General features: G+C 55.0%; 165 protein-coding genes, 3 pseudogenes and 1 riboswitch. Of the genes and pseudogenes, 115 read left to right on the top strand and 53 right to left on the bottom strand.

Annotated elements, in window-relative coordinates:
• Positions 1-151 precede the first annotated feature (151 nt).
• Complete coding sequence (locus QT231_RS07840) at positions 152-1876, bottom strand: peptidoglycan DD-metalloendopeptidase family protein (protein WP_308336356.1); 1725 nt, start codon at positions 1874-1876, stop codon at positions 152-154.
• Between the two features lie 451 nt (positions 1877-2327).
• On the opposite strand from QT231_RS07840, the gene QT231_RS07835 reads away from it, so the two are divergent.
• Together QT231_RS07835 and QT231_RS07830 are read left to right on the top strand one after the other, a co-directional pair.
• Positions 2328-3251: a LysR family transcriptional regulator gene (locus QT231_RS07835; protein ID WP_064234507.1), complete on the top strand. Its 924-nt coding sequence runs from the start codon at positions 2328-2330 to the stop codon at positions 3249-3251.
• Between the two features lie 90 nt (positions 3252-3341).
• On the top strand, positions 3342-4334 hold the full coding sequence (locus QT231_RS07830) for a glutathione S-transferase family protein (RefSeq protein WP_308336355.1): 993 nt from the start codon (positions 3342-3344) through the stop codon (positions 4332-4334).
• A gap of 87 nt (positions 4335-4421) precedes the next feature.
• Here QT231_RS07830 and QT231_RS07825 read toward each other — a convergent pair whose 3' ends face one another.
• Both QT231_RS07825 and QT231_RS07820 read right to left on the bottom strand, forming a co-directional pair.
• Positions 4422-4904, bottom strand: a complete 483-nt coding sequence (locus QT231_RS07825; RefSeq protein ID WP_064234509.1) for a PRC-barrel domain-containing protein — start codon at positions 4902-4904, stop codon at positions 4422-4424.
• Positions 4905-5015: 111 nt separating this feature from the next.
• Complete coding sequence (locus tag QT231_RS07820; protein ID WP_308336354.1) at positions 5016-5213, bottom strand: CsbD family protein; 198 nt, start codon at positions 5211-5213, stop codon at positions 5016-5018.
• A gap of 252 nt (positions 5214-5465) precedes the next feature.
• Here QT231_RS07820 and QT231_RS07815 point away from each other — a divergent pair, with 252 nt between their 5' ends.
• From QT231_RS07815 to nfi, 3 genes are all read left to right on the top strand, one after another.
• Positions 5466-5741, top strand: coding sequence for a hypothetical protein (locus tag QT231_RS07815; protein ID WP_308336353.1), 276 nt, complete (start codon positions 5466-5468; stop codon positions 5739-5741).
• A 3-nt stretch (positions 5742-5744) separates the two neighbouring features.
• Positions 5745-7460, top strand: a complete 1716-nt coding sequence (locus QT231_RS07810; RefSeq protein ID WP_308336352.1) for a DEAD/DEAH box helicase — start codon at positions 5745-5747, stop codon at positions 7458-7460.
• Positions 7461-7652: 192 nt separating this feature from the next.
• Positions 7653-8339 carry a deoxyribonuclease V gene (gene nfi / locus QT231_RS07805; protein WP_308336351.1) on the top strand — a complete coding sequence of 229 codons (687 nt, stop codon included), beginning with the start codon at positions 7653-7655 and terminating at the stop codon, positions 8337-8339.
• A gap of 17 nt (positions 8340-8356) precedes the next feature.
• Here the strand turns inward: nfi and QT231_RS07800 are convergent, their stop codons facing one another.
• Positions 8357-9073, bottom strand: coding sequence for a glutamine amidotransferase (locus tag QT231_RS07800; protein WP_308336350.1), 717 nt, complete (start codon positions 9071-9073; stop codon positions 8357-8359).
• A 136-nt stretch (positions 9074-9209) separates the two neighbouring features.
• Here QT231_RS07800 and tpx point away from each other — a divergent pair, with 136 nt between their 5' ends.
• Positions 9210-9710, top strand: a complete 501-nt coding sequence (tpx, locus tag QT231_RS07795; RefSeq protein ID WP_308336349.1) for a thiol peroxidase — start codon at positions 9210-9212, stop codon at positions 9708-9710.
• Here the strand turns inward: tpx and QT231_RS07790 are convergent.
• On the bottom strand, positions 9707-10390 hold the full coding sequence (locus QT231_RS07790) for a gamma-glutamyl-gamma-aminobutyrate hydrolase family protein (RefSeq protein ID WP_308336348.1): 684 nt from the start codon (positions 10388-10390) through the stop codon (positions 9707-9709). The genes tpx and QT231_RS07790 overlap by 4 nt on opposite strands.
• Positions 10391-10450: 60 nt before the next feature.
• Positions 10451-11461, bottom strand: coding sequence for an amidoligase family protein (locus tag QT231_RS07785; protein WP_308336347.1), 1011 nt, complete (start codon positions 11459-11461; stop codon positions 10451-10453).
• A gap of 156 nt (positions 11462-11617) precedes the next feature.
• Between QT231_RS07785 and QT231_RS07780 the strand changes: the two genes are divergently transcribed.
• Positions 11618-14149, top strand: a complete 2532-nt coding sequence (locus tag QT231_RS07780; protein WP_308336346.1) for a mechanosensitive ion channel domain-containing protein — start codon at positions 11618-11620, stop codon at positions 14147-14149.
• Here QT231_RS07780 and QT231_RS07775 read toward each other — a convergent pair.
• Together QT231_RS07775 and QT231_RS07770 are read right to left on the bottom strand one after the other, a co-directional pair.
• Complete coding sequence (locus QT231_RS07775) at positions 14066-14497, bottom strand: hypothetical protein (protein WP_308336345.1); 432 nt, start codon at positions 14495-14497, stop codon at positions 14066-14068. The two genes, QT231_RS07780 and QT231_RS07775, sit on opposite strands and share 84 nt — an antisense overlap.
• A gap of 109 nt (positions 14498-14606) precedes the next feature.
• Positions 14607-15632, bottom strand: coding sequence for a J domain-containing protein (locus tag QT231_RS07770; protein WP_308336344.1), 1026 nt, complete (start codon positions 15630-15632; stop codon positions 14607-14609).
• A 114-nt stretch (positions 15633-15746) separates the two neighbouring features.
• Between QT231_RS07770 and QT231_RS07765 the strand changes: the two genes are divergently transcribed.
• Together QT231_RS07765 and QT231_RS07760 are read left to right on the top strand one after the other, a co-directional pair.
• The gene (locus QT231_RS07765) at positions 15747-17177 is read left to right on the top strand and encodes a hypothetical protein (RefSeq protein WP_308336343.1); all 1431 of its coding nucleotides are present in this window, start codon (positions 15747-15749) and stop codon (positions 17175-17177) included.
• A 189-nt stretch (positions 17178-17366) separates the two neighbouring features.
• Positions 17367-18056, top strand: a complete 690-nt coding sequence (locus QT231_RS07760; RefSeq protein WP_308336342.1) for a CBS domain-containing protein — start codon at positions 17367-17369, stop codon at positions 18054-18056.
• Between the two features lie 190 nt (positions 18057-18246).
• Here the strand turns inward: QT231_RS07760 and QT231_RS07755 are convergent, their stop codons facing one another.
• A complete protein-coding gene (locus tag QT231_RS07755) occupies positions 18247-19371 on the bottom strand; it encodes an aminotransferase class V-fold PLP-dependent enzyme (protein WP_308336341.1) in 1125 nt (374 codons plus the stop codon).
• A 232-nt stretch (positions 19372-19603) separates the two neighbouring features.
• Between QT231_RS07755 and QT231_RS07750 the strand changes: the two genes are divergently transcribed.
• The 5 genes from QT231_RS07750 to QT231_RS07730 all read left to right on the top strand — a co-directional run bounded on the left by QT231_RS07750 (position 19604) and on the right by QT231_RS07730 (position 23250).
• Complete coding sequence (locus QT231_RS07750; protein WP_308336340.1) at positions 19604-20383, top strand: ThuA domain-containing protein; 780 nt, start codon at positions 19604-19606, stop codon at positions 20381-20383.
• Positions 20380-21429, top strand: coding sequence for a Gfo/Idh/MocA family oxidoreductase (locus QT231_RS07745; RefSeq protein ID WP_308336339.1), 1050 nt, complete (start codon positions 20380-20382; stop codon positions 21427-21429). Before QT231_RS07750 ends, QT231_RS07745 begins: the two co-directional genes overlap by 4 nt.
• 73 nt (positions 21430-21502) lie before the next feature.
• The gene (locus QT231_RS07740; protein ID WP_308336338.1) at positions 21503-22492 is read left to right on the top strand and encodes a LacI family DNA-binding transcriptional regulator; all 990 of its coding nucleotides are present in this window, start codon (positions 21503-21505) and stop codon (positions 22490-22492) included.
• 111 nt (positions 22493-22603) lie between these two features.
• A complete protein-coding gene (vapB, locus tag QT231_RS07735; RefSeq protein WP_308336337.1) occupies positions 22604-22834 on the top strand; it encodes a type II toxin-antitoxin system VapB family antitoxin in 231 nt (76 codons plus the stop codon).
• Positions 22831-23250 carry a type II toxin-antitoxin system VapC family toxin gene (locus QT231_RS07730; protein WP_308336336.1) on the top strand — a complete coding sequence of 140 codons (420 nt, stop codon included), beginning with the start codon at positions 22831-22833 and terminating at the stop codon, positions 23248-23250. Before vapB ends, QT231_RS07730 begins: the two co-directional genes overlap by 4 nt.
• A gap of 118 nt (positions 23251-23368) precedes the next feature.
• Here QT231_RS07730 and QT231_RS07725 read toward each other — a convergent pair whose 3' ends face one another.
• Positions 23369-23845 carry a hotdog fold domain-containing protein gene (locus QT231_RS07725; RefSeq protein ID WP_308336335.1) on the bottom strand — a complete coding sequence of 159 codons (477 nt, stop codon included), beginning with the start codon at positions 23843-23845 and terminating at the stop codon, positions 23369-23371.
• Positions 23846-24368: 523 nt separating this feature from the next.
• On the opposite strand from QT231_RS07725, the gene QT231_RS07720 reads away from it, so the two are divergent.
• From QT231_RS07720 to QT231_RS07705, 4 genes are all read left to right on the top strand, one after another.
• Positions 24369-25337, top strand: coding sequence for a fatty acid desaturase (locus QT231_RS07720; RefSeq protein ID WP_308336334.1), 969 nt, complete (start codon positions 24369-24371; stop codon positions 25335-25337).
• Positions 25322-26047, top strand: coding sequence for a hypothetical protein (locus QT231_RS07715; RefSeq protein ID WP_308336333.1), 726 nt, complete (start codon positions 25322-25324; stop codon positions 26045-26047). The genes QT231_RS07720 and QT231_RS07715 overlap by 16 nt, the downstream gene beginning before the upstream one ends.
• 207 nt (positions 26048-26254) lie before the next feature.
• Positions 26255-27121 carry an alpha/beta fold hydrolase gene (locus QT231_RS07710; protein ID WP_308336332.1) on the top strand — a complete coding sequence of 289 codons (867 nt, stop codon included), beginning with the start codon at positions 26255-26257 and terminating at the stop codon, positions 27119-27121.
• Positions 27102-27536 (top strand): acyl-CoA thioesterase, encoded by a 435-nt coding sequence (locus tag QT231_RS07705; RefSeq protein WP_308336331.1) that lies wholly within the window; start codon positions 27102-27104, stop codon positions 27534-27536. The genes QT231_RS07710 and QT231_RS07705 overlap by 20 nt, the downstream gene beginning before the upstream one ends.
• A gap of 29 nt (positions 27537-27565) precedes the next feature.
• On the opposite strand, the gene cdd is transcribed toward QT231_RS07705, so the two are convergent.
• The 7 genes from cdd to QT231_RS07670 all read right to left on the bottom strand — a co-directional run bounded on the left by cdd (position 27566) and on the right by QT231_RS07670 (position 34417).
• Positions 27566-27985: a cytidine deaminase gene (gene cdd, locus QT231_RS07700; RefSeq protein WP_308336330.1), complete on the bottom strand. Its 420-nt coding sequence runs from the start codon at positions 27983-27985 to the stop codon at positions 27566-27568.
• A 20-nt stretch (positions 27986-28005) separates the two neighbouring features.
• Complete coding sequence (gene deoD / locus QT231_RS07695) at positions 28006-28731, bottom strand: purine-nucleoside phosphorylase (RefSeq protein ID WP_227404603.1); 726 nt, start codon at positions 28729-28731, stop codon at positions 28006-28008.
• Positions 28732-28760: 29 nt separating this feature from the next.
• Positions 28761-30005: a phosphopentomutase gene (locus QT231_RS07690; RefSeq protein ID WP_308336329.1), complete on the bottom strand. Its 1245-nt coding sequence runs from the start codon at positions 30003-30005 to the stop codon at positions 28761-28763.
• The gene (gene deoA, locus QT231_RS07685) at positions 30002-31357 is read right to left on the bottom strand and encodes a thymidine phosphorylase (RefSeq protein ID WP_308336328.1); all 1356 of its coding nucleotides are present in this window, start codon (positions 31355-31357) and stop codon (positions 30002-30004) included. Before deoA ends, QT231_RS07690 begins: the two co-directional genes overlap by 4 nt.
• A complete protein-coding gene (deoC, locus tag QT231_RS07680; RefSeq protein WP_308336327.1) occupies positions 31357-32151 on the bottom strand; it encodes a deoxyribose-phosphate aldolase in 795 nt (264 codons plus the stop codon). Before deoC ends, deoA begins: the two co-directional genes overlap by 1 nt.
• Before the next feature lie 85 nt (positions 32152-32236).
• Entirely contained in the window at positions 32237-33520 is a 1284-nt protein-coding gene (locus tag QT231_RS07675; protein ID WP_308336326.1) for a NupC/NupG family nucleoside CNT transporter, read from the bottom strand.
• A 36-nt stretch (positions 33521-33556) separates the two neighbouring features.
• Positions 33557-34417 carry an outer membrane protein OmpK gene (locus QT231_RS07670; protein ID WP_308336325.1) on the bottom strand — a complete coding sequence of 287 codons (861 nt, stop codon included), beginning with the start codon at positions 34415-34417 and terminating at the stop codon, positions 33557-33559.
• A 304-nt stretch (positions 34418-34721) separates the two neighbouring features.
• On the opposite strand from QT231_RS07670, the gene QT231_RS07665 reads away from it, so the two are divergent.
• From QT231_RS07665 to cyoE, 6 genes are all read left to right on the top strand, one after another.
• Positions 34722-35483, top strand: coding sequence for a DeoR/GlpR family DNA-binding transcription regulator (locus QT231_RS07665; protein WP_308336324.1), 762 nt, complete (start codon positions 34722-34724; stop codon positions 35481-35483).
• Positions 35484-35741: 258 nt separating this feature from the next.
• Positions 35742-36767 carry a ubiquinol oxidase subunit II gene (gene cyoA / locus QT231_RS07660; RefSeq protein WP_308336323.1) on the top strand — a complete coding sequence of 342 codons (1026 nt, stop codon included), beginning with the start codon at positions 35742-35744 and terminating at the stop codon, positions 36765-36767.
• Between the two features lie 3 nt (positions 36768-36770).
• Positions 36771-38765 carry a cytochrome o ubiquinol oxidase subunit I gene (cyoB, locus tag QT231_RS07655; RefSeq protein ID WP_308336322.1) on the top strand — a complete coding sequence of 665 codons (1995 nt, stop codon included), beginning with the start codon at positions 36771-36773 and terminating at the stop codon, positions 38763-38765.
• Positions 38765-39376, top strand: coding sequence for a cytochrome o ubiquinol oxidase subunit III (gene cyoC / locus QT231_RS07650; protein WP_308336321.1), 612 nt, complete (start codon positions 38765-38767; stop codon positions 39374-39376). The genes cyoB and cyoC overlap by 1 nt, the downstream gene beginning before the upstream one ends.
• A 1-nt stretch (position 39377) precedes the next feature.
• On the top strand, positions 39378-39698 hold the full coding sequence (gene cyoD / locus QT231_RS07645) for a cytochrome o ubiquinol oxidase subunit IV (RefSeq protein WP_308336320.1): 321 nt from the start codon (positions 39378-39380) through the stop codon (positions 39696-39698).
• Entirely contained in the window at positions 39656-40579 is a 924-nt protein-coding gene (gene cyoE, locus QT231_RS07640) for a heme o synthase (protein ID WP_273190206.1), read from the top strand. The genes cyoD and cyoE overlap by 43 nt, the downstream gene beginning before the upstream one ends.
• Before the next feature lie 119 nt (positions 40580-40698).
• Here cyoE and QT231_RS07635 read toward each other — a convergent pair whose 3' ends face one another.
• Both QT231_RS07635 and QT231_RS07630 read right to left on the bottom strand, forming a co-directional pair.
• Positions 40699-41397, bottom strand: a complete 699-nt coding sequence (locus QT231_RS07635; protein ID WP_308336318.1) for a glutamine amidotransferase — start codon at positions 41395-41397, stop codon at positions 40699-40701.
• A gap of 199 nt (positions 41398-41596) precedes the next feature.
• Positions 41597-43096, bottom strand: a complete 1500-nt coding sequence (locus QT231_RS07630) for a PLP-dependent aminotransferase family protein (protein ID WP_308336317.1) — start codon at positions 43094-43096, stop codon at positions 41597-41599.
• Between the two features lie 145 nt (positions 43097-43241).
• Between QT231_RS07630 and QT231_RS07625 the strand changes: the two genes are divergently transcribed.
• The 3 genes from QT231_RS07625 (at position 43242) to glyA (ending at position 46696) form a co-directional block, all read left to right on the top strand.
• The gene (locus QT231_RS07625; RefSeq protein WP_308336316.1) at positions 43242-44057 is read left to right on the top strand and encodes a YggS family pyridoxal phosphate-dependent enzyme; all 816 of its coding nucleotides are present in this window, start codon (positions 43242-43244) and stop codon (positions 44055-44057) included.
• A 94-nt stretch (positions 44058-44151) separates the two neighbouring features.
• Entirely contained in the window at positions 44152-45384 is a 1233-nt protein-coding gene (locus QT231_RS07620) for an aspartate aminotransferase family protein (protein WP_308336315.1), read from the top strand.
• Positions 45385-45430: 46 nt separating this feature from the next.
• Positions 45431-46696 (top strand): serine hydroxymethyltransferase, encoded by a 1266-nt coding sequence (gene glyA, locus QT231_RS07615; protein WP_308336314.1) that lies wholly within the window; start codon positions 45431-45433, stop codon positions 46694-46696.
• Between the two features lie 16 nt (positions 46697-46712).
• Here the strand turns inward: glyA and pta are convergent, their stop codons facing one another.
• Complete coding sequence (gene pta / locus QT231_RS07610) at positions 46713-48896, bottom strand: phosphate acetyltransferase (protein ID WP_308336313.1); 2184 nt, start codon at positions 48894-48896, stop codon at positions 46713-46715.
• Positions 48893-50077 carry an acetate kinase gene (locus QT231_RS07605; RefSeq protein WP_308336312.1) on the bottom strand — a complete coding sequence of 395 codons (1185 nt, stop codon included), beginning with the start codon at positions 50075-50077 and terminating at the stop codon, positions 48893-48895. Before QT231_RS07605 ends, pta begins: the two co-directional genes overlap by 4 nt.
• A 189-nt stretch (positions 50078-50266) precedes the next feature.
• Here QT231_RS07605 and QT231_RS07600 point away from each other — a divergent pair, with 189 nt between their 5' ends.
• The 5 genes from QT231_RS07600 to QT231_RS07580 all read left to right on the top strand — a co-directional run bounded on the left by QT231_RS07600 (position 50267) and on the right by QT231_RS07580 (position 54483).
• The gene (locus QT231_RS07600; protein ID WP_308336311.1) at positions 50267-51187 is read left to right on the top strand and encodes a DMT family transporter; all 921 of its coding nucleotides are present in this window, start codon (positions 50267-50269) and stop codon (positions 51185-51187) included.
• A gap of 77 nt (positions 51188-51264) precedes the next feature.
• Positions 51265-51774 carry a porin family protein gene (locus QT231_RS07595; protein ID WP_308336310.1) on the top strand — a complete coding sequence of 170 codons (510 nt, stop codon included), beginning with the start codon at positions 51265-51267 and terminating at the stop codon, positions 51772-51774.
• A gap of 246 nt (positions 51775-52020) precedes the next feature.
• Entirely contained in the window at positions 52021-53082 is a 1062-nt protein-coding gene (locus tag QT231_RS07590; protein ID WP_308336309.1) for an HlyD family secretion protein, read from the top strand.
• Positions 53072-54160: a DUF2955 domain-containing protein gene (locus QT231_RS07585; protein ID WP_308336308.1), complete on the top strand. Its 1089-nt coding sequence runs from the start codon at positions 53072-53074 to the stop codon at positions 54158-54160. The genes QT231_RS07590 and QT231_RS07585 overlap by 11 nt, the downstream gene beginning before the upstream one ends.
• A gap of 137 nt (positions 54161-54297) precedes the next feature.
• Positions 54298-54483 carry a CsbD family protein gene (locus QT231_RS07580; protein ID WP_308336307.1) on the top strand — a complete coding sequence of 62 codons (186 nt, stop codon included), beginning with the start codon at positions 54298-54300 and terminating at the stop codon, positions 54481-54483.
• Between the two features lie 129 nt (positions 54484-54612).
• Here the strand turns inward: QT231_RS07580 and QT231_RS07575 are convergent, their stop codons facing one another.
• Positions 54613-56325 (bottom strand): hypothetical protein, encoded by a 1713-nt coding sequence (locus tag QT231_RS07575; protein WP_308336306.1) that lies wholly within the window; start codon positions 56323-56325, stop codon positions 54613-54615.
• A gap of 451 nt (positions 56326-56776) precedes the next feature.
• Between QT231_RS07575 and QT231_RS07570 the strand changes: the two genes are divergently transcribed.
• Together QT231_RS07570 and QT231_RS07565 are read left to right on the top strand one after the other, a co-directional pair.
• Positions 56777-57382, top strand: a complete 606-nt coding sequence (locus tag QT231_RS07570) for a TetR/AcrR family transcriptional regulator (protein WP_308336305.1) — start codon at positions 56777-56779, stop codon at positions 57380-57382.
• Positions 57383-57466: 84 nt separating this feature from the next.
• A pseudogene (locus tag QT231_RS07565) lies at positions 57467-58687 on the top strand (MFS transporter).
• A gap of 73 nt (positions 58688-58760) precedes the next feature.
• On the opposite strand, the gene thiC reads toward QT231_RS07565, so the two are convergent.
• A complete protein-coding gene (gene thiC, locus QT231_RS07560) occupies positions 58761-60650 on the bottom strand; it encodes a phosphomethylpyrimidine synthase ThiC (protein WP_308336304.1) in 1890 nt (629 codons plus the stop codon).
• A gap of 33 nt (positions 60651-60683) precedes the next feature.
• Entirely contained in the window at positions 60684-61367 is a 684-nt protein-coding gene (tenA, locus tag QT231_RS07555) for a thiaminase II (protein WP_308336303.1), read from the bottom strand.
• Positions 61368-61448: 81 nt separating this feature from the next.
• A riboswitch (TPP riboswitch) is annotated at positions 61449-61580 on the bottom strand.
• A gap of 129 nt (positions 61581-61709) precedes the next feature.
• Here tenA and QT231_RS07550 point away from each other — a divergent pair.
• Entirely contained in the window at positions 61710-62312 is a 603-nt protein-coding gene (locus QT231_RS07550; RefSeq protein ID WP_308336302.1) for a methyltransferase domain-containing protein, read from the top strand.
• Between the two features lie 53 nt (positions 62313-62365).
• On the opposite strand, the pseudogene QT231_RS07545 reads toward QT231_RS07550, so the two are convergent.
• Positions 62366-62494, bottom strand: a pseudogene (locus QT231_RS07545) (phage integrase N-terminal SAM-like domain-containing protein); the annotation flags it as partial.
• 272 nt (positions 62495-62766) lie between these two features.
• On the opposite strand from QT231_RS07545, the gene QT231_RS07540 reads away from it, so the two are divergent.
• The 6 genes from QT231_RS07540 to QT231_RS07515 all read left to right on the top strand — a co-directional run bounded on the left by QT231_RS07540 (position 62767) and on the right by QT231_RS07515 (position 67483).
• Entirely contained in the window at positions 62767-63282 is a 516-nt protein-coding gene (locus QT231_RS07540; RefSeq protein ID WP_308336301.1) for a hypothetical protein, read from the top strand.
• Positions 63283-63376: 94 nt separating this feature from the next.
• On the top strand, positions 63377-63775 hold the full coding sequence (locus QT231_RS07535) for a hypothetical protein (protein ID WP_308336300.1): 399 nt from the start codon (positions 63377-63379) through the stop codon (positions 63773-63775).
• A gap of 568 nt (positions 63776-64343) precedes the next feature.
• A complete protein-coding gene (locus QT231_RS07530) occupies positions 64344-64832 on the top strand; it encodes a transposase (protein WP_308336299.1) in 489 nt (162 codons plus the stop codon).
• Between the two features lie 129 nt (positions 64833-64961).
• Positions 64962-65423: a transposase gene (locus QT231_RS07525; protein WP_308336298.1), complete on the top strand. Its 462-nt coding sequence runs from the start codon at positions 64962-64964 to the stop codon at positions 65421-65423.
• Between the two features lie 479 nt (positions 65424-65902).
• Positions 65903-66751 (top strand): sulfurtransferase, encoded by an 849-nt coding sequence (locus tag QT231_RS07520; RefSeq protein ID WP_308336297.1) that lies wholly within the window; start codon positions 65903-65905, stop codon positions 66749-66751.
• Positions 66752-67054: 303 nt separating this feature from the next.
• On the top strand, positions 67055-67483 hold the full coding sequence (locus QT231_RS07515; RefSeq protein ID WP_308336296.1) for a GNAT family N-acetyltransferase: 429 nt from the start codon (positions 67055-67057) through the stop codon (positions 67481-67483).
• 138 nt (positions 67484-67621) lie between these two features.
• On the opposite strand, the gene QT231_RS07510 is transcribed toward QT231_RS07515, so the two are convergent.
• Positions 67622-67795 carry an aldo/keto reductase gene (locus tag QT231_RS07510; protein WP_308336295.1) on the bottom strand — a complete coding sequence of 58 codons (174 nt, stop codon included), beginning with the start codon at positions 67793-67795 and terminating at the stop codon, positions 67622-67624.
• Between the two features lie 235 nt (positions 67796-68030).
• On the opposite strand from QT231_RS07510, the gene QT231_RS07505 reads away from it, so the two are divergent.
• From QT231_RS07505 to QT231_RS07425, 17 genes are all read left to right on the top strand, one after another.
• Positions 68031-68273, top strand: a complete 243-nt coding sequence (locus QT231_RS07505; protein ID WP_308336294.1) for a type II toxin-antitoxin system Phd/YefM family antitoxin — start codon at positions 68031-68033, stop codon at positions 68271-68273.
• On the top strand, positions 68270-68533 hold the full coding sequence (locus tag QT231_RS07500; protein ID WP_308336293.1) for a Txe/YoeB family addiction module toxin: 264 nt from the start codon (positions 68270-68272) through the stop codon (positions 68531-68533). Before QT231_RS07505 ends, QT231_RS07500 begins: the two co-directional genes overlap by 4 nt.
• Before the next feature lie 190 nt (positions 68534-68723).
• Entirely contained in the window at positions 68724-69263 is a 540-nt protein-coding gene (locus tag QT231_RS07495; protein ID WP_308336292.1) for a GNAT family N-acetyltransferase, read from the top strand.
• Between the two features lie 17 nt (positions 69264-69280).
• Entirely contained in the window at positions 69281-69568 is a 288-nt protein-coding gene (locus QT231_RS07490) for a hypothetical protein (protein WP_308336291.1), read from the top strand.
• 172 nt (positions 69569-69740) lie between these two features.
• Positions 69741-70736, top strand: a complete 996-nt coding sequence (locus QT231_RS07485; protein ID WP_308336290.1) for a 3-oxoacyl-[acyl-carrier-protein] synthase III C-terminal domain-containing protein — start codon at positions 69741-69743, stop codon at positions 70734-70736.
• Complete coding sequence (locus QT231_RS07480) at positions 70733-71743, top strand: NAD-dependent epimerase/dehydratase family protein (protein ID WP_308336289.1); 1011 nt, start codon at positions 70733-70735, stop codon at positions 71741-71743. Before QT231_RS07485 ends, QT231_RS07480 begins: the two co-directional genes overlap by 4 nt.
• The gene (locus QT231_RS07475) at positions 71740-72588 is read left to right on the top strand and encodes an MBL fold metallo-hydrolase (RefSeq protein ID WP_308336288.1); all 849 of its coding nucleotides are present in this window, start codon (positions 71740-71742) and stop codon (positions 72586-72588) included. The genes QT231_RS07480 and QT231_RS07475 overlap by 4 nt, the downstream gene beginning before the upstream one ends.
• 79 nt (positions 72589-72667) lie before the next feature.
• Positions 72668-73825 (top strand): hypothetical protein, encoded by a 1158-nt coding sequence (locus QT231_RS07470; RefSeq protein WP_308336287.1) that lies wholly within the window; start codon positions 72668-72670, stop codon positions 73823-73825.
• Positions 73818-74978 carry an ATP-grasp domain-containing protein gene (locus tag QT231_RS07465; RefSeq protein WP_308336286.1) on the top strand — a complete coding sequence of 387 codons (1161 nt, stop codon included), beginning with the start codon at positions 73818-73820 and terminating at the stop codon, positions 74976-74978. The genes QT231_RS07470 and QT231_RS07465 overlap by 8 nt, the downstream gene beginning before the upstream one ends.
• Positions 74978-75991, top strand: coding sequence for an aromatic ring-hydroxylating dioxygenase subunit alpha (locus tag QT231_RS07460; protein WP_308336285.1), 1014 nt, complete (start codon positions 74978-74980; stop codon positions 75989-75991). The genes QT231_RS07465 and QT231_RS07460 overlap by 1 nt, the downstream gene beginning before the upstream one ends.
• A 230-nt stretch (positions 75992-76221) precedes the next feature.
• Positions 76222-76689 (top strand): RDD family protein, encoded by a 468-nt coding sequence (locus tag QT231_RS07455; RefSeq protein WP_308336284.1) that lies wholly within the window; start codon positions 76222-76224, stop codon positions 76687-76689.
• 61 nt (positions 76690-76750) lie between these two features.
• The gene (locus QT231_RS07450; protein ID WP_308336283.1) at positions 76751-77134 is read left to right on the top strand and encodes a hypothetical protein; all 384 of its coding nucleotides are present in this window, start codon (positions 76751-76753) and stop codon (positions 77132-77134) included.
• Positions 77135-77144: 10 nt separating this feature from the next.
• Positions 77145-77645, top strand: coding sequence for a hypothetical protein (locus tag QT231_RS07445; RefSeq protein ID WP_308336282.1), 501 nt, complete (start codon positions 77145-77147; stop codon positions 77643-77645).
• Positions 77646-77732: 87 nt separating this feature from the next.
• Positions 77733-78071, top strand: a complete 339-nt coding sequence (locus QT231_RS07440; RefSeq protein WP_308336281.1) for a phosphotyrosine protein phosphatase — start codon at positions 77733-77735, stop codon at positions 78069-78071.
• Positions 78072-78198: 127 nt separating this feature from the next.
• Positions 78199-78825 (top strand): hypothetical protein, encoded by a 627-nt coding sequence (locus QT231_RS07435; RefSeq protein WP_308336280.1) that lies wholly within the window; start codon positions 78199-78201, stop codon positions 78823-78825.
• Between the two features lie 273 nt (positions 78826-79098).
• Entirely contained in the window at positions 79099-79485 is a 387-nt protein-coding gene (locus QT231_RS07430) for a DUF6559 family protein (RefSeq protein ID WP_308336279.1), read from the top strand.
• Between the two features lie 173 nt (positions 79486-79658).
• Positions 79659-80555, top strand: coding sequence for an SGNH/GDSL hydrolase family protein (locus tag QT231_RS07425; RefSeq protein WP_308336277.1), 897 nt, complete (start codon positions 79659-79661; stop codon positions 80553-80555).
• A 375-nt stretch (positions 80556-80930) separates the two neighbouring features.
• Here the strand turns inward: QT231_RS07425 and QT231_RS07420 are convergent, their stop codons facing one another.
• From QT231_RS07420 to QT231_RS07405, 4 genes are all read right to left on the bottom strand, one after another.
• Positions 80931-81593 (bottom strand): MFS transporter permease, encoded by a 663-nt coding sequence (locus QT231_RS07420; protein WP_308336276.1) that lies wholly within the window; start codon positions 81591-81593, stop codon positions 80931-80933.
• Positions 81590-82486: an aldo/keto reductase gene (locus QT231_RS07415; protein ID WP_308336275.1), complete on the bottom strand. Its 897-nt coding sequence runs from the start codon at positions 82484-82486 to the stop codon at positions 81590-81592. The genes QT231_RS07420 and QT231_RS07415 overlap by 4 nt, the downstream gene beginning before the upstream one ends.
• A 47-nt stretch (positions 82487-82533) precedes the next feature.
• On the bottom strand, positions 82534-82947 hold the full coding sequence (locus tag QT231_RS07410; protein ID WP_308336274.1) for a hypothetical protein: 414 nt from the start codon (positions 82945-82947) through the stop codon (positions 82534-82536).
• Positions 82948-83009: 62 nt separating this feature from the next.
• On the bottom strand, positions 83010-83831 hold the full coding sequence (locus tag QT231_RS07405; RefSeq protein WP_308336273.1) for an aldo/keto reductase: 822 nt from the start codon (positions 83829-83831) through the stop codon (positions 83010-83012).
• Positions 83832-84035: 204 nt separating this feature from the next.
• Here QT231_RS07405 and QT231_RS07400 point away from each other — a divergent pair, with 204 nt between their 5' ends.
• The 4 genes from QT231_RS07400 to QT231_RS07385 all read left to right on the top strand — a co-directional run bounded on the left by QT231_RS07400 (position 84036) and on the right by QT231_RS07385 (position 87318).
• Positions 84036-84437 carry a hypothetical protein gene (locus tag QT231_RS07400; RefSeq protein ID WP_308336272.1) on the top strand — a complete coding sequence of 134 codons (402 nt, stop codon included), beginning with the start codon at positions 84036-84038 and terminating at the stop codon, positions 84435-84437.
• Positions 84438-84446: 9 nt separating this feature from the next.
• Positions 84447-84851 carry a VOC family protein gene (locus QT231_RS07395; RefSeq protein WP_308336271.1) on the top strand — a complete coding sequence of 135 codons (405 nt, stop codon included), beginning with the start codon at positions 84447-84449 and terminating at the stop codon, positions 84849-84851.
• Positions 84852-85533: 682 nt separating this feature from the next.
• Positions 85534-86217, top strand: coding sequence for a DUF899 domain-containing protein (locus tag QT231_RS07390; protein ID WP_308336270.1), 684 nt, complete (start codon positions 85534-85536; stop codon positions 86215-86217).
• A gap of 336 nt (positions 86218-86553) precedes the next feature.
• Positions 86554-87318, top strand: coding sequence for an SDR family oxidoreductase (locus QT231_RS07385; protein WP_308336269.1), 765 nt, complete (start codon positions 86554-86556; stop codon positions 87316-87318).
• Positions 87319-87425: 107 nt separating this feature from the next.
• Here QT231_RS07385 and QT231_RS07380 read toward each other — a convergent pair whose 3' ends face one another.
• Positions 87426-88646, bottom strand: a complete 1221-nt coding sequence (locus QT231_RS07380) for a cation:proton antiporter (protein WP_308336268.1) — start codon at positions 88644-88646, stop codon at positions 87426-87428.
• A 332-nt stretch (positions 88647-88978) separates the two neighbouring features.
• Here QT231_RS07380 and QT231_RS07375 point away from each other — a divergent pair, with 332 nt between their 5' ends.
• On the top strand, positions 88979-89194 hold the full coding sequence (locus QT231_RS07375) for a GNAT family N-acetyltransferase (protein ID WP_308336267.1): 216 nt from the start codon (positions 88979-88981) through the stop codon (positions 89192-89194).
• A gap of 189 nt (positions 89195-89383) precedes the next feature.
• On the opposite strand, the gene QT231_RS07370 is transcribed toward QT231_RS07375, so the two are convergent.
• Positions 89384-89950, bottom strand: a complete 567-nt coding sequence (locus tag QT231_RS07370; protein ID WP_308336266.1) for a manganese efflux pump MntP family protein — start codon at positions 89948-89950, stop codon at positions 89384-89386.
• A 380-nt stretch (positions 89951-90330) separates the two neighbouring features.
• Positions 90331-91287, bottom strand: a complete 957-nt coding sequence (locus QT231_RS07365; protein ID WP_308336265.1) for an AraC family transcriptional regulator — start codon at positions 91285-91287, stop codon at positions 90331-90333.
• 449 nt (positions 91288-91736) lie between these two features.
• On the opposite strand from QT231_RS07365, the gene QT231_RS07360 reads away from it, so the two are divergent.
• Both QT231_RS07360 and QT231_RS07355 read left to right on the top strand, forming a co-directional pair.
• Positions 91737-92921 carry an efflux RND transporter periplasmic adaptor subunit gene (locus tag QT231_RS07360; protein WP_308336264.1) on the top strand — a complete coding sequence of 395 codons (1185 nt, stop codon included), beginning with the start codon at positions 91737-91739 and terminating at the stop codon, positions 92919-92921.
• A 6-nt stretch (positions 92922-92927) separates the two neighbouring features.
• Positions 92928-96116, top strand: coding sequence for a multidrug efflux RND transporter permease subunit (locus tag QT231_RS07355; protein ID WP_308336263.1), 3189 nt, complete (start codon positions 92928-92930; stop codon positions 96114-96116).
• Here the strand turns inward: QT231_RS07355 and QT231_RS07350 are convergent.
• A complete protein-coding gene (locus QT231_RS07350) occupies positions 96089-97030 on the bottom strand; it encodes a sodium-dependent bicarbonate transport family permease (RefSeq protein WP_308336262.1) in 942 nt (313 codons plus the stop codon). The genes QT231_RS07355 and QT231_RS07350 overlap by 28 nt on opposite strands.
• 108 nt (positions 97031-97138) lie before the next feature.
• Between QT231_RS07350 and QT231_RS07345 the strand changes: the two genes are divergently transcribed.
• From QT231_RS07345 to QT231_RS07335, 3 genes are all read left to right on the top strand, one after another.
• Positions 97139-98098, top strand: coding sequence for a LysR family transcriptional regulator (locus QT231_RS07345; RefSeq protein ID WP_308336261.1), 960 nt, complete (start codon positions 97139-97141; stop codon positions 98096-98098).
• 186 nt (positions 98099-98284) lie between these two features.
• Positions 98285-98755: a GFA family protein gene (locus QT231_RS07340; RefSeq protein ID WP_308336260.1), complete on the top strand. Its 471-nt coding sequence runs from the start codon at positions 98285-98287 to the stop codon at positions 98753-98755.
• 148 nt (positions 98756-98903) lie between these two features.
• The gene (locus tag QT231_RS07335) at positions 98904-99233 is read left to right on the top strand and encodes a four-helix bundle copper-binding protein (RefSeq protein ID WP_308336259.1); all 330 of its coding nucleotides are present in this window, start codon (positions 98904-98906) and stop codon (positions 99231-99233) included.
• Between the two features lie 294 nt (positions 99234-99527).
• Here QT231_RS07335 and QT231_RS07330 read toward each other — a convergent pair whose 3' ends face one another.
• On the bottom strand, positions 99528-100256 hold the full coding sequence (locus tag QT231_RS07330; protein ID WP_308336258.1) for a CDP-alcohol phosphatidyltransferase family protein: 729 nt from the start codon (positions 100254-100256) through the stop codon (positions 99528-99530).
• Positions 100257-100616: 360 nt separating this feature from the next.
• Between QT231_RS07330 and QT231_RS07325 the strand changes: the two genes are divergently transcribed.
• The 4 genes and pseudogenes from QT231_RS07325 to QT231_RS07310 all read left to right on the top strand — a co-directional run.
• Positions 100617-101654 (top strand): zinc-binding alcohol dehydrogenase, encoded by a 1038-nt coding sequence (locus tag QT231_RS07325; protein WP_308336257.1) that lies wholly within the window; start codon positions 100617-100619, stop codon positions 101652-101654.
• A 26-nt stretch (positions 101655-101680) separates the two neighbouring features.
• The gene (locus tag QT231_RS07320) at positions 101681-102079 is read left to right on the top strand and encodes a 6-carboxytetrahydropterin synthase (protein WP_308336255.1); all 399 of its coding nucleotides are present in this window, start codon (positions 101681-101683) and stop codon (positions 102077-102079) included.
• Positions 102076-104013 (top strand): glycosyltransferase, encoded by a 1938-nt coding sequence (locus tag QT231_RS07315; protein WP_308336254.1) that lies wholly within the window; start codon positions 102076-102078, stop codon positions 104011-104013. The genes QT231_RS07320 and QT231_RS07315 overlap by 4 nt, the downstream gene beginning before the upstream one ends.
• A gap of 4 nt (positions 104014-104017) precedes the next feature.
• Positions 104018-104917: pseudogene (locus tag QT231_RS07310) on the top strand (YbhN family protein); the annotation flags it as partial.
• A gap of 57 nt (positions 104918-104974) precedes the next feature.
• On the opposite strand, the gene QT231_RS07305 reads toward QT231_RS07310, so the two are convergent.
• Positions 104975-105586, bottom strand: coding sequence for a RibD family protein (locus QT231_RS07305; RefSeq protein WP_308336359.1), 612 nt, complete (start codon positions 105584-105586; stop codon positions 104975-104977).
• A gap of 331 nt (positions 105587-105917) precedes the next feature.
• Here QT231_RS07305 and ribA point away from each other — a divergent pair, with 331 nt between their 5' ends.
• Entirely contained in the window at positions 105918-107021 is a 1104-nt protein-coding gene (gene ribA / locus QT231_RS07300) for a GTP cyclohydrolase II RibA (RefSeq protein WP_308336253.1), read from the top strand.
• A gap of 46 nt (positions 107022-107067) precedes the next feature.
• On the opposite strand, the gene QT231_RS07295 is transcribed toward ribA, so the two are convergent.
• The 3 genes from QT231_RS07295 to QT231_RS07285 all read right to left on the bottom strand — a co-directional run bounded on the left by QT231_RS07295 (position 107068) and on the right by QT231_RS07285 (position 110321).
• Positions 107068-107841, bottom strand: a complete 774-nt coding sequence (locus QT231_RS07295; protein WP_308336252.1) for a creatininase family protein — start codon at positions 107839-107841, stop codon at positions 107068-107070.
• A gap of 14 nt (positions 107842-107855) precedes the next feature.
• Entirely contained in the window at positions 107856-108641 is a 786-nt protein-coding gene (locus tag QT231_RS07290) for an FkbM family methyltransferase (RefSeq protein WP_308336251.1), read from the bottom strand.
• Positions 108642-108713: 72 nt separating this feature from the next.
• A complete protein-coding gene (locus tag QT231_RS07285; RefSeq protein WP_308336250.1) occupies positions 108714-110321 on the bottom strand; it encodes a glucan biosynthesis protein G in 1608 nt (535 codons plus the stop codon).
• A gap of 224 nt (positions 110322-110545) precedes the next feature.
• On the opposite strand from QT231_RS07285, the gene QT231_RS07280 reads away from it, so the two are divergent.
• The gene (locus tag QT231_RS07280) at positions 110546-112180 is read left to right on the top strand and encodes an alkaline phosphatase (protein ID WP_308336249.1); all 1635 of its coding nucleotides are present in this window, start codon (positions 110546-110548) and stop codon (positions 112178-112180) included.
• A complete protein-coding gene (locus QT231_RS07275; RefSeq protein ID WP_308336248.1) occupies positions 112177-113586 on the top strand; it encodes a mannose-1-phosphate guanylyltransferase/mannose-6-phosphate isomerase in 1410 nt (469 codons plus the stop codon). The genes QT231_RS07280 and QT231_RS07275 overlap by 4 nt, the downstream gene beginning before the upstream one ends.
• 19 nt (positions 113587-113605) lie before the next feature.
• On the opposite strand, the gene QT231_RS07270 is transcribed toward QT231_RS07275, so the two are convergent.
• From QT231_RS07270 to QT231_RS07255, 4 genes are all read right to left on the bottom strand, one after another.
• Complete coding sequence (locus QT231_RS07270; RefSeq protein WP_308336247.1) at positions 113606-113956, bottom strand: hypothetical protein; 351 nt, start codon at positions 113954-113956, stop codon at positions 113606-113608.
• Between the two features lie 19 nt (positions 113957-113975).
• Positions 113976-114911, bottom strand: coding sequence for a lysophospholipid acyltransferase family protein (locus QT231_RS07265; protein ID WP_308336246.1), 936 nt, complete (start codon positions 114909-114911; stop codon positions 113976-113978).
• Positions 114912-114913: 2 nt separating this feature from the next.
• Positions 114914-115300, bottom strand: coding sequence for a DUF4870 domain-containing protein (locus tag QT231_RS07260; RefSeq protein ID WP_308336245.1), 387 nt, complete (start codon positions 115298-115300; stop codon positions 114914-114916).
• A gap of 113 nt (positions 115301-115413) precedes the next feature.
• Positions 115414-115797, bottom strand: a complete 384-nt coding sequence (locus tag QT231_RS07255) for a VOC family protein (protein WP_308336244.1) — start codon at positions 115795-115797, stop codon at positions 115414-115416.
• Between the two features lie 40 nt (positions 115798-115837).
• Between QT231_RS07255 and QT231_RS07250 the strand changes: the two genes are divergently transcribed.
• From QT231_RS07250 to QT231_RS07195, 12 genes are all read left to right on the top strand, one after another.
• Positions 115838-116482, top strand: a complete 645-nt coding sequence (locus QT231_RS07250) for a class I SAM-dependent methyltransferase (protein WP_308336243.1) — start codon at positions 115838-115840, stop codon at positions 116480-116482.
• A 168-nt stretch (positions 116483-116650) separates the two neighbouring features.
• Positions 116651-118024 carry an MFS transporter gene (locus tag QT231_RS07245; RefSeq protein WP_308336242.1) on the top strand — a complete coding sequence of 458 codons (1374 nt, stop codon included), beginning with the start codon at positions 116651-116653 and terminating at the stop codon, positions 118022-118024.
• A gap of 124 nt (positions 118025-118148) precedes the next feature.
• Entirely contained in the window at positions 118149-119936 is a 1788-nt protein-coding gene (locus tag QT231_RS07240; protein ID WP_308336241.1) for an acyl-CoA dehydrogenase, read from the top strand.
• A 139-nt stretch (positions 119937-120075) separates the two neighbouring features.
• Positions 120076-121704, top strand: a complete 1629-nt coding sequence (locus QT231_RS07235) for an acyl-CoA synthetase (protein ID WP_308336240.1) — start codon at positions 120076-120078, stop codon at positions 121702-121704.
• A gap of 23 nt (positions 121705-121727) precedes the next feature.
• Positions 121728-122576, top strand: a complete 849-nt coding sequence (locus QT231_RS07230) for a 3-hydroxybutyryl-CoA dehydrogenase (protein ID WP_374694383.1) — start codon at positions 121728-121730, stop codon at positions 122574-122576.
• A 117-nt stretch (positions 122577-122693) separates the two neighbouring features.
• Positions 122694-123467, top strand: a complete 774-nt coding sequence (locus tag QT231_RS07225) for an enoyl-CoA hydratase-related protein (RefSeq protein WP_308336239.1) — start codon at positions 122694-122696, stop codon at positions 123465-123467.
• Positions 123468-123611: 144 nt separating this feature from the next.
• Positions 123612-124229, top strand: coding sequence for a LysE family translocator (locus QT231_RS07220; protein ID WP_308336238.1), 618 nt, complete (start codon positions 123612-123614; stop codon positions 124227-124229).
• A 51-nt stretch (positions 124230-124280) separates the two neighbouring features.
• Positions 124281-124982: a glutathione S-transferase family protein gene (locus QT231_RS07215; protein WP_308336237.1), complete on the top strand. Its 702-nt coding sequence runs from the start codon at positions 124281-124283 to the stop codon at positions 124980-124982.
• A 69-nt stretch (positions 124983-125051) separates the two neighbouring features.
• Positions 125052-125591 (top strand): YaeQ family protein, encoded by a 540-nt coding sequence (locus tag QT231_RS07210; protein WP_308336236.1) that lies wholly within the window; start codon positions 125052-125054, stop codon positions 125589-125591.
• A gap of 251 nt (positions 125592-125842) precedes the next feature.
• On the top strand, positions 125843-126832 hold the full coding sequence (locus QT231_RS07205; RefSeq protein ID WP_308336235.1) for a lipid A deacylase LpxR family protein: 990 nt from the start codon (positions 125843-125845) through the stop codon (positions 126830-126832).
• Between the two features lie 46 nt (positions 126833-126878).
• On the top strand, positions 126879-127199 hold the full coding sequence (locus tag QT231_RS07200; RefSeq protein WP_308336234.1) for a hypothetical protein: 321 nt from the start codon (positions 126879-126881) through the stop codon (positions 127197-127199).
• A 102-nt stretch (positions 127200-127301) separates the two neighbouring features.
• On the top strand, positions 127302-127829 hold the full coding sequence (locus tag QT231_RS07195; protein WP_308336233.1) for a YetF domain-containing protein: 528 nt from the start codon (positions 127302-127304) through the stop codon (positions 127827-127829).
• A gap of 119 nt (positions 127830-127948) precedes the next feature.
• Here QT231_RS07195 and yghU read toward each other — a convergent pair whose 3' ends face one another.
• A complete protein-coding gene (gene yghU, locus QT231_RS07190; RefSeq protein WP_308336232.1) occupies positions 127949-128821 on the bottom strand; it encodes a glutathione-dependent disulfide-bond oxidoreductase in 873 nt (290 codons plus the stop codon).
• 97 nt (positions 128822-128918) lie between these two features.
• Here yghU and QT231_RS07185 point away from each other — a divergent pair, with 97 nt between their 5' ends.
• Entirely contained in the window at positions 128919-129614 is a 696-nt protein-coding gene (locus QT231_RS07185; protein WP_308336231.1) for an aspartate/glutamate racemase family protein, read from the top strand.
• Positions 129615-129645: 31 nt separating this feature from the next.
• Here the strand turns inward: QT231_RS07185 and QT231_RS07180 are convergent, their stop codons facing one another.
• Together QT231_RS07180 and QT231_RS07175 are read right to left on the bottom strand one after the other, a co-directional pair.
• Positions 129646-130077, bottom strand: coding sequence for an organic hydroperoxide resistance protein (locus QT231_RS07180; protein ID WP_133731219.1), 432 nt, complete (start codon positions 130075-130077; stop codon positions 129646-129648).
• Between the two features lie 118 nt (positions 130078-130195).
• Complete coding sequence (locus QT231_RS07175) at positions 130196-130639, bottom strand: MarR family winged helix-turn-helix transcriptional regulator (RefSeq protein WP_022520513.1); 444 nt, start codon at positions 130637-130639, stop codon at positions 130196-130198.
• Positions 130640-130860: 221 nt separating this feature from the next.
• Here QT231_RS07175 and QT231_RS07170 point away from each other — a divergent pair, with 221 nt between their 5' ends.
• The 13 genes from QT231_RS07170 to QT231_RS07110 all read left to right on the top strand — a co-directional run bounded on the left by QT231_RS07170 (position 130861) and on the right by QT231_RS07110 (position 142498).
• The gene (locus QT231_RS07170; RefSeq protein WP_308336230.1) at positions 130861-131934 is read left to right on the top strand and encodes a TRAP transporter substrate-binding protein; all 1074 of its coding nucleotides are present in this window, start codon (positions 130861-130863) and stop codon (positions 131932-131934) included.
• Positions 131935-132004: 70 nt separating this feature from the next.
• The gene (locus tag QT231_RS07165) at positions 132005-132598 is read left to right on the top strand and encodes a TRAP transporter small permease (protein WP_308336229.1); all 594 of its coding nucleotides are present in this window, start codon (positions 132005-132007) and stop codon (positions 132596-132598) included.
• Positions 132599-132600: 2 nt separating this feature from the next.
• Complete coding sequence (locus QT231_RS07160) at positions 132601-133881, top strand: TRAP transporter large permease (RefSeq protein WP_308336228.1); 1281 nt, start codon at positions 132601-132603, stop codon at positions 133879-133881.
• Between the two features lie 17 nt (positions 133882-133898).
• Positions 133899-134408, top strand: coding sequence for a gluconokinase (locus QT231_RS07155; RefSeq protein WP_308336227.1), 510 nt, complete (start codon positions 133899-133901; stop codon positions 134406-134408).
• 112 nt (positions 134409-134520) lie between these two features.
• Entirely contained in the window at positions 134521-135081 is a 561-nt protein-coding gene (locus QT231_RS07150) for a tripartite tricarboxylate transporter TctB family protein (protein WP_308336226.1), read from the top strand.
• A 75-nt stretch (positions 135082-135156) separates the two neighbouring features.
• Positions 135157-136116, top strand: coding sequence for a tripartite tricarboxylate transporter substrate binding protein (locus tag QT231_RS07145; protein ID WP_308336225.1), 960 nt, complete (start codon positions 135157-135159; stop codon positions 136114-136116).
• 62 nt (positions 136117-136178) lie between these two features.
• Complete coding sequence (locus QT231_RS07140; RefSeq protein ID WP_308336224.1) at positions 136179-137684, top strand: tripartite tricarboxylate transporter permease; 1506 nt, start codon at positions 136179-136181, stop codon at positions 137682-137684.
• A complete protein-coding gene (locus tag QT231_RS07135; RefSeq protein ID WP_308336223.1) occupies positions 137677-138204 on the top strand; it encodes a gluconokinase in 528 nt (175 codons plus the stop codon). Before QT231_RS07140 ends, QT231_RS07135 begins: the two co-directional genes overlap by 8 nt.
• A gap of 10 nt (positions 138205-138214) precedes the next feature.
• Positions 138215-139210 (top strand): gluconate operon transcriptional repressor GntR, encoded by a 996-nt coding sequence (gntR, locus tag QT231_RS07130; protein ID WP_308336222.1) that lies wholly within the window; start codon positions 138215-138217, stop codon positions 139208-139210.
• 71 nt (positions 139211-139281) lie between these two features.
• Positions 139282-140130, top strand: a complete 849-nt coding sequence (locus tag QT231_RS07125) for an MOSC N-terminal beta barrel domain-containing protein (RefSeq protein WP_308336221.1) — start codon at positions 139282-139284, stop codon at positions 140128-140130.
• 147 nt (positions 140131-140277) lie between these two features.
• Complete coding sequence (locus tag QT231_RS07120; protein WP_308336220.1) at positions 140278-141066, top strand: MotA/TolQ/ExbB proton channel family protein; 789 nt, start codon at positions 140278-140280, stop codon at positions 141064-141066.
• Positions 141067-141070: 4 nt separating this feature from the next.
• A complete protein-coding gene (locus QT231_RS07115; protein WP_308336219.1) occupies positions 141071-141940 on the top strand; it encodes a MotB family protein in 870 nt (289 codons plus the stop codon).
• A gap of 135 nt (positions 141941-142075) precedes the next feature.
• A complete protein-coding gene (locus tag QT231_RS07110) occupies positions 142076-142498 on the top strand; it encodes an OsmC family protein (RefSeq protein WP_308336218.1) in 423 nt (140 codons plus the stop codon).
• 164 nt (positions 142499-142662) lie between these two features.
• On the opposite strand, the gene QT231_RS07105 is transcribed toward QT231_RS07110, so the two are convergent.
• Entirely contained in the window at positions 142663-143091 is a 429-nt protein-coding gene (locus QT231_RS07105; protein ID WP_308336217.1) for a PRC-barrel domain-containing protein, read from the bottom strand.
• Between the two features lie 435 nt (positions 143092-143526).
• Here QT231_RS07105 and QT231_RS07100 point away from each other — a divergent pair, with 435 nt between their 5' ends.
• On the top strand, positions 143527-144483 hold the full coding sequence (locus tag QT231_RS07100) for a L,D-transpeptidase family protein (protein WP_308336215.1): 957 nt from the start codon (positions 143527-143529) through the stop codon (positions 144481-144483).
• A 35-nt stretch (positions 144484-144518) separates the two neighbouring features.
• Here QT231_RS07100 and QT231_RS07095 read toward each other — a convergent pair whose 3' ends face one another.
• Both QT231_RS07095 and QT231_RS07090 read right to left on the bottom strand, forming a co-directional pair.
• Entirely contained in the window at positions 144519-145187 is a 669-nt protein-coding gene (locus QT231_RS07095) for a 2OG-Fe(II) oxygenase (RefSeq protein WP_308336214.1), read from the bottom strand.
• Positions 145184-145855 carry a CoA pyrophosphatase gene (locus QT231_RS07090; protein ID WP_308336213.1) on the bottom strand — a complete coding sequence of 224 codons (672 nt, stop codon included), beginning with the start codon at positions 145853-145855 and terminating at the stop codon, positions 145184-145186. Before QT231_RS07090 ends, QT231_RS07095 begins: the two co-directional genes overlap by 4 nt.
• Positions 145856-145949: 94 nt before the next feature.
• On the opposite strand from QT231_RS07090, the gene QT231_RS07085 reads away from it, so the two are divergent.
• Positions 145950-146507, top strand: coding sequence for an NUDIX hydrolase (locus QT231_RS07085; protein ID WP_308336212.1), 558 nt, complete (start codon positions 145950-145952; stop codon positions 146505-146507).
• A 16-nt stretch (positions 146508-146523) separates the two neighbouring features.
• Here the strand turns inward: QT231_RS07085 and QT231_RS07080 are convergent, their stop codons facing one another.
• Positions 146524-146835, bottom strand: coding sequence for an NGG1p interacting factor NIF3 (locus QT231_RS07080; RefSeq protein ID WP_308336211.1), 312 nt, complete (start codon positions 146833-146835; stop codon positions 146524-146526).
• Positions 146836-147003: 168 nt separating this feature from the next.
• Between QT231_RS07080 and QT231_RS07075 the strand changes: the two genes are divergently transcribed.
• The 12 genes from QT231_RS07075 (at position 147004) to QT231_RS07020 (ending at position 159624) form a co-directional block, all read left to right on the top strand.
• Entirely contained in the window at positions 147004-147954 is a 951-nt protein-coding gene (locus QT231_RS07075) for a sugar-binding transcriptional regulator (protein WP_308336210.1), read from the top strand.
• A gap of 173 nt (positions 147955-148127) precedes the next feature.
• Positions 148128-149450, top strand: a complete 1323-nt coding sequence (locus tag QT231_RS07070; RefSeq protein WP_308336209.1) for a sugar ABC transporter substrate-binding protein — start codon at positions 148128-148130, stop codon at positions 149448-149450.
• Positions 149451-149571: 121 nt separating this feature from the next.
• Positions 149572-150462: a carbohydrate ABC transporter permease gene (locus QT231_RS07065; RefSeq protein ID WP_226248532.1), complete on the top strand. Its 891-nt coding sequence runs from the start codon at positions 149572-149574 to the stop codon at positions 150460-150462.
• Positions 150463-150491: 29 nt separating this feature from the next.
• A complete protein-coding gene (locus tag QT231_RS07060) occupies positions 150492-151358 on the top strand; it encodes a carbohydrate ABC transporter permease (RefSeq protein WP_308336207.1) in 867 nt (288 codons plus the stop codon).
• A 12-nt stretch (positions 151359-151370) separates the two neighbouring features.
• Positions 151371-152522 carry a sn-glycerol-3-phosphate ABC transporter ATP-binding protein UgpC gene (locus QT231_RS07055; protein WP_308336206.1) on the top strand — a complete coding sequence of 384 codons (1152 nt, stop codon included), beginning with the start codon at positions 151371-151373 and terminating at the stop codon, positions 152520-152522.
• Entirely contained in the window at positions 152519-153190 is a 672-nt protein-coding gene (locus tag QT231_RS07050) for an HAD-IA family hydrolase (protein WP_308336205.1), read from the top strand. The genes QT231_RS07055 and QT231_RS07050 overlap by 4 nt, the downstream gene beginning before the upstream one ends.
• A 57-nt stretch (positions 153191-153247) precedes the next feature.
• The gene (locus tag QT231_RS07045; protein WP_308336204.1) at positions 153248-154033 is read left to right on the top strand and encodes an L-iditol 2-dehydrogenase; all 786 of its coding nucleotides are present in this window, start codon (positions 153248-153250) and stop codon (positions 154031-154033) included.
• 7 nt (positions 154034-154040) lie between these two features.
• Positions 154041-154661, top strand: a complete 621-nt coding sequence (locus QT231_RS07040; protein WP_308336203.1) for a nucleoside/nucleotide kinase family protein — start codon at positions 154041-154043, stop codon at positions 154659-154661.
• Between the two features lie 70 nt (positions 154662-154731).
• Positions 154732-156219, top strand: a complete 1488-nt coding sequence (locus tag QT231_RS07035; protein ID WP_308336202.1) for a mannitol dehydrogenase family protein — start codon at positions 154732-154734, stop codon at positions 156217-156219.
• Entirely contained in the window at positions 156219-157709 is a 1491-nt protein-coding gene (gene xylB / locus QT231_RS07030) for a xylulokinase (RefSeq protein WP_308336201.1), read from the top strand. Before QT231_RS07035 ends, xylB begins: the two co-directional genes overlap by 1 nt.
• Positions 157710-157743: 34 nt before the next feature.
• Complete coding sequence (gene tal / locus QT231_RS07025; protein ID WP_308336200.1) at positions 157744-158697, top strand: transaldolase; 954 nt, start codon at positions 157744-157746, stop codon at positions 158695-158697.
• A gap of 84 nt (positions 158698-158781) precedes the next feature.
• Entirely contained in the window at positions 158782-159624 is an 843-nt protein-coding gene (locus QT231_RS07020) for a fructosamine kinase family protein (protein WP_308336199.1), read from the top strand.
• 20 nt (positions 159625-159644) lie between these two features.
• Here QT231_RS07020 and cynS read toward each other — a convergent pair whose 3' ends face one another.
• The 3 genes from cynS to QT231_RS07005 all read right to left on the bottom strand — a co-directional run.
• Positions 159645-160085, bottom strand: coding sequence for a cyanase (gene cynS, locus QT231_RS07015; RefSeq protein WP_308336198.1), 441 nt, complete (start codon positions 160083-160085; stop codon positions 159645-159647).
• 54 nt (positions 160086-160139) lie between these two features.
• A complete protein-coding gene (locus QT231_RS07010; RefSeq protein ID WP_308336197.1) occupies positions 160140-160952 on the bottom strand; it encodes a formate/nitrite transporter family protein in 813 nt (270 codons plus the stop codon).
• A 467-nt stretch (positions 160953-161419) separates the two neighbouring features.
• The coding region (locus QT231_RS07005) for a transposase (RefSeq protein WP_308336196.1) at positions 161420-161822 on the bottom strand (403 nt) is incomplete at its 5' end.

Here is a 161822-nt window from a genome sequence, read left to right as displayed (position 1 = left end):
CAGGGACTGATCTCGATACTGGACGCGGTAAGATGGCTCAAGCGTTCTTCATGAACCGCCGTGGTACGGAACCGTATGCCCGGTGGTGTGAGAGGACAGGGGAGGCGACTCCCCTTCCTACTCGATTAAGCATTCGTTACTGGATAGCGTGCTAGTCGTCGCTTTCCTGCTGATAGTTAGCCACGCTAACCGGCCCGGTTTCGCCGCTTTCCAGCGCAGCTAACATTGGCGCTGCCTGGTTCTGGAAGGCAATAAGCGTGTCGCCGCTCAAGCTGGTATTTTCTGGCAGGGGAACGGTCATTGCATTCACCGGCGAGTTGTTGACGATGACTTCGTAGTGCAGGTGTGGGCCGGTGCTGCGGCCTGTATTGCCCGACAGCGCGATACGCTCGCCCATTGTTACTCGTTCACCTTGCGTCACCAGCGGTCGGGAGAGGTGCAGATAGCGGGTACGGTAGCCGTTGTCATGACGAATGACGATATAGCGGCCAGCGGCGTGATGGTTACTCACGCGCTCGACAACACCATTGGCGGGAGCCGTTACCGGTGTACCAATGGGCATAGCAAAATCGGTGCCGTTATGAGGGCTGATGCGGCCAGTCACCGGGTGCTTACGGCGTGGGTTGAAGCCAGAGCTTAAGCGGTAATTGCCTTCGAATGGGTGGCGGGCAAAGGCGGGATCCAGGCTACCACCCTCTGGTGTGTAGAAATTATCGTCGCTGGCATTGCGCACAACGGTTAAATCCATGCGCTCGCCGTCGTATTGCACCGCGAGAACGCGAGAATCAAGCGTTTCCCCGTCGATCATGTCTGATTCGACTAGCACCTGGAAGCGATCGCCGCGGCGGCTGTCACGCCTGAAATCGAGTTTCTTCTCAAGCAGCTTCGTCAATTCCGTTACCGAGCCGCTGTTCAAACCAGTCGCCTGAGCGGAGCGCGCAAAACTACCGCTGACGCTACCTGCATAGAGGCGCTGAACCGGTTCGCCCTGACGTTCTATGGTGGTGATGGCGAAGTGATCTGCATCCTTCTCCAACAATATGCCATCGCGGGTGTTTTTCATCATTCGCAGCGATAACAAGCGGCCATCTTCATCCAGCTGATAATCAAAACTGTGACCGGCGCGCCAATTAGTTAGCATGCGCTGATCGGGTAGATCTTCAAGCAGTGCCATCACTTCGCTGTAGCCCAGGCCTAATTCATTCTGCGCCAGCACGGCGAAGGTTTCGCCAGATTCGACAATGTGTGTTTGCCACTCAGGCACAAACGGCTCTTCAGCTGCCAGCTCTAAATCCAGAAACGAGATATCATCGAATAGCTCAATGCCGTAGTCCTCATAAGAGGTGGCGTCGGCTATTTCAACGGAGGAGGAGTCATCTACATCAAGCATGCCACTTGCTAGTGTGCCCAGCACAATGGCCATGTGCAGCGCGCCATCATCAATGCTGCTGTTGCCTAGCGCTAAAGTATTAAGCGTTGGCGCGTCACCAAGAGATGCAGCTTTCAATACCGTGACATCTCCACCTGGGGCGGGTTGGCTTGCCATACCAGCTTCCGCATTGGCAATGACGTCAAGGTCAACGATTTCGGTAGCTGTAAGCTCACTAAGGGGAATATTTTCACGAGTGGCGTCGAGGGCACGGGAGGCGCGGTCGATCGCTTCTGCCACCGGAGTGCGTTCTTGACGCAGGGAGGGAACGCCCGGAGTAGAATCACTTGGAAGCGGTACCAGCACGCTTTCAAGCGGTGTGTGCAGTTGATTTAAGTCTTGGTATGTCGTCAGTAATTTTTGTGTGCCCAGCACTGTGACCATTGTGGCCACGGGTAACAGTAATAATTTATGCGTGCGAGGCAGCGAATGGAGGATTCGCAACATGGGTAAATGGACCGCCGAGTTCGTGATTAAAAGTAACTATAAAGTGAATAAACCCAGGAACCATACCCCATGAAGGCAGGGGTGCATAGACTGTATGTCTATACATAAAATGTAATTAAACATAAAAATAGCAATAATAGACAAAGATTACTATTTATAAACACCGTTTGCTAACAAATGTAACCAGCAAAGCTTGCTAACTAAATATCCTGAGTTAACTATAGGCGAAAAATACGTTTTTTAAAAATTTAACTATGCCCAATGGTAAGTATTTGGCCGCTCGCTAGGCGTGGAGCGCTTTTTTGCCTGCCACTAGCGGCTATTATCAAGCATTTTACAAGCATGGGCGGAAGTGTCGGCTGTTTCCTGGCATTCTAGCCATGCTTTTCGAACACATGCTTTTTCGAACATTAAGCGCATTGTTTCGCTGTATTGCGTTGAGGAAATCGAAATGTCCCGGGTAACACTTTCACAATGGCAAATGTTGGCCGCCGTGGTTGACCACGGTGGCTTTGCGCGTGCGGCAGAAGCTGTACATAAAAGCCCTTCCACGCTGAATCATGCCGTGCATAAATTAGAAGAGCAGTTAGGTGTCCAAGTGCTGGAGCCTATTGGCCGACAAGTGCGGTTAACTGAAGCGGGCGAGCTGCTGCTTCGGCGTGCGCGTCAATTAATCGAGAGTGCGGCGTCGCTTGAGGATGTCGCCACCCGGTTAGCCGCTGGTTTAGAAGCGGAAGTAGTGGTAGCAATCGATCAGGTGTTTCCTGTTGCCGCTCAAGCCAAAGCGTTGGAGCGCTTTTCGGAAACGTACCCACAGGTGCGTGTTCAGTTACACGAGAGTGTTCTCAATGGCGGTATTGAGATGCTCTATGATGGCCGCGCAGATCTTGTGGTCTCTGGCATTGAGGCGCAGGGCTTTTTAGGTGAGCCGCTGGTAACGGTGCGTTTTGTTGCGGTGGCGCATCCCCAGCATGCGCTGCACCAATTGGGGCGCTCATTGGATCTGCGCGACCTGGCCCAACATCGGCAGTTAGTGGTGCGTGATTCAGCACTGCGCCAATCAACCAACGCGGGTTGGCTGAAAGCGGAGCAGCGCTGGACCGTCAGCCACCTAAACACCTCGCTTGATATGCTAAGGCGTGGCCTGGGGTTTGCGTGGATGCCGGAAACACGTATTTCTGAAGAGTTAAAAAGTGGTCAATTAAAACCGCTACCTCTGCCAGCGGGCGGTATTCGCGAAGTGCCGATTCAGATAATTTTCCGCGACCGGGATCGGGCAGGGCCTGCGGCCCATGCGATGGCCGCTGCGCTGAAACAAGCCGTGGTAAGCGAGTGCGCGTTGCATGATTCGACTGACTCGAATGAAAGGCCGTAAAACATCCGCTTGAGCCTCCTTGAAGCGGGCGTATGCTGAAAAAGTAATGCAATAGCTATAAGACCCAAAAAACTTTTCAGGAGACGCTTCATGGGACTACTTGTAAACGGCGAATGGCAAGACCAGTGGTATGACACCAAAAAGCACGGCGGCGAGTTTGTACGCGAATCTGCCCAGTTGCGCGATTGGGTAGGTGACCAGGCTGAGACCGACGGCGATTGTCACCCCGCTGAAAAAGAGCGCTATCACTTATATGTATCGCTCGCCTGCCCCTGGGCGCATCGCGCCTTGATTATGCGCAAGTTGAAAGGGCTGGAGCCGCTGATCGGTACATCTCATGTCAGCCCGTTGATGCTCGACCAAGGCTGGACGTATCGCCAGGACGAGGGCGCCAGTGGTGACCCTATTAACAACGTCGACTTTCACCACCAGCTCTACACCATGACCGACCCGCACTATACCGGCCGTGTTACTGTGCCCGTGCTATGGGATAAACAGCGTAGTGCCATTGTTAATAATGAGTCTGCGGATCTGCTGCGTATGTTTAATCGTGCGTTTGATGAGTTGACTGGTAACGACCTGGATTTTTACCCTCAAGACCTGCGTAGCGTCATTGATGACGTTAACGCTGATGTCTACGACCACATCAATAATGGTGTCTATAAATCGGGCTTTGCCACCGAACAGGCGGTTTATGAAAAGCATGTGAAGGCATTGTTTGACGCCCTAGGGCGTATGGAAGCACGCTTGGCTGAACAGCGTTATTTGGCAGGCGAGTGGCTAACCGAGGCGGACATTCGTCTGTTTACAACGCTGATCCGGTTTGATGCAGTTTACTATGGTCACTTCAAATGCAATTTTAAGCTTATTGAGGACTACCCCAATCTTTCCAATTACGTGAGAGAAATCTACCAGTGGCCCGGGGTGGCTGAGACCGTCAATATGGATCACATCAAACGCCACTACTATTATAGCCACGACACGATTAACCCGACGCGTATCGTGCCTGCTGGCCCACTACTCGATTTTCAGCGGTCCCATGACCGGGAACGTTTGCCGGGCAAAGGGGTGCGGCGGAAATAGTAAGCCCGACACAAGGCGGTTTTCATCAAAAAGGGCCACCCCATTGGGCGGCCCTTTTAACTATTGATGCTGACTGACTTAACAACCTTATTGGTCTGCGTTTACCGCATCGCGAGTGCGCTGCCAAGCGCTCTCAGCGCCTTCTTGTGTCGTTTGCCAGGCATCACGGGCGTTGGCTTTAGTCTGTTCCCACCAGTCATTATCATAAGCAGGGAAGGCTTCCACCTCTTCCTGGCTGGCGTCGACCATGATGCGATGTTCGGTATCACCGTCGGCTTCCGTTTCGGTTTCTAGGGTGAAGTAATCGGTATCAACAACGATTTCACGACCGCCTAGGCCAAGTACTGAACCGCTTTCGATCACAATGGCACTGATACGCATCTCTTCATCAAACAAGATATCATCAACGTTGCCAATTTCTTCGCCGGAACCGCCGGCAAAATAGACCTCTGCATCAAGAATATCATCAGCAGAATACATGCCCTGAGGTTCGTTTTGGGCATGAGCACCCATCGCAAAGCTTCCCAGTAGGGCGGTGCTGATCACTGTAGTCAGGATTGTCTTACGCATAGCATCTCTCCATGTGGCTACGACAAATGTTAACTCGCTTATCGGCTGGTGTTAGCAAGCCGACAGGCTTAAAACAGGAATAGAGAATTGATAGAAGGTGCAGTAAAAACGTTACTGCTTGTCAGCCCAGTCGTCGGCTTGGCGCTCTGCTTCTTCGCGCTCAAGACCATACTTCTGCTGAAGCTTGCCTACCAGTTGGTCTTTCTTACCGCCGATCTGATCCAGTTCATCGTCAGTAAGCTCACCCCAACTAGCGCGGGCCTTGCCCCTCATCTCTGTCCATTTGCCCTCGATTTGATCCCAGTTCATTGCATCGCTCCTTGAGAATAGTGAACTTGTTTAGGCATTTCTCAGGTTAGACCATATGTGCATGAGTGCAAGTCTCTGTTTCAATGTGGTGTAAGTTAAAAATGCTGGTCAGAAGCGAAATGCGATGTTAGGATGCGCCCTCCTCGCATGTGTTGACCCCTCCATCACGACGGTAAGCGTTAAACTGCATAGTTATTAATGAGTAGATGTTAATAGTTATTTGTAGTGTCGCTTGCGGGAACATCTCGCCAATTGCTAGATGTTCATTGCTGTGTAGATGGCGCGCCTCCAGTATTTCACCAAACGGGTGAAATCGGCGCAGTAGGTCGCCACAACGGTTGGCCCGTTAACGCGGTGCTTGCCAACCGGATGCTAGGTGCGACCGGCGTCTCCGACTCCATTGATGGCTATGACCGCTACGGCGGTGCCTGTTTCGTTAACGACCACATGTTATGTCGTTATGCGATGACAAAGTCAGAGACGCTTATGATGTTTTTTGCCGGTACTTACCGGCCTACCAAGGTGTGATTAATGACCTCGACTTCTGTCGCTTCGCCGAGCTTCGGCGATCTCGCTCTATTGCCTGCCGTTTTGTCTGCTGTTGAATCACAGGGCTATCTAGTTCCCTCGCCGATTCAGGCGCAAACCATCCCTGCGCTGCTTGAAGGCCGCGATATGCTGGGCCAGGCCCAGACGGGTACCGGCAAAACCGCAGCGTTTGCATTACCGTTACTGTCACGTTTAGAACTGACTCGCCGCGAGCCGCAAGTGCTGGTAATGGCGCCAACCCGCGAATTGGCTCAGCAAGTAGCTGCTTCGTTTAGCAAGTATGGCCAAAACCTGAAAGGTCTTGAAGTTGCCACCCTCTGTGGTGGTCAAGAGTACCGTGAACAGCTGGGCGCCCTTAAGCGTGGCGCACAAGTGGTTGTGGGTACCCCAGGCCGGATTATCGACCACCTGGACCGCGGTAGCCTGAAGCTTGACGGCCTCTCCGCTCTGGTACTGGACGAAGCTGATGAAATGCTGCGCATGGGCTTTATCGACGACGTAAAACGCGTGGTTGCCGATACCCCGAAAGATGCCCAGCGTGTGTTCTTCTCGGCGACACTGCCGACTGAAATTGAGCGCATCGTTAACCGCTATTTGGTTAATCCGGTGAAAGTCGCCATTGAGTCTGGCACCACTACCGGCGAAAACATCGAACAGCGCATTGTGCGCGTTGATGGCGGCGCTAAGCTGGAAGCGCTGTCGCGTATTCTTGAAGTTGAACCGGTCGATGGCGCTATCGTCTTTGTGCGTACCCGTGCTGCGTGTACCACGCTGGTTGAGCAACTGACCGCACGTGGCGTTAACGCCGCAGGCTTGTCGGGTGATCTGGATCAGAGCCTGCGTGAGCGCACCATTACGCGCTTGAAGCGTGGCAAAGTCGACGTGCTGATTGCGACTGATGTGGCTGCGCGTGGTCTAGACGTATCGCGCATTACTCACGTTATCAACTACGACCTGCCCCAAGATGCGGAAGCCTATACGCACCGTATCGGTCGTACTGGTCGTGCGGGCCGCAGCGGCATCGCGATTACCTTTGCGGGTTTCCGTGAAGGCCGTAAAGTAGGCTGGATGGAGCAGGCAACCGGTCAGAAAATGACTGAAATGCCATTGCCTGATGAAGCTGCCATTCGCGCCCACCGCGATGACGTCTTCCATAACCGGGTTATCGCTTCCTTAACCAAAGGCGCAGAAGAGCAGCGTGCCTTGATTGAGCGGCTGATCGAAGAAGGTCACGACCCGATTGAGCTGACCTGTGCGTTTGCCGCTATGGCACGTGCTGACGAAGCGCCGATCGGTCGCCTACAGGCACCGCGCAAAGAGAAGCCTTCGCGTGATGGCGCGCCAGCCGGTAAGCCGGGTGCACGTCGTGAACGCACTAGCGGCCCGACCGAAGGCATGACGCGCTACCGCGTCTCCGTTGGTCATAAAGATGGCGTCAAGCCAGGCCAACTTGTTGGCGCTCTCGCTAATGAAGGCGGCATTGAAGGCGCGCGTATCGGCCGTATCGATATCCGCAACGCTTTCTCTGTGGTCGAACTGCCGAGCGGCTTGCCCTCGACGATTCTGACTAAGATGGCCCGTGCTCGTGTGGCTGGCCGTCCGCTGGAAATCAGCGAAGACAGCGCACCGGCTGAGCGTGCTCCACGCCGCCGTCGTGATGAAGGCGATGCGCCGGTTCGTCGTCGCGAACGCGCCTAGGTCTTTATCAACGTAAGGGTTGATGAGTTGCCGTTAAACGGCACCTGAATCAGTCTCAAACGCCCCCGCACCTTTCCAGGTGCGGGGGCGTTTTTTTGCTACCTTAGTCACCATTCACCATTCACCATTCACCATTCACCATTCACCATTCACCATTCACCATTCACCATTCACCGTTTCAAGGAGGAAGCCATGTTCACACCACTACACGAATGGAATCTGGCACCGAGGGAGGCGAGGGCACTGCAGTCGCAATTGGCCAAACGCTTGGAAATGACAGACCGCTTAGCACCGGTAACGCATATCGCCGGGGTAGATATTGGTTTTGAAGAGGGGGGCGAAATCACCCGGGCGGCGGTGGTGGTATTAAAATGGAACCCCGCCACAGCACCCGAGTTAAGCGTGGTTGAGCAAGTCGTTCACCGTGAGCCAACGCGTATGCCGTATATTCCCGGCCTGCTGTCGTTTCGCGAAATTCCCGCTGCGCTGGGCGCGTTTGAGAAACTCAACGTGATACCTGAACTGGTCATGGTCGATGGTCAGGGGATTGCGCACCCACGCCGGTTAGGGGTGGCGGCTCACTTAGGGCTATGGCTGGATTTGCCCACTATTGGAATTGCCAAGTCGCGCCTATGTGGCCAGCACACTGAAGTGGGCGATCAGCGTGGTGACTGGGTGCCGCTTTACGCGGGGCAAGAGACCATTGGGGCGGTTTTACGCTCCCGAACCAGGGTTAAACCCGTCTACATATCGCCTGGGCATCGCATCACCCTGGAGACATCGCTTGAGTGGGTGATGCGCTGCTTAGGGCGCACCAAGCTGCCTGAGCCAACGCGGCTGGCGGATCGATTGGCTTCGCGACGTGACCTGCGTAAGTAGTCGGCTTGTGCTAAGCGCTACACAAACGCCAAAAAACGTCGCAGTAGGCTGGAAGCTTCGTGGCAGTCCACAATGTTTGCCAGCAGCGTATCGGGCTCTTCGCCCTGGTCGCGAAGCGCGGCGCGCTGGCGCTCAAGGTAGGCGCGCATCACCGGCGGCGTAAACTCGGGGTGAAACTGCACGCTCCACTGGCGTGGGCCGTAGCGCAGCGCCTGGTGGGCGTCGTGGCTGTTATGGGCCAGCACCGTGGAGCCGTGAGGCGCCTGCATCACCGATTGGGCATGGGTCAGATGGGCAGCAAAGCTTTCCGGCAATTGGCCAAACAGCGGGTCTTGCTGTCCCGCTTGGGTTAGCCGCACGGTACGTGTGCCGGATTCCCTACCCGCCGGGTGGTAGTCGCTCACGCCACCAAAAGCGGCGGCCATTAACTGGTGGCCGTAGCAAACGCCTAGCATTGGCGTGTCGTTTGCTAACGCCTCTTGCAGCCACGGCTTGAGTGCTTCGCTCCAGGGCTCGGCTTCACTGACCATACTGTGCGAGCCAGTAATCACAATGCCCGCGAGGGTCTTAAGCTCAGGCGCGCTGGGTTGGCGGGTTGCATCCCACACCTGTAAATCTAAATGTGCGGGCATAGCCGTGCTAAGCTGCTTTGCAAATAGCGTTTCAAAATCACCGTGCTGGTCGACAACTTCCGGAAAAGCGTCGCCAGTTTTAACGATCAATACACAGGCCATATCACTCCCTCGGTAGGATGAAACGCAAACGTTGAACAAAGGTCTTTCAGGAACAGCGTAAAGGCGTGAAGATAGCCTACCATGGCTGCTTAAATGGTAAGAACGCATTAATTATTAACGTCATAAGGAGAGGATAATGCAACAGATTACCCGCGCAGGTGAACCACTGGATGTGGCGGGCACGCTGCCCGCAACAGGGCAGGCGGCACCTGCGATGACGCTGACCAATACCGAGCTGCAAGACGTTACGCTCGATACCTATGCAGGCAAGCGCAAGGTGCTCAATATCATTCCCAGTGTGGATACGCCTACCTGTGCCATGTCCACGCGCCACTTTAATGAGTTGGCGTCGAACCTTGCTGACACCGTGGTATTGGTTGTCTCTGCGGACTTACCTTTCGCGGCCAAACGCTTTTGTGGCGCAGAAGGGCTGGATAACGTCGAAACGCTATCGACTTTCCGCCACCCAGAGTTTCGTGAAGCCTGGGGGGTGGCGCTGTGCAACAACCCCATGGAAGGCCTTTGCGCTCGTGCCGTCGTGGTACTGGATGCCGACAACCGGGTGCTGCACAGCGAACTGGTGAGCGAGTTGAAAAATGAGCCCGACTACGAGACTGCCTTGGCGGTGCTGAACTAGCTCGTATGATGTTTGGCGTGCCGTTCTGACGCCCGCACCAGTGCGCGAATCAGGCGCTGCTGCGGGCGGTTAAATATCAGCCACTCCGGGTGCCACTGAACGCCAATCAAGAATTCGTGTTCCCGCGACTCAATCCCTTGCACTAAACCATCTCTGTCACGTGCAACGATTTCAATCCCTTTGCCCGCCTGATAAACGGCCTGATGATGCAGACTGTTAACCCGGCACCAGGTGACCCCTAGCAAGCGATGCAGCATACTCGCCCCTACAATATCAACGGTTTTACGTGGCAGTACGGTGCGTCGCCTTTTTAGCCCTTCATGGGTGGTGTAGATATCGGCGTCCAGGGTGCCGCCAAGGTGCACGTTGATTAATTGCGCCCCCCGGCAAATGCCCAACACCGGCGTATGCTGGGGGATAAAGCGCTCAAGCAGGGAGAGTTCCAGCTCGTCCCGCGCAGGGTCTAAACGGACATCCAGCTGTACTTCGCCACCGTAAAGGTGGGCCTGGATATCGTCGCCGCCGCCGATGATTAAGCCATCAAGGCTTGCCGGCAGTGGGCGCGAAGGGGATAACCGTAGCGGTTTGCCGCCATGCCGCCAGACGGCAAACCAATCAAACCACCACGCTAAATGGCTTTTTTGGTCAGAGGTAGTAATTCCGATAAGCGGCCGAGTCATGCGGGTCGTTACTCACTGTGACAGGAAATGAAAGATGCAAAACGAGGCATGGTAAGAAGGCTAGCGCTCACGACGCAGCCAGCGAACCAATTTCTCTTTTACACGGGTAAACATTGGTCGGTTATGATCGGCGATATACTCATCGCAGCGGGCGAGCAAAACCTCAGAATTAGCGGCCAGTTTCTCAACTTCCGCCCAGCGATTCCACTCGATCACTGAGCCCCACCCTGGCTGGGAAAGCTGGGCGTTGGGGAGACGATAGTGAAAGGTAGGGCGTGGCTTGGTAAGCGGATTATGCAGTAATTCATGAGTGTGGTCGGGGCGCAGGTAGGCAAACAGCGGCAGCAAATCCAGTTCGCGGTTGCGCGTTGGATTGTAGTGTAGGTAGTCGTTAATCAGCGTATCGAGATCCGGCGAATAGCGTCTATTAAGCACTTTAAGCGCATAGGCTTTGTGAAATGGGTTCGCGTGGGGCAGCATCTCGCGGGTAATATCGACTTTGATTTCGTCGCGCAGCCAGCCAGCCAGCAGCAGGTAAGCGCGCAGCATGGCCAGCAAATAGTCAGCGTCAAAGCGCTCCACTTCTGGGTTGAGGTGTAACCCAAACCCATACAGCAAGCTGGCATCGGTGCCCTTGGCGCCGTGCTCACGCAGTGCTTCAAACAGCGCGTCTAAATCTTCCAGCTCATTCCAGGGTATTGGAGGGCAAACGATTTCGGTAGGCACCAATCCGGTGACCATATCACCAATCAATTCGCGGGTTTTTTGATGAAACTCGATTCGCCGCTGATGCTGATGGCGCGCCCACTCGCTGTCTTGGACGTGCGGGTCTTCAACGAGTGTTTTGTCAGGATGAGCGTACTGAGTGTCGAGCTCGATACCAAATTCGCCCCAGCGTGTACCCTCTACTAGTAGCCGGTGGGGGCTTACCACGTTAAGCTCCCCGCCAAACAGCTCGCGTACGATCATCGCCGTGTCTCGGGGCGGCAGGCCAGCGAATTCAATTTCGACCCCAACTTGCCGGATTTTCCCGTGGCTATTTAAGCGATTAGGCGGAGCTTGTAGCGTCATCTCGGCATCCTTGAGGTGAACGTTTAAGTCTCCAGCCTATCATAGTCACGCGTTGAGACTGAGCTTGTGGCCTGAGCTTATGGCTAAGTTCAGTAAACTGAAGCGGTGGCAAACGATAAGCAGGGCGCCATCAAGGCTAATTTTCAGGAGTAAGGCGTGCGACAGCACTGGTTAATCAACTCGCTAATAGGCGTCGTCTTGTTTGTGTTAGCAAGCCTAGCAGTGACGAGCATGGCAATAACCCAGGCCCAGGCGCAAGTGGTGTCGCTGCCAGGCCTAAGCAGCGGTTCTGAAGAGCAAGCGGCCGAGGTTAGTGGTGAAGAGTTCCAGTCGTCCTTAAATGACGTCATCACCATGCTCGAAAACGAGCAGCAGCGTACCGAGTTGCTTAAATCGCTACGTGAGTTGCAGGTCACCGCCGACGCTGCCAGTGAGGATGAGGGCGTAGTGCGCCAAGGGCTGCTAGGGGCTCTTGCCGACACTTTAAGTGACCTTGGCGACCAAGCCGAAGCGGGTGGCTCTCCCATTGATGAGTGGGCGCGTCAATTGGCACAAGGTGTTGAAGATTTGCGCGCGCTTAATGATGATGCCGACCAAGGTGAGGCAATTCGGGCGGTGGCCGAGGGGGCCGTGCTGGCCTTTATTTGGGGCGTATTGCTGGTCGTGATGATTGCCTTTGGACGTATGGTGGCCACCCGGCGGGAGTGGCCGCTGGATCTACCCAGAGATCCAAAAGGCTGGTTGATGGCGGTGCACTTCTTGCGCCGTATGCTGCCCTGGGCGTTGTCGTTTGCTATTACGCTGGGCATTGGACAAGTGTTGCCCGATAGCCCTGGGCGGACATTAGTGCTGGTGGTGGCCTATATCTGCCTGTGTGGCCGGGCTCTCTCGGTGGTATTTGAAACGGTGATCGCGTTCTTTAGCCGCGGCCATCGGTTTACTGCGGTACAACTACTTCAACAACGCGCTTTGCGCGGTCTATTTGTGATCGGTGCCTTGATTGCGCTTGGTGATGCAGTTAACTCCTCTCGCTTGGTGGAAATGCTGGGTAGCGAGCTGTCGAGCCTGGTGTCGGTGCTTTCCAATATGCTGGCGGCGCTGCTCGCGGCGCGGTTTATTATCAAATTCAAACGGCCCGTGCGCCACTTGATTTGCAATCGCCCCTTCAAGCAGCGTCGTGATGCCAGTACCGCGGTCGAAATGGTTCGTTCTCTGGGGGGGCTCTGGCACATCCCCGCGCTGTTACTGGTGAGTGGCTCGCTACTGGCGATTTTTATCACCGTGGGGGATGTGGGTACCGCTCTGGCGCGCTCAATTATTTCTGCCAGCCTGTTGGTGCTGACGCTGGTGGTCACTGGGCTGCTGCGGCGTCAGGCAGAACGGATAGGCAAGCGCCGTCATCGACACCGCCAGAGCCAATATCGCAAACGTTTAGAGCGCTTCGGCTTTGTGTTGGCGCATATCTGTTCATGGATGGTATTTGCTGAACTCTCGATGCAGGTGTGGGGCAGTTCGTTCTTTGGCCTGGGCCAGCAGGCCGTGGCCAGCGCGCGGATTGGGCAAGCGCTGATGAGTCTGGGCGCCACCGTGCTGCTGGCTTGGCTGGTGTGGATCTTTGCCGATACTGCTATTCAGCGAGCGCTGACGTCATCAGCACGTTCGCGGGGTCGGCGGGTCAATCAGGCCCGGGCGCAAACCATTACGCCGATGATTCGTAATATCATCTTCGTCACCATTTTGATTATTGCCGTCATTGCCGGGTTAGCTAACTTGGGCGTCAACGTGACGCCGCTGTTAGCGGGTGCCGGTGTGATCGGGTTGGCGATTGGTTTTGGTGCTCAAACGTTAGTACAGGATTTAATTACCGGTATCTTTATCTTGATTGAGGATTCGCTGGCGGTTGATGACTTCGTGCAGATCAATAGTCATACAGGTACTGTCGAGGGGCTGACTTTGCGTACCGTGCGGCTGCGTGATTTAGATGGGATTGTGCATATCATTACCTTCAGCCGCATTGAATCGATTCATAACATGTCGCGCCAATTCGGTATCGCGCTGATGCGTATCCGTATTCCGTTTGATATGAAAATCGACGATGCGATTACGCTGATGCAGGAGACTGCCCAGGAGCTGCGCCGCGATCCGATGATGCGCCACTACATCTGGTCGCCGCTGGAGATGCAGGGCGTCCAGGGCTTTGAAGATGGCTGCCCTATTCTACGTATGCGCTTTCGCACCGCGCCGGAGATGCAGTGGGATGTTTCACGGGCGTTTAACCTGCTGCTGAAGCAGCGTATGGAAGCCCAAGAGATTGACCTGGGCGTACCGCGTCTCAGTGTAAGCATGGAAGCGCGCTCCGAAGACCGTATGGAGGCCGCCGCGGGGACTTCGTTCTCTTTAGAAAAGGGCTCACAAGAAACCGCGCAAGAAAATGGCTCGTCTGAGAGTGAGCAGGGCAAGGGAGAAGCGACGCAAGCAAGTGGATCAAACGACGAGCATCATAAGAAACCAGCACCGCCGAAGCCCGCGCCGCAACCGACCAAGGCTGAGATCCGCCAGGACGAGCAGGCGCGCAAGCAAGATAAGACGGCTAACCGGGCAGTGTCACATCGGCAAAAGCCCCAGGCACAAGGCGAGCCCCAGGGCGATACCTATGCCAGCCCCGGCGGCGAACACGGCGATGAGTAGCCATGGGCCGCGTAAGCGGCGCCAGCGGTTATACAGCGAGACCGCGTGGCTAACGCGGTCAACCAGTTCGTCGTGACGGGAAATAGCGTGGTCAGGCGGCAGCGAAAAGTCGTTGGCGACATCGCCCTGCCAGTGGGCGCCGTGGCTGAGCCCCAGGCGCGCGCGTAGCCTGCCGATATCGCTGACGGTGTCGTGCAGCGTATCGTAGGTTTCGCGGCGTTCGGCAATCGCGAACACCGCCTCGGCATCCTGACGTAGGGCGCTATGCTGGCAGCTAGCCACGGCTTGGCTGATTTCCTGGTCGTTGGCCTCGGGGGAAACCGCGAGGCGCTGATACAAATCACGCATTGGGAGCTATTGTTTCTCTTAGAACTGATTTTTCTTAGGGTTAGTTTTTCTTAAGACTGGTTTCTCGTAGGGCGGAGCATAGTGCGATAAGGTATAGCGTTACATGGTCTTAGTAAGTTTGCATTAAATAATCATAGGCATTTTTGATACGCTGAAACCGCGCTGAAGCCAAGGCGACCTGTTGTTCGCTTTCTGAATAGAAGCGGTCTGGGTGGTGGAGCTGCGCCATCCGTCGATAGGCGTGGCGAACCTCTATCCGGGTGGCACCAGGGGTAAGCCCCAACACCGAAAGCGCCCGCGCGGTGCGGTCGGGCGGTGGCGGTGAAGCGCGCTGCTGCCGATTGCGGTGCTCTTGATGGTGCTGCTGACGAGAGCCTTGCTGGCGGGAGCGTTGCTGCTCGCGTTCGGCCTGTTCGCGCTGCTGTTGCTGCCTCTGTCGTGCCTGCTCTTGTTGGCGGGTCTGTTCCCGCTGGCGCTGCTGTTCCTGTTCTCGCGCTTGGCGCGCCTGCTCCTGACGTTGCTGCTTCTCCTGCTGTTTTTGCTGCTTCTGTTGGTGGCGCTGCTCTTTCTTTCGCTGCTGTTGTTCGGCCCGTGCGTTGGCCTGCTGGTGCTGCTGCTCAGCAGCCTCAGCCTCACGTGCTTTTCGGGCATGGTAATCTGGGTCGTGGGTTTGCCAGTAGGCATCGCGGCTAGGGTCTTCGGGAGGCGCAAGTGGGGTACCGGTGAGTTCCTTAAACAGAGTGCTTAGCGTTATCGGTGCAACGTTTAGCAAGTCAGCCAAAAAGCGCAAAATATAGTGGTTGGCCAGCGACAGCTCGCCGTCATCAGTGGCCACGGTAATGGCTTGATGAAGAACGCTAAGGCTACGCTCAGTGCCACACTCTTTGCGAACCACCTCGGCAGCCAGCTGGATCGCTTGGAGGTCTTGGCTATGGGCGATACTTATCACCGGGCCTAACTCATGCCCATGGCGAAACTGCGCGGTCACCTGGGCTAAGCGGCGGCGTCGCTGCCCCTCTGAGACGTGTTGGCGGTGCACCAGCACCCAGGCCAACAGCAGCAGGGTTGCCGTATCCACTTGGCTGCGGCTCTTTAATAGCAGCAGCTCAAAGGGTGAAAAACGGGCAATGGACATTTCCTAGCTCCACAGACGAATAGGTGAACAAAGGGCGGTGGCTTTGCGCAGCACCATGATCATTTTAGCCATGGTATATCATCACGTTAGGCAAAGGAGTAGGAGATTGATGAGTTGATCAACGTTGAGCGTAAAAACAGCTTTCATCTGCGCCTTACCCGGCGGCTCAAGGAAGAGACATCGCATAACCTCGACGTCTATCTTTTTGTGCCTGGCGATTTGGGATTAAGCACCCAGCTTATCTCAGAAGAAGCCTTTTATCATGCTGCCATCAATGTCTCGCGCACCTACTATAGTGATGAGTATCTCCTGCCGCTGGTGCATAGTCGACTGGCGAGCCGGAATCGGCTGGGTAGCGACTCGTACCGGTTGAGCCTGAGCCTCTACGCCTACCAATACGTGGAAGCGATGGAGCGCACTACCCGCTCAATGCTAGTGAGTGCCAATAAGCTGCGCCATGCTCGCCAAGAGGAGCGTGAAGAGAACAGTGAGGCACAAGAGAGTGCCGTTGCCCTGCGTGACCAACTGGATGAAATGATCGATCTGAGCGACGGTATTCTCAAGCGGTTGAGGCGGCATCAACCCGATGATGAAAGTCTCTATAAGTACTTTGCCAATATTGATAACTACCTCTCCTGGTTTACCGAACAGCAGTTGCTGGCGCTGGTGGCGCATATGCCCCGTGGCGGTGAGTTTACTGATATCCGCCGACGCTTTATTAGTGTCTGCCACCGGGAAGACGAGTATCGCCGCGAACAGCAGTACAACGCTGAGCGAGTGATGGCCGACCCGACGCGAATGTCGAATAAAATGCGCCTGCTGCGGCGGTTAATTGAGCACCCGATTACCCTGAAGCAAGAGGCCTTGGAGCTCGGCGGCGGCGAGCAAAAAGCGGTCAAAGCGCTTGCCACCGCCGTGGTGATGGCCTTTGTATCGTTGGGCGTACTGCAGTTGCGTAGTGCCTTGGGCGATATAACCGCGCTGTTTGTACTAGCCATGGCACTGCTCTATGCCATGCGTGAGGTGTTTAAAGATGATTTGCGCAATACCCTGTGGCGCTGGCTGCGCAAAGGCCGCCCCAAGTGGCGCCGCCAATATTTAGACCCCACTCGCAATGCCGTGGTGGGTCGCCAATTGGAGTGGTTTGACTACAAGCGCTTTGCTTCGTTGGGCGCTGATATCCAAAAGATGCGTCGCCGCACAGTCGCTCAACGTGAAGAAGTGGTGCTTCACTACCGCTCTAGCTCACGTATGTCGCCCACGCGCTTTTTAAGCGGCTACGAGCATACCCGAGAAACGCTCAATCTGGATATTTCCATGCTCACCCGGCTAATGAGTAAGGGCAAACATCATATTTACCGTCTCAAAGATGGCCAGGCAGTGCGTGAGGGGGTCGAGCGCCGTCATCTGTTCAACCTGGTGATTCGAGAGACAGGCAGCGAAGATATACCCTATCTCGCCCGTTGGAAGGTCGTTGTTAGCCGCTCGGGCATTGTCGATGTGGAGAAAGTCGAAGAGAGCAGTGGCGTGCAGGAGAATAAATAAAAAGTGAGTAGTAAATAAGCCCTCATAAACTGCGCCAGATCAACGCAGCCTTAATGCGCTCTTGGTTATAGCTGGCCAACATAGGCAAATTGCCCGCAGCGAACTAGGCTCAAAGAACAGGCAGGGTAACCTGCATCTGCGACTCAGTCTTTAAAATGCGTATTAAGGCCTGACGCAAGGAGGAGATCCATGCAAGCAATCGATATTATGACGCCCAAAGTGGTAAGCGTGGGCCCCGATACTGAAGTGCGAGAAATTGCCCAACTGCTGCTCAAGCACCGTATCAGTGCCGTTCCTGTGGTAGATAATGAGCACAAGGTGGTCGGCATTGTCAGCGAAGGCGACTTAATGCGTCGGGTAAAAGATAACAGTGACCACCGCGAGGCCTGGTGGTTATCGCTGTTTGCCGGTGGCAAGGATGCTGGCGACTATGTTAAGTCCCATGGCCGTAAAGCCCATGAAGTAATGACGGCCAACCCGCTGTCAGTAGCCGAAAACACGCCGCTGCACACCATTGCGCGCATGTTGGAAAAACACCATATCAAGCGGGTACCTGTGCTGCGTGACGGTAAGTTGGTGGGCATTGTCAGCCGCGCTAACCTGCTACAAGGGATTGCCAATGCGGCGGTGGCGCCGACCCAGTCACCTACTGATGATCGGCAAATTCGCGAGGCCATTCTCATAGAAGTTGAGAATAATACCGGCGTACAGGTCGAAGGCATTAGCGTGATAGTGGATGGCGGTGCGGTAGAGGTTTGGGGGCTGGTCGAATCCCTTGAGCAGAAGCAGGCGGTATCAGTGGCAGCGGAAAACGTGCCGGGGGTCACCAAGGTCGAAAACCACCTGGGTATGATGCCGCGGGGCGTGGGGTATATTTAGCCGCGCATCCTTACCGGTCTGATCAACCCTATGCGGGGGCGCTGTAGCCCCATCCATGGGCGATGAATTCGCCATCCCTGGTCGAATAACCCCCGCTACGGATTGATTCAGACGTAAGTAAACAGGCGTTTATGGGGGCGCGATTAATCTGCCCGCTATTAAAATAGCGGGCTGTTCCTTCCTTACACCCTTACACCACTGCCTTAATCGCCTGTTCCAAGCTGTTCACGCTGCGTTGGGTGTGGTGCAGCTTATCGAGCCCAAACAGGCCTATGCGGAAGGTTTGGAAGTTGTCGCCCTCATCGCACATTAGCGGCACACCGCCCGCCACTTGAACGCCCGCCTGGGCCAGTTTGCCCACCAAGCCGCTATCGTCGCTATAGCACACCACCACGCCGGGGGCTTCAAAGCCTTCCGCCGCAACGCTGACAAAACCATGGTGTTTAAGCATGGCACGGACTTCCCGACCAATCGTTTGCTGCTCCTCTTTTACCTTGGCAAAGCCGTAAGCACGAGTCTCCTGCATTATATCCCGTAGCTGTCGCAGCGCATCGGTAGGCATGGTGGCGTGATAAGCGTGCCCGCCATTTTCGTAGGCCTGCATAATGCTGTGCCACTTGCCCAAATCGCAGGCAAAACTGTTGCTCTGGGTCTCCTTCAAGCGCTGCGTAGCAAGCTCCGAGAGCATGACCATGGCGCAGCAGGGTGAGCCGCTCCAGCCTTTCTGCGGTGCGCTGACTACCACATCAATGCCTAGCGCCTGCATATCCACCCACAGGGTGCCCGCTGCAATGGCGTCCAGTACGAACAGACCGCCTACCTCGTGAGTCGCTTCGGCAAGCGCCTGGATATAGTCATCCGGGAGCAGTAAGCCTGCAGAGGTTTCCACCTGCGGGGCAAACACCACGGCAGGTTTATCGCTACGAATCTGTGCCACGGCCTCATCAATAGGCACCGGCTGAAAAGGCGAACGCGGGTCATCGGCATTCAGGCGCCGTGCTTTAAGTGCCCTGTGCTGATCGGTTAAACGGCCCATCTCAATAATTTGTGTCCAGCGGTAGCTGAACCAGCCGTTCCGAATGACCAGGATGTTCTGATCAACGGCAAACTGGCGCGCGACGGCTTCCATGCCAAAGGTGCCGCTACCGGGCACGATAACCGCTGCCTGGGCGTTATAGACCTCTTTCAAGGTGGCAGAAATGTCACGCATCACGCCTTGAAACTGCTGTGACATGTGATTCAGCGAGCGGTCGGTGTAGACCACTGAGTACTCAAGCAAGCCGTCGGGGTCGACGTTGGGCAGTAAACCAGCCATGGCGTTCTCCTGTTATTGGGTATGCGCTGCGTTTAAGCGCAAGATCATGGGTAAGAATACGGATAACTCTGTAGCGATGCCAATAGTGTTAGAAACAGCGTTGGACGGCGTGGTCGCGACTAAAGTTGTATTTAGGTAAACGTTTACGTAATGATCGTAAACGTTTACTTTAGCGGTTAAGCGCTACAAAGACGCTTTTTTATGCAACTATCAGCCTAGCTGAGGAGAGAAGATGACCATTAATGTCACGGTGTGGGGGGAAAACGTCCACGAACAAACCAATGAAGTCGTGGCGCGAATCTACCCAGACGGCATGCACCACTGCATCGCCGAAGGCCTCAACGAAGCGGAAGGGCTCAATGCCTCCGCCGTTACACTGCAAGACCCCGAGCAAGGGCTAAGCGAAGAGCTACTCGACAATACCGATGTGCTGCTGTGGTGGGGCCACGCGGCCCACGGCGATGTGCTGGAGGAGACCGTTGATCGCGTCCAGAAACGCGTGCTGCAGGGCATGGGGTTGATTGTGCTGCACTCCGGGCACTACGCAAAAATCTTCAAGCGCTTGATGGGTACTACCTGTTCACTCAAGTGGCGGGAAGCAGGGGAGCGCGAGCGACTATGGGTGGTGAACCCAGGGCATCCGATTGTGCAGGGGCTGGGCGACTATATCGAACTACCGCATACCGAAATGTATGGCGAGCCGTTTGCGGTGCCCAACCCTGACGAGGTGATCTTTATCAGCGCTTTTGAAGGTGGTGAGGTCTTCCGCTCTGGACTGACCTACAAGCGAGGCAACGGCAAGATTTTCTACTTCCGCCCCGGTCATGAAACCTACCCGATTTACTACGATGCCCCGGTCAAAACCGTGCTCAAGAACGCTGTGAAATGGGCCCGCCCGGAAGGCTCCCGGTGGATCGATAGCTGCCCCAATATTCCTGCTGACCAGGCGCCCAACCCGGTGGAAGTAAAAGGGGAAGGGTTGCATAAACCTGGCGAGGAGGGCTTTAAATGATCCGTTTAGCGATTATCGGCGCTGGCAGCATGGCGGGCGAGCACGCCAAGCACTTTGGCCGCATTGAGGGTGTGGAAATCGTCGCAGTGTGTGATATGGATTTGGCCAAAGCGCGCGATTTTGCTGGCCGCTATGGCATTGCCGATGTGTATGATGACCTGGAAGCCATGTTGGCGCGGGAGGATATTCAGGCCGTTAGCAACGTTACGCCGGATGGCGTTCATAAACTAACGTCTCTGGCTGCGATAGCGGCAGGTAAGCATATCCTGTGTGAAAAACCGCTGGCCACTAATGCGCAGGATGCTCGTGAGATGGCCCAAGCGGCCCAGGCTGCCAATGTCATCAACATGGTCAACTTTAGCTATCGCGATGCGCCAGCCATACAGCACGCTCGTGCACTCATTACCGCCGGGGCCATTGGGCAGGTGCGTCACGTAGACGCCAGCTACCGACAGAGCTGGCTGGTCAGCCATGCCTGGGGGCGTTGGGATCAGGATAGCCAGTGGCTTTGGCGGCTCTCGGAAGCCCACGGTAGCAAAGGCGTGCTGGGCGATGTAGGCGTCCATATTGTCGATTTTGCCAGCTTCCCGGTAGGCGATATTACCCGCGTAAACTGCGAGCTGACCTGCTTTGAGAAAGCGCCGGATAACCGCATCGGTGATTATCAGCTGGACGCCAACGATACCGCCCTAATGCGCGTGACCTTTGCCAATGGAGCCAAGGGCACTCTTCAGGCTACCCGCTGGGCGACCGGGCATCACAACTCGTTAACCCTGAGTGTACACGGCGATAAAGGCGCCATTCGGGTCGATTTAGATACCTCAAGAGACGAGGTGCAGGTATGCCTGGACGATGACGTTCACCCCGCGCGCTGGAGCACAGTGAAGGCTCCGCCCACGGCGAGTATTTATCAGCGCTTTGTGGAGAGTATGCGCAGCGGCGTCAATGACCAGCCGGATTTCGCTCGCGGTGCCGCGATTCAGGCCGTTCTCGATGCCTGCGTTGTCTCCAGCCAGGAAGATCGCAGCTTGGCCATTGCTGGTTAATCAGCGTCGCAACGTCGTGGATTTTTCGGCACACTGGACGCCTTCCAGGTGAAAATAGGGCGAGAAATAGTCGGTGAGAGAGAGTAAACAAGGCGCCCAAACGGCCACCATTCGCGAAATTGCCCGGCGGGCCGAGGTGTCGATTGCCTCGGTCAGCCGGGCGCTGAATAGCAAGCCTGGGCTAAGCGACGCCCTACGTGAAAAGATTTTGGCGATTAGCCGCGAGGTGGCCTACCAACCCAGCGCCGCTGCTCGCCAGTTAATCAGTGGCAAATCGGCGGTGGTGGGTATCTCCCTTGGTCGTCAGGATATTGAGCTGCGACCTTACTATATCTTGCTCTACCAGCACCTTACGGTGGCGCTTCATCAGCAGGGGATGGTGCCAGTGTTTTTTAATCACCAGCAGACCGCTGAGTTGCCCGAGCGTGCTGGAGCCGCCATCTTACTCGGGGAAGCGCAGGATGATGAACGCCCCGCACTACTCAAGGCTGCGGCGATTCCCTTTGTGCGCATTGGCGACGCCGGGGAGGGATTTTCCGTCGCACCAGATGATCGACAGGGGCTGTATGAAATTACCGCTTATCTAATTGGCCATGGGCGCCAGCGGCTAGCCTTTATGGGCGGTGAGCTAGAGGTTCCGCGCCCCCATAGCCGTTTGGCGGGCTACCGTCAGGCGTTAGCCGAGGCAAAGCTCAATGAGCAGTTAATCAGCTTGCCACACCGCTTTGCATCGGATTCCCTAAATAGCTATCGCTATCTGAACAGTTACTTGGACAAGACGGGCGCTCAAACACTGCCGTTTGATGCGCTGGTATGTGCCACCGACGAGCTAGCGCTGGGCTGTGTGGCCGCGCTGGAAGATCGCGGGATTGAGGTGCCGGGCCAAGTGGCAGTCACCGGTTTTGATGATCTGCCCACCCTCGCCACTGGGCTAACCACGGTACGACAGGATATCGCCGAGATTGCCGCAACGAGCATGGCATTACTGGCAGAAGCGCGGGCGGGAGAAGCGCCCCGGCATATATCGCTGCCGGTGACGCTGGTGGTGCGAGAGACAAGTTAACGCGTCGGTAGTTGCTCAGGGCCGAAGACGTTTGAGCAAGCTTGGCATATGGCTTGCATATGTCTGGCTGGGTGCTATATTGCGTAGGTAAGGCATTTGCAGGAGATTTTTATGCGCACAGTCTCTATTTTCAAAAACGGCAAAAATCAAGCCGTTCGATTACCTAACGATATGGCGTATGAGGGTATCGGAGAGCTGGAAATCACCCGTGAAGGTGACGTCATCACACTGCGGCCAGTACGCCCCTCTTGGTCGTCCTTCTCAGAGCTTCCCAAAGCGGACGACGATTTTCTGATGGAGCGCCCTAACGTCGTGAGTGACGAGGGCAGGTTCAATCTGTGACTACCTATATGTTGGATACCTGTATCTGTTCGTTCATTATGCGCGAGCGAGCGGCATCGGTGATCAGTCGCCTCGCTACTGAGGTCGAGCAGGGTAATCGAATGGTGGTATCAACAATTACTTATGCAGAAATGCGCTATGGCCAAATTGGCAAGAAGGCATCTGCTAAGCATAAGTCTCTAGTTGATGAGTTCGTGAAGCGGTTAGATGCCGTATTGCCCTGGGATAAGCAAGCCGTGGATGCGACCGTTGAGATAATGCGGGTGTTAGCTAAGGCAGGCACGCCTATTGGCTCAAACGATGCGGCTATTGCCGGGCATGCTATCGCCTCGGGTTGTACGGTGGTTACCAACAATGTGCGTGAATTTAGCCGGGTACCTGGGCTGGTTTATGAGGATTGGGTTTATCAACGCTGAGTTTGTTAAAAAAGAAAAAGCCGTTTCTGAATAAAGCGAAACGGCTTTTATGGGGGAGTGTCTAGCAGTCGCTATACGATGACACTCCCGATAATTGAGAGTGTCACTTGAGTTTCGTTTAACCCTGCTTTCGTGGGCTTACCCACATGCCAATGGAGGCTTTCATTACTGTCTCGCCATGATGATTGAGAATGGCAACAGGCACCTGGATCTCGCTGGAATCCGAACCGAACTCTGGCAATGGGCTAAGTGTTGCAATCGCGCGAACATCAGTTTCTGCCTTGCTCAGATATTCCACGCTCATGTTTTTTGGAATCCACCGGTGGCTGCCTGGGATGCTGACCTCCATCATGGTTCCCGCCGCCAACTCAGCCAAATTGCACATGGCGATTGCGTGCACGGTTCCGATATGGTTCTTCACGCGCCGACGCTTGCGCATTTGAATGACCACTTCTCCTGGCTGCATGGAGACGAACAGCGGCATGATGGAGCCAAAATATGGCGCGCGAAAACACACGATGCGGCTGAACAGCCAGCGTCGGAGTGGAGTGGTGGAAAACCTTTCCCAGAGGCGCAATACTTTATTTTTTTGCATTATCGCGAATTCCTTGTAGTCGGTTGTTTAGTCTCATTAAGTGTCTGGTCAACAGCCACGAGTGCGTCTGAGTACTTGTCGTACTCTCGTTTAATAAATATACTTTACTTTTCTGGTTTCGATAATTTAAATAGACGAAATCATTGTTAGAGCAAACGAGTGCTGTCGGGCGAAATAGGTTGTCACTGTATTCTTGACCCTTAGTTGAGCTGCTACTGCTTAGTCATATCGTTTGGCTTAAACTGCGGACTAAAGTGAATATAAGACTTGAGGAGAGCATATGAAAGAGTTCAAACATCGTTGTCTACTGGATGCCAGCTTAACATCGACTTTAGTGGATATGAATGCATTAGAACCCCTTTATCCCGATCAAAACTGAAGCTACCGCACTCGCGATCATGAAAGCTGCTTTTGCTTCAAAAGCTGTCTTGAGGCCCATCTAATGCATGCGACATTTGAATCCTCTAGTTCCCGAAAGTCACACTGGGTTCCGTCCTTTCGCAGGGGACTATTATCACTCGTAATGACACTGGTGCTTTATCTTGTAACACTTGTCTTGGCGATTGCTCTGACACTATCAACGGATCATTGGTTAAGTGTCGTATGGGCTCTTGGTGCTTGGATGTTAGTTGGTATATCGATTGTGAGGCTATTCATTATTCAGCATGATTGCGCCCACTGCTCGCTGTTTCCTGGCCGCCGCCTTAACCGCGTCATCGGCACATTACTTGGCGTGCTTTGTCTCACACCTCACGCGTATTGGCGACGAACTCATCTGGCACATCACCGTACCAGCGGTAACCTCGATTCGAGAGGCATGGGAGATATCCATACAATGACGGTAGCTGAGTATCAAGCATTGTCGGTCAAGCATAAATTATTCTATCGCCTTTACCGAAATCCCTGGGTCATTATACTGCTGGGGCCAATCTGGCAATTCGTGATTCATTTTCGCTTGCCTTGGATCGCTCCGGCAGGGAGTCGCGAGCGGGCCTCTATATATCTAACCAACACCTTCCTCGTGACACTTCTATTGGCAGCCTTTCAGTTTGAAAGCGGCATCAAATTTGTCATTGGCTATCTGGTAGCGATGCAGGTTGCTGGCAGCATTGGACTGGTACTATTTTATGTCCAGCATCAATTTGAATCGGCTTACTGGCGACCGCGTTCGGAGTGGTCCAGGAAAGAAGCTGCGCTTTGCGGTAGCTCGCATTTGGTTCTGCCGCGCTGTTTGGAATGGTTGGTGGCAGGCATCAATCTTCACCACGTGCACCACTTGGTGCCCTGGGTGCCGAACTATCGATTACGCCAATTCATGCTTCACCACTGTCTTGATCAGACCTCGATTCGACTACTGCCGTGCGAAATTCCAAGCTGCTTTCGGCTGCACTTATATAGTGAGACATCACAGCAAATGGTGCCACTGAAAGCCACACATGATATTCCCGGGCCTCCTGCGCCGGGGAGGGGGGGAACATGGCTGAACCGTTGATCAATGCAGCGTTGGTACTAGCTGGTGTGGTGACAGGTTATTTAATCAGCTCTTGGGTGGAGTCATTCTTGCATGAATACGTTTCAGATGCCTTAACGCACCGTGTGAGGAAATGGGAGCGCTATCCGCGACTGTTACGATCACTTATCAACACTTATTACAGCCATCACACTATCCACCACGTTAAAACTTACCGCAAGAGTCATGATCGGATGTTCGACTCCGCCCAGCAAGAGGAAGAGGTACGACGCCTGTTGCTTGAGAGGGGTAAACATGGCGAGACTATCATAAAGGGGGTTTTTGGTACCCGCTTGCATGGCTGGGGAGCGGTGAAATTTACGCTTCCCTCGCTTATTCCATGCGGCCTGCTGGCAATTTACAGTTCACACTGGTTTGGACTTGGCCTGCTGACTACAGTGCTGCTTCCTCCTGTCATGAGCCATTGGGTGCACCCTCATCTACATCAACCCTTTCTTCAGCGGCGGAGCCATGCACCATTGTGGCTTCGTTGGTTTTTAGGAACTCGTTACTTCCGGTGGCAGTATATTAATCACTTCTTGCATCATCGATATGGTGGCACCTCGAATTTCAACTTGGTATTAGGAGCGGATTATTTTCGTAGGAAGGTTCGCAAACCTAGCTTGAAAGATGCCAGACTACTTGCTGAACTCGGGGCTCCTGGGTTCAACCTCGAGTGTTCGGAAGTATAGATGAGACGACGAACACACCATAACACTCATGTATGTTCGGATCTTAAACCTAGACGTATACGAGTTCTCGACAACCCTCATGTACAGACTATTCTTCCCGCTCTGTTGAGCTGCGCGAAAGGTTTGTATACGCGAACCGAGCTTCTGTCCTTGCCGGATGGTGACGAATTATCGCTACACTGGAGCGGCCCAGCTGCGAGAGGAGACATGACGCGGGACACACTGATTATCTTGCCCGGCATGGAAGGTGGGCTTGATTCAACTTGCGTTCGTACTATGATGCAGGCAGCAGCTAGGTTGGGAAAGTCTGCCGTGGTGCTATCGCACCGCGGGGCGCGTAAGCCCAATCGCCTTCAGAAGTTTTATCATGCCGGACACATTGAGGATATTGCTTGGTTGGTTCAGCGTCTGACCTCTTTGGGGAGGGCAACTACGCTGTACGCAGTGGGTTTTTCTCTTGGCGGGGTTATTCTGACTCGCTTTCTTGCAGAACATTGCACAGTCCCAATTCAACGAGCAGCTACGGTTTCAATGCCCTTCTGCCTAGACGCAACAGCTGAGGTGGCCAATTGTGGTATCAATCGCTTGTATCAGCAGCGCATTCTGGCTTCCTACAAGTCGGTGGCAAAAGCAAAACAGCATTTCCCCGAATATCGGCGCCGTAACCGTTTTCTAGACCGTGTTCGCTCGATTCGGGATTTTGATCGCCTCTACACTGCGCCAATCAACGGATTCGCGAGTGTTGAGGAGTATTATGAAGCTTCTAGTGCCAAGCGCCACCTGCCGAACGTTACACATCCTTTACTGCTTCTTGCCGCTCTAGACGACCCGCTGATCCCGCGAGAAACCTTTCCTGCCTCAGCATCTCTGCGACATAATCTTACCGCTCGTTTTTCTACGACTGGAGGCCATTTAGGCTTCTACCAAGTGCGTGAAGGCAAGTTCTGGCCGAGCTGGCTTGATAACGTGAGTGATTTTTTATGGGGACAACACAGTGAATCTATATTTTCGAATGATCTGGCTACTACTGACTGCGAAACGTCGACGCGGTTTGATGCGCCTGAATGCCCTTGAAAATACCCTTGAGGGGATTGTTTTACCCAATGATATCGACGTGAATGGCCATATGAACAATGGCCGATTCATGACGGTCTGCGATCTTAACCGCATTGACTTGTTCATTCGCACAGGCTTGGCTCGAATCATGCTTCGGCGAAAATGGATGCCCATAATCTCTTATCATGACATGAGCTACTATAAGTCACTCAAGCTTGGTCAGCGTTATCGTTGCAATATGAGTATGGAACACTGGGACGAGAAGTATTTTTACATGCGGCACAGGTTTACCAACCCCAGCGGTGCCACGGTTGCTGAGGGAGTTTCACGTGCGGTGATTCGTGGTAAAGACGGCGTTATTCCACCCGAAGAAGTGGTGGCTGCTGTGGAAGCGTATCAACAGTTGTCCACGGAAAAGCCGTCAGCTAAATAAAGCGAAACGGCTTCTTGGGTGTAGAAAGATTAACGCGGCGGCAGCTGCTCTGGCCCAAAGGCGTCAGGGAGCAGGGCTTCCATGGTGTAGGTTTTCAGCAGTTTACCGCTGCCGGAGAGCACCTTGATCTGTGTCTCGGGCGTGGCGAACTCGCGGATGCGCTGGCGGCAGTCCCCGCAGGGTGTGCACAGGTGATCGCCAGGGCCCATCACGTAGACGGTGGCCAGTTGACGCTGCCCAGCAGTGATCATCGCGGAGATGGCCGATGCCTCGGCGCACAGGCCTTTGTAGTGCGCTACTTCCACATTAGTGCCCGCGAACTGCTGGCCATCAGGGCTTACCATCACTGAGGCCACCGGGTGTGCCGAGTAGGGCGCATAGGCGTTAGCCCGAGCGCTTAACAACTTCTCAACGATATCTGCTGATACTTCATCCGTTTGTTGACTCATCACACTTCCTCTTAAGCCTCTTAAGCGCGGGCTGCGTCGTCGCGCAATACAGTGTCCAGCGCGATGAGCATCATGTCGTCAAAAGTCGTTTGACGATCAGCGCTGGAGAGCGAGTCGCCTTTTAGAATGTGGTCGGACACGGTGCAGATGGTCATGGCGCGGGCGCCAAACTCGGCGGCAACGCCGTAAAGGCCGGCGGCTTCCATCTCGACGCCGACAATGCCGTAGCGCTTGAGCATTTCGGCCATCTCGGTTTGCGGGTTGTAGAATAAGTCTGCCGAGAAGATATTGCCGACCTTTACCGGCACGCCTTTGGCCTTGGCGGCGGCCACGGCGTGCTGGGTTAGCTCAAAGTCCGCAATCGCGGCGAAGTCATGGTCGTTAAAGCGCATACGGTTAACTTTGGAGTCGGTGCTGGCGCCCATGCCGATGACCACATCGCGGACGTTGACGTCATCGCGCACCGCGCCGCAGGAACCCACGCGAATCAGCGATTTAACGCCGTAGTCGGTGATCAGCTCTTTGGCATAGATGGAGACCGACGGAATGCCCATGCCGTGGCCCATCACGGAAATCTCCCGGCCTTTATAGGTGCCGGTGTAGCCGAACATATTGCGTACATCGTTGACCTGGCGAACATTCTCCAGATAGGTGTCGGCGATGTATTTGGCGCGCAGCGGGTCGCCGGGCATCAGTACAGTATCGGCAAAATCACCGGGGGCAGCGTTAATATGTGGGGTAGCCATAAAAGGTCTCCTTTAAGCGGCGCTAGCCTTTAAGCAGCGTCGGGTAGAAAGCTTTTGCCATCGGCCATGGCCGGAAGCAGGAAAAAGTCGGCGAGGGTTTGGCCAATATCGGCAAAGGTGCCGCGCTCGCCCAGCGGGCCGGGGGTAAAGCCGGGGCCGTGTACCAGAATCGGGATGTACTCGCGGGTGTGCTCGGTACCGTGCCAGCTGGGATCGCAGCCATGATCGGCCGTCAGAATCAGCAGGTCGTCTTCGCTTAGCTTCTCCATTAGTGCTGGCAGCTTGGCATCAAAGTCTTCCAGTGCAGCGGCATAGCCCGGTACGTCGCGGCGGTGACCGTAAACCGAGTCAAAATCGACAAAGTTGGTCATTATCATGGCGCGCTCGCCTTCGTCACGTTGGCTGGTGCGCTCGATCTCTTGGAGCGTAGCGTCCATCAATGCATCGTGGCCGCTGGCTTTGACTTTGTGAGTAATGCCACAGTGGGCGTAGATATCGGCGATTTTACCAATCGAGACGACTTCGCCACCTGCATCGGCAAGCTTTTGTAGCACCGTAGGCGAGGGCGGCTCAACGCTGTAGTCGCGGCGGTTGCCGGTGCGGGCAAAGGTTTTGCTGTCCTCGCCGATAAACGGACGGGCGATGACGCGGCCAATATTGTAAGGCTCCAGCAGTTCGCGGACGGTTTCGCACAGCTTATAGAGCCGCTCTAAACCGAAATACTCTTCGTGGGCGGCAATCTGAAACACCGAATCCGCCGAGGTATAAACAATCGGTTTATCGGTGGCGATGTGCTCTTCACCCAGGCGGGCGATGATCTCGGTGCCCGAAGCGTGGCAGTTGCCAATCACGCCGGTTAGGTCGGCTTCATCAACAATGGCATCGAGCAACTCAAGGGGGAAACTGTCGGTTTTATCCAGAAAGTAGCCCCAGTCAAAGCGCACCGGCACACCGGCGATTTCCCAGTGGCCGGAGGGGGTGTCTTTGCCGCTGGAGATCTCTTTGCCGTGGGCGTAGGCGCCCTCCAGGCTTTCCGGTAGCGTAACGCCTTCGGCCACGCTGCCGGTGGCATCACGGTGGGCGTGAAACAGCCCCAGCTTGGCCATGTTGGGTAGCTTGAGCGGGCCTGAACGGTGGGCGGTATCCGCTTCGCCACGGGCGCAGGCGGCGGCGATATGGCCCAGGGTATCGGAGCCTTCATCGCCGAAGGTCGCAGCATCTGGGGCGGCGCCAATTCCAAATGAATCGAGGACGATTACAATCGCGCGGCTCATAAGGCTTCTCCACGGAAGGTGTCTTGCAGCAGGGTGTCGGCGCTGGCCGCCGCTTCGCCAATGGTGAACGCGGCGCGGAGCTGTTCCGCGGCGCGCTCGGCGGCGGCTTCACTGCGGGCGTAAACCATGGCGATGGGACGTTGGCTATCGACGCTATCGCCGATTTCGACGATGTCGGTGAAGCCGACGCTGTGGTCAACGTTGGCGTCGTTGCGTAGGCGACCACCGCCCAGTTCGACCACGCTCATGCCCACGGCGCGGGTATCAATTCGTTGCACGATACCCGCTTGCTCGGCATGCACGGGTTTAATCACGTCGGCCTTGGCCAGGTAGTGCTCGGAGCGCTCCATAAAGTCGCTGGGGCCGCCGAGTTCGCGCACCATGCGGGCGAATACTTCAGCGGCGGCGCCGGAGGTCAGCGCCTTTTCAAGCTTAGTGAGCGCTTCTTCACGGGAGCCAGCGAGCTTGCCCGCGATCAGCATCTCCGCGGCCAGCTCGCGGGTGACTTGCATTATGCGGCTGTTGGGGCGGTCACCACGCAGTAGCGCCAATGTCTCGACGATTTCCACGGCGTTACCGGCGCAGGGGGCCAGCGGTTGGCTCATATCGGTGAGTAGGGCAGTCGTGGGCGTACCCGCTTGGGTCGCCACATTAGCGATGCTTTTGGCCAGCTCGCGGGATTTTTCCGGTGTAGGCATAAAGGCGCCGCTGCCCACTTTAACGTCCATCACCAGCGCGTCCAGCCCTGAGGCCAGCTTTTTGCCCAAGATAGAGGCGGTAATCAGCGGAATCGATTCTACCGTAGCGGTGACATCACGCACGCCATAGATGCGCTTATCGGCTGGGGCGAGATCACCGGTCTGGCCGATAATTGCCACGCCGGTGGATTTCACTACGTCGCGGAAACGCTCTGGGGCAGGGTAGGGGTCATAGCCGGGGATCGATTCGAGCTTGTCCAGCGTGCCGCCAGTGTGGCCCAGGCCGCGCCCGGAGATCATCGGTACAAAGGCGCCGCAGGCGGCCACCCAGGGGCCGAGTACTAGTGAGACCAAATCACCTACGCCGCCGGTGGAGTGTTTATCGACAATCGGGCCGGGCAGGTTCAGGTCACTCCACTGCATCACATGGCCGGAGTCGCGGGTGGCGGTGGTCAGGGCAACTACTTCTTCACGGCTCATACCGTTAAGAAACACCGCCATGGTGAAGGCGCCAATCTGGGCGTCGCTGATACGGTCATCCGCAATGCCCTGGACAAAGGCTTTGATCTCTTCCGCGGGTAGCGGCTGATTATCACGCTTAAGGCGAATCAGTTCCTGGGGGAGTAGGGTGTGTTTAGTTGCGTTGGCAGCCATTAGTAACCTCCGTCTGTAGTGGCAGCGTTGGTGTTGCCGGTCAACGTCGCCATCAGATTGCCCAGCAGGCTAGAGGCCCCAAAGCGGAAGTGCGCGGGGGTTGCCCAGCCTGGGCCCATGATGTCGTTGGCAAGGGCCAAGTACTCGGCCGCATCTTCGGCTGTTTTAACGCCCCCTGCCGCTTTGAAGCCAACGTCCTGGCCACTGGCTTTAATTGCCTTGAGCATGATTTCGGCGGCTTCTAGGGTGGCGTTGACGGCCACTTTGCCGGTGGATGTTTTAATAAAATCCGCACCGCCTTCAATAGCGAGTTCGCTGGCGCGTTTAATCAGCGCAGGCTCTTTAAGCTCACCGGACTCAATAATGACTTTCAGCAGCGCTTGGCCCGCGCAGGCGGCTTTGCACATCTCGACCAGTTCAAGGCCAGTCTCTTCATCGCCCGCCATCAGCGCGCGATAGGGGAACACCACGTCGACTTCATGAGCGCCGGAGGCAACTGCATCGCGGGTTTCACGGGCGGCGGCCATAATGTCATCGCCGCCGTTGGGGAAATTGGTGACCGTGGCAATTTTAACTTGGTTATCGAGTTTATGGGCGGTAAGCGCGCGCTGGGCGGTGACAATAAACTGTGGGTAGACGCAGACCGCAGCAGGGGTGCCAAAGGGCGTTTTTACCTGTTGGCAGAGCGCTTCAATGGTACTGTCAGTGTCGCTGTCGTTCAGGCTCGTCAGATCCATGAGGGTAAGCGCTAGGCGGGCGGCTTGGACGATATGGGGGGAAGCAGTCGCAGTCATGGAGTTCTCACAAATCAGTAAATGATAAAAACGGGCACTGCGGATAAAACCGCAGCGCCCGCCGCCTTCAGTAAAACCCGCTGCGTTAAGCAGTGGCGTTACTTAAGGCGATGAAGAAGCCAGCAATCGAGGCCGACATTAAGTTGGACAGTGTACCGGCCAACACGGCTTTGACGCCAAAGCGGGCAATCTCTTTGCGACGAGTTGGGGCGATGCTGCCCAAGCCGCCAAGCAGAATTGCAATGGAAGAAAGGTTCGCAAAGCCACACAGTGCAAAAGAGAGGATCGCCATGGTGTGCGGTGTCATCATTTGACCCGTGGCAGCCACCACCTGTTCCCCATCAATGTAGGGGGCCAGGTTGATATAGGCGACAAATTCGTTGACCACTAATTTTTGGCCAATAAAAGAACCTGCCAACGTGGCCTCTTCCCAGGGTACACCTAAAAGGAAGGCCAACGGGGCAAACAGCCAGCCCAGGATCAGTTCCAGGCTCAGTGAGTCAAAGCCCACCCAGCCGCCAATACCGCCTAATATGCCGTTGATCAAGGCGATCAGGGCGATAAATGCCAGCAGCATGGCGCCAACGTTGGCTGCCAGCATGAGACCTGATGTCGCGCCCGATGCCGCCGCGTCGAGCACGTTGGCAGGCTTATCTTCTTTGGCCTCAATTTCTTCTTCCACCTTGGAAACGCTGTCGCTATCGGTAACGTCTTGGGTTTCCGGCATGATCAGTTTGGCAAATAGCAAGCCGCCGGGCGCTGCCATAAAGGAGGCCGCTACCAGGTACTCCATGGGAATGCCCAGTGCGGCGTAACCTGCCAATACCGAACCAGCGACCGAGGCCAAACCACCACACATAACGGCAAACAGCTGCGAAGGCGTCATGCGGGCAATAAACGGACGCACCACCAGCGGCGCTTCGGTTTGGCCGACGAAAATATTCGCCGTGGCAGAGAGTGATTCAGTCCGAGAGGTACCCAGGGCTTTCTGCAGGGCACCACCCAGGATGCGAATAACCCACTGCATAATGCCGATGTAGTAGAGCACGGCGATTAGCGAGGAGAAAAAGATGATTACCGGGAGTACTTTGATGGCAAATACAAAGCCAACGTTATCCACATCGGCTAAGCCGCCAAACAGGAAACCGATACCGTCGTTGGCATACACCAAAATCTGGCTAACGCCGGAGGAGATGGCCTGAAGCACCGCTTGGCCAAACGGCACATAGAGTACAAAGGCTCCAATACCTGCTTGAATAGCAAAGGCGCCTAGAACAGTGCGTAGCCGAATCGACTTACGGTCGTAGGAGAAGATCAGGGCAATGGCCACCAGAGTGACCATACCCACCAAGCTCATAAGGAGTGTCATAGGGAGATCCTTCGAGTCCGCGCGTGTAAAACGCGATTATAGTAAGTTGAGCTTGACGGAGTAGATCATCGCATTCTGGTAATCGTTGGGAGTGCCCAACTTATTCTCAGAGTAGCGATACTGAATGCCGGTGGTGATCAAGTCGCTAGGGTGCCACCACAGGCTCAGAGCACCGTTGGTGCCTACACTGCCCGCTGTATCGCCCACGTAATTCTGCTCCAGATACTCATCGTCACGACCAAAGGTTTGCTCGTGCCAGTTGGTGACGCTGAAGTTCTGGTTGAGCGCAGTGAAATCATAACCCGCGACCCAGCCAGCCATATAGCCGTTCATACCGGTGTAGCTGTTACTTTGCACCCGCGCAGCACCAATAAAGGGCTTGAACCAGAGGCCGTTATCAAAGGTGGTGCGGTAGCCCAGGCCCAGAATCTGATCCTGCTCGCGGCTGTTATAGCCGTAATCGCGGAAGTCATACAGGTGGGCATAAATCGATAGCGGGCTATCACCCAGGTAAATATGCGAGGTCACTTTACCCGCGGTGCGGAAGTTGTCTTTACCACCGCTTGACTCATCGAACTGATCGTTAGTGGGGTTCTCGAAATCAAAGAAGCCGTAAAACTCACCCCAGCTAAAGCCAGCGCCACCTTCGATTTCGAGAAACATAAAGTCGCTTTTCGCCGCGTTGGAAGCGGTGCGATCTTCAGTACCGTTTGACCAATCAAGATAGTTAACCGAAACGTTGGCGAATGACCACAGCCGATCAAGAGGATGCGGTTGAGCGTCATCTGCCATTAGCGGCGTAGCGATCGTTGCCGCTATTACACCCACTATGCCAGCGCCAAGCGCGACAGCAGACGAGGGGCGAGAAGAAGAGGGAGAGTGTGTACGAACTGTCATAGGAGCCTCAACAAGGTTATCGCGGAGCCATTTGGGTGTGGCTATCCGTGGGTTGTAATTGTGCGGGCTGGCGTTAATGTTAAAATTATAACATTTAGTGTTATTTTTCTAACGTTTATTTGCAAGTAGTGTCACATCAACGCTATTTAAATGTCATATAACTCTCACTGTGGCACTTAATAGCGTCAAGAACCGTCGTAGCAGTGGAAATTACGCCGCAGCTCGCTCAGCATAGAAATCGACGCAATACCGATACTCCCGCTGATAAAATCAAAACAAGAGGGTTTGCCAGGAGATGCCCACCATGAATGGCCGTAGCGCTCAGCGCCTTGCCAAACTTCAGGAAGCGCTTGCCAGTGGCGGGACTCTACATCTGCGCGATGCCGCAGAGTTGTGTAATGTTTCCGAAATGACCATCCGCCGCGATCTGACTACCCAGAAGAGCGCTATTAGCCTGCTGGGGGGGCGGCTAGTGATGGCAAATTACCCAGGCGTAACGCCTATTTATGACTTAAATGAACAGCAGGCCAGCCACTATCAGGCCAAGCATCGGCTCTGCCGACGTGCCTTAGGCTATATACAAGAGGGCGATACGCTGTTTATTGACTGCGGGTCAACGCTGATGCCGCTGTTAAGCCAGTTAAGTCATTTCCATGAGCTGACAGTCGTCACCTATGCATTAAACGTTGCCAATGCCGTCGCCGCACTCCCCAACGTGCGCTTGGTGCTGCTGGGTGGGTTGTTTTATCCCGCTTCTCAGTCATTTGGCAGCGACAATATCGCTGCTGCCATCGAACGTTTAGGCATTAATAAAGCGCTGATATCTGCGGCAGGTGTAGATTTAGAGCGTGGTGTTAGCTGCTTTCACTTTCACGAGGTTGCACCCAAACAGGCAGCCATTGCCACCGCCATGCAGCGGCTGTTGGTGGTGGATGCCAGTAAGTTTGGCGTAGTACGCCCGGCCTATTTCGCTGCCCTGGACGATTTTGACGTGGTGGTCACCGACGAAGAGGGGGCGCATAGCAGTCAATACCTGGGGTGCGGCAATGCGCCACTTCTTTCGTGATCTAGATCAATAGAAAATACTTTAGTCTTAGTTGATCCAACACTCTTGTGATTGGAACAGCTGGGCTCGTCGCCAATTCCCATCCGGCGACGCATATTTTTCCCGGAGCAATGACGCTCACTGCTTAATGCAATGTTCTTACGAGCATGTTTTGGGAAGAGTATGGGGTGGTAGTTAGCCTGCTATGTTTCTAGCCGCTTGGCAGGCTAGTGTTTCAATTAACCTGTTGTTTTTTTAAACCCTGGATGAGATCACACCATGCAACGACGCTCTCTTTGGCGCAGGCGAGGCACTTTGGTGCTCCTTGCGCTGTGTCTGTTTCTAGCAGGCTGTAGCTCAGCGCTGTTAGACCCAAAAGGCCAGGTCGGCGCTGAGCAGCGCACGCTGATTTTAACCGCTTTTGGCCTGATGTTGATTGTGGTTATTCCTGTTATTGCCATGACGCTGCTGTTTGGTTGGCGCTATCGTCGCAGTAATGACATGGCTAAATACATGCCTGACTGGGCACACTCCAATGTGATCGAGGCAGTGGTGTGGATCGTACCCTGCGCGATTATCGCTGTACTCGCCCTGTTGACCTGGAAAACCTCCCATACCCTTGATCCCCACAAGCCGCTGGAAAGCGATGTGGCGCCGATCGAAATTCAGGCCGTCGCGCTGGATTGGAAGTGGCTATTTATCTACCCCGAGCAGGGCGTGGCCAGCGTTAACGAAGTGGCCTTCCCAGTGGATACGCCGGTGCGCTTTCGGGTGAGCTCTGGCTCGGTGATGAACGCTTTCTTTATCCCTCACCTTGGCAGCCAGATCTACGCCATGGCGGGCATGGATAACGACGTCCATCTGATCGCCGATGAAATCGGCATTTACCCTGGTCGCTCCACTAACTACAGCGGCGCGGGTTTCTCCGGGATGACCTTTGAAGCCAAAGTGACCACGCCTGCCGAGTTTGACGCCTGGGTTGAAACGGTGCGCGGCGCCCCACAAACGCTGACCTATCCCGAAGGTTATGAGGCGTTGGCTGAGCCCAGCAAATCGAATCCGGTGGAGTACTTCTCTGCGATTTCGCCCTCTTTGTATGAAAGCATTTTGAGAAGCTTCCACACCGGCGGAGAGCATGAGATGGGCGGTGGCCACCAGATGGGTAGCGACCATGCTGAGCCAACCGATGGCGAAAGCGCTCACGCTATTGATCATGCGGCCGAATCAGGCCATGAAACCAACAACCATGCTAGTCAGGATAGTGCCATGCGCAGCCATCCTTCTAGCGTAGAAGCGGGAGGTTAAGTCGTGTTTGGAAAACTCACGTTAGAGTCAATTCCCTACCACGAGCCGATCATCATGGTCGTCGCGGCCTTTATGGCCATTGGTGGGATCGCGCTGTTTGGTTTGATAACCTACTACCGCAAATGGGGCTGGCTATGGAACGAGTGGTTTACCTCCGTCGACCATAAAAAGCTCGGTATCATGTACTTCATCGTCGCCCTGGTCATGCTGCTGCGTGGCTTCTCGGATGCGATAATGATGCGTACCCAGTTGGCCATGGCCGCCGGGGATGCAGCGGGCTATTTGCCGCCTCACCACTACGATCAGATCTTTACCGCCCATGGCGTGATTATGATCTTCTTTGTCGCCATGCCCATGGTCATCGGCCTGATGAACCTGGTGGTACCGCTGCAGATTGGTGCCCGCGACGTTGCCTTCCCTTTCCTGAATAACTTAAGTTTTTGGCTGTTTGCGGTCTCCGCGATACTGGTCAATATTTCGCTGGTAGTGGGCGAATTCGCAGCTACCGGCTGGCTCGCTTACGCGCCTTTATCGGGGATCGAGTTCAGTCCCGGGGTGGGGGTCGATTACTGGATATGGGCGTTACAGATATCCGGGATAGGGACGACGCTCACCGGTATCAACTTCTTTGTAACCATTATCAAAATGCGCACCAAAGGCATGACGATGTTCCGTATGCCGATCTTCACCTGGACATCGCTGTGCGCCAACGTGCTGATCATCGCCTCCTTCCCTATTTTAACCGCGACCATCGCGCTGTTAACCCTGGATCGCTATTTGGGTATGCACTTCTTTACCAATGATTTTGGCGGCAACATGATGATGTACGTCAATCTCATCTGGGCCTGGGGCCACCCGGAAGTCTATATCCTGATTCTGCCCGCCTTTGGCGTATTCTCTGAAGTGATTGCGACCTTTGCCCGTAAGCGCCTGTTCGGCTACGCCACTATGGTGTGGGCGACCATTGCGATCACGTTGCTGTCGTTTATTGTTTGGCTGCACCACTTCTTCACCATGGGGGCAGGGGCCAACGTCAACGCCTTCTTCGGCATTATGACGATGATCATCGCCATTCCCACCGGGGTGAAAGTGTTCAACTGGCTGTTTACGATGTTCCGCGGCAGCCTTGAGCTGACGTCGCCGGTGCTGTGGACGCTGGGCTTTATTATCACCTTTACCCTTGGCGGTATGACCGGCGTCATGCTGGCGGTGCCCGCAGCCAACTTTGTTCTGCATAACAGCCTGTTTGTCATCGCCCACTTCCACAACGTCATTATCGGCGGCGTGGTGTTCGGCATGATGGCGGGGCTTACCTTCTGGTTCCCCAAAGCCTTCGGCTTCACGCTGAGCGAAAAGTGGGGCAAGCGTTCGTTCTGGTGCTGGTTTATCGGCTTCTACGTCGCCTTTATGCCGCTTTACGTGCTGGCCTTCTTTGGTGCCGTACGCCGCATGCAGTCTTATCCCAACACTGAATGGCAACCGTGGATGATTCTGGCCTGGGTGGGCGCCGTGATCATCATGCTGGGTATTGTCTGCACCATTATTCAGTTCTGGGTGAGTATCCGCGACCGCAAGCAAAATGCGGATGTTACCGGCGATCCCTGGGATGGCCGCACGCTGGAGTGGTCTACCTCTTCACCTGCACCGTTCTACAACTTTGCGCGCCTGCCGGAAGTGGGTGATATCGACAGCTTCTGGTCGCAAAAACAGCGCGGTAGTGAGCAGCTTGAAGAAGCCCCCTACACCGATATTCATATGCCGCGTAATACCGTGGCCGGGCCGGTTATCAGCTTCTTTGCGCTGGTCATCGGTTTTGCCCTGGTATGGCATATCTGGTGGTTAGCCGGCGTCGGCGCCGTGGGTGTATTCATCAGCTTTATGGCGCGGGTGTTTAACGATGATATCGACTACTACGTTCCCGCTGCTGAAGTTGAGCGAATCGAACGTGAGCATCAACTCAAACGTGAGCAACAACTAGGCGTGGAGGCGCAAGCGTAATGGCAACGGATACGTTACATCACGGCGCATCGGCCGAGCCCCATGAGCATCACGATGCTGCGGGCACCAAAGTGTTTGGTTTTTGGGTCTACTTAATGAGCGACCTGGTGATTTTTGGATCGCTGTTCGCCACTTATGCCGTGCTGATGAAGGGCACGGCAGCAGGCCCCTCCGCGGCAGAAATTTTCGAGCTGCCCTTTGTACTGGTCGAAACCTTTCTGCTGCTGTTCAGTAGTTTTACCTTTGGCATGGGCGTATTGGCAATGAATGCCGAGCGCCTTGGCCAGGTGAAAGCATGGCTCGCCATCACGTTTGTGCTCGGTGCGGCCTTTGTGGGCATGGAGATCTACGAATTTCAGCACTTGATCCACGAGGGCTATGGGCCGGATAAAAGTGCCTTTCTGTCGTCGTTCTTTACCCTGGTGGGCACCCACGGCCTGCACGTAACCTTCGGGTTGATCTGGATTCTGGTGATGCTGGTTCAGCTTTCTACCAAAGGGTTGAATGATATGACCCGACCAAGGATTTTGTGCCTAAGCCTGTTCTGGCACTTCCTGGATATTGTCTGGATCTGTGTCTTCTCATTCGTCTATCTGATGGGAGTGCTGTGAGATGAGTGCTAGTTCAACCAACGCCCATGGCAGCGTAAAGTCATATGTGACAGGACTGGTATTGTCGCTGATACTGACCATTATCCCCTTTGCGGTGGTAATGAGTGGCGCGCTAAGCACACTGGCTACCGTAGTGGTGGTCATGGTGACCGCTGTGTTGCAAATACTGGTGCAGCTGGTCATGTTTATGCATATGAGTACCAAAGCCGACGAAGGCTGGAATATGATGTCCTTCGTCTTCACACTGACGATTCTCGTCTTAGTGGTAGGAGGCTCGCTGTGGATCATGCAGCATCTGCATCTCAACATGATGATCGGCTGATTTCAGCACCTAGCCGCTGGCGGGATCTGCTTGAGCTGACCAAACCCGGCATTATCGGGGGCAACCTGATTGCCACCCTAGGCGGCTATTTTCTGGCCGCCCAGGGGCAGTTCGAGTGGCTCAGTTTTGTCGCGGTCATGGTGGGGATTGCATTAATCATTGCGTCGGGCTGTGCGTGTAACAACGTCATTGACCGCGATATTGATGCACTGATGGCGCGTACGCGCCATCGCCCCCTGGTAAGAGGCAGCATTTCCATTACTCAGGCTCTGGGCGTTTCAGCTCTGCTGGGGGTGTCGGGGGTGGTGTGTCTGGCGCTGGGCACCAACGGGTTAACCGTGGCTCTGGCGGTGATTGGCTGGGGCGTGTATGTGGGGCTTTATAGTCTCTACATGAAGCGCCGCTCCGAGTACGGCACCCTGGTGGGCAGTCTCTCCGGTGCCATGCCGCCGGTGGTGGGCTATTGTGCGGTGACGGGGCAGTTCGACAGCGGCGCCATCATGCTGCTGGTGATCTTCTGCCTGTGGCAGATGCCGCACTCCTACGCCATTGCGATCTTCCGCTATGCGGATTACCGCCGCGCGTCGATCCCGGTGCTGCCGGTGGTGCGCGGGGTCAAAATGGCCAAACACCATATCCTGGGCTATATCGTGGCGTTTATTCCCGCCTCTCTGGCGCTGGGATTGGCCAGCCAGGCGGGCGCCGGGTATCTATGCGTGGCGCTGACCATGGGTGGCTACTGGCTCTACCTGGCCCTGCGTGGCTACCGTTTAGACGACGATGTGCGCTGGGCCAAGAAAGTGTTTGGCGTCTCAATCCTTACCATCACCGCGATGAGTTTAGTCATGGTGCTGGAATCGATGGTGCCTATGTGGGTGTGAATCGTTTGTGCGCGAGTTAAAGCACATATAAAACCGCCCTAGGCAGCGTTTGCCTGGGGCGGTTTTTTTTCACTATGCGTTAGTAAATAATTACGGGCTGTTCAAAGACTTTCTGAAAGCTAGTCGTCCAGTTCGCTTAGCCAGTCCACAACAACTTCTCGCGCGGCTTTGGTTAGGCGGTCATTCAGTCTCGCGGCGTCCGCACGTAGCTCGCGGGGGTCAATGGCCGCTTGGCTCAGTTCACTAGCGTGGCCGACCAGCCACTGCTCAATTTTGTTCGCATCGGCTTCAAGATGAAACTGTAACCCAAGCACGTTGCGTCCGATCGAAAATGCTTGGTGGGCACCTACAGGCGTGCTGGCTAAGTGAATGCCACCAGCGGGAATGCCGAACTGGTCGCCATGCCAGTGGAGGACTGGGGTCTCCCCCAAAGCGGCCAGCGGGGATGCCTGTCCCTCCGGTGTCAGTGTCAGTGGTGCGAAACCGATTTCCTTGACTCCCAATGGGTAGACCTTGGCACCCAGTGCCCTGGCGATGAGTTGAGCACCCAAGCAGATACCCAACAGGGGCCTACCGGTTTCCAACCGCTTGCGCAGGGCGGATAGCTCATTTTCGAGAAAGGGGTAGATCTGCTCATCGTAGGCACCAATGGGGCCGCCTAACACGATTAGCAGGTCGGCATCCTGTACGCTTACACTATTAAGATCGTCGCCTTTTGGATCGAGGTAATGCAGCGTATAGCCCTGATCCGTTAGCACAGCATCTAGTGTGCCAACATCTTCGAAATGAAGATGGCGAAGAGCAATCGCTGTTTTCATATAAACTCCCTCGATCAGTACACATGAGTAATACCCACCTATCTCCACTGCACCCGCGAGAGGCTATTGGCCTCAGCCATGTGGTAAATAGATGCGGTAAATAGTAGCTACTCTATGGTCTTGTATGTTGGGCCATTTCTTAACGTTGTATCAGACCACTTGGATTGCGTTACATACTGTTTTTTAACCGAAGGTTTTTTCAGGGCTTTTTCAAGGCCTTGGCGAGGCGTAGCACGGCCATTTCGATTTCGTAGGCGGTTAAGGAGGAGTAGCCCAGAAGCCAACCTTGCTTCTTTTCCTTACTGGCATACAGTCGGCTGAGCCCAAGTAGGTGCACGCCTGCGGCTGCGGCCTGACGAATGGTTTTTTCTTCCGACCATCCAGTTTTCAATAGGCAGGGGATCTGCAAGCCACCTTCTGGTCGTAACGCCGTCACAATGTCTCCCAAGTGTGTGCCGATAGATTCGAGCATGACTTCTCTGCGGCCGGCATAAAGTTTGCGCATGGCCCGGACATGAGCGTTGAAGTACCCATCTTCCATAAAGCGTGCAAGGGTCAACTGGGGGATCTGAGGCGTGTGTCCATCCATGACGCTGCGTGCGTAAGTGAATGCACTGACCAACTCTTGCGGTAAAACCATGTATCCCATTCTGAGTCCTGGGTAGAGCGTCTTGCTAAAGGTGCCTAAGTAGATGGTTCTTTTATATTTGTCCAGGCCTTGGACACAAGCGGTAGGCAGCCCTTCGTAGTGAAACTCACTGTCGTAGTCGTCTTCGATAATCCAATTGTCATTTTCGGCAGCCCAGTTAATTAGTTCAAGTCGGCGTTGCAATGACAGGGTTGCGCCAGTGGGGTATTGGTGAGAGGGCGTCACGTAAACACAGTTGGCTCCATGTTGATCTGCCCTTAATAGGTCTGTGCGTATTCCCTGGTTATCGACATCAATGGGAACAACCCTGGCTTCGGAAGCTTCAAAGGCTTTCTTGGCACCGACATACCCTGGGTTCTCCAGTAAGATTGGCTTGCCAGCGTCCACCAACAGCTGGGCACACAGGTATAGTGCCTGCCTTGTGCTGCTGAGTACCAAGATCTGTTCGGGAAAAACCATGGCGCCGCGTTCAAGGTTCAAATAAACCGCGATCGCCTTGCGCAGTGGTTCGGCACCTTGTGGGTCGCCATGTAAAAGGGCATTGGTACGGTAGTCCTTCAGCGTTTGACGTTGTAAACGTTCCCATACACCGGTCGGGAAGTTGCGGGTTTCCGGCAATCCGGGGGTAAAGGCTTTGATCACCTGCGGATCGATAACGCCACCACTATCAAGAATCACTTGGCCGCGTCGGCTCAGCCCCGAGCTCTGCTCCATCACATCTCGTTTGTACCCCTGCCGCTGGATGCGTCTGCGTGCTGCGCCCCGCAGCTCAGTACCCACAGCCTCTGCTACATAGCTCCCCGAGCCGCCTCGCCGCACGATAAAGCCATCACGCTGAAGTTGTACGTAAGCGTTCTCAACGGTATCGCGGGCGACGCCAAGTGATTTGGCTAGCGCTCGGGTGGCTGGCAGTTTGACGCCAGGAGAGAGGGCACCATCCAAAATCAGCGCGCGCAAAGAACGCTGAATACGCTGGTGCAGATCAAGCCGTCGGAAGTCGGCATCGTTCAGCCGTATCTTCAGCGTTTCGAGTTCGAATGTCTTTGACAAGCGGTCTGCCTCAAGGCTGAGCAGTGGTCTGATAGGGCAGACCATTTTAAGCTTAGACTGTGTTTATCGCTACTGTATTGTGACCGACGAGGAATAGCGCTGTGCGTCATTCTGAATAGGGATCAGGTGTAAGGAGTGCCAGAAGATGTTAGCCAAGATCGACACACAAACCCATCACGACCGGCACGGCTTATATCCGCAGGCCAATAGCGTTGAGGACTTTCGGCGCAACCTTGCCACCGTACGCAAGCGCATCGACGCTGCTTGTCGTCGCGCCAACCGTGATTCGGCAGCGGTGCGCCTGTTGCCCGTCAGTAAAACCAAGCCTGAGGCGAGCCTGCGCATGGCTTATGCGGCGGGCTGCCGGATATTGGGGGAGAACAAAGTGCAGGAGGCCCACCGCAAATGGGAAGCCATGCAGGACTTGGATGATCTGCACTGGTCAGTAATCGGTCACCTGCAAACCAATAAGGCCAAACTGGTCGCGCGGTTTGCTGGCGAGTTTCAGGCGCTGGATAGCTTACGGCTAGCCGAGGCCCTGGATCGCCGCCTGCAAATTGAAGGGCGCGCGTTGGACGTATTTGTGCAGGTCAACACTTCTGGCGAGCCCAGTAAATACGGTCTGAACCCAGAGGATGTAGCCCCCTTTGTCCAGGCATTACCGGCGTTTTCCGCGCTGCGCGTGCGCGGGTTGATGACGCTGGCGCTGTTCTCCTCCGAGGCTGCGCGGGTACGCCAGTGCTTCGTGTTGCTGCGCCGCTTGCGCGACCAGTTGCGGCAGAGTGCGCCAGCCAGCATTGGACTGGATGAGTTGTCGATGGGCATGTCTGGAGATTTTGAAATTGCCATCGAAGAGGGCGCGACGGTGGTTCGGGTAGGGCAGGCGATCTTCGGTGCCCGCCCTCTGCCAGACAGCCATTACTGGCCGGGCGAATCTAGTACAGAAGCGTTACCGCGATAAAAACAGTCATTGCCATTCGGACTCTTTACTTTTGCTTTGCAGGCCCGCTTTGTAGGCCTTGGCTTGCTGGAACTCTCGACACAAGGATCGACCTATGCCGCACACACACTCCCACCTGATGCGCGCCTATGCGCCCCAGCCTGTTTCTTTTGTGCGCGGCAGAGGCGTGCATCTCTGGGATGAACAGGGCGTGGAGTATTTGGATGCCATTTCAGGTGTCGCGGTGACTAGTCTGGGCCACGCTCACCCAGAGATCGCTGCTGTTGTCGCCGAGCAGGCCGGACTATTGATGCATACTTCCAACGTCTTCCGCATCGATTGGCAAGAGCTGTTAGGCGAGCGCCTGTGCGCAATGTCGGACATGGAAACGGCTTTTTTCTGCAACTCGGGTGCAGAGGCCAACGAAACCGCCCTTAAGCTGGCAAAGCTACATGGGGGGCGCCAGCAGGTGTCGCGGCCCAAGATAGTGGTGATGGAGAACGCCTTTCATGGCCGGACCCTGGCAACCCTCGCAGCCACTGGTAACCCTGCGGTGCAGCACGGCTTCGAGCCATTGCTGCCCAGCTTTGTGCGAGTTCCCTACAATGATATTGAGGCGGTGTACCGAGCGGCTTCCCTAGAGACCGATATCGTGGCGGTGCTGGTAGAACCGGTGCAGGGAGAAGGCGGCATTCGCATCGCCAGCGCCGACTACCTGCGCGAGTTGCGGGCACTGTGTGACCAGAACAACTGGCTGCTGATGCTTGACGAGATCCAGACTGGCCTGGGACGCACCGGTGTTTGGTTCGGGTACCAGCACGCGGGTATTACGCCGGACGTGATAACCCTGGCGAAGGCTCTCGGCAACGGCTTTCCTATCGGTGCATGCCTAGCACGCGGCGTGGCGGCCGACCTGTTCTCGCCTGGCCAGCACGGCTCGACCTTCGGCGGCAACCCGATGGCCTGCCGGGTGGCCTCTACCGTGCTCGACATCATGACCCGCGATCAGCTCCAAGAGCGGGCTGCCATGTTGGGTGCTCGGCTGCTCTCAGGGTTGCAAAAGGCGCTGAACAATCATCCAAACGTTAATGCTGTCCGTGGTCTGGGTCTTATGGTCGGGATTGAGTTGGATAGGCCCTGTGGGGAGCTGGTTGGGCGTGCGTTAAACGAACAGCGTCTGCTGATCACCGTTACCCGCGATACCGTCATTCGTCTGTTACCGCCCTTGGTGTGTGACGAGGAAAACATCGACGATATTGTGGCGCGCGTGTCTCGCCTTCTGGCGCCCGCTGCGCTCCAGCACTTAACCCAGTCTTACGCCGCAATTGATAGAGAGGTGGGCGCATGAGACTAGTTGCCAGTCTGCTCATTCATCTAACTGATAGGATCCCATCATGTACAACTCCTCTATGACGCTTGCCGAGTTTGACGCCGAGCTTGCGGGAGCCGTTAAGAACGAAGAGTGTCGTCAGGAAGAGCATGTTGAGTTGATCGCTTCCGAGAACTATGCCAGCCCACTGGTAATGGCTATCCAAAACTCGGTGTTCACCAACAAATATGCCGAAGGTTACCCAGGCAAACGTTACTACAGTGGTTGTGAAAATGTGGACGTGGCAGAGCGTCTAGCCATTGAGCGGGTCAAAGCGCTATTTGATTGTGACTATGCTAACGTCCAGCCTCATGCGGGCGCACAGGCCAATGCGGCGGTGTTTCTGGCGCTGACTAATCCTGGCGACACTGTGATGGGGATGAACCTGGCCCAAGGTGGCCACCTTACCCATGGTAATCCTGCTAACTTCTCCGGCATCCATTATAAGGTGGCTGCTTATGGACTTGATCCTGAGACAGGGCTGATCGACTACGACGAGATGGAGCGCACTGCTCTGAAGGTGCGCCCCAGAATGCTGATTGGCGGATTTTCGGCCTACTCACGCCACAAAAATTGGGCGCGTATGCGGGCCATTGCCGATAAGGTGGGGGCGATTTTCTGGGTGGATATGGCGCATGTAGCCGGTCTCGTCGCGGCTGGCGAATATCCCAATCCGTTGCCTCACGCCCATGTGGTGACCAGCACCACGCATAAAACCCTGCGTGGCCCGCGAGGAGGCATCATTCTGGCCAAGGGCCAGGGTGAAGATTTCTACAAGAAGCTCAACTCGGCTGTCTTCCCTGGTATCCAGGGCGGCCCATTGATGCATCAGATCGCTGCTAAAGCAGTTGCTTTCAAGGAGGCGCTACGACCAGGGTTCAAGGTTTATCAAAAGCAGGTAGTGGCTAATGCCCGCGCCATGGCCGCAGTGCTTCAGCAGCGTGGCTACAATATCGTGTCTGGTGGAACCGACAATCATATGATGCTGATCAACTTGTCCGCCAAGCCCTATACCGGTAAGGATGCGGATGCGGCGCTGAGCGAGGCCTATATCACAACAAACAAGAACTCAGTGCCCAATGATCCCCGCTCTCCTTTAGTGACATCAGGGCTGCGTATCGGTACTCCGGCCGTCACCACACGTGGTTTCAAGGTGCATGAGTGCGAACAGCTCGCAGGTTGGTTGTGCGATGTCTTAGACGCGCTCGAAACGGGCGCAAGTGAGCAGGTGGCACGCCAAGTCCGGGAGCGGGTGGTGGCTTTGTGCCGTCACCACCCTGTTTATCGATAACTTGGCAGGATGAGACCTAACTTTCCCGCTGGCTGGCCTGAATGGCAGTCAGCGCAATGGTGTAAACGATGTCGTCGACCAGCGCGCCGCGGGAAAGGTCGTTCACTGGCTTGTTCAAGCCTTGCAGCATGGGGCCTACGCTGACGACGCGGGCGCTACGCTGCACCGCTTTATAGGTAGTGTTGCCGGTGTTGAGGTCGGGAAACACAAACACGGTGGCTTTACCCGCGACCGGCGAGTCGGGGGCTTTCTGTTTGCCCACGCTCTCGATGGCGGCGGCGTCGTACTGGAGCGGGCCGTCGATGGCCAGATGTGGCGCGCGTTGTTTGGCAATGCGGGTGGCTTCGCGGACTTTATCCACATCCGCGCCGGTGCCGGAGTCGCCGGTGGAGTAGCTGATCATGGCGACCCGTGGCTCGATGCCAAAGGCTTCCGCGGAGCGGGCGCTTTGCAGGGCGATCTCGGCCAGGGTTTCAGCGTCCGGGTCGGGATTCACTGCGCAGTCACCGTAGACCACTACCTGTTCGGGCAGCAGCATAAAGAAAATCGACGAGACTTGATTATACTCCGGCGCGGTTTTAATCAACTGGAAGGCGGGCCGCACGGTATTGGCGGTGGTGTGTACGGCGCCGGAAACCAGCCCGTCGACTTCATCCAACTGCAGCATCATGGTGCCGAGCACCACGTTATCTTGCAGCTGCGCCTCGGCGGTGAGTTCGTTGAGTTTGCCGCGACGACGCTCGACCATGGGGCCAATATAGCGCGCGCGGCTGCTCTCCGGGTCGATGATTGTCAGCGCCTTGGGCAGCGTCAGCCCGCGGTTACGCGCTACGTTTTCGATATCGTCGCGCTTACCCAGCAGTACGCAGTCGGCTATGCCGCGGCGCTGGCAGATAATCGCCGCTTCAACCGTGCGCGGTTCATCGCCTTCCGGCAGCACCACGCGCTTTTTGGCCAACTGAGCGAGTTTAACCAGCTGGTGGCGAAACGCTGAAGGCGATAGACGACGGGTATAACCGCTGCTCAGGTGGTCTTTCAGCCACTCAAGATCCATATGGGCCGCAACGTAGCGGGCCACCTGCTCGGCACGCTCGAAATCGTCCATGGGGATTTCACTGCTTAACTGGCTGAGGTGCTGGGCGGTAGTCAGGCTGTCGGTGTCTACCGCCAATACCGGTAGGCCCGTTTTCAACGCGGGGCGGCACATCTCAATCATATTGTCGTTGGGCATAAAGCCGTTGGTCAGCAGTACGCCCGCTAGCTGAACACCATTCATGGTCGCCAGCGCCGAGGCCAGCACCACATCATCCCGATCGCCGGAGGCCACTACCAAGCTGCCAGGGGTGAAAATATGCAGCGCGTTGGCAGCACTGCGGGCGCAGAGGCTGGTGGAAAGCACCCGGCGGCTGGCTGCCTCGCCTTCGTTCAACAACTTGGCATTAAGCGCTCGGGCTACATCCAGCGTGCGCAGGGCGCTAAGGGTTTTGCTATAAGGCACCACGCCAATCAGGTGGAATTTATCCGTCGCCAGGGCCGGGGAGTACTGGCGTAGTTCGCTGAGTACCGACTCTTCCAGCCGCGGTTTGAAGGTGCCCGGCGCTGCAGAAAGATCGTCTTCCTGAGCGTAGGGTAGGTTCTTCATGCGCATCAGAATGCCGCCCAGGGTGCGGCTGGAGCTAACCCCACCAAAGCTGCGGGCGTGCATATCCAACTGTTCGGCCAGGGCCTGAGGCTCGTTTAAGTCACCGGTGCCCACCAGAATAATCCGCGCATTAAGCGCGTTGGCGAGCTGGGCGTTGGTTTGGGTGGCGTAGGTGGTGTGCTGGGTAGGCACTACGCCTTCTACCACAACGAGGTCTAGGGTGCTGCCATCACGGTGAGCCTGCTGGACAACCTGCTCATAGAGCTCGACGGCATTCTCCATCAGTTCATCGGTTTGGTCGTCGCGTAGTAAGCGCTCTAGCCGTGCCTGGGAAATCGGCGAGGGAGGGCGCTGGTTAAGCGCCCGGGAGACGAGTGCGGTGGAGCGATCCAGCCCCGGGCCGTTCAGTTCGTTCTGCATAAACGGCTTTAAAAAGCCGGCTTTCAGGCCGATGGTATCCAGCGCTTGAATTAACCCCAGGCAGGCGGAGGTAAGCCCAACGCCCTCGCTGGTGGGTACTAACAGAATCGCTTGAGGCTGGTCGGGGTGGGTAGTCATACACGTGTCTCTAAGCAGTGGCGGGTTTCCATGGCTATGCGGCCCTCTTCATCGGTAGGAATCACCCATACCTGGGGCCCATCGTGGCCAGCGCTATCCAGCTTGCCCTCTTTGCCGCGGATAGTCGCTTCGTTCGCGTCGTTATCCAGCGCAAAGCCGAAGTGGGGCATAAGCGACAGCACATGACGGCGCACGATAGGCGAGTTCTCGCCAATGCCGCCGGTAAAAATAACCCCGTCTAACTGGGGTAGAGCGCAAGAGAGCGCTGCTAACGATTTGGCGATACGGTAACAGAACACCTCCATGGCTAACTGTGCGGTGGCGTGCCCTTGTTCGGCTGCCTCTTCAATTTCGCGCATATCGTTGGTTAAGCCTGAAAGCCCCAGCAGGCCACTCTCTTTATTGAGCACGTCATCAATTTTGTCTAACGACCAGCCCAGTTGGCGGTGCAGGTGGACATGCAGGCCAGGGTCAACATCACCACTGCGGGTGCCCATCACCAAGCCTTCCAGGGGGGTCAGGCCCATACTGGTATCCAGACTGTGGTTGTTCCACACCGCGCTGGTAGAGCAGCCATTGCCCAAGTGGGCGGTCAGCCAGCCACCTGGGCCACGGCTACTCAGTTCCCCTGCCCGCTGGCTAACGTAAGCGTGGCTGGTGCCGTGAAAGCCATAGCGGCGAATGCCATGCTCGGCGTAGAGGTTTTCAGGCAGCGCGTAACGGTATGCGCGGGGCGGCATGGTTTGGTGGAAAGCGGTATCAAACACGGCCACTTGGGGCAGCGTAGGAAAGACGTTTTGGGTCGCCGCAATACCCGCTAGATTGGCTGGATTATGCAGTGGTGCTAGTGCTGCGGTAGTTTGAATAGCCGCCATGACACTATCATCGATGAGCGCGGCTTGGGTGAAGTGCTCGCCGCCATGAACGATGCGATGGCCTACAGCCGCCGGTAATCGGCCCTCCATACGCTCAAGGATTGCGTTAAGGGCTTGGGTATGGTCGGCTCCAGGCAGTGGCTGAGTAAAGCGTTCACCGGCGCTGTTTTTGCCCTTTAAGCGCGCCTCCTCGCTACCCAAGCGTTCAGCGATGCCTTCGAGTCGCGGTGCCTGAGGATCTGAGTCAATCAACGCGTATTTAATAGAGGAGGAACCGCAGTTAATTACCAGCACCGGTGCGTTCATAAAAACCTTTTCGCTAGGAGGTTAGTGAGCAAAGAGATAGACTTTAGTATAACATGCTGCGTTGCGGAAAAGCAGCGCCTGAATTTCGTTAGCCTTCTATGGAAAAGCGAGGCATGCTGAGCCATTGATGGCTATACGCCCGAGATTCACCTTACACCTTCTACTCTTTTAATGAGCCGTTCTGTTCTTATGTCAGCGTCCCCTTTGCCTAAACTACTGCCGCGCCACTTGGCTATTCTGTTAATGATGACTGTGGCTACCATGTTCGCCGCCAATCATGTCTCGGCGCGGCTGGCGTTTGATAATGGTACCGGGTTGTTACTGGCGGTATTAACCCGCTCAGGGGTGGCCTGTCTGATTTTGGTGGCACTCGTTATCGTGCAGAAAAAACGGCTCTGGCTGCCTGCGGGGAGTTGGCCGTGGCAGCTCACGGTGGGGCTGCTGATCGCGATTCAGAGCGTTAGCCTCTACTCGGCCGTAGCCAGACTGCCGGTGGTGATTGCGCTCCTATTGGTCAATACCTTTCCCATTCAGTTGGCGCTGCTCAGTTGGGCATTGGGCGGCCCGCGCCCTACGCTGAGAAGCTGCCTGATTATGGGCACTATTTTAATTGGTTTACTGGTGGTGCTTGATATCCCCTCTTGGATTGCTAGCGCTGATGCCATGGGGCCGGGTTGGATCGCGGGCATTGGGTTTGGATTAATGGCGGCCTTCGTATTTGCCTGCGCGCTGTGGGTCACCGAACACCGCCTGGCGGGTGTGGGCAGTACGCTGCGCAGCCTTTTGACCATGCAAACGGTGTTTATCGTCATGATCATTGGCGGCATCGCTGGTGTGGTGCCAGGGGGAATGAGCCTGCCAGATAACAGCACTGGCTGGCTGGGGCTTACGCTCCTTGGGCTGCTGTATGGTTCGGCGTTCTCAACGCTGTTTATTTTTGTGCCCCGACTCGATATGGCACGCAACGCGCCGGTGATGAATATCGAGCCGGTGGCCTCCCTGGTGTTGGGTTATTTCGTGCTGGGACAAATGCTTAGCCCTGGACAGCTAGTCGGTGGAGCCGTGGTCGTTGGCGGTATTATCGTGCTGAGCTTATCCAAGGGGCGGTAAATATTTGCGTTCTTCATAGTTATGAATCACAATACAAAAGTGTAAGGAAACACTGTTTTTTAACTGAGGTGCAAGCTATGAAGATGTCCATGTTGTCACTTACTTCGGCGGTACTCCTGGTGGGTGCAGGCGCATTTGCAACGAGTGCCCAAGCACAACAGTCCTTCGGTTACCCGCAAGCTTACTTGGGCGGCGATGCCATGTTCTGGAGCCTGGATCCAGACAGAGGCTCTTCCCGCGATGACGTAGGCTTACGCCTGCGTGGCGGCGCTCAATTTAATGACTATTTTGCTCTGGAAGGCCATTTAGGTACAGGCGGTTCAGATGGCGGTGCTGATCTGGATCATCTAGCTGGCGCTTATGCAAAAGGGATTTTTCCGGTGGCCCCTGAAGTGCGGTTATACGGTTTAGCAGGCTTCACGGAAGTTGAGGTTAGTAGTAACCGGGAGAGTGATTTTTCCTACGGTGGCGGCGCCGAAATGGACGTAGCCCCCAATTTGTCGGTGAATGCAGATTACATGCGCTACCTGGATAAGTCTGACTATACCTTTGATGCGGCCAGCATTGGTCTACGTTATCGGTTCTAAATCGTTCGCTTAAAAGCGTAGCGAATCACTAAGCACTCAGTACTCAGCCCTGTGGCCTTTATGCCATGGGGTTTTTGTTTTTATAAGCTTGTTATTGAGCGCTGATGTAGTGAATAAGTATATGTATATTGTTAGCAAGCTAATTATTTGTTAGACTAAAGTCCCATATGCTATTTCCTACACGATACGCGCCCGTATAGAGGCGCTGGCCGGGTGGATGCCTGGTGGCTAACAAGAGAGTTTTGCATGACCCCTGATCAAAAATTTGCCCGTTGGGTGAAAATAGCCCTTGCTGCCTTTGTGCTGCTTTTTATCTATTTTCTGGTGGCCGATAGCTTTATGCCCATGACTCCCGAGGCGCGAGTGATGCGGCCGGTAACGCGTATAGCGCCCGAACTCAGTGGCCCAGTGAGTGAGGTATTGGTGCGTGATCACCAACATGTGGCTAAAGGCGATGTGCTGTTTCAGATAGACCCCGCGCCGTTTCGATTGGCCGTTGAGCAGGCACAGCTGAATCGCGAACAGGCTGAACGGGAGAATGCCCAGTTGGAAGCAGAGCTCACCTCGGCGCAAGCGGAGCTGGCATCAGCTGAAGCGACAGCTGACGAGCAGAGGGGGGAACTTCGTCGTGCCGAAACCCTGGTGGCGCAGCAGAGCGTATCCCGTCAACAGTATGAGCAGCAGGTGGCTGCTGAGCGCACCGCACAGGCCAGCGTGGCAGCGGCCAGGGCTAAAATAGTCAGCCTGGAAGTGCAGTTGGGCGATGTCGGCGAGACGAACCTGCGTTTACGCCAAGCGGAAAACGCACTCTCCCAAGCGCGGTTGGATCTTGCCCATACCCAGGTGCGCGCCGCGCAAGCCGGGAGTGTTTCCAACCTGCAGCTAGATGTCGGTGACTATGTTCAGGCGGGGCAGCCAGCGGTAGCGGTAGTGGCGGATGCAGTAGATATCATTGCCGATTTTCGTGAAAAGAGTCTGCGCCATGTGGCGCCTGGTGACGCAGCGCGGGTAGTGTTTGATGCCTGGCCGGGCCAGGTATTTGATGCCCAAGTCCTTGCCATGGACGCCGGTGTCCGCGAAGGGCAGTTGGCTGCCGATGGGCAGTTGGCCGATATTCCCACCACTGATCGTTGGGTGCGCGATGCTCAGCGTATGCGCGTACACCTGGCGCTAACTCAGCCAATCGCGAACTTATTACCCAGCGGCGCCCGCGCCACGGTACAGCTCCAGCCCGGTGACGCTGTCCTGGCCAAGCCTTTTGTATGGTTACAGGCACATCTCATCAGTTGGCTGCACTATGTTTATTAAAAAGAGGTCTGCCAGAGCGGGATCCTCTAGCTTAGCGGCAGCTAAGCGCAAACCCGAACTCTCAAGGAATGGCCTGCGTCAGTGCCTTAGAGTGGCTGGGGGCGGCACGCTGGGGTTTGTGATTAGCCAGCTGATGGGCTGGAACTACGGTGTGTTTTTTACCGTTTTCCCGATGTTTTTACTGGGCATGGTGCCGATTCTTAATGGCCATATCATTCGTCAGTTTCTAGCCAATGTATCGATCAACGTGCTCGAAGTTAGCCTGGTAGTGGGGTTGCTGAAACATATGCCGGTAGTGATGACCCTAGTGGTGTTGGGCATTTTTCTGTTTCGCTTTAACCTGATGGCGAAAGGGCCGCTGTTTCTGTTTGGCGCCAATGGCGTGCTGACGCTCAGCATTCTGCTGCATTTCGCCAGCTACCCTAATGTGGACTTGAGCGATTTACTGGCCTGTAATCTCGTTGCCAGTGGTTTAGCCGTGTTTATTGCCATGCTGATGCATACGCTGTTTCCCGATGTAGAAGCCCGGAAGCCACCACCAAGAGCTTCCAAAACTTCCTCGCAAGTTCGTCATGAAACTTTCATTGGTGGATTAACCGCCACGCTCTCGTTTGTGGTGTTTCAGGTATTCGACTTACAGGGTTCACTTTCTGCGCAGATGGCCACCATTTTGGTGCTGTTTACGCTGGGGTACTCTGGAGCGAAAGTATCCGCCGCCAAACGAGCCGTAGGAACACTGCTGGGATGCAATTTGGCGTTACTCATGCAGCTACTTCTGTATACCCAGAGCCACCATTTTTTACTGGTAGTGTTGCTCTATTGGCTGGGGCTGATGCTTTTTGCTCGCGAGCACATTCACGAAGGGGGTGGTTCGGGGATTGGCTTTGGTGGGCTGACTACCCTGGGGATTCTATTTGGTCAGTCGTTAGGCCCGCAGCAGGATCTGGTATACAGCGCGCTCTATAGGTTCTCGTCAATGAGTGTCGCACTGGCCCTCACGTTGTTGGCTATGGCCTGCCTACACTTTGTGTTAAACCGCTGGGCGCCAACGCGTTTACCAGCAAGCAACCGGCCATAAAAACCCTGACATGAATAAATCAGCGCAACTTTTTTAATACAGGCTACTCTGATGAGTGTGCCGACATGTGATTAGCCGTGCTATTTGCACCTTTCACATACGGCGTTTTCCCTACTAACGGATTAGAGGTGTTCGTCATGGCAACTGGTAAAGAAGATAAAGCGAAAGGAACGGCCAATAAAGCAGCAGGCAAAGCGAAAGAAACTGCGGGCAAGGCAAGTGGTAGCAGCAAAACAGAAGTCAAAGGTAAGGCCCAGCAGGCGAAAGGCGAACTGCAAAAAGGCAAAGGCGATGCCAAGGAGAGTCAGAAAAAACAGCGCTAAGAATTTTACATTGATTACAACAGGGGGCTTCGGCCCCCTGTTGGCGTTTATACGGCTTCCAAAGCCCCCGCTAATATTGATAAATCGTTTATATCAGCGGGTTCTTCGTATTGAATGAACTGTCGGGTATCAGTTCAATTCCAGCGAGAAGCTCATTTCAACGCCTGCATCATCCACTCTGAACCAGTACTCTGTATTTTTGTAGGCATCACCATATTGCTTGAGCACTTCAATATCAGACGCTGTTATTTCATCGGACGGTGCCTGCTCCATAATATTGGCCAGGGACTGATAAAACTCGCCTGTCATATGGCCATGAAACAGCAGATCACGTTCCGAAGTAGAGGCTTGTAGCTCTGACTGCAGCGTCGCCGAATCGCTAATACCCACGCCCAACGCAACCGCAGTGTCAGACATGGCAGCGTAGAGCGGGGGTGAGTCAGGTGGCAACATCATGCTCTCGACTTGCTTGGCTTTTCCGCCTGGTTCAAGCCCCAGAACCCCCAGCTCCGGCATGAAAGCGCTCACTGTAGTCAGCAGCCCCAGAGGATTTTGTGAGGCGAGGGTGAGGATGCCGACACCGCTGGGTGCACCGTTTTTCATCGTCAGGCTGTCAATGCGAGCATTGAAGCCAGACAACGACGGGCCAATCATCATGGTGATCGGGTTGTTGATCGCCATGTTAATCTCATTCCAAGTGCCGTTTAGCTCCTGCAGTTCGTCACAGCTGAACGGGTTCTGACGCACTTCCTGAGCATATTTTTGAACGGTTTGAAGCAGTACTGGCAGATCCAGGCCCAATCCAAAGCTGGCCATTCCACCTGTGCTACCAAGGCCCGGAACCTGAGTAGTCAGGGCACGCAGATCGCTGACAATATCCTCATCGGTTTCCAGGATGAGATTCATCTCCATGCGGTCAAAGTTGTACTCACGCATGCCCATGACAAGGCCAGGAATTCGGTTGGTGATGCGGTCGATATCTGCCTGGCAGGTGGACAGATCCAGAGGTTCTGCATCAACGGCATTCATCAATGCTTGAGTACCCGAATGCGTGGGGTTGCTCAGCTCATCAAACAGCCGTGAGGAGTTAATCTGCCCAGCGCCGTAAGGTGTGAAGCCATGACGCTCTTCAAGCTCTGCCAGTGCGCCGGTATCCCCAATGGTGCTGTCGGGCAGCGTTTTACCCAACACCTGCGCTAACAGCTCGTCGCTGGCATCTTGCGGCACTACCGATACCAGTAGCTGCTGGTCTTCAATGACTAGGATGGCCTGGAGTGGGCCTTCTGGCGTCAGTACCCAGTAGTCGGTTCCGTTAGTGGTGGCCGTGCGCGGGGTGATGTCTGCCTTGGTCAGAATACGCTGCAGCGTTTCACGAAAAGCCTCTTCATCCTGCAGTTGCATACGCATAACAGGCAAAATACCCAGCCCATAAAAAGCAGCCTGAGGGCTCATCTTGAGGCCCAGCGAATGCACATCATCCAGTGACTCAACCTCTACTAGCTCTTCACCCGTGGCGATCAACAGCTTCATCATCGCATGCAGCACTTCATCGTCTTCTATCTGGGGCAGCGTGTTGCGCAGCTCATCCAGATCTGACTCAAGGGTCGTCATGGGCTGCATACGCTGATAAAGATCAAAAGCATCTTGCTCAGGCAAAGTTTCGCGCGTGGCCATGAAGTAGGGGGAGTTAGCCGGAACGTATTTCAGCATTGGCGCTACGTTATTTTTCGACGCTTCCTTTTGCGTTGCGGCTTCGGTTGGCTCGTTATCATCGCTGCAGCCGCTGAGCATGCCTGCGCTGAAGAGGGCAAGGGTAACCGCTATGGAAAGTTTGGTTTTCATCTGTAATCAGTTCTTTGCAAAGTGTTGGTTTTAAATAGAACGCTATGAACAGTGCGTTGAGAAAATGAGAATCATACACGTGCAATGTATAATTAATCTACTTAGGCGAAAAAATACTTTAAAACAGGTTCAGCAGAGGCTGGTTAAATAGCACTTGATAATCCGTAAGGTCAGGGGAGAGAAAGTAACTCATGCCACGTGGTGGCTCTTGAGTTTCCTAAAGCTCAAGGGCCATATTCATTTGCAATGCTGTTTAATAGGCCGCTATTTAGACTTCCTGATACAGCTCGCTATCTTTGTTGCGAACCTTCTTCGCATGCTCTTCTATTCCTTTAATTACCGATTTCTGATCGCCGTTTAGGCCTTGACGGATTGAATGCTTGCTACTAGATTAGCAGACAGACCTGTCTGTTCAGTGATGTTTTATGTTAACACTTTATGATGACGCCTTATGATGACACTTGATCCATCGTCGGTTTCCCGGCCCCGCGAACGTATTATCGAAACGGCTAGCCGATTATTTTTCCGCCAGGGCTATTGTTCCACTGGCGTTAATCAGATTATCAGCGAGTCCGGTGTGGCGAAGGCCAGTTTTTATACGCATTTTCCTAGCAAAGAGGCTCTCGCTCTTGCTTGGCTAAGGCAGCGCGAAGAAAACTGGATACAGCAGTTCAAGGAACGCATTGAGCAGCATCAATCGACCGATAAGCGTGTCGCCGCGATGTATACCATGTGGTACGACCAGATCCACGAAGAAGGGTACCGTGGGTGCGGCTTTATCAATATGGCCGGGGAATTCAGCAATGAGAAAAGCCCGATTAGGGCCTTTGTACGTGAACACAAAGACCGCGTAAGACAAATCATTGCCAATGATGTGCTTAACGAGTATCGGCCCAGGCTGAAGTCGAATGACTTTGACGAGTTAGTTAATGCGATCTACTCACTTTTCGATGGCGCCATTATTCAAACGCAGAATTTTATGCAGGATTGGCCTATTGATGCTGCATTGAAAACCTCCCTGAAAATACTGTCTTCATATCGGGATAAGGCAATCTAGTGATGCGGTTAATCGGGCCCTAGTGGCGCGGCATTCCAGCGGCCGCTTTTCAATTAGAGTTGCAAAATCAATAGGCTTAGAAGTATGTACTGTCCCATCTTACTAAGGCGTAACTCAGCTTTTAATGTCGTAGGTGCTGGCCTCTTAATAGTGGCCTCCACTTATGGGCTGTCGCGCTATACTTATGGCCTGTTTGTGCCTGCCATTAGACATGACTTTAATTTAGACCAAGCAACAGTTGGTGCTATTGGCAGTGCGTCCTACCTGGGTTATCTATTGGCAACGCTTGCCAGTCCACTGTTGGTGCGTCGTTTCAGTCCTCGTATGCCGATTATATTGGGCGGAATGACAGCGACGCTGGGTATGTTGCTGGTCGGACTGGCGGCTACCCCGATGTGGTTAGCGCTGGGCGTTACGCTTGCCGGTTGTAGTCCAGGGCTCGCTTATCCACCGCTATCCGATGCCATCAAGCAACTGTGTCTCGCTGAAAAACAGAGTCGCTACTAAGCCATCATTAATTCGGGTACCAGCTTTGGGGTGATGGTGTCTGGCCCTTTGGCACTTATCGCAGGCCCACGCTGGCAGCTGGCTTGGCTATGTTTTGCGTTTATCGCGCTGATCGCCACGCTATGGAATTTTCTGATAATGCCGGGCGATAGGCGTGGAACTGCTAATGATGAATATTCTGATAATGCAGATTCAGCGGTGTTGGGTGATTACCAGGAACCCCTAATGGCGCTGCTGAGGCGCAAGTTGAGGAATGATTCGGTGCGGCGACTGTTGTTGGGGGCGCTGTTGTTCGGACTGGTAACCTCCGTTTACTGGACGTTTTCTGTTGAACTGATCGCAGGCGAAGACCGGCTTTCTGCGACAGGCCGAGTGATATTCTGGATGGTAGTGGGCATTGCTGGTGTAGCAGGTGGGCTGGCTGGGGAGCTGGTAACTCGCCTTGGGCTGGTCAAGGTATTGAAGTGGGCAACATTAGCTATTGCAGCCTCAATGGCTACTCTTACCATGCCGGGCGATGGGCTGCTAATGATAGCCCTATCCGCCGTGGTGTTTGGCGCCACCTTTATATTGATCACCGCCCTTTATGGTATCTGGAGCGTCAGTTGTTTTCCTGAAGCACCCTCCACAGGTTTTGGTTTAACGTTCTTTCTGATTTCTGCAGGCCAACTGATATCGCCGACCCTGGCGGGGCTGGTTGCAGAGGTCTGGCAATTAGCAGGCGTGTTCCAGGTCACCGCAGTATTCTGTCTCGGAATCATGCTGCTCCTACCCACCCAAGACGTGTGGCGTATGTGAGCAATAGCTAGTGTGAAACATCGCTGTTCCAGCGCCCGCCTTGTCGACGGGCGCTGAAGGCTAAAGCGGCAGATCACACTTCCTGATACAGCTCGCTGCCTTTCTGGCGAAACTTCTCAGCCTGCTCTTCCATGCCTTTCATGACTGCTTCCTGGTCGCCGTTGAGGCCATGCTCATTGGCATAGTCGCGTACTTCCTGGCTGATCTTCATGGAGCAGAATTTCGGCCCGCACATGGAGCAGAAGTGCGCCACTTTGGCGGAGTCTTTGGGCAGGGTTTCGTCGTGGTATTCGCGGGCGGTGTCCGGGTCTAAGCCAAGGTTGAACTGGTCTTCCCAGCGGAACTCAAAACGTGCCTTGGAGAGAGCGTTATCCCGCCGCTGTGCCGCCGGGTGGCCTTTGGCCAGGTCTGCCGCATGAGCTGCAATCTTGTAGGTGATGATGCCGGTTTTAACGTCGTCTTTATTGGGCAGGCCCAGGTGCTCTTTCGGGGTCACGTAGCAGAGCATCGCGCAGCCAAACCAGCCAATCATCGCCGCCCCAATGCCGGAAGTAATGTGGTCGTAGCCGGGGGCGATATCCGTCACCAGCGGGCCGAGGGTATAGAAGGGGGCCTCGTCGCAGTACTCCAACTGCTTATCCATGTTCTCTTTCACCAGATGCATGGGCACGTGGCCGGGGCCTTCGATCATCACCTGCACATCGTGCTTCCAGGCGATATGGGTCAGCTCACCCAGGGTTTTAAGCTCTGCCATTTGCGCTTCGTCGTTGGCATCCGCCACTGAGCCGGGGCGCAATCCATCGCCGAGGGAGAACGCCACATCGTACTGCTTGCAGATCTCGCAGATCTCCTCGAAGTGGGTGTACAGGAAGCTCTCCTGATGATGGAACAGGCACCATTTGGCCATGATCGAACCGCCGCGGCTAACAATGCCGGTGACCCGCTTGGCGGTGAGCGGCACGTAGCGCAGCAGCACCCCCGCGTGAATGGTGAAGTAGTCCACGCCCTGTTCGGCTTGCTCAATGAGCGTATCGCGGAACACTTCCCAGGTGAGGTCTTCGGCTACGCCTTTAACCTTCTCCAGCGCCTGATAGATAGGCACTGTGCCAATCGGCACCGGCGAGTTGCGCAGGATCCACTCGCGGGTCTCGTGGATATTCTGACCGGTGGAGAGATCCATGATGGTGTCCGCGCCCCAGCGGATCCCCCAGGTCATCTTGTCTACCTCTTCTTCTATCGAAGAGGTTACCGCCGAGTTGCCCAGGTTGCCGTTAATCTTGACCAGAAAGTTACGGCCAATAATCATCGGCTCAGATTCTGGGTGGTTGATGTTATTGGGAATAATCGCCCGGCCACGGGCCACTTCATCGCGCACAAACTCTGGGGTGATCTCTTCCGGCAGGCTGGCGCCAAAGCTCTGTCCAGGATGCTGGTGACCCAGAATGCGCTCTACTTCTGCGGTACCCAACGCTTGGCGACGCTGGTTTTCGCGAATGGCAATAAACTCCATTTCCGGGGTGATAATCCCCTGGCGGGCGTAGTGCAGCTGAGTAACGTTTTTCCCAGGCTTGGCCCTGCGCGGAGTGCGGGTTAAATCAAAGCGCAACTGGGCAAGGGTGGGATCGTTAGCGCGGCGCTTACCGTACTCAGAGGTGTGGCCCTCCAGAAACTCGGTGTCATCGCGCTCTTCAATCCAGGCACGACGTAGGGCGGGCAAGCCTTTGCGTAAATCGTTGATAGCGTCAGGATCAGTGTAGGGGCCAGAGGTGTCGTACACCAGCAGCGGCGGGTTCTCTTCATCAATGCCGGTGGTTTTGGTCGGCGATAGCGCAATCTCCCGGAACGGCACGCGGATATCCGGGCGCGAGCCTTCGATATATACCTTACGCGAGCCGGGCAGTGGCGCAATGGCGGCGGCATCCACCTGGGCGGTTTCGGCTAAAAAGTGACTGGTTTTGCTCATTACGGTCTCCTTCGATTGTGATTGTGGTACTGCTTACTGGGTCAGGTCGGTGTCTATCAGCGCTAACCCCATCTGCCAGAAGTCGATTTCCAGACGAGTGGCATCGCGGAAGATCTTGCTGAGTTCGGCAAAGCGGGCGGGCGACACATCGGCAAGGCGGGTGTTGAGCCATTCAAGCTCGGCCTGCATGGCGGCCTGAAATTCCTCGCCTTCGTACATGGCAATCCAGGCGTCAAACGGGTTTTGCGCGCCGCGCAGGGTTGTGGGCTGGGCATTCAACCAGTTGGCGATTTCGCCATAGCCCACCAGGCAGGGGGCCAACGCTACGTGCAGATCGAGCAGATCACCGCGGTTGCCGGTATCCAATACATAGCGAGTGTAGGCAAGCGTCGCCCTGGCTTCGGGGAGCGCTTCCAGCTCCTGCTCGGAAATCCCCCACTCTTGGCAAAAGCCCACGTGCAGGCCCAACTCCACATCCACAATGGCTTTTAAGCCTTCATGGGCCTGGCGAAGATCGGCAAGGGTGGGGCTTTTATAGGCCGCCAGCGCGTAGGCACGGGCGAAGTGGATTAAAAACAGGTAGTCCTGCTTCAGATAGTGGCGAAATGGCGCTTCAGGCAGCGTGGCACTGCCCAACTGGCGCACAAAATCGTGCTCAATATAGGCGCGCCAATCGTCCTGGCAGGCGGTGGTGAGATCAGTAAAGCGGTAGCCCATGATGCCTCCGGTGGTACAACGAACCGGCGCACGGGCGAAGGGAGAGTGAGTTGGGGCAAGCTATCAGGTGAAAACGGTGCACCCCAACCACCGCTTGATTCCTACGCCGGTACTAGCCGGATCAGGTTCAACGGGCCCCGCCGTGACGACTTGCTGTAGCAGCCAGCCGTATAGCGATCTCAGCCGGTTCCACCGGCACCCCGTCAAGCAGTATTCAGGGCAGTGTAGGAGGCGGGTGGGGGAGATGCAAGGGGGTAGTTGACGGAGCTGTGTGTTAGTTTTTATTCGATAGTGCCATCAAGACTCATCCTCACGGCGTGATGCGATACGGGAATACCGACATTGAAAAACAAAAACGGAGCGGGCTGGGAAGCCTTCTACCAAGCCAATCAAACACGCGCCGCTTCCCCGCTGTTAAGGCGCGCTCTAGGTGATGAATGCTTACCCATCGGTAACGGCTACGCCGTCGATTTAGGCTGTGGCAGCGGTATCGAAACGGCCATGCTGTTGAGGGCGGGCTGGAGTGTTCTGGCAATCGACAAGGCACCCCACGCCATTGCACGCGTCGGGGCATTGAAAGCCGAGCAGCTCTCTGCTGACCTGACGGTCGTGCACTCGCGGTTCGAGGAGTTGAAAAGCCTAGCACCTTCAGCACTAATCCATGCTGGGCTAAGTCTACCGTTCTGTGAGCCAACGCACTTTCCCGCAGTTTGGGACAAGATCCTATCAGCGCTGGAACTGGGAGGTGTCTTCGTTGGCCACCTCTTTGGCGACAGACATGACTGGGCTACACATTCAGCAATGAGCTTTCATTCACAGCAAGCAGTAGAGGAGCTGTGTGACGGCTTGAATATCGAGCTTTTACGTGAAAGCGAGGGAGAGGGTGGTCTGGTACCGCACCATTGGCATCGGTTTGATCTTATCTTGAGAAAGCCGGTAGTTTGATTGAATACCAAGTTTTGGGTGGCGGCCGCCACGTGCCTTTCGATTGACAGATACTTTAAAAATTGCCGTACTTCATGATCTGCTAGGGTGGCAGGGTGCCGTAAGTTATTGAACTGAATGTAGAAGCAAATCCAGTAGCAATAGGTTTTCTCAGTGCGAAGGCTATAGCGATTGACCCTCATGGTTGCCTTGACGCGTTCCATCAGTTTCATGGGAGATCCCCTCAATAATGCTGTACATAAAAATAGTATTATTGAGATAAGCAAAACGCGCAAACACGCGAATTTTGCCTACATAGCCGAAATTTTCTTTGCACGCTGTAGAATCAATGAGGTAGATTCAATTTTATGGCTATGAAACCTCAGCCATTGCGACGTCGCGTTCATTGAGGCTTCATCGCAGGGTGTATAATCACTGTTAGCCGGATATAAACGGAGTATAGAGAATAGAGAAGATGCAGATAGCACGTGATCGCTCAGAGATAATTGTCCAAGAGTTTACTGATGGGGAGTCGGTTAACGCCTTTGAGCTCGGCTACTTTTTATACTTTTTCCGTTCTGCATATGTTGCTTGTCTTGAGCTGACGAAAGGCGAAGATGCTGATCTTGAAGGTTTAGGCGATGTCAGCAGGGCTGATTTGATAGATGTAATAAATAAAAAAGTCTCATATTTATGGTTGGCTGAGCTTTCTCCCGAACTAGATTTGGAATTCTTGGAGATCTCAAAGAACAGTCCGCTTAAGTTCGTAGCCAAGACCGCAGGGGGATGTTTAGTGGCTTTAACATTGGCAGTAATCCTCTCGGGAGGGAAAGCTAACGTGTATACCGGTGATTTTGAGCTGCCGCCGCTTGCTGAGGGAATAAGAGCTTTAAAAGAAGCTTTTGAACAGCCACAGCCCCATTCGCTTCCATCAGAAAAGAAAGCTGCGATCAAGAAACAAGATGATTCTGGCCAAAACACAAATGGCTAACCAATGCAGGCACGGCGACGCCCTTTACATTACGCCTTCGGCTCCCTTCCAAGGGCGCGCATGCTGCAGGCGTTAACTAGAAATAGGAGAAGCAATGCAGGAAGCAATCGCTAGAGGAAAAAAGGTCATCCAATGGGTAAAAAATACCTATCTCTTGATCCTTTTTTTAGTAGCCTTTGTTGCAGGGATTTTCGTTATTGGTCCTTTTATGGATTCGGAGGTCTATGAGTGGGCCAAGAACCAAGTGCAGAGTAATGCTCTTCTAGCCGAAGTGATTGATGTTCAGGGCATGATAGCTGACATGTTGGTGGCATCAACTGTACCAATGCTCATAGTCTGGGCTATTGCATTCTACGTGCACTCGATTTTCAAATCTGATAATGAGCTATTTAACGACTTTTACGGTTCAGTTTCAGCGCTCTTAGGAGGTCCAACGAAAATCGTATTTGTGTTAACGGGGCTATTGCTTGGAGTATGCGCCTTCGGTTGGTGAACCTATGGAGGAAGTCCTGGAATCATCATGGCAACAGTGTTTGCTCTGTTTATGCTTGCTCTAGGGTTTTATATTAAGTACAGCTCTTCTCCTAAGATAAAAAAGTGGAACCACATTGATAATCATGCCTTTAAGTACGCCATAGCTTGTTGTGTCATGGCAGCTGGTGCTCATCTCTGGACCGTTTTCTCTGATCCTTACCACCTTTGGAACGCGGTTAATGATGCATACAGTCTGACCCACTAGTTAACCAGCGTGTCAACGGAACCGGTTTTCCGCTCGCGCTCCAAACCGGCCCGTTACGCCAGCGTTGAGGCTGTAGAAAAACCCCACTGACGGCTAAGTTTTGGTAGGATCGAGAAAACAGACGAGGAGTGGTCAGCATGCCGCGCTTCAAGGCTTATAACTACGATCAGAACGCCATGGTGGTGATCAACTACCAAGATCAGCTCCAGCTAGGCACCTTTGAACACGCAGTGCACTATCTGATCGAGCACAAGCTCGACTTGTCCGTTTTCCATCCCAAGTACCGCAACGATGCGGCCGGCTGGCCTATGATCCAGCCATCTTGCTCAAGATCATCCTGTTTGCTTACTCAAAAGGTATCACCTCCAGCCGTGAAATGCAGTGGTGCTGTGAGACCAATATTATTTTCAAAGCCCTTTTCTGCGATACCGTTCCCCACTTCACCACACTGGCAAGCTTCGTCAGTCGCCATGCTGATGAGATTGAAGCACTGTTCGAGCAAGTGCTACTGGGGTGCCACGAACAAGGCTTATTGGGTAACGAACTCTTTGCGATTGACGGCTGTAAGATGTCCTCCGATGCCTCCAAAGAGTGGTCTGGCACATTCAAAGAATTGGACGAGAAACGTGAGAAACTGAGAGGCCTGATTCGGCATCACCTACTGGAGCACTACGCGCGTGATGAGGCCGAGACGGAAGCCGATCTGGATCGGGATATCCGACGGGCCAAGACGATTCTCTCGCTAGATGCCGCCATGAACAAAGTGGATACAGCCCAAGGATGGGCCGGGGGAAGCGAATCAAGGAAGTGAAGAGCAATCTGGCCGATAGCGAAAGTGCTAAAAAGGCAGGTTTTTTGCTCCTGCAAAACCTGCATTCCCCACATCCCTGTGGCAACCACCAGCAAGGGCACGATTCAAGGCTATAACGGTGTAGCCACGGTGGATAAAAAACACCAGATCGTCATCGATGCCCAGGCCTTTGGCGAAGGCCAGGAACATCACACTTTGCAGCCCGTACTGGAAACGGTCGAAGCCCGTTTTAAGAAGCTAGGAATTGCGGACAACATCTACCAGAAAGGCACCGTCGTCACCGCGGATACCGGCTTCGCCAACGAAGATCTCAATGGCGCAGGGCGACAAGTGTCTTTTATTATCGAGAACAAACGCTTACCCAATTACACCGACTGGATGAAACACCGAGTGGATAGCCCGAAGGGCAAGGAAATCTACAGCCATCGTATGTCAGTCGTAGAGCCGGTATTCGGCAACATTGGCACGACGAAAAGACTGAATCGCTTCATCCTTCGGGGTAAGAAAAAGGTGCAAGGTCAGTGGCAGCTCTACTGCTTGGTGCACAATATTGAGAAGTTAGCGAATTACGGTCACTTAGCCGCGTCATGAAGGGCTTAGGGCGGGATAAGTTGCTTTTTAAGAGCAACAGACCGTCTTCAACAAGCTTTAGCTGGGCGCTCAAGTGGCTAAATGCCAATATTAAGATTACTCAGCCAGATGACTGGCTGAGTAAGTAAATTAGTACGAGAGGCGGTGGAGACGGCTCGAAATCGGGTTTTTCTACAGCCTCGTTAGGGTGCTGAAAAATCCTCAGTTGACGAGGATTGCGGCTGCGAGGTAAGTAGTCCCGGAGTGATATCAGGCCTGATTGCGAGGTTTGAAGTGGATGCTAAAATCCCCGCCTGCATCGGCCATCACTGGAGAAAAGGCGATATGGACACGGCTCCCGCACCCGAACCAATCGGCACGTCAGGGGCTCTGCAGTTCGTCGATCAGCATGCTGCGGATTACGCGGGCCGCGTCAACTTGCTGGTCTCGCCCGTCTGCGATCATGTACTGTTGCATTTCGACCTAGACCGGAGAACGCCATGCCTTCCCCCATTGTGACCACCGACTGGCTGCAGGACAATCTGGATAACGAACATTTGGTACTGATCGACGCTAGCATGGCCAATGTCGTTGGCAAGGAGCCGATCGTTTATGACCGTCCGATGTTGATCCCGGGAAGTTTCCGGATCGACCTGGAAGGAACGCTTTGCGATACCGGAGCTTCCCAAGCTCACGCCTTCCCGACGGAAGAGCAGTTCACGGCGGAGGTTCATAGATTGGGCATCGAGCCCGAGAGCCTGGTGGTGTTGTACGACGATCAGGGGATCTACTCGTCACCACGCGCGTGGTGGATTCTGCGGGCTATGGGCCTCAAACAGGTGTTTGTTCTGGATGGCGGCCTGCCGCAGTGGTTGGCCGAAGGGCGGGAGGTCGTTTCTGCTTCGGTTGCAGATGCGGCCAAGCATGGCAGCGTGGTTGGCAAGCTCGACCACACCCTGGTTCGAGATTCTGACTACGTTTTCCAGCATCTGGAGGACGAGCGAGTAACGGTTATCGATGCGCGATCACAGGCACGTTTCCTGGCGCAAGCGCCAGAACCCAGGCCTGGTGTGCGCGGTGGCCACATCCCTCACTCCCTCAACCTGCCGTTTACAGAGGTGCTGGAGGGTTATCGGTTCAAGCCAGCCAGCCAACTGGCGTCAACGTTTGCCCAACTCTCTCCCTCCCTTCAGCCCAGCAACGGGCACCAATTGGTGTTTTCCTGTGGTTCCGGCATCACCGCCTGCATTATCCTGCTGGCGGCCGAGCTGGCCGGGTATACTCAGCTGTCGCTGTACGACGGTTCCTGGGCCGACTGGGGCAGCAGTGAGTCGTTGCCGGTGGCGTAGCGGACATCATCTCGCTACAAAAGGAATTGGCAGTTCCTAACAATTACAGGCACGGCGACGTCTACTCTATTGCGGCTTCGCCTCCATTCCGCAGCCGCGGGTGCTGTCTGCGTTAGAATTAAGATGAACCATCAATTTATACTCGCCGGTGGCCCCGGTGATGGAAAAACTCCGCATCCTTAACACCGGAAGGGCAGCGTGGCACTGTAGATGAACGCGTGTCGTTTATTTTGCAGCGAGTAAAAAACCCTTAGGTCGCCACTGTTGGAAGACACTTTTCGCGCTAAACGCTAAAGTAGCAACATGAAGACCATTTATCGAAAATACACCCATAAAGACGTACAAGCGCTGATCCCGCTAATGGCCCAGCTTGGCTATGATCATTCTGAAGAGGCGCTCTCAAGCAATGTTAGCGCTGTGCGGAAGCAGGGCGGGGAAGTGTTTGTAGCGGAGGTTTTTGGCAACGTTCTCGGCTGCGTGTCTGCCATTGTTGATGTGCGTTTGGCCGAGGGTGTCAAGGGTGAGATTGTAAGCCTAGTGGTAAGCAAAGACGTAAGAGGACAAGGGCTTGGTAAAGGCTTGGTTCTCGAAGCGGAAAAGTGGCTGTCTGGCAACGTCGATGTTATCCGAGTGCGCGCTAATGCGCTTAGGGAGCAGTCCCACCTCTTCTATGAGTCCCTGGGCTACAGCAAAGATAAAACCCAGGCTGTTCTTCTTAAGAAGAGCCCCTAGATATGATCACTGCGTCAGAACGGCTAGGATTGCGCTACTACAGGCCTGAGGATACCCCATCTGAAGCGCCAGGCCTGAAAAGGACAGCCAGAGCGCAGGAATGATATGGCGATCCAGAGGGCGAGACCACGAAGCATGCTAAGCACTAGGCCTAGCATGGTGGCCGTCGTGGGGGTAGACCTTGCTGACCAGATACACCTCATCGAGTCGGTCACGAATCGCATGGCCAACGATTTTTTCAGCGCCGCCTTCGGCATACATCTCGGCGTTATCGAACAGGGTCATGCCCAGAGCCAAACTTTCACGAAGCACCTTGACCTCAACCTGCCGCCTGTGATGCTGCTCTGGCTACCGGTTAAATCGCAGTTCATGGAACCAAAGCCAGCACCTTGCGCAAACCTGCTCGTCCTACGTTATCAGGCAGCCTCTCGATCCGAAACTGCGGAGCTGCATTAGCGTGAGACTCGTCCCTATACTACACGTTCGCCTTGACGTACGTTTATAGAGGCGTACATTTGGAGATAGTTAAACATCCGAGAGGTGCGTCATGACTGGAATTACAGCCACCGAGGCGCGCAGCAATCTTTATCGCCTAATTGATGAAACGGCTGAGTCCCACCAACCTATCGTCATTATGGGTAAGCGGAACAAGGCAGTTTTGGTTTCCGAGGAAGATTGGGCTGCCATTCAGGAAACGCTCTACCTGTTATCCGTTCCCGGTATGCGTGAGTCGATTCGCGAGGGGATGAATACCCCTGTCGAGCAATGTGATGAGGAGCTGGGTTGGTGACATGGAGGTTGGTTTATACCAAACAAGCCCAGAAAGATGCTAAGAAACTGGCTTCCAGTGGCCTGAAGCCAAAAGCCCAGGAGTTGCTTACCCTCGTCGCAGAAGATCCGTATCGAAAGCTGCCTCCATTTGAGAAGCTAATCGGTGATCTTGGAGGCGCTTATTCACGTCGGATTAACATCCAGCATCGCTTGGTTTACCAAGTGCTTGAAGAAGAGCGGGTGGTTAAGGTTCTGCGGCTCTGGAGTCACTACGAATAGTGCTTAAACTGACGCTGTTAGCGGGCAACTTGTTCATCGTTAGTTACCCAAAGCTGAGCGTTAATGGGGGATTATTCATTAATCAGAACCTTGCCGATCAGTGCAGAGCAGCGCTTGTTGCAAAAACTCTTCGGCTCTAGAGAGCTACCAACTTAGTCTTATCATCATCGGATCTTAAAAGATCAATATTATGGATATAGTGCACGCCAATCCTGAAGATGCGCGCGCTGTAGCTGAGATTCATGTCGAAGCTTGGCGTGCCGCCTATAGATCCATTGTTCCAACTGATTATCTAGCATCGCTATCGATAGAGCGTCGCGAAGCTATGTGGGGCGAATGCATAGCTGCGGGTGATCCCGAGTTACTTGTTGCCAAGAAAGATGGCGCTGTTAAAGGCTGGCTGAGCTTTGGGCCATGTCGAGATATCGGTGAGCACAAGAGTGAAGCTGAAATTTGGGCTCTCTATGTATCCCCAATGGCTTGGTCAACGGGAGTGGGGCGCGTGCTCTGGCTGCGGGCGAAAGAGCTGATGCTTGTGCAAGGTTTCAAATCATGCAGTTTGTGGGTTTTTCCTCAGAATGAACGGGCGATTAAGTTCTACCGCTCAATCGGGTTTGCCCATGACGGGGCCGCTCCAAAGAACTTCGAGCTCGGTGGTGCTCGGCTTCAGGAAGTTCGGTTTGTCACCCAGCTTCTCGGCAGTTTAGTCACCAAAGATAAGCAGTGTTAAAAACATATTGGAGTTCTATGTTTAAGCTCGAAGTCACTGCATTAATCGTTGGTTTAGCAAGTGTTGTAGTTGCTTTGCTCATCCCTTTTTTCTGGAGTATGTTTCCCGAAATAATGCGCGCCTATTTCCTCGGTGGCGAGCCAGGGACAATGGTCGTTGGATTAGGAGTTTTAGTTGGGGTAGTGGGGAGTATGCTGTTCGTTATAAACCTGTTTCGCAAGCAGTTCACTCTTTGGTGCGCTAGGTTACTAACGGTGTTGGCTCTCTACTTGGGTTTAGCCATCGCTGGTGCAACAGGGATTTAACAAATGTACGCATCAGGCAGCTATCCGCACATCAGGAACCACTTTTAGCGTGTGATTAGCTCTCCTTTATGCACCCCGCCAGGTTAACCCTAAAATGAACCTCGTCTAACTTTTAATTGATTGATATTAAGCTTTATTAGAGTATGTGAGCGAATCGATTAGAATTGGACATATGATTAGCAATTTCACGATTGCCGGGTGGGGCAGCTATCGCCCCCGTACTCTGCTAACTTCGCGCTCGCTGGATGAGCATCAAGGTCATCTGTCTGGCTGGACTGAGCGCCAGTTCGGCATTGCCGCGCGTCATGTCGCGGGTGAGGAGGAGACCACCTCAATGATGGCGACTGAGGCCGCCCGTGAGGCGCTGAACCACGCAGGTTGGGGCAATACACCGCCCGACGTTATCATCGGCGGTTGTGGCGTTATGGAACAGCCGATTCCGTCCACTGCCGCTTTAGTCCAGAACCGTCTCGGCTTTGGTCAGTCCGGCGTGCCTAGCTTTGACGTCAACCAGACCTGTTTATCCTTTATGGTGGCATTGGATATCGCCGCCATGGGAGTTGCCTGTGGACGCTGGCGGCGCGCGCTGGTGTTCTCTAGCGACATCGCCTCGGCAGGGCTTAACCCCGAAGAGCCAAAAACGCGTTCCATTTTTGGCGATGGCGCAGCGGCGCTGGCGATTGAGGCGACGTCAGACACAACCTGCGGAATGCGCTCAAACGTGACGGTTACCTATGGAGCTCACCACGAATTAGCGCAGCTTCGCGCGGGCGGCACAAAATTACGTATTGCTGAAGGTTACCAAGCGCTAGTCGCCGGCGCCTATTTCGAGATGGACGCCTTTGGCATTTTCAAAGCTGCTGCCAAGGTGTTGCCTGGAATCATCAAGCGTGCGCTCGAACAGGCGGAAATAGGCAAGGATGATCTCGCCTGTGTGATTTGCCACCAAGCCAGTGCACCTGGGGTAGAGCATATCAAACGGCTTTTCACGCCCAACAGTGACCGCGTGGTTAATATCTTCCCGACGACCGGTAACCAGATCGCTGCCTCAATCCCGACTGTGCTCGCCCACGCACTTACGACGGGTACTGCCAAGCGGGGTGACCATATCTTGCTGCTGGGCACCGCCGCGGGGATCAGTGCCAGTGCTATGGTGCTCAAGCTATGAGCCAGCGGCGCATCCTGATAACCGGGGCGACCGGCGGGCTGGGCATGGCATTGGTGCGCGAGGCACTAGAACGCGGGCATGCTGTGCGTGCCACAGGTCGTTCGCAGGCGGCAGGCGATGCGCTAACGTCACTCGGCGCACAGTTCGTTAGGGTGGATCTTACCCACTCAAAGACCGATTTTCGCGAGCTCTTGAAGGGCGTCGATAGCGTTATTCATGCCGCCGCTTTATCGGCCAGCTGGGGGCCGCGGCGCGCATTCGACCTCCACAATATTCATATGACCGAACAACTGCTTGAAGCGGCCAGCCGCTCTGGCGTTGAGCGCTTTGTGTTTGTTTCTTCGCCGTCAATTTTCGCCGCGTATCGTGATCGTCTAGCCATCGGCGAACATGACGCCCCCGCGTTTCAGCCTCTCAACCACTACGCACGCACCAAGCTCGCGGCGGAACGCAGCGTGCTTGCGCCGCGGGAAGACGCCATGGCCTGCTGCGCCATTCGCCCGCGTGCGCTGGTGGGGCCGGGTGATCGGGTGATCCTACCCAAGCTGGCTGAACTTGCGGGGCGCAAGCGCATACCGCTTCCGCGTGGGGGCAGGGCGCTGATTGAGTTGACCGATCTGCGTGATGCCGCATGGGCCATCTGTGCCGCTGAGGAGCGGCCGGTTGAGCTTACCGGAAAGGCAATCAATATATCGGGAGGTAGCCCTATTACGGTACGCGAAGTGGCTTATAAGCTCGCTGATGCGTTAGGAAAAAAACCGCAACTTGTCTCGCTGCCGGTTGGCTTGGCGCGAGCTATCGCTGTGCTAAGTGAAAACGCTGCGCTGCTGATGCGCGCCTCACGGGAGCCGATGCTGACCCGCTATAAACTGGCGACGCTGGCCTATTCTCAAACCTTTGATCTCGAGCCCGCCCAGCGGCTGCTGGGCTATCGGCCACAGCATGATGCATTGGCAACTCTGCTGGCCGAAGCGCGGCAGCTCTCTACGCAGGATAAACGGCTATGATCCGTGTCGGATTCCGTTGGCTTGAGCGCGGTTCATGCCGACATCCCGAGGTCGCCACCCTTTCGGGCGGCAGCCTATGCGCAGTTGATTTTCCTGCCATGGTGGGGGTGATAGAGCACCCGACACGGGGCATTTTGTTGTTTGATACCGGCTATGACCCTGCTTTTATCGATGCAACCGAGACATTTCCAGAGCGATTCTATCGCTGGGCAACACCGGTCAAGGTCGATACACAGCAGGCATGGAGCGCTTGGCTTGCGACCCACGGGATTGAAGACAGCGCGATTATGGGCACAATCATCTCGCATTTTCATGGCGATCACGTCGCGGGAATGAGCCACCTTGCCCAGCGGCCGGTCTATTGCGCCCGGGCAGGTCTGTCCGAATTGCGCCGGCCGGGTCGCTTTAGCCGCGTGCGCCAGGGCCTGCTGCCTGCGCTGGTTCCCCAGGCAGCCGATGCCAATGCTCGCTTTTTCGAAGATGCCCCAGCAGTGGCGCTACCCAGCGGATTTGCGCCCTTCAGCGAAGGTCGGGATATCCTGGGGGATGGTAGCCTGATCGCCGTCGAACTGCCCGGCCATTGCGTCGGTCATTGGGGGCTGGCACTGCGCACCTGCGATGATCGCCAGGTCTTACTGGCCGCCGATGCGGTGTGGCTTGGCAAATCGATTACGCAGCGTAGGCCGCCGCCGCGGTTTACCACCACGCTTCTCGGCAATACCCAGCGTTACCGCGCAACTCTCAACCTGTTGAGCGAGGCGGCGTGCTGCAATGGCGATTTGGTGATCCTACCTTCGCATTGCGCTGCCAGCGCCAAGCGCTTTGGCGGCCATGATGCGAACTGACCGGGTCTTAGCCGCGTGGTTACGAACGCGGCGTGCGTTGAGCCTCACGCCGGGGCAACTGGCTGCACGGCGAGCCAACATGTGGCGCAAGCTGCAGCCTGTCATCGCCCGTACGCCCGCACTAGCACGCTATGCCGGTCGCGATCTGGCTGAGTTTCCGGTCACTGAAATTGCGGATCTTCGTGCTGATTACGGCGCCTGGAACAGCCTAGGCATGAGCGATGAGGAACTGCGCGGGTTGGCCGCCGCCGCGGAGCAAGGCTCCGCCGTTGGCGAATTGTCGGCAGGCTGGTCAACTGGAACGGGGCGCGGTGCGCGAGGGTTGTTCCTTGCCAGCCCCGCAGAGCGTGCCGACTATATCGGCCAGAGCCTGGCTCGGCTGCTCCCAGCGCGTACCTTGCTCAAGCGCCAGCGGCTCGCCCTGCATTTGCGCGCCAGCAATGCGCTCTACAGCGATGTTGGGCGGGGGCGGTTTACGTTTGCCCATTTTCCCCTTGAAGCATCGATTAAACAGAGCATTGCGGAATTGGCGCACTTCGAGCCGACGATCCTGATCGCACCGCCGCATCGGCTGGCCACTTTCGCAGCAGCAGGGGCGCATTTCTCCTCGCTGCAGCACCTATTTTGCGGCAGCGAGCCGACTAGCGAAGCTGAGTGCGACTTTATCAATGAGCGGTTGGGGGTAAGGCCACGCCAAATATACCAATCGACCGAAGGGTTTCTGGCCACTGAGTGTGCGAACGGCCGGCTGCATCTTAATGATCATGCAATGGCTATCGAACTTGAGCCGGTTCCCGGCACGCCCGGCTATCGTCCGATTATTACCGATCTCCGCCGCACCAGCCAACCGATTGTCCGTGTGCGCGGCGATGATTATCTTGAGTTAGATCCTCACACCTGCCCCTGCGGTTTCGCGGGTCGCGTCATCCATGCGCCACAAGGTCGAGTGAACGACATTTGGCGCTTTGAGGGTCTCACCGTTACTCCACCCCAGGTGGTAACGGCGCTTGAGGCGGTGCTGGGGGGCGACAAGATCTGGCAGGCCGAAGCAGGGCCTGAGCGGGTTGTGCTTCATCTGTCGCCGCCCTGCCCAGCCTCGATCTCTACCCCGAGCGCAACGACTGCTGCTCGGGCGCTGAGCCAGGCATGCGATTTACCGGTGCCGGTTGAGGTCTTTCATGATCTAAGCGCGTGGAGTGGCCCCAAGCGCCGTAAAGTGGTGTGGCGCGATGGCTAGACGCGTGCTTATCACCGGCGCCCGGGCAGCTGCCGCGCTGGATATTGCCCGGGATTTCGCCGCTGCGGAATGGGAGCCGCATCTGGCGGATAGCGTACCGGTGCGCATGGCGCGCTGGTCGAAAGCCCCTGCGCGGGTTCACCGCTATCCCGCGCCACGGCAGCAGGGCGAAGCCTTTCGCGCACGTATTGTCGAGCTAGTCGATACCTTCGGTTTCGAGCGGGTGGTGCCGACCTGCGAGGAGGTTTTCCATCTTGCGGCGCCCGCCCTTCAGTGCCGATTGGGTGAGCGCCTGTTTGTGCCTAACCTTGCTACGTTGCGCCTACTGCACGACAAGCTCGCCTTTGCGCACCACTGCAGCAAATGGGGCCTGCCCGTACCGGAAAGCCACCCGATAGATTGCGTAGCAGACCTGGCCCGCTTCGCGAGCAGAAGTCGCGATTGGGTGTTCAAGCCGCGTTTTAGCCGATTTGGTGATAGCGCGCTGGTCGCCCCTGAAGCGCGTGCGTTGGCCGCCATTACACCCAGCCCTGACGCGCCGTGGATGGCACAAGCGCGTATCCGCGGCGAAGAAGTCTGTTTTCATGGCGTGGCGCATCGGGGAGCGTTGGTCGCCTTTGCTGCCTACCGTTCCAGCTGGCGCCTGGCCGGAGGAGCTGGCTATGCTTTCGACCCTGTCGCTGACCACCGTCGCGAAACGCTGCGCAAAATGGCCGCCCGCATGGCGCAGTGTGCCAATATTCACGGGCAGTTTGCCTGCGATGCAATGTTCGATGAAGCGGGTGCTGCCTACGTGCTCGAATGCAATCCACGCGCGACCAGCGGTGTGCATCTGCTTACTGGCGCAGGTCATCTTGCTCATGCCATAGGGGACGGGGTAGCCGCACCTGAGGCTACGCCAGGCACTCTTTATCTTGGCCCAGCGATGGTCGTATTTGGCCTGCCGCAGGCGGTGCGTGGTGCGCGTATGCGCGATTGGTGGCGCTGCGTTGCTACTGGCCGTGATGTGGTGTCTCGGCCTGGCGATCGCTGGCCTTTGTTTGGTGCGCTTTGCGACGCCGCCTCCTTCTCCCTGACGGGTTTCAAACACAATATTTCGACAAATGCCGCCGCCACTTACGATCTCGAGTGGAATGGTGAGGAGCTGCCTTAATGACATTTCCCCAGTCAGTCCGTGATGCCTGGCACTTGGTTGCCTTATCGAAAGACCTGAAACGTGGCAAGGCGCAAAAAGTCATGTGTTGCGGTACACCGATTGCGCTCTTTCGCAGCGAAGAGGGGATGGGTGCCTTGGTCGATCGCTGCCCGCACCGCAATTACCCGCTTTCCGAAGGGCGTGTGCATAAAGGAGCGCTGGAGTGCCCATACCACGGCTGGCGCTTCGCAAGCGATGGAACCTGCACCGAAGTGCCCGGTTGTCTGGTCGATACGACCCATGATCAACGGCTCAAGGCCGATGCACTGCGCGTGGTCGAGCGGCACGGGGGAGTCTTTGTGGCACTTTCTGACGCGGCACCCGCCGAGCCAGCGTTACCTCCTGACTTCGGTAATCCTGAACTCGATCATTTCTGGTGGCAACAAGGCACCTGGGCGGGACGCGCCTACGATGCGCTTGAAAACGTTATGGATCCGTTCCACACCAATCATCTGCACCATGGTTTTATTCGTCGCCGTGATCGACGCTTGCCAGTGGAGCTGATTGTTACCAGCTACGGTGACGGAATCGATATGGCAATTGAGCAAACCCAGCCCGATTATGGCCTGATGTCGCGCTTTTTGGAGCGTGATCGCTCGCGCAGTGTCTCGCGCTATTATCCGCCCACTATGGTTCAAGCGCGGTGGGAAGGTGAAACCAAGTTGACGTTATGTGTCACCGCCATTTTCACGCCAGCAACGGAAAGCAGTTTCACGCCTTTCGCGCGCTTTTCGACACCTAAGGGTATGGCGCCAAGCTGGCTTAAACAGGCGGCCATTCGGTTGTTCCTGACCCCAGTGGTCTCGCAGGATCGTCGCGCATTAGAGCGCCAGCACGAAGTTATGGCTCACTTCGGCCAGCCTAAATTCATCTCTGGGCCTGGCGATATTCTCAAAACCCGATTACATCGCCTTTGGGTGGGCGAGCAGTTAGAGCCCGGCATCGATCCAATCGTTGAAGTAAGGCTTTAGCTTGATCGCAATGGAAGTCCGTTGTTGGATTTTTATCATAAGCTGTTGTCTGCAAGTTCGTATGTAACGGTGCTTCAGACTCAATGTTCTCGATATAAGAAGTTAAGAAGGGAATAATGGTGCTAATTTTTCTTTGATTTAATGTGTGTTTTGTATAAAATATAGCTAATGTATTAGAGGTGCTTCGTCAAGAAGATGAGCTGTCGATTGTTTTAAGGGAGGAGTGAAAGGTGAAACAAGAGAGTTTTGAGTATGTGGGGTTTTGGGCTCGTGTCGGTGCATCCATTATTGATGCTATTTTATTAATGCTAATAACTTATCCTCTGTTAGCTGTCCTTTATAGTGGTACTACTAATGTTAGTCAGAACAGCCTGTATCTGATAACAGCCGATATTTTTATATCGTGGATTTTACCTGCAGTTGGTGTAATCGTTTTCTGGTGTGCTAAGCAAGCAACGCCAGGGAAAATGGCTGTATCTTGTAAAATAGTTGACGCTTCTTCAAGGGAGCCAGCAAGTCGCGGACAATTGATCGGTAGGTATTTTGCCTACACCATTTCGGGTATTCCATTTGGCCTTGGATTTTTGTGGGTAGCTTGTGACGAGCGAAAGCAAGGCTGGCACGACAAATTGTCTGGTACGATGGTTATACGCCAAGCGGCATCTAAGGATATGGTCTGTGATGAAGTGGATCGTTAAGCGAGTATGATTTAATAATGGTTGTAACATGTTAAGATTTATAAACAAGTAGCTGAGTTCTATGCCTATGAGTATCGTTGTTTTTTCGATCGTATTGTTCTTGGCTCCAGTAATTGTTTGTGTAATGAATAATAACCTCTATTCTGGAAGGCTAAGAAGTGTGCCTATATCTGCCATATCGGCAGTGCTTGTTTATCTGTTCATTCTCGGTAGCGTTACATTCATTGAATTAAAGCTTGATGCCGAAATGACAGCTTTCGATCTCAATGGGGATGGAGTTTTCTCGGGTAATGAGATAACACCAGAACAAGCAATGCATCGGGTGATAGCGGATACAGGCAGAACATTTGCACCAATAACCGGAGCAGTATTTTCTATATTTTATTTTTTAGGAGTGTGGTTGTTGCTCGTTATTATTAAATTATTGGTCAAAATGAAAAATTAAGGTCGTATCTATGAGAAGTGTTTTTTTATCTTTTTTATTTGAGTTGCAAGGGGTTCTTTATAAGGCCAGGGAGCAATTTGTAGGAGTAGGGTTTAAGTTATCTAGTCGATTTTATATCTTGTTTAAGAGTGAGCCAGTGTGGAATGTTTCTGCAAGTCAATTGTTTTTATATCCTAAAAGTAGCTTAGGTTTTCATCTGGGGAGTTTTTTATTGAAAAACAAATTTGAGCCACAGCCACGTTGCGAGGATCATGACGTTTTTCATGTTTTGACTGGTTTTTCTACAAATGTGGCTCAAGAAATAGCGATGCAATATTGGCTCTGGGGTAATGGTAAGCGCAGCATTTATTCGACTCTTGCGATGTTTGTAGGGATCGTTTTTTATCCTGATCAATATAGAGTGTTTTTAAATTCCTATCGTCAGGGGGGGAGGTATATGGCTATACATGATATTGATTATCAAAAGAGGTTGCTATCTCCTGTTGCGAACTTTATGCCTAAGTTAAAATAAAGCGGCGAGCAGAAGTGGTTGATAAAAAATAAATGGATATGGTTTAGTTGGCTTAAAAGCTGAGGCACTGAAAACCAAGGAAAATCTATGAATCTTCTGTTTATTTGCAGCGAAAATAGGCTACGGAGCCCGACGGCTGAACGTGTCTTTTCAGCTTACCCCAGTATTCAAGCAATCGGAGCTGGAACAAGTTCGAGTGCTAAAACGCCCGTTTCTTGGCGCTTAATTGAGTGGGCTGATATCGTCCTGGCGATGGAAAAGAGCCACCGGGATGAAGTCGCCAAGACGTACGGGGAGTTACTCAAGGGGAAGAGACTAGTCTGCCTGGATATTCCCGACCACTACGAGTTGATGCAGCCTGAACTGATCACCTTGCTCAAAGAAAGGGTTCCAGAGTATGTGCGGTTGTCGGCAGTCGAGACATAGCCAGGAGCCGGTGCGCCTTAGGATTGATAGTAGCGCCGACGAGTCGCACACCGTTCACTTCAGGTTTATATGAAATTATACTTATAAAAATCCTGGTTTTTTAATGCTATGGTAAGGTAAAGTTTACTTGATTAACCAGAGCCATAACCGGGAGGGAAGCATGTATCGAATATTGATTGTTCTATGTATTTTTTTAGCAGGCTGCACCACAAAGCTGTGGGAGCCCAAGCCTGAGAGAGTGATGGCCGTTGATGGCTTCTACGTTAATAAAGAAACGAACGATTTAGTGGTCACCACGCGGCGTGAAGCGTTTTTATTTCCCTCTCAGCAGCAACTTGGCCAGGCGCTGATGCTTAGCCGAGAAGTTGAGTTTCTTCCCGAATTTAGCGGCTTCTCGCTCTCTAGCGCCAATGTGGTGACCGGCAGCATTAAGCTCACATTGCATGAACAGAACCCTTCAGCCGAGCTTGTCAGTCAATTAACCGCATTGGGCTTTACGAAAAATCCTGTCACGAATAACTTCCTGTTGATACGCGAGATTAGGGGTGAGCGATATACCATTGAAGGAAGTTTGCCGCTTGAAAAGCTAGAAAACGAGTATCAAGTCAGTATGAGCATGCCCAGGGGCCCCATCGATACAGCCGGGCGTGTTATCGCAACGCCTGTTGCCATTACATTTGATGCGGCCGCAACGGTCGTGGCAATTCCTCTCTTCGCACTCTTTGCGGTGTCACAGGGTTTGCTTGGGCCATGAGTAAACAGAGCGTCTTAACGAGCTCACAGGGGAAGTTTAAAAACAGCTGCCTATAGAGTCAGACTAATGCCTAGGCTTTTTCTGAACAGTCGGCGTGCGCAGGCCACGCAAGGCCACAATCTACAAAGAAGAATCGGATTCGCGTGCGAGTTTATGGATTGTCAATGAGTTCTTTGATTGGACTCGTGCACTAACCGATTCTTATCGCCGTATGGCTAAGCGTAATAATTAACCAGAGGTTCCCTGGTATTTATTAAAGAACGGAGGTTAAGGGTGGGACTATTCGATAACTTCAAGAAGAAGCGTGCCATTAAAGGCTACATAGAGAAACTGCCTAACGTTTTGGTCAACGATTATGGACGCCAGGAATATTACACGCAGCTGCAGGTAAGGCGGAGTATTGAGCGCGCGGGGCTAAATAGCCAGCATCAACACTACGCGCTGGCGATGTATGCCAATCGTCCTGAATTTGTCGTTTATCAGAGCGAAATACATGAAAATTTCAGCTATGAAGAGCTGCGTGAAGAGATCGGCGGTGTCTACTTTTCGGGTAGCACTGAGTTCAACTGTTCAAGCGTGATAACAGCGTCAGCGAGTTTTGGAGGTGATGCGTCTAGCATCGATTGTTCGGGCGGTGGGGGAGATGGCGGCAGTAATTAACGAAGATGCCAAGTTGAAAGATTGTGGTCGTTTCGAGTGGAACGTACTTGACTGGAATGAATCGGCTATTCAGTTTTATGAGTCAGTAGGCGGGCTACCGTTTGGCAGGTAAAGCGCTCAATGACTCTGACTCCATTGATTTCTGGCCGCTCCGGCCCGAGGGGCAGTTTGAGTTGTGTGTCGACGGGCAATGCTATTCCCTGGCGATACCCAAGAGCGCCACGGAAATCAGTTTTGATCTACACAGCGGCAAGACTCATCAGCAAGGCGGTGGCATCAGCATAGTGCGTTTTGATGATTTGCCAGAGGGCGACAAGAAGGTCGAGATCTGGCTGCCTTACAACGAAACCGTTGAACTGTTCGACCTGCGCAGCGATGCTGAATTGCTGACCGATGCCGAATCTGACCAACCCACCTGGGTGCATTACGGCAGCTCCATCAGTCAGGGCTCCAATGCCGCAGGCACCTGGACGGCGCAAGTGGCGATGCAGACCGGGCTTGATCTGGTCAATCTCGGTTTCAGCGGCAGTGCTTTGCTGGATCCCTTTATCGCTCGGGTAATTGCCCAGAGCGAAGCTGACCTGATCAGTTTGAAGCTGGGTATAAACCTGGTAAACAGCGATGTGATACGGGCGCGTGCCTTTGGGCCTGCGGTGCTGGGGTTCCTGGACGTGATCCGTGACCGGCAACCGGATACGCCGCTGTTGGTGATATCACCGCTGTATTGCCCGATTCACGAAACCACCCCGGAGCCGGGCGCGTTCGATGTCCAGGCGCTGGCGCAGGGTCAGATTCGCTTTCAGGCGACGGGTAACGATGAGGACAGCGCGACCGGCAAGCTGACCTTGCAATCGATCCGTGCTCAGTTGGCCGGGTTGATTCACCGGCGGATGAGCACTGACAAACATCTGTTCTATCTCGACGGTTGCGAGCTTTATAGTTCGGACGATTATCAGCGCTGGCCGCTGCCGGATGCGTTGCACCCCGGTTCGGAAGCGCACCAGTTGATAGCGCAGCGGTTTATCGAGCGGGCACCGGCGACGGGCTGGGCGCGATCGAAGCTCGGATAGAACGACTGCACTACGGTAACCGTTTGGGACGGCTCAAGCTTTCTGGGCAGGCACTAATCAGCGAAATCAATGACTCTGACCCCATTGATTATCGCCTTGGGATTTCGAAAAGGATGGACGCGACCTCACACATCCGCCTTTAAACACTTCAAGAATGCACTGCGGGGCGTGGGGGGAGCTACTAAAGGGAAAGTGGCTAGTCTGCCTGGGTATTCCCGATCACTACGAACTCATGCAGCCCGAACTCATCAAGTTGCTTAAGGAAAGGGTGCCGGAGTATGTGCGATTATCTTCCGTTGGAACATAGCGAAGAGTCAGGCTGAGCGCGGCACGCAGCCGATTTGCCTGCGCGTCAACGGCACCAGTGCTGCGTCGCTATCGCTTGGATCCCCAAACCAACCCAACCAGCGCAATCGCCAATACGGCGAACAACACGGCGCCGCCCGTCGAATCAAGCGCCTGCAGTGTCAGCCCTGAAACCACTAGCCAGAGCGCTGGGATGATGGCGGCGATCCAGAGCGCGAGCCCACGAAGCATAATAAGCACTAGCCCCAGCGTGGTAACCGCCGTGGGGTCGGCGTGTATGCCGAACACCTCCGCCTGGTACCAGGAACCGCCGCTCATCGGCGCCATCAGCGGCATTACTATCAGACCGAAGAGGGTGATGGTCATGCCTATGACGACGGGTGGGCTTGTATGGCTCGGTCTTTTATCTATTCCCCATCCCGTTAGCGTCATCACTACCAGCAGTACGGCCTGGCAGATGAAAGCGTAGCCAACATAGCCCCCGGCCCAGTTGAGTTCTGCATATCGCTGAAAGAAAAATGTGACGGCGACAAAGGCCCAGACCGGCGAGGGCAGCAGGCAGGCGAGTCGCGTGCTGTGTCTTAGTGCCAGCGCAAGGGTCGCGGCGCCAAGGGCGAGGGTCAGCAGATGCAGCGGCCAGAAGGTTTCGCCCATGCGCTCCAGCAGGCGGAAGTAAACCTCCGCCGTGAAGGGAATAAAGTCCTGCAGCTGGTAGCTTGTCCACGCGTTCATAGCGACTCGATATAGTCGGCCATCCGCTGCCGGGCGTCGGGCGAGGGCATGGGGGTGTGGCCGGCGCGCATGTTTTCGCGCATGTGCTCGACCTGGGTAGTGGCGGGTACCGCGCAGGTGATGGCCGGGTGGCTGACGATAAACTTCAGCAGAAAGTCCGCCCAGGTATCGCAGCCGCATTCCGCGTTTGCCCACTCGGGCAATGGCGCGTTGCGGCGCTTGAGGTTCTTGATCAGGCTGCCGCCATCGTAAGGCCGATTGGCGATCACGCCGATGCCCCGTTCATCTGCCAGGGGCAGTAGCCGGTTTTCCGCTTCGCGGTGGGTGATGTTGTAGGTGAGCTGAACGAAGTCGATGTCCTCAGACGTCATGATCTGCTCGATCTCGCTGTGGCGGCGCCCGTGTGAGGTGGTAATGCCCACATGGCGGATGATTCCTTCGGCTTTCATTTCCTGCAGCGCGGCCAGGTGCTCGCGCCAGTCGGTCAGGTTATGTACCTGCACCAGGTCGAAGTGCTCAACCTTCCAGCGCTCTTTCAGCTCTGCCACCTGCTCACGGGCTGCGCCCCCGGCGGGGCTCCAGACCTTCTCGGCGGAAAACAGGCTTTCGGGCGTGCCGAGCTCTTGCAAGGCATAGCCCATCACATCCGGCGCCGAGCCATACATGGGCGAAGAGTCGATCAGGCCGCCGCCAAGCTCGAAAAATGCTTTAACCACCTCGGTGCGGGCATTGAGCAACTTCGGGTCGCTGCCAACGTTGAACGTACGCCAGGTACCCATACCAATCACGGGCAGCTTTTTGTCACTCCCCGCAAAGGTCTTTCGGTGGATCCCGCCGGTGTTGGCGAGCAACGGTACACTTGGCAGCATCATGGCGGCTAGCGTGGCACCCATGAGCTTAAGGCTTTGTCTGCGCGTGATGCGATACTTGATGGGATGGCTCATAGCGATCGCTCCTTCCGGTTTTTTTGAATCGGCACCGTGGCAGCCAACACCAGAACAAAGCATGTCAGCACAAATACCTTATTAATAAACCAGTTGGTGCGCCAGATCGACCACTCAGGGTCGCCGAGAAAACGCACGAACAGGGTGCAGATGATGAGGATTTCAATCACGGACATGCCCACCGCTAATGCACGCGTATAGCGAGGCTGTTTGAGCAGCGCCCAGCCTAGCCAGACGTGCGCCAGTGGCCATAGATCCCAATAGATATACCGCGCCCAGTGCTCCCCGTATGCCAGCGCATAGCCAACGGGGAACAGGTATTTGATGAACAGCGTCCACGCCGCGAGGATAAACAGCAGGTGGGCGAGAAAGCGGATCCAGGCATTGGGTGGTGGGGCGGGCAGTGTCATGACAGCGCTCCTGTCCGGGGCCGTTGGGGCCTGAGATGTTTTACGCCGCTGATGGCTCGTCCTCACACCATCTTCAAAGAGTGCTTGCGCGTTGCTGGGGGATAGGCGGCGTCGATTTGTGCCAGATCATCGTCGTCGAGTCTGACGGTATCTGCCTTGGCGTTCTGTTTGAGGTGATCCAGATTTACGGCTTTAGGAATGGCAATCACACCGGGGTGGCGCAGTGCCCAGGCGAGGGCGATTTGCGCGGTGGTGGCGCTGTGTTTGTCGGCGATGCGTTGCAGGATGGCATCATGCAGTAGCGCGCCGCCTTGCCCGATCGGGCAGTAGGCCATGAGCGGCATGTTGTGTTGTGCTTGCCTGGGCAGCAGGTCGTATTCAATACCGCGTGCTTCGGGGTTGTAGAGCACCTGATTGGTGGCGCAAGCGGGCGCGTCGAGCTCTGCCAAGTCGTCAGTATCGAAGTTCGATACGCCCCAGCGCAGGATCTTACCCTGCTCGCACAGCCGCTCAAAAGCTTCCACTGTTTCGCTCAACGGATACTGGCCGCGCCAGTGCAGCAGGTACAGATCGATAGTGTCGGTGCCCAATCGGCGTAGGCTGCGCTCGCAGGCGGCTTGAACACCCTTGGTGCTGGCGTTGTGCGGGTAGACTTTGCTGACCAGATAAACCTCATCGCGCCGACCGCGGATTGCTTGGCCAACGACCTCTTCCGCGCCGCCCTCGGCATACATCTCTGCGGTATCGATCAGTGTCATGCCCAGATCTAAACCTTCACGCAGCGCCCTGACCTCAGCCTGCCGCTGCCCGGCATTCTCGCCCATATGCCAGGTGCCCTGGCCTATACGGGGTACACTTACTCCACCTAGCTCGATTTTCTGCATGTCTAAATCCTCTGCTGTGATGCTATTCCAACTCATGTTCATTAAGCGCAGGAACCGTCCGAAGGGGTATAAGCTACCAGAATACTGCGAATCCTCTAGCCTTCAGGCGCTAGAGGCGTATTGAGCAGCCACTCATCATCTGTTTCACCAAGCGCTGAGCGTGGCACATGCCTGGTTGCAGCGCTGAATAAAGGAAGCGATAGCATGAATCCTATTTCAAATACATACACATCAACAATTGCGTCGCGTGCATTTGAGGCAGTCTTTGATGGCACTCGACAACAAATACGTCTTGAAATTGGCCACCCCGTTCAGGACGTTGACACTGTCGCTGGGAAAGACTGGCGATGCCCTGTTCGCGTACTCGTCGACGACAATCAAGTGTTTATTAAAAATGCATGTGGAGTGGATTCCTATCAAGCGCTAGCTTTGGCAACCAACCAGCTGTCGGGCATTGCATTGCACCGGGCAGCTTCTGGTTCTCAAATATTTGAATTTCTTGGGCAGCCCATAGAGATCGAGTCATTGCTACAAATTACCCAACAAGGCAATGCACCAGACGCCCTGACGGGCATTGGTGAGCTCAAGCATCGTACAGATAGTTGAGGGGGGAAAATGAAATTCATCGTAAACATTGATGTAGAGGATCTTGGGAAAGCAATTACCTTCTACGAGAACGGGCTCGGTTTGCAGCTCATTCGGCGGCTATTTGGCGGTACGGTTGCAGAAATGGGGGGCGGGCCTGCCTCCATTTACCTGATTGAGCAGCCTGATGCGAGCGTTGCGGCCCCAGGCACCTCTCTCCAACGTGATTACAGGCGGCACTGGACGCCAGTGCATCTGGATTTCATTGTTGAAGATATTGACGCAGCAGTCGAACAGGCAGTTTCGGTGGGTGCTGTCCAGGAAGGAGGAATCAAATCTTTTGATTGGGGGATGCTTGTGACAATGAGCGATCCATTTGGCAATGGGTTCTGCCTGCTAGTGTTTGCTGAAGGTGGTTACGATCATGCTGAATAATCCCCTGTACCTGTAAATGACTACAACGCGTTCCGCGTTTCATTGGCGTTACGAGGTTGGCTGAACCCTACCTAGCGATTGTTCTGAAAAAGATGGTCGTTAAGAGCCTGCTGTTGTGTGGGGCTAACGGCAGCAATGGGTGATATTGCTTCAAAAGATGTCGCGGTTGAGTGAGCAAAAGGCCAACTAGCAAAGGAACACGCAGCTTTATTGGGCTACGCTAAGCAAGGTTACCTCGGAAATATTGAGGATTGATGGGACGAGAAGCAGGGGGAGGCCAAAGCGCTCACCTGTTGTCTGCGAAAATCTATTGAGGCGTGTCTTGGTATCTGGCAGCGAGAAGGGTCTGACGATCAGAATGAATATTGCTGAAAGCAGTCACTTATCACGGCGTTATTATTTTCGAATCAGGCGCCATTGTTATTTACTTGGCGACCAGTTCACCCATGCAGACATTCTCGTGGTTGCTGCATTAAGTCAGGTACCGCATACAAACCTTCTAGATATGTTCCCGAATGTGATTTCCGGCTTAACGCGCTGCCGCGACCGGCCACCGTGGCATAAATTCCTTGGTGCTTACAATCGCCGCTTGGCCGTGTCAGTAGCCTTTACCGTCTTGGCTAAGACCTTTAGTGCTGGTGCGACGCGAAGTCACCCATGAAATACACAGGAGAGTGGGGTAATGGCAACCACTAAACAGCCGCTACCAAGTATCGTATCTTCAGAAGAGTGGGAATTAGCGCTGGATCAGCTTCTTATAAAAGAGAAAGCGTTGACCCGAGCACGCGATGCCTTGAGCGCTGAGCGTAGAAAGCTACCCATGGTGAAAGTAGACAAAAACTACGAATTCCATGGCGACGAAGGCCCCATATCCTTCCTCGAGTTGTTCGCTGGGCGTCGTCAACTCATTGTTTATCACTTTATGTACGCGCCTGAATGGAAAGCGGGGTGCGACGGGTGTTCGTGGGTTGCTGACGCCATGACTCACCCAGCCCATCTGCATGCGCGTGATACCTCGCTGGTGATGGTGTCACGCGCTCCCTTAGAGAAAATTCAGCAGTACAAAACGCGTATGGGTTGGACGACTCCCTGGTACTCCTCTTTTGAAAGCGACTTTAATTATGATTTTGGGGTGACGACCGAGGAGGGGGAAAGGCACGGCGCCAGTGTATTTCTCCGCGACGGGGACGACATATATCGCACTTATTTTACCGGGGCGCGTGGAGTCGAATATTTAGGTAGCTTCTGGACGTACCTGGATTTAACGCCTTATGGTCGCCAGGAAACGTGGGAAGACTCTCCAGAAGGCTGGCCTCAGACGAAGCCCTATGTATGGAACCGCCGCCATGACGAGTATGACATTTAAGCATCCAGAAGCTCGCCGGGATAGCTACAGCCGCGGTAATCTTTTCCGCGCCCGGACTTCTTCCAGCTTGCACTGTTACGACTCGTCTTAACCGCTACTTCGAACAAGCTCCTGCTTCTCGTGTTTAGCAACACGAATTTCTTTTACGGTGGCTATGCCGATGCCCACGAACTCAATGGCACCCTAAACCGCACCCACAACGACCAGTGTGCTGAGCACTAGCGTCTCAACGAAATCTAGCAAGTTTCGGGTCGGCGCTAGGTAAACGACTTCTTATGATCTTCGCTGTTGATGGGGAGTTCTCCCTATCTCTGAACAGTGATGGAGGTCACAAAAATGGGTGCACTCGAAAATAAGGTCGCCATTGTTACTGGTGCCAGCGCAGGTATTGGCAGAGCAACCGCCCGGCTTTTCGCTAAGGAAGGGGCTACTGTAGTGGTAGCGGCCAGAAGAGAGTCAGAGCTGGGGGTATTGGTCGACGCTATACAAGAAGAGGGCGGCCAAGCGTTAGCGGTTGCTGGCGATGTAGGTGATGAGCATTTTGCCAGAAAACTCGTTGACGAGACTCTAGCGCGGTTTGGTCAGTTGGACGTGGCGTTTAACAACGCAGGCATTTTAGGCGCGATGGGGCCGGTGCCCGAGATGTCATTGGCCGAATGGGATCAGGTAATCACAACCAATTTAACGAGCGCTTTTCTGGCAGCTAAGTATCAATTGCCTGCCATGGGGTCGGCTGGCGGTGGCTCGTTAATTTTTACTTCGACATTTGTTGGCTATAGCGCAGGAATGCCAGGCATGGCGGCTTATGCGGCCAGCAAAGCAGGGTTAATCGGGCTGACGCAAGTGCTCGCTTGTGAATATGGCCCTCATAACATTCGGGTAAATGCATTATTGCCGGGGGGAACGGATACCGCTGCCGCGAGAGAGTTTGCCAACACCCCCGAAGCATTAGCATTCGTAGCCAACCTGCATGCAATGAAGCGAACGGCAAAACCTGAAGAAATTGCTCAGTCCGCACTTTATCTGGCTTCAGATGCCTCCAGTTTTACTACCGGTTCTGCGCTGTTGGTAGACGGAGGGGTTTCAATAAATCGTGTTTGAGAATGGCGCATGCCTACGAAAAGAGAGTGCTGAGCCATAACACTTCGCTGCTGGAGGGCAAATTTATCGCAAAGCGCAGCGTTTTTGTCTCGCTGCGGCTTTGCTCTCTAATGCTGCCCATAACGGCGGCCGTAGTACTTCGCAATCGGTGCGGCAGTCATGCCATGCACCACCAGCGAGGCGGCCACCAGCAAACTGGCACCGATCCAAACCGTTTCATTACCGGTCTTGTGGTAGACCAGCATGGAGTAGAAAACCGCCGCCACGCCGATGGGCCCGAACCAGCCAGCCAAGAGTGCTACCGGTAGATCCCGCCAAAGCCGGATGGCGGGGCGTAACAGCAATATCACCGGTAGGCGGCGTAGCGCCAACACTGTCACAGCCAGCCCTACCCCGGCCCAGCCAAGGTTCAGCCAGCCCGACCAGGGGATCATCAGTCCAACCAGCATGAAGACCGGTAGGGTGAGGAGCAGGTTTACCGCTTCCTGAATTTCGCTCTCCTCACTGCGGTCTTTGCCGTCAACCTGCTGATCGAAGGCAATGCCGGTGGCAAACACCGCCAGGATGCTGTCTGTACCCAGAAGTTTGGCGGCACCTAAGGCCAGCAAGGTCAGGGCCAGGGTAGTCACCAGGAAAGAGGGCTGGTCGATCAGGTTGCGGGCCTCCGCCGCTCGCAGGGCAGCACCGGCTAGGTAGCCCAGCAGGGCGCCGGCCGCAACCGCCCCCAGCACTTGCCAGCCTAGAACGTGGACAAACCATTCCTGTAACGCTGTATCTGAACTTTTGATCAGTAGAATCGGTAACATGACGAGCGGAAAAGCCAGACCGTCGTTAAGGGCGGCCTCAGCCGACAGGGTATGGCGGAAGCGGCTAGGCAGATTATCGGTGGCCACTCCACCCGTCACTATTGAACTGGAGACTACCGGGTCAGTGGCACAAACTGAGGCTCCCAGCATGAGCGCGGTCATTAGTGCCACATCTAGGAACCCCAGTGCCAGCCCGCTGCTTATCAGCCACATCAGGGGCATCCCGAGCCCTAGAACCACAGTCAGGGTTCGGCCATGGTCGAACACGAACCGTGGTGGCAGACGCAGGGCGATACCCATGAGGCTGATTCCCAGACTCACTCGTGCCACCTCCTCCAGGATTTTCATCTCATGGCCCCAGTTGGCGGGGTTTAGCCAACCCAATACGGGGCCTGCCAATACCCCGAGCAGGAATGCCAACAAGGGCAGCGACAGAATGCTTCGATTCAACAGCCGGGAAACCATCCCAATAACCAGAACCGTGGCGCCAACGAGCGCCAGGGCGATGTTGAATTCACCCACGCTTTAATCCTCTTTCCGGGTTACGACGCAAGAAAGTCCAATAGAACGTTGTTAGTTTGGCCCCCATGTTCAGGACTTCAAGGGCTGTCGTCAAAGTTGTTCGGCTGGACGCCTATTCAGTCGAGTCCTTGCTGATTATGTTGAGTGGATTTTTAGCAGTACTTTCGCTAAGCCTAGAAGAGTGTGGCAATGCCTGAACAGTTGTTTTATCCGGCTATTGAAACCGAACGTTTGGAGTTGCGCTCATTAGTGCCAAGTGATTCAAACAGCTTGCTAGATATATTTTCCGACCAGAGGTAATACAATATTGGAACACAGCACCTTGGGCGGGTATGCAGGACGCTATGGATTTCGTGAATAGCAGCAATGACTCCATGCGGCGTCAGGAATCACTGGTACTGGGGGTATGCCTGAAATCGACAGGTGAACTGGCCGGGAAGTGCATGCTGTTCAGCTATGACAAGGGCTCCAGACGTGCTGAGATTGGTTTTGGTTTAGGCAGCTCATTTTGGGGATGGGCTATATCAACGAGGCTGGAGAAGCACTGATTCAATATATTGGGCTCAACTTGGTAGGCTCTATAAGGAATAGTTCAAAATCCGAGAGTTTGTAGGCAACAACGTCAGTTGCTGAGCGGCTTCCCGACGGAATGCTTGAGCAAGCACAGTCTGCGTTTACGCAAGGTATGAATAAGAAGGAATTCTAGGCTTAAAAGAGGCCATGAATACAAATGAGGGTTAAGCATTAAAAAAACCCGTATGCTCCGCCAAAACCGCTAAGCCAATCCCGATTAACACAACACCACCCATAAGCTCCGCCCAATGGCCGACAAACTTACCGAGTTTATGGCCCAGCAGGGCGCCGATAGAGGCCATTACCGTAGTAGCTAGGCCGATGGCTAGGCTGGTGGCGATAATACTGGCATCGATAAAGGCAAGGCTAGCACCAACGGCCATGGCATCTAGGCTGGTGGCCATTGCCGTGAGTACCAGTAACCAGAGTGTTTGTTTGCGATGCTCTATTTTGTCTTCTTTTTTAAGCCCGGTGTAAATCATATGCAGGCCTATGGCGGAAAGCAGGATAAAGGCCACCCAGTGATCCCAAGCTTGCACATACTGCTGCGATGCCTTTCCCGCTATCCAGCCAAGAACGGGAGTAATTGCCTCAATAATGCCAAATACCAGGCCTATACCGATAGCATGATGGAACCGGGGTTTTTGCAGCTCTGCGCCTTTGCTGATAGAAGCGGCAAAAGCATCCGCCGACATGGAAACGGCCAGGAATATTAGGGCAATCGGCGTCATGGAGTATGAACTCGCTCGCAGGGAAAGTACCGCACTTATTGGATCACGGGTATGGTAATAAATTATACCCGAGTGTAAAGATAGGGTATTTAATGGCGATGAATCCTACCATGTTTTATTAAACAAGCAATATGGATTTTTAAAAATAAAGTTTGCTTTGGAGAATTAATATAGCCTTGGCTAACAATGTGTGTATATGCTGATTTTCTTGGTTTTTAATATTTTTATGGGGGTATTGTTGTATTTAATTTAACTTAATGCTGGGCTGGTTAGGTGTTTGATATAGTTTTAGCTTACGGGTTATAACGTTTTGAACGTTGTTATCTGGCTGGTAGAAAATAAATAGATGCCAATCCACGCAGGCAGTTTACGAAAAAAGCTCAGGCGGGCAGCGATGCCTCCCGTGCCCCTCGCAACTGGCTAACGTCAGCGCGAGGTGGGGCGCCAAACATGCGGCTATATTCGCGGCTGAAGTGGGAGGGGCTTTCGTAGCCCACCCGGTAGCTGGCGGTGGCTGCTTCCAGCCCCTCGGCCAGCATCAGCCGCCGGGCTTCGTGAAGGCGCAGCTTTTTCTGGAACTGGAGCGGCGACATGCGAGTGACCTCGCGGAAGCTATGGTACAGGGTCGATTCGCTCATATTGGCAGCGGCCGCTAGCTCGCGGATCCGCAGAGGCTGAGTAAAGTTCTCCTTGAGGGTATAGATAACCCGCGCAATTCGGTTTGCCTGGGAATCCGTGGCAGCGAATCGGCGCATCCGTGGCCCCAAACCTCCCATCAGCGCACGGTAGATCAGCTCTCGCCGGGCCAGCGGTGAAAGCACCTTTATATCTTCCGGAGAATCCAGCAGGCTCAGTAGTCGGTAAAGCGCTTCCTGCATACGTGCATCCATGGGTGCCGAGCTAAGACCACAATCCATCTCGGAGCAGATGGCCTCGTGGCCCGCTGGCGGCGCTTTATCGCCCAGCTCCAGTATTAACCCGGCCACCTCTTGGGGTTCCACCGAGACTTTGACAGCCAGGTAGGGCTGCTCAGGGGTCGCGTGGTCAATCCTGCCCAACACCGGTAGGTGAATGGCGCTTGCCATGTAACTCGGCCCACTGTAGACGATCTCCTTGTCACCCAGTTGCACGGTCTTGCTGCCTTGAATGACAAAGCAGATGCACGGTTCATATACCGCAGAGCAGTAGCTGGTGGCGGAATCGGCGCGTATCAGTTGCACTTCGGCAATCGCCGTATCCTGAAGCTCCTCCAGGGGCGTCCAGCGCCGAGCGATTCTGCTCAGCTGTCGCAGCGTGTCTGACGAATGGCTAGCTTGCATGGGCAAGATATCGGTCAATGGTTCTCCTCCCTAACAGCTCGCAGTATATGCCTTCGCTGCGTAAACCGAAGGCTCTTTCAGTTGTGTTTGCAGAATCAGGCAAGCACCGCGCAGAAACCAGCAACCTGAGCCTTTTGTCACCTAACGGTCATTATGCCTCAACACCAAAACAGCGCGATATTTCAGCTTCCCGCTTTGTGAAGCCTTTCACTGCTCACGACAGAATCAGGCAATCTTCCCGCAGGAATCCGATACCCTCTACGCTTCCGCACACCCTATGGTAGTCAACCTCTGGTAGGTGTTTCGCATTTAGCTCATTCCTGCCAGTCCGCCAGCCCTCCCTACTACAACAAAAATCACTGTCGATTCTGGCGCTACTCAAACGACTAGAAGCTGACCGCTAACGCGGTACGCAATAGATCACCAACGCGGCTATCGGTCTCCGATAGCCATTGGAGCAAGTCATCATGAGAAGTCTGATACAAGATGTCCGGTTGGCAAGCAGCCGGGCGATGATTCTGTGCCTGCTGGTCATAGTATTGCTGACCGGCTGTGAGGCCAAGAGTGAGGAAGCGGCGGCACAGCAACCCCCGCCGCCTCCAGAGGTGGACGTGGCGGAGATGGTGGCTCGACCGGTGGTGTTAAGTGAGTCGTTTACCGGACGCGTGGAAGCGGCGGAAACGGTTGAGTTAAGGCCCCGGGTCAGCGGCTATATCGAGGAAGTGGCATTCGAGGAGGGCGAACTGGTGGAGGAGGGGGAGCTGCTGTTCCAGATTGACCCTCGCCCCTATCAGGCGCGCGTCAGCGCGGCCCAGGCTGAACTTGCCCAAGCCAGAAGTCAGAGTGCCCAGGCCGCTAGTGAAGCTGAGCGGGCCCGGGTATTGCTGGGGCGCCGAGCCATCTCCCAGGAAATCCATGACCAGCGTCAGGCAGCCCTGAACAATGCCCGCGCCATGGTCGATGCCGCCGAAGCCGCGCTGGATACCGCCGAGCTTGACTTGGCGTATACCCGTATTACTGCACCCGTCAGTGGTCGCGCCGGTCGGGCCATGGTGACCCGAGGCAATCTGGCTAACGCTGACCAAAGCCTGCTGACCACTCTTGTCACTATCGACCCTATCCACGTCTACTTCGAAGCGGACGAGCAGGCCGCCTTTGCCAGCCACGCACTGATGGTGGACGGCGAGAGCAGCCTGAAGATTGAGCTGGGCGGCGATCAACAGCGCCAATACACGGGCACGCTGGACTTTATTGACAACCGTTTGAACCCCGGTACGGGCACTCTGCAGTTCCGGGCGCTGCTGGCCAATGCTGATGGTCGTATACGGCCGGGGGAGTTTGCCCGAGTTGAGGTACCGATAGCCCGTTTGGAGCAGGCGCTGCTGGTGGATCGCAAGGCGATCCTGACCGATCAGGATCGTCGTTACGTCTATGTTATTGATGATGACAACCGTGCAGAGCGTCGCCAGGTGGCCACCGGCCGTCAGATGGGCGAACAGATGGTGATTACCGAAGGGCTTAGCCCCGGTGACCGGGTGATCGTCAACGGGGTGCAAAAAGTGTTCTTCCCCGGTATGCAGGTAAGCCCGCAAAGCGTAGCTACTGCGTCGGTTGAAGATACCCAGCCCACCCTTGCGATCCGGGAGGAGTAGAACACCATGAATTTCTCCCGTTTCTTTGTCGACCGACCGATCTTTGCGGCGGTGCTGTCGATTATTATCCTGGCGATTGGGCTGATCTCCATTCCCAACCTGCCAATCAGCGAGTACCCAGACGTGGTGCCCCCCTCGGTGGTGGTGCGCACGGTCTACCCGGGTGCCAACCCGAAGGAGATTGCCGAAACCGTGGCGACGCCGCTGGAAGAAGCCATCAACGGCGTTGAGGACTTGATGTACTTCAAGTCCGTCGCTGGCTCTGATGGCGTACTGCAGATGACCGTCACCTTCCGCCCGGGAACCGATGCCGAAGAGGCCGCCGTGCGGGTGCAGAACCGTGTTAGCCAGGCCGAGGCGCGGTTGCCGGAAGCCGTGCGTCGCCAGGGCGTCACCACCCAGAAGCAGTCGCCTACCTTTCTGATGGTTGTTCACCTCACCTCGCCGGGGGGCGAATACGACACTCTTTATTTGCGTAACTACGTGCGGTTGCATGTCAGGGATCGCCTAGCCCGGCTCGAAGGGGTAGGGGATGCCCAGATTTTCGGTGGCGGTGACTACGCCATGCGCGCCTGGCTGGATCCTGATCGCGTCGCTGCGCGTGATTTGACCGCCAGCGACGTGGTGGCGGCCATGCGCGAGCAGAATGTTCAGGTCTCTGCCGGGCAGTTGGGCGCCGAGCCTATTGAATCGAGTGATTTCCTGACCCTGATCAACGCCCGCGGGCGGTTGGAGACGGCCGAGGAATTTGGCGATATCGTGCTCAAGCGCGGTGACAATGGCGACATCCTCAGGCTATCCGACGTGGCCCGGCTGGAGATGGGCGCCGGAGACTATACCCTGCGCTCACAGCTGGACGGCAATAATGCGGTGGCCATCGGTATCTTCCAGGCGCCGGGCGCCAATGCGCTGGCGATCCGTGAGCAGGTAGTGGCCACCATGGATGAATTGTCTGAACAGTTCCCGGAAGGCGTTGAGTATGAGGCGGTCTACGACACCACCATTTTCGTCAGCGACTCTATCAAGGCGGTAGTGAAAACCCTGCTGGAAGCGGTGTTGCTGGTGGTGCTGGTAGTGACTCTGTTCCTGCAAACTTGGCGCGCCTCGATTATTCCGCTGCTGGCGGTGCCGGTGTCGGTGATCGGTACCTTTGGGGCGCTCTATTTGCTCGGCTACTCCATCAACACGCTGACCCTGTTTGGGCTGGTGCTGGCCATCGGCATTGTGGTGGACGACGCCATCGTGGTGGTGGAGAACGTCGAGCGTAATATCAGCGAAGGGCTCAATCCTCAGGCAGCGGCGCACCAGGCCATGAAAGAAGTTTCTGGCCCGATCATCGCTATCGGCTTGGTGCTGTGTGCGGTGTTTATCCCCATGGCGTTCTTGTCCGGGGTGACCGGGCAGTTTTACCGTCAGTTTGCGGTGACGATTGCCATCTCTACGGTGATCTCCACGATTAATTCCCTGACCCTATCGCCCGCGCTGGCGGCGATGTTGCTCAAACCCCATGACGCGCCCAAGGATCGACTTACCCGCATTATTGACGGGCTATTCGGCTGGTTGTTTCGGCCCTTCAACCGCTTCTTTAACGCCAGTGCCAACAAGTACCAGGGCGGCGTTGCGCGCTCCCTAAAACGCCGGGGCACGGTATTTGTGGTTTATGCGTTGTTGTTAGCGGGAACGGGTGTGATGTTCAAGGTGGTGCCGCCCGGTTTTATCCCGGTGCAGGACAAGCTGTACCTGATTGCGGGCGTTATCCTGCCGGAAGGTGCCTCCCTGGAGCGAACCGACCAGATGCTCCAGGACGTAGTGGATATCGCCATGGAGACCGAAGGCGTCGAGCACGCGATTGCCTTTCCCGGACTCAACGCCTTGCAGTTCACCAATACTTCCAACACGGGAGTGGTGTTTCTCACCCTTAGCCCCTTTGGCGAGCGCAGCCTGACCGCCGCGGAGATAAACGCCAGGATCAACCAGGGCATCGGCGGGCTGAAGGAGGGCTTTGCGTTTGCCTTTATGCCGCCGCCGATTCTGGGCCTCGGTAATGGCTCAGGCTATCAGCTGTTTATCGAGGATCGCGGCAATCTTGGCTACGGGGCGTTGCAGCAGGCAGTCAATCAGCTCCAGGGTGCCATTGCCCAGACGCCAGGGATGGGCTTCCCGATCAGCAGCTACCAGTCCAACGTGCCACAGCTGGATGCGGAGGTGGATCGGTTGAGGGCCAAAGCCCAAGGGGTGCCGCTAACCGAGCTGTTCGATACCTTGCAGACCTATCTTGGCTCAACCTACGTCAATGACTTCAACCGCTTCGGCCGCACCTGGCAGGTGATCGCCCAGGCGGACGCCCCTTACCGGGCCAGCGTGGAAGATATCGCTCGGCTACGCACCCGTAATGACCAAGGAGAAATGGTGCCAATCGGCACCATGGTGAATATCACCCAAACCTTCGGCCCCGACCCGGTATTGCGCTACAACGGCTACCCGGCGGCGGACTTGGCCGGGGAGGCGGATCCTCGTGTGCTTTCTTCTGCCCAGGCCATGGATGCCATCAACGCATTGGCGTTGGACGTGCTGCCGCCGGGCATGGCGTTCGAGTGGACTGACTTGAGCTACCAGCAGTCCACCCAGGGTAATGCCGCTCTGGTGATCTTCCCGCTGTCGATCCTGCTGGTGTTTTTGGTGCTGGCGGCCCTCTACGAAAGCTGGACGCTGCCTTTGGCGGTGATCCTGATTGTGCCCATGTGCATGCTCTCGGCGCTGATTGGCGTCTGGTTTGGCGGGGGCGACAACAATATCTTCGTGCAGGTGGGGCTGGTGGTGCTGATTGGTCTGGCGTGCAAGAACGCCATCCTTATCGTGGAGTTTGCCCGCGAGCTGGAGCTGCAGGGCAAAAGTGTCGTGGACGCCGCCCTGGAAGCCTGCCGACTGCGGCTGCGCCCGATCATCATGACCTCCATTACCTTCACCGCTGCCGTGCTGCCGCTGGTAATCGCCACCGGCGCGGGTGCCGAGGTGCGGGCGGCGCTGGGCACAGCGGTGTTTGCGGGCATGATCGGGGTTACCCTGTTTGGGCTATTCCTCACCCCGGTGTTCTACGTGGCGCTGCGCAAGCTCTCCGGCTCTCGGCCGCTGGTCAGTCATCACAGCTCGACGTTGGAGGGCACGCTTCACCCCGCCAGCCATCCCCAGAGTTGATGATAGAGCGGAATACCAATCAGCACATTGAAGGGGAAGGTGAGTCCTAACGACGCCAGCATGGCCAGGCCAATGTTGGCGTCTGGAATTGCGGCGCGAATGGCGACGGGGGCGGCAATGTAGGAGGCGCTGGCGGTCAGGCTTGCCAGAATAATCGCTGAGCCAGCGGGCAGCCCAAGCCAGTACGCCATCATCAAACCCAAGCAGGAGAGCACAACGGGTGCTGCCAAGGCAAAGATGATCAGGCGGCTGTGCCCCCAGCGCAGGCTGCGCAGCGTCTCTGCCGCGACCAGGCCCATTTCCAACAGGAACAGTGCCAGAATGCCCTGGAAAGCGTTGGTGTAAAGGCTGGTCACCGATTCGCCGGCATTCGGCCCGTATAACCAGCCGATCAAAACGCCGCCTACCAGCAGTATGACGCCGCGATTGGTCAGGGTTTCGTGCCACAGGCCTGACATCGACGTGGCTGAGCCTTCACGGCTAAAGCGCCGATAGAGCAAAATCCCGAGCATTATCGCCGGCAGTTCAAGCAGCACCAGATAAAGCGTTACCTGCCCGCCGGTCATCAGACTATGCGCTTCGGTATAGGCCAGGGCGACGGCGAAGGTACCGGCGCTAACCGAACCGTAGTGGGCAGCAAGGCTGGCGCTGTCTGCCAAAGAGAGCCGCACCAGGTAGCGAACAACGGGGAAGATGATCAGCGGGATTAAAATGCCCAGCAGGGTAACCCCGGCAAGCTCGATTAACAGAGCCGCATCCAGGCTCCCGTGCAGAGCCATGCCGCCCTTAAGACCAATGGTCAGCATCAGCAGCAGGCTCAAAATGTCATAAGCGGCTTTGGGAATGCTGAGATCGGAGCGCACCACACCGGCAATCACACCTAACACAAAGAACATCACCACAATATCCGGCACGGGAAATCTCCTGAAAAGTTGGTCGGGCGGCTACTTTAGCGACCTCAAGAGATTGATGAAAACAAATAAACTTTATATAGTCATAGATGATTATCTATGGTGTAAGCGATGAAAGTACGACAACTGACCTTCCGCCTGCTGCAGGTCTATGCCGACGTGGTACGCACAGGTTCGATTACCGCCACCGCCAATCGGCTTCATCTGACCCAGCCAACGGTGTCTCAGCAGTTGAAACGGCTGCGGGAAATTGTCGGCGAACCCATCGTGCGCCAGGAAGATAGCCGCGTAGTGCCCACAGAGGTCGGCCAGGCGCTCTATCAGCTAAGTCAGGACTTGCTCAGCCGCGCCGATGTGTTCAGCCAGTATCTGGACGAATACAACCGCGGCGGCCGCGGCCATTTTAGTATTGGTCTAGTGAACACCGCCCAATACGTGCTGCCGCGATTGTTGGGGCCCTTCAGTCAGGCTAACCCACAGGTAGACGTCACGGTTGAGATCGGTAATCGTCAGCAGATGCTCAATCGCTTTGAGCGCCACGAAGACGATCTCTACGTATTTAGCCACCCGCCTGCGGACGACGCCGTAATGGCCGCGCCTTTTCTGAGCAATCCGCTGGTGGTAGTAGGGCCCGAAAATAGCCGTTGGGCGAATGTAAACGACCTCACCATGGAGGCCTTGAAAGAAGAGCGTTTCCTGCTGCGTGAACCGGGCTCGGCGACACGACATACCTTTGATGCCTGGCTATACAGCGCGGGTATCGAGCTGCGCTCTACTCAGCAGATCGCCAGTAATGAGGCGATCCGGCTGGCGGTGGCCTCCGGGATGGGGCTGGCAGTGCTGTCCCGCCACGTAGTGGCGGATTCGCCCAAAGGTGTTCAAGAGCTGCCTTTGCAAGGTTTCCCGCTGAAAAGCCGCTGGCATTTTGTTGTGCGCAGAGAGCGTCGTTTACCGCCTGCCGCCTATCGTTTTTTAAGTTTTGTGCAAGGCTCTCTGGCCCAAGCGTTTGACGAACCCGAAGGGGAACTGGCCGTGGCCGAACTGCTGCAAGCCTTAAAGACTGAGCGTTGAAACGCTCCCCCCAACAGCAACCATCATTCCCGTTGAAAGCGACGGAGATCCTATGCGCTAAGATGTTAGGAGTGAGCTTAAAAGAGAGCTTAAAAGAGAACTTAAAAGAGAGCTGAAGACCGCACTCGGTTCATGCAGTCGCGCTTCGATACTTATTTTGAGTAACCGCTGCAAACGGAGGTAACTATGCTGCTCAAAGGATCATGCCACTGCCAGGCCGTGACGTTTAGTGTAAGGTCTCAGCATCCCTACCCATTCAACCGTTGTTACTGCTCTATTTGCCGTAAAACGGCAGGTGGCGGCGGCTATGCCATCAACCTCAGCGGCGATAGTAAAACCCTCAATGTGAGTGGCGATGAGCACATCTCGATCTACCGAGCGGTCATTAATGGTGTGCAAAGCACGGGAGAGCGGCATTTTTGCAAGCATTGCGCTACGTCGCTATGGGTTTATGACCCTGACTGGCCCGAACTTGTACACCCTTTCGCCTCAGCAATCGATACACCTCTGCCAACACCACCCAAGCGGACACACATGATGTTGGGAAGCAGGGCGGATTGGGTTGAGGTAAATGCCCAGTTCCAGGATAAATGCTTCGATGAGTACCCGGATGAAAGCCTTGCCGAGTGGCACCAGCGCCTGGGGTTGGAGTGTTAGAGCTCAAGTGGCGCAGCTTGCTGCGCTTGTATTGCAAGCTCTCTGTTCTACTCTTTTAAATGGGTTCTTCAGGAACTCACCATGCGGTTTGTCACGCCTGTTCAGGTAGCAGGCCGTGCGTTCGCTTGATGACAAGGAGGGTAGAAAGATGGAATTTGAAAAAAATAAGTCATGTATTGAAGCGTGCAATGTGTGTGCGGTTTATTGTGACTCTTGCGCAGCGGCCTGCTTGCAGGAAGTTGATGTAAAAATGATGGCAGAGTGCATCCGTTTGGATCGGCAATGTGCACAGATATGCCGCTTGGCAGCCTCTTTCATGGCTCAGGGGAGTGAATACGCCAAGGAAATCTGTCGGATATGCGCTGATATGTGTAAAGCATGCGGCGATGAGTGTGCCAAACACGATGCTGAGCATTGTCAGGAGTGTGCCAAAGCGTGCCATCATTGCGCCAGTGAGTGCGCTGCGATGGCTGCCTAAGACGCATAAAAGCCTAATTGATTAAGCAAAGCCAGCTTTCATGCGCAGTGAAAGCTGGCTTTTTTGTATTTTCATCGATATCAAAGAATGCATAAAAAAGAGTGAGCCTTCTGCAATAAGGAAATCACTGCGTCATCGTAGACAACGGGTACACCCCTACGAGGTAATACCAGCACTAGGTCATACGCGCGACGGTCTCCCAGTAAACGAAATAACTAGAGTCAGGAAGAAACAGCTTATCCAAGCCGTTACCGCTCGGAGCCGCCAAGCGGCTCGCTAATAAGATGCAGCGTGCTAGGAGCGCTGTGTTTTTCGGTACAGCCACCAAACGTCAAAACCAAATGAATAGGTAAGAGATATCAATGCGCTAATGGCGAGCAGGCTGGCAAGAAGATGAGACGTGAGAGGTGTCAACGCCAGCAGTAGTGCTATCACTTGCCAGACACAAACAGCCTTGCGTCGAAAGCTGGCAAACAGCGGTTTTGAGAGCCACGGGAACTGCCAGCTGGCAGCAATAAACAGGTAGCGCATTCCGCCTATTAACAGCACCCAAAGCCCCAGCGATTCCAGCCGTAGCAAGCCTGCACACAGTAGCAAAATCAGTAGGGCATCCAGCTCCATATCAAAGCGCGCACCGAACCGTGTGTGGCTTTTCGTGCGTCTGGCAATCCAGCCATCAACACCATCCAATAGCAGAGCGACCACCGCGATCGTCAGCCATTGCCAGATACCGCCTACAAAGGCATTGTCGGCGAGCGCGCCGGCCACGAGAGCAACCAAAACCGCTCGGGCCAACGTGACTCGGTTTGCCCAGCCTAGTGAGCCGTAAGGCCAGAAGATGATGACCAGGGTGGATATAAATATGTAGAAGCCTATAGCCACCCCCCAGTTTGCGGCAGTCACCATTAAGAGCGGCAGACCTTTGCCCAAAAATATCAGCAACATGCCGCCCAACAGTAGCTCTGCAGCGCCATAGAGACGTTTAGGCAGGGTGTAAGATGAAGCGTTAGAGAAGAGTGGCATGGTGTCTCACGAAGCGGAATCGTTGTCCGCAGTTGAAATAAATGATGCAACTATTTTTATATGTACCATTCTTGTAGAAGAAGGTAGGGTTGTCCATAGGATCAAGAAATGGATGGGTTAGTTTCAATTGTTCCAAATGGTTAATCGAATATTTTCTTTTCACCCGCTACGCTGAAGATGGTGAACCATTGAAAACTGTTCTGCCCAGGGCCATGCAAAGCATGGTCACATATTACGCTTGGAGGCTGAGTCACACGACGTGCCTCTTACTCCTAACTTGCAGCGCAATGGTGCCAAGCCACATTCAACGGAATGAAAGAGAGCCCGGATCAAGTGGGCTCGTAACGAAAAGGAACGCTTATGTCGGCGCCTGACGATGTTGACCATAAAGCCTATGTTGGTCATAAAGCTTATGTTGGCTCAAAAAGCTGTGCCACAGCCTTTTGGGTAACCAACCCGGCACAAGGCGAGCTGCGTAGCGAACAGTTTGCTGCGCCGACCCAAGACCAAGTGCTTGTGCGCACCTTGTACAGCGGTATCAGTCGTGGCACCGAGTCGTTGGTGTTCAATGGCCGCGTGCCCGAAAGTGAATTTTTGCGCATGCGTGCCCCCTTTCAGGCGGGGGAGTTCCCCGCACCGGTCAAATACGGTTACTGCAGCGTTGGTCGCGTTGAGCAAGGGCCTGAGGCGCTTCTAAACAAGACCGTTTTTTGCCTGTTCCCCCATCAGGATTACTACGTTGTGCCTGCTTCGGCGGTGCTGGAAGTGCCCGCCGGCGTACCTGCGAAGCGGGCTGTCTTGGCTGCCAATATGGAAACTGCCATTAACGGCGTGTGGGACGCCGAGCCGATGCTGGGTGAACGGGTGAGTGTGATTGGCGCGGGCGTGGTGGGTGCGTTGGTAGCGTACCTGTGCGCCCAGGTGCCCGGCGTTACTGTCCAGTTGGTCGATATCAACCCTGAACGTCACCAGCTCGCTGAGCAGTTGGACGTGGCTTTCTGTACCCCCGAACAAGCTGTCCAAGACCAGGATTGCGTGATTCACGCCAGCGGCCAGACCGCGGGCTTACGCCAAGCGCTTGAATTAGTCGGCAGCGAAGGGCGCATTATCGAAATGAGCTGGTTTGGCGAGGGGGACGTCGCGATTCCGTTGGGCGGCGCTTTTCACTCCCAGCGGCTGACGCTCAAGGCTAGCCAGGTGGGTCAACTGCCGCCCAAGCTGCGTCCCCGCTGGGGCTACCAGCGGCGCCTTCAATTAGCGTTGGGCCTGCTGGTAGACGAGCGGTTGGATGCACTGATTAGCGGCGAAAGCGACTTTGACCAGCTCCCCATGCTGGCCCCTAAGCTGTTTGGCCCAGGCAGCGCTGAGCTCTGTCACCGCCTGCGCTACCCCTCATAACTTATTTAGCCCTACTTGGAGTCTCTATGTTTCGTTTATGTGTTCGTGACCACTTTATGATCGCCCACAGTTTTAATGGCGAGATATTTGGCCCCGCTCAGCGCACTCATGGCGCTACCTATGTGGTGGATGTGGTCTTTCAGCGTCCTGAATTGGATGAGGATGGCCTAGTCATCGATATCGGTCTGGCTAGCGAAACGGTGAAATCGGTACTGGCTGACTACAACTTCAGCAACCTGGATGAAGTGCCTGAGTTTGAGGGCAAAAACACTACCACCGAGTTTATGGCCAAGGTGATCTTTGACCAGCTCGCCAAGGCGATTGGTGAGGGCAAAATGGGTACCACCGCCAAGGGGATTACCCATATGGAGATCAAGCTGCATGAATCCCATGTGGCTTGGGCCAGCTTCGAAGGCGCGCTATGAGTCAGCGCTTCACCTTAGTCGTTGCCGGTGACCCCGCTCAGCGTACGGGCGGCTATATTTATGACGCCCAGATTGTCTCGGCTTTGCGTGACCAGGGCTGGGAAATTGAAGTGGTTGGCCTAGCGGGCCGCTTCCCCGACGCTGATGCCGAGGCGGCGTCAGCCCTCTCTCAGGCCCTTGAGTCGCTTCCCGACCAGTCAGCGGTGGTAATTGATGGTCTGGCCATGGGGGCGTTGCCGGAGGTGATTGCGCAGCATGCCCAACGGCTGGAAATCACCGCCTTGCTGCACCACCCCTTAGGCGATGAGCTGGGCCTTGATGAGGCCGAGCAGCAGCGCTTTCATCGCAGTGAGTTAACCGCCCTTGACCACGTGGCACGGATTATCGTCACCAGCCAGTTTACCGCCCGGCGCTTATCTGAGCTGGCTGCCCACTACGCTCTCCCCCTCAACGCTAATGTAACAGTGGTTGAACCGGGCGTGGCCCAGGCACCGATTAGCTCCGCAGCTGAACCTGGTGAAACCTTACGTTTGCTGTGTGTGGCAACGCTAACGCCGCGCAAGGGGCAGGATATCCTGATAAAAGCGCTCTCGGGCGTCGCCGGTGACCACTGGCAGTGTGACTGTTATGGCGGCGCACGTGACCTTGAGTTCACTCGGCGCGTAGAGCAACTGATTGAGCAGAACGGCTTACAGGACTGCGTGCGCCTGCATGGCGAGTGTGATAGCGAGACGCTGGAAGCGGCTTATCGCAATGCCCACGCGCTGGTGCTGCCCTCCTGGTATGAAGGCTATGGCATGGTGGTCACCGAAGCCCTGGTCCACGGCCTGCCGGTGATTACTACCACTGGTGGTGCGCTGCGCGATACCTTGCCTGCGGGTGCCGGGCTAAGCGTTGAGCCGGGAGATAGTGAGGCGCTTCAAGACGCTTTGAGCCGTTTTTGTCATGACGAGGAGTTACGCCAGCAACTGCGCCAGGGCGCTGCCCAGGCCCGGAATGCGTTGAGTGACTGGCAGGCTGCGGGCGCTAAGTTTGCCGCGGCGTTAACCGCGCCCAGCGATACTGTATCTTTACGCGCAGGGAGCCAGTTTGAATCCAACTGGCTGGCGCTGCGCGAGGAAGCCGACGTTGTGTCCCGTAGCCAGCGTCTTGCGGCGCTTGCCTCAGAGTGGCTGAGCGCGTACACCCCTACACCCCTGATAGCGGATCTTGGCTGCGGTCGGGGCAGTAATCTGCGCTTTTTGGCGCCGCACCTGAACGGCCAGCAGCGCTGGAAGCTGATCGATCACGACGCTATTTTGTTAGCCCAGGCGCGCCAGCGAGCCGCCGGGTTAAGTAATCGCCGAGGGCAGCCTGTAGCCGTTGAGAGCCATTGCGTATCGCTGGAAGCGCTGACCGATGTGCCGCTCGACGATGCGCACCTCGTCACCGCATCGGCGCTGCTGGATCTGGTTTCCCAGCAGTGGATCGACGCCTTGGTGGCCCGCATTGCCGGGCAGCAGCAGGCACTGCTGATAGCGCTTAGCGTGACCGGTGAGTGGCACTTTATTGATCCTCACGGCGCGCCGGTGGTGGATGACGAAGACCATTGGCTGCTGGCGCTGTTTATTGCTCACCAGCATCGCAATAAAGGCCTAGGCGATGCGCTGGGCGGTCAGGCTCACCAGGCATTAGTCAGCGAGTTAGAGGAGGCTGATTATCGCGTTGAACAAGCCGAAACGCCATGGCAGCTCGCTGCGGGCAGTCAAAAGCTGCAACCGCTGATGATGGCGCTGCTCGAGGGGTGGGCCGAAGCCGCCACCGAGCAAGCTCCAGAAGCCGCGGCGCGGATTGCCACTTGGCTGCAGCAGCGTCAGCAAGCGGTGGCCAATGGCAAGCTGGGTATTTGGGTAGGGCACCGTGACCTGTTTGCTATGCCTCAGGAAGAGGCGTAAGTCGATGGGTCTTGCTGAGCGTTGGCAAACTCGCCTAACCAGCCCGTGGTTTCGCCGCGGGCTGGTTAGCGCTGCGTTATTGATAGCGGTGGCGCTGTGGGTTGAACCCCAGGCTGTCGTGGCGGAGGTGCAGCGTTTCTCGGCAGAGTGGGTCGTACTGGCGCTAGCCATCAGCACGCTGCAAATCATGCTCTGCGCCTGGCGCTGGCAGTTGACCGCGGGACTGATCGATGTCCCGCTGCGGTTTGCTTATGCCCTGCGTGAATACTACTTGGCGTTGCTGGTCAATCAGCTTCTGCCTGGCGGCGTATTAGGCGACGCTGGGCGGGCGCACCGCCATGCCACCCAAGCGCCCTCTAAGGGGCGGGCCTGGCGAGCGGTGATTATTGAGCGTGCCTCGGGGCAGATCGCTGTAGTAGTGCTCACGTTAACGGCGTTGCTGCTTTCACCGCTCTGGCATGCTGCGCTGGGAGGAGCGTTGATCACAGCGGTGGGCTTAAGCGCATTAGCTACTCTTGCGGCGGTCATCGTCAGTGGTTTACTGCTGCGCCAGCGTTTTGGTCACTGGTTAGCAAAGCTGCCGCACTGGTGCCAAGCTCTGGCTCACGATGTAAGACGAGGTCTTTTGCGACAAGGGGTGTGGCCCCAGCAGTTGCTCTCGTCACTGGTGATCGTGCTGAGCTACGGTCTGGTTATGGTCTGTGCGGCTCGGGCAATTGGGGTTGAGTTACCGGCGTTACAGGTGCTGGCACTGACACCGGTACTGTTGCTGGCCATGCTAGTTCCGTTTTCGGTAGCTGGCTGGGGGCTACGCGAAGGCGCCGCTGCGGGTGTCTGGGCGCTGGTCGGCCTGCCGCCCGCGCAGGGCGTGGCGGTGTCGTTGTCCTACGGGGTGTTGGTGCTGCTGGCGAGCCTACCGGGCATCTGGGTGGCACTGAGCCATCGCGAAAAAGCGCAGCCTTCAAGCGGTGGTATCCCGCAATCGCAGATCGAACAGGGTGTCGTCACCACAGCGGAAAGTCCGCGAGGGCGGGCGCAGCGCACTCTCAAGGGTCTCAATGGGCGTCATTTTCAGCCCTGGCCTGCCGGAGCCAATCAGCAGCGGGGCGACCAGCAGGTGCAGCCGATTAACGGCGCCCGCCTCGATAAACTGAGACACTGTAATGCCGCCGCCCTCTATCAATACCCGCGGCAGGCCTTTGTTGGCCAGCAGAGTAACAACATCGTTGGGGGTGAACTGACCGCTGGCATTCAGCGGCAGCACACAGCGCTGAACATGGGCGTCACACCCCGTCAGCGCCACATCAGGCCCCACAATATGCAGCGTCGGGGCGCTATCGCTGCTCAGCAGTGCCAAGTTGTTGGGAACCCGGCCACGAGGATCGAGCACCACCCGTGTCGGATTGCTGCCGCTAACGTGGCGCACGGTCAACTGCGGGTTATCGGCGCTGGCGGTACCCGCGCCGACGACTACGGCATCGACCAGGGCGCGCAGGCGATGCAGGTGAACCAGACTTTCATGGCCATTGATGTAGTGGGAATGTCCGCTCTCCGTGGCGATGCGGCCATCCATGCTCTGCCCCAGTTGGGCCACTACCCACGCAGGCCGACTGGCCAGCGGGGTCAGGCAATCGAGCAGCTCACGCGCCTCAGCGGTAACACTTTGAGCCGTTTGCCACTCGCCGGTTGGCGCTACGTCAATGGCCACCTCGCAATGACGCTGATGACGCAGGGCCAACAGCCACTCCCAGGCATCGGCCAGCGCAATAATGTCGAGATGGGATTCGGGCATGACGCCTCCGTGCTAAAAAATTCGCTTAATCATGCGGGCTCTGGTCTGTTGAGAGCAAGTTGTTTAGAGCAAGCATGCACCACCCCCCTTGTAAGGAAGCCAGGAGGCCTATATGTACCAGATTGAACGCGCTATTTTCGATATTCGTCGAGGCTTGCCTGTGGTGGTGAATGCCGGTGAGCAACGGTTGCTAGTGCAGGCGCTGGAAGGCAGTGAGTCAGTCGAAGCACTTGCCCAGTTAGCGGGCGAGCGGCCTTCACTGGTGCTTACCCGTCACCGCCTGGCGGCGATGGGTATAAAGGTAACCGCTGAAGCAGCCTGCTTGCCGTTGGCTGCTCATATTAGCCCCCACGAGCTGCATGGCCTGGCCACAGCGGAAGCGCTTTCGCAGCCTGCTGGAGGGCTTATCAGCGGGTTAAAGCCTGCAGGGTTGGCCGAACGAGGCGCGGTGACATTGATGCGCCGTGCGCTGCTGATTCCTGCAGCGCTGTGTGCCTTTGTGAGCGAAGAGGCCTCAGCGGCTATTGAACAACAGCTGGCAGAAGGGCGGTTGCTGCAAGTCACCGCTGAAGACGCTGAGCGCTGCCTTGCCGGGGCGCCGGGTATGCTCAAACGGGTAAGTGAGGCGAATATTCCCCTTGAGGATGCTGCCGACAGCCGTTTTGTGCTTTTCCGCGAGCCGGACGGTCTGCGCGAGCACGTTGCGGTGGTGATCGGTAAGCCGGAGCGCTGGGAAGGCGCGGTGCCACTACGCCTTCACTCGGCATGTTTAACCGGCGACCTGTTTGGCAGCCTGCGCTGTGACTGCGGTGAGCAGCTACGCAACGCCGTGGCGGATATTCAAGCCATGGGTGGCGGCGTGCTGCTCTATTTGGCCCAAGAGGGCCGGGGCATTGGCCTGGCTAATAAGCTGCGCGCCTACACCTTACAGGATGGTGGCTTGGATACCGTGGATGCGGATCAGGTACTCGGTTTTGGTGACGATGAGCGCCAGTACTCCGTGGCAGTGGATATGCTGAATGCCCTCGACATTGACCAGGTACAATTGCTGACCAACAACCCCTTGAAGATGGAAGCGTTACGCCAGGGCGGCATCGAGGTGGTCTCCCGCCAAGCGCTGTATGGCAGCGTCACCGACCATAACCAGCGCTACCTGAATGCCAAAGCCACCCGTGGTGGACACTTGTTGGAGGACGTACTATCCGGCCAGCGTTGAACCTGATGGGGCCTCGCTAGAACGGTTCCCTGCTGTTTCAGCGATGTTAGTTGGCCAGCGGTGGCAAGTGTGCCGTTTCCGCCACCACGGCGGCCAACTGGCGGGCGTAATGCTGCACCAACTGTTCGCCTAATTCAGCGCTGGCGTGGCGGGCATCGCCAGCGACACCGTGAGTGCTTAAGTCTTCCGCTAACCAGGAAAATGCGGCAGCGCCTTCTGCGCTCACCAATGCATCGCCTTTGGGGGCCGCAGGCGCTGTGGCCTGGTAGCCACCCAGCTTTACAAGGGTCGGTGCCAAATAGCGCATCATGGCGGTTTCGAGTAACCCCCCGTGCAAGCCGTAGCGAAGCTCTTCGGCCTCAATAGCACCTTCTAAAGGCGGCAGCCGCGTGTAGGTCGCTTTGACGACGCGCATGCTATGTCGCCGCCGCAGCGTTAACCCCGCTAAATCCATCACCGCCTTATTGCCACCGTGGCTATTAAGCAGTACCAGGCGGCGGATACCTGCCCGGGCTAAGCTGTCGCCGTAGGCTTCCAGCGTGGCAATGGCCAGCGGTGCAGGCAGGCTGAGCGTGCCGGGGAAGCTGGCGTGCTCGTCACTGGCGCCTACCGCAATCGGCGGTAGGCAGATAACGTTCAGGTTCGGATCTAGTTCTTCTAACATGGCGGCCTGCAGCCCCTCGCCAATGGTCAGGTCGGTGGCTAGCGGGAGGTGGGTGCCGTGCTGTTCAATGGCCCCAAGTACCAGTACCGCCACAGGGTCGCGTTGGGCGAAGTCAGCAAGCTGCGGAGCGGTGAGGGTTTGCCAGTGGTGAATCATTAATACACAACCTGTTAGTTAGCGTTGTTCGTCAGTAGCGGATGGTCAGAGCGACAAGCGTAAATATCGCCAGATGGTAATTTTTCGGCCCCTGCGTTTAGCCACTCGCTAACCGCTTGAGGCGTTTGCCACTCTACCCAGCGGAAGTGGCGCTGTTCGCCAGCCACCACGTTGTAGCGGTACTCGCCAAGACGGCTTAAGTGGTTAACGCAGTCCTGGTTGACCTCCAGGGCGCCGGCCACAAACTCCACCGACAATGCCGCTACTGGGCAGCTTAGTCCTGCTAGAACCTCCGCTTCAAAACCCTCAACATCGATTTTGATAAAGCTGGGTTCGCCGTATTCTTCGATTAACGCATCCAGTGTGGTCACCGGCACACGCAGCTGTTGCTCCCAGCGTACCTGGCTAAAGCCTGGGTTGCGTTGACCAATTTGGTCACGCCATTTGGTGGCAAGCGTGGCAAGGGTCGGGTTGCTGGGGCTAATAGCAATCTCGGCAAAGCCTGCCGTCGGGCCTGCCGCCATCGGTAGCAGGGTAATGGTCGGCGGCTTCACCAGGCGCTTAAACCACTTGGCTAGGTCGGGCTGGGGCTCTAGCGCCACTACACTGGCGCCCAGTGCATGAAAAGCCGCGCTACGGTCGCCTAGGTGCGCGCCAATATCAAAGGCAACGGCCCCTGGTTGAATGAAAGGCTGGTAGAGACGCTGTAGTCCACGCTGGCGCCCCGGGCGCCAGTAAATAAACAGCGAGCGGGCTAGCCCACCCGCGCTACGCAGTCGTTGAAGCGCCATGCGCCGCATTAGTTAGGCTCCCAGGACGGGCATGCCTTTATCCGCAAAGATGTTGGCGGTATAGGGTTTGCTTTAGCAGCGTTATTGGTCATCGGGGTACCACACGTAATTCCAGGTTTCGCTAATCGGCTCGTCGTTTAAGGTGAGCCTGAGACGAACATCGCTGGGTTGATCGCTGGCGGGCAGACGGAAGCTAGCCCGCCAGCCATTGTTAGGTAGCGCGGTGACCTGAGGCAGCAGCACCTCGCCTTGCTGGGCGCTGATAGCCAACTCCACAGGCTGGTCGGGGCTAATATCCGCTAACGCGCCACCCTGAAAGTCGACGATAAATTGGCGTTGGTCTTGCGAGGAGGAGTCCGCTTGTCCTGGCACACCTGCGCTGCCATGGCGAGTGCGAATGACACGACCGAGATCATGCGTTTCTGGCTGGGTATTCAGCGTGTGGGTGAGGTAATGCAATCGGCGGGATTCCCCTGCATCCAGCGTATCGTCTGCGACCCAGTAGGCGACGATATTGTCGTGGGTCTCATCGGGGGTCGGAATCTCGACAAGCTCCACGTGACCCGGGCCCCACTCATCCAGCGGTACAACCCACTGGCTGGGGCGGCGGTGGTACTGGGCTTCGGTGTCTAAATAGCGGTTAAAGTCACGCTCCCGCTGCATTAACCCAAAGCCCTGGGGGGAGTCGTCGATAAAAGCCGATGTACGCAGATGAGAGGGGTTGCTCAGCGGGCGCCAGATCCACTCATCGCTACCGGTATGTATCAGCAGCCCGTCGGAGTCGTGTACCTGGGGCCGAAAATCGTCCGGCCGCTGGCGGCTGGCCTCACCGTAAGTGAACATACTGGTGAGCGGCGCGACACCTAGTTTGGCAATATCTTCACGGGCAAAGAGTTCGGCCTCGACCTCTACCTGGGTATTCTCACCGGGTTGGATAACAAACCGGTAGGCACCGCTGACCGAGGGGCTATCCATTAACGCCAATAGCTCAATCTGTTCGCTAGTCGCGTCGGGTTTATATAACCAAAACTCGCGAAAGGCCGGGAACTCTTCGCCCTCGGGAGACGCCGTATCGATTGCCAGACCTCGGGTGGAGAGTCCGTACGCCTGGTCACGCCCCACAATCCGGAAGTAGCTGGCACCCAAAAACACCGCAAATTCATCGGCATAGTCGTCGTTATTGAGTGGGTAGTGGAGGCGAAACCCCGCATGGTCGCTGCCGGTTAAGTCTTGCTCTTTTAGCGTTGCGGCATTGCCATCGTAGGAGTAGTCCTCTGCAGAAAAGGGCAGCGGCGTTACCGTGTCATTGTCGATAACGTTCAAGGTAACCGGGGTTTGAAACAGAAAGCCGCTATGAAATAGCTGCAAGCTAAAGGGGCTTTCGTCCTTCCAGTAGGCGTGTTCGGGGTCAAAGCGGATTTGCCGGTAAGTATCGTAGTCAAGCTCCCGTAACACCTCAGGCAGTGTTTCTTGCGGGGCTTGATAAGCCTCTTCAGCCAGCTGTTGGGCGCGTTCAATAACCTCACTAAAATGTTGATCATCTTCGGCAAACGCCGGTAAGGCTAGCGTACAGCTGAGTAAAATTATCCATTGATTAACTCGCCATTTATCAGTTCGCCATTTATCAGCTCGCCATTTACCAACCGACCCTCTAGCAACCTGCCTTATATCAACATAGCTACAACGCATAAGCGAAATCCTTTCCGGTGAAGACCTGCAAAAACGCATGGCCAAGCAAAGCGTGTAATCTTTACACAATAACTATACGATAAAACATTGCAGTACATGATAGTTGTGTTTTTCAGCAGCCTTATTCCTTGCTCTCTTGTCTGGTGACTGGGTACAGCTCTGCTTTGAGACTAAAGGGTATATCTTTGAAACTGTCAGCTAAAGCAGGCAAACATGAGGGGGCAATGAGTCGATTAATATTAACGCTGCTAATACTGAATTTCCTACTCATCGTGCCACTTTGGTGGCGCTTTGGCGATATCAGTACGCACCTGCTCGCTTGGGAGGCGCTGATTATCACGCCACTCATGCTACTGCTCCCCGCTGGACGCGCGCGCCGTATCGTAGCGATTGGGCTGGTCTGTTGGGTGGTGCTGGCAACCGCCGCTAATCTAGGCACTGCCGCCACCCAAATGGCCTTTGCCCGGCCACTCAACCTCTATTTTGATGTGCCTCTGCTGCGCTCAATTTATCACCTGCTAGTAGGTAATGTAGGTCAACTGTTGGCAGTTTGCGCAATGCTGGCAGGGGTTGCCTTGTTGCTCGCCATCACACTAATTTTGGTGCGCCTGCTGCTGCCACCCGTAGCCTACTCTGTTAAGCGGCTGCCTGGTGCGGTGGCGTTAACGCTGCTAATCATTGCCACTACCAGCGCGGCGCTTGAGCTTAATGGAATCCGACTAGTGGATAGTGCACGTTTACCGATGGTGGACACGACACGCTTTCAGTGGCAGCAAATGACCGATACCCACGCCGCTCGCCTCGCCTTTACCGCTCAGTTGGAAGCCGCGCCGCTGGAAGCCCAGCCGCTACCGGGGCTTGAAGGCCGTAATGTACTGCTCACCTTTATTGAGTCCTACGGTATCTCGGCGCTGGATAATCCACGTTATTCCGGCGTTCTGCTGCCTACGCTAGCCGAGATGCAGCAGCGGCTGGATGAGCGCGACCTCCACGTGGTTTCTGGTATGTTGGCAGCGCCTATTCGCGGTGGGCAGTCCTGGCTGGCTCACGCGACGGCCCTCAGTGGTCGATGGATCGACAATCAGTTGTGGTATCGGTTGATGCTCGACAGCGGTCACTCCACTTTGATCGATGATTTTCGTGCCACCGGTCAGCGCACCCTGAGTGTGATGCCCGCGATTACCCTGGCTTGGCCGGAAGGAGAGGCCTACGGTTTTGATGAAATTGCCGCAGCGAATGATATCGCCTATGCCGGGCCTGCTCTCAACTGGGTCACCATGCCAGATCAGTTTACCCTCGATTATACCCAGCGCTACTTGCTGGGCGAGACGCCGGTGTTTGCTCAGTTAGCATTGATCTCCAGTCATGCACCCTGGACGCCGATTCTGCCGGTATTGGAGGATTGGTCATCGATTGGCGATGGACATATTTTTGCCCCCTGGGGGAGCGCCGGCGACCCGCCTGAAGTGCTGTGGCAGGACATCGAGCGCATTCGCGACCACTACGCCTGGTCAGTGGACTACGCTGTAAAAGTCACTGGCCGCTGGGCCGAGCGCGTAGTGGATGATAATACCCTGATGATTGTGCTGGGAGACCATCAAGCCGCGCCGCTAATTACCGGTGACGATGCCAGCGCGGCAGTACCGGTGCATATTATTAGTGGCGACCCTGAGCTAGTGGCGCCCTTTATAAAGCGTGGCTTTGTTCCCGGCACCCTGCCTGCGCTCGAAGAGGTGAGCAGTGCGCCTAGAATGAGCCAGTTACGCCACTGGCTACATGCCGATTTTGGAGAGTTAGCAGTGGGTGTAGCCGCTGATTCACGGTTAGCCCCTGTTTCAAAGACAAGGACGCAGCAATGATTCAGCCAGTGATTTTAAGTGGAGGCAGCGGCACACGGCTATGGCCGCTTTCCAGGGAACAGATGCCGAAACAGTTTTTGTGTTTAACCTCTTCCCAGAGCCTGCTCCAACAAACTCTAAGCCGCTTAGCCGGTTTAACCGACACAGCGCCGATGCTGATGGGCCATCATAGCCATCGCTTTTTAATGGCTGAACAGCTGCGCGAAATGGATCAAACCGCTACCGTGGTGCTTGAGCCTGAAGGCCGCAATACCGCCCCGGCCATTGCCTGTGCGGCACTGTTGGCGCGTCACACTGGCGATGACCCGCTGCTGCTAGTGCTTCCGGCTGATCATGTGATCGGTGATGTACAGGCGTTCCAGCACAGTGTTTCATTGGCCGTACCGTTAGCCGAAGCAGGTTACCTCGTTACCTTCGGCGTTGTACCCACACAGCCTGAAACGGGTTACGGCTATATTGCCTGCGGCGAGCCACTGGAAGGTGGTCACCATCTTGCCGCTTTTATTGAAAAACCGGACGCCAAGCGTGCTGCAGCGTTAGTCGAAGGCGGCAATTACCTGTGGAACAGCGGTATGTTTCTGCTGCGTGCCTCCAGTTATTTAGACCACCTAAAGCGGTTACAGCCAAAGATGTTTGAGGCATGCGTGGAGGCGGTTGACGGAGCGCACCGGGACTTGGATTTTCTACGCTTGGGCGAAGCGGCGTTTCGACGCTGCCCGGCTGACTCCATTGATTATGCGGTGATGGAGCACTGTGATCGCGCTGCTGTGGTGCCTTTGGCAGCCGATTGGAGTGATATCGGCAGTTTCGATGCGCTATGGGCAACCGTTACGCCTGATGCTGCGGGCAATGTCACCAAAGGCGATACCTGGCTGACCGATACGCAAGATTCGTTAGTGTTTGGCGAGCATCGCTTGGTAGCCACACTGGGTGTGGATAATCTGATTGTCGTGGAGACATCGGATTGCGTACTGGTGGCTCATCGCAATCAGGCGCAGCAGGTAAAGCAACTGGTGACATCGCTTATCCGGGCGGGTCGCAATGAACCATGTACGGCGGCCCAGGTACAGCGCCCCTGGGGCAGTTTTCAGGCGATGGACAGCGGCGAGCGTTATCAGGTCAAACGTATTACTGTAAAGCCTGGCGGGCGTTTATCGCTGCAGCGCCACCATCACCGGGCTGAACACTGGATCGTGGTGAGAGGAACCGCGCAGGTAACGCTAGAAGAGCGTCGCTTCTTGGTAACTGAAAACCAGTCTACCTATATCCCTATTGGGGCACTGCATCGGCTGGAAAACACCGGCAAAATCCCCCTTGAACTGATCGAGGTGCAGTCGGGTAGCTATCTGGGCGAAGACGATATTGAGCGTCTAGATGATGTTTACGCTCGCGATAGCAATGAGTGAAGGGTGGGGAGCACGCGGCTTACCAAAGCCAGCTGGCAGGGCGTGCCGGTGTTAGCCCTTTGCGAACACTGATCCAGCCGAGCAGGCAGCGCACCCCCAGCCATACTGCTAGCAGTGGCCAGAGTAGGGTGCCATCTATCACAATGCTGAGCAGAAAGGCTATGCAGGCATACAGCGTGCCAATCCAAAAGGTGCGGATCAGGTAACGATAGTGCTGCTGCAGCCAGGGGGCTGCTTCTTTACGATAAACATAGGCGATGATTACGCCAATCAGCAGGGTGATATTGGCAGTGACAATGCCTGCTAAGTAGAGTGCGTAAATTATCTGTGGCGCGCGCATCTCATCGCGAGGTATATAATTTTGCGTCATCACTCCTCTCTTTTTCAGCCTAATAAAGACGATAGTCACGAAAATTGGCTAGATTTTGCTGCTCCTGCACGACTTTACGGTAGCGTTTGTACTCCCATTGATACTGTGCCGGTTCCAGGGCAATCGCGCTCTCTACGCAAGCGTTGACACCGGTGGCAGACTGTACATCATCGTCACTATAGACCCGCTCGTCAGCATCCAGAAAATGGATTTCAAAGCCTTTACCCGGGATACGTAGCGCTATACCGGTGACTACCCGTGCCTGAGTCCGGGCGACCAGCTTGGGTAGCAGGGTGGCGGTGTAGGCCTCGCGGCCAAAGAACGGTGCAAAAACACCGCTGCCCCAATCGGGTTCCTGATCAGGAAGTATGCCAATCGCTTCGCTGCGTTTAAGCGCTTTAAGCAGTGCCGCCACACCGCGGGGGTTGGTGGGTACAAGACTTGCCCCCATACGTTCGCGACCATGACGAATGACCGGGTCGAGGTCGATGATTTTGGGTGGCTCGTACATTGCAGTGAAAGGGAAATGGCTCGATAGCCAGAAGTTAAGCACCTCCCAGTTGCCGAAGTGTGGGGCAAGTACAATTACGCCGCGGCCTTCGCTGCGAGCGTTGTCGAGTTTCTCGCGACCATGTACCGCTAAAATGCTGGCTTCTACTTTATCAGGCTCTGCCATCCAGGCGTGGCCCAACTCTATCATCGTAGCCGTTGAGTGACGCAAGCTATGGTGAGCAAGGGACTTACGTTCTAAAGCAGAGAGGCGAGGGTAAACGATGTTTAGGTTGCGCTCTGTCACCTCGCGCTCACGCTTCTTAAAGCGGTAAATCAGGGGGCCGAGCGCCGAAGCAATACGCCATAGACGAGCAAGCGGCCAGCGTGCTAGCTGACGCCATAGCCAACTGATTACACTGGCTTTGGAAAAACGTTTAGTGTTTTTAGCCCCCTGTATTGCCATCGTTAAATCAACCAAGTGTCTACGTTGGAAGGCGCGCGTTTTTCTTGCAGCCCTTTAAAACCTTTAACACAGCGAATAATGAACCACACGGCTAGCGCCAGCAAAAGCGGGAAACCGATCAGTATCAGGGTCAAGAGTGAAAACACAATGCCGTACACCAACCCCATCCAGAAAGTGCGAATCTGATAGCGGTAGTGCTCGTCCAGCCACGTAGGGCCTTTGCCTTTATAGACATAAGCGATGACCACACCAATAATCGACGTAAAGCCAAGGACAAAACTAGCCAGATAGAGCGCGTAGATCACCATGGCCATGGTGGTATCGGGCTGATGTTCCTCTTCGCTGATGACGTTGCCTTCGAGTGGAGAATCAGTTTCCTTATCAAGCATAATGTTTCCTTTCGACAGATCTGTATAAGTGCGGTGGCGGGTAATAATGCCTCGCACATCAGGGCGCGCTGTTTAAGCGCGACATATGATACCTGGGTTCATTAGACTTAGCATTAACGTGAGGCGGGGCGGCATATCTCTAACAGGTTGCCGTCCGGGTCGCGCAGGTAGAGGGATTCAATCGGGCCATTGGCGCCTTGGCGAGCCACGGGGCCTAGTTCTACGTCAATCGCCAGTGCATCTAAGTGCTGCTTGAACTCATCCAGCGGCAGCTGGCAACGCAGGCATAAATCGAGGCTGCCGGGCGTGGGTGTCGCTGAAATGGGGGCAATGTCAGTATCTGTTTGATGCAGGCGTAGTGCCGTATCCCCGAGCATTAAGTCGACCCTTTGAGCATCGCGATAGCGTACGTCTAAGCCTAAAACCCGCGAGTAAAAATCCACTGCACGACTGATGTCGGTCACGGTAACAACAAGATGATCCAGACCTGATAGCATGCCACCTTCCTTAATACATAACGTTAAACCAGAGAATACAATGATGCGCCGCTGTCCGCTTTGCGCTGAATACACTACTGCGCTCTACCACCGGGATCGGCGTCGTGACTACTACCAGTGTGCCACGTGCAAGCTGGTATTTGTCCCCCCCGAGCAGCATTTAAGCGCCGCTGCAGAAAAGGCCGAATACGATAAACATCAAAACTCGCCGCATGATACGGGATATCGACGCTTTTTAGGGCGTTTATTTATCCCGCTATTAGCGAAGCTCTCACCCAACGCCCGTGGGCTCGATTTTGGCTCTGGGCCAGGGCCTACGCTGTCGGTAATGTTTGCCGAGCAGGGCTTCCCGATGGCTCTTTACGACCCTTTTTACGCTCCCGATGCCTCAGCTTTGACACAAATATATGATTTTATCACCGCAACAGAAGTGGTTGAGCACTTGTCGCAGCCTGGTCAGGTGCTCACTCAATTAGTGGCTCAACTGGCACCCGGCGGCTATCTAGGGCTGATGACCAAGCGCGTCTCTTCACCGGAAGCTTTTGCCCGCTGGCACTATATTAGCGATCCCACGCATATCAGCTTTTTTAGTGAGGAGACCTTTCGCTGGTGGGCACAAAAGAATAGTTTAGTAGTGGAATTTCCTGGGCCAGACGTGGTTATTCTATACAAAACGCTAACGTGAACAATTGTAACGTTAGAAAAGCATTGACTTTGCCCCCTTGAGGGTAATAATTGCGCGCCGCTATCCCGGCCTGACTCGATGTGCCAGGTGAGATAACGGTTTCTGTGAACACATTTATCTGCGTTTTCACTCCTGTTTTTCACTACTTTTAGGCAAGACGAGGTTTTCATGTCGCGGCAACTGCTAGCCATGGCGCTAGCGCCCCTGTTAGGGCTCTTCATTCTCGGGATTGGCAACGGTTTTCTCGCCACCTTAATTACCGTGCGCTTGGATGCCGCCGGTGAGTCGGCCACGGTCATCGGTATTGTGTCGTCGGCTTACTTTATCGGTTTAGCCTTAGGCGCCATGGTGAATGACCGCCTGTTGCTGCGCATTGGCCATATTCGCGCCTACGGCAGTTTTGCCTCATTAGTCGCCGTTACGGTGTTGCTACAAGGCTTGTTCTTCGACCCCTGGGCGTGGTTTGTGCTTCGCCTGATCGGCGGCTGGGCCACGGTGGGGGTGTATCTGGTCATTGAAAGCTGGCTGCTGACGTCAGGCGACCAAAAGGTTCGTGGCCGCCTACTGGCGCTGTATATGATTTCGCTATATGCCGCTGGGGTATTGGGTCAACTGCTGCTGGGTGTGACCGATGCCATGGGCGTGACCGCCCCGTTTATGGTAATTGGGCTATTGGCCTCGTTGTCTGTGCTGCCGATGGCGATGATACCTCGTGTATCACCTATTATTGAACACGCTGAACCGCTTCCTCCTCACCGTTTGATCACGCTGACCCCCACCGGCGTGATGGGCAGCTTAGGCTCCGGGATGGTCGTCGCAGCAGCGTATACCCTGTTGCCGCTTTATCTGCAGCGCATTGGTATGAGCGTCAACCAAGTGGGGCAGATGATGGCGGTAGTGATTATGGGCGCGATGCTGCTGCAGTACCCTATTGGCCGCTGGTCGGATCGTCATGACCGACAGATGGTGTTGATCGGCATTAGTGGTTTCTGTGTGCTGATCTCGGCGGCGATGCTCTGGCTGCCGCTTTCGACGCCAATGCTGGCGGTGCTGCTGTTCTTGCTTGGCGGTGGGGTATTTGCGCTCTACCCGGTTGCGGTGAGTCACGCGGCCGATCGCGCTCCCGCAGGGGCACTTGTGCGCATGAGCCAAGGCTTGCTGCTGATCAACTCGATTGGCGCCACGATCAGCCCGCTGATGATCTCCCCGGTGATGACCGCCATGGGGGATGCGGGTCTGTTCTGGGCTTTCGGCTCACTCAGCCTCTTCTTCTTAATGTTCTTCTCCTGGCGGCGTAGCGTACGCCCAGCGCCGGTGCCTGTGGCACCCTTTACACCAACGACGCCCATGACCGCTGCAGGTGCTGAGCTGGTGGTCACCGAGGAGTTGATTCAGGGGGCGCTGGAGCACGAGCACTTGGAGGATCTCTCCGATGCCGTATGGGATGTGGAGGCCGCCGAACCGGTGGTAGGGCCACCCGCGGAAGATGAAAGCCATATCACTTACTATGATGATGTGGAACAAGTAAACAAGCGAAAATAAAATGCAGCGAAGACGTTGTCGGTAGCAGGTGATACCTTGGGCTAATGGTGTAGGTGAGAGAGTATTACTACTATCTAGGGCATACTTTCAAACAATTGTTTAATTTTTCAGCCCGAGGTTCGCCATGAATGTTTACGCCGCACCGGTACGCGATTTGCGCTTTGTGCTCGAAGAGCTATTAGCGCACCGCTCGCTCAGACTGCCGGGCTTTGAAGAAGCCACGCCCGATCTGATTGAGGCGGTGCTCGAAGAGGCCGCAAAGCTAGCCGGTGACGTCTGGGGGCCACTTAACAAGATTGGCGATCAGCAGGGAGCCCAGCGCCACACCGACGGCAGCGTGACCACACCGGAGGGCTTCGCGGCGGCTTACCAGGCGTATGTCGAAGGCGGCTGGAACGGTATTGGCGTATCAGAGGCTCTGGGTGGCCAGAACCTCCCTGAAGTGGTCGCTAGCGCGGTGCAGGAGATGCTTCACGGTGCCAATATGGCGCTGGGTCTCTGCCCCATGCTGACCGCCGGGGCCATCGAGGCGCTGGCCCATCACGGCAGCGATGAATTAAAAGCGACTTACTTGCCCAAACTGGTGGAAGGCACCTGGGCGGGCACCATGAACCTGACCGAATCCCAGGCGGGCTCAGATCTCTCCCAAGTGCGCACTCGCGCGGTGCCTGAAAACGACCACTACCGCATCAGCGGCCAGAAGATCTATATTACCTGGGGCGAGCACGACGCCGCCGAAAACATTATCCACCTGGTGTTGGCCCGCAAACCTGATGCGCCGCAAGGCAATAAAGGCATTTCGCTGTTTCTGGTGCCCAAATTCCTGGTTAACGACGACGGCTCGCTGGGCGAGCGCAACGACGTCACCTGTGCGTCTATTGAGCACAAACTGGGCATTCACGGCTCGCCCACCTGTACCCTCAGCTTTGGCGAACACGGCGGCGCCATAGGCTACTTGGTTGGTGAAGAGGGGCGTGGTCTTAACCATATGTTCACCATGATGAACGAGGCACGCCACAAAGTCGGCATTCAAGGCATTGGCGTGGCCGAGCGCGCCTGCCAGCACGCCTTTGCCTACGCCTTGGAGCGCACTCAGGGCCGCTCCCCCAAAGCACGCGGCGGTGAGAATTGTACTATTAGCGACCACTTGGACGTGCGCCGTATGCTGCTCTCCATGCGTTCGCGTACCGATGCGCTGCGCGCCCTGGCGCTCTACTGCGCCGCCGAGTTGGATACCGCCCGTCACGCTGAAAGTAACGATGCTCGCCAAGCGGCCCAGGCCCGCGCGGATATTTTGATTCCGGTGATTAAAAGCTTCTCTACCGATCAAGCGGTGGATATCGCCTCCGTGGGCATTCAAGTACACGGAGGCATGGGCTACGTGGAAGAGACCGGCGCCGCCCAACTACTGCGCGATGCGCGCATTGCGCCGATTTACGAAGGCACCAACGGTATCCAGGCGCTTGATCTGGCAGGGCGTAAGCTCCAGCGTGACAACGGCGAAGCGCTCACCATGCTGCTGTATGACGTGGCTGCCACCGTGGAGCAGCTAAACGCCGACCCAGCACTAAAAGCGCTGGGCAGGGGCTTGGCCGCAGGCTTGAACGATTTAAAAGCCGCCCAAGCGCTAGTGCTAAAACAAGGCAGCGATCCTGAAACCGGCCCAGACGCAGTGCAGGCCTACGCTACGCCGTTTCTCACATTGGCAGGCCACGTGCTGTGTGCATGGCAAATGGGTCAGGCGGCGCTTAGTGCCCAGGCCGCCCTTAACAACGGCAGCGATGATCCCTTCTATACTGCCAAGATACGCAGCGCCGAATTTGCGATTACTCAATGGCTGCCGGTAGGCCGCGCCCAGCGGGCGGTGATTGAGGCGGGTATACAGTGTTTAAGCGAATTTGAGGTTCACTAACGCTAATTTTTTCAGTCAGCACCGCCGCCCTATGAGGCGGCGGTGCTGTTTCTATACTATCAAAACAACCAATTAAAACGAACGCTTTTACTAATACCGACTTCAACAACACGCTTAATAATAAGACCAGGAGCCGACCATGACCGCTATTTTCGAGCAAGGCTTACCCAAAACCGTAGCCAACCATGTACCCCTTTCCCCGCTGACCTTTATCGAGCGCTCGGCGTCGATCTATCCCGACTACCCTGCGGTGGTTCATGGCCGCACGCGGCGTACCTGGGGCGAGACCTGGACGCGCTGCCGCCAGCTTGCCTCTGCGCTCGAAAAGCGGGGGATTCAGCCGGGCCAGACCGTAGCAGCGATGCTGCCTAATATTCCAGCGATGTTTGAAGCGCACTTCGGTGTGCCGCTGGCTGGCTGCGTATTAAACACGCTGAATATTCGCCTGGATGCCGAGGCGATCAGCTATATGCTGGAGCACGGCGAGGCCAAAGCCATTCTGGTCGATCCCGAGTTTGCCGACGTCATCCAGCAAGCCGTTGCCAAGCTTGAGCACAAGCCGCTGATTATCGATGTCGCTGACGTAGAGTTTCTCGGCGACACCCAGGGCATTGGCGAGATCGAGTACGAAGCGCTGCTTGAAGAGGGTGACGCGGAGTTCGCCTACCAACTGCCTGCCGATGAGTGGAATGCGATCTCGCTTAACTACACCTCAGGTACCACCGGCAAGCCCAAAGGCGTGGTTTATCACCACCGCGGTGCTTATCTCAACGCGGTGAGTAACATTATGGAGTGGGCGATGCCCCACCATCCCATCTACCTGTGGACGCTGCCGATGTTCCACTGCAACGGCTGGTGCTTTCCCTGGACGATTGCCGCCAACGCCGGGGTGAACGTCTGCCTACGCCGGGTCGACCCCAAAAAGATCATGCAGTTGATTGCCGATGAAAAGGTCACCCACTTTAGCGGGGCGCCGATTATTCTTAATGGGTTGGTGAATCTGCCCGCTGAAGATAAACGTGAGTTCGATCACCCGGTGAAAGTCACTACTGCCGGTGCCGCGCCGCCTGCCTCGGTGATTGCTGGTGTCGAAAAGCTGGGTATTGAAGTGACTCATGTGTATGGCCTGACTGAAGTGTATGGGCCGGTGACCGTGTGTGCCTGGCGCGAAGCCTGGGATGAGCTGCCGCTGGAAGCCAGGGCCAAGATCAAAGCCCGCCAGGGCGTGCGCTACCATATGCTCGAAGCATTGTGCGTAGCCGACCCGCTTACCCTGGAGCCGGTGCCCAAAGACGGCCAAACCATCGGCGAGATACTAATGCGCGGCAACAACGTCATGAAGGGCTATTTGAAGAACGCCGAAGCGACCGAGCAGGCCTTAGAAGGCGGCTGGTACCACACCGGTGATCTTGCCGTATGGTACCCGGATGGCTATATCGAGATTAAAGACCGCTCCAAGGACATCATTATTTCCGGCGGTGAGAATATCTCAACCATCGAAGTGGAAGATGCTATTTACGGCCATCCTGCGGTCGAAGAGGCGGCAGTCGTGGCCAAGCCCGACGAGAAGTGGGGCGAAACGCCCTGTGCCTTTGTGAAGCTTAAAGTCGGTTACGGCGAAGTCACTGAGGCCGACATTATCGCCCACTGTCGCGAACATCTGGCGGGCTACAAAGTCCCTAAAACAGTCATTTTTAGCGAGCTGCCGAAAACCTCAACGGGCAAGATCCAAAAGTTCGTCCTGCGCGAAGAAGCTAAAAATCATTGATAACGCATTTAAGGAGTGAGGGTATGAGCGACAAAACGATTGGCGTAGTAGGGGCCGGCACAATGGGGCAGGGGATTGCCCAGGTAGTGGCGGCGAGTGGCTTCACCGTTAGGCTCTACGATGTAGCAGAGCAGCAGCTTAGTCGCGCTGAGGCAAATATTGATAAAGGTTTGGGTAAGCTGGTAGCGAAAGAAAAAATCAGTGATGCGGATAAAGACGCTGCCTTGGCGCGCCTTTCGACGACCACGACGCTAGATACGTTGAGTGATTGTGCGGTAATTATTGAAGCTGCTCCGGAACAGCCTGAACTGAAAGAGAAGTTGTTCCGCGACCTAAGCCGTTTAAGCAGCGAGGCCATCTTGGCTTCCAATACATCGTCGCTGTCATTAACTCGCTTAGCGGCCGTTTGCGAACGCCCAGAGCGAGTAGTAGGTATGCATTTTTTCAACCCGGTACCGGTGCTCAAACTGGTGGAGGTGATTCGTGCGGAACAAACGTCAAATGAAACCGTTGAGCGCATTGAACAGCTCGCTATCGCCTTAGGCAAAACCGCTGTTCCCGTGGGTGATGCGCCAGGCTTTGCGGTGAACCGCCTGCTGGTACCGATGATCAACGAAGCCGCGTTTATAGTTCAAGAGGGCACCGCGACGCCGGAAGCAGTCGATGACGCCATGAAGCTAGGCGCCGCCCACCCCATGGGGCCGTTGGCGCTGGCAGATTTAATTGGCCTGGATGTTTGTCTAGCGATTATGGAAGTGCTTCAGGAAGGCTTTGGCGATCCCAAATATCGCCCCTGCCCACTGCTCAAGCGCATGGTGGCCGCGGGCTACCTGGGCCGCAAAAGCGGGCGGGGGTTTTATCACTACGATTAGCTTGCACTGACGTGAAGAGCGCGGCATAAATAAGTCATTGCCACTCAACCAAGCGTTCGCTAGGGTTGAGTGGTACCCACTTTGATATTCCATAACAAATCAAATAAGGAGTCCGCCATGAGCGAAGCAGTGATCGAGAAGGTTGATAACGATGGGATGGTACGACTGACCATCAATCGTCCTAAAGCGCTTAATGCCTTGAACAGCGAAGTGCTCGCCGCGTTGGAAGCGCACCTGGTAGAACTTGAGTCTCATCCCACTCTGCGCGGCGTAGTGATTACCGGCGCGGGCGAGAAGTCTTTTGTAGCGGGTGCTGATATCACCGAGATGCGTGATAAAACGCCCGAAGAGGCGCGGGCCTTCGCTAGCCAGGCGCTGCGTACGATTAAACGTCTTGAGACACTGCCCGTGCCGGTGGTCGCGGTGGTGAACGGGTTTTGCCTTGGTGGCGGCTGCGAATTGGCACTGGCCTGCGACTGGGCCGTAGCCAGCGACAACGCGGTGTTTGGGCAACCGGAAGTATTGCTAGGTGTCATCCCCGGCTTTGGCGGCACCCAGCGCCTGCCGCGCCGCGTTGGCCCCGCCATGGCGATTGATCTGGTCACCACCGGGCGCAAAATCGATGCCCAAGAGGCGCTACGTATCGGCTTGGTGAACCGGGTAATGCCGCAAGCGGAGCTAGAAAACTACGTTGAAGAGTTAGCCAAGCAGCTCAAGGGCAACGGCCCGCAGTCGGTGCGCGGAGCTAAGCAGGCAGTTCACGACGGGATGGATCAAGACCTGGACAGCGCATTGGCGCTGGAAACCAGCCTGTTCGCCTTCTGCTTTGCCGGTGAAGAGCAGAAGGAGGGCATGGCAGCGTTTGTCGAGAAGCGCAAGCCTAGCTTCTAATACCAGTTTCTAAAGCCAGGCTTCTAAAATCAGGCTTCTAGGCTTTTATTCGTTCCAGTTTTACTTATTTAGGGGGTGGCGCTTGCGTCACCTCCGTTTTATGCTCGAAGGCTCTCTACTACTCATCTTGTCGGAGTTGCCAAAATGCAATGGGCCGCGTTTATCCTCGCCGCGCTTGGTTTTGCCTACTTACCTGGGCCTGCGATGCTGTATACCGCAGCGCAAACCCTGGGGCGTGGCCGACGAGCAGGGTGGTTAGCGGTCATGGGGGTGCATATGGGCTGCTATGTCCATGTGATAGCCGCCGCACTTGGGCTGGCGCTGCTGTTTGCGGCGATCCCGCCTGCTTATATCGCCATGAAAATTATCGGCGGGCTTTACTTGCTCTGGATGGGGCTACGGCTATGGCAGCAGGGCATTCGCGCCCATGGCGATGAAGTGCCGTTGGCCACCACTAAACGCGTGCTGCGCGACAGCTTTCTGGTGGAAGTGCTTAACCCTAAAACCGCACTCTTTTTCGTCGCCTTTTTGCCCCAATTTGTGCAGCCCGAGAGCGCGATGCCGGTAGCGTGGCAGTTGCTTTGGCTGGGTATTGCCACCAATGTACTGTTCTCCTCTGCGGATGTTGTGGTGGTTCTGCTTGCTAGCCCACTGCGGGCGTGGCTACAAAGATCCCAAGGCTCTTCCCGCCTCATTCAGCGTATAGGCGGCGGCGTATTGATGGGATTAGGCGGTAACACGTTGGCTCAAGCGGCGCGATAAGGATGCCTGCCCAAATCAGCTAATTCTATATCTTCTTATAAGGAGCGCTGCATGTTTGATCTGTATATTGCCAACAAGAATTACTCGTCCTGGTCACTGCGCCCTTGGGTGCTGATGAAGGCGCTGGAGATTCCATTTAATGAACATCTCATGCCCTTTGAAGGGGGCACTGGGGCAAGCCACGACACCTTTATTCGCTTTTCACCCTCGGGCTTAGTGCCTTGTCTGGTGGATGTGAAAGATGATGACGAGCTGGCGGTATGGGACTCTCTGGCGATTGTCGAGTATCTGGCCGAGCAACACGCCAACGTTTGGCCAAGTGACAAGACCGCCCGCGCCTGGGCACGCTCAGCTACTGCCGAGATGCACAGCGGCTTTGGTACGCTGCGTGACGAGTGTCCGATGAATTGCGGTATGCGGGTGGCATTGAACAGCTTATCGACCAAACTTAAAACGGATGTGGCGCGCTTGGATGCACTTTGGCAGCAGGGGCTGGAGCGCTTTGGTGGGCCGTTTTTAGCAGGCAGTCACTTTACGGCTGTCGATGCATTTTATGCCCCTGTGGCGTTTCGTGCGCAGACATTCAGCTTACCGCTCAGCGAGGCTTCCCAAACGTATGTTGAACACTTATTAGCGCTGCCTGCCATGCAAACGTGGTATCAAGCTGCGCTTGAGGAGCCATGGCGCGAGTCCATGCATGAAACCGATACGCTGAAAAATGGCAACGCAACAGCTGATTACCGTAAGCCTTAAGCTACGTGGCAATTCTCCAGGAACACTCGGCATCGGGTACACTGACGCAAATTTCGTTTGGAAACGTCCATGGCTCTTAGCGCAACGCCCTACAAAGTTGATATTAATCTTACCGATCTGGATCGCGGGGTGTATGAAACGCTGCGTTTTACCGTGGCTCGCCACCCCTCCGAAACCGAAGAGCGCATGACCGCACGCTTGCTCGCCTATGTGCTGTGGTACAGCGAGACCCTCGCCTTTGGGCGTGGGCTCTCTGATGTGGATGAGCCAGCGTTATGGGAGAAAAGCCTGGATGGGCGCTTGCTGCACTGGATTGAAGTAGGCCTGCCGGATGCCGAGCGCATCACCTGGTGTTCACGGCGGGCTGAGCGCGTATCGCTACTTGCCTATGGTCGGGTAGATCTATGGGAGAGCAAAGTGCTGCCGAGTGTGGCGTCGCTGAAAAATCTCCATGTGGCAGGGCTGCCCCAGGAGGCGCTCGCGACCATCGCTAAAGACCTGCCCAGGGCGATTAACTGGGCGGTTATGATCAGTGAAGGATCGCTGTATATCACCGATGAAAACGGCCAGCACGAAATTACCCCGCAGTGGCTGCTGCGCGACAGGTAGTGATTAAACTAAGCCTTTAGCCTACAAACTTTCGTCTAGTCGACTACGCTATACGTCTAAGCAAGCAACCGCATAAGGGGTGGCCTATGAGCCACCCTTAATTTTTAGTGACTTAGCCTTTTTCTATAGACGACAGAAAAAGTATGCTTGCTATCTTTTTGCACAATTACATACAATCAACAATGTTTGTTGATATTCATCAAAAAGCAGTCTCCAAAAACGCTCCCTAGGAAAATCTCAAGGAACGAGTAATGAAAGCAATTACCTCTCTACGATGGCAGCTGCTCCCGCTAGTGGCTGTTGTAAGCCTGCTATCAACGCTCGCGCAGGCCAACGATAGCGTTCTCTCGATCAAGCACGAAAATGATGGTATGGCCAGCAGTGATGATGGCCACTTTACCAGCGGTTTTGAGCTCAATTGGGCGTTTGAACCTGAAGCTAAAAGCTGGAGCCAGCGCTTGGCCACTGCTTTGCCCGATAGCCTCATCGGCAACGCTGATATGGCAGCTTTTCGGCTCGTGCATCAAATTTATACACCCAACAATATTGAACAGCGTGGGTTGGTTGAAGACGATCGCCCCTACGCAGGGATAGTTTATGGCGGTATGTCGCTCTATGAAGATGTGCCTATGGAAAACTGGCGCCAGGCGACTGACCTGCACTTGGATATTGGTTTGGTAGGGCCTTCGTCACTAGCCGATAGCATTCAGCGTGAAGTACACCGTATCACTGAAAGTGACCGACCCAATGGATGGAATAATCAGCTGGGCGATGAAGCCATCGTCAACGTCGCCATGCGGCGCCAGTGGTGGCATAGCTCCCCCTTGATCGGCAAACAGTTTGCCCATGGCCCTAGTGTCGGTGCTGCTTTGGGTAACCTCTACACCTACGCAAGCGCTGGGTATAGCGTGCGTTGGGGGGATGAAGCGGCTGGCATACCGACGTTGACACCCAACCCCGGTAGCCGCCACTACATGGTCGGTAAAGAGGGGTGGCAGTGGTACCTGTTTGCCAGCGTAGACGGCTACTATATGGCGCAAAACCTGACGCTGGACGGCAATACGTTTAGAAATAGCCACTCGGTTGATCGCAAAGAGTGGGTGGGCGATGTCTCAGCGGGGCTGGCCCTGGCCTGGGAAGATTGGCAGGTGACTTACGCCGTTGTTCAGCGCTCTCGTGAATTCGACGGGCAAGACGAGCAGGATAAGTTCGGTTCTATCACGCTATCTAAACGCTTCTAAAACGGTTCGGGTAGTCGCTCGCGCCCACGGGAAAGGAGAATTGCTTATGGCCAACAAGTATCCTCATACCCCGGATGGGCGCTACTTCGTCGCCAAAAATCGGCTATGGCGCTGCACTGACCCGCGCTTAGGTGAAGATGAAAAGCGCACCCATATTAAAGCATTAATGAAGGCTCGTCGGGCGGTTAGAACAGCCCAACAGCAAGACGATGAAGACGCGATTCGCCAAGCCCGCAACGCAGTGCAAAGCGCTAAAGAAGCACTCGGTGAGCGTGGCCCCGTATGGTGGGATGATAACGCGCCGGATGAAGGTGGTCTTGCACCTCACAAGAGCTCTTATGCTAAATGGTGGGAGGATCAGAACTAAGTCAAGTCTCACCGTAACGAACAGAGTCGAGTCAAAGCTGCTAGCCTAAGTGTTGAGGTGCGTAATGTTTGTATAAAGTGGGCTTACAAGGAGGCAGTGTATATGGAAATGTATTTTTTTAATGGCTGGGAAAAGTTATTTCGAACGCTCGTTATTGGTGTGCTGGCATATGCTGCGCTCGTTCTCTTTTTGAGAATATCGGGCAACCGTACGCTCTCCAAGATGAATGCGTTCGATTTGATCGTGACCGTGGCGCTGGGTTCTACCCTGGCTACCGTGCTCTTGTCCAAGAACGTGGCATTGGCTGAAGGGGCGCTGGCGATGGCGCTACTGATTGCTCTTCAGTTCCTTATTACCTGGGCCAGTGTACGCACCGCTTGGGTACGCCGATTAGTGACGGGGGAGCCAGTGATGCTGTTTTATCGTGGGGAATTTATTACTACCGCCATGCAAAAAGCGCGGGTTACTCAAGATGAGATTCAGGCGGCTATTCGCAGCAATGGACTGAGCGACATCGCTGACGTGGAGGCAGTCGTGTTAGAAACCGAGGGAACACTAAGTGTCGTCAAGCATCAAGCTGAGGGCTCTCAATCAAGCCTGGAGGGCGTACGGGGGCCCCGTCAAGGCTAGATCGACACCTCCTGCTATCTTGATGAAGTAGCGCCGAGTTAACGTTTTACCGATAGTTCGTATCAGGGTCTACGCCATATTAACAAGCGTAGACCTTTTTTGTATTGATTCGCCAACGATTACTCGTCGTTTGAAATTTTATCCTGCGTTTTGAGCTCAAAGTCGCTGGCATCATGACGTTCGTGCAACTGCTCATGGGGCTCGCCAAAGGTGCGGTTGACCATCCGACCGCGTTTAACGGCGGGGCGCTCATCAATCTCTTCAGTCCAGCGTAGAATGTTCTTGTAAGTGTGGGCTTCCAAGAATTCAGCCGCTTCGTAGACGCGATTTTTCACCAGCGCGCCATACCAGGGGTGAATCGCCATATCGGCAATGGTGTACTCATCACCCGCCATAAAGCGGTTTTCCGCCAAGTGGCGGTCAAGCACATCAAGCTGGCGCTTTACTTCCATCGTGTAGCGGTCAATCGGGTACTGGTATTTCTCCGGCGCGTAGGCGTAAAAATGGCCAAAGCCACCGCCTAACATCGGTGCGCTGCCCATTTGCCAGAACAGCCAGGAGAGGCATTCGGTGCGCTTCGCCGTGTCCCTGGGTAGGAAGGCGTCAAATTTTTCAGCCAAATAGAGCAAAATTGCGCCAGACTCAAATACCCGTTGAGGCGGATTAGTAGAGTGATCCATTAGCGCGGGAATTTTGGAGTTGGGGTTCACCTCGACAAAGCCGCTACTGAACTGATCGCCTTCGCCAATTTGAATCAGGTAAGCGTCGTACTCGGCGCCTGTTACACCTTTCTCCAGCAGCTCTTCAAGCATCACTGTGACCTTGACGCCATTGGGTGTGGCTAGCGAGTAGAGCTGCAGCGGGTGTTTGCCCACCGGCAGCGCCTTGTCATGGGTAGGGCCCGCAATGGGGCGATTGATATTGGCAAATTTACCGCCGTTGCCTGGTTCCCACTTCCAAACACTCGGGGGCGTATAGGTGTTGTCGCTCATTAGTATCCTCGCTATAAATAGGTTATCGGTGACAAAGCGGCTAGCTAGTGTTTAGCCTGGTAATAAAGTAGTTCATTTTCCCTAAATGAGGTGGCGGATGCGTGTTATTGGTGTACTAGGCGGTATGAGCTGGGAGTCGACCCAGGGCTACTACCGGGCCTTAAACGAAGGCGTCAAAGCGGCGCTAGGCGGCTTTCATTCGGCTAAGATCGTGCTGGTTAGCGTCGACTTTGCCGAAATTGAGTCGCTGCAGCAACAGGGGGACTGGAACGCCGCCGGGGATCTGCTGGCCAGCGCCGCCCAAAGCGTCGAACGCGCAGGTGCCGACTGCCTGCTGATTGCCACCAATACGATGCACAAAGTCGCGCCCGCTATTGAGCAGGCGATTACGATCCCGCTACTGCATATTGCCGATGCCACTGCCGAGCAGTTACAGATCGACGGAATTACACGCGTTGGGCTATTGGGTACGCGCTTTACCATGGAGCAGGACTTTTATACCGGCCGCTTAGAAGAGCAGTTCGGTATTGAGGTCGTCGTGCCGGATCAGTCTGAGCGTGATGTCGTTCATCAGATTATTTACCAGGAACTTTGCCAAGGGCGTATCGAAGATGTGTCCCGGCAGCGCTATTTGGCCATCATTGATTCACTGCATGCCCAAGGCGCCCAGGCGGTGATTTTAGGCTGTACCGAAATAGCCATGCTGGTGAGTCAGCGCGATACCTCGGTGCCGCTTTACGACACCACCGCTCTGCATGCGCAGAAAGCGGTGGCGTGGGCGCTAAATGATTGATTCAAATAAAAAATAAACTAGGCTACGAAGCTTAGACCAGGGTCAGGGTGACGTTGATATTGCCCCGGGTAGCGTTGGAGTAGGGGCAGACAACATGGGCTTTGTCGACCAGTTGCTGGGCGACATCCTGCTCAAGTCCGGGTAGGCTGATTTTAAGTTCAACTTCGATACCAAAGCCGGTAGGAATGGCGCCAATACCTACGTGGCCATCAATTTTTGTATCCTGGGGAAGCTTCACTTTTTCCTGGCCCGCCACGTGCTTAAGCGCGCCTAAAAAGCAGGCTGAGTAGCCAGCAGCAAACAGCTGCTCTGGGTTGGTGCCATCACCGCCTGCGCCACCCAGCTCCTTTGGCGTGCTGAGTTTAACATCCAGCGCGCCATCGGACGATTTGGCTTGGCCTTCACGGCCGCCGGTAGCGGTGGCGTGGGCACGATAAACAACGTTTTCAATAGTGGTCGTCATTCTGTATCTCCTGTCAGTGTTTTCATTATGAACCTGCACCATTAACTTAGCGCAGCTTTATTTTGCGCGCAATATAAATGGCAAATAAATCTCAATGCCCTGCGCCAGCAAGCGAAGGCTATTGGTTCTTTTGCAGGCTATCGCGTAGCCGCACCAAGTCCTCTTTCAGCGTGGTCAGTGCCTCAATCGACTGCTCGCTGGCATGCACCACACAGCTGGGAATATGGCACGCCTGTTCGCGAAGCGCTTTGCCTTTCTCAGTGAGATACAGCTCTACCACGCGTTCATCTTCATGACTGCGTTTGCGATTCAACAGCTGATCGGCTTCAAGGCGCTTAAGCAGAGGCGTCAGTGAGCCAGGATCGGTTAGTAGACGCTTACTCATTGTGCCTACTGTGATGCCATCGTTTTGCCACAATACCAGCATGGCAAGGTATTGCGGGTAAGTAAGCCCCAACTTTTTGAGCAGAGGTTTATAAACTTTGGTCATCATCAACGAGGTTGAATAGAGCGCAAAGCAAAGCTGGTGATCGAGCTCTAATTCGCTACAAGATGGTTGCACAAGTCTGGGTTCCGATCCGAAATACGTCGTCTAATGTAGCGCGGGAAGCAGTTAGTGGCTATCCCTAGACGTTGGTCGTAAGTTGGCAGTTTTGTTTTGACACGCACAGGGTAGGTGGCTAGCCTGCGCTTACTGAATGTTACCGGTAACAAGTTGCCGGACTTTTAAGTTCGCTATAAACAATTCGCTATAAACAACAATGAGTATTTGGAGATAACGCTATGACCGCTATTTGGCGCAACACACTGACCTTCGTCGGCGCGACGACCCTGACGCTGGGTATGGCCCACGCTCAAAGCCCCGAGCTCTCTGATCCGCCTGAGATCGAAGGCGAAGTCGTCGGCGATCACGGTTCGCATACTTTGCGCATGGGCATTGGTCTTGCGGAAAGTTCGCCTCAGTTCCTCTCCAGTAAATACTTTGGTGAGATTCTGGAACAGCGCACCGACGGACGTATCACTGTTAACGTTTTCCCTAACAGTCAGTTAGGTGACGATGTACAGATGCTGGAAATGCTGCAAACCGGTACGCTGGACATGACCTATCCGTCTAGCTCGGCGACCACCGGTTATGTTGAAGAGCTGGCGGCTTTCGACCTGCCTTTCCTGCTGCCTAGCCGGGAAGCTGCCGTGGCGGTCATGCAGAGCGATGTGGCTCAGGGCATGCTGGATGCCTTTGAAGGTACCGGTCTGAAAGCGCTCGCCTTCTCCGAAAATGGCTACCGCCAGTTAACCAATAGTGCTCGCCCGGTGACAAGCCCTGAAGATGTTGCTGGGATGGATGTGCGCGGCTTAAGCGTTCGTACCATGGAAAACCCGGTACATCTGGCAATTTGGGAAGCGTTAGGCGCCAATCCTACGCCAATGGCGTTTGGTGAGTTGTTCTCTGCGATGGAGCAGGGCGTGGTTGATGGTCAGGAAAATCCTTGGAGCACCATCCTGACCTCTAATTTTAACGAAGTGCAGGATTACGGCACCGAGACGCGTCACGTCTATACTCCTTTTATCATGATGCTTTCTGAGCGTACCTGGGATCGTATGGCGCCTGAGTATCAAGAGCTTGTGCTGGAAGCTGCGCGCCAGTCCGCAGAGTACGAAATTCAGCTCTCTGCTGAATACGACGATTGGTCTCGCGACCAGCTAGCAGAGCGTGGCATGGAAATTACCCGCCTGGATGACGAGCAGCTTGCCGCCTTCCAGGACGCCGTTCAGCCGGTATACGAAGAGTGGGCGCCGCGCATTGGTGAAGACCTGATCGCCGACATTCAAAAGATTGTTGAAGAGAGCAGCAACTAAACCTTACGTTTAGCGCACTACTCGGGCAGGTCTTTTAGCCTGCCCGACGTGTCAGTGCCCTGGAGCTCCTATGTCACTCTCCTCTACACCCCCCAATACGTCTACGCCGATTGAAGACCCCTCGGTGTATCTGGACGACCCCAACCGCAAATCGCTGGAAATCGATACCGATACCCGCCAAGGGCCGGCCCTGTTCCGCTGGCTGACCTTGGGCATGGAGTATCTGATCGGCGCTATTTTAGTAGCGTTGATTGTGTCTGTTTCCTGCAACGTGGTCGGACGTGCACTATTTAATCACTCCCTGCCCTGGGCGGATGAACTAGCGCGCATGCTGTTCATATGGCTGGTGTTTATCGGTGCTGCTGCCGCATTTTCTCGCTACGAGCACATAGCCGTAGACGCCCTGGTGCGGCGCCTGCCGCTGCGCTTGGCGCATATGCTATATCTGCTACAGCACCTGATTATTACCGGCCTGATGATGGTAATGATTTGGGGCGGCTACCAGGTGCTGGCACGCTCTAGTGGGCGTTCGGCGATTATGAACATGCCGCTGAGTTTTATCAGCCTTTCGCTGGTGCTGTGCGTTATCTTTATTGCGGCGGTTTCGATATGGCGGATGTGGGTCAGCCTGAACGTTATTCGCCACCCTGAGCGGGAGCGCTAATCATGCTATGGATTTTTCTGGCTATTTTATTGGCCTCCATCGTTATTGGGCTACCGATTGCCTTTGGTTTAGGCGTGGCAGCGTTGGTGATGGCGGTTCTCTCAGATATTCCACTGTCGATCATGATCGAGCAGTCTATTCGTGGGGTGAACAGCTTTCCGCTGCTGGCGATCCCGTTCTTTATTTTAGTCGGCGAGGTGATGAGCAATGGCGGCATTGCCCGTCGCTTGATGGAACTGGCGGCCGCCTTGGTCGGCTTTATGCGCGGCGGGTTGGGACAGGTCGCGATTACCGGCTCGATGTTCTTTGGCGGTATCAGTGGCTCTGCAGTGGCCGATACGGCCGCCACCGGCGCGATGATGATTCCCTCGATGAAAAAACAGGGGTATACGGCGGCCAATGCCACCGCTATTAATACCGTCTCGTCGGTGATCGGGATCATTATTCCGCCGTCAATCCCGCTGATTCTCTACGGCATTGTTACCGAAACTTCAATTAGCCGCTTGTTTATTGCCGGTATTATTCCGGGCCTGTTGATTGGCTTTGCACTGATGGTGACCACCTATATTCTTGCCAAAAAGGATGGTGGTGGCGTGCAACAGTTCCGCTGGGATCGTCTCTGGAGAGCCTTTAAAGATGCTTGGCTGGCGCTAGTGCTTCCGGTGATTGTGATTGGCGGTATTATTTTTGGCGTGTTCACCGCGACCGAAGCGGCCGTGGCGGCTCTGCTCTATGCGCTGGCTATTTCGCTAGTGGTTTATCGCGAATTCCAGCTTAAAGAGCTGATCGGTATGCTGATTCGCACTGCCCGATTGACCGGTATGGTGATGATGTTGCTGGCGTTCGCGACGGTGATTGCTTGGTTTCTTACCATCAATATGGTGCCGCAGACCCTGGTCAGCCAGGTACAGGCAATTACCCAAGACCCGTTTATGCTGCTATTGATTGTGGCTTTCTTGCTGCTGCTAGTCGGCTTTGTAATGGACTTAACCCCGGCGATGGTGATCATGGCGCCTATGTTAGCGCCTATTGTCACCTCGGTGGGCGTCGATGCAGCTTATTTCGGTGTGCTGATGGCGTTTGTATTGGGCATCGGGCTTTTAACCCCGCCGGTGGGCACCTGTCTTTATGTAGGCTGCGGTGTGGGTAAAGTCTCCATGGAGTCGCTGGTCAAAGCCATGCTGCCTTACTACGCGGCGCTTTTGGTAGTGCTAGTGATCCTGATTGCTTTCCCCGGTATTGTCACTTGGCTGCCTGATCTCACCGCCGTACGCGGCAATTAAATAATAGGAGAGCCTCTGTGAAGAACCTCTCACAGCGTATTTTAGTGATGGGCGTATCTGGTTGTGGGAAGTCACATATTGGCCAGCAGTTGGCGGACACCCTGGGCTCGACCTTTATTGACGGTGACGATCATCACTCACCGGCCAACGTGGCCAAAATGGCCAGCGGTACGCCGCTCAACGACGATGACCGGAGCGAGTGGCTGGATACCTTGGCGACGCTGTTCGCCGAGTATCGAGCAAGAGAGGAGTCGCTGGTGATTGCCTGCTCGGGGCTGAAAAAACGCTACCGAGATCGGCTAAGACAAGGCGACCCAGCGCTGCAGATCCTCTATTTGGAGGGCAGTCGGGAACTACTGCTTGAACGGCTTGAAACCCGGGCAGGCCACTTCTTTAAAGGCGATACCATGTTGGCCAGCCAACTGGCCGACTTGGAGCCGCCCAGTGAGGAGGAGGCCTTCACTACTTCGATCGCCTTATCGCCCCAAGAGATCGTTACGCAATTTGCTGCTACGCTGCCGGTGTAAGCGTATCTTTTTAGCTGTCGAAATATATTTCCAACCGCACGCCTGTTTTTAAGACATTGGTCGTAAATTAGCAGTTTTATTTTGACTCTATCGCCGGGGATAGCTAGCCTTTATGTTATTAAAGTTACCGGTAACATTGCCGGTAATAAAAGTCATCCACCGTTCCACTAACGTGTGCGCTCAAATGCTTTCAAATCTTATTCTCGGTGTTGTTGTTTTACTTAGTTCAATATTTTTTTACCTGCAAACTACCGATTTGCCTGAACGTTCTGCATTATTTCCGCAGTTTATTTTGTGGGGGCTGGTTATTGTCGGTATATTATTGATTTTTCAAGCGCTACTGGAAGGGCGTAAGAAGGTCTCACAAGAAGTGTCAGAAGCACGTCGTGAAGAGCGTGGTCAATTTAACGATATTCTGATTTTTCAAGTGGCAGTGCCTGGCGGACTATTGCTGGTTGCGTATGGCTTATTGGTATCCGTAGGGTTTTACCCAGCATCCACTTTCTTGGTTTTTACTATTTATAGCTACCACGCCTATCGCATTGATGCAGCAAATCTAAAAAGTGCCCTGTGGATGCGCGCTATATTTTTCGCACTAGTCATTACACTTTTTATGTACCTTATTTTTACACTATTGCTGGGTCTCCCAGCACCCTCAGGCGCACTCTTTTGATAAAGCATTGCAAACATAGCAATAAAAGAGCGGCGCCAACTCATCCAAGTACTCCCAATAAAAGAGGTGATGATAATGAAAGCCAACCTAATGCTATTGCTTAGTGCACCGTTTCTAGTTGCGGCTACGAGCGCTGTCCAAGCACAGGATTACCCTACGAAAAATATTCAAATTATTGTTCCGTACAGTGCGGGTGGCGGGGGGGATACGGTGGCGCGTATCGTCGCAGATCGTTTGGGAGAAGAGCTAGGCCAGCAGGTTAACGTCGTTAACCGTGAAGGGGCAGGTGGGGAGATCGGTATTGATGAAATTGCCCGTAGCGAGGCAGACGGTTATACCCTAGGGGTATTCGGTTATCCTGATAACTTTGTCTTGGAACATACCCGTGACACTAACTTCACTTTTGATAGTTTTGATTATCTAGCGGCATTTGATGATATGCCGATGGGGGTATTTTCCTCGCCTAGTAGTCAACACAGTTCTCTGGAAGAGCTGGTGAGCTATGGTCAAGAACATCCAGGTGAAATGATCATTGGCGAATCTGGTGCTCTTGGTCTGCTTCACGCACTGGCTTTTGCGGAACGCTCTGATATGCAAATCACCCCTATACGTTATTCCGGTGGTGGTGAGCTGATGAACGCTTTGCTAGGCAACCATATTGACTTAGCGTCGACATCTTCAATGAGCCATGACCCGATTGTTGATTCAAACGGCAAGCCGATCGGCTTTGCGTCGGAAGAACGTATGGAAATGTTCCCTGACGTGCCGACTTTTAAAGAGCAGGGGCTTGATTTAGTAATGGGTGTTTCTCGGGTACTAGTGGCACCTGAAGGGTTGCCTGATGACGTTCGTAAGACGCTTGTTGACGCTTTGAATGCGATTAGCACTAACGAAGAAATGATCGCTAACTTTGAAAACGCTAAGATCCCTTATCGTTATCTCGATGATAGCGCTGTTAATGAAACGTTAGAGAAATCGAATAGCGTTTTGATGCCTGTTATCGAAAATAATTTAGATCAAATTAACGGTAATTGATGCCAAATCATGGCCGGGGTTAATTACCCCGGTTTTATTTTTTTAACACCCGGGTTATTTTCATGGATATAGTCTCAATCCTGCTAAATTTATTGACTCCCAGTGTTTTTTTAGTGGTTTTTGCGGGTGTGTTAGTGGGTATCGTCGTGGGTGCTATTCCCGGTCTGAACGGTGCTATTGGTATTTCACTGTTATTACCCCTGACCTTCACGATGGAGCCACAAATCGGTCTATTGTTGCTTGGCGGTATTTATATGGGGGGCATGTATGGTGGCTCTATTACCGCTATTTTGATTAATGTGCCAGGCGATGTCGTCGCAGCCCCTGTCGCGATGGAAGGGTATCCTTTAACGAAGCAAGGTCGGGCTAAAGAAGCGCTTTATTACTCTATTTTTTCCAGCATGTTCGGTGGGTTTATCGGCGTACTTATTCTTATTTTGTTTACTCCACCGCTAGCACGTTTGGCGCTGCAATTTGGCCCTGCGGAAATGTTTTTCGTGTCGTTAAGCGGCTTAATCATTGTCGGCGCACTGAGTGGCAGCATTCTAAAAGCGGCTCTAGCTGTATTGCTGGGGTTGTTTATCAGTACTGTCGGTGTGGATATGATCACAGGGTCTGAGCGTTTCACCTTTGATAGCATAGATTTACGTTCGGGTATTTCCGTGGTTCCCGTAGTGTTAGGGCTTTTTTGCTTTGCTGAAATGTTCTTAAATATTGGTAAAAAACCTAGTGAACAGGTTCAGTATCGCGATCAGAAAATTTTGCGGATGACGGTGGTGAAAGATATATTGAGCCAACGGTTTCTGGTTTGGAAATCGGGACTGATCGGTACCTTGGTAGGACTGCTTCCTGGCGTAGGTACGACACTTGCAGTATTTATGTCGTATGGAGACGCTAAGCGTACTTCGAGTCGCGATGTGCCCTTTGAGCAAGGTAATCCAGATGGGATTATTGCCGCCGAAAGTGCCAATAATGCCACCGTGGGTAGTTCAATGGTACCGCTATTGGCTCTAGGTGTACCAGGTAGCCCTACTAGCGCCATCATTGCGGGTGCACTAGTTATCCATGGCATTGTACTTGGGCCCAGCTTATTCGTTAATCGTCCTGACGTAGCGTTTACGTTCTTATATGGAATGTTACTGACGGTGGTGGCGATGACCATCATCGGTGCGGTAGGGATCAAGTACTTCTCTTATATTTTAAAGATAAAAATGGAATACATCGTACCAACGGTGCTTGTATTTGCCTTGTTTGGCGCCTATAGCCTGCGCAATAGTCTGTTTGATGTCTTTATTGCAATTGTGCTGGGTATCGCTGGTGCCATTTTCAAAAAAATACATGTGCCTTTGGCGCCGATCATTATCGGGGTGGTATTAGGGCCGTTGATTGAGACTAACTTAGCTAGAGCGATGCGCATTGCAGGTGCCCGCAATATGCCGCTATGGGAGTATTTACTAGCCACACCATTATCCAAAGGTTTGGTAGTGTTGGTGGTTATTATGCTGTTAGTCGTCATTCGGATGCGCCATAAGGAAAAAGTTGCTGCTAAAGAGGTCAACAATGCATAACGTTCCCGAGCCTTGCAAAATTGTAGTTATGGGTGTTTCAGGTTGCGGTAAGAGCTTAATTGGGGCCCAGTTGGCGAGCTCATTAGGCATTCCTTTCTATGACGCCGATGATTTTCATAGTCAAAGCAATGTCATTAAAATGGCTCAGGGTATTCCTTTGGATGATGAGGATCGCGCTGGCTGGTTATCTGATTTAGCGAAATTACTGTCTCAAGAAACAGCGCTGGTGCTCGGCTGTTCTGCTCTCAAACGACGCTACCGGGAGCGTTTATCACGTGATGAGCCAAACGTAGTGTTTATATATCTTGAGGGCGATTTTGCAACGATTCGCAATCGCCTTGCGGGAAGACAAGATCACTATTTCAAAGGGGATGATATGCTGCAGAGCCAATTCGCCCAGCTAGAACCCCCTGGTAAAAACGAAGCTGTGACGGTATCCATCGATCAGCCACCAGAAGCGGTTGTACAAAACTGCCTTAACGCGCTCATTCACTATAATGCTTCCCCGGCTTCTTGTTAGTTGAGATCACTTGAAAAAAAAACGCCCCACCCTACAGGATATTGCCGACCACGTAGGGGCTACCAAAATGACGGTAAGCCGCTGCCTGCGAGACCCTGAAACCGTCTCGGAAGGCCTGCGTGAACGCATCTTCTCGATTGCCGAACAGATTGGCTATATTCCCAATCGCGCGCCGGATTTGCTCTCCCGAGCGACCAGCCACTCCATAGGGGTACTGGTACCGTCACTGACCAATCAGGTATTCGCCGATGTGATTCTGGGCATCGAAACGCTAACGGAGCCGGCGGGCTATCATTTAATGCTTTCTCACTATGGCTATAGCCCTGAGCTTGAAGAGCGCAGCCTCGCATCGCTGCTCTCCTACAACGTCGATGGCATCATTCTTTCGGATCGCGACCATACTCAACGTAGCCTGCGGATGCTGGAAACCGCCGGTATTCCGATTGTGGAGATCATGGACACCCACCGCACTCCACTGCAACAGGCAGTGGGTTACGACAACGTTCAAGCTGCGTATGACATGGTGAGTGAGATGATCAAACGTGGGCGGCGCCAGGTGATTTATCTGGCCGTGCGCTTGGATGAGCGTACCCGCCAGCGTGAGCGAGGCTACAATCGTGCGATGCAAGAGCACGGGTTAACGCCTGTCACGCTGCAGAGCACCCAGCGCTCCTCCTACAGCGTCGGGGCGGCGCTGTTGCAGCAGGTTCTTGCCGATTACCCCGCAGCGGATGGCCTGTTCTGTACCAACGATGATGTCGCGGTAGGGGCGTACTTCGAGTGCCTGAGGCGCGGAATTAGCGTGCCAGAGCGAATGGCGCTGGCGGGCTTTCACGGCCACGATGTAGGACAGGTGATGACGCCAAGACTAGCCAGCGTCGTCACGCCACGTCAGGCCATCGGCGAAACAGCAGCGAGGGAATTGTTAGCACGGATCCGGGGAGAGCCCCTGGCCCGGCAAGTGGTCGATCTGGGCTATCGTATTGAAACAGGCAGGACGCTATAGGCTTTGTTTTCAAGTAGCCGCCAAGGCCGGGAGTGGCTAAAGTAGCCTTTTACTTTTGTCGCGAGGCTGTCGTGGAGATTACTCAACTCAACATCTACCCTGTTAAATCCTTAAAAGGCATCAGCGTTAATCACAGCACGCTGCAAGAGCACGGGCTGGCCTGGGATCGCCGTTGGATGCTGGTGGATGCCCAGCAGCGTTTTGTCACCCAGCGCCAACTCCCGGCACTCGCCACCGTGGAAGTCGCGCTGACCGACGAATACTTGGTGCTGTCGCATTCCAATGTCGAGCCGTTGAACGTGCCACTGGCCGAGCCAGAGGGGAATTTGCGTCTAGTTAGCGTATGGAATGACCACTGCAAGGCGCTGCCAGAGAGCGAAGAAGTATCGCGCTGGCTGGTCGCCGCCCTGGGCGAGCAAGCCCAGGGGCTTAGCATGGTACGTTTTGCCACCGAATTTACCCGTGCCGTTGAAGAGGATTTCCTCGACGGCGGGGCAGCTCACACCTACTTCTCTGACGGTTATCCGTTTTTGATTGCCACTACGGGCTCATTAGACGCCTTGAATCAAGCCTTGGTAGCGAAGGGAGAAGCACCAGTACCCATGAACCGCTTTCGGCCCAATATCGTAATAAAAAGCGATGAGGCGTGGGCGGAGGATCGTTGGGCAACGTTGTCAGAGCAGAGCGGGGCTTTTCAACTGGCGTTACGCAAGCCATGCAAGCGCTGCAAAGTCACCACCATTGATCAGCATACGGCGGCTGTGCCTGCTCCTGCAGAGCCACTGAAAACGTTGATTGAGCTCAATACTCAACCCACCCAAAAAGGCGCCCATTTTGGCCAAAACGCCACGCTCATCGAAGGCTCGGGCAATGTTATTCGAGTAGGGGATAAATTGTCGGTAACAGTCCGCAGCGTCTAAATCGCTCAGCATGCCTAGTGCTAAAAGTGGGCTGTTTTAATTAGTCAAGACGAAGGAGGATATTAATTTAACGTTGACGCTTTTATAGGGAGTCTCTAGTGTCTCAAATACTAGCATAATAGTATTTTTACACTGTGGGGAAACGCTGTGGATCTCGCAACATTGATTGGCTTGGTAGGGGCTGCTGTATTAGTGGGCACCGCTGTGATTATGGGCACCTCACCAGAGGTGTTCATGAACCCCACTGGGCTGTTGCTGGTGGTAGGGGGGAGTCTGTTTGTTGTATTGGCTAAATTTAGTATTACGCAATTTAAATTTGCCTTTAAAGCAGCGGCACGAGCTTTTAAATTTCAACTGCCGAGTATCCAAGAGAGCATTGACGAGCTGGTCGAGCTATCAAAAGTGGCGCGTCGAGAAGGGATGATTGCTCTAGAAAGTCGTGAAGTTAGTTCGCCATTTTTGCAGCAGGGGCTGCAAATGCTGGCCGACGGCTACAGCGCCGAGATGATAAGAGACATGATGGAAAAGGAGCGTCTGCTTACGTTAGAGCGTAATCAGGCGGGGGGGCAGGTATTTTCAGCACTCGGTGAGGTGTCTCCTGCCATGGGCATGATTGGCACCTTGGTTGGCTTGGTGCAAATGCTTTCCAATATGGGCGACCCGTCACTCATTGGGCCTGCCATGGCCGTTGCCCTATTGACTACTTTGTATGGTGCGATGATCGCAACGATGATCGCCAGTCCTATCGCAGATAAGCTCTGGGTACGTATGAATCAGGAAGCCAAAATGCAGGAGCTGTGGATTGACGCAGTGCTTGCCATTAAAGGCGATAAGAACCCCCGCGTGCTAGAGCAGATGTTGACGATATACCTGCCGCCAGAACACCGCAGCGCGTCAGACGCAGAAGCAGACAATACCGCAGGCGAGCGAACGTAAAAATATGGCGCAAAAACAGACCAATATCCCAGCATGGATGATCACCTACGCCGACCTCATGTCGCTGTTGCTGTGCTTTTTCGTGCTACTGCTGTCGTTTGCTGAAATCGATGCGGAAAAGTTTCGTCGAGTAGCGGATGAGCTATCTAAGGCATTTGGTGTGCAGCGTGATATTGAAGCCATGCAGATACCGATGGGAACCAGTGCGGTAAAGCAGCATTTTTCCCCAGCAGTGCCAGACCGCACTTTGATAAACGAGGTGCGTCAGCAGACTCAGCAGCAGCAGCCACAGTTGGAATCCATACGAAATGTACTGGAAACCCAGCGACATCTGCAAAGCTTCCAGCTGGCTCAGAGTGTTGAAAAGCTGCTCGAAACATCGTTGCCAGAGGGTGCGGCTAAGATTGATATCGATCAGTTTCGCGTAGTGGTGCGAATTTCTGAAAATGGCACGTTTGGTTCGGGTAACGCCACTGTTACGCCCGCTTTTGAGGACTTATTGCAGTCGCTGGCAACCCTTTTGGCCGAGGTGCCTGGGACGATTTCTATTGATGGGCATACTGATGATGTTCCTATCCGGACATCTCAATTCCGCAGTAATTGGGATCTTTCGGCGATGCGGGCCGCTTCAGTGGCCAACGTTCTCACTGCAACCGGTGCTCTTGCATCAGAACGACTAATCGTTCAGGGTTTCGCGGATACTAGGCCATTGGCCTCTAATTTGACCAACGAAGGCCGTGCCGAAAATCGCCGTGTCGAGCTGATGATTGATTTGGATGCCGCTATTGAAGAGCGCGGCGAGCGCTCAGTGGAGTCATTGCAACCTGCTTCCTCCGCTCCTATTGAGTCTGACGAGACTGCTTCATCACCCTGATTCGGCATAAGCAATTCGGCATAAGTAGTTCGGCATAAACAATGGAATCAGCTACGCTAGTAGCACGGTAGTCTAGTTACCGTGTCTTATCGGAGCCCAATCGATAAGCTAACTATCACAGGAAAGGAGAACAGTATGGATAGTAAAGCAAGCGCACGCTGGGAAGGCGGGTTAAAAGACGGTAAAGGCAATGTGTCTACTGAAAGCGGTGTATTGGATGCTGGCTACTCGTTTAAACAGCGTTTTGAAGGAGAGCCGGGTACCAATCCCGAAGAGTTGATCGGTGCAGCACACGCCAGCTGCTTCTCAATGGCCCTGTCAATGATTTTAGGCGATAAAGGCTATACCGCTGACTCCATTGAAACCAGCGCCAAAGTAACCCTTTCCCAAAGTGATGCCGGGTTCGATATCTCAAAAATACATCTGGATGTTGTTGCTGAGATAAGTGGCGCTGACGAAGCTGCTTTTCAGGAAGCAGCGGAAACGGCCAAAGCTAATTGCCCTGTTACCAAAGTTCTGAACGCTGATATTAGCATGACGGCTAAACTTAAAGCTTAATCTAGGCGTTGGTCTGATGATTGATAGGTGGCTTGCGTATACACGGTATTCGCGAGCCATTTATTGTTTTAATTAGTGTGAGACTTATATTTTTTCTTGGTTTTTAAACGGTAAGCATTAAAAAGCCTTGGCTAATGCCAAGGCTTTTATCTACCGGCGGGCGCTTATTTATCAGTATTGTCAGTATGGCGGTTATACTCTTCGGCTGCTTCAAGGGCATCTTCTGAAGCATTAACGGTGATGACATAATTTTCGCCATCTTCGTCTTTAGTCAGCTCAAGTGAATCCCACTCGATAGCGACGTTTTTCTCGCCCATGCCCAGAAAGCCACCAACGCCCACGACAACAGCGTTAATCTGACCATCTTCATCAATCACTAAGTCCGTGATGGTGCCGATATCTTCGTCATCTTCAACACTGCTTTTGACTTGGTTACCGGTTAGGGCGTCAGAATGGAAAGTGCCTGCTGGCGTTTCAGTCAGGTAGGTTGCTTCCATGGTGGCGGTATTCTCTTCGGCGTTTACGGTGCCTGCGGCGAACATAACGGCCGGAACCATGAGAGTACCTAGAATAGCGGGTTTGATCATTTTCATTTTGCTTGCTCCTTGCGATTTTATCGGGCTTAACGACTCCGCGTAACAACCCGAATAAATCAATAGTGGCGGTATTATTTTCGCTTAAAATAAGCGATAACAACGCCGAAACTATTATTCCTAAATGAGTTAACTACCCTTCATAACTAATACATCAAGGTATTGCATTAGGGTAGTTGACGCTGTCTTGCGCTTCACTGCGCTAAGACACTTATTAGGTTAGCCGCTGTGTTCAAAAATACAACCATTCAAATGAGATTTTTAGCTAATGGGGCCGCTTCTGTTTTCTGCCATGGCCCCACACCCGTGCCTTCGTGCGACAGTCTGTCGAGTTGACCCGCCCTAGCTCAGTGGTCATATTCGTCTCCAAATGGCTCGCTTTTTATCCTCAGTTTGATAAAAAGTGAGGTCACATAAAAAGGAGAAACCCTGACCATGAACCCCCACCCTTTGCAGGCTATCAAGCAGCTCTGCGTCAGTAGTATTACGCTAGGTACATGGCTTTTTGCCTTGAGCGCTACAGCCGATAACAGTGAGCTGCCCAAAGGGCATTTTCTGTTGCCTGAAGAGGGCAATATGGTCGGTCAAGTGTATACCGTCAGGGCGACCGAAGATGACACGCTGCTGGATATTGCCCGTATACATAACGTGGGCTATGAAGAAATTCGTATGGCTAATCCTGATGTTAGCCTCTGGGTTCCGGGAGAAGGAACCGAGGTCACCATCCCCGGGCAGTTTATTCTTCCCGATGAGGAGCGAACAGGCATCGTCATCAATGTGGCGGAGCTGCGCCTCTATTACTACCCCGATGTTGAGGCCGGAGAAGCGCCGCGGGTGGAGACTTATCCTATTGGTATTGGACGTGACGCTTATAACACGCCGCTGGGGATTACCGAGACAACCATGCGGCTTGAAAACCCAGCCTGGTACCCGCCTGAGTCGATTCGTCGTGAAGCCGCTGAGCGTGGTGATCCCGCCCCTGCGGTTGTGCCCCCCGGTGCCGATAACCCCTTAGGTAAATACGCTATTCTGCTGGATATTCCCGGTTACCTGATTCATGGCACCAACCAGCCTGATGGTATTGGCATGCGTGCCAGCCGGGGCTGTATTCGCATGCACCCGGAAGATATTGAGTCGGTGTTCTGGCGGGTACCGGTAGGCACCCAGGTTAATATTATCGATTCGCCGATCAAAGTAGGTTGGGATAACAGCAGTAAAGGCTATATCCAAGCGTTTACCGCTACGGATGAGACCGCCTATGGGATGGACACGCTGTTAAACGTTGTCGGGCTTATTGAACAGCACGAGAGCGGTAGCACGCATAGCGCTAATTATGAGCAGGTGCGTGAAGTGCTGGAACGGGCCAACGGGCAAATCGTTCCGCTTAGCTAGCCAGTTGGGGGCTGCCTGTTTGCGCGCTTAAAATGCTAGCGTGCGGGGTCAAGCACGCCACCCAGCGAGGCATTGCGCCTGAACCAGCCGGCGATGCTGGTACGTGGGCAGCGGGTGGGTAGCACTTCGTGGGGAATGGTTTCCGATAAGAAACAGGCGAATGTGCCTGCCTCGGGTACTACCCGGGCGACTTCCTGGCTGGGGTCGTCAGGATGGTAAATCACCATTTCACCGCCGCCGTCGCTTGGCCAGTTGGGTGTCAGATAGCCAACGGTTGAGATGACGCGGTTGGCGCGACCGCGAAAGCTATCCAGGTGTCGCTGATAAAAAGCGCCGGGGGGATAGTGGGCAAAGTGGGCTTCGTACTCAAACAGGCCCAAAAACAGTGCGTGGTTAAGCGCCTGCTGTAGCTCGCTCATGGCGTCCAGGTAACGCCTCTGAGCGGCGCTCTCGCGATCCAGCCAGTGAATAGCGTCGCCACGGATATCTTTACGCAGCAGGTGCTGTTGGCCACGGCCAACGCCCGCTTCATCCAGTCCGTTATAGGCCGCCCGGTGCAGCAACTCTTGGTTCAGCGCTGCGCAAAGTTCCAGATCGATGACCTCGCGGCCCACATACCAGCCCTGTTCAACCAGCGCGTCCACAAGGGTGACCTGCGTCTCTGGCGGGAGTGCAGGTGACGGCGTAGCAACATTGGGTGTCATTGGTTGGATCTCGATGGTGCCGAACCGGAAGCGGTTGTGGAGGGGGTTGATAGTCGGCTTTTGCGTTCAGGGTAGTGGCGCAAAGGCCCGAGGGGGCGTTGATATAGGTCGATTGGCATACCAAAACCTTCGGCCAGCAGTTCTACCAGCATCATGGCCGAAAGCCCCCAGATGACATGGCCGTCTACGTGATAGCTGGGCACGTAGTGGGCAACGCCATCGACGGTAATCACATCGGTATGGGTACGGTGGTCATCTAGAAAGTGGCTCAGCGGTACTTCAAAAATGGCGTCTAATTCGCCGGGGTCGGCAATCAAGGGGAGATCCGGTGGAATAATGCCGACCCAGGGGGTGACGCGAATACCGTGTAGCGAAATAACGTCCGACAGCCGCCCCAGGGGTTGCACCAGGCCGGGGTCAAGGGCAATCTCTTCTTCTGCCTCGCGCAGCGCGGTAGCGTAGAGATCAGCGTCAAAGGGCTCGCGCTTGCCGCCTGGGAACGCTACCTGGCCGCTATGGGTATTCAAATGGCTGGCGCGACGGGTAAACAGTAAAGTAGGCACTGGGCGTTCGACAATGGGCAGCAGCACGGCGGCCTCGGGCATCACGATGTGATCCAAGCGTTGAGGAGTCAGCTGTTGCAGCCGTTTACGCAGTTTCTCTAACATGGGGCATCCCGTTACTTTGTTCTCTTTTACCCAGCAGCGGTCGTTGGCGTCAAGCGCGTCGAGGCTTCTATTCACTAGCCGTTGAGAATATGCGATGAATTTCTGTAGCCAGTGTGGTGCTAAAGTACGTTTTGCCGTCCCGGAAGGGGATGACCGGCCGCGCTACCTGTGCGATGCCTGCGGCACGATACACTATCAGAACCCGCGCATCGTGGCCGGTACCCTGCCCGTTAGCGGTAGTAAAGTGCTGCTCTGTAAACGAGCGATTTCACCGCGCAAGGGTTACTGGACGCTGCCGGCTGGCTATATGGAAAACGCTGAATCAACCCAGCAGGCAGCGTCCAGAGAGACCCGGGAAGAGGCTTGTGCTGAGGTCGAGCTAGCCAACCTCTACACGCTCATTGACCTGCCGCATATCAATCAGGTGTATATGATTTTTCGCGCTGAGTTAGTCGGTGGCTTCAGCGCCGGGCCGGAAAGCCTGGAAGTCGCGCTATTTGAGGAGCATGAGATCCCTTGGGACGAGCTGGCTTTCACAACCATTGAGCGCACGCTCAAACACTTTTACGCCGACCGCCCTCACAACGAGTTTCCGCTACATATCAGTATGGTAACGCCTGAAGATCGTGAGCGTTACTTTGGTAGTGCTTAACACTTTAAAGGTTGGGTTATAGGTCGGCGAGCTGCCACACATCATAAGCGACTTCTTCGTAGGGATGGGCAAGTTTCAAGGCCGCGATGGCGCCGTGAATATGCGCTTCATCGCATAGCAGCTCGACTTTGAACTCTTCGACCTTTTCCAAACTGCCCACCGAGCCGATATGCGGGTGGGCACCCTCCGTTGGGCGAAACTGGCCCGTACCACGGGTTTGGAAGCAGGCGTTTTCATAGGCGCCTACACGCCCAGCCCCGGCCTCAAATACCGCCTGCTTGACGCTTTCGGCATCTTCTATGGGGACAAAGAAAGCGAGCTTATACATGGTGTATCTCCAAATGATCGGTTTACTGGGGAAACGCTACACTATGGCTATGTTAGCGGATAGGCGACTATGGGTCTCGGGCTCGGCTTTGTATGATGATATTTTTATGACGTTTATCTACGACGGTTATCTATAACCGTTAGTCACGACCGATACGAGAGCCTCCCTATGGATAAATTTGAAGTAAAACTGGATCAGGCCGCCAGGGCCGCCTGGATGTCCTACGTCGGGGGAATGACCCAGGATGAGATCGCTAGCCAGTTGGGTGTTTCACGCCCCGGCGTACAGCGCTTATTGGCCCTGGCTCGCCAGGAGGGGCTAGTAAAAGTCCATATCGATCACCCGATCTCTCACTGTATGGCGCTGGGCAGCACGCTGCGCGATCACTTTGGCTTGACCTACTGTGAAGTGGTACCCGCCGATAACCATGCCGCCGACAGTGCCGCCTCCTACTTGGCGGTCGCGGCCGCTGAGCGCATTGCGCAACTGGTTGAGCGCAGCGAGCCATTGACGCTGTCGCTGGGCACCGGGCGTTCGGTGCGGGCAGCGGTAGAAGCGCTTAGCCGTGTCGAGCGGCCCCAGCACCGCTTTGTGTCGCTGGTGGGCAATGTCGCTCGGGATGGTTCGGCCAACCGCTACGATGCGGTGATGGTGATGGCGGATAAAACCGGCGGAGAACGCTTCTTACTGCCTGCACCGGTGGTCGCCGAGTCGCTGGCTGAAAAAGAGGCGATGCTTGCCCAGCGGCTGTTTAAGGCGATTGCCGATGTAGCCAGAGAGTCAGAAGCCGCCTTTATAGGTATCGGGCGTATTGACCGCCAAGCCACGCTGTTTCAAGACCACTTTATTAGTGAAAGCGAGCTGGATGAATTACTGGGACTGAAAGCAGTTGGGGAGTTGCTTGGCTGGCCGCTGAACCGAGACGGCGAGGTGATCGACTGCTCAATTACTCGGCGGGTCACCAGTCTTCCCCTGGATCGCTTTGGTAAGCACCATATGGTAGCTATCGCGGGTGGGCACGAGAAAGCCCCGGCGATACACGCCGCGCTGCGCGGCGGCTGGCTGAAAGGGTTGGTGACTGATGAAGTGGCCGCCCGCCAGATTGTTGAGTCTCTATAGGTTTTTAAAGCTCTGGGTGTGCACTGCAACATGCGTTAGGGGTTATGAATTAGCGTAAAGTCTAAGCCAATCGGCTTTGCTTTTTTTTTGCTTACGTACGATCATTTGTTCGATAGATGATCAATAAGATCAAGGCGACAACAATGCCAATACAAGCCCATTAGGAGTGCTTTATGCGACTCGCACGTCACTTACCCGTTACTACGCTAGCGGCTGCCATCGCCATTTCAGGCCATGCCCAGGCACAAACTGAAATTACCGTGGCCACGGTTAATAACAACGATATGGTGATTATGCAGAGCCTCACCGAGGCTTTCGAAGAAGCACATCCCGACATCACCCTGGACTGGGTGGTGCTGGAGGAGAACGTGCTTCGCCAACGCATGACCACCGATATTGCCACCGGTGGCGCCCAGTTCGATGTCATGACCATCGGTACTTACGAAGTGCCTATTTGGGCTGAACGCGGCTGGCTTTCACCGCTGGATAACCTGCCCGACGATTACAACGAAGGCGACCTGCTAGCCTCCGTTCGCGATGGTTTAAGCTACGACGATACGCTTCACGCACTGCCGTTTTATGCTGAAAGCTCAATGATGTACTACCGCACGGATCTATTCGAAGAAGCGGGTATTGAGATGAGCGAGCAGCCCACCTGGGCAGAGGTGCGCGAGTGGGCTGGTGAGCTACATGGCACTCAGGATGGCTTGGCCGGTATCTGTTTACGCGGCAAGCCGGGCTGGGGCGAAAACATGGCCTTTGTCTCCACGCTGGTGAACACCTACGGTGGCCGCTGGTTTGACGAAGAGTGGAACCCAGAACTCAACTCTGAGGCGTGGGTTAACGCTATTCAGTTTTATGTCGATTTACTCAACGACTACGGCCCGCCGGGGGCAAGCTCCAATGGCTTTAACGAGAACCTGGCGCTATTCTCCCGTGGCAACTGCGCCATGTGGGTGGATGCTACCTCGGCAGCCGGCAAACTGTATGACGGCAATGAATCCGATGTGGCGGACAGCCTAGGGTTTGCCCCGGCTCCAGTGGCCGAAACACCTAAGGGCTCCCACTGGTTGTGGTCCTGGGCGTTAGCCATCCCGGCTTCTTCAGAAAACCAGGACGCGGCACGTGAATTTATTACCTGGGCGACCTCCCAGGAGTACATTGAGCTGGTCGGTGAAACCCAAGGCTGGACCAGCGTGCCACCAGGTACCCGTGAGTCGACCTACGCCAATGAGCAGTACACCGAAGCCGCTCCCTTTGCTGACTTCGTGTTAAAGGCCATTAAGGACGCCGACCCCACCGACTCCACCCTTGAACCCAACCCCTATGTTGGCGTGCAGTTCGTCGGTATCCCCGAGTTTCAGTCAATCGGCACCCAGGTTGGCCAAACCATTGCCGCGGCGTTAACCGGTGACATGACGGTAGAGCAGGCACTGGACAGTGCTCAGCGTGCCACCGAACGCACCATGCAGCGGGCTGGCTACATCGAACGATAAATGAGATCGACGCCTGCCAGCCTCGTGGTCACTACAGCGGAGGCAGGCGTTTTATCGATGTTTTCGAGCAGCTTTCGTAAAGAGCTTCTTGTAAAGAGCCTCGTACTTCGCAGGTAATTCCATGACTAAAACACGTGCTTCCGGCCGTACCGTCGGTGGGCTGAGAACGCTGTCGCTCCAAGCGCCGGCCGTGACCCTACTGCTGCTATGGATGATTGTGCCGTTAGGCATGACGCTATGGTTCTCCTTTCAGTATTACAACCTGCTAATGCCCGGTATGGCAGGCTTTGCCGGGCTGGAAAACTATGAATACCTGCTAACCGACCCTGCGCTCTGGAAGGCCATGGGCAACACGCTGCTCCTGGTGGGGTGGGTGCTGGCAATTACCGTGATAGGCGGCACCCTGCTGGCGGTGCTGTTCCAGCAGGAGTTCGCAGGGCGCGGGATCGCTCGTGTACTGGCGATCTCGCCATTTTTTGTGATGCCCACCGTGAGTGCGCTGGTGTGGAAGAACATGATGATGCACCCCTCTAACGGGGTGCTGGCGTGGCTGGCTGAGTCCATCGGGTTGCCCGCCGTCGACTGGTTCTCCTCACTGCCGCTGACCTCGATTGTAATCATTGTGGCGTGGCAGTGGTTGCCTTTTGCACTGCTGATTCTGCTCACTGCGATGCAGTCGCTGGATGAGGATCAAGTGGAGGCCGCCAGAATGGATGGGGCAGGGCCAGTGGCGATCTTCTTCTTTATTACGCTGCCGCACCTAAAGCGTGCCATCAGTGTGGTAATCATGATTGAGATGATCTTCCTGCTGACTATTTTTGCCGAGATTTTTGTCACCACCTCCGGTGGGCCTGGCTTGGCCACTACCAATCTGGCCTACCTGATTTACATTCGTGCGCTACTGGATTTTGACGTCGGCACTGCCTCCGCCGGTGGGGTGATCGCGATCATTCTCGCCAATATCGTGGCGATCTTCCTGGTCCGTATGGTGGCCAAAAACCTGGAAGAGTAGACCGGCACTTATGTCCTGGGAGTACTTCGATGACAACATTAAGTTCCAAAACCGCAGCGCCCCGATCAGTGTCGGGATGGCGGTCGGCGCAAAGCAAGCGAGCCATCATAACGGTGCTGGGCTGGATGGTAGCGTTGGTGATCTTCTTTCCGATTTTCTGGATGATCCTGACGGGCTTTAAAACCGAAACCGCGGCGATTGCCGATCCCACGCTAATTTTTTCACCTACCCTGGAAAGCTATCAGGCGGTACATGCACGTTCGGGCTATACCCGATTTGCACTCAATAGCGTAGCGGTGGCGTTTGGTTCAACGTTCTTCGCGCTGTTGATTGCGATTCCTTCAGCCTACGCCATGGCTTTTTTGCCCACTAAGCGTACTAAAGGCACCTTGCTGTGGATGCTCTCCACCAAAATGCTGCCCTCGGTGGGCGTTCTGGTACCGATCTATCTGATCTTCCGCGACGTCGGCCTGCTCGACACCCGCACCGGGCTGATCATCATCTATACGCTGATGAACCTGCCGATTGTGGTGTGGATGCTCTATACCTTCTTCAAGGATATGCCCAAAGACATTCTGGAAGCGGGGCGTATGGACGGTGCCTCGACCCTCCAGGAAGTGTTTTTCCTGTTGCTGCCGCTAACGCTGCCGGGCATCGCCTCAACGGGCTTGTTATCGGTCATTCTAAGTTGGAATGAGGCGTTCTGGAGTCTCAACCTGACCTCTTCCAAAGCTGCACCATTAACCGCCTACATCGCCTCATTCTCAAGCCCTGAGGGGCTGTTCTGGGCCAAACTGTCTGCCGCTTCCACCATGGCCATCGCACCGATTTTGATACTCGGTTGGATGACCCAGAAACAGATGGTCCGTGGCCTCACCTTTGGTGCCGTCAAGTAAAGGATTTTCCTCATGGCAACACTACAACTACACAATATTACTAAGCGTTTCGGCGATACCGAGGTGATCAAGGGCATCGACCTTGAAGTGAACGACCGAGAATTTGTGGTCTTCGTGGGGCCTTCCGGCTGCGGTAAATCGACCCTAATGCGCATGATCGCCGGGCTGGAAAGTGCCACCGACGGCGATATTTTGATCGACGGCCAGCGTATCAATGACGTAGGCCCGGCCGATCGCGGCCTCGCCATGGTGTTTCAGAGCTACGCGCTCTACCCGCACATGACGGTAGAGGGCAACATGGGCTTCAGCATGCGCCTAGCGGGTGTGCCCAAGGAGGAGCGCCGTGCCAAAGTACTGGAGGCGGCCAAAATTCTGCAGCTAGAACCGCTGTTGGATCGTAAGCCCAAAGCGCTCTCCGGCGGCCAGCGTCAGCGCGTAGCGATTGGCCGGGCGATTGTGCGTAACCCCAGCATCTTCCTATTTGATGAGCCGCTCTCCAACCTGGATGCCGCGCTCCGGGTGCAGATGCGTATCGAGCTGGCGCGCCTCCACGATGAGCTGGACGCTACCATGATCTACGTCACCCACGACCAGATCGAAGCGATGACCATGGCGGATAAAATCGTTGTCCTCCACGACGGTGTGGTCGAGCAGGTGGGCTCACCCATGGCGCTTTACCACCATCCGCGCAATCGCTTTGTGGCGGGCTTTATTGGCTCACCGAAAATGAATTTTCTACCGGTAACGTTGACCGGTGTAGCGCCTGGCGGGGTAGGTATTCGTCTGCCCGGCGGCGGGGAGCGCAGCATTCCGGTGGACGGCGCACGCCTGGAGGAGAGCGCTGCTCTGGAACTGGGTGTTCGCCCGGAACACCTGGTGCTTGATGAACAGGGCCCGTTGAGCGGTGAAATTAAAGTCTTGGAGCGTCTAGGTGGCCAGACCTCGCTCTATGTCCAGATGGACGATGAGCTAGTCACCATCATGGCCGATGGGCACGTGGCCTACCGGGTCAACGATACGGTGCATTTCGGCTTTGTCCCTGAGCGTGCCCATCTCTTTGATGCTAGTGGCTTGGCTCTGCCGAGCTTGCAGCAGCATCCGCTGGCAGGGCTAACCCGCCACGATAACCGCGCCCCCGGCTCGCCTTCTGAGGAGCCTGCATGAGGACACTCATCTTTGACTGCGATGGCGTGCTGGTCGACAGCGAAGCCCTTGCCGAAGGCATGCTGGTGGAGTTCCTCTCCCACTGGCTGCCCGATCTGAATATTGATCAGGAGCTTGGTCAGGCATTGGGGATGACCACGGCGGCTATTCTCGCTCATCTCGAAGCATTAAGCGCCCACACCCTGCCCGTGGATGCCACCGAACAGGTAGATACCGCCATTGAGGCGCGCTTGGCGCGGGAGCTTAAGGCGATAGAGGGGGCTGATAAGGCGATTCGCAGCATTCGCTTGGAGAAGGCCGTTGTTTCCAACAGTCGCCGCAGCCGGGTGCTGGCGTCACTGGCGAGCACGGGGCTGGCCGATGCGTTAGGCGAGGTGCCTATTTTTACCGCTGATCAGGTGGCTAACCCCAAACCCGACCCCGCGCTCTATCGCTTGGCAGCCTCTCAGTTAGGCCAAGTGCCGCGAGATTGCCTGGTAGTGGAAGACAGCGTGGCCGGCGTAACCGCCGCTCATGCCGCAGGCATGTGCGTCATTGGTTTTGTCGGCGCCAGCCATGTGGATGCTGAGCAGTCGGCGCGGCTGACGCAAGCCGGCGCTTGGCGCATTTTAGCGCATATGCACGGCCTGGAAGCCTTGGTGGATGAGTGGCAAAGCAGTGGTCAATAGGTCATTTAATGAAGGGTTTCCGGCAATAACGGCGCAGCGATAAATGAGAGCATAACGATGAAGCTAAACAACAAAGTCGCGGTGATTACCGGCGGCGCGCGGGGCATCGGATTGGCCATTGCCCAGCGCTATATAAGCGAAGGCGCCAGCGTTGTGGTGGCGGATATTGATCGCCTTGACATTGATGATGCAGTGGCGACACTGCAGCAGCAGGCGCCTAGTGAAAAGGTGATGGGGGTTGAGCTCAATGTCTGCGTTCAGGCCTCGATAGATGCCATGGTAGAGGCGGTAAACAAGCGCTTTGGCGGCATCGATATTCTGGTCAATAACGCCGCCGTCTTTGATATGGCGCCGGTGCTTGAGGTGGCCGAGGCGAGCTTCGACAAGCAGTTTGCGGTCAATACCAAAGGAATGTTCTTCACCCTGCAAGCGGTTGCCCGTTCGATGGTGGCCCGCGGCCAGGGGGGAAAAATTATCAATATGGCTTCCCAGGCAGGTCGTCGCGGTGAAGCACTGGTAAGCGTTTACTGCGCTAGCAAAGCCGCTGTCATCAGCCTCACCCAATCCAGCGGCTTGGATCTCATCAAACACCGCATCAACGTTAATGGCATCGCCCCCGGCGTGGTGGATACGCCGATGTGGGAAGAAGTCGACGCGCTGTTTGCCCGCTATGAAAACCGCCCACTCGGCGAGAAGAAGCGCCTCGTGGGTGAGGCAGTGCCGTTTGGGCGTATGGGGCTTCCCGAAGATCACACTGGCGCCGCCGTGTTTTTGGCCAGCCAAGACAGTGACTACGTGGTCGCTCAGACGCTCAATGTCGATGGCGGCAACTGGATGAGCTGAGATGGTCATGACCCCTGATCTAGATACCTTAGCCCGGCAGATTATTGGCGCCGCTGAAGGCGCCTCACGCTATCTGGTAGCGCTGGCAGGGCCACCGGGGGCAGGAAAATCCTACCGCAGCGCTCAGCTCTGCGCTGCCATTAATCAACGCCTGCCAGGCCAAGCTGGGCTAGTGCCCATGGACGGCTACCACTTCGATAACGCCGTGCTGGGCGAGCAGCAGGTGCCGGTAAAAGGTGCGCCCCATACCTTCGATGTGGAGGGACTTCGCTGCGACCTCGAACGCATCCGCCACGCTAGCCACACGGTAGCGGTGCCGGTGTTTGATCGCCCGCTGGACTTAGCCCGTGCCGGTGGACGTCTGATTACCCTTGAACAGCGCATCGTTATTGTCGAGGGCAACTACCTACTGCTTGACCGGTCCCCTTGGCGTGAACTGCGCCCGCTGTTCGATTGGACGCTGTTTATAGATGTCGACGACGTCGTGCTGGTTGATCGGCTGATCAATCGCTGGCTTGAAATGGGCCAGGATCGCGCTGGGGCGCTGGAGCGCACCCACCATAAAGATATGCTCAACGCGCAGTTAGTGAAAAGTTGCTGTTTACCGCCTGACCAGCGCTGGCGCTAGTGCTCGTATATCGTCTTTATCCGCTTTTATTCACCCAATCGCGCCAAGTAGGCCTTGGCTGGAGAGTCCCATGACCCGTCTTAACAATCACAACCTGGGCAAGCTAACCGTCGATGTTGCCAAACCAACCTATGACCGCAAAACGCTTACCCCCGGTATTGTGCATATCGGGGTAGGCGGCTTTCACCGCGCCCACCAAGCGATGTACCTGGATACGTTGATGAACCAGGGCGAAGCGCTGGACTGGGGCATTGTGGGCGTGGGCGTGATGCCTGGCGATAAACGCATGCAGCAGGCGCTGGCAGCGCAGGACTATCTCTACACCCTGGTGGTCAAACATCCTGACGGCCAGTACGAACCAAGAGTCATTGGCAGCATAGTGAACTACCTGTTTGCGCCGGAAGAGACTGAGGCCGTGATTGAGCAGATGGCCGATCCGGCGATTCGTATTGTGTCGCTGACGGTGACCGAGGGCGGTTACAACTTTCACCCGGTGAGCGGCGAATTCGATCTTGAAAACCCTCAGGTCGAGGCTGATCTTGCTAATCCCACTCAGCCCACTACCAGTTTCGGGCTAGTGGTGGAGGCACTTGCCCGCCGCCGTGCCCGGGGCATCGCACCGTTTACCGTAATGTCCTGCGATAACATTCAAGGCAACGGCGACGTGGCCAAGCGCATGTTCGGCGCCTATGCCCAGGCGCGGGATGCCGAGTTAGGCGCCTGGCTGGCAGCCGAGGTAGCGTTCCCCAACGCGATGGTGGATCGTATTACGCCGGTAACGTCGACCACGGATATTGACGAACTGAGTCAGCGCTTTGGTGTAGAGGACGCTTGGCCGGTAGTCTGCGAACCCTTCACCCAGTGGGTATTGGAAGATCACTTCTCCCTCGGGCGCCCAGCGTTTGATAAAGTGGGTGTCCAAGTCGTGGAGGATGTCGAGCCCTACGAATTGATGAAGCTGCGCCTGCTCAACGCCAGTCACCAAGCGTTGACCTATTTTGGCTATTTAGCCGGATACCGCTACGCCCACGAGGTGTGTCAGGATCCGCTATTTGTCGATTTTTTACTTGGTTATATGCGCGAAGAGGGCACACCCACTCTGGCGCCGGTACCTGGGGTCGATCTTGAAAGCTATCGTTTAACGTTGATTGAGCGTTTCGCCAACCCGCAGATCAAAGATACTTTGGCGCGACTCTGTGCCGAGAGCTCTGATCGCATTCCCAAATGGTTAGTGCCAGTGATTCGCCAGCAGTTGGCTCAGGACGGCGAGATAGAACGCAGTGCTGCGGTGGTGGCCAGCTGGGCACGCTACGCTGAGGGGGTAGACGAGCAGGGCGAGCCGATTGAAATCGTCGATCGTTTAAAAGCGCCGTTAATGGCGATTGCTGCCGAAAATCGCTCGCGGCCCACGGCCTTTATCGAAAACCGTGAGCTGTTTGGCGATTTAATCGACGCTCCGCGTTTTGTTAAAGCCTATTTAACCGCCCTGAAGTCACTGCACGAACGCGGCGCACGCGCTACGCTAGAAGGTCTGGCGGCATCTAAGGGGACGTTTTGATGTATATCGGGGTCGATTGCGGTACTCAGAGTACCAAGGTAGTAGTGGTAGACGTTGAGCAAGGCAAAATACTCGCTGAAGCAAGCCGTGGTCATCACCTGGACGAAGGCGAAAATGGTCGTCGCGAGCAATCGCCTGCCGAGTGGCTGACGGCCCTGAAAGAGGCGTTTTTTGCCGCGCTGGACAAAGCCGCTGTATCGGCGAGCCAAGTGCGCGGTATCGGGGTTTCCGGCCAGCAGCACGGTATGGTGGCGCTCGATGGGGATGGCGTGCCGGTATACCCCGCCAAGCTATGGTGCGATACCGAGACCAGTGCCCAGAACGCTGATCTGGTTACCCGCCTGGGTGGCGAAGCAGGCTGTCTGGACAGGTTGGGGCTGGTGCTGCAAACCGGTTATACAGCCTCTAAGGTCGCCTGGTTGCGCGAGCGTCAGCCGGATGCATACAAACGCATCGAGAGCCTGCTCCTACCCCACGACTACCTCAATTTCTGGCTTACCGGAGAACGCGTCACCGAAGCGGGCGATGCGTCGGGCACTGGCTACTTCGATACCCGCAAGCGCTGCTGGCAGCTGGATGTTTTTTCAGAGATAGCCCCAGAATTAGACCCGACTCGAGTGTTGCCCCGAGTACTGAACGCCCATGAGCCGGTAGGTTATGTACGCTCAGAAGTGGCCCGGGAACTAGGGCTTGGCGATCAGGTGGTCGTCTCCTCCGGTGGCGGCGACAATATGCTCGGCGCTATCGGTACCGGCAATATTACCCCGGGGCTGATCACGCTGAGTTTAGGTACTTCCGGTACTGTTTGCGCGTATTCGGCGACGCCTGTTGAGTGCGATAGCGCAATGGTTGCCAACTTCTGCTCCAGCACCGGCGGCTGGCTACCGCTGATCTGCACCATGAACGTCACGTCGGCCACTACGCGGGTACGCGAGCTGTTTGGTTTAGACTTGGCGGCTTTTGGAGAGAAAGTGGCCAGCGCGCCCATAGGCGCCGAGGGTGTTACCGTGCTGCCATTTTTCAACGGCGAGCGGGTGCCCATGCTGCCGGATGCCTCGGCGGACTTCCTTGGCCTGACCAGTCTTAATACCACCCAGGCTAATGTGTGCCGGGCGGTGGTGGAGGGGGCCACTTTCGGGCTACGCTATGGGCTGGAATTGCTGGGTGATTTAACCGCCGGGGCCAGTCAGATTCGGCTGATCGGTGGCGGCGCTAAAAGCCCCGTGTGGCGGCAGATGGTGGCGGATATTACCGACACCCAGGTGATTTGCCCCGAAATTACCGATGCGGCCGCGCTAGGCGCCGCGATACAGGCGGCCTGGTGCGACCAGCGTTCAGAGGGCGTCACCCTGGAAGCGCTGTGTGAAAAATTAGTCCACCTGGATGCCCAGTCACTGGCCGACCCTCATCCGGAGCGGGTGGCCGCCTACCAACCGATTTATGCGCGCTACTGCGCAGCACTTGAACAACGCCATGGCGGCGTGAAGTGATTATTAAGCATTTGACGAATATCAAGGAGATTTTATGACCAGCCAGCTGCAACAGTTGAAGCAACATTCGCTTGTCGTCGCCGACACCGGTGATCTTGACGCTATTCGTCGTTATCAGCCTCAGGATGCCACCACCAATCCTTCGCTGTTGCTCAAGGCGTTTAGCCTGTCCGGTTACCAAGCGCTGATTGACGAAGAGCTAAGCAGCGTAAAAGCCTCAGGTGGCAGCCGTGAAGAGCAGGTTAAGCATGCCGTTGATCGCCTGGCGGTAGCCATGGGCAGCGAGATAGCAGCCGTTGTGCCTGGGCGTGTGTCTACCGAAGTCGCTGCGCGGCTGTCGTTTGATACCCAGGCCAGCATTGCCAAAGCCCACGAGTTAATCGAGTTGTACGATGCCCGCGGTGTGTCGCGGGATCGCGTGCTCATCAAGCTGGCGTCTACCTGGGAAGGCATTCGTGCCGCCGAGGTGCTAGAGCGCGAGGGCATTCAATGCAACCTGACGCTGCTGTTCAGCGATGCCCAGGCCCAGGCGTGCTTTGATGCCGGGGTGTTTCTGATCTCTCCCTTTGTTGGCCGCGTGACCGATTGGTACAAAAAAGAGACCGGCAATGATTACACGCCGGAAAACGACCCGGGCGTTCAGTTTGTGCAAGGCGTTTGCCAGCGTGCCAACCAGGGCGGCTATGAAACCGTGGTCATGGGCGCAAGCTTCCGCACCACCGGCCAGGTACTTGCCCTGGCAGGCTGCCCACGGCTGACGATTTCGCCGGCGCTGTTGGAGGAACTGGACGCAACAGAAGGCAGCGTAAATGCGCAGATTCAATCTGGCGAAGGCCGCGGTAAACCAGTTGAACCGTTGAACGAGGCCGCTTTCCGCTGGGGCCACAGTCAGGACGCCATGGCCACCGACAAACTGGCCGAAGGTATCCGCCGCTTCCACGATGACCAGCTTGAGCTAGAGAGCCTGATCGATAAACGGCTGGGCTAACATACAGGTTAGCCCATGGTGTCGGGGTTAGGGTGCACCCTAACCCCGACGCAGTTATTCATTCGGGGACAGGGAGAAAGTCTCATGGATGCCACCCTGAGCCAGCTATTGGAATCTATCGACTTAACCCCCACTGGCAATTTGCAGCCGCTCAGTGGGGGAGATATCGCCGCGGTGTACCGTCTGGAGACGCGCCAGGGGCAGGTGGTGATTAAGCACGACGACGCAGCGCGGCTAAACGGCGAAGCCGAGGGACTGCGTGCCTTGCGAAGTGCCTGCGAGAAGCTTGCGGTGCCGGAGATCTTAGGGTTGTCAGCGGGCTGGCTGGTCATTGAGTCGTTGGACACCGTGCCCAGTGGGGCGAAAAGTGAAGCAGCGCTTGGCGAAGGGCTACGCGGTTTGCACAGTGTGATTGGCGATGCCCACGGCTGGCATCAGGATAACGCCTGCGGGCAAACGCCCCAGCCGAATGCTCCCCTTAATGACGGACGGGCCTTCCAGCGCGAGCGTCGTTTATTACCGCTGTGTGAAGCGTGTTACCAGCAAGGGCTGTTAGATGGTGAATTGCGAGGGCGAATCGAGCGCTTGGCCCAGGATTTGGAGAGCTGGTTATCCGATGCACCGCCCAGTTTGCTGCATGGTGACCTATGGTCGGGGAATGTGCTCTTCACGACCAAGGGGCCAGCGATTATCGATCCAGCGGTGTATCGCCACTACCCAGAGGTAGACGTGGCGATGCTGACGCTATTTGGCTCGCCGGGCGAAGCGTTTTTTGACGCCTACTGGGACGGCGACGCCCCGACCGACTGGTCGAGGCGTGAAGCGCTGTTTCAGCTTTATCCGTTGCTGAATCACCTGCTGCTGTTCGGTGCTGGTTATCGCTCGGCGGTTGAACGCAGCGTGGCGAGGCTCGAGTCTTTCACCTGAGCCTTACCAGCACTTGTGTTTTACCAAGATTTATAGGGCAAAAACTTGCCGTTCAAAGTGAGCAGTACCCGGTCGCCCTTGGGGTCTTCGACTTTGTCGACCTCCATGGTGAAGTCGATGGCGCTCATAATGCCGTCGCCAAACTTTTCCTGCACGACGTCTTTCAGGGTCTCCCCGTACACACCGACGACCTCATATAGGCGGTAGATAAATGGATCCTGGGGGATCGCTTCATCCCAGGCTTTGGTGGGGAAGGCTACCAGGGCAACGGCAACATCGTTCTCCACACCTAGGGTATCGCAAATCTTATGGGCGATATCGGCGCTGGCGCTGTTCATGCCGTAGCAGGCGGAGGCCACCCACACCGGCGACATGCCAACCGCTTTACCAATATCGTCCCAGCTCATTTTGTTGCGCGCTTTGGCGGCGAGCAGGGTGTGACGCATTTCGAGCTTATCCATTATGGTTCTCCTCTAGAGTGGAAGGCGAGTGACGCCCTTTTTTTGGCGACTGGATCAAGACAACACTTTTTTGGGCTGAGTACGGACGTGGGTGGTATAGAGCACCAAACCTACCAGCGTCAGACCGCCAACCAAGTTGCCCAGTACCGTAGGGATTTCGTTCCACATAATGTATTGATACAGGGTGAAATCGGCGCCCATCATCAGGCCAATGGGGAACAGGAACATGTTGACCACGGAGTGCTCAAAACCAAGATAGAAAAACACGATGATCGGCATCCACATGGCCATGATTTTGCCGGAAACCGTTGTCGAGATGGCGGCACCTACGACGCCCATGGATACCATCCAGTTGCAGAACATGCCTCTCAGGAAGAGCACAATCCAACCGGCAAGTCCCGCCTCCTGGTAACCCACTGTGCGACTTTCACCCACGTTCATCATCGTTTGGCCGACAGCGTTGATCTCCTCGGTACCGCCCATGGTGAAATTCAGATAGCCAAAGGTGGCGATAAACAGGGCGCCTCCCAGGTTGCCGAGCCCCACCAGCGCCCAGCACTTCAGCATTCGCGGCAGGGTAACCCCGGGCCTTTTGTCGAGCCATGCAATAGGCACCAGCGTAAAAACCCCGGTCAGCAGGTCATAGCCCATCAAATAGAGCATGACGAAGCCCACCGGAAAGAGCAGCGCCCCAATCAGGAAGTTTCCTGTTTGGGTCGCGATAGTGATGGCAAAAATTACCGCCAACGCCAGGGTCGCCCCCGCCATAAAAGCGCGGATAAGCGTATCCCGCGTCCCCATATAGACTTTTGACTCCCCTTGATCCACCAACTTGGTGACAAATTCACTGGGCATTAGATAAGACATATGTATGTCTCCTGTGTCATTTAGATTAATTGACGCTTATTCCAAGAGTTTTAGTGTTTCCTGATAAGAGCAATAAATAGGAGCAACAAAACCGATGGCTGCGCCGTCCTGGTGCAAAAGAGATTAAGCGCGTGGCGCAATCGCACTATTCACATAGGTTTTTCACCAAGCTTTTCCATTTATCTTTCCCGTTTAGCTATTGCTACTTGTGTGTGCTATTTGTGTGCCAACTCGCGCGAAGGATATTTAAATATATGTTTTTAATGACTTAATTGATTTTTATACTGGCGTGCAGGGAAACCCTAGCCCGGATTTCTCATAGCGCCTCTGCCAGTACCGCACTCAGGCTGTAATACCGTAAAACACCTATTGGCACGCCTTAAATAGCCTACTGTTTACCCCTTTTCCGTCGTTCAGACACACTTCCCCCTTTCCCCCATTGTGCCGGGCCGGAGGCGCCCGAGCATTCAGTTCGGCACCAACCGTCTGACGAGATCGGATAGCGCCGCTTTATAGGGGTAGCTGTCACTCATCAGTACTCGGATGCGACGCGTATTGCGGATGATAACTGCGCCCACTTTGATAAGTTTGAGCCTCAGGTTGCTTGGACTCATGCTTGCGAAGGGCGTGTTCTTCAGGTAAGTCCGTAACCGCTCGAACAGCGTATAGGCGAAGCCCGACAAGATCAGCCGCCATTGATTGGCCCACCAGTGCGTGCTGGAAGTGCGGTCAGCAAACAGGCTCAGCTGTTGATCCTTGATCCGGTTCTCCATGTCGCCCCGAGCGCAGTATTGCTCGTAGTAAAGCTTGAAGCCGTCGTCGTAACGGGAACTGATGATAAACCGGGGGTTAGAGCCCAGTTCGCCTTCC

It is taken from the genome of Halomonas sp. SpR1, assembly GCF_031010175.1.
Lineage (GTDB): Bacteria > Pseudomonadota > Gammaproteobacteria > Pseudomonadales > Halomonadaceae > Vreelandella.
This window is presented reverse-complemented; position numbering and strand designations above follow the sequence as displayed.

Excerpts from the sequence above, each read along its gene's own strand:
- QT231_RS07840 (WP_308336356.1), bottom strand. The coding sequence starts at position 1,876 with ATGTTGCGAATCCTCCATTCGCTGCCTCGCACGCATAAATTATTACTG.
- QT231_RS07835 (WP_064234507.1), top strand. The coding sequence starts at position 2,328 with ATGTCCCGGGTAACACTTTCACAATGGCAAATGTTGGCCGCCGTGGTT.
- QT231_RS07830 (WP_308336355.1), top strand. The coding sequence starts at position 3,342 with ATGGGACTACTTGTAAACGGCGAATGGCAAGACCAGTGGTATGACACC.
- QT231_RS07825 (WP_064234509.1), bottom strand. The coding sequence starts at position 4,904 with ATGCGTAAGACAATCCTGACTACAGTGATCAGCACCGCCCTACTGGGA.
- QT231_RS07820 (WP_308336354.1), bottom strand. The coding sequence starts at position 5,213 with ATGAACTGGGATCAAATCGAGGGCAAATGGACAGAGATGAGGGGCAAG.
- QT231_RS07810 (WP_308336352.1), top strand. The coding sequence starts at position 5,745 with ATGACCTCGACTTCTGTCGCTTCGCCGAGCTTCGGCGATCTCGCTCTA.
- nfi (WP_308336351.1), top strand. The coding sequence starts at position 7,653 with ATGTTCACACCACTACACGAATGGAATCTGGCACCGAGGGAGGCGAGG.
- QT231_RS07800 (WP_308336350.1), bottom strand. The coding sequence starts at position 9,073 with ATGGCCTGTGTATTGATCGTTAAAACTGGCGACGCTTTTCCGGAAGTT.
- tpx (WP_308336349.1), top strand. The coding sequence starts at position 9,210 with ATGCAACAGATTACCCGCGCAGGTGAACCACTGGATGTGGCGGGCACG.
- QT231_RS07790 (WP_308336348.1), bottom strand. The coding sequence starts at position 10,390 with ATGACTCGGCCGCTTATCGGAATTACTACCTCTGACCAAAAAAGCCAT.
- QT231_RS07785 (WP_308336347.1), bottom strand. The coding sequence starts at position 11,461 with ATGACGCTACAAGCTCCGCCTAATCGCTTAAATAGCCACGGGAAAATC.
- QT231_RS07775 (WP_308336345.1), bottom strand. The coding sequence starts at position 14,497 with ATGCGTGATTTGTATCAGCGCCTCGCGGTTTCCCCCGAGGCCAACGAC.
- QT231_RS07770 (WP_308336344.1), bottom strand. The coding sequence starts at position 15,632 with ATGTCCATTGCCCGTTTTTCACCCTTTGAGCTGCTGCTATTAAAGAGC.
- QT231_RS07760 (WP_308336342.1), top strand. The coding sequence starts at position 17,367 with ATGCAAGCAATCGATATTATGACGCCCAAAGTGGTAAGCGTGGGCCCC.
- QT231_RS07755 (WP_308336341.1), bottom strand. The coding sequence starts at position 19,371 with ATGGCTGGTTTACTGCCCAACGTCGACCCCGACGGCTTGCTTGAGTAC.
- QT231_RS07750 (WP_308336340.1), top strand. The coding sequence starts at position 19,604 with ATGACCATTAATGTCACGGTGTGGGGGGAAAACGTCCACGAACAAACC.
- QT231_RS07745 (WP_308336339.1), top strand. The coding sequence starts at position 20,380 with ATGATCCGTTTAGCGATTATCGGCGCTGGCAGCATGGCGGGCGAGCAC.
- vapB (WP_308336337.1), top strand. The coding sequence starts at position 22,604 with ATGCGCACAGTCTCTATTTTCAAAAACGGCAAAAATCAAGCCGTTCGA.
- QT231_RS07725 (WP_308336335.1), bottom strand. The coding sequence starts at position 23,845 with ATGCAAAAAAATAAAGTATTGCGCCTCTGGGAAAGGTTTTCCACCACT.
- QT231_RS07720 (WP_308336334.1), top strand. The coding sequence starts at position 24,369 with ATGACACTGGTGCTTTATCTTGTAACACTTGTCTTGGCGATTGCTCTG.
- QT231_RS07715 (WP_308336333.1), top strand. The coding sequence starts at position 25,322 with ATGGCTGAACCGTTGATCAATGCAGCGTTGGTACTAGCTGGTGTGGTG.
- QT231_RS07710 (WP_308336332.1), top strand. The coding sequence starts at position 26,255 with ATGACGCGGGACACACTGATTATCTTGCCCGGCATGGAAGGTGGGCTT.
- QT231_RS07705 (WP_308336331.1), top strand. The coding sequence starts at position 27,102 with ATGCGCCTGAATGCCCTTGAAAATACCCTTGAGGGGATTGTTTTACCC.
- cdd (WP_308336330.1), bottom strand. The coding sequence starts at position 27,985 with ATGAGTCAACAAACGGATGAAGTATCAGCAGATATCGTTGAGAAGTTG.
- deoD (WP_227404603.1), bottom strand. The coding sequence starts at position 28,731 with ATGGCTACCCCACATATTAACGCTGCCCCCGGTGATTTTGCCGATACT.
- QT231_RS07690 (WP_308336329.1), bottom strand. The coding sequence starts at position 30,005 with ATGAGCCGCGCGATTGTAATCGTCCTCGATTCATTTGGAATTGGCGCC.
- deoA (WP_308336328.1), bottom strand. The coding sequence starts at position 31,357 with ATGGCTGCCAACGCAACTAAACACACCCTACTCCCCCAGGAACTGATT.
- deoC (WP_308336327.1), bottom strand. The coding sequence starts at position 32,151 with ATGACTGCGACTGCTTCCCCCCATATCGTCCAAGCCGCCCGCCTAGCG.
- QT231_RS07675 (WP_308336326.1), bottom strand. The coding sequence starts at position 33,520 with ATGACACTCCTTATGAGCTTGGTGGGTATGGTCACTCTGGTGGCCATT.
- QT231_RS07670 (WP_308336325.1), bottom strand. The coding sequence starts at position 34,417 with ATGACAGTTCGTACACACTCTCCCTCTTCTTCTCGCCCCTCGTCTGCT.
- QT231_RS07665 (WP_308336324.1), top strand. The coding sequence starts at position 34,722 with ATGAATGGCCGTAGCGCTCAGCGCCTTGCCAAACTTCAGGAAGCGCTT.
- cyoA (WP_308336323.1), top strand. The coding sequence starts at position 35,742 with ATGCAACGACGCTCTCTTTGGCGCAGGCGAGGCACTTTGGTGCTCCTT.
- cyoC (WP_308336321.1), top strand. The coding sequence starts at position 38,765 with ATGGCAACGGATACGTTACATCACGGCGCATCGGCCGAGCCCCATGAG.
- cyoD (WP_308336320.1), top strand. The coding sequence starts at position 39,378 with ATGAGTGCTAGTTCAACCAACGCCCATGGCAGCGTAAAGTCATATGTG.
- QT231_RS07635 (WP_308336318.1), bottom strand. The coding sequence starts at position 41,397 with ATGAAAACAGCGATTGCTCTTCGCCATCTTCATTTCGAAGATGTTGGC.
- QT231_RS07625 (WP_308336316.1), top strand. The coding sequence starts at position 43,242 with ATGTTAGCCAAGATCGACACACAAACCCATCACGACCGGCACGGCTTA.
- QT231_RS07620 (WP_308336315.1), top strand. The coding sequence starts at position 44,152 with ATGCCGCACACACACTCCCACCTGATGCGCGCCTATGCGCCCCAGCCT.
- glyA (WP_308336314.1), top strand. The coding sequence starts at position 45,431 with ATGTACAACTCCTCTATGACGCTTGCCGAGTTTGACGCCGAGCTTGCG.
- pta (WP_308336313.1), bottom strand. The coding sequence starts at position 48,896 with ATGACTACCCACCCCGACCAGCCTCAAGCGATTCTGTTAGTACCCACC.
- QT231_RS07605 (WP_308336312.1), bottom strand. The coding sequence starts at position 50,077 with ATGAACGCACCGGTGCTGGTAATTAACTGCGGTTCCTCCTCTATTAAA.
- QT231_RS07600 (WP_308336311.1), top strand. The coding sequence starts at position 50,267 with ATGTCAGCGTCCCCTTTGCCTAAACTACTGCCGCGCCACTTGGCTATT.
- QT231_RS07595 (WP_308336310.1), top strand. The coding sequence starts at position 51,265 with ATGAAGATGTCCATGTTGTCACTTACTTCGGCGGTACTCCTGGTGGGT.
- QT231_RS07590 (WP_308336309.1), top strand. The coding sequence starts at position 52,021 with ATGACCCCTGATCAAAAATTTGCCCGTTGGGTGAAAATAGCCCTTGCT.
- QT231_RS07585 (WP_308336308.1), top strand. The coding sequence starts at position 53,072 with ATGTTTATTAAAAAGAGGTCTGCCAGAGCGGGATCCTCTAGCTTAGCG.
- QT231_RS07580 (WP_308336307.1), top strand. The coding sequence starts at position 54,298 with ATGGCAACTGGTAAAGAAGATAAAGCGAAAGGAACGGCCAATAAAGCA.
- QT231_RS07575 (WP_308336306.1), bottom strand. The coding sequence starts at position 56,325 with ATGAAAACCAAACTTTCCATAGCGGTTACCCTTGCCCTCTTCAGCGCA.
- QT231_RS07570 (WP_308336305.1), top strand. The coding sequence starts at position 56,777 with ATGATGACACTTGATCCATCGTCGGTTTCCCGGCCCCGCGAACGTATT.
- thiC (WP_308336304.1), bottom strand. The coding sequence starts at position 60,650 with ATGAGCAAAACCAGTCACTTTTTAGCCGAAACCGCCCAGGTGGATGCC.
- tenA (WP_308336303.1), bottom strand. The coding sequence starts at position 61,367 with ATGGGCTACCGCTTTACTGATCTCACCACCGCCTGCCAGGACGATTGG.
- QT231_RS07540 (WP_308336301.1), top strand. The coding sequence starts at position 62,767 with ATGCAGATAGCACGTGATCGCTCAGAGATAATTGTCCAAGAGTTTACT.
- QT231_RS07535 (WP_308336300.1), top strand. The coding sequence starts at position 63,377 with ATGCAGGAAGCAATCGCTAGAGGAAAAAAGGTCATCCAATGGGTAAAA.
- QT231_RS07520 (WP_308336297.1), top strand. The coding sequence starts at position 65,903 with ATGCCTTCCCCCATTGTGACCACCGACTGGCTGCAGGACAATCTGGAT.
- QT231_RS07515 (WP_308336296.1), top strand. The coding sequence starts at position 67,055 with ATGAAGACCATTTATCGAAAATACACCCATAAAGACGTACAAGCGCTG.
- QT231_RS07505 (WP_308336294.1), top strand. The coding sequence starts at position 68,031 with ATGACTGGAATTACAGCCACCGAGGCGCGCAGCAATCTTTATCGCCTA.
- QT231_RS07495 (WP_308336292.1), top strand. The coding sequence starts at position 68,724 with ATGGATATAGTGCACGCCAATCCTGAAGATGCGCGCGCTGTAGCTGAG.
- QT231_RS07490 (WP_308336291.1), top strand. The coding sequence starts at position 69,281 with ATGTTTAAGCTCGAAGTCACTGCATTAATCGTTGGTTTAGCAAGTGTT.
- QT231_RS07485 (WP_308336290.1), top strand. The coding sequence starts at position 69,741 with ATGATTAGCAATTTCACGATTGCCGGGTGGGGCAGCTATCGCCCCCGT.
- QT231_RS07480 (WP_308336289.1), top strand. The coding sequence starts at position 70,733 with ATGAGCCAGCGGCGCATCCTGATAACCGGGGCGACCGGCGGGCTGGGC.
- QT231_RS07475 (WP_308336288.1), top strand. The coding sequence starts at position 71,740 with ATGATCCGTGTCGGATTCCGTTGGCTTGAGCGCGGTTCATGCCGACAT.
- QT231_RS07470 (WP_308336287.1), top strand. The coding sequence starts at position 72,668 with ATGTGGCGCAAGCTGCAGCCTGTCATCGCCCGTACGCCCGCACTAGCA.
- QT231_RS07465 (WP_308336286.1), top strand. The coding sequence starts at position 73,818 with ATGGCTAGACGCGTGCTTATCACCGGCGCCCGGGCAGCTGCCGCGCTG.
- QT231_RS07460 (WP_308336285.1), top strand. The coding sequence starts at position 74,978 with ATGACATTTCCCCAGTCAGTCCGTGATGCCTGGCACTTGGTTGCCTTA.
- QT231_RS07450 (WP_308336283.1), top strand. The coding sequence starts at position 76,751 with ATGCCTATGAGTATCGTTGTTTTTTCGATCGTATTGTTCTTGGCTCCA.
- QT231_RS07445 (WP_308336282.1), top strand. The coding sequence starts at position 77,145 with ATGAGAAGTGTTTTTTTATCTTTTTTATTTGAGTTGCAAGGGGTTCTT.
- QT231_RS07440 (WP_308336281.1), top strand. The coding sequence starts at position 77,733 with ATGAATCTTCTGTTTATTTGCAGCGAAAATAGGCTACGGAGCCCGACG.
- QT231_RS07420 (WP_308336276.1), bottom strand. The coding sequence starts at position 81,593 with ATGAACGCGTGGACAAGCTACCAGCTGCAGGACTTTATTCCCTTCACG.
- QT231_RS07415 (WP_308336275.1), bottom strand. The coding sequence starts at position 82,486 with ATGGGTGCCACGCTAGCCGCCATGATGCTGCCAAGTGTACCGTTGCTC.
- QT231_RS07410 (WP_308336274.1), bottom strand. The coding sequence starts at position 82,947 with ATGACACTGCCCGCCCCACCACCCAATGCCTGGATCCGCTTTCTCGCC.
- QT231_RS07405 (WP_308336273.1), bottom strand. The coding sequence starts at position 83,831 with ATGCAGAAAATCGAGCTAGGTGGAGTAAGTGTACCCCGTATAGGCCAG.
- QT231_RS07400 (WP_308336272.1), top strand. The coding sequence starts at position 84,036 with ATGAATCCTATTTCAAATACATACACATCAACAATTGCGTCGCGTGCA.
- QT231_RS07395 (WP_308336271.1), top strand. The coding sequence starts at position 84,447 with ATGAAATTCATCGTAAACATTGATGTAGAGGATCTTGGGAAAGCAATT.
- QT231_RS07390 (WP_308336270.1), top strand. The coding sequence starts at position 85,534 with ATGGCAACCACTAAACAGCCGCTACCAAGTATCGTATCTTCAGAAGAG.
- QT231_RS07385 (WP_308336269.1), top strand. The coding sequence starts at position 86,554 with ATGGGTGCACTCGAAAATAAGGTCGCCATTGTTACTGGTGCCAGCGCA.
- QT231_RS07375 (WP_308336267.1), top strand. The coding sequence starts at position 88,979 with ATGCAGGACGCTATGGATTTCGTGAATAGCAGCAATGACTCCATGCGG.
- QT231_RS07370 (WP_308336266.1), bottom strand. The coding sequence starts at position 89,950 with ATGACGCCGATTGCCCTAATATTCCTGGCCGTTTCCATGTCGGCGGAT.
- QT231_RS07360 (WP_308336264.1), top strand. The coding sequence starts at position 91,737 with ATGAGAAGTCTGATACAAGATGTCCGGTTGGCAAGCAGCCGGGCGATG.
- QT231_RS07355 (WP_308336263.1), top strand. The coding sequence starts at position 92,928 with ATGAATTTCTCCCGTTTCTTTGTCGACCGACCGATCTTTGCGGCGGTG.
- QT231_RS07345 (WP_308336261.1), top strand. The coding sequence starts at position 97,139 with ATGAAAGTACGACAACTGACCTTCCGCCTGCTGCAGGTCTATGCCGAC.
- QT231_RS07340 (WP_308336260.1), top strand. The coding sequence starts at position 98,285 with ATGCTGCTCAAAGGATCATGCCACTGCCAGGCCGTGACGTTTAGTGTA.
- QT231_RS07335 (WP_308336259.1), top strand. The coding sequence starts at position 98,904 with ATGGAATTTGAAAAAAATAAGTCATGTATTGAAGCGTGCAATGTGTGT.
- QT231_RS07330 (WP_308336258.1), bottom strand. The coding sequence starts at position 100,256 with ATGCCACTCTTCTCTAACGCTTCATCTTACACCCTGCCTAAACGTCTC.
- QT231_RS07325 (WP_308336257.1), top strand. The coding sequence starts at position 100,617 with ATGTCGGCGCCTGACGATGTTGACCATAAAGCCTATGTTGGTCATAAA.
- QT231_RS07320 (WP_308336255.1), top strand. The coding sequence starts at position 101,681 with ATGTTTCGTTTATGTGTTCGTGACCACTTTATGATCGCCCACAGTTTT.
- QT231_RS07315 (WP_308336254.1), top strand. The coding sequence starts at position 102,076 with ATGAGTCAGCGCTTCACCTTAGTCGTTGCCGGTGACCCCGCTCAGCGT.
- QT231_RS07305 (WP_308336359.1), bottom strand. The coding sequence starts at position 105,586 with ATGGATGGCCGCATCGCCACGGAGAGCGGACATTCCCACTACATCAAT.
- ribA (WP_308336253.1), top strand. The coding sequence starts at position 105,918 with ATGTACCAGATTGAACGCGCTATTTTCGATATTCGTCGAGGCTTGCCT.
- QT231_RS07295 (WP_308336252.1), bottom strand. The coding sequence starts at position 107,841 with ATGATTCACCACTGGCAAACCCTCACCGCTCCGCAGCTTGCTGACTTC.
- QT231_RS07290 (WP_308336251.1), bottom strand. The coding sequence starts at position 108,641 with ATGCGGCGCATGGCGCTTCAACGACTGCGTAGCGCGGGTGGGCTAGCC.
- QT231_RS07285 (WP_308336250.1), bottom strand. The coding sequence starts at position 110,321 with ATGCGTTGTAGCTATGTTGATATAAGGCAGGTTGCTAGAGGGTCGGTT.
- QT231_RS07280 (WP_308336249.1), top strand. The coding sequence starts at position 110,546 with ATGAGTCGATTAATATTAACGCTGCTAATACTGAATTTCCTACTCATC.
- QT231_RS07275 (WP_308336248.1), top strand. The coding sequence starts at position 112,177 with ATGATTCAGCCAGTGATTTTAAGTGGAGGCAGCGGCACACGGCTATGG.
- QT231_RS07270 (WP_308336247.1), bottom strand. The coding sequence starts at position 113,956 with ATGACGCAAAATTATATACCTCGCGATGAGATGCGCGCGCCACAGATA.
- QT231_RS07265 (WP_308336246.1), bottom strand. The coding sequence starts at position 114,911 with ATGGCAATACAGGGGGCTAAAAACACTAAACGTTTTTCCAAAGCCAGT.
- QT231_RS07260 (WP_308336245.1), bottom strand. The coding sequence starts at position 115,300 with ATGCTTGATAAGGAAACTGATTCTCCACTCGAAGGCAACGTCATCAGC.
- QT231_RS07255 (WP_308336244.1), bottom strand. The coding sequence starts at position 115,797 with ATGCTATCAGGTCTGGATCATCTTGTTGTTACCGTGACCGACATCAGT.
- QT231_RS07250 (WP_308336243.1), top strand. The coding sequence starts at position 115,838 with ATGATGCGCCGCTGTCCGCTTTGCGCTGAATACACTACTGCGCTCTAC.
- QT231_RS07245 (WP_308336242.1), top strand. The coding sequence starts at position 116,651 with ATGTCGCGGCAACTGCTAGCCATGGCGCTAGCGCCCCTGTTAGGGCTC.
- QT231_RS07240 (WP_308336241.1), top strand. The coding sequence starts at position 118,149 with ATGAATGTTTACGCCGCACCGGTACGCGATTTGCGCTTTGTGCTCGAA.
- QT231_RS07235 (WP_308336240.1), top strand. The coding sequence starts at position 120,076 with ATGACCGCTATTTTCGAGCAAGGCTTACCCAAAACCGTAGCCAACCAT.
- QT231_RS07230 (WP_374694383.1), top strand. The coding sequence starts at position 121,728 with ATGAGCGACAAAACGATTGGCGTAGTAGGGGCCGGCACAATGGGGCAG.
- QT231_RS07225 (WP_308336239.1), top strand. The coding sequence starts at position 122,694 with ATGAGCGAAGCAGTGATCGAGAAGGTTGATAACGATGGGATGGTACGA.
- QT231_RS07220 (WP_308336238.1), top strand. The coding sequence starts at position 123,612 with ATGCAATGGGCCGCGTTTATCCTCGCCGCGCTTGGTTTTGCCTACTTA.
- QT231_RS07215 (WP_308336237.1), top strand. The coding sequence starts at position 124,281 with ATGTTTGATCTGTATATTGCCAACAAGAATTACTCGTCCTGGTCACTG.
- QT231_RS07210 (WP_308336236.1), top strand. The coding sequence starts at position 125,052 with ATGGCTCTTAGCGCAACGCCCTACAAAGTTGATATTAATCTTACCGAT.
- QT231_RS07205 (WP_308336235.1), top strand. The coding sequence starts at position 125,843 with ATGAAAGCAATTACCTCTCTACGATGGCAGCTGCTCCCGCTAGTGGCT.
- QT231_RS07200 (WP_308336234.1), top strand. The coding sequence starts at position 126,879 with ATGGCCAACAAGTATCCTCATACCCCGGATGGGCGCTACTTCGTCGCC.
- QT231_RS07195 (WP_308336233.1), top strand. The coding sequence starts at position 127,302 with ATGGAAATGTATTTTTTTAATGGCTGGGAAAAGTTATTTCGAACGCTC.
- yghU (WP_308336232.1), bottom strand. The coding sequence starts at position 128,821 with ATGAGCGACAACACCTATACGCCCCCGAGTGTTTGGAAGTGGGAACCA.
- QT231_RS07185 (WP_308336231.1), top strand. The coding sequence starts at position 128,919 with ATGCGTGTTATTGGTGTACTAGGCGGTATGAGCTGGGAGTCGACCCAG.
- QT231_RS07180 (WP_133731219.1), bottom strand. The coding sequence starts at position 130,077 with ATGACGACCACTATTGAAAACGTTGTTTATCGTGCCCACGCCACCGCT.
- QT231_RS07170 (WP_308336230.1), top strand. The coding sequence starts at position 130,861 with ATGACCGCTATTTGGCGCAACACACTGACCTTCGTCGGCGCGACGACC.
- QT231_RS07165 (WP_308336229.1), top strand. The coding sequence starts at position 132,005 with ATGTCACTCTCCTCTACACCCCCCAATACGTCTACGCCGATTGAAGAC.
- QT231_RS07160 (WP_308336228.1), top strand. The coding sequence starts at position 132,601 with ATGCTATGGATTTTTCTGGCTATTTTATTGGCCTCCATCGTTATTGGG.
- QT231_RS07150 (WP_308336226.1), top strand. The coding sequence starts at position 134,521 with ATGTTATTAAAGTTACCGGTAACATTGCCGGTAATAAAAGTCATCCAC.
- QT231_RS07145 (WP_308336225.1), top strand. The coding sequence starts at position 135,157 with ATGAAAGCCAACCTAATGCTATTGCTTAGTGCACCGTTTCTAGTTGCG.
- QT231_RS07140 (WP_308336224.1), top strand. The coding sequence starts at position 136,179 with ATGGATATAGTCTCAATCCTGCTAAATTTATTGACTCCCAGTGTTTTT.
- QT231_RS07135 (WP_308336223.1), top strand. The coding sequence starts at position 137,677 with ATGCATAACGTTCCCGAGCCTTGCAAAATTGTAGTTATGGGTGTTTCA.
- QT231_RS07115 (WP_308336219.1), top strand. The coding sequence starts at position 141,071 with ATGGCGCAAAAACAGACCAATATCCCAGCATGGATGATCACCTACGCC.
- QT231_RS07110 (WP_308336218.1), top strand. The coding sequence starts at position 142,076 with ATGGATAGTAAAGCAAGCGCACGCTGGGAAGGCGGGTTAAAAGACGGT.
- QT231_RS07105 (WP_308336217.1), bottom strand. The coding sequence starts at position 143,091 with ATGAAAATGATCAAACCCGCTATTCTAGGTACTCTCATGGTTCCGGCC.
- QT231_RS07100 (WP_308336215.1), top strand. The coding sequence starts at position 143,527 with ATGAACCCCCACCCTTTGCAGGCTATCAAGCAGCTCTGCGTCAGTAGT.
- QT231_RS07095 (WP_308336214.1), bottom strand. The coding sequence starts at position 145,187 with ATGACACCCAATGTTGCTACGCCGTCACCTGCACTCCCGCCAGAGACG.
- QT231_RS07090 (WP_308336213.1), bottom strand. The coding sequence starts at position 145,855 with ATGTTAGAGAAACTGCGTAAACGGCTGCAACAGCTGACTCCTCAACGC.
- QT231_RS07085 (WP_308336212.1), top strand. The coding sequence starts at position 145,950 with ATGAATTTCTGTAGCCAGTGTGGTGCTAAAGTACGTTTTGCCGTCCCG.
- QT231_RS07080 (WP_308336211.1), bottom strand. The coding sequence starts at position 146,835 with ATGTATAAGCTCGCTTTCTTTGTCCCCATAGAAGATGCCGAAAGCGTC.
- QT231_RS07075 (WP_308336210.1), top strand. The coding sequence starts at position 147,004 with ATGGATAAATTTGAAGTAAAACTGGATCAGGCCGCCAGGGCCGCCTGG.
- QT231_RS07070 (WP_308336209.1), top strand. The coding sequence starts at position 148,128 with ATGCGACTCGCACGTCACTTACCCGTTACTACGCTAGCGGCTGCCATC.
- QT231_RS07065 (WP_226248532.1), top strand. The coding sequence starts at position 149,572 with ATGACTAAAACACGTGCTTCCGGCCGTACCGTCGGTGGGCTGAGAACG.
- QT231_RS07060 (WP_308336207.1), top strand. The coding sequence starts at position 150,492 with ATGACAACATTAAGTTCCAAAACCGCAGCGCCCCGATCAGTGTCGGGA.
- QT231_RS07055 (WP_308336206.1), top strand. The coding sequence starts at position 151,371 with ATGGCAACACTACAACTACACAATATTACTAAGCGTTTCGGCGATACC.
- QT231_RS07050 (WP_308336205.1), top strand. The coding sequence starts at position 152,519 with ATGAGGACACTCATCTTTGACTGCGATGGCGTGCTGGTCGACAGCGAA.
- QT231_RS07045 (WP_308336204.1), top strand. The coding sequence starts at position 153,248 with ATGAAGCTAAACAACAAAGTCGCGGTGATTACCGGCGGCGCGCGGGGC.
- QT231_RS07040 (WP_308336203.1), top strand. The coding sequence starts at position 154,041 with ATGACCCCTGATCTAGATACCTTAGCCCGGCAGATTATTGGCGCCGCT.
- QT231_RS07035 (WP_308336202.1), top strand. The coding sequence starts at position 154,732 with ATGACCCGTCTTAACAATCACAACCTGGGCAAGCTAACCGTCGATGTT.
- xylB (WP_308336201.1), top strand. The coding sequence starts at position 156,219 with ATGTATATCGGGGTCGATTGCGGTACTCAGAGTACCAAGGTAGTAGTG.
- tal (WP_308336200.1), top strand. The coding sequence starts at position 157,744 with ATGACCAGCCAGCTGCAACAGTTGAAGCAACATTCGCTTGTCGTCGCC.
- QT231_RS07020 (WP_308336199.1), top strand. The coding sequence starts at position 158,782 with ATGGATGCCACCCTGAGCCAGCTATTGGAATCTATCGACTTAACCCCC.
- cynS (WP_308336198.1), bottom strand. The coding sequence starts at position 160,085 with ATGGATAAGCTCGAAATGCGTCACACCCTGCTCGCCGCCAAAGCGCGC.
- QT231_RS07010 (WP_308336197.1), bottom strand. The coding sequence starts at position 160,952 with ATGTCTTATCTAATGCCCAGTGAATTTGTCACCAAGTTGGTGGATCAA.